Here is a 230,686-nt window from a genome sequence, read left to right on the forward strand (position 1 = left end):
AAAAGTTTGTAAATCCTATGTCAGAAATCATACTAGCTTGTATTTTTTCCTAACCATCTTTACTGTTATTGGTTTGTTGGATCTTTCGATCCGACGTTCTTGAAATTCTTTTTTGGAATTTCAGGGTTGTCATGTTGTTAATTTTTCAAGGTTCTTTGCGTTCTCGCCTCTCAGCGACAACTTCTATATGTTATCACGTTTGAAGTTCTTTGTCAACAACTTTTTTATCTTTTTTCAAGACCTTTTCGGTTGCTGATGTTCGACCTCTTCGGCGACAACTTCTAAATACTACCACACCGAAGTATGTATGTCAACAACTTTTTTCATTTTCTTTATCAACATATTCCAGTGACAGAAGAAGAAAATCGCTATTGATTTATGCCGGTCACAACCAGCAAGTGAAACTATACTAAATATCTCCCAATATGTCAATAACTATTTTCAAAAAAATGTTTTTATCGTACAGATATGTGAGAGCCTTGCTGTCGTGTACCATTTCCAGCATCTGCGAAGCCACTGAGAATGCTGACAAAAACGTTATGAGAACCATTGCGATCCATATACACAACACAGCCTGTGCAACGCCAAAAACAAGTCCTCCTGCTTTGTCCAGTCCACCGACCACGGGGATACCCGACAGAACATGCGATAACGCAAGAGCTATCAGCACGAGCAGCAGCACCACAAATATGGTTAACAGATAAGACAGTCCGTTCATGACCATATCTGCGAGATAATCCACAACATATGCCACATAGTCTCCGATCGCCTTTCCATTTATCTTGTCTCCGCCGTTACTGCGTATGTAGTTCTTCACGATCTCCGGCAGTTCTGTATGTTCTAGATAATCTTCTTTCTCATAGACAGATACACTTTCACTGATATCTTCCACTCCTATGCTCTGCTCTACCTTCTGCCTCACGGTGTCTCTGAGTGGTGTATGCTGACAGAGGAACTGGTTTACATACGGATTCAGCACATTTGTCAGGATCACCGCTCCTACTATGCCCACTGCACTTACCGCACTTTTGATGAGACCTCTCCTGTATCCGATAAGGGCGCACAGAAGAATAACCGCCACAGACGCAAGCAACATCAGATTCATATGCGCTTCTCCTTTCTCTTACATGCCCTTGAGGGCAATAGTCTGCGTCTCATTTTCAAATATGACCACATACTCCTCCTCGTTTGAGTCCGGCACAACATTTACAAGATTCTTGGTGAATGAATAATTAAATTTCATACTTCCATTAAACCTGATTATACTGCAGTCCATATCTCCCGTGACTATTATCTCCTCTTCAGTTGCATATATTTTGTCAAATGCATTGTCGTAGTCCACTTCAGCCTTCAGCGCACCCTTGTTGTCATATATATATATTTTGTATTTCGCCTTTGAGGCAGAATCCGAGACAGCAATATAACCCACGCAGGAAGAATTATAGAATACACCCTGCATCTCCCTGGATCCGAGATCTATAACAGCTCTCTCCTCCGGTTTCTCCGTCATAGTGTATGTTCTTATATCTTTATTACCAAAGCATGCAATATTGTCATTATCTGTAAATTTCACGATAGGATACAGTGCATCATCCACTGTATAGCTTCCCATCATACGATCAGCATTCTCATTCTGTCCAACCGAGCTAAAATTGTACATGGCTATCACAGACTGTACCTTTGTACCCTGTATCTTCATATAACTTGTGACCAGCTTCTGTCCATCGTTCGATATGTCTATATCCATAGGGTATCCACTTTTATCTATCGTGGTCTTGAGCTCATAGATCGTGTTGCTGTCCTTATCGTATCCATTGATATAATTGCAGTCTTCTCCCACAAGTACAAGGGTGTACACTCCCTGCTCTGCAATATCAACATTTGAGATGTCGTAAGCGAGAGTCTGACGGCTGACTTCGCCGTCAACATTAAACACATACACATCTTTACCGTTCATATCCGCAACTATCGCGTAGTTTCCGCACACCTCTGCGTGTGGCATCTTCATCGCATAGCTCACATCCCACTTTGTCACGCCTTTTTCATCTATGTAAGATGCACCGTCCTTGGTCACCTTCAGCACATTTCCCGCAAACACCGTGTAATCTGCTATATTGTCACCTGATGTTTCCGTCGCTGACACCACATCATACTGAGTGTATGTCTTTATCGCATTATATCTCAAAAGTGCAGTGACAAGTCCTAGCACAACCACAATTGCTGCGATAGCGAGGAGCATTTTGCCTTTTTTGCCCATGGTACGTTTTACTTCAATGACATTATCCCTGCCATTTGCGAGGCTTTCCTCGTCCATATCATCTTCTGTCTGATTCTGAACTTCCTGTTTTTCATCGTCTCTGCCCGCAGCAATTTCCTTATCCGCAGTTTTTTTATTTTTTGTTAAAAATTTCATATCCGTATTCCTTCTGTTCTTTATTCACTATAAAAAAACATGGTAATTATAGCATTTTTAATCTGTATAGGGAATAACCAATTTCTGACCCTCATATATAGGTTCATCTATCTTCAGGCCATTTACCGCCGCTATACTCTCTGCGCCATCCTGCGTTCCGTACATCTTTATCGATATACTCACAAGAGTGTCCCCCGGTTCAACCACATAGATGCTCTCCGTATCCTCCGGCACAGAAGGTATCTCTGATGTTACAGCTTCATCTGAAACACTGTCCGAAGTGTATTCCGAGCCATACGAAGTTCCCTCCACCGAAGCACTTGTATTCTCCGTGCCTTGCGCCGCTGATATATCCTGCGATCCATTTGCTTTCTGTGCCATCTCTGTATCCTGCACCCCTGCCGCATTCTGAGTTGCCTCCGTGTTCTGTGATCCCGGTGTATTTTTTTGTGTATAGGCATCTCCGGATGCAGCTCCTCCCACTGTTTTCTCAGCACCGGCCATGGTGTCTGCACTGTTCATGAACACCTGAACCTCACCGGAGTGTTTTGCCTTTGTCAGCCTGTCCGTTATCTGCCCCACTGTATCCGGGGATATGTACCACAATGCTCCAAATGACACCGCACATACCGCAACAAAGCACGCCGCGGTTGTACCCCAGCTCCTCTTCTTCCGGTTCTCCGTCTGTTTCCCCCTCTCTCTGAAGTTTTCAACGACCGTCTTATCCTTTATTACCACACTGTCTGTCGCAGATTCCGCAGTCTCACGCTTTCTGCTGATTATGTAGTTCTGCATTTTCTCATTTCTCACATAATATATATAGTATCCCTTTTCCCTCATAAGGGTCCCGTGATCGTAATAATAAAATGCCTCCTCACACTCCAGTGCATCCATAAGGAACAGGATCTTTCCCTCACCCGGGAAATTATCGCGGTGCAGCCTTTTCATCTGATCGTTTATCTCTGCAGAGAAACCCATTCTGGACAGGAACCATCCCACGATCGACAGGTCATCGAAGTATTTGTTTATCTCCGCATATATTCCGCTCCACTCGCTGTCACCAAATTTTATCATGGATATGTCAAATTCAAGATTCTGTGCATCCACTGCGCCGCTGACAAATATCACCTTTGTGCCATTTTCATCATATACTTTTCCGAGAAGTATGGCTCCACGGCAGTTCATATTGCCCGGCGATGCAATTCTCCTCAGATATGTCATTACATAGTCTTCTACATATATCTTGTAATTTCCCGGGGCATTTCCCACCTGTCGTATATTCTTGGGCAGCTCATATTTCACCCTGTCGCTTGACCTCATCATCTCATTTGCTTCATCATATACTATCTCTATCATTCACCCGACCTCCTATACTCTTAAGCATCAGCCCTTACAGCTCCGCCAACGATGCATGAATAATACCATGTTGACAAGACGCTTTTTTAGGAAATCATGTCATTTGATGTGTGTAACTGCGCCCTATATTCCAACCTATTACGACCTATATCTACAGGATCACGTAAATGAGCGCTTTATGAATCTATTGTGTAAACTTTGATAATCTTGGAAATACTCTATACTATAAAACACAGGCAGGGTATTGATATGATAAAAAAGAAGCAGCGACAAACAGAATATTTTAATCCAAATGACATTCTTGCCTGCCGTGCGCTTTCAACCAGAATATCGGATTTTCTGGCAGACAGCGGGCAGCCTTCTGACAGCACCGTGGTTTTATGCATAGGAACCGACCGCGCTACCGGTGATGCTCTCGGCCCTCTGACAGGCAGCTTTCTGACAGAGCACAACTGTCCTTTCAAAGTGTACGGAACGTTAAAAGCTCCGGTTCACGCCCTCAATCTGCGCGATACCATACACCATATATACGACCATTTTGTCTCCCCCGCCATCATCGCCGTCGACGCATCCCTTGGACGTCCTTCAGATGTAGGTATGATCACGCTCTCTAACGCCCCCCTGTACCCCGGAATCGGTGTAAATAAAAAACTCCCGGCGATAGGAGATATCTCCATCACCGGGATTGTAAATCTGTCTGGGAAGCCAGGTATGAGTCTTCTTCAGAGCACCAGGCTGTATACCGTCAGCAATATGGCACGCTTCATCTCTGACGCCATACTGTCATCATCGACACACTGACTAGCTCTCTCCCTTATAAACCTCTATGGCGCCTGACACTGTGCTTGCCGTGCCCTCCTCCATGATCGATATAAGATCAGAGAGTTTCTCTTCTGTGAGCAGATCTTTGCCAAGGAATGTGACATAGCTGTCAGTCAGATGGCTCTGCATATCAGCAAGCTGTGACTCCATGGCATTGATCTTTTCCTCGAGCTGCTTCAGATCCGCCTTAAGTGCGTCGATCTTCGGCTGCCGTCTTCCTGTTATATCATCAGTTATAACCTGTTTTGTATCATTCTCAAATACTTTTATCGCCTCAAGCTTGCGATTGCTTATATCCTCGCGCTCCGCCTCAAGCTCGCTGAGCTTTTCATCATATTTGCCAAGATTATATACACTCTCATCCTTGTCTCTTGTTATCGAGTTTCTGATGATCCTTATCTGCTTGTTGTTGGCGCGGACCTTGTTTCTTATCCGCCTGCCCTCATTGACGATCTCAAGATTCTTTACCTTGGCAAGATTGAACACTATAAAATATATTATAAATTCTGCTATGACGATCGCCTGACTGATCACCACATACGTCAAAGTGTGAACTCCGGTCTGGTATATGGTGTATGAAAGCGCCACGCATACAATCGCCGGTATACATCCGCAGAACAGGAGTATAAGCAGTATAAGCTTAAACACGTCGCCTGCTCCGCACGGAGCGAACATACAGTAGAAGAAGCCCGTATTGCAGAAGCCCGATACATTGTTCTGCTTAAACAGCTCCTTTGCCTTGAGTCTGAGCTGTCTGTTGCTCTCGTTCAGAGAGGCCGTCTCGCTCTCTATTCGGTTGCCCATACGCTCCGTCTTCTTCTTATCCTTTTTCGACTGAAGCTGCCTTATCTTGGCTCCGTTCGCCGAAAGCTGCTGGTCATATCCATCCTCTATCTCATTCTTTCTGTTTTTCAAGGTTGAACTGATCTCATCAGAAAGGCCCTTTTCCTCCTGTGAGATGCTCCTGCTGGTCTTTCTCTGTGCCGTTCTCGCCTGTTCAAGGTTGTCCTGCACATCATCGATAGCCACCACCAGCTCCCTTGCCCTTATAAGATATTCCTGATTCTCCTGGAAAACATTCTCCGATCCCATACAGTCCTCCTTATGTCTCTTATAATAGTGCATATCAAGTTTATAATATCAAATCGCCTACTAATTAACAACATAATTTTGCAAATTCTGACACATCTGACACATTTCGGATTATATTCTGAAAATACTTTCTTATCATGCACCCGGTCACTATTATTTCACAGTAATTTAATTGAACTCATACTGATTATATTTTATAATTATTACATATGGGCGATAAGCAATATTTATGGTATTTATCATTTACAGAATGGGGCTGTAAAATTACAAATTATATATGACAAGGAGAAGCGACATGAACATTTTATTTTTTCTTACACCTAAGAGCGATGTAGCATATATTGAGGACAGTTTTTCACTCAGACAGATACTTGAGAAGATGGAGATACACAGATATTCTGCAATACCGATACTATCCAACACCGGTGAATATGTCGGCACCATAACGGAGGGCGACATTCTCTGGTACTGCAAGCGCAATTCGATGAACGCGCTCAAAACCGCAGAGAACATCTTCCTTAATGATATTCCAAAGAAATTCGAGTACGCCTCCGTATCCATCAGTTCCAACATGGAGGATCTCATAGCCAGAGCCATGGTCCAGAATTTTGTTCCGGTGGTTGACGATCAGAACAAGTTCATCGGCATAGTTACACGAAAGGATATCATCGGTTACTGCTATAAGAAACTTAAGACCAGCGAATCATAAAAAACACCCGGATATGTAAGCATTTTGCCTGCACATCCGGGTATTTTAATGTAATTCAATATATCTTAATCCCTAATTTAATATCTAATTGAGATCTCCTGTTCTGTTGACGGCGCTCACGAGTGCATGTACAGATGCGTCTATGATATCGTCCTTTATTCCTGCGCCCCATGTAACCTTACCATCGGCAGTCTCGACTCCGACATAGGCAACGGCCTGTGAGTTGGATCCTGTCTGAAGTGAATGCTCCTCGTAACATACAACCTTGAACTGTATGTCAAAGTGCTTCTTTATAGCGTTGCTCACGGCATCCAGACGTCCATTTCCCTTGCCATGGTAAACCTTCTTCACTCCATTCTTCAGTATGGTTATCTCTGTGGATATTCCATCTCCCTGTACGAAGTGACTCTCAAGCATCTTGACAGGTCCATCTATATTGACATATGTATTCTGGAATATATCCAATACTTCCTTTGGACTGAGCTCCTTGTGCTCCTTATCTGACACATCCTTTACTGTGTAGCCCAGATCCTCTCTGAACTTTGCAGGAAGGTCAAAGCCGTACTTTGTCTGGAGGATGAATCCAATTCCACCCTTTCCTGACTGGCTGTTTATTCTGATAACATCGCCATCATACTTTCTTCCGATATCCTCAGGGTTAAGAGGCAGATATGGACAGGTCCACATTCCGTCTCCTTGCTCTTTTCTGAACTTCATTCCCTTGGCAATGGCATCCTGATGCGAGCCTGAGAATGCGGCAAATACAAGCTTTCCTGTATATGGTGAACGCTCGTAAACCTTCATTCCTGTAACTCTCTCATACATCTCTGTGAGTGATGGTATATCGCTGAGATCTATCTCAGGGTCAACTCCATGGGTGAACATGTTCATGCAGAGTGTGATCACGTCCACATTTCCTGTTCTCTCACCATTTCCAAATAATGTTCCCTCTATTCTGTCTGCGCCGGCAAGGATACCAAGCTCTGCATCTGCCACTCCACAGCCTCTGTCATTGTGAGGATGAAGTGAAAGGATAATATTCTCCCTATCGTGGAGGTTCTTGCTCATATACTCTATCTGGCTTGCGTAAACATGTGGAAGTGACATCTCGACTGTTGCAGGGAGGTTGATTATAACCTTTCTGTCCGGTGTCGGCTTCCATACATCGATAACTGCGTTGCAGACCTCAAGTGCATAGTCAACCTCTGTTCCGGTGAAGCTCTCCGGTGAATACTCAAAACGATATGGAACGCCGTACTCATCAGCCATCTTGTTGAGCAGCTCTGCTCCATCCACTGCTATCTTAAGTATCTCTTCCTTTGACTTTCTGAACACCTGCTGTCTCTGGGCAAATGATGTTGAATTGTACAGATGTACGATCACGTTCTTTGCACCCTCTATAGCCTTAAATGTCTTCTCTATGATATGTGGTCTTGCCTGTGTAAGTACCTGTATCGTGACATCATCAGGTATGAGATCCTGCTCTATAAGTGTTCGGCAGAACTCGTACTCAGTCTCGGACGCTGCAGGAAATCCGATCTCTATCTCCTTGAAACCGATCCTGACAAGCTCCTTGAAAAATTCCAGCTTCTCATCAAGGCTCATAGGTACGATCAGAGCCTGATTACCGTCTCTCAGATCCACGCTGCACCAGATAGGTGCTTTGTCAATATACTCCTTGTTTACCCAGTCTGTGCACTGTACCGGTGGCATGTAATAGCCACGCTTGTAATTCTGATAATTCTTCATTGATATAACCTCCTACTTAAGCAAAAAAAAACTCACATCTCCTAATCACTATAGAGACGTAAGTTACGCGGTACCACTCTATTTCATACAATAATGTATGCTCTCGTCGCAGATACAGATGAACGATATACTTACCGCCGTCTTATACCCTCCTGCTGTAACGGTCAGGCTCCGTCCCTTCCTACTTCACACGATCATCTGACGTGCCATTCAGCGGGCTGCTCCAAGGCGAGTTCAAATCCTATCGATCACCACCTCACACCAACCGGCGGTTCTCTGAACATCTCCAGAATTCTACTGCTCCTCTTCATCGCATTATCTAGGCTGACTCTAACACATACAAGTGTCAGATGTCAACCCCTTTTCGCTATAATCCTATATATATATTAACAGTTCTACCAGACAATAAATCTCTTGTTCTTGAGAGATCTTCCGCCTGCTGTAAGCATCAGTATACCCACTACAAGACCAGTAACTATCGTTATAACCCCAAGTGCTATGTTGAGTGCTCCAACCTGCTTCATAGTCTTATATGCTTTCTCCATACTCATATGCTCCTTTCTATAAGCCTTTATCAATTCTCAGATATGGTAAGTATATCATGTGATATTGCTTCTTACAACTTAAAACTTGAATTAGTTTATTTTACTTTGCACCCCGCCCGTGATAAAATAACTGTGTTTCGGATCATTATATTTGTATACAAAAAGGAGTATCAATATGCCAGCAATAACAAATGACTGGGCTGAATATCTTAAGCCTGAATATAAGAAACCTTACTATAAAAAGCTGTTTGATTTTGTGGGGCAGGCATACGCAACGGAAACTGTCTACCCACCAGCCGATGATATATTCAACGCATTTCACACAACGCCGTTATCCCATGTAAAATGTGTGATAATCGGTCAGGATCCATATCATGAGCCGGGGCAGGCACACGGTCTGAGTTTCAGTGTGAAACCAGGTGTCACCATACCACCATCGCTCGTCAACATATATCAGGAGCTTCACGATGATCTGGGATGTAAGATCCCCAATAACGGATATCTTGAGAAGTGGGCCGACCAGGGAGTCCTCATGCTCAATGCCGTGCTGACCGTTCAGGCTCACAGAGCCGGTTCCCATCAGGGAAAGGGCTGGGAACAGTTTACCGATGCAGCGATCAGGATCCTGAACGAGCAGGACAGACCTATCGTGTTCATCCTGTGGGGTGCATACGCCCAGAAGAAGGCCGCATTTCTGAACAACCCACACCACCTGATCCTGAAGTCCGCACACCCAAGTCCACTGTCTGTATACAGGGGCTTCTGGGGAAGCAAGCCGTTCAGCAAGACCAACGATTTCCTGGTCGCAAACGGAGTCGAGCCTATCGACTGGCAGATCGAGGACATTTGATTTTGGAGGACTGTACACATGGAGATTTATATTGTAAGACACGGTGAGACCGTATGGAATAAAAAGAAGCTGCTTCAGGGCCGGACTGACATTGAGCTCAGCGACAAAGGACGAGAGCTCGCCAGGATCACAGGAGAAAATCTGAGAGACACACACTTTGATATGGTGTTTTCCAGTCCGCTTAAGAGGGCTTACGAGACAGCCAGCCTCATTGTCGGCGGCAGGGACATTCCAATTGTGAAGAATGACCTCATAAAGGAAATGTGCTTTGGTGACTGGGAAGGGCAGAATATGTCAGAACTTCTGGCAGACGGAAGTCAGGATTTCCAGTATTTCTTCAAGCATCCTGAGCTCTATCATCCGGTTGGAAACGGCGAATCATTTGAGGAGCTCTGCCAGCGGGCGGCCAGATTCATGACTGAGTATGTGGAGCCACTCTCCTCAAAATATTCAAGGATCATGATCGTTGCCCACGGTGCGATAAACAAGGCGATGATGATGCATGTGAAAAAGCATCCGCTCGAGGAGTTCTGGTCAGGCGGACTGCAGCAGAACTGCAACGTGATAATGCTTGACTACTCGGACAACGTATATACGATCATCGATGAGACAAAAATTTTCTATTAGATTATAAATAGATCATAAAAACAAAGAGCGCTGTCCCAGCTTCATCCATGATACAACCTATCATGAATGTTTCAGGTTCAGCGCTCTCTGCACTTCCAGTATCTGCTCTTCTATCTTATCTGCGAGCATATATATCTGTTCATTATATCTTCCATCTATTCTCCGCATAGCCTCGGGAAGGGGATTGAGAATGTCCGTATACGACTGCTTTATCTTCTTCTGTATCCACCTCACATCAGGCATGTAAACTATCGTCCTGAGATTGTGGAGCCTGTCCGCAAGCTTCACGATCACCGTCTGGTATGAGCCTTGGGAAAACAGCCTTCTGGCATATACGGAAAACGGCTCCCCCTGTATCCTGGTCAGAAGTCTCACCTGCTCGCGTATGTCCGCACCAAATGCATTCTCTATATCGTCAAGTGTACATTCTGTATCTTCAACCGTGTCGTGAAGAAGTGCAGTTATAAGGATATCCTCGTCGGTTATCCCACACTCTTCTCTCAGGATATTGTATACGCCAAGTATATGTTCATCATAATAAGGCATCATACCGCCATTCCCACGGCGCATCTGCCCTTCATGAAATGCTTTTGCCATATCCATAGCCTGCTGTATGCGTTCTGAAACCTGTACATCCGGTCCAACCATATCATCAACGCCTTTTTCCAGTGTCATGTCAGCCATCTTCTTATCCCTTTCAGTACATCCCAAACTACACAAAGTATAACATAGCAGCCTTGAATAATCTATCCATTTTTTATATACTTAACAAATGTGCTTCTATTAAATTTTACATTTACAATGAAATATTTTTTACTTTGCACATCACACTTTACAAAAGGAGTATATACATGGACATAATCAAGAAAATTGCTCAGGAGATAGGCTGTCGTGACAGCCAGGTTGAAGCAGCGGTGAAACTCATCGATGAGGGCAACACCATTCCATTCATCGCCAGATATAGAAAGGAAGCCACCGGCTCCCTCAACGACGAACAGCTTCGTCTTCTTCACGAAAGACTTGTATACCTTAGAAATCTCGAGGACAAAAAGGCTCAGGTCATTGCAAGTATAGAGGAGCAGGGAAAACTTACAGACCAGCTCAGGGCGGACATTGAGAAGGCCGAGACCATGGTTCTGGTTGACGATCTCTACAGACCATACAGACCTAAGAGAAAGACAAGAGCAACCATCGCCAAGGACAAAGGGCTGGAGGGACTCGCAAACATCATCATGCTGCAAATGACCAGAACTCCGATAGTCAAGGAAGCTGAAGCTTATGTGTCTGAGGAGAATGGCGTTGCAGACACCAGCGAAGCCATTGCGGGCGCAATGGACATAATCGCTGAAAATATATCTGACACTGCCGATTACAGAACTCACATAAGAGATCTCACCACCAGACACGGTGTGCTGAGAACAACGGCAAAGGATCCAGAGGCCGAATCCGTATACGAGATGTACTACGACTTCTCCACCCCTGTATCCAAGATGACCGGATACAGAACCCTCGCCGTTAACCGCGGTGAAAAGGAAAAGTTCATCACAGTAAAGATCGAGGCACCGGTCAACGACATAATATCATATCTGAAAAAACAGATCATCGTCAGAGACAATCCTGAGACCGAACAGATACTTTCAGACGTGATCGCAGACAGCTACGACAGGCTCATAGCCCCTGCCATCGAGAGGGAGATCAGAAACGCCCTCACAGAGACCGCTGAGGACGGTGCCATCAAGGTATTTGCATCGAATTTGCAGCAGCTTCTCATGCAGCCTCCTATCGCAGGACAGACAGTGCTCGGCTGGGATCCGGCGTTCAGAACCGGCTGTAAGCTCGCCGTTGTGGACCCGACCGGAAAGGTTCTCGACACCGTTGTCATATTCCCAACAGCACCTCAGAAGAAGGTAGCAGAGGCTAAAAAGACTGTGAAGGCTCTTATAAAGAAGTACGGCATAACTCTCATATCCGTAGGAAACGGTACTGCATCCAGAGAGTCAGAGATGGTGATCGCAGAGCTCATCAGCGAACTTGACACACCTGTACAGTACGTGATAACCAACGAGGCCGGAGCTTCTGTATACTCAGCCAGCAAGCTCGCCACCGAGGAATTTCCTCATTTTGATGTTGGCCAGAGAAGTGCTGCTTCCATCGCCAGAAGAGTACAGGATCCTCTGGCAGAGCTGGTCAAGATCGATCCAAAGGCCATCGGAGTCGGTCAGTATCAGCACGATATGAACCAGAAGAAGCTGACAGAAGCCCTGGACGCAGTTGTAGAGGATTCTGTAAATAAAGTCGGTGTCGACCTCAACACCGCTTCTGCCCCACTCATGGAGCACATTTCCGGAATTAACAAGACTCTTGCCAAGAATATCGTGGATTACAGAGAGGCAAATGGACGCTTCAACACCAGAAAGGAACTCCTCAAGGTTGCCAAGCTCGGACCTAAGGCATTTGAACAGTGCGCAGGTTTCATGAGGATTAACGGCGGCTCAAATCCTCTGGACGCCACATCTGTCCATCCAGAGAGTTATGATATAGCCACTGCCCTGCTGAGCCACATCGGCTACACAACCGATGACATTGCATCCGGCAGGCTCAAGGATCTTTCAAAAGCCGCCGGCAACATCAAAAAGCTAGCTGAGGAGCTGGGAACAGGAACGATAACTCTCAACGACATCATAAAGGAGCTTGAAAAGCCTGCCCGTGATCCCCGTGACGAGATGCCAAAGCCGATCCTCAGAGGAGATGTCCTTGAGATGAAGGATCTGACAGAGGGAATGATACTCAAGGGAACCGTCAGAAACGTGATCGACTTCGGTGCATTTGTGGATATAGGTGTTCATCAGGACGGACTTGTCCACATCTCAGAGATGTCCGACAAATTCATAAAGCACCCTCTTGACGTGGTGAGCGTCGGCGACATAGTCCAGGTAAAGGTCATCGGCATAGACCTCGCCAAGAAACGTATACAGCTCTCCATGAAGGGTATCTAACACACAACAAAATACAGTAACATATTTAAGCCTCCGGCATAGTTTATACAGAGAAAACTTATGTGTGGAGGCTTTTATAGTGGAACAAAACAGAAACTGCAGCCGTAACGGCCAGAATCGATGCTACTATAACCAAGGAACCTCTGTTAAATATACCGCCTCATCCGGCTCCAAGCCACGTTCCTGTGAATCCGGCACTGCCCCATCCGCAAGATCAGGCAGGCCCCTTGGAATGGCTTATATCCCTGAACAGCCCTTTGAAAATCTGTACGATGCAAAGTGCGGACTTGTGGAGGGAACCATGTTCAAGGATCTCAATCTGATATTCTGCGGGGTAAGGGGGAAATAGGCATGAATAAAATGAACAAAAAACAGCTTCTGCGCTTTATCACAGAGGTCTCTTTTGCACTTGACGATATTGCGCTCTATCTCGACCTTCATCCCGACTGCACCAAGGCGCTTTCGAGCTATGACAACTATCAGAGCATGCGCACCCAGGCTATAAATGATTACGTGAACATGTATGGGCCGCTGAACAAATATCAGGTCACTGACAACAACTATTTCAACTGGGTCAATGACCCTTGGCCATGGGAAGGAGAGTGTAACTGCTAATGTGGGTTTATGAGAAAAGATTACAATTTCCTATAAATATAAAGGAAACCAACGCAAAGCTGGCTCAGGACATAATCAGTCAATACGGCGGCCCAGACGGCGAAATGAGCGCCTCCATGAGATACCTGTCGCAGAGATATTCCATGCCTGACAAGAAGGTCAAGGCGGCTCTGACCGACATCGGAACCGAGGAACTTGCCCATCTCGAGATGGTTGCGACCATCATTTACCAGCTCACAAGGGATCTGAGCATCGAGGAGATCAAGGCATCGGGCTTTGACAAATATTATATCGACCACACCATCGGCATCTGGCCCCAGGCGGCAGGAGGAATTCCATTTAACGCCTGCGAATTCCAGTGCAAGGGCGACGCGATAACAGATCTTTTTGAGGATATGGCCGCTGAGCAGAAAGCCAGGTCGACCTACGACAACATTCTCAGACTGTGCAAGGATCACCCGGACGTATATGAGCCTATCAAATTCCTGCGCGAGAGGGAGGTCGTGCACTTCCAGAGATTTGGCGAATGCCTTGAGGCTGTAAAAGATACCCTCGATCACAAGAATTTCTATGCATTCAACCCTTCATTTGACACCAAGGCACCTTGTTTAAAGAATAATTGAAAATTAGAAATATCGGTGGTAAAATGATGTCACTTTTAACAAGAGAAGAGGCGGTGTTATGTCAGAAAAACAGATCAACCACTCACAGAGATTCGGAATCATACTGGTTCTGTCATGCGGAATCATGTGGGGCATAAGCGGAGTCCTTGGACAATACGTGTTCCAGTCGTCAGATGTAAATGCCACACAGCTTTCCATAATCAGACAGTTTATATCCGGTGTCGTACTGCTTGTCATCGCCGCCGTAAAGGGAGATAAAAGGGCTTTGACCATATGGTCAAAGCCTAAAAGTGTCATATCTATGCTGTTCTTTGCACTCTCAGGTGTCATGGGCGTGCAGTTCACATACTTCGCTTCCATCGAACATTCCAACGCCGCAACCGGCACAGTGATCCAGTTCACATACATAATCATGCTGCTGTTGTACACAACAATATTCATGCACAAGAGACCTCATATATATGAAGCCGCCTCAGTCGTATGTGCATTTGCAGGTATCTTTCTGATCGCCACACACGGCAGCCTGAATTCCCTTGCCATATCCAGGCCGGCGCTCATATGGGGACTCACCTCAGCGGTATGTTTCACTATATACTGCCTTTATCCTCAGAAGCTCTACAATGAATATGGTCTGGTAAATATCATAGGCTGGTCATCACTCATAGCCTCCATTTTCCTTGCGCTGGTCACGAAAACATTCTCACTGCCTCACATGGATGGAAGGATAATTGCAGCCTCACTTGCGGTAGCCATTGTGGGCTCCCTCATCCCATTTACAATATATGGTCTCGGCATCAGCATCCTCGGAAGCGTGAAGGCGAGTCTATTTGTCACAGTCGAGCCCGTGTCAAGTGCCCTGCTGACGTGGATCTTTCTGGGAACCCAGTTCACCCGCATGGATCTGATCGGTTTTCTCCTGATTCTTGGATCCATACAGGTTGTTGCCATAATGACATTTCACAATGAAAAACACATAGTAAAAGCTGAACAGACCCATCTGTCATGATGAAAGTCCATCCAGTTCATCTATCGCACATCTCATAACCCGGATCTCCTGAAGCTTTTCATCAAGAAGCTTCTCCCGGTGTGTGAGTTTTTCGTATATATCTCTTCTTCGTCCGTCAAGGCTTTGCAGCCCGGTTCTGCGGCTGTGTATCTCATCCCGCTGTGCACAGAGCTTATCAAGTTCCGCCCTGCTTTCCTCAAGCTCCGCTGTCAATCTCTTTCTTCCACTCTTCTTCCTGAGTCCCCAGTATTTTGACAATGCATATCCAATATAGTATGCAAGTCCCGCAGCTCCGACAGCGAAGAGCATCGCATACACAAGTCGTCCGTCCGGGAGAATATTATCCCCCCGTGCGACCAATGCATACATTATAACTATCGACAATATTCCAAGTACCATGAGCGGTACAAGTGCTGTTCTTACTCCAGTCCTTATCCAGCTTCGTCTGTACTCCTTAGGAAGCTCCTCCAGATGACGTCTGAGCGTCGTGATCTCAAGTTCGCTTTTCCGCTCCTGTGCCCATACCGAGTTAAGCTCACCCAGAACATCAGAGCTGACCTCGTAGTCATTTTGCAGGCTCATATATTCCCTGACCGCAGCGTCCGCCTCGTATGTCTGACATTTCATCCTGAGTATCTGTCTGACCTGTCTCAGTGTATCGTGATAAAGCTCCCTGCCCATTTTTCTGCCCGATCTTGCATACAGCCCCGACACCTCTATCATCATGTCGACCGCAAGTTTTATTCCGTCTCTGCTTTCAAGATCGGCTACATTCAGTTTATCGAGCAATCTGCCAAATTCTGTATTTTTGTTGGCTCTGGCGTATTCACTGTAGTCGGATCGTTCAAATCTCTCACCTTCCACCGCCAGGATTCTGTAATCCTTCAGCATGGATGATATATCAAAGTTCTTCTCACAACCTGCCATACGGTTCAGGCATATGGAATATATATTGTCACGTCCCTCAAGCTCCAGGATACCCAGAATGGCCTCCGTCAGAGCACCGTCCCTTGTATCGTTATCCACCGGATAATCAATCCTTTTATATTCTCTGACCGCAGCAGGCACAAACTTAGTCGAAACCACTCCGTCAGACATTTCCCCATATATATATCCATGTGCGCCTGTTGACTCTCTCGACACAGCCTCCGGACTTCCAGAATAATAAGCCTTGCCCGGAATCTTCATCTGATACTTCTGGCGGCCGCCAAACGCAATGTAATTAAATCCACTGGCACGCAGCCTGTTCCAGTCAACCGGCATCCGTCTCCGGTCACCCCCACATGCGATCAGCACATTACACACCGCTTCATCCTGCGGTTCTGCATCATCCACCACCCTGGCATCCATCTTCCTGTCAAAATAGCTCACGCCGTATATATCAACGTCCTTGTCCGGAAAATGAATATGATCCAGTGCCATGGTCGCCTGCTCATCCCTGACCGCTGTGTACCCCATGTCTCCAGTCTGTTTGTCTCCAGTCTGTTTGTCTCCACTCTGTCTTATTCCAGGGCTTCCGATCACACACACACGGGATTTGAAACCATAGTCAAGAAGCGGCGCATCACTTCCCAGATTATCCTGAAATCCAGCAGCATATATGACCACTGTATGCTTTAAGCTTCCAAATATCTCATCAAGCCATGCAAGCTCTTCCTCAGATGGCTGATGGTCAAACAGATTGCCTGCAACCAGAAGAAAATCCACGTCAAGCTCCCCGGCACGTGCCACCACAGCCTCAAATGTCATGTATATTTCGTTTTTCCTCTCGCCGCTCCATACACACTCCCTGTCAGGCAGCGCGCCGAGCAGCACATCGGATATATGTATAAACGTTATCTTTTTCATCAATCTGTATATTCCAATCCCAAGCATGAAAATGCATTATAATCCGTATTTGTTATGTGTGAGCATGACGCACGCCCCACATTTACATACTCTTTTATAATTATATTAGTATATGTCGATACACGCAAGTGCAACGACATAATGTATGTCGTGCACAGGTGCGACAGCCTTCACGCATCAATGCGCTTCATTATTTCATGTCATCTGACCCTAAAACGTTCATTTCAACAGCCAGAGCATTATTTTGCCAAGTTTAATTTGTTTTTAACTTGTTTTTCTCAATTGACTTTTAGATATGGCTTGCTTATAATATGTTAATGTAGTTTTTTGAAGTATTAATGGAGGATATAATTATGGCAGTCAAGTATGTGTTTGTCACTGGTGGTGTTGTATCTGGACTCGGTAAGGGTATTACTGCTGCTTCTCTTGGACGTCTTCTCAAGATGAGAGGATATAAAGTCACAAGCCAGAAGTTCGACCCTTATATCAATATTGATCCGGGAACAATGAACCCTATCCAGCACGGCGAAGTTTTTGTCACTGACGACGGCGCCGAAACAGATCTGGATCTCGGTCACTATGAGCGTTTTATAGACGAAAGTCTCAACAAGAATTCTAATGTAACAACCGGAAAGGTATACTGGAGCATCCTTCAGAAGGAGCGCCATGGTGATTTCGGAGGACACACAGTACAGGTAGTGCCACATATCACCAATGAGATAAAAGACAGATTCTACAGAAATCCCGATGCAAAGGATACTGAGGTAGCGATAATCGAGATCGGCGGAACCGTTGGAGATATCGAAAGCCAGCCATTCCTTGAGGCTATCAGACAGTTCCAGCATGAGGTCGGTCCTAAGAACTGCATCATGATCCATGTAACTCTTATCCCTTATCTGAAGGCTTCAGGTGAGATCAAGACCAAGCCTACCCAGGCGAGCGTTAAGAATCTTCAGGGAATGGGTATTCAGCCCGATATCCTCGTATGTCGTTCCGATCTTCCTCTTGATCAGGGCATCAAGGATAAGATCGCACTGTTCTGTAACGTGCCGAGCAGAAACGTTATACAGAATCTTGACGTGGATGTTCTGTATGAGGTTCCACTTGCCATGGAGAAGGAGCACCTTGCCGATGTAGTATGTGAGTGCCTGGATATGGAATGTCCTCCACCTGCAGAACAGGCATGGCTCGAGTGGACAAGCATGATAGATGCATGGAAGCATCCTGAGAAGAATGTAAGAGTTGCTCTGGTCGGAAAGTACGTATCACTTCACGATGCCTATATCTCAGTAGTTGAGGCATTGAAGCATGCCGGCGTTGCCAACAAGGCAGAGGTTGAGATCAAGTGGGTCGACTCCGAGCTTGTAACAGAGGAGAATGTCGCTGAGATCCTCGGCGATATAGACGGAATCCTTGTTCCGGGCGGCTTTGGCGACAGAGGTATAGAGGGAATGATCACTTCTATCAATTACGCCAGAACACACAAGGTTCCTTACCTTGGACTGTGTCTCGGAATGCAGCTCACGATAGTTGAATTTGCAAGAAATGTACTTGGATATTCAGACGCCCACAGCTCTGAGTTCAATCCAAACTCATTCCACCAGGTAATCCACATCATGCCAAACCAGCACGATGTAACCGATCTTGGCGGTACCCTCAGACTTGGTTCATATCCTTGTGTGCTTGCAAAGGATTCAAAGTCATACCAGTTATACGGTACAGAATATATCCACGAGCGTCACAGACACAGATACGAGGTCAACAATGACTATCGTCAGGCTCTGACTGACAACGGAATGGAGCTTGTCGGACTGTCACCTGACGGACATATCGTCGAGATGATCGAGATTCCTGAGCATCCTTGGTTCATCGGAACACAGGCACATCCGGAATTCAAATCAAGACCAAACAAGCCACATCCTCTTTTCAAAGGATTTGTAGCAGCTGCACTTGAGCATATGGATAAATAATATATAGAGACAGGGAGTATATCAACTGCTGATATACTCCCTGTTTTTCTGTTTATTATGTTTTATAGCAGGTCTGTAAATGACCTTCCGGATCACTCCACCACGTCAAGAAGTTCCGCAAATGTATGGATCTCCGCATCCTTATCCTTCACACTGCCAAACCCGTATGCCGCGTGAATGAACTTTATCCCGGCAAATCTGGCACTGTCGCAGTCGCCCTGGATGTCGCCGACATATGCAGCATCCTCTATTCCATTCTTCTCCATGAGTATCTTTATACTCTCGCCCTTTGATACCTTTGTATCTCCCCAGCAGAGTATATCCTTAAAATACTTTCCAAACCCGTAATAATCAAGAAATGCCTCTATATATCCACTCTGGCAGTTGCTGACTATAAACAGCCTGTGTGATCCCGAAAGCTTCGCAATGGTATCCTCTACACCATCGTACAGAACGCCACCATGTTCACGGAGATACTCGTTCTCATAGTCTCCGCAGGCATCTATAAGCTGAGTCATTCTGTCCTCCGAATACGCTCCGAACAGCTTGTCGGCAATGGCATCCATAGGCATACCCATAACAGATTTGATATCGGCCTCTGTCACCTTCATGTCCACATCAGCCTGTCTTTCGAGGACTTCACTCCAGGACGCAGCCACATTTGCCGCGCTGTCCCACAGAGTTCCATCCATGTCAAATATAAGTGATTCTACCTTCATATTCTACCTCTCGTATATTCTATTCAAGTATATGGTCAACACCCTGTTTGATGATGGTCACAACGTGCTCATCGGCCAGGGAATATATTATATTCTTGCCCTCTCTTCTGCTTTTTATCAATTTGGCCTGCTTCAGCACCCTGAGCTGGTGTGAAATAGCCGATGCATTCATCTCCAGACGCTCTGCGATGTCTCCGACACTCAGTTCCTGCTTAAGCAGGGCGAACATGATGGATATACGTGTCGCATCGCCAAACACCTTGAACAGGTCTGCCAGATCTGCGAGATCCGACTGTTCCAGTTCATAACTGTCAAAAAAAATATTTTTATCTTCTGCCATATCTATGGTCCTTTCTGCTCCCAAACAAGCAACTCACGTGTTCCATTTGAACAAGTATTCATATGTAAATTTACTACACTTACTTTTTTGTGTCAAGTCACCTGAATCTCATGAATATTTAAAATGATAACTGCACACAATTACATCATACTGAAACGCCGCATTTGGCGCGATCATATTGGAGGTCAAAAATGAAAACACTAAATTGCATATGTCTCACACTGACCATAATCGGTGCTATCGTATGGGGCATTATAGGACTGTTCAGCTACAACATAGTGGACGGCATCTTCGGTGCCGGAACTGCATTTTCCAGAATAATCTATACTCTGGTGGGCGTTGCCGGACTGTATGCCATCTCCTTCTACTGGTTACTCAACAGGGATTAACGGCATTAATATGCAAATGCCCGCACCTATAAAAGTGCAGGCATTGTATTACATATCATAAAACAAATTCTGTTATTATCATAAATCCTATGCATACGCACAGTGCCAGAACAAGCGGCACAGATATGATCCTCGGTCTCTTGACCTCAGCGTTCCTGTTTCTTCTGAACATCGCCAGCATATCCATATGCCTTCCATTCAGGTACGCCAACAACACTATCATCGCCGCAGCCGCACACAATCCCATAAATGCAAATGGAATATATATCAATATCGTCTGCTTGAGCTGATCTGCTGCTATTCCCTCAGAAGCCTGTTTCTCCACCATCTGCTTGAGCACGCTGACATGTGATGCTATATAGCTGATGATGACGGATATCTCATTAAAGCAGAAATGGGCATACATGGTCGTAAATATACTTCCTGTCGCCTCGGCAAGAAATCCCAGCATCATTCCCAGAACCATCGCATATGCCATCTGATTGAAATTCATGTGCATGGCTCCGAACATTATTCCTCCTATGATTATAGCCGCCAGTCTGCTGCCATATCTGTAGCTTCCCATTATGACGCCTCTGTAGGCAAGCTCCTCCACGATTCCCGGAGTGACCGCCATGAGAAGTGTTGACACCCACAGCTTATGATTCGACACAAGACCTGTTGCAAGCTCGGTAGTGGCACTCTCCACCCACAGAAGACTTATGGCATTTATGAGTGTCATAAGAGGCTCAAGAGCCACGACGAATGCCGGAACGATGATTATCGCCAGCCAGTGCGTCTTTTTCAGTCTGAGCGTTTCGCGCAGATCACATTTGCTTATAAGAATATATATGATCGTCGGCACGAATATCATGCTCTGGCTCAGGATCAGATTCTGAACCATGGTTATATGTGAGCCGATATTCGTCTTCCACAGTATCATAACAACACACAGATACACACATATCAGCGACAGGAAAAACCATGACGCTCCGTGTACCTTTCTCTGAACATTGTCCTGTCTCATACGCTTACTCTACTGTAGCGATGGCTTCTATCTCTATAAGCACATCCTTAGGGAGTCTTGCAACCTCCACGCATGAACGTGCAGGGAAATCACTTGTGAAGAAGTCCTTGTAAATATCATTTATCTTGCCAAAATCATTCATATCCTTGATAAATACTGTTGTCTTCACTACCTTATCCATAGATGAGCCTGATGCCTCTATGAGATTCTTGAGATTGCCGATTGCCTGTCTTGCCTGTACAGTGACATCTCCCTCAACCAGTGTATTTGTCTCAGGATCGATAGGTATAACTCCTGATGTAAAAAGCATTCCATTCACGAGAACCGCCTGTGAATATGGTCCTATTGCCGCTGGTGCCTTTGGTGTACTTATTATTGTCTTCATGTTTTGTTCCTCCTGTTTTTACTATTATATATGATGAACTATTACTCCTCATCCATCTCGCTCAGCTCCGCCATGAGAGCCTTTCTGTTGTTGCGCCTTCCGCCATTGCTTCTGGTAAATTTCACAGTGCCTTTTCTGTCTGGCACGGGCTCCGGTGACCGTCTGGATACCGGCTTCTTCGTCTCAGGCTTTGCACGCTTCACAACATCGGCTTTGGTTGTTCCTTTTTTCGCAAGCTCTGCCCGCTCTTCCTCGGACAGTATCTCAATGTTCTTCTCTGTGATCCTTATCTTACCGTCCTTGAGGAGCTTGCCAACCGCCGTCTTAAATGCTCTCTTGCTTATTCCAAATTCCTTCTCTATCACCTTTGAATCTGCCTTGTCATTGAACGGGAGCACTCCATTATATGAATCAATGATATTCAATATCATCTCTGCATTCTCCCTGATCTGCATCTTTATCGGCTTCTGCATGGTGAGGTTCAGCTTGCCGTCTTCCCTGACTGACGCAACCCTGCCCTCAACGTGGTCGCCGGCATATATGGCACTGTGTATCTCCTTCTTCGGGATAAGTGCTGAATATTTGTTGTCCACAGCGACAAATGCACCATACTCGGAGCTGTACTCTATAACTATTCCCGATATAGCATCTCCCTGCTTATATGGGGAATTGCTGCTCAGATACTCATAAACCTTCATGGACACACACAGTCTGTCCGATTTGTCAGTGTACATTCTGACCAGATATTCATGGTTCTCTCTCACCGGGCCAACCTGCTCCTTAAACGGAAGCAGAATATCCTTTTCAAGTCCCCAGTCCATGAATGCACCGATCTTGGTAGTTCCCACACACCTGAGAACAGCCATCTTACCCATAGTTATATATGGAACATTCACAGTTGCAATGAGTCTGTCGTCAGAATCCCTGTATATGAACACGTTGATGTGCTCGCCTGTCTTTATGCCATTCGGAACCTGCTTTCTCGGAAGAAGCACCTCACTGTCAGAATCCTCACATCCAAGATACACACCAAATTCCTTTTCTCTCTTTACTATAAGATCATTCCATTCGCCTATCTTTATCATCGTCATACCGTCCTCTTAATTTTTTCTGTCGACACAGTATATCATATATCCTTACTGCTCCGTTCAAACTGGACAACACACCTTGTCCTGTCCTCTTCATCTGCCAGGATTATCTGAACATATCTGTCGTCAATAAACCTCTTTACTACTATAACATCATCTTTCACATATTGCATCTTATATTCCGCTCTGACTGCAATAATATCCGCAACATCATCCACGTATTCCTGGGCAAGAGCAATATACGCTTCATTATTCATATGATTGTTGGAGTCTATCTGATAAGACATGACCTTTCTGGTATCTATAGTCTCCGCATCGCCCAGCAGTTTTACCTTGCGCGGCGCATACTCCATGTCTATGGCAGGCTCCATCGGATATGCGTCTGACACCTCTTTGTCTATCTTGACAGGTCTCAGCCTCTCGGTGTCCATATAGCTCCAAATGGATGCCGCCTTAACTATGCGTTCTCCATTCTCGTCCAGTATATCTATATTTCTGAATCCCAGAGATGCCTTGAAATCATATGCCCACGTCCTGACCTTGATCTTCTCTCCCATCGCAGGATATCTGACCACCTCTATCTGCCAGGAAACCAGGAACCATGCTCTGTGGTGTTCTGCCAGATAATCCAGCCCTATGCCGACCTCCTCCGACTGCAGTATAGCACAGTCCTGGAAATAGTTCGCTATGGTCGCCATGTTGGATATCTTATTTCCACCAGTCTCACTATACCTGACTATCGCTTCATATGAATACATTACGCCACCTCCATGATGCTCATTTTACTATAATTTTATACCCTATTTAGAGGGCTATCGCAAGGTGAAAAATTTTTTTGAAATTTTTTTAAAAAAGTGCTTGCATTATTCTGAGCTTTAGTATATACTACCATTTGTTGAGGCAATGGGCTATCGCCAAATGGTAAGGCACTGGACTCTGACTCCAGCATTTTCAAGGTTCGAATCCTTGTAGCCCAGCTACTAAGACTTGAGATTTATCTCAAGTCTTTTTTATTTTATAAACCGCTTCATATAATGATACTTACAGTGGGCAGTCCGCTCCACAGCACATAAAAAAGACATGTCGTTAGGCTCCGACATGTCTTTCGTGTATTACTATCTGTGAAAAATTTCATTGGCGTAACAAAAATGTAACACATTTTTAAAACATTATCAATAGGTTTTCGCGTATTTTTTCTAAAAATTCAATTTCAATCCAAGCAATTTTCGCGCATTATTCTCAAATATATTGTTTTTGTCCACATCTTCCAGATCAAGGGCCTCTATGTCCGCACATGACTGTTCCTGATCAGACCATGGGCTGTCCGTTCCGAACAGGATCTTGTCAGACCCGTGAGCTGCCACTATCTTCTTAAACATGTCACCATCAAGAAGCTGCCATCTGTGCGATGCCCCCTCCCGCCAGTCTATCTGTCCATAGGAAAATGCCGTGTCAAAATACACATCTCTTCCGCAAAGTCTGTTCAGCACGTCATCCCACATCTGCCATCCACCCATATGGGCAAGCACAAGCTTGTCAGGCCCAACCTCATCCAGCACCTCCTCCGCCATTGCAGGAGTGCAGTGAGTCACATCAGGAAGTCCTATGTCTGTTCCCGCATGTGTCACCACGATAAGCCCAAGCTCTGTGGCATAGCTGATTATCCTTTTATATCTTATATCGTTGAAAAAAGCCCCCTGGTAGTCAGGATGGATCTTTATCCCCTTCAGACCTTTGTCGCATATATCCCTGAGTATCTCTTTGTAATTGTCATTGTCGGGATGTATCCCTCCAAACGACCACACATGTGTCTCTGAAAAGCGCTCATTCTCCTCAACTGCGAATTCATTTATATGCTTATATTGTTTCGGAGACGTTGCCACCGGAAGTACCACAGACACATCCACATGTCTGCTCCTCATGTCATTCTCCAGTCCGTCAAGTGTGCCATCCGAATGTGCCCTTGTACCGGATCTGCTCTCCAGAAGCCCTACCGTCTTGGCTGCTATCCTGTCGGGATACGTGTGTGTGTGAAAATCTATTATCATAAATATTCCTCCTGTACATTTATACTGCGTAAGCGCAGAACACCTCTGCTGCGGCCATGCTGTTCACGTTCTCCATATCCCCAGTTGAAAAACATCGGATTTTGAGGTATCTTTATCAAAGATATTTCCACGAAGGAGAAAACATGAGCAAACGAAAAAAGAAAATGACGCTGAAACAGATGCGTTCCCTCGTCGTCTTTTTGGTCGCCATAAACATCATACTATTATTGTGCATACTTGTCATGGGATTTTTTCTGGCAAAGGCACAGATCACCAAGGGGAAAGGACAGACTGTCATGCTCCAGAAGGCCAACGACACATACACGGTGTGTGTGGATGCTGGTCATGGAGGAAGCGATGTAGGCGCTGTGGGACTTGACGGAAGCTACGAGAAGGACGACAATCTCCGTCTTGCGCAGGAGGTTGCCAAAGCCCTGAAAAAGAGCGGCGTCAACGTCATAATGACCAGATCCGACGACAGCGACACACAGCTCGACTCCCGTTCAAAGATAGCAAACAAGGCCAAGGCTGATATCTTCGTTTCGCTACACCGCAATTCAACAGCCAACCCAAACACCACAAAGGGCATTGAGATATGGATACACAGCTCAGGATCTGAGCGCAGTTATGCGGCCGCAGATGACATTCTGAGCAATCTCGAGGAAGTTGGTATAACCGCCAACCGAGGGGTGCGAATCGGAACCCAGGGAGACAGCGATGATGACTATGCGGTCATCAGAGACACCGATATGACAAGCATGATCGTTGAGATGGGCTTCATGACCAACCAGGACGATCTGGACTATTTCAATGAAAATCTTGAGAACTACGCCAAGGCAATATCCAACGGTGTGGTTCAGTGGCTGAACGATTATGTCCAGTAACGCCGGACATATCATAACATTTGAATAATTCCATAAAAAAATAACACATTGAGCACAGCCCAATGTGTTATTTTTTATTCACTTATAACTGTTCTGTTTCTTCCTGATTCCTTCGCCTTATAGAGTGCTGAATCCGCTCTGTTGAACCATGCCTTGGAACTCTCTCCCTTGGTGTACTCAGCGACACCACAGCTACAGGTTATTCCATCCTTGTTCATAAAGTGGAAATAGTAGCATCTGAACTCTGTTCTTATGTCCTCAACAACATTCATGACCTTGGACAGTTCCACATCATGGAACAGTATCACGAACTCCTCACCGCCGTATCTGAAGGCAAGTCCCATATCCTTCGACTTCTCCTTCATCATCTTACACAGCGCCTTGATAACTATATCTCCATTGCTGTGGCCATATGTATCGTTGACTTCCTTGAAATGATCTATATCAAATATGGTGACATAGGACTTCGCCCCAGTCTGCTCCACATTCTCGATCTCCTTATCAAGGCTCTCCTCAAATGATCTTCTGTTGTACAGGCCTGTCATCGGATCAACCATAAGCTCACTCATCAGTGTTACCTGTCTGTTGTAGCTTCCGGCAATCGATTCCATAAGTGCCTTCGTGTGCTTGTTGACGACCATAACCATCGCACACATAACAGATACTACCAGTATGTATATGAGCAGTGCTCCAACCCAGTTCATCTGTGTGGCAAGCTCACCGACATTCAAATGTAATCTCACAACATTGATGACCATGAGTGCAAGCACCGCAACTCCCGACCATACCGTCAGCTCCTGATCTGCAAATAACGCCGTGGCAATTATGGTGACACACGGAATAAGTATAAGCGGGTATATGGTGCAATATGTAAATGCTATAACACCGACACATACATATATCATACCTGTCACGACATAATTCTTGTGCTTTATGTCCGCCTCATCGTGCTTCATATAAAAATAGCAAATTGTGATCGCTATAGCCTGTACTATCATCGGCAGCACGATATACTTTACTATATATGCGCCTGCTCCTATGCTCTTATCTACTCTGTATACTCCAAATAATATCCATGCAATAACAAAAGAAATACTGCATATAACTATCATCATACGCCATACCAGCATATGCCATCTTGCGTCAATCTCATCCTTGTTAATATCATTCATGTGTACGCACCCCGCAAACCATCATATGTGTTGATTTTACCATATGAGGGTCCTTTTTTCCACCATTAATCAACAAAAGACGGACTTTTTTTATGCCAAAATCCGTCTTTTGTACCAAAAATCGTCAAATTACTTAAGGTTGTAGCCAACCTCAAATGCCTCAAGATTCTTCTCCACTGTCTTAGGTGGAACTGTGTTCTTGATAACCTCAACCCATGCATCATGTGAGAAATCCATGTGCTGTGCCGCGATTCCTATGATGACTGTGTTAAATACCTTGTTGTTGCCAAGCTTCTTTGCCTCGTCCATGGCATCAACTGAGATAACCTTGTACTTGCCGCTGAGCTCCTCGATGATTCCATCAGGATACTGTGCTGCGCCTGTAACTACAGTGATAGGATCTATTCTCTGGTCATTTACGATGATAACTCCATCCTTCTTCAGGAAGTGTGCATATCTGAGTGCCTCAAGTCTCTCAAATGCTATGAGGACATCCGCACATCCCTCTTCCACGATAGGCTCATTTACCTTCTCACCATATCTTACATATGTAACAACACTTCCACCTCTCTGGCTCATTCCGTGAACCTCTGAGAGCTTTACATCATAACCTGCTGCCGTGGTGATTCCACCGAGTATACGGCTTGTGAGAAGTGTTCCCTGTCCGCCTACGCCGACGATCATAATATTCTTTGTCTCCATGATTAGAACTCCTCCCTTTCTATAGCATCGAACTTACAACGCTTCATGCACAGTCCACAGCCTGTACAGAGTGTGTCATCTATACGGATGGTTCCATCCTCCTGCCTGATAACTGCAGGGCATCCAGGCTTTAAGCACATACCGCACTTCTTGCACTTCTCAGGTATTGCCTTGCATCTTCCTGTTATCTTAGTCGTCTTCAAGAGTACACAAGGTGACTTTGTGATGATGACTGATACCTCATCCTTTGCTGTCTCCTCCTTGATGAGCTTCTTAAGACCTTCTATATCAAATGCATTTATCTCATGGACGCTCTGGATTCCCAGTGCCTTGCAGAGATTGTAAATATCAATGGCATATGTAGGATCTCCCATCAGTGTCTTACCTGTTGCGGCGTGATCCTGATGTCCTGTCATACCTGTTGTCGAGTTGTCAAGTATGATGACTGTTCCTGTACTCTGGTTGTATACCATGTTCATGAGTGAGTTCACACCTGTGTGAAGGAATGTTGAATCACCTATGACCGCTACCCAGTTCTTGATATAATCCTTGCCCTTTGCCTTCTCCATTCCATGAAGGGTAGAGATGGATGAACCCATGCAGACTGTTGTGTCAATAACACTGAGCGGTGCGACAGCTCCGAGTGTGTAACATCCGATATCTCCTGCAGCGTGGATCTTCAGCTCTGAGAGGACTGAGAATACGCTTCTGTGTGGACATCCTGGACAGAGGATAGGTGGTCTAGCTGGAACCTGAGCAGCCTCGACTGTCTCTATCTTCTCGCCGAGAAGCTTCTCTCTGAGCATATTTGCGCTGTACTCACCCTGAACTGTAAGCAGCTCCTTGCCGACTGCATCTATTCCCCATGATCTGACCTGAGTCTCGATATGTGGCTCAAGCTCCTCGATGACATACACCTTGTCTACCTGTGCACAGAAGTCCTCGATCATCTTTCTTGGGAGTGGATTTACCATGCCAAGCTTTAAGACTGATGCGTTTGGCATAGCCTCTCTGACATACTGGTAAGGGATACCGCTGGTGATGACACCCACACTCTTGTCTCTCATCTCAACTCTGTTGATCGGCATGTCAGCTCCGTCTGCTGCCATGTCCTTGAGTCTCTGCTCTACAAATACATGACGTGGTATAGCGTTACCAGGCATCATGACATATTTCTTTATATTTCTCTCATATGGCTTGTCAGGAATCTCCTGTCTGTCACAGAGCTCTACAACGCCCTGTGAGTGTGAGAGTCTTGTGGTTGTACGGAGCATTACAGGAGTATCATACTTCTCACTCAGCTCAAATGCATACTTTGTGAAATCCTTTGCCTCCTGGCTGTCTGATGGCTCAACAACTGGGATCATGGCTGTTCTTGCTACAAGTCTTGAATCCTGCTCATTCTGTGATGAGTACATTCCAGGATCATCTGCTGCAACAAGTACCATACCTCCGTTCACACCTGTGTATGCTGCGGTGAACAGCGGATCTGATGCCACGTTCACACCTACATGTTTCATCGACACTATTGATCTCACTCCCGCAAATGATGCACCGATCGCTACCTCTGTGGCTACCTTCTCATTTGGTGACCACTCTGAGTAGATATCTCCTTTGTACTGCACCATGTTCTCACTGATCTCTGTACTTGGTGTTCCAGGATATGCCGCTGATACCTTGACACCCGCTTCATAACAGCCTCTGGCGATGGCTGCGTTACCAAGCATAATCTTTTTTTCGCCCATGAATCTTACCCTTCCTGTCTATATTGATATTCTTGTTTTTATTTTTTCGTCTTAATTGACACTCTAATTTGTTATTATACAAGAATTATCAATAAAATAAAAGAGTTTTATACAATGTGATTACAAAGTGTGATTACAAAGCCATATCGAACAGCTCCTCTTATCGACATTTTTCCTAGTCAGTTATATTCTGTGTCTGACGTACCATGTCTGCAAAGCCCTGCCACTGCATATCGATAATATCGCCACTGCCGGCTGAACTGTCCACCTTACCGCCAACAAGAGCCATAACCATATCAAAATCTGCAGAACCCACATATTCACTGTTTTTGAGGATCATACCATAGGCCGCCACGGCACTTGCCGCACTCATGTCAACGGACATTTCGCTGCTGTAGCTGTCAGTCTTCACCACACGGCTCACAAGACTGCTCTTATCCCCATCCGGCTCCTTGTATCTTACGTTCACTGTCGCAAGCTCACCGGTATAGTCCTCTGCGCTATCAGACTTATCCTTAACGTCTTGTGATGCAGTCTTCGATGTATTTGCCTGATTGGAATCCTGTCCGTATTTGTGCTCGGCTGCAGGCACATCGAAGTCTGATTCCGCAGGCACTATCTCATAGAGCACCGTCACCATATGTCCTGCGCCTATCTCGCCGCCGTCCACAGCGTCATTTGCAAAGTCCGCATCCGCAAGGGCGCGGTTCTCATAACCTATCTGCCTGTAACCCTTGACATTTGCCGAGTTGAACTCTATCTGGAACTTCACATCTTTTGCAACAGTGTTCAACGTGCCGCCCATCTCATCCACCAGCACCTTCTTCGCCTCGTATGCAGAATCTATAAATGCAGAGTTTCCGTCACCGTTATCAGCAAGAGACTCAAGCTTGTTGTCCTTCAGATTGTCCGTTCCAAACCCAAGCACGCTGAGAAAAATGTTGTTTTCCTTCTTCTCCTCGGTTATCAGATCCACAAGGTCGCTCTCACTGGTAAGCCCCACGTTCAGATCCCCGTCCGTTGCAAGTATGACACGGTTGTTACCTCCCTCTATAAAGTTCTTCTCCGCCAGCTCGTAAGCTGTGATGATGGCATCGCCGCCGTTGGTACAGCCCTCGGCTGTCATACTTGAAAGCGCCTCATTTATCGTGTACTGCTCTGAGCCGGATGTGCCCGAGAGCACCACCGTATCCTCACCCGCATATGTGACTATGCTCACCTTGTCGTTCTCATCCAGATTCTCCGCCAGCATGGCAAATGACTGCTGCACGAGTGGGAGTTTGTTATCCTCATACATGGATCCCGAGGTGTCGATCAGGAACACCAGATTTGAAGGCTTCTTGTCTCCAAAATCTATTTCATCCGTGTTGATCCCAACCATCATGAGCTTTGTGGCCTTGTTCCACGGGCAGTCCGAATATTCTGTGTATATGGAGAACTTCTCTCCATCCTCAGGCTTCCTTCTGTAGTCATAGGTAAAATAGTTCAGCATCTCTTCTATTCTCACCGCTCCGTCCGGTGGGAGACAGCCTGACTCTATATACGACCTGACGTTGCTGTATGATGCCGTATCCCTGTCCGCCGCAAATGTGGAGAGAGGTCTGTCCGCTGTGGATACAAATCCATTCTCCGCCACGCTGTCATACTCTCTCGTATCGTAGGCGATCTCTGTATACATAGAATTTGAAGTATCTGTCACCATCGCTGTATCTCCAGCGACTGTTGCCACATCACAAGCTTCCTCCGCATACATAACATCATTCGACGTACTGTTGAATATTCCACTCAAGCCATTGTCCTGCAGCGACTTCTTTTTTTGCTTACTTTCTTTTTCCCTGTACTTTTCTGCGATCCCTGTTATCTCTGTCTTATCCCCATTTTGTTTTTCAAGGCGCATTCCCCTGCCATCTACTGCATCATCGTTACCGCAGCCCGTAAGACCTCCTACCATCATAACCCCTGCCATAACTGCGCATATGGATCTTGCAAATATTTTTGAATTATATTTCATCATAAAAAATCCCTCCGTAATATGAATTTCAAGCTACCGGTCAAGCTTTATATTCTATATACGAAGGGATTATTATTTTTTATGGTAATTTCTGTATTTTTTAATTTTTGATTTGTTTGTGCTATTCTGCCCTCTCAAATCTGTACCAGTTGCCCTCAACCTTCACTACAAGGCTGCCATCATCACACACAATGTAGGCTGAGTTTCTGGATGGGTTCATGTCAAAGTTGACCTCGCCGTCATTTGCCGGCACGCCATCGGTGTAGCTCTCAGCGTAGGCCGCTTTGCTCTCATCCACGCTGTCAGCATCGACCATGTCGTATGTGTCCCTGTAGAGCACACCATCCAACATGATCATGGGGATATAGTCAGCACTATTCACAGAATTCTGAGCATCAGTATTTCTCTGTACATCATAACTCGCCGTGGCGTTTTCTGCCATTTCAGCAGCATCGCTTTGAATATCGTCTGCCGCAGCCGCGTCACTTTCTTGTGCATAATAACTTTCATCCGAAGTCACCTTCACACTGTTGTCCTGCGCTGTCTTATCGCTTGCCCTCTTACGGCTGTTCCTTAACGGTCCGGCTACGATCAGCACACACACCACTGCCGCTGCCACAAGACCGGAAACGATCTGGATGGTTCTTCTGTTCCTGTCTTTACGGTCTTTCTTGACTCCAAACTTCTTATCTCCAGATTTCTTATCCTGCACCCGCTGCGCATCCACCGCATCAAGTCCTGCCTCTATTTTTTCCCAGAGATCAGGTGCATCCATATTCTCTATATATTTGTCAGCTATTTCCTTTTCCAGTTCATCTTCATGTCTGTTCATAGTCTGCACCTCCTAAGTCTCTTGATCGCACTGTTGTAAAGCCATGTGACTGTTCCCATCGGCTTGCCAACTATCTCTGATATCTCTCTGAAGGTAAATCCTCCAGCCACCTTCATATCAACTATCTCCCGCTCATCAGGCTTAAGCGACTCCATGGCCACCTTCAGTGACACGCTGTTCACAACCTGTTCCTCCATGCTGCCACTCTGCCCGGTCTCCGGTATCTCATCCACCAGAGCCTCACGGTCTATCTTCCTGATCCTGTCCACCGCCATATTCCGGGCGATCGTGACCAACCATTTCTTATGTCCATTTCCCGGCTTATAGCTTCCCGCAATGCTATACAGCTTGATGAAGAATTCCGATGTCACATCCTCAGCCTCCTCGCGCTGTCCTATGGTGTCGTACACCACAGCATATATGAGCTTCAGATACGCATCATATATGTGCCGCAGGCTATCCCTGTCGCCCGCCGCCATCGCAGACATGCACTGTTCAAATTCTCTGTCTGTCATAGCTCCCTCCTCATGATAATATACGTTATATCAACTGATTTTTATGGAATGTCATTTAACTTTTTAATCTTTTCCGCCTATTTACAACATCATATCTTCCGCATGGCGGCAAATCCCATCACGTAATTTTTCCTGCCACCAGCCGTGTCAAATGGCCATACCATATGGCGGCTGTCAACCAGCTCCACGTCGTAGTTCATATGAAGCGACATATCCTTCATGAGCTGTGCCACACCTTCTATGTGCTCCACCGACTTCATCGTCTCCACATCCCGCCTGTCAAATGCATTTGCAAGCTTCTCTGCGCATGTCTGATCCTCACATGCAGCGACCTCATATCCATATATGAGTACATCCTTTGTCATATGGTACATGTAGTCATTGAGTCTCTCCACCGCCGCCTCGTTCAGCCCCGAGATGGCACTGCTTATGAGTCTAAGATCCTCGTCATGATAATTGTCCCTGTAGTGGTAAAGCAATGCCGCAAATCTGGAATTTAGCTGGCTGTGAAGCCCGACCGCCACACTGTAATCAAATATATCAAGATACCTGTCGGTGTCATTTACTATATCCCCAGATTCCGTTCTGCCAATATATTTACCGGAATTGGCAGTCGCTATGCCTGTCAGGAACTCAAGTATATGCTCGGTGTCCTCACAGTCCTCAAGCATCGCCTCATACAAGCGGTACTGGTCATCGTCTACATGCCAGAATGGAATATCCGCTATTATATAATCCTGTTCCTTCAACCCATATTCCCTGACTGCCGAAAGCACAGCTTCCCTGTCTCTGTCTATGAGCACCAGCCTGTAATTATCTGCCAATCTTCCTATATCTATATCGCCGGCCGGCCCTATTCCCCACAGTGCAAGCACAGGCTTTGAATTCGCTGCATCTGCATCCTGTCCGGATTCTTTTTTTACCCGGCAGTTATTTTCTATATATTCCGTCACCTCACGTCTGTACTGTTCCCATCCCACATAGGAATCCGGTATACGCTCCGTGGCGATCATCTCATCAAAATAGCTCATTGTCTTCTCCTGACTCTGTGAACTGACAAATAAAGCAAAAGGGTTATGCCTGTCAGTATTTATTGATCATTCACAGGTATTTTATAAAATTTTATTTTTAAGCACAAGTGGAATGTAGTATAATACACATAGTTGTGCAACAGGACACACCATTCCAGTTTTTTTACATTTTGGAGGAGTTATGGAATCAATACAGACAAACGCTCTGAACAGCAAATACATCAATTCACTCCTGCGCCCGGAGGAAAATCCTTTCATGCAGGAGATGCAGAGTTTTGAGGAGATCATGATGATGTATTCATGTGCCATCAGAGAGGTGAAGACAAAATTTGAAGTGCTGAACGATGATTTCAGCGTAAGATATAAGAGAAATCCTATAGAATTCATACAGTCAAGGATCAAGAAGCCTGTCAGCATTGCCAAAAAGCTTGCAAGCAAGGGCTGTCCGGTGACATGTGCAAGTATACTGAACAATCTGGATGACGTCGCCGGAATAAGAGTCATCTGCCCATTCATCGACGACATATATATGGTGGCAGAAAAGCTCATAAGTCAGGACGACATCACCCTGATCGAGGCAAAAGACTACATATCGCATCCAAAGCCAAATGGCTACCGCAGTCTGCATGTCATAGTCGAGATTCCTGTGTTCTTCGCAGACCACACAAGGAATATGCGTGTGGAGGTACAGATCAGAACAATCGCGATGGACTTCTGGGCGAGCCTGGATCACCAGCTCAGATATAAGAAGGATATCCCGAACGTGGACATGATCTCCGCAAGACTTAAGAAATGCGCAGATGTCATATCCGCAACAGACCTTGAGATGCAGTCCATCAAGAACAGCATATATGGTCAGAGGTATATTCCTGAACTTAAGAGAGAATCACCTGAAGAATAACTACAGTTATCTATTACTGATATTTTTCAACCTCAGGTAGAATGAAAAAATTGAAATATTTGCAACTTTTCATTTGACATTTTATCAAATCTGTTGTAGTATAACTGATGTTGTTAAGCAACATGTGTGCATAGCTCAGCTGGATAGAGCACTTGGCTACGGACCAAGGTGTCGGGGGTTCGAATCCTCTTGCGCACGTGACAGAAGCTGTCTGAATTATTTCAGACAGCTTTTTTGTTTCATCAAAACTACTTTATAACAGCCAAATATTATTCATAAAAAAAGCCAGGGGGTGCGACTATAAGCTTTATTTACATAAAGTGCTACTCCCTGCTCCCCAGATATTCTTCCACCTTCTCCGGCGTATCCAGTCTCAGCCGTACAATAGTCATCATGATCATGTACCGCAACACTTCCTTTAAGATCTCATCGTCAAACTGCGACTTCATATTTTCCGGGTATGCGTGTACCAGGAAGTGCACATTATAAGCATCGCCCTGTCTTGAGATAAATGCACTCACATAGAGGCCATTCATGACCGCTGTTATGATGTCGTCATCCGTGATCTGTATATTTATCTTATACATCTTTGATATAAACTTTACCGTCTTGTCTTCTTTTACGAGAAAACGCCTGTCTGTAATCTCTCCTATGGAAAAGTTCTGTTTATGGAGTGTTATCGCCTGCAGGAATTCTGATTCCCTGTCATTCTCAATTATATAATCATATATATCATTAGGTGTGTATGCCATATTGTTCAAGTTATCCTTTCATCTATTTGTCTATATGCTAAGCGCTTTTGTCTATCACTCGTCCGGAGTCGTCACGTCACACTGCCCATCGTAAGTCCGATCACAAATACCACAAATGCACCAATCGTAAGCACATACCACTCGATAACACGGACTGTAAGTTCCCAGTCAGACGGCTCAACATCATACAGGTTTCTCACCCTGGGCCACATGGCCAATCTGAAAAGTTCATCTGGAAACAACATGCTTACGACTGCAATAATGCATATAATGATTCCGAATATATATAATACTATATTTCCTCTGTTTGTAGTCTGCGGACCAGTAATAAACTTCACTATTTCATAAATATCCGGCGGATTTGCATAATAATCTCCTAAAACCACATCAAAATCGTTGGTCATCGTGCCGTCCGCATTGTATACCATGTATCCATCTTTTGAGACAGCGCCTCTAAAAAACACCTTATCACCCGCCATGATCTTTACTCCGATATAATCATCAGATGATAACATGCCGTTTTCTGTCCCTACCGGTATGGCAGAATGATCCTCCATCCAGCTATATGGTCCATATGTTACGTCTCTATACCCATCTCCTGTAAATCGATGATAACACTTAAATTCTATGCTCTGGTCATCATATACTATGATACTTGTATGTCCATCTGTATATGTCACATTTCCCTGTTCTTCTTTTCGGGTCAGAAAGTCACCCCTGAATTCTATTCCCTTTATGGACATTATAATCGGATAAATTATGGAAAATGCTATGATCATTGCCACTATAATGCTCATCAGAACCTTTTGCGTCCTGGATAAATTCTTTATTCTCTCCATATACATTTCCCCCTTCGATCAGGAATTTTCTGTTATCTCCACGAGCTGCGAAACATACTCTGCAGATTTCAAATACATATCGACTGCCTATATTATCCTCCCATGCTATCCGCAGCCCCTGACTATTGCCCGCGCACGCCTAGAACAGATCCAGCGTATTGTCAAGATATATCTCTTCTCTTACCCTCAGCTGGTACTCTGGCTTTGTCATATAGTATAACAGAAATTCCAGCACTATGGCACTTCCAAGACCTCTTCCCTCTATCTTGAAATTGGAAAATCCCATCGGCAGGTAAATGTTCCTTATATCATCTATACCTATAAATCCGGGATTCTCCATCGCTTTTGAGAAACGATAGCCACCTGCTGCGTTCGGCGATGTACAGTGGTGAATTGATTTCTCACCGAGAGCCATACGGCTCACATCCTCATAGCAGGCTTTCCTGTCCTGACAGGAGAACCAACAGCATTCGTTGCACAGGAATTCCACCTTGTCTTTCTGCTTTTGCGAAAGCGCCCCCAGCCTGTCAAATGCTTTGTTCAGCCGGAAATCCGGCACAACATATCGGAATTCATCCCGGTCAAGCTCTGCCGAAAACTGGTCAAAGTCCGTAATGACCTTTGTTGTAGATGAAACCATATATAGTCCCGGATAGTTCTCCTGCAGATAGTCAAGCAACAACTCCGAATGGACTATGACACCGTTTTGAATATCACCCTTCTCAAACGCTCTGCACAAATCATTACACCGTTTATCCGCAAGATGTTCCGGTCTTAACAATGAGTTGCTGAAGGTCAGCCTCGCCGATATTCCATACCCGCTCATAAGTTCCAGCACATCTCTGGCACCGCTGTCGCCATATCCTGCTCTGCCGCCACCCCAGAGGCAGTCACCCGGTGCGCCATACACCGAGCCGATATCACACCAGTCGTAAAAATATTCCCTGTGCTCACGGTATAGTGGCAGGAATACCTTGTACAGCTCGTAGAATTCAAAAAGTCCGGGCAGATGGTAATGTGCCTTGTATTCTGTTTTGTTATTACCTGTCTCTGGCTTTGATCTGCCAGACAATGGCTCATTCCCCATAGTGTTCATTTTCCTGTTTTTCTTTCAGTTCCCATATGTTATCTTAGCTTCCGCATACTGTCTACAATTATATAAAAGTTCTTCATCTGTTGCAAACCATGTTTAGGATATTGTATATTTGAAAGAGGCATCGACCACCCAAAGATCAAAAAGAGGAAGAACGTCGATGCGGAGCTGGACAAGTTTCTGTAGGCAATACAAACAAACTGCAACGGAGGTTATTATTTATTATGGGGAATACATTCAGGGAAGTTAAGTGTTTCAAATGCGGACACATTTTTATGTGGCAGAAAGATGGTATAGACTATCAGTCTGAATATCGTCTGGAAAGCACCAGCGAACTGCTGGGAATTGCGGCATGTCCTAAATGCGGAACGGATATGTTGGTAATTCCGCATGTTCTTGAGGGAATCTCTAAAGATTCAAATGGAATTGTGGAATCAGGGATACGGGGAATATAAAGGCAAAAACAACCGGGTATGTTTCTTCCTGAACATGCCCGATTATTTTTTATATGGGAATATCCTACTCATCTGGATTTACGATGGCGCCTATCTTAAACTCTCTGCCGTCCTTTTGCCACTGTCTGTACTCCGCTGTAGCGGCAAAGAGTACATCTCCCGATGAGTTGATTGCCGTCTCAAGTGAATCCTGGACCACTCCGATGATCATTCCGACAGCAACAGCCTGCATGGATATATCCTGTGGGATTCCAAACAGCGAGCACGCCATAGGAATGAGCAACAGCGAACCTCCCGCAACACCTGAGGCACCGCACGCGCCAAGGGTTGCCATAAGACTGAGCATGAGTGCTGTCGGAACGTCAACCGACACTCCCATGGTATTTGCAACGGAAAGCGCCATTATAGTTATAGTGATGGCGGCACCATCCATATTGATGGTCGCGCCAAGCGGTATGGATACCGAATACACATCCGGGTCAAGTCCAAGTCTATTGCAAAGTGACATGTTCACTGGGATATTTGCCGCAGAACTTCTGGTGAAGAACGCCGTCACACCTGACTCTCTGAGACATCTCCACGCAAGTGGATATGCATTTCTCCTTAAGACGATAGTCGCAAGGAGCGGATCTACGATCAATGCAACCGTAAGCATGGCGCCCACAAGCACAAGCAGCAATCTGCCATATTCCTTGAATATCGACAATCCACTCTCCGATACTGTCGTGAACACAAGTCCCATGATTCCAAATGGTGCGCACCCGATGATCCACCTCACGACGGTTGATACCGCATCCGATATGGATACAAGTGCAGATTTTATAGACTTGCTTGTCCGTCGCATGGCAAGTCCAAACAAAAGTGCCCATGCAAGTATGCAGAGATAATTTGCGTTGAGTATCGCATTTACGGGATTATCGGTGATGTTGAGCAAAAGATTCTGGAGGACCTCCATGATTCCCGATGGGACGACATCCGCCTGATATGATTCAAGGTCCAGTGTCATGGTTACAGGGAAAATAAAACTTGCGCTCACCGCCACTACCGCTGCGCATAGCGTGCTGAGCATATACATGATCGTCACCATACGGAACTGCTGGCCATTTCCCTTTCCTGCATTTGCAATTGAGCTGATGACAAGGGCAAACACCAGTATCGGCGCAATTGCCTTGAGCGCCCTGACGAACATGGTTCCGATCAGGCCTATTCCCGTTGCCCCCGGCACCAGAAGTCCCAGCACCGCACCGATCACTATTCCAACCAATATCTTCGCGATCAGCGACACCCTATTCCACATCTCTACAATCTTTTTCATGAATCTAACTCCTAACTATATCTATATTTCTGCTTTTTAACATACATTTTCTTTAGCATTCTTCTTTCTCAGAAGAAGTATCCTCACGAGCAAAAACACTGGGAATATAACTCCCGCAAGGATTCCGCGTTTCTTAATAGTATCATATATCGATCAGGCTTGTATATAACAGATTTCATAACACAAAAAGCGGCGAACAGATTCTTGCTTCTGTTCGCCGCCACTTCACTTCTATAATACTCTATTTTATGACCAGACTTCCTCTGCTATCTCCTTAACGAGCTTGAGCTTTGCCCACTGCTCTTCCTCTGTCAGCTTGTTTCCGATCTCACACGATGCAAATCCACACTGAGGGCTCAGGCATAATCTGTCAAGTGGTACATACTTTGCAGCCTCATAGATCCTTGCAATGACCTTCTCCTTATCCTCAAGAACCGGAGATTTTGTTGTGATAAGTCCGAGCACGACCTTCTTGTTCTCTGAAACCTTTGCAAGAGGTGCAAATCCGCCCGATCTCTCATCGTCATACTCAAGGAACAGCGCATCTACATTCTCATTTGCAAATACATAATCTGCAACTGTGTCATAAGGACCGCTTGTGAAGAATGTTGAGTGGTAATTTCCTCTGCAGATATGTGAAGTGATGACCATATCCTCCGGCTTTCCTTCAAGGGCAAGATTGTTCACTGCAAGCAGCTCCTTCTTGACATCCTCAAGTGATATTCCAAGCGACCTATATCTCTGCTTTGCTGCATCCCCCACTATGGCTCCCCATGTACAATCGTCAAGCTGCAGGTTTCGGCATCCAGCATCATAGAACTGCTTAATAACATCCTGATAAGCCTTTCCGATATCCTGGATAAGCTCCTCATTTGTAGGATAGAACTTCCTTGTGTTTGCAATATTGTCAGGTACTATCATCTGCTGGAATGTCTGTGCAGGAGCCGGTATCGTATACTTTGCAACTGTATTCTCATCCTCGAACTGCTTTAAGAACTTGAAATATTCAACAAATGGATGAGCCTTTGCCTTTATCTTACCTACAAGATACGTATCATCAAGAACCGCAAGCTCTGCATCGAATTTCACACCATTTCCAGTGTTCTCATGGGCAACTCCATCAAGTCCCCACATAAAGTCAAGATGCCAGAATGTTCTTCTGAACTCGCCATCTGTGATCGCATGGAATCCAAGTTCCTTCTGCTTTGCAACGACCTTGGTAATCTCCTCATTAACAACTTTGTCGAACTCCTCCTTGGTGATCTTTCCGTCCCTGTATGCTGCCTTCGCATCCTTGAGTGCCTGTGGTCTCAGAAAGCTTCCTACAAAATCGTATCTGAAAGGTGTCTGTAATTTGCTCATATGTCTTTATCCTCCGTAGTGTTTTCTCGTTTTCTTAACTTGAGGATATTCTAGCAGGATAGGCTGTCCATGGAAAATACTATTATTTTGAGGCTTGCCATAGCTTTAAACTATGGAATATGATAAGAGTACTCCACTATCAATGCTTAAAATTCTATAAACCGCCAAATCTATAACAAAAAGCCTGCATAATCCCTATGTGAAATCATCCACAATGACAATCGTCAAATATGATTTCATATAGGCTTATACAGGCTTTCATACCCTATTATTCAATATTCTTTAACTCCACTGCGAGTTATACAGATCCGCATAGAATCCATTCTGAGCCATGAGCTCATCATGGTTACCCTGCTCTATGATGTCACCGTCCTTCATAACAAGGATTATGTCTGCATTCTTGATGGTTGACAGTCTGTGGGCTATGACAAAGCTTGTCCTACCCTTCATCAGATTGTCCATGGCTCTCTGAATCCTGTGTTCTGTTCTCGTATCGACTGACGATGTAGCCTCATCGAGGATCAGGACCGGATTGTCAGCAAGAATTGCCCTTGCGATAGTTAAGAGCTGTTTCTGTCCCTGGGAGATATTTGTTATCTCCTCATTGAGCTCCATGTTGTATCCACCCGGAAGTGCCGAGATAAATCTATGTGCATGAGCTGCCTTTGCCGCTGCGATGACTTCCTCATCCGTGGCATCCAGTCTTCCGTATCTGATATTCTCCATGATAGTGCCCTTGAACAGCCATGTATCCTGAAGCACCATGCCAAATACATCCCTGAGCTCACGTCTGTTGAAGTTCTTAATATTGTGTCCGTCCAGTAGTATAGCACCGCCATTCACGTCGTAGAATCTCATGAGCAGCTTGACCATGGTGGTCTTACCCGCTCCGGTAGGTCCGACTATAGCTACCTGCTGTCCCGGTTTTACATGGGCTGAGAAATCCTTGATGATGATCTGATCCGGGTTGTATCCGAACTTTACATGCTCAAATGTTACCTCACCCTTGATTCCCTCTGTGGATACAGGATTCTCTACTATCTGCTCCTCTTCTTTCTCTTCAAGAAGTTCAAATACTCGCTCAGCGGCTGCTGCCATCTGCTGCATCATATTTGTGACCTGGGCAACCTGCTGAACTGGCTGTGTGAGGTTCTTCACGTACTGTATAAATGCCTGGATATCACCTATCTGGATAGTTCCTCTGATCGCAAGAGCCGCACCTGATATGGCAACTGCCACATAGCCCAGATTACCGACAAACATCATAATAGGCTGCATCAATCCTGAGAAGAACTGTGACTTCCATGCTGACTTGTACAGAGTCTCATTTGTCTCATGGAACTCTCTTCTAACGTCGTTCTCCTTATTGAACGCTTTTATGACATTGTGTCCGCCATACACCTCTTCAACCTGCCCGTTTATGTGTCCCACGTATTCCTGCTGCTGCTTGAAGAATCTCTGGGATTTCTTGATGACAAACATCATGAGCATGATACTTATCGGAAGTATCAGCACTGATATAAGTGTCATAAGCGGGCTGATCGTGAGCATCATCACAATTACACCGATGACCGTACTAACCGATGTGATGAGCTGTGTGATACTCTGGTTCAGACCATTTCCCATGGTATCTATATCATTTGTAATCCTTGAAAGTACCTCGCCATAGGTTCTGCTCTCAAAGTAACTCATCGGCATCCTGTTGATCTTCTCGGACACCTCACGTCTCATCCTGTAGCACACCTTCTGTGTGATACCGGTCATGATGAAGCCCTGTACAAAGCTAAATGCCACACTCAGCACATACAGGCCAAGACAGAACAGCAATATCTTACCGATATACGTGAAATCAATTCCGCCGTTGCCTGTTATCTTGTTCATGATTCCCTCGGACAGGACTGTTGTCGCCTTGCCGAGTACCTTCGGACATACTACGTTGAATACCGTACTTCCAATTGCAAATATAGCAACGACAACAACCGCGGCCTTGTACTTGCCTATATATCTGAATAACTTTCCTATCGTTCCCTTAAAGTCCTTGGCTTTATCGCCGCCCATCATAGGACCGTGGCCTCTTCTAGGACCTCTGAAACTTCTCTGATTATTTGTCTGATTCTGTTCTGACATGTCCTACACCTGCCTTTCTGAGTCAGTTCCAAGACTGGCCGCTATCTCCGATGGAGAAAGCTGTGACTCGGCTATCTGCCTGTACTCCTCACAGGTCTGCATGAGTTCCTTGTGAGTTCCCTTGCCGACTATCGTACCCTCGTCAAGCACAAGTATCTGATCTGCTGAGAGTATAGTGCTTACACGCTGTGCAACGATAAATACCGTGCTGTCATTTATGTGCTCGCCAAGTGCCTTTCTGACTGCCACATCCGTCTTGAAATCAAGCGCCGAAAAGCTGTCGTCAAATATCAGGATCTTCGGCTTTCTTGCTATGGCTCTGGCTATAGCAAGACGCTGTTTCTGACCACCGGACACATTTCCACCGCCCTGAGCAACCGCACTGTCGTAACCATGCTCCTTCTCCTCTATGAAGTCGGATGCCTGGGAAATCTCAGCTGCAAGCTTGACATCTTCATCAGATGCATCCGGTGCACCGAATCTTATATTGGACGCAATCGTTCCCGAGAACAGAATTCCCTTCTGCGGAACAAAACCGATATTCTGTCTCACGCTCTCCATAGTGAGGTCTCTTATATCCTGTCCGTCTATCGTTATCGAACCCTCCGTAACATCATAGAATCTCGGGAGGAGCTGAACCAGTGTACTCTTACCACAACCGGTACTTCCTATGATCGCCGTAGTCTGTCCAGGCTTGGCCTCAAATGAGATATTCTCAAGTACATTCTCATCTGCGCCCGGATATGCAAATGCGACATTGTCATACTTTACGACACCCCTTGGTGCTTCAAGCTTCTTTGCCCCGGCTGCGTCCTGAACTGTCACTTCAGTGTTTATGATCTCCTGTATTCTGTCTGCTGCCACGCTGGCACGAGGGAGCATGACTGACATCATGCTGAGCATAAGGAACGACATGATAATAAGCATTGTGTATGTAATAAATGCAGTCATTGATCCTACCTGAAGGACACCCGCATCAATCTTGTGGGCTGCCACCCACTCTATAAGTATGCTTATTGCATACATGATGAACATGAGTATAGGCATTGCAAATGTCATGACTCTGTTGACGAACAAGGTGTTCTTCGTCAGGTCTTTATTTGCCTCATCGAATCTCTCTTCCTCCCGTTCCTCTCTGCCAAATGCCCTGATAACCGGGATACCTGTAAGTATCTCTCTTGACACAAGGTTTACTCTGTCCACCAGTGTCTGCATAACTTTAAACTTTGGCATGGCAATGACCATAAGCGTTCCCATGAGGATCACAACTGCTGCTATACCGATGAATATTACCCAGCCCATTCCGGCTCCGTTCTCAACAACCTTGACGATTCCTCCAATAGAAAGTATCGGTGCATATAGAACCATTCTGAGCATCATAACTGTAACCATCTGTATCTGCTGGACATCATTTGTAGATCTCGTTATAAGAGATGCAGTTGAGAACTTGTTGATCTCAGCATCCGAAAATGCGATAACCTTGTTGAACACCTTCTCTCTGAGTCCGCAGGCAACGCTTGCCGCAACCCTTGACGCCACAAGTCCTATGAGAACCGCAGCTGCTGCCATGAGAAGTGACATTCCAAGCATCTTCACCGCTGCCCACTTCAGATATGACATCTGTCCTGCCTTATAATCGTAGCCAAAGCTGTCGTAGCATATTCTTGTACATGCTATGGCTGTGGATTCCATATAATCCTCACCCATGCTGTCGAGCATGCCATCAACCACAGGCTTCATCTGTTCACCGATCTGCGCCCACATCTCCTCCGGCATCTCGTCAAGGGTGATTCCCATCTTGTCGAGTCCTGCCTTGATCTCGTTGTCCTCGTCAGAGTTCACCATCTGATATGGATAGTAATACATCATAAGCCCCTTCATACAGGCACTATCCACTTCGTCTATGTGTTCCTCGCCATCTTCTGTCAGGTAATAATAACCATCCGAACCATCTTTATAATATTTCTCCCATACGGCTTTCTCATCGTCATCCATAAATCCGCCTATCACGTTGTAGGCTTTCTCTGGGATCTGTTTCGGACTGCAGTTCTCTATACCGTAGTTCTGTATACCGGTATCTATGAGCTTTGAGGTGTAGTCCGGAAGTGACAGATCACAGTATGCCTGCAGAACAAGAAGAAGGGCTATGATAATGACCGACTTCCAATATGGCTTCAGATTTCTGAATATCTGCATGTCATTTCCTCCTTGAACAATTATTAATCAGATGAATGTATCCCCCTCTAGTCTTTCTATGTGCACAACATAACATCACCTGTACCGGATCGCTCCCGCTCATTTCGGCCTACAGCGGTACTAAGGTGCCACTTACATGCCACCTAAGGACCGGTGGCCTCAAATGTCCTGTACAGGTGCTGTTATGTTGTACACGTTAATATACATTATGCAGGGATACATTCATCTGATATCTACGCTTTCTTCTGACGGAGAAAATGCCATGCTTTAGCTGACGTTGTTTTCCCCTTTACATTTTCAAGCGTATTCTTTCTTTAATTAAATATCTTTGAAAGTTTATCATTGCATATATTCTCAGTCAATTAAATATCTATAAAGATTTAATAATTTTTATGACAAAAACACAATAAAAATCTGATTATCCGCTAAAACACAGTATCTATCAGCATTTTCAAGGAAACAAACACATCAATTTACTACTTATTTACTACCATTGAATGAGCCTTGATACGCAAGTTTTCCTAGATATGCAAAGATATGGTACAGCACATCAGTATTGAAACAAGAAAAATTGAATAACTCATAGACTATGGAACGCCTAAAATGACGTTCCTTTTCTATTTTCAGCCGTTCATTATGGACGGTTATTTTATTACCAAAAATGAAAGGAGCATTAGATTTATGAAAAAGATGTTAAAACGATTGTGTACGGGCTTCTTAGCTCTTGCAACTGTCGTTACTGCTTTGCCGACTACACCCGTTCATGCAGAAAGTAAGCAATACTGGACGGAGTCAAAAGAGCGTGTCGGTATCGTTGAAAAAGTAATGAATGACGGTTCGATTGGTTCTACCTTTAATGAGGGACATTTGACCGTTGAGGGCGAGGACGCTTACTGTATCGACATTAACACAGACTTTAAGAATGGCTACAAGACCAGAGCTGACGCAAGCACCCGTATGAGTGCCGACCAGATAAGCGACGTTGCCTTATCTATCGAATATGTAAAACAGTACACAGACAGCCACAACGGAATAAGCAAAAACCACGCCTACCTTTTAAGACAGCTTGTTGTCTGGCAGAGATTAAGCGTACATCTTGGCTGGCAATGCGATAACGTGCGAGCTTCTTATGATGAAATTCCAAAGGCAACGCAGGACGAAGTTTTCGCTGGTGCAAAAGCCTTTGTCAAAGAGAATAAAGGACGCTATGAATGTGGCGGTTATATCTACTCTGGCGAGGGGCAGGAATTGGGACAATTCTGGGCGAAACTCAATGTTGGAAATGCGAAACTTCAAAAGACTTCCAGTAATACCAGCATTACAGACGGTAACGGGAATTACTCTATCGCTGGTGCGACATACGGTGTCTTTGCTGATAAGGACTGCACGAAACAGCTTGCCACCCTTACGACTGATGAAAACGGAAATACAGATGTCGTAGAGGTAACGGCTGACACAGTCTATATCAAGGAATTATCCGCACCAGCAGGATATAAGGTTGATACAAATATATATTCCTTAAAGGTTGAAGCTGGAAAGACAGCGACCTTGAACGTATCAGATACACCAAAGGTAACAGACACTTTGATTGAACTCTTCAAGATTGATATGGAAACACAGAAAGACAATCCGCAGGGGAACGCTTCTTTAGCAGGTGCGGAATTTACATGGAAGTATTATACTGGCTTCTACAATAAAGACAATCTCCCTGCCGAAGCTACAAGAACATGGGTTACAAAGACAATCGCCGAAACAGACAGCGACGGTACAATCCACTATGTTACAAAATTAGCGGACGCATACAAGGTATCTGGCGACAGTTTCTATATGCAGGACGGCAAAGCCGTTCTTCCACTTGGAACACTAACCGTAGAAGAAACAAAAGCTCCAAACGGTTACTTGCTGGACGGTGCATATATGCAGGCTGGCGATAAGTCCGAACAGATTAAGGGCTTATATGTAACACAGATTACCGAGGACGGCGACCTTGCCGTATTGACTGGAAGTAACCAGTTTTCTGTATCAGACAAGGTTATCCGTGGCGGTGTGAAAATTCAGAAACGAGATTTAGAAACGGGCGATACAAAACCACAAGGAAGTGCCACTTTGAAAGATACTGCCTTTGACATCATTTCCTTAAATGATAATGCGGTACTGGTTGAGGGCAAGCTATACAAGAAAAATGAAGTGGTAAAGACAATCCATACAGACATTGAGGGTGTCGCTTCTACGTCTGCTGACCTTTTACCTTATGGAAAATTCCGTATCGTTGAGAGTGAAGCTCCAAACGGATATTTGACAGACGGTGCAAAACCGATTGATTTTGCAATCACAGAGAATGGAAAAATCGTTGATTTAACCGACGAAGCCCATTCTATCTACAATCAGATTAAGCGTGGAGATATTGAGGGCGTAAAAATCGGAGCAGGCACACACAAGCGTCTTGCTGATGTTCCCTTTAGGATCACAAGCAAGACAACGGGCGAAAGTCATGTTGTGGTAACTGATGATAACGGGCAATTCTCCACTTCTTCTGACTGGGCTTCTCATAAGCATAATACCAACGCAGGAAAGACCAGCGAGGACGGTGTATGGTTTGGAACTTCTAAACCAGACGACAGCAAAGGGGCGTTGCCTTATGATACCTACATCATTGAAGAAATGCGTTGCGATAGTAACAAAGGCTTTGAGCTTATCCCACCTTTTGAAATCGTGGTATCAAGAAATAACCTTGTGATTGATTTAGGTACTTTGACTGATGAATACGAAAAAGAAATCTCTATCCATACCACAGCGACCAGTAAGGACGGCGAAAAGACAATCCTTGCAGGAAAAGAGGTAACAATCGTTGATACCGTCAAATTAGACGGACTTACAAAAGGCACAAAATATCAGCTCAAAGGCTGGCAGATGTTAAAGGAAGAAAACACCGAGCTTCTTATCAATGGAAAGCGTGTAGAAAATGACTATACCTTTATCGCTGATGATGAAGCTATGAAAGTGGAAATTACTTATACATTCAATGCGTCCGAGCTTGGCGGTAAAAATCTGGTAACATTCGAGGAATTATACGATTTGAGCAATCCAGAAGAACCCGTAAAAGTTGCGGAACATAAAGACATTGAGGACGACGGACAGACGGTACTTATCACAGAGCGTATCATCAAAATTCATACGACTGCTACCGATAAGGACGGCAACAAAGAGCTTGAAGCTGGAAAAGAGGTAACAATCATTGATACCATAACCTTAGAGGGCTTAGAAGTCGGCACACAGTACAAACTTGTAGGCTGGCAGATGTTGAAAGAAGAAAATGCAGAGCTTCTTATCAATGGAAAACGTGTGGAAAGTGATTACACCTTTACCGCAGACAGCGAAACTATGAAAGCGGAAGTTGCCTTTACCTTTGACGCTACTTCTCTTGACGGCAAACAGCTTGTAACTTTTGAAGAATTGTACGATTTAAGCAATCCAGACGAGCCGAAGAAAGTTACCGAGCATAAAGACATTGACAACGAGGGACAGACGATTACCTTTAAGGAAAAACCCGAAGTCCCAGAAGAACCAGAGAAACCCAAAACACCACAGACACCAGATACACCGCATAAAACAGACAGTCCAAAAACGGGCGATAACACGAACCTTTACGGACTGCTTGCATTATTACTAACTTCTGGTGCTGGACTGGCAGGTATCTTCTTCTGCAAACGCCGTAAAATGAAGAAATCATAAGGCGGTAACGATATGAGAAAAGAAAAATCACGTTCTCCGCCGATACCGTGTCGGCAGACTTCCGCTTATTCTGGCTTGTCTGCTACTTACCTGCAAGAACACGGATAGTCAAGGGTGCGTAAGCATTTATTTTACCCTTTACTATCTGGGGACTTGCTGGTACTTCCCTAACCGCCAGAATAAGAAATCACTATCAAAAACTTATCAAATATAGAAAGAAACGAGGTAAAACAATATGGAAATGAAATATGTCGTGCCAGATATGGCACAGTCTTTTGGAACACTTGAATTTGCAGGCGAAAGCGAGCCTATCTTTGAAAGAGATAAAAATAACCGCAGGGTCTTAGCCAGACGAAGCTACAACCTTTATTCTGATGTGCAGAAAGGCGAAAATGTTGTCGTGGAAATTCCCGTGCAGGCTGGCGAAAAGCATTTCAAGTATGAACAGAAAGTAAAACTTGTCAATCCGAAATTATACGGCAGAGGTTACGCAATTGGGGATATGGGACATACCGATTATGTGTTACTTGCTGATGATATTGTAGCAGTTGAAGAAAAGTAAAGGAGTGAAAATATTATGAGATTATCAAACGGTTTTGTTATTGACAAAGAGAAAACATTTGGAGAATTAAAATTTACAGCAGTGCGTGATGTATTCTTGCAGAATGAGGACGGGACACCGAGTACCCAGCTTAAAAAGCGTATCTATGATTTGAAGTGCAGTCTGCATGGTGGAATTATCCCCGTGTCTGTACCGCCAGAAGTACCAGTAAGGGAATTTCCGTACAATGCAGTTGTGGAGCTTGTCAATCCAGTAGCCGATACGGTATCACGAAAAACCTATACGGGTGCAGATGTGGACTGGTATGTAAAGGCAGAGGATATTGTGTTGAAGAATAAAGGCAATCAGAACGCAGGCAATCCACAGAACCATGTACCGCAAGGACAGATGAAAAAATAAATGTGAGCCCATATTTTTCTTGTAACTTATATATAGAACCGATATAATTAGTTGAAAAGTTCTGTTTTAAGCCATGTAAAACTATTTTGACAAGGGAAAATGGCAATGTCAAAGGCTTTTGACAGACAAAATAGCTATATTCATATACAATAAAGGAGAAGATTCAAGATGGATATTGGATTACAAATCAAAAAATTTAGGGAACAACAAAAAATTTCTCAAGAAGAACTGGCTCTTAAAATATTTGTTTCAAGACAAACAATTTCTAACTGGGAAACAAATAAAAGTTGTCCAGATGTTAAAAGTTTAATTACTTTATCTAATATCTTCAATGTGTCTTTAGATAATTTTATAAAAGAAGATATAAAGGAGATGAGGGAGATTGTAGAAAAAGCAACTATTAAAAAGTTTAATGTGATAAGTGTAGTTTTCCTAATTGAATTGATAGTCGTAGCCATAAGTGCCTATCCTTTATTTAGTATTAAGGGAAATATAGGAATTATTATTTGGTTATGCTTGTTTGCAATAACGCTCTATACGGCAAGTAAGATTGAAAAATTCAAAAAGAGCCATGACATTCAAACCTATAAAGAAATTTTGGCATTTATTGACGGAAAGCAATTAACGCATGATGAAACACAACAAGAAATAGGAAAAAGAAATTATCAAAAAATCATATTTGCATTCATTGCAGGTGTAATCGCACTTATTATATGTTTTGTTGTAATTTTTATTTGCCAGCATTTAACAAATTAAAAGGGAGGAGAAATCATGGAATTTTGGCTTATTATGATTGGCTTTATAGTTATGGGCGGAAGTTGTTCATTAGCAGGTACTTGGTGGGATAGAAAAAATAAAAAAGATAAAAAAGAAGAAAAGAAACAATAAAATTTACACTTTATTGTTGATTAAGCAGTTAGTCTTAGGATTGACTGCTTTTTTCATACCTAGAAAGGATTGATTTATGCGTATGATTTGGAACAAAGGACACCGTATCAGAGCCAGCGACAAGCACCTTGTCTACCACTTTTCCATAGGGACGCTTCTGTTTGTATTCATGGCGGTTCTTCTGCTACTGAACATCAAACAGCTCATGCGTACCGACTGGGAACATTTCAGCTTGTTAGAAAACGGCTTGACGCTTTCCCCTTACAACTTCATAACTGTGCTGATAGCGACTGGTGTTTGTGCATTGGTCGCTTTTCTGTATTACCGCTTCTGTTACGACAGTTTCAAGAAGCTATTGCACCGTCAAAAGCTGGCACGAATGATACTGGAAAATAAGTGGTATGAAGCCGATACCGTACAAGACAGCGGTTTTTTTACTGACCTGCAAAGCAGATCAAGGGAAAAAATCGTCTGGTTTCCAAAGATTTATTATCAAATGGAAAAGGGATTGCTCCATATCCGCTGTGAAATCACGTTAGGAAAATATCAAGACCAGCTTTTACGGTTAGAGGATAAATTGGAAAGTGGCTTGTATTGCGAGCTGACCGACAAGACCTTACATGACGGCTATATTGAATACACCCTGCTTTATGACATGATAGCAAACCGCATTACCATTGATGAAGTATGGGCAGAAAACGGCTGTCTTAGGCTGATGAAAAATCTTGTGTGGGAATATGACGCACTCCCTCACGCTTTGATTGCTGGTGGGACTGGTGGCGGTAAAACTTATTTTCTGCTGACGCTCATTGAAGCCTTACTGCATACCAACGCTGTCCTTTATATCTTAGACCCAAAGAACAGCGACCTTAGGGGACATCTTTATCTATACGTCGGCTGACGAAGAAAAAGGTGTCCTTTTAGAGTTAAAGGGGCGTGGTTGCCGACAGTTTGAAAGTTACCTGCTGGCACAACAAAGAAGTTGGTATGACTTTCTCATGGACGCACTCATAGACGGTGGCGTGATGAAGCGTATCGACCTTACACGCCTTTGATACCAGACCGCCCGTACAGAGAAATGAGGTGGAGTGATGAAAGAAAGGATAAAAGGTGTGTTCACAAAAAAGAAGATTTTCCACTTTCTCAAAATGGCTCTGTTCGTGGTGGCACTCTCCCTTATCCTGCTTTCACTTTTGGGGACGGTGGCTCATGCGACGGGGCTTGTAGACGATACCATAAACGCAGAAAATCTTTATTCAAAATATCCCCTTTCCAACTACCAGCTTGATTTTTTCGTCGATAATAGCTGGTCGTGGCTTCCGTGGAACTGGCTCGACGGTATCGGAAAATCGGTACAATACGGGCTGTACTGCATTACCAACTTTGTCTGGACTATCAGTTTGTATTTGAGTAATGCAACGGGCTATGTGGTGCAGGAAGCCTATAAGCTGGACTTGTGCTTGTGCTAGAGCCTTAATCAATGAACCGAAACTGATTTTAGCTGATGAACCGACGGGAGCTTTGGACTCAAAAGCTTCCAGATTATTACTGGAAACAATGTCTGAAATCAACAAGAAAATGCAGGCTACTATTTTAATGGTAACACATGACCCGTTTAGTGCGTCTTTCTGTGAACGTATTTTGTTCTTGAAAGACGGTAAAATATTCAATGAAATTTTCAGAGGGGAAAAAAGCAGAAAAGATTTCTTCAATGAAATACTGGATATATTAACCTTGCTCGGAGGTGAAGTGGGAAATGTTAGGTAAGTTAGCGTATAGAAATACAAAAAGAAATATTAAAGATTATTTGATTTATCTGATAACCGTTACTGCATCCTTTTCTCTTATATTTGCTTTTAATTTGGTGGCAAATTCTGATGAAATTGTAAAGTTATGTTCCAGTATGGATGCATTTAAGAATTCATTGTTCGCTGTAAATATTCTTATTATTTTTGTGATATGCTTTTTGATCAACTATACAACGAAATTTATGTTTGAAAAAAGAAGTAAAGAATTAGGAACATATATGCTTCTTGGCATTAAGAAAAAAGAAATTGCCCACTTAGTTGTAATTGAAAATATACTGTTGGGAATTTTAGCATTTGTATTAGCTATTCCTATTGGCTTTTTATTCAGCCAGTTTGTGTCGTTAGTAATTGTAAACTTACTGGGTATTCCAAAAACTCTCTTTATTTCTTTGAATTTCGTTTCTATTGGACTATTGATAATTTATTTTTTAACTATTTATGTTTTGGTTTTGCTTAATCTATTAAGAAGAATAAGTAAAATGACGATACGTGATTTTCTTTATTTTGACAAACAAAATGAAAAGAAAATGTTCCGTGACAGTAAAAAAAGAAATGTCATTTTTGTTTTAAGTATTATTCTTGGTGCGATTTCTCTTTTTCTCTGGAATTCACGTTGTACTATGGATAATTTTAATAAGCAAGAAACACTTACTTATTTGATGGTAAGCGTAATCATGTTGATTATCAGCATTTATGGTATATCTACAACTTGTGCAGATATGTTCTTGACTGTTATCTTAAAATTTTGTATAATAGAAATTGAAGTTAAATTAGATGCTAAAAATTTGTAATTAAGAAGGAGGGATTCGTCATGTTGGTATTCCAAATGCGTAATGTAGATAAAACATCTACTGTTTTGAAACAGACTAAAAACAGTGATTACGCAGATAAATAAATACGTTAGATTAATTCCTACCAGTGACTAATCTTATGACTTTTTAAACAGATAACTAAAATTACAAACAAATCGTTTAACTTCTGTATTTATTTACAGATGTAATCACTTCAGGAGTGATTACATGAACAAAAATATAAAATATTCTCAAAACTTTTTAACGAGTGAAAAAGTACTCAACCAAATAATAAAACAATTGAATTTAAAAGAAACCGATACCGTTTACGAAATTGGAACAGGTAAAGGGCATTTAACGACGAAACTGGCTAAAATAAGTAAACAGGTAACGTCTATTGAATTAGACAGTCATCTATTCAACTTATCGTCAGAAAAATTAAAACTGAATACTCGTGTCACTTTAATTCACCAAGATATTCTACAGTTTCAATTCCCTAACAAACAGAGGTATAAAATTGTTGGGAATATTCCTTACCATTTAAGCACACAAATTATTAAAAAAGTGGTTTTTGAAAGCCGTGCGTCTGACATCTATCTGATTGTTGAAGAAGGATTCTACAAGCGTACCTTGGATATTCACCGAACACTAGGGTTGCTCTTGCACACTCAAGTCTCGATTCAGCAATTGCTTAAGCTGCCAGCGGAATGCTTTCATCCTAAACCAAAAGTAAACAGTGTCTTAATAAAACTTACCCGCCATACCACAGATGTTCCAGATAAATATTGGAAGCTATATACGTACTTTGTTTCAAAATGGGTCAATCGAGAATATCGTCAACTGTTTACTGAAAATCAGTTTCATCAAGCAATGAAACACGCCAAAGTAAACAATTTAAGTACCATTACTTATGAGCAAGTATTGTCTATTTTTAATAGTTATCTATTATTTAACGGGAGGAAATAATTCTATGAGTCGCTTTTTTAAATTTGGAAAGTTACACGTTACTAAAGGGAATGGAGATAAATTATTAGATATACTACTGACAGCTTCCAAGAAGCTAAAGAGGTCCCTAGCGCCTACGGGGAATTTGTATCGATAAGGGGTACAAATTCCCACTAAGCGCTCGGGACCCCTTGCAGGAAAATGTCCTAAGTGTGGCAACAATATTGTATTAAAAAAATCGTTTTATGGTTGTTCAAATTATCCTGAATGTAAGTTTACTTTAGCTGAACATTTTAGAAAGAAAAAACTAACCAAAACGAATGTAAAAGAATTACTGGAGGGAAAAGAAACCCTGGTAAAAGGAATCAAAAACAAAGAGAAAAAGCCCTACAATGCCGTTGTAAAAATTGGGGAAAAGGGATATATTGATTTTATCTCTTTTTCAAAATAAACATAAAAGCCCTTTAAAGAGGGCTTTTATATATTAATCACAAATCACTTATCACAAATCACAAGTGATTAATCACAAATCACTTGTGATTTGTGATTCTTAATGATACAATATTACTATGTTTTAGCTTTAAAGGCTCGTACAGACTATATGTTTTGTGCGGGCTTTTTTCATACCCGAAAAAATTTAAAAAATTTTTCAAAAGAGGTCATTAAATCACACCTAGCTGTCCTTATATGGTGCGGAAAGAGGGATAAACACTTTTCAAATCATAAAGGAAAGGAGGTGAGATTGATGAAACCGTCTGACTTCCAGAAAACAGTTCAATGTCGTTTTGAAAGTTGTTTAAAGAAAGTTGTCCGTAGTGTCGTGAAAGATTATTACAAGGAATTAAACCGTCGTAAGAATAAAGAAATATCTTTCAGCGAATTGCCAGATATAATGGATTGGTAGAAAGTAAAAAAGGACGACCAACAAAGGAACCGAGAATGAAAAAATCAACAAATCCATTACCTTTAACAGAATCGGAACGAGAAGAACTGATACGCTTGAGAACTGAAAATGAATATATCAAAGCCGAGAATGAAGTAATAAAAAAACGGATCGCCTTGAGGCAAGAAAAATGGGTTGCGCAACTCAAGGCGAAAAAGCAGCAATCATCAAAGAACTCAGAGAAAAAGGATATCAACTAAAGTATCTCCTAAAAGCAATGCATATGGCTAAATCTACTTACTATTTTGAGATTAACAGAAACGATATTGTTGCCGAACGCAATCAAGAAGTACTAGATGAAATAAAAAATATTTTTGAGGAGAACAAACGCAGATATGGCGTAAGAAGGGTTCACCAGGAACTTATTAATCGCGGGTATCAGGTGAACCATAAGAGAGTTCAGCGTCTTATGCATGAATCAGGATTAGCCGGCAAACGACCAAAGGAGAAATATCATTCCTATAAGGGACAAGTTGGTAAGATTGCTGATAATATAATAGGCAGAGATTTCAGCACAACTTCGCCTTTACAAAAATGGACCACAGATGTGTCTCAATTCAATTTTTCATGGGGAAAGTGTTATATATCGCCAGTGTTAGATATGAATACAAACGAAATCATTTCATATGATTTATCTAGGACTCCTAATCTTGGCCAGATAGAAAGAATGCTAAATAAAGCTTTTGAAAAATTTCCTTCTGTCGAAGGATTAATATTTCATTCTGATCAGGGGTGGCAGTATCAGCATGTCAATTTTAGAAATGCCTTACAAGAACATGGCATTGTACAATCCATGTCACGGAAAGGTAATTGCTATGACAATTGTATTATGGAGACATTCTTTGGAAGATTGAAAAATGAGATGTATTATGGTTATGAGAAAGACTATTCTTCCTTCGAAGAATTCTCACAAGCGGTTGAAGAATATATAGATTATTATAATAACAAAAGAATTCAGGCAAAAACAAAATGGATGCCACCTGTACAATACAGGATAGCATCCATGTGTTCAGCCTAGTTCATAAATATGTGTCCAGGATTCTGGGTACATATCACTGTTCTCCAGCAACTACCGTTTTTTCCCGTTTCTTCTGACTTTCAATCTAAGCCAGCTTTATCCGCTCCGCCGCATCTCTTGTTATAGCAAGTCTTTTTCCCTTTGCCTTGATTATCACATTGCCAAAGTAAGACGATACGACTTGCACCTGATCTCCGGTCTCAAGCTGACATGCGCCGAACAGGGATCTGTCCGCGCAGTTCCAAGCTATCTCACCTGAGAAACCGTTTACTGCATCTGATAATGACATCATAGTAACCACCCCTTCAAAATAATTGATTTCATGAATCATCTTATGTATCAACGCACTATCCGATATACAATTTATCTTTCGTTTCTTCTATTGTCTATACAATTATAACTCTTCAGTGTCGGTGCAAGTCAATTCTAATTGTTAGTATATGGGGCTAATCTTTCTTACACCGAACTAACTTGGATACACAAAAACCCCACCGACATCCGACTTACCATCAGACATCTGTGGGGTATAATGTTCTCAATAATTATTATCTCACACCGAATTACTCGATTACCTTAAGCCATCCCTCTGGGCCTTCGATTCTGCCCATCTGGATTCCTGTAAGAGTATCATACAGCTTCTGGATAACTGGTCCCATCTTCTCCATACCGCTTGGGAAACAGATCTCCTTGCCGTGATCGTTGATCTTGCCTACAGGTGAGATAACTGCTGCTGTACCGCACAGACCGCACTCTGCAAAATCCTTAACCTCATCGAAGTATACTTCTCTCTCCTCAGCCTCAAGTCCAAGGATATCCTTTGCAACTACCATCAGTGAACGTCTTGTGATCGATGGGAGGATACTGTTTGACTTAGGTGTAACTACCTTGCCGTCCTTTGTAACAAAGATGAAGTTTGCTCCACCTGTCTCCTCAACCTTTGTTCTTGTAGCTGCATCGAGATACATATTCTCATCGAATCCCTCTTTGTGTGCTGTAACTATTGCATGAAGGCTCATTGCATAGTTAAGACCAGCCTTGATGTGTCCTGTTCCGTGAGGTGCTGCTCTATCGAAATCTGAAACCTTGATTGTGATAGGCTTTGCACCGCCCTTGAAGTAAGGACCAACTGGTGTTGTGAGGATTCTGAACTGATACTCGTCTGCCGGCTTAACACCTATAACTGGATTTGAACCGAACATATATGGTCTGATATATAATGTAGCACCTGATCCGTAAGGTGGTACATAATCAATATTTGCCTTTACTGTATCTACTATTGCCTGTACAAATCTATCCTCTGGGAAAGGTGGCATCTCAAGTCTTCTTGCTGAGTCTGCCATTCTGCTTGCGTTGAGGTCAGGACGGAAACATACAACACGACCATCCTCTGTTCTGTAAGCCTTCATTCCCTCGAAAACTGTCTGAGCGTACTGAAGAACACCTGCGCACTCGTTTAATACTACGTTAGGATCCTCTGTGAGTGTACCCTCATCCCATGCTCCATCCTTATAATTTGCTACAAATCTCTTATCCGTCTGAACATAGCCAAATCCAAGGTTTGCCCAATCGATATTCTTCTTATCCATATCTACATCTTCCTTTCACTTTAGCTTGTGCTTTTTTGTATGTGTCTGTTATATCACATTATTTCGCCTTTTTCCATATGTATATTTAACATTTGCTTGAAAAATTAAGGTTTTTCTTCCAAAAACGGCTAATTTTTTCATGTTACAATGTACAATTTGATGATTTTCCCAAGTTACAAGCTTTCCTACTTCAACTTATTACCCTCTGAGAAAGCATCGCCAACCCTGTCGCCGAGTGCAAAATATCCATGTCCGATGGTGTCAAACACGATCGGATGGAACTCTTCATATGTGATCTCGCCGTCATCGCCCAGGATACGGTCGTCTGCAACAACATTTACAATCTCGCCGAGGAACTTGTCCCCGTCTATGATCTCCTTGAGCTTGCACTCCATTGTCAGTGAAAGCTCGTTGATGACTGGAGCATTTACAAACTCGCTCTTTCTGGTTGTAAAACCAGCCTTCTTCATCTTGTCTGGCTCGTCATTTGCCGACACGATTCCCACATAGTCACAGGCTGCCACATGCTCTGCATCAGCAATGGCAACTGTGAAAGCTTTGTTCAGCTTTATATTCTCGGTAGTCTTATGACTTCCAAGGTCAAATATGATCTCATTTGCTCCGACTATTCCGCCCCATGCCGCATTCATGACATTTGCATTGCCATCGGCATCGTATGTTCCGATCATCATGACCGGCTGTGGCACCAGCATAGGTTTTGCACCAAGATTCTTACTCATATTATCTGCCTCCTTAATTTGAAGAAACTTACCATTCTATTTTATGACTACTGCCATCTAAGGGCAATATTTTTCTGGCTAAAATATTATTCCCCACATGCATATAAGCACCGCCAGGAACAGCACATTTGCAAATGTGAAATACGCCAGATATCTTCCTCTGGCACCCTTGTCCTGTCTCGCCACATATTTGAATGAGATCAGACTCGCCATAGATGCTATCAAAGTTCCAAGTCCGCCGAGATTGGTACCGACTATCAGGTCTGTGTACCTGTCTGTAAATCCTGACAGCAATACTGCAGCCGGAACATTGCTTATGACCTGACTGGCAAGGACCGAAGTTATCACCTCATGCCCACCAAGCACCTTCTCTACAAATGTCCTAAATCCATCGATTCTTCCCATATTTCCGATAAACACGAAGAATCCCACAAATGTGAATATCAGCGAATAGTCTACCTTCAGCAGCAATCTTCTCTGGCATATAAGGACTACCACAAGCACTACCGCAAATGTCACCCAGTATGGGACGATCCGCGCCACGGTGAGCAGCGACAGCACAAATAGTATGCTATATATACCCACCAGCTTCCTGTTCACCTGTATATCACTGCCTGAAAGTCTGATCTCAAGCTGCCTGTTTTTTCCTTTCATGCATACTATGACACATATTACAAGAAGCGCTGCCGATGCCACTGTATATGGCAGCATAAGCAATACAAACCTGCCTGCGCTGATCCCTGCAAGTCCGTACAGATACAGGTTCTGCGGATTGCCTATGGGTGTCAGCATACTGCCAAGGTTCGCAGCTATGGTCTGGAGGGTTATCACCGGCACCATCCATCTGGTGAGTACTTCCTCCCCTGCCATACCAAGGACCGTGAGTGTCATCGGTACAAATGTTATGAGCGACACATCATTTGTGATAAACATGCTGAAAAAGAAACACATGAATATCAGGACAATTGTCACCGTCCGGAGCGAACCCATACGATTTATCATACTTTTCGCTATGATGCCAAACATCCCCTGCTGTGAAAATCCCGCGACCACTGTCATAAGACAGAAAAGTATCGCAAGTGTCCTGAAATCTATGTAGTCCACATACGCGCTGTCCGGAGGCACGATAAATGCCGATATCACCGCCAGCAGAAGTGCCACGGTGAGCACTGTCTCTTTGCGGACAAATTCTCCGATTTTCTTTATACCCCCGATCATGGTCTGAATGTCCTGAGTGCCTCTATAGTCTTGGTGATCAATTCATCAAGTGACCAACCAAGCATATCTGCACCTCTTTCGATGACCTCCCTGGAGCATCCCGCAGCAAATCCCTTGCTCTTGTATTTCTTCTTAACTGACTTGAGTTCCAGATCTTGAACACTCTTTGATGGTCTCATAAGTGTAACCGCTCCGATAAGTCCTGTAAGCTCGTCCACAGCATAGAGAACCTTCTCCATCTCATGTTCTGGTTTTATGTCAACCGTGATACCATAGCCATGGCTTGCCGTCGCATGTATGATCCTCTCGTCAACACCGTGCTCTCTCATGATCTCCTGGGACTTGATGCAATGCTGCTCAGGATACTGTTCAAAGTCCAGATCGTGAAGCAGTCCGACTATTCCCCAGAACTCTTCCTCATCGCCATAACCAAGTTCCCTTGCAAAATACCTCATGGTTCCCTCTACGATCTGTGCATGCTCCAGATGAAACTCATCCTTGTTGTACTCTGTGAGTAATTCCCACGCTTCTTCTCTTGTCATCTTTTTATTCTCCTCGTATTATATAGTAGTAAATTTATTTCCTTGCATATCTCTTCATTTTTTGCAGAAAAAATTCACACGCCTCTGATTCTGTTTCAAACAAATTCAATCCCATATCTATCTAAGCAGTGCAGGTCTGCACACACGTGCCGACATCTGTTCCTTAAGTTCTGTGATCTTTGCGGCACACGTCGTCAAATTCGCCGCAGCATTTTCAGGCTTCATCGCCGTTCTCACCTGCTCCGAATCACTGTCATCTATACCAAGCACATTGTTCACTGCGTAACACTCATTGAACAATCCTTCTTTGACGCAGTTCTCCGCACCATCCCCAAGACATCCTCCTATGGCGATCACATATTTGCCGTGTTTCTTTGCAAGCTTTGCGACTCCCAATGGGGTCTTGCCCATCATGGTCTGGGCATCTATCCTGCCCTCACCGGTTATGACAGTATCTGCCCACTCTACATCCGCCTCAAGCCCTATCTCTGACAGAACTATATCTATTCCCGGCATAAGTTTTCCACCTAGGAACATGAGAAACGCATATCCAAGTCCGCCCGCAGCGCCAGCACCCGGAGTGTTTCTGTCAGACTTTCCCTCAGCTGATCTTTCCACAACGTCAGCATAGTTTTTCATGTAGCCATCCATGATTTCCACCGTCTCCGCATCTGCACCCTTCTGCGGTGCAAATACACGGCTGCACCCTAGCTCCCCCACAAGGGGATTAGTCACGTCACAGGCGATACTAAATGTACAGCGTGATAGTCTGTATGCAAAGTCATCATCATCTACACATGACTCATCGACAGCACCTGCACCAGATATCGCAGCAGTGCCTACAATTGGCGTATCGACAGGATCTGCTACAGCCAGCTCTGATGAATTCTTACGGACAAGCATCTTCCCTGGAATAACAATCCTTTCAAGGACTCCAAGCCCCTCTGCCCCATATGGCACCTCATGACCATTCACGTCAAGACAGGAAAATCCAAGAGCCTGAAGCATTCCTATCCCGCCGTCATTCGTTGCACTACCACCTATCCCGATGATAAAACGCTCACATCCCTTTGAAACAGCATCATTTATCATCTCACCGACACCATATGTAGTCGTATGCATCGGATCTCTCCGGTTCTCCGGAACAAGTGGAAGCCCCGCCGCCGCTGCCATCTCCATGACAGCAGTTCGCCCGTCTGCGGCATTATATATTGTATATTCCGCAGTGATCCTATCACCAAGCGGTCCGGTCACATAACATCGCTCTCTGCTGACACCATCTCTTCCATATATAAGAGCATCAGTAGTGCCCTCTCCGCCATCAGCCACAGGACGTACCCTGACCTCTGTATCCGGCAATATTGACTTTATTCCTTTTTTTATGGCATTCCCCGCTTCAAGACTCGTCATGCTTCCCTTGAAAGAGTCAACCGCCACAAGTATCTTCTTCATAATAACTCCTGTCTGTATACTGAAGCACCAGCCATCCATCTTTGTACATGGCTGAAGCTTCACATCGCCTTTGTATATTATAATACCATCTGCAATTTTTGCACACCAAAAGTGGGGCGTATACAAAACTGTTGTTATGTTCTGTATACGCCCCGTTGTTCAAAAGGATGTAATTAAGCTATTTTACTTTAACTGATTTCGCCTTGCTCCACGCAGAGTAAAATGTCACTGACTTTCCATTTATCTTTACTGTCTTGTAGGTTCTCACACGTACATAGTATGTCTTTCTACTCGCAAGCTTCTTGACACTTGTTCTGATCGTCTTGTTCTTGCTTACAGTCTTTACCTTTGTGCCACTTCTGAAATTCTTATTTGCACAATACTGTAACTGGTAACCCGTTGTCTGTGTCATCTGCTTGTTCCATCTGACTGTCATGCTGCCCTTGCCGGACGCAGTCGCAGCAATGGTGGTTCCCTTCGGATTTATGGTGAAATACATTGTCTTCGAATCCTTATATTTATTTCCGCACAATGTGACCTTGACCGAATATTTTCCTACATTTTTTCTCCCCGCACTGTAGGTGGCCTTGTAATCCTTATTCTTTGTCAGAATATTCCCAGCGGCATCTTTTACTGTAACCGCCGGTGTTCTGACCTTTCCATTATATACATACGAAGCCGCATTAAGCTTAATTGTAGACACCTTGGATATTCTGGATGTCGAAAGCTTTTTGCCGCATGACCTACACGTTGTGGTGATGACGCCAGCCTTCGACATTGTTGCTTTTGTTGTCACAGTGTTCACCTTTGTGGCGTGCTTACATACGGTCGTCTTTGCTGTGAGGACGCCAGACGCGGCATTACTATACACCACGTAAGTGTTCTGTATATATTCAAGCTCACCGGATACCTTGTAACCCTGTGACAACATATACTCATTGCTGTAATACTGGTCTCTTGTAAATGAAACATTGTCTTCTGACTTCTCCACCATATAATATGATGACACATTTCCATACTTGTCTGTCACATCGCCAAGTACACCTGCTATGTCATATTTGAAATATGCATAATCTTTGTAGTTATTATCTATTGAATTATATAAAAATACACACTTATCGCCCGTCTTCTCCTCAATGTACACATATGCAGGTGAAGAGGATCTTAAAGAATATCCGGCAACAGATTCTTGTGTATCGGTGTATCCACACTCCTCAGCGTTGAATGTACCCTCTGTAGTCTTCAGCTCATGCATATAATACTTTCCATCGTTTCCTGGTATAGGCATGAGCTCATACTCTGTATATATACGCACATTCTCTGCCTTTATCGTTCCATCTGGATTATACTCGGTACGCACCCCCTCCGTCACAGTATACAATTTCTTATCATCAGCTTTTTTGTACACCTGACAAATGTCACCTTCACCGCTCAGATCAATCTCTATGCTCTGTATCTGCTCATAGTTCATTCTGGTTGCCTGTGTCTTCTGAAGACCTGTCAAACCATTTACAGCAAAACAATCTGCAACCGTTGTGTTCATGGCCAGAACAAGGTTGCCATCCGTCTTTCCCGCAAATGCGTGTACCTCAGCATTTCCGCTTATCTTGAAGTATGATCTTGTTCCCTCCGGCTGTAAAACTATTGCGTCAGTTGACTTCTGCTTCTCGTTGACATACAATTTACCGTCACCAACGATTTCCACAGAACCGCCATATCCATCTCCCCATGCATACAATGCACTTACATGACTCGTTCCCACGAGCTTGATCTTAAAATCATCGCCCATCATATTGGTAACGACCCTGTAATCCGGCAAATTACAATTGGTGAGTGTCAAAGTGTTCGTACTCTTGTCATACACCGCACCTTTGGCACTGGTAGTTGTTCCTGCCTGCGGAGTCCTGAAGCTGTACACATATATCGCTTCGTTATTATCCGGATTGTAGAACTCAACATATGCAAAGCTCCACTCCTCATCCTCACACGGGCCATTGTTTGCGGCCATCGCCGCGACACCGCCTACCGTCAGAATAAAAATAAACGACAGCAGAAATGTCAATCTCCTGAAATGCTTCATAGTCATTCCCCCTTCTATGATATTCTTCGTCTACAGGTAAGTAACTCACCTGTTGTTTTATGTCATAGATTATAGTCATCTGCTGTCGTTTTCATAACGTTACATATGTCTCAATATGTGCTATATATTCAATTTTACATTCATTCATCACTTTTATCTAATCCATATGTGTATTTTCAATCTGGCACACTTATACTTCCATAGCAATCAACTCTCACGCAATCATCATTCCTCATGCCATCCATAATAATACTGAATAAGGCCTACTCTGGTCTTCGTTCCAGTCTTCTCATTCATGGAAGATATATGCCTATATAGGGATGCCCTTGATATGTACAGCTCATCCGCTATATCCTGTACACTGCCATCAGATACAAGCAGCTTCTGCAACACCTCCCGCTCACGTCCAGTGAGGTGATGAGCATCTGCAAAGCATTCAAAATCAACCTCAACTCTTGCGTTAGAATTCTCCGCCGATTTCGTCACTTTTTCTTCATCATATCGTCTATATTGTTCCTTCTGTAGATTTTCAAGCACAAATACCGCAATGCTTATAAGTACGAGCAACAATATGACCACTACACTCATAACCATGATTCCGGGGAAATCTATCAGCATATATGATATTATTCCCACAATACCCGCACCAATGTTGTTGACTGCCCTTCCGGCACCAGACCAAAGCGCTGACCAACGCATTCCATAGGATACATTTATGAATCCTGTCGTGAAATACACTACGAAGAATCCGGCTGCAAGATAGAATACAATCAGACCTATGATAAATGCCCCTCCAAACTCTATGATAAGCATGGCTATAACGGACAACACTGTAACGCAGTACATCATCTGATTCATAAAGCGCTGATCTTTTATATCAAACAAGAAGCCTGCTGCAACTCCGCTTAATGCGAGAAACAACCTTGGCCATTGCCCCACATCTGCCCCGCCCTCAGCGTGGACAACGGTCACAACATTATCCAGTGCGGAAAATATAAACGTCATAAGAAGAACAACCATCACAAGCGCCACAGCCACCGATCCGCTATCAGGAGTTGTTTCGTCACATTTTTCTTTGCAATCCGTTTTGTTCCGCTCATCTACCATGTATGTGTCCACTTCCGCTTCTGCGTATTCATCTCTGGCCAGAAAAAGTATCACTGCAAGTGCCACTATGGCCAGCGAGAACATAACCATACGCAGGATCACATTGTCTATAAGATTATAATTGATATACTGCAGAAGCAGTCCAAGTGCATATGAAATTCCCACAATTACCGTAAGATGCTTTCTATCCGTATAATCGCGGCTCACATCGTGATACACGCGTCCTCCCATAACACCACACACAATAAAGAATATAATTCCATATAACAGTATCAATTTGCCGGAACACAGTATTATCGCTGCGAGCGCGGCAACCTCCACTATATTCAAAGTAATAATTATTATCTGTTTGATTTTGCTGCCGACATATCTCTCAATCAGTGCATATATGAATAGTCCCACCGCACTGGCCAGCAGTATCACACTCTGATACAACAGAACACTTCTGGCATCCACAAACTCCGCAGCTCTGCTGTCGAAGAAGAATTCCATACCCAGAAATACAAAGCTGAACAGAGCCAGCGAGATCACACTTCTGATATGCGCCGGTTCAAAGCCTTTTTCATTATTATTTATTTTTTCAACATCCACTGATCTTTCCCCTGACATATATGGACATCTCCTGTTTATTCTGTATTAAAGATAATATAGCGCTGAATTTTTGTCAAAATATAAAGTATGCTAATTCATAACACCTATGCCCCTTGGAGTATCAATGTGATTGAATCGAAGAAGGACGCCCCCCAAAAGGCGTCCTTGCTATATTAATTATTATCTATGCATTTTCCGTACCGTCATCTTCTCTCTGACACTTTCTTATATACACAGAAAATCTCACAGATGCGGTGAGTGCTATCACAATCCATGTAAATATATTCGTATACCACACTCCCCAGAATCCCATCTTTAACACATACATCAGTATCAGTGCAAATACTATCCTTCCTCCCACCTCAAGAGCACCATTCAGCATGGAGAACACCACATCCCCCATTCCATTTAATGCGCCTCTCATGGTATATATCGTTCCAAGTGCAATATACATACTTCCGGATATCACAAGTCCCTTTGCGCCAAGCCTTATGACATTCTCCTCCGTCACGAAAAATCCCACAACATTTTCCCTGAAAACTGCTACCAGACAGAACAATGCTGCACCAAGAGCCAGCGTGATGAGCTCTGTCTGCCATACCGCTCTGCGCACCCTTTCGTACTTGCGTGCACCACAGTTCTGTCCTGCAAATGTAGACAATGCAAGTCCCAGAGAACTAAACGGCTGGAATATGATTCCCTCAACCTTTCCTGTTGCAGTATATGCAGCCATGACCTCCGGACCATATCCATTTATAAGGGTCTGCAGTATTGAGCAGGATATTGATATCATGGAAGTCTGAACCGCCATTGGTATACCGATACTGAAATCTTCCTTCATTATATCTCTGTCAAACTTGAAATGGCCTCTCTTCAGTCTGAAATAGGGATTGGTTTTCACCGCATAACATATAGAGCCAACGCTAGACAGGATCTGACTGAGAACCGTTGCATATGCGGCACCGGCAACGCCCATATCCATGTATATGACAAACACTATATCAAGCACAACATTTATGGCAGAAGCAATCATGAGAAATATAAGAGGGGTCTTTGAATCCCCAAGTGCCCTTAGCACAGCAGAAATTCCGTTATAAATAGCCACCGCTATCGTAAATCCACAGGTGATCCTCATGTATGTATATGCGTAGTCAAATGTCTCTGCAGGGGTCTTCATGAGCCTTATAATAGGCCCCGCAAAACAATATCCCAGTATACTCATGAGTGCACCAACCGCCAATATGACAAACAATGCATTTGCTATGGCTTTTTTTACCTGCTCTTCTTTCTTCGCTCCAAAATATCTTGATATGACAACACCTATTCCAGATGCCATTCCATTGCACAAAGAAAAAAACAGGAAACTGATCATTCCAACTGATCCCACACCGCCAAGCGCATTTGCCCCTAGATGACGACCAACCACTATCGAATCAACCAGGCTGTATACCTGCTGAAATAGATTGCCTATAAGTAGCGGAACTGAGAACTTCATGATCAGTTTCATACTGCTTCCCTCTGTCATATCCATAACATATTCTTTTTTGTTCAATACCTTTTCCACTATGTTTGCTCCTTGTATATATTTAGATTATCCATGATATACAAACTCATGAATCACCTTGCAGATTTTCATAGCAGCACCATCCGTATTGTAATCCCTGTGTATTAACCCATATGCCTCATCATAACATAAGTTATGCTAAGGTCAAGAAGCTAAATGGCTAATCTTCTATATACTCAACATAATCTCTTTCATCAGCGAAAAGCTGGTACTCTCCGTCCACATATCCCATATACCCTTCCGAAACAAAATATCCTTTTATCATGATCACGCCTCCTGTACACTTTATCTTCCAAGCTTCAAGCCTCTATCAAGCTCCTTAATATGGCTCTATCTTATCTTGTCAAGTGTCCAAAAAAGCGTACACCAATTCTCTTTTATATTCCACAAGTACCGACGCAAATCCGGGCTTGAAGATAAGTGACACGGCATATATAATGTATATAATTTTGAAAAATTTCTGCCATATAAACATGGCACCAAGGAGGAAATATGTACTACGGCGCACTTGAAGCCGGTGGCACCAAGATGGTTTGTGCCATAGGCGATGCAGACAAGAATATAATAGACAGAATATCCATACCGACGGGCACACCTGACCAGTCCGTGCCTGCCATGATAGATTACTTTAAGAAATATGACATATCCGCTCTCGGAATCGGTACATTTGGCCCGGCCGACATCAATCCTAATTCCCCTACCTACGGCTCCATCATGAGGAGTCCCAAGAAAGATTGGGAGGGATTCAGCCTTTACAAAGCATTTACGGATGCGCTTGGCTGCCTGGTTGTGGTGGACACAGACGTAAACGCAGCAGCCTGGGGTGAATACCTGTATGGAGCACTGAAAGGACTCAACTCGGGAATGTACCTCACTGTTGGAACCGGCATCGGCGGCGGTATAATATCCGATGGCAGACTCATTCACGGCATGGAACACCCGGAGACAGGCCACATCCTCATCCCTAGACGAACCGGAGATGATATACCATGTACCTGCCGATTCCACCAGAGCTGTGTAGAGGGTCTTGCATCCGGCCCTATGCTTGAGCGCAGAACCGGAATGAAAGGCAAAGACATCCCAGCCGACTCACCGGTATGGGATCTTGAAGCATTTTATATAGCTGAGGCACTGGTCAACTACACCATGTGCTACTCAGTTGAGAGGATCGTCCTTGGCGGCGGAGTCATGGACAACAAATTCCTGTTCCCTATGATCCGCAATTACTACACTGAACTGCTGTCGGGTTACATTGACATGCCACAGGTCAAGGACACCGACACATACATTGTTCCCGCAGGGCTCGAGGGAAATCAGGGCATCATAGGTGCTATGAACCTGTTCTGATACACACATTTGTCCACAAAAAAACAGTTTCACCGATCGACTGGTGAAACTGTTTTTTCTTTTCTATGCTGTTGCCTTCTCGTACTCCTCAAAGGTCTTATCCATTATAACCTTGTACTTGCCATACTCGGTCTTGTTGTAGAAGCACTCCTCTGAAAGACTCTTGATACCAAACTCCTCGAACCACTCTTCCTTAAGCTTGTTGAACAGAACCTCCTTCTTTGGTCCTGTGATGGTCTCCAGATGCCACAGACTGAAATGCAGTGCATAGTTGATGTAATCCTGCTCATACTCCCAGAAATTGCCGTGTGCTTCAAGCGCCGCCTTGAGTGCCACAAGAGCCTCGTGGAAGCACTGCCATGACTTCTCTCTGGTGTTGGACAATGACTTTGGATTGTTTCTTCTCTGGTGTGCAAGCACCTCGTCCACTATCTCTATATTTGTTGCAAATGCTATCGCTGAAAATACGAACAGCATATCATTCGAAGTTCTGAGCTGCTGGAATCGGAAATGGTTCTCCTCAACATATTCCCTGCTGAAGAGCTTATCCCAAGCCCATCCCACAAATACCTTGAATATATTTCCCGTGAAATTACGAAAATACATTGGTCTGTACGGTGGAAGCTCCTTCTCGTGAAGTGTCCATCTGACCTGAACAAATTCCTGAAGATCCTCTCTATACTGATCTGATCTGAACACAACTACCTGAGCTCTGGTCTCGTGAGCCTTGCTCCATGCCTTTTCCAGCATGTCCGGCTCAAAGAAATCATCGGAATCCAGAAATGAAAGATACTCTCCGGTCGCGATCTCAAGACCTTTGTTTCTCGCTGCCCCGGCTCCGGCATTTGCCTGCTGTATAACCTTTACACGCTGATCCTTCGCCTCATATTCCTTCAATATCGCCAGAGAATCATCTGTGGAGCCATCATCCACGCAAATGATCTCTATATCCTTAAGTGTCTGACCCACTATGCTGTCCATGCACTGGCGCAGATAATCAGACACATTGTAAACAGGAAGAATAACTGATACCTTTGTACCCATAGCTTTACCTCTATTTGTTTCGACTAAATAAACTCTTGATCTTTCTAGGTATGAACATAATGACCGCACCGATCCTGAATGTAGGTGTCTTCTTCACTCTGTCCAGATCTGCACGGGTCTGATGAACCAGACCACGGAGTCTCTTGACTTCTCTCTCAAGCTTGCGCTCACGATCTGTACATCCGATTCTTGTATAATAGTAATCGTCAGGGGACTTGATGATAAACTGGATGTTCGCCCACTCAAGCTTTGTAAATATAGTCTGATCAATCTCCTGCATCTCCATTGCTCTCTTGAACTCGGAGCTGTATCTTCTTATATAATCCTTCTTGAATTCAGGTCCGATTCTCCTGATCGTCTCGTTGTAATTGTGGTATTTCTTGAGCCAGTATACGCCTCTGAAACGCTCCCAGATCTCAGGATCCTTTACAAGTATATCTCTGATGTGATCATACTCAACATTGACACAGTATACCTTCTCTCTGCTGTGAACAGATGAATTCGGGTTATCTCTGCGGTTCATATAATATGGCTTGTTCACTATCATAGCTCTCTTGGCATATATAAATGTCTGGAACCAGAAACCATTGTCCTGGAATGATGCTCCCGGAGTCTCGTTGTGTCTGATATGATACTCCTCTATGAAGCTTCTCTTGTAAATTCCACTCCATGTGTTCATAATGAAACGGATCGCACTTGGTGTCTCGCTTGGATTGAACACAACATTATAATCCTCTGCATTCGGTGACAAGTGGTTGTACACCAAAGTCATGTTGCCATTGTCATCGTTGCGCTTAAATCTATAGAAATCTGCCTTTACAAGGTCAAGGTCGTTCTCAACCGCCTTGTTGTACAGTTCCTCATACATATTAAGTGGCACAAAATCATCAGGCTCAACTATACCAATATACTCACCTGTAGCCTTATCAAGACCGATATTCATGCCTATTCCATAACCGCCATTTTCCTTGTCAACAATAATGATACGGTCGTCTTTCTCCGCATATCCCTTTAATATTTCAAGTGAACTATCTGTAGATCCGTCATTGATACATATGATCTCGATATCCTTCAATGTCTGATTTACAACACTATCCATACACTCCACCAGATACATCTCTACGTTATATGTTGGAATGATGATTGAAACCTTTGCCATCTTTCTTCTCCCATAAAATTTTATCACAATGTTAGTATGTGCTATAATGCACAATTCATGGGCATTATAGCACATACTATATATATTATGCAATTTTTGATTTTATTTATTTATAAGCTATGCAAATAAGGCAAAATATGCAAGAACTATAACTCCGAGCACGATCCTGTACCAGCCAAATATCTTGAAGTCATGCTTCTTGATGTAGCTCATCAGGAACTTGATGACAACAATGGATACAAGGTATGCAACGACACAACCTATAATAAGTATAGCGAACTCAGCACTTGTAAATGACAGTCCAAATTTGATCATCTTCAGAGCACTGAGTCCGAACATAACCGGAACCGCAAGGAAGAATGTGAACTCCGCTGCTGCCACTCTTGATACACCGATGAGCAGGGCGCCTATGATGGTGGCACCTGAACGGGATGTACCCGGTATGATGGAGAGCACCTGAAACATACCTATAAGAAATGCTGTCTTGTATGTTATGTCGTTCAGCGTCTCAACCTTCGGTGTTCTGGTCTTGTTCCAGTTCTCAATCACAATAAATGCTATTCCATAGAAAATAAGGGCAATCGCTATGACAACCGCTGTGTGCAAATGCGCCTCTATGTAATTATCAAACAGTATCGTAACTATCGCTCCAGGTATACATGCAACAACTGTCTTGAACCACATACTCCAGGTATCTTTCTTCATGACAGGCTGTGTCTTGTCTTTGAGCTGGAAAGGCCACATCTTATTCCAGAATATGGTCACGACAGCAAGTATCGCTCCAAGCTGTATCACCACGAAAAACATTTCCTTGAAATCAGTGCTCGCATTCAGTGAGATAAATTCATCCACAAGAAGCATATGTCCTGTGCTACTGATCGGGAGCCACTCTGTGACTCCTTCCACGATACCAAGGAATACTACCTTAAGTATCTCGATAAAACTTAATGCCATCTCTTCTCTCTCCTTTTAACTTCATTATGAGTATTCTATATTCACAGCGGATATCTGACTCCATCCGGCTGCGGTCTCTATGATAACATATTCTCACTCGTTGTACATCATTCTACAGAAAGCTTTTGAAAATGTTATGTATGAGTTTATCTTCTGTCTATAATTTGCATATATCCGGTATCTCAGCACCCCAGATGTCAACCAGCTTATCCACCGAAAACGCAGCATTTGCCGGGCTTGTGGACGGAAGTACAACAGGTTCTATGCCAAGTATCTTCTGCTGATATTTTGCATAATACTTTCCTGAGGTCTTGCCGTTGCATATCACTTTTGTGACCTTGGAAGCTTCCACTATCTTCGACAGATCCGTGGGCGTAACATTCTTTATACTGCTGTCGCTTGAACCTATGATGTCACAACTGTAGATCGCATCCCACAGGGCTATGTGGTGTGCATGCAGCATGGCTTTCTTCTCATCTATGGTCACCGGAAGTTTCTCGCCAAGCACTCTGCTGATGACCTTCCAGAATCTGTTCTGCGGATGTCCGTAGAAGAACATCTGCTCCCTGGACTTCACCGATGGCAGGCTTCCCAGTATGAGTATCCTTGATTTCTCGTCGTATAGTGGGGGAAATGGATGTACTATATGTTCATATCTGTCCTCTGTCAATCTTCTCACCTCTCAGATAATATTCAAATAACTTTTTCCATTTTTCTGGTACATTGTACGCCACCTGCCGGTTATTTTTCAATTAAATTCTTGCTTTTGCAGCTATGTTTTAAGTCATGTCCACATTATTTAATTTACTTCCAAATGATATTCATGTATATTAATTAAGTTAACGTAATTTACGGACTATGAGCGAGATCCGCCAATGCGGTAACGAACACATTTGGGAGGAATTATACATGAAAAAGAGAGAATCTTTTAACAACAAATGGGGCTTCATCCTGGCCTGCATCGGCTCTGCCGTGGGCATGGGCAACATCTGGATGTTCCCTACAAGAGTCTCCATATACGGCGGCGGATCCTATCTCATACCATATTTTATATTTGTGGTACTCATCGGATTCACCGGAGTTATCGGAGAGATGAGCTTCGGACGAGCTACAAGATCCGGTCCAATCGATGCATTTGGAATCGCCATGGAGAAAAAGGGCAAGCGAAAGCTCGGTGAACTGCTGGGCGGCATACCTGTGCTCGGCGCACTGGCAATGGCCATCGGATACACGGTCGTCATGGGCTGGATACTGAAATACATGATCGGAGCTTTCACCGGAAGCACACTGTCACCGGAGGATATAGACGGCTTTGCTTCAAGCTTCGGCGGAATGGCATCTTCATTTGGCAACAATGCATGGCAGATCATTGCACTTGCCATCGGAATCACCATCCTTATGTTCGGCGTGGGCAACGGTATTGAGAAGGCCAACAAGGTCCTGATGCCGGCGTTCTTCGTATTGTTCATCATCCTGGCCATATATGCGGCATGCCAGCCGGGAGCCATAGAGGGATACAAATACATCTTCCGAATAGAGCCAAAGGTACTTGCAGATCCAAAGACATGGATATTTGCGCTGGGACAGGCATTCTTCTCACTCTCAGTTGCGGGAAACGGAACTCTGATATACGGCTCATATCTGCCAGACGATGAGGATATACCGGAGGCTGCCGGACGTGTTGCACTTTTCGATACGATTGCTGCCATGCTTGCCGCACTGGTAATCATACCTGCCATGGCAACTGCCGGAGCACAGCTCAACCAGGGCGGCCCGGGATTGCTGTTCATCTATCTGCCATGCCTGTTCAAGTCCATGCCTGGCGGTTATATTGTTGCCATACTCTTCTTTGTGGCTGTGTTCATGGCGGGACTGTCATCACTAATCAACCTGTACGAAGCACCAATCGCAACGGTGCAGGAGAAGCTTGGAGTTGGCAGAAAACCTGCATGTGCCATCATCGGTGTCATAGCAGTTGTGGTATCCATCTGTATACAGGGTATCGTATCTGACTGGATGGATGTACTGTCCATCTACATCTGCCCACTTGGCGCAGGACTTGCCGGAATCATGTTCTTCTGGGTATGTGGCAAGAAATATGTTGAGACACAGGTCAACACCGGAAGGGAAAAGAAGTTCACAGAGAAGTTCGTGCCTATATGCAAATACATCTACTGTCCTGTATGTCTCCTTGTATTGATACTTGGTATCCTTCTCGGAGGCATCGGCTAGACAGACATTTCAATATAATTAATAAAAAGCAGTCTGACGGATCATCACCATGTATAACACTGGCGATGTCCGCAGACTGCTTTTTACTTACTGTATCATTATCTCTTTAATCGTGTATCTTATTGTGTTTAATGTCTGTATCCCGCAATTATATGTAATGCCTTATCCTCATCAAGTGGCTTTGCTATGTGCTCATTCATGCCCGCCGCCTTGCACTTCTTCACATCCTCTGCGAATACATTTGCAGTCATGGCAATGATCGGAATGGTTCCGGCATCCTCAAGGTCTGAGCTTCTTATCTGCCTGGTGGCCTCAAGGCCATCCATCTCCGGCATCATCACATCCATGAGTATCACATCGAAGCTTCCAGCCGGATGTGATCTGTATATCTCAACAGCCTCACGGCCATTTGCCGCAGTTGTGGCAACAGCACCAGCCGTCTCCACCATAAATGTTGCTATCTCCATGTTGAGCGAATTGTCCTCAACCAGCAGTATCTTCATTCCATCAAGTCTGACTGCCTCGTGATCCTCTGGCTTCTCCGGCTCAACGACATCTGTACAGATCTCAAATGGTATCTTCATGGTAAATGTAGAACCCACACCCGGCTTACTATCAACCTCTATGCTTCCACCCATGAGGTCGAGAAGCTCCTTGGTAATAGCCATGCCAAGACCTGTTCCCTGATACTTTGTTCCCGCATCAGTGTGCTCCCTTGAAAATGGCTCAAACAGGTGGCTGATGAACTCCTGGCTCATTCCAACTCCTGTGTCAGCTATCCTGAACACATAATTGGAATGCCTGCCGTCTACAGGTATCTCGTCCATCCACGCCTCTACCGTTCCGCCCGGCTTGTTGTACTTGATGGCATTTGTCAGTATATTGAGAGAGATCCGCTGAAGATGAAGCGGACTGCCTATAACCATGTTGTGCTTTATATTGAAATGAGCACCCGTAAGCTTCACATCGTTCTCCTGTGCCATGACCAGGATTGGATCATATCCACTTCTCAAAACCTTTATTATGTCAAACGGTTCACTGGTGAGCTCCGTTCTTCCGCTCTCAAGTCTGCTCATATCAAGCACATCGTTGATGAGCAGTTCAAGCTGTTTTCCAGCATCATCTATCTTGGACAGCGCATCCATCACTCTGTCCCTGTCATCTATGCACTGTTCGGCAATTCGTGACATTCCAAGGATTCCGTTGATAGGTGTTCTTATGTCGTGTGACATGCGTGAAAGAAATTCCGTCTTCGCTGTATTTGCACGCTTGGCCTCTTCGTAAGCTTCGGCAAGCAGCTTCTGGGCACGGATCTCCTCCTTCTTCTCCTCGTCGATCTCCTGAACACCTATGAGTATACGGGTGAGTTCACTCTCCTCATCCGTCCTGACTGGAATCGCCGTTATACGGCACCAGCCATATAAAGTGTCCCGGAAATCCTTACTGACGCTCTTCTCCGTCCTGAGTTTCTCCGCCAGCCTGTCCAGATTGTAGAATCTGCGCATCTGCTCACGATCCTCTTCAACCACACAGTCATTTATCACATTTTCTATTGTCTTTCCTGCTTCGTAATCCGCATTCTGTGCCGGCTTTCTGAAGGTATCACCTTCCTTGATAACCCGCACCTTACCGGTCTGAAGATCGAATATACACACAATAAAATATATGCTGCTAACAGCCTTGATAACCGAATCCTGCTCCCGGAGTTTCTCCTTGTGAGCCTGTTCCGCATTGCGCACAGCGGTTATATCCTGATGGTAGCCTCTGACTTTTATGCCATCGGTAAAACTCCTGTCCCGAACACCGCCACATCTTATGTGCAACAGTCCTCTGGTTGGATGCATCCAGGTATATATAACCTCAGCCTTGCCGTCGCGTCTTATGGTCTCCATGTATTCAGCGGTGGCCTGCTGTGACTCCTCAGTAATGCCTGCTATCCACTTTACATATCTATCTTCAGGCGACAGATCATCAGTCGTTCCAAGAAGAGCGTTCATCTTCTTGTTCGCATACAGCATGGATCTGCCGTCGTTCATGAGCACCATGGTCCACATACCAATACCGGCCCCGGCCAAGGTCTCTTCTATCTCACTCTGTACCTTTTTCTCCTGTTCCTCAGCGCTCTGATTAGCTTCATTTTCCGTCATTATATCAATCCTTTTTCCATATACTTTTCTATAAATATTTGTACCATATAACGACAGATTTTACCAGTTAAGAAACTCAACTATTATAAAGATTATTCATCATCTTCATCCAGTCCGAAGCCTTCCTCCAGAAAACGGTTCCACTCGGCATTGTTGCTCTCAAGCTGCTTCTTCTGCATGATACGGTTCCGGTCTGCGAGAATGGACAACATCTCATCCACAATCTCCTCAAGAGGCAGCTCCTGATAATGCGACAGATAGCCCATCATCCTGCCCGCCGTAAAATCCGTATTCAGATTCTTTGATATGAGATCACAGAACTCCTCGGGATATCCCCGGTCAAGCATCATCTCATAGAGCTCCATGCTCATCTCTGATCTTGGTTTCATTCAGATCTCCTTCCTATCACAAAGCTTGCCACCACTGTAAATATTGCACTGATTATCAGCTCAGTATAGTATCCCAGTCCTCTGCTGAGTATCATGCCCGGCAGGAGCAATGTGCTGCCAAATATCGGCAAGAACATCTCCATAAAGAGTTTTTCACTGATTCCCATACCACCCGGAAGGGGAAGCATATCCACCGCAACTGCTATGGCTCCCTGCATGAGAATGATAAGCCATGATGATGATCCTGAAAGTCCAAACGCCTTGTACACAAACCATGTAGCTGCAAATAGTGAGAATCTTTGCACAACTGTTATAATGAACACTACCACCAGCATCCCGAAATGTCCTACCATGTAATCCGCAGTCTGGTTGTACTTTTCCATTGATGCCGCGAGCTTTTCCTCACGGGACTTCTTGTGTCTTAAAAACTTCATCCGCTCAAGAAGTCTACTGCCATTCACCACAAATGCCTTTGCAAGCGACGGGTGAAATGCGAACAGCACCATTCCTGCCACACACACAACGTTCAGCACAAGTCCAAGATAAAATACCCACTGCACATCATCTATATATGTATGTATAAAACTCTGTCCAAATATAGCTATTCCAAGTCCCAGAAGTACCAGCACCAGCTTGTACATGATCGTCACTATGAGCAGTACCTGAGTTGACACCGGAATAGGGATCTTCTTTTTCTTCATATAATATATCTGAGCCGGCTGTCCACCTGATGCAGATGGCGTGATACAGCTGAAAAAGAATCCAACCGACGAGAACAGGAAACAGGTTCCCCTGCCTACATTCACTCCAAGATTTCGCATCATATAATGAATGATAATTGATTCTCCCCATATAAATACCACAACACATACCACTCCCGGTATGAGCCACCAAGGATTCACCGTCTGAAGTATATCAGATATCTGTCCTATATCCTCGCCGTGAAACACTCCGTATATCGTTCCGGCAAATATGAGAACCAGGAACAATACGTTGAACACCATCTTTTTCTTATTTCCCATTTAGCTTACTATCCTTTTCATAACTGGGGCAATACCCCTTTAAATACAGCGTGAACGTCATGCACAATGCTAGTATATCATGGATCATTCAATTAAATGGCAAAAAAGGGTGGTTTTTACTTTAATTATTTGTAATGTGAGTTTTATGTGGCATACACATTCTATTTTTCACTGTTCAGGATCGGCAGATTCTGGCTCTCCTCCCAGAGAGTCGCAACCACGGTTCCATCCTTGTGACAATACACAATCTTATTTATAACTCTTGGCTCCTCATCGCCATAGTATATATCTGAACTGTCTGTATCCTTATGTTCTGTCTGAGGGACAGCCGCGCCCTCTCTATATCCTCCAAAGCTCTGATACGCCTCACTTGACATCCACGACCTTGCATTTCCAAATATATCAAGTGATGTCAGTCCCTGCTCCCCGAGATAAAATTTGAATACACCGCTATCCTCAACCGACTCAGATATGAAATCATACTCCGCAGCCCCCATAAGTGCAGCATGTGACTCTGACCGGTTATTTACCGCGTCAACGTCCACCTGCTCCCGGTTCTGTTTGCCCGCATATGTAAAGTATGTATTCTTGGCTATCTGACAGAGCCAGACCTTTATATCACAGTCTCCTTTGAACCGATCCACAGCTTTTATCGCTTTAACAAATGTCTCCTGTGTTATGTCTTCGGCTATGTGGGGATTCTTAGACAGTGCCAGCACAAAACGATATACGTCTTTGTAGTACTTTTCGTATATTTCTTCTATTCCATTTTTTTCTTTTCCTGACGCCAAGTTTTTTACCTCCCTTCACATATAAGACCAGTATAATTGAAAAACGTTACAAAAGGAGCAGACGCATGTAAGGCGCTTCGCGCGGCGTCTGCGTACTTCACAAGGAATCCTCCCACTTACGTGGATCCCTCCTTATGAAAATAAAATGCTGTGAATTTCGAAAATTCTTCACAGCATTTTTCATCGTTTATATTTTGTCAGATTTTCTTCTCTTTGACTAGAAACTGTGGCCACCGCCACCTCCACCGATGCCTCCGCCTCCAAAGCCGCCTCCACCAATTCCGCCATGGCCGCCGGAACCGGATCTTGTACTTCTCGTTTCAGTGAGCATATCATATTTATGATTCATATTATATGAAACCTTTGTGCCGGTAAGTAGATTTTTTGTCCCCATGTCATATACCTTTGACGTCTTCTTCAGCAGAAGATAATTAAGCAATATAGAAAATATTATTGCAAGGAGTATGTTGCTGATATGCTTCATGGGACGGCTTATCTGCTCTCCTACCAGCAGCATATTTATCTGCTTGAATGCCTCATTTGCGCACTCAAAATATTTCTCTTCACTTGCATATTCATAGACATTGTCTGTTATCGTATACGCATTTGTCTTGGTGATGATCTTATACGGTTCGCCATAAGAATAGATGTATATCTGTCTATTATACAAATCAATGAGGAACATAACACCATCCAGGGTGCCCAATTCCCTTTTGTAGGATGACTCAGCATGGTACGCTGAAGAATGGAATGCAAATTCCGATATCTCGCATAATACATTACAATAACGGGCCGTCTCCTGCATAGTCTCCGTCAATTGTGCTTCCTGACTTTTAGTCAACACATTGGCATAATCCTTGATTATCACTTTATAGTGGTAACTGTACGAATCATCCTGATCATTTTCAGATGCGTGGACAGTCACTGCACCGTTGCATCCCACAACCAGAAACAGCAGCATGATCATTACAGTGATCACCACTCTGCCAATTATCGCTCTACGCACGATGATCACCTCCCTTGTACTCAAACTGCGGAAGTGGTCTTGTGGACATCCGGTTGTGGCTGATAACCAGGTCTATAAGCGTCAGAATGGTTGCAGCACACACCAGGAGCACGCATCCATAATAATACTTATCCATAACCGGTTTTATCAACACAACCACTACAGACAGAATGGTGGCAAAGGCAATAAATAATCCCATGACGCCACTTTTTCTTTTTACTCTTCTCACGTTTGCTATGCCTTTTACTGCTCCATAAATGGCAACCAGACACGAGATGACCGCCACAACATAACTGGCCTTTCCCATAATATCCCAGTTAAAAAGTAAAGGATTTATTCCAAACTTCAGGCAGAAAAATAATATCATGCATGCTATCAGCTGTATGACTTCAAGAAAACAAGAAAACTTTATAAATGAAGTTATCTTATTTTTTAATTTTCTTTTTATATTTTTTTGTGGCTTTTTTGTTTGTAGCTTTTTTATTTGTAGTTTTTTCTTCCTGCCTCCACTTTTCTTTACATTGAGTGTATGCCTTGCGAAGAATCCCACATCATTTTCATGTGTCTCTACATCCGCTATCTTCTCCATCTCATCGCAATATATCATGGTCACAAGCGCACCTATCGCAGATACAAATGCGAGCAGAACGCCAGGTCTCACCGTAAGAAATAAGTTCAGCAAAAAGTATAATGGAGCCACTCCTATCAGGCATCCCAGCAGGAACTTGCCGATATCAAGCGGTATATCCGCAGCCACTTTTCCTGTGCGGCCATTTACCGCTGCATATGCAATACGCTTACCGTTCTTATATGACAAAAGCCACACAGGAAACAACCCGGTCTTTGCTCCAGTGATCTTTATATCCATCGTTTCTGACAATGGCTCCTCCGGTTCACCGATAGCATCGTATGTACATAGATGATGCTTTATCTTACTCATCATCACATCATACGCCATATCACCTGTCACCTGCGCTATCTTATCCCTGTACACACCATAATCCACATCCGGCAGATCCGCGTAGAACCCGCTCAGATATCCCATGGAAAATGGTTTCATATCCGCCGAGTCAAATGGTGCCACCTTACTGCTGAGATCATCCGGAAACAGCGATGATGCATCCATGGTTATATTCTCATAATGATTATCCGCAAAGCATCTTACATTATATGTATGACTGACTGTATCAACCCCTGAGCTATAGCTGTCCGTCGCCCTGACAGCTGTTTTACCTTTCTGGTCAACATCACACAGCCAATACGGCATGTAGATTCCACGGAACTCCTGCACATTTCGTCTGTGTTTCAGCCTGTTCGGAGCGTATATCGCCCTCTTCATGACTGTGGCATATGATGCCTTGCACATGTCCTTCGTCACCGCAAACGGTATCACATAATCCGGTCTTCTCTCGCTTTTCAGCCGGCTGGAAAGCATAGTCGCTACCCCGCAGTAACTGCAGAATCCCGTCGCTGATTCATCTGTACTGTATATCTCCCCACCACACTGCGGACAAATGAATACAGTAAGTTCCATAAGCTTGCGTTCCTCGCTGTCCTCATCCTTGTCGACACTCTCCGGCTCGTATTCATTTCCACATGCTTTGCAGTACATTTTCTTTCTTGCTATATCATATACCAGATTGCTGCCACATCCGGCACATTGTATCATATGTATTTCCCCCTGTAATATAAATTGTGAAAGATTATTGACGAAATAACCTAACTCATTATACTACCTCTTTTTATAAAGAACCAGTTCCGGATTTGTCCCTTCCGCCTCATATGTCGATATCAAAATAAAATCCATATCCGCCAGAACTCCAAAGTATCTGTCTCCACCAAACTCATATTCCAGCTGATTTCCCAGATATGTTTTTTCGTCATCAAGGAATTTGACATTCATGCCATTTGGCAGACGATACTCGAGATTCACATATTTGCCAACAAGCGCATTGAGTCTTTCAAGGTGAGGCATCCCCTCTATCTGAATGGCATTTATCTCATCTATAAGCTGCCTCTTAAATGCCTCAAACTGTCCGCCATCGCTGAGTGACTCATATCGTTTCCAGTAATCAAGTTTTGGCAGAAGTTCTTTCATGTATGCTCTCGCCTGCTCCTCAGTGAAATTCTCCCCCACCATATTCTTCACACATACATCGATCAGATCATCCATATTGCTATAGGTATAGGTGCCGTCGGCGTAACACCATTTGCAGTAGTCCTCGTTCAGCGCACCATCACTGTCCCGCCCCATAACGGCATCGTCCTCAAGTGGCATTCCACAGCACTGACATATCAGTTTCCTCGGTTCGCCAAGCAGAGTGTTTATCGATACATCAAACTCTTTTGAAAGCAGTTTCAACGTATCTGTATTCGGCACTGTATCGCCGTTTTCCCAACGTGACACCGCCTGCCTTGTGACCATGACCTTCTCTGCCAGGTCATCCTGGGATAATCCCCTTTTGGTTCGAAGTTCTAATATAACGTCCTTTGTCTCCATTGTACTCACCTCCGTTATGGATATCATAACAGATTGCGGGGATTGGGGAAAGCAACGGGGTGTTGCTCTGTTCCTATACCGACTGCGTAAACCGGCATTTCGGGAAGCCCGAGCAACCTATGAATTTGCCAAATTTTCCCGATCTTTCAACCAACTTTTTCCCGCATTCCGGGCATATCATAGACATCTTTGCAGGTGCAGACTTAATATCTCCACTTGAGTCCTGCGGCATTTTATTGCCGTTCTTCTTTAAATGATCGGAGGTCTTAGTGCCTTTTTTTTGCGTACCGTCAGATATAGCTTCGATCTCTTGGGGCTTATCGCTGGCTTCCTTGGGCTTACCGATGAGCAGCTCTCGAACCTCTTTAGCTGTTATCATCTCGGCAGTGCACTCTCTCGCAACCCTCACCGGCCTGCAAGTCCATACCGCCTTATCTCCTATCATGTAGAATCTGAATTTCGCCCTTGTCGCTGCAACATTGACGATATTATTGTTCACCCAGTTGACTGCTCCCATAGATTTGCTGTCGCATCCGAGCAGGAATATAACCTCATCCGTTCCCTGCCCTTGGAAAGTGTGCACAGTTCCAATGTTATTGGCATTAAGCCATTTTCTGACTCTTGGCTCTTTTCCATATAACTCCGATTTCTTTATCATCTCCAGCATTCCCTCTTTGACCGATGTAAATGGTGTGATGATAAACAGCCTCGGAATATCGATAGTATCCCGTTCAAATTTTCTCTCCAGTAGTTTCAGAACAAGCTCGCCCTGCGCCTTGACAAAGTGATCCTTCTTGCCCGGATTCTCAGCACCGGCTACATCTATCCAACAGCTCTTGTCCAAAATAAATGTCTTTGCCCTATCAGCCTTAGGTGCTGCCGTCTGCTGCTTCATAGTTCCATCATATGAAAGCACATTTGAGATTGTGTACATCGGGTCAATGCAGCGCCTATGGACTACCAGCGGGCAGCCTACCCACTCTTTCTCCTCATCCTTTCCAAGATAAGTTCCATACGGATTTATATAGTCAGCAAAAGCCTGCACAGAGATTTTCTTATCCTTGTAACCTGCCAATATCTCTGCGGTAAGCAACTGTTTTATCATGTCAGTCTCTGCGGTAACCACAGGCTCGATCGGCTTTGGATCTCCGACTATGATCGCCTTTCTACACCTAAACATCGCACCAACTGCCATCTGTGGCTGTGCCTGTCCCGCCTCATCGACGATAAGAGTTCCAAGCACTCCGCTTTTCTTCACGTCTCCCAGGAAAGTCTGCGCTGATGCAAATGTCGTGGATATCACAGGGGTCAGCAGGAAAATGCTCTGAAGCATGTATGGCATGGCTTCTTCTCTGTCTGCAAGCTTCATCCTCTCACCACAATCATCAAACACATTCCACGCTATCATCAGGTTGATGATATTATGCCGCATGCATTTTGAAGAAATGACAAATTCTTTGTGCAGCTTACATGCATACAGGAATAACTTTTCACGCTCTCTATTGTACTGGGCGGTAAACCATGGATTGGTTATCTGTGCTTTTGTCGACAGCCTGTCGTCCTCGGATACATAACGTTCCATAAATGCAGCGTCCACCGGGGTCATCTTCATCTGCCCATGCGAGTATTTTGAAATACACCGCTGGTATTCCTGAAGATTCTGCAGGCCTGATATCCTGTTGTTCAAAGAAGTTATCTCTCCATTAAGTTTTGATATTGTCGCTTTCTTCTCCTGAATGAATATATCTCTTGCGGATGCATCCTTACGCCTTGCGAACAATCCCTTCGGTCTGCTTTCCTCAAGCTCGATCAGCTCTTTTTGTTCAGCAAATAACTGACGCTCAAGCATCTGCCGCTTTCTTTCCACATCACTTATTTCACATGACAAATCCTCTGGTGCATTTTTCTGCAGTTCCATAGGAACCGTCCCTGCCAGATTGCAAATCTGTTCCAACTCATTTCGCAGGCTTTCCACCAGTTTATATTGGGATAAGAACTTTTTTCTTACTTCCAGATATTTTACCTTATGCTGCTCCCTGACATCATTTGATCTATAGTCCTCCACAAATGGCTTCAGAACAGAATTGCAATACTTACGGATATTTGCCTTTCTGCCAAATGGAGCGGATATCAATCCCCAGCAGTCAGCTCCGCCCAGAAGCTTATCCGCATAACGCGTAAAATAAATGTCCTTCTCTTCTCGGCTCTTACCATATCTGGTTATAGTCTCCACATCACCTGACTTGTTGATATCAAACAAATCATGAACCTCATCCAGACCGCAGCGGATCTCCTCTTCGTCATTCCCAGACGACTCCAGACTGTCAAGTATATCCCTCGCCTTCGGAAGGTCTATCGTGATATTTTCCACCGCCGCATTGTTACATGACGCGACCAGCATACTATAATTGTTGATCTCATCAACATTTATCGAATAATAATGAGGCGCATACTGGTAATAGGCATTCGCATTTGCCTCTAGCGGTCCATGCGAAAATGAATGCATCTCAAATAAAGAGTCTGGATCTTCTGCATTCTCAGCGAGGAGTCTGGCACGCTCAACAATATTGCTTGCCACGATCTCCTTGAGCAATGTAGTCTTTCCCGTTCCGGGAGGTCCGTTTACAGAAAAAACTGGAGCATCCCCGTCCTGTCTGATCGCAATATTGACTGCAACCTGCTGCATCAACGCCGGCATATATTTGGCCGGCCATTTTCCCCTTGGCGAATTTGTAACGTTAAGAATTCTGTCAAAGAACAACTTCATCTCACTTTTTCCCGCATCCGGCGAGATGATCGTTCTCGGTAAATCGTCTGGGCCTTTCGACTTTTCGTACCCTGCCAGAATGTACTCGATCACTTTCTTCTCATATTCATTCCCATCGCCAAAGTTCCCGTTCCGAACCAGCTCTGACAACTGAATAATGTCATTCAAAAAGAAGCTTTTACCTAGATCCGCATAGTCAAATGCGTCTTCGTCCGCATCTCTGACCTGTTCGCTCGCATACCTGTTGTATTCGGCAATTCCCATCGATTCCTGAGGATTCTCTGAGAATCTGTGTTTCACATACTCGTTAAAAATCTTTTCATATATGGTTGAAATGAACTCATCGACATTCTGGTCCTGCAGTTCCTCATCGATCTCTCCAACAAGTTCTTCATACTCGCTAGTATCGAGAGAAAAGTCATGACTATTATGTGCTCTTGACTCATCCCACTTGGCAACTGCCCACAGTATCGATGACAGCTGGAAACTGTTCTGAAGATACACACCTTTCGTATCTGTCTTGAATGAGCACCATGCGATCGCGCTCTTTTTCGGATAAGCTATCTCAGGATTATCGGATTTATCCTCTATAAACTTCTCAAGATAACCAACTACTGTGTTCCGCTCTACCTTCCCCAGGCAAAAATGGATCTCATCACCAACCGAAGGAAACTTCGCATAGCCGTCCCTGTCATTTTCCAGGATCATTTCCAGATCAATATCAGGAGATGACAAAACTGGCAAATCAAAGAAGACCTCGATCTTCTCTGCCTTAACCTCTTTGCCATTCTTAATATTCTTAATTAGCTTTTTGTTCTCTGTACTTTCCTGTGGAATGTCGGTCTGCCCTAGAAATTCTGTGATTTTCCAGTAGTTTAAGATTTCCAGGACTGTGTTCTTTCGTTTGTCTTCCATTCGGTGTGCTCCTTGTGGTGTAACCATTGCAATGACTTTTTATAATTATTGTACAGATAAACAGAAGTATTTTCAATTTATTCATACTGAATTACGACAAAGTCCTGGATTGTCGCTTAGCTGGATTTTTTATAATATCTTTTATTTCTTTAATCTTCCCATGCTTTATCAATACATGTGCAACTATCCCCCAACAATCCATTTTTAATATTTCAACAATACTCTCTTTCGGATTCGGGACTCTAGCATTATCTGATGGCATTCTATTTATTATATTTTGAATGTCATCAATTTCTGGATATTCCATTCTCAATCGCATATTCAAACCCCATCCATTTTGAATATATTTCGGATCTAAACTTATACAATTAATTAGTTGATTTGTATACTGCAGATCGGCCCCTGCCTTTACATCATCTTTAGTTTCTTTAAAGTTAATAAGATTTTGCGCCACATAGAGCATTTCTTCTTGAAAAAATATCAAATTACTCACCTCCAATTCTAATTATTTACGATAATCTAGTGCTTTGTAAATATCTAATATTGTCGAATGAAGGTAATCCTAAAAAATACATATAATCATGTCTCTACTATATAAATTTGTTGTATTCTTTCCTTGTTTTGGGTGGGGTATTTCCCTCAGCAATCCATGTGTACAGATTTCTACATGTTGGATACCCTAGAATCCTAATAGTTTCAGTTACAGACTCTGTTTGATGATATATCCGTAGTGCAATATCCTTTTGTTCTTTTGAATACATAAAAAGGCTCCTTTCGAAGCCCTATAGTAGTCCAGAATTTTGTCCGCACCCTCCACTCGCAGACAGGATAGGCATTTTTATTTTCGTCTGCTCTTCCTCGAAGAGCTTTTCTCTTTATCGAGAAAGGCAAGCAACGCTACAATCAAGCTACCAAAGGACATCAACAATGCTAATATCCCAATGAAAATCGAAATGATCTCATAAGCCGTCATCGGCGCCACCTCTACGTCGCAAAATACTATTTAGCATCGGTTGCAATCGGAAAGTTCATTTCAACAATAAACTCTTTTTTTTCTATTTTTGCTTCAATCTCTCCATCCATCCGACTAACCAACTCCTTTGCAATAGATAGTCCCAATCCAGTAGATGTTTTACTTCTGGCAACATCTGCTTTATAAAATCGCTCAAATACCTGATCTATATTAATCTGTTCTGGATGTGTAACCTGATTGCTGATTCTAAGCACCGCCTGATTTTGATCACGTTCCAACACAATGCTAATCTTCTTTTCTCCATGATCCAGCCCATTTTTTATCACATTCTGGATAACACGGCGGAGTCCCTGCCTGTTTCCATGTATATACAACTGTTCTTCCGTAATCTGAATATCCGGCTGAATTTCCATTCTTACCCATTCATCATAGTATGAAAAAACTGTTTCTTTCAAAATCCGGTTCATACAGCACAATGTCAATTCCAAACTGTAAGATTCGTTTTTTAACTTTGTAAACATAAAAAGTTCTTCCAACATTTCATTCAGACTATGAATTCTTTCGTGGATAATGCTTAAATAACGTTTCTGATCCTCTATATTTTCACATTCTTCCATTAGCTGGAAATATCCGTCCAAAGATGTCAGTGGTGTGCGGATATCATGAGAAAGATTTGTATAAGTGTCCGCAATCAGAGCTTCTTTCTCCTGATAATGCTGCTTCTCTTTTCTTCGCAGTTCCAGAAGCTCATTCAACTTGTCAGAAAGCTTTCCTATTCCACCCACATCAAATTCATGGTTAATCAACATGTTACTGTCATGTTTCATCATAAACGCCAATTGGCGGCAGATGTCTTTCACCTGCCGCTGGTATTTCCACATAATAATAAATTGTAAGATAATAATTCCTGCTAATATCCCAATTACGATATACATCCGTTAAATATCCCTCTTTTGAAAAACAACGCTGCTTACTGATATCATCATAACGATGAACACTATTGCCACACCAAATGCCGCCAAACACTCATTTCCACTTGGATTCATAGGAAGCAGTGATAATTTTCCTGTTATCGTATACTTATAAATCTGGAAATTCTGAATTCCTATTTTTTGAATAGCACTATTGATCACCCCATACACAATGGTCATTACATTCATGCTAAGACAGACAGCAATGACCATGCTGATTACATTATTTTTCAAAATAATTGCAATCGCCATACAAATCAGCACAAGTGCATAATGAAGAGCCAGTTCAGTCACAAAATAAGATAAAATTGCCTTTGTATTTCCCCATTCCAATTCCCCGAAAACAATACCATTCGCCGCTGCCTGAAATAAGAATGCACCTGCCATTGTCAGTACCGTAAAGACAGCCAAGGCAATTGCTCTGGAAAAAATCAGAGTTCCTCTATTTCTAACCTGACCTCCTATATTCTTAATATATCCGCTACTGATATCCGCTGTTGAAAACAGAACAGTAAAAATCACCAAAAGCAGTGCATACAATTTTCCTTGAGAATTGGCAAAAAAGATATCATATACCGTCACCTTTTCTCCCGGCTCCGTAGGCAGCGTTACCATCATTCCCACATTAATATTATCCACAGTAGGTTCAGTAACCTGCTCCTGTTTCATGGCATCCTTTTCAGTCAAAAGCTCATAATCTGTCTTGCTTAAAGATGTTGTAATCAATAATATTGCTGCCAGTACGATCCAGATTACATACATACTTTTGGTTTTAAGCATCCGGTATAAATCCATTTTTATTATATTAAGCATGATCCGCACCTCCCGTCAGATTCAGAAAATAAGTTTCCAGTTCTTCACTGGTTATGGAAATCCCTTTTACCGGAATTCCTGCCTTTGCAAGTTCCATATTCAACGCTGCACTTTCATTCAATCGTTCAAAAATATGAATATGCTCTTTATCTGTTACCTGATAGTTGGTAAATCCCATAGAATCCAGCACCGGAATCGCCTGTTTCGGATGATCCAATGTCAACTCTATCCGTTCACTGCATCTTCTTATTAATTCTTCTCTTGTAATTTCCTGTATTAAACTTCCATTATGAATAATTCCATAATCAGTAGCAATCTTCGATAATTCCTCAAGAATATGACTGGAAATGCATATTGTCATATTCTTCTCTTTCTGAAGTCTCTGAATCGTATCCCGGATCTCTGCAATACCCTGTGGATCCAATCCATTGATTGGCTCATCAAGAACTAATAAATCTGGTTCTCCAACCAAAGCAAGACCAATTCCCAAACGCTGTTTCATTCCAAGTGAAAAATGTTTTGTTTTTTTCTTTCCCACATCCTCCAGACCGATAATTCTCAATATTTCTTCAATATAACTTTTTTTCTTTATTCCAAACAGCTTGCATTTGATATTCAGATTTTCATATGCAGTCATATTTCCATAAAGTCCCGGTGCCTCAATCAGACATCCTATCCGTGATCGAACTTTTTGCAAATCCTTTCCCTTGTATCCAAACATCTCGATTTCTCCACAAGTTGGCTTGGAAAGTCCACTGATCATCTTCAGACAAGTTGTCTTCCCAGCTCCATTCCGACCGATAAAACCATAAATAGCACCTTTTTTAATATGCATATTGACACTGTCCACAGCTTTATGGTGTCCATATTGCTTAGTCAAATTTCTTGTTTCCAATAACATTTCGCTCAAGTTTTTTCATCTCCTTTTTCTTATCTGCATTTATCATAAAGGAATAATCCTAATCAAACGCAAATAAATAGTAAAAAAAGAGTAAAGATTATAGATGAAGACGATAACCGATTCCCCAGACTGTTTCAATATATTCCTCAGATGTGACTGTTTTTATCTTTTTACGAATATTGCTTATATGTACATCCAGAGTTTTTGTTTCACCCATATATGGTTCGTCCCACGCATATTCAAAAATGTCCTCTTTACTGAAAACCTGCTTCGGATTTCTGAGCAGTAATTCTAAAATCGCAAACTCCTGTCTTGTTATCTTAGGAAGTATTTTTCCACCAATGCTGACCTGAAAAGTAGCTTTGTTCAATACCATCTCTCTGAACGAAAGGTTAGATTCTTTTATTTCCTTTTCTTCTGTATGACGAAGCTGTACCTGAATTCTTGCCAGTACCTCTCTGATTTCAAAAGGTTTCGTTATATAATCATCAGCCCCACTAGTTAAAACCTTTACCTTTTCATCCAAGCTATCTTTCGCAGTCAAAACAATAACCGGAAGATTTCCCTTTTTCCGTATTTCCTCCAGAACTGCTTCTCCTGTAATTCCCGGCAACATCAAATCCAGCAACACCAGTGCATAGCTATGCTCCTGCATATTCAAAAGCAGCTTTGCCTCAGTTCCGGAAAACGCCTGCTCACAGGAATAGCCTGCTTTGGATAATGCTTCCTGAAGCAGATTATTGATATTTGTATCATCTTCTACAATCAGTATTTTCTGCATGATAGTTCTCTCCTCTATTTTACACTGTGAAAACATTATTTTCTTGCATTATACGCTTTTCCCTTTTTTCCCGCAATTACTCCCCACAGATCCCCGGAATTCTCCAGTACATAACATACTTTTTGTTCCAGCTGAACTTATATTTTTCAGTATTCCTGTGCTTCCAAGATGCATATATCACTTTTTCCTTACCATTATGTCTTTATTTCTCCATCAGTGCTTTCGCAACCCTTATCCCGCCCACAAATAGAGCCAAACTAGAGCCATTTGATAAAACAAATGCCGGAAGCCCGCATAAATACAGGCTTTCGGCATTTTAGTTCGTTATTCAAACTCGATTTCTGCAACTATATATTGTGTCTAATCAAATTTTGCATCGTTATATTTTGTATTATAATTTTTTATATTCCAAGCATTCTTTATCATTTTGACACTTTTTGCAAGCAAAACGCAAGCGCTATAATTAACCCAATATTTGATTTCTATTTAGACATATATCGTTCCATTCGCCCTTAATACTATATCTTTAATTACAGTTGCCACTATTGTAGGATAAACCCTCGCCGTTTCTTCTGAGACTTCCCAAATCTTTCCGCCCTCATCAACATCAGCTCCATGATCTGCAGCATTTCTAACTTGTCCAATATAATCAATCATTCCCCTATGTTTTTTTGATAACACACTCCCTAATGTCGAACTTTTTTGAAGTATTCCATTTTTACCAACTAATGATACATTATGATCATCCGCAATTTGTTGTAAAAAAGATTCAAAAGCATTCCCTGAGTATAAAATAATAGTTTTTGCTTCTGTTAATTCATTTTGTACCTTGCTAAATGCATCCGAGAGAGGCATATACACTTTATCTGCATCTATATAATTATATACGCTTTCTCCCAACAACGTTTTTAAAGCATTATCATCATTCGCTTTAGATTTTAAAACAACATCTAAAATTTCCAAATACGTCACTTGATCATCATTTAAAACAAATTGATTCGCACCATCACTTATCATTGCCTTAGCATATGTAGCTATATTAGTAATTGTATTCTTAATATCCCTATATGTTGTTGTCATACCATGTAAAGCTTTCAATTGCTTACAAGCCAAATCTATAGATTGCGTAAAAATATATCTATCCTTAAATGTTTTAAACGGTTTATATTGCTCTAATATAAATCTCATAATTGTTGCTTTTTGTAAATCATTTCGTGCGGAAACCAACAAATGTGATAGTAATGAATCACTTTTATACGATTGTGAAGCACTATCAAAATACAAAAGTTCCATATCAACAGCCATTTTTATTGCATTCTGTGCCTGTTGTTCTGATATATCTGCGAATTCACTAATATACTGTATATCACAAATATCTTTTCCCGCCAAAGCAGCGTCAACAACACTAACAATATCCTCAGCTGTGGTGAGAACTATTTCATATTGCATAATTCCACCTACTCTCTATTCATTAACTGAAGTTAATAACAGCCTAATTTTTTCACTAAGTTCATCTAACTGATCAACAGATGCATCGATATTTATATTTATATTCACAACAGTACCATTTACTATTTTCTTATCATCATATATTTTAACAATTTGGTTAGTGCCTTTAATTTGATTATTTTGTTTTATTTCTTCGTTTGTATCAACAACATTTTCTTTTTCAACAGCCAGGATTTTTCCATCTTCTTCAATAACTATTCCTGCATCCTTAAAAATTTCTATAATTGTATTTGCACCAACTTTTGATGCACTCGTAGTTGACCCCGCCGAATATAAAATATGATTAATCAGCGCAGTCTTATCCATACCATTTCTAATTTTAATAGCGGACAACATTCTTGTGAGAAACTCATTATTTTCAATCAATATTTTCCATATCTTTTGAATTTCTTCTCTTATATTTAAAGAATATGCTCTTCCTAAAGAAAAACACTCAGTAGTAGGTGTTTTCTTGGCGCCCTCCATCAACAATTGCATTTGTAACAGGAAACCATTATTTCGACTAACAATTGTCCTATCAATTCCTGAGGCTTGAGCAATCGCATCTAATGGTTGAGCTTGCCCCTCTTTTCCACTTGAATATGCCTTAATTATTTTAATTATTTCTTCATACGAAGAACCTGGTAACTTAAAATTATCTGCCATCTTTTATCTTCCTTTCATAACACAATTTTGTATTTATTGCTTTAACATTCATTTTACCACAATTTTTACTGCCAATTTTATTCTTCAATTCTATTGTTTATCTCATATATCCACTTGACATCGTCCCCTTCAAATAATTCTATAAACATTCCAAAATTGCTACTTCCTGCAATGGTATCGATTGTCTCCAATTTTTTCACTCGTCGACTCATATCTTTGTAATTCTCTACAGTAACATACTTCATAACCTCATTAATCTGGTCTGCTCTTCCTTTGTAATTTTCAACTCCGGTATATTTTTTAATCAAAGGAGCGTTTACCGGTTTAGCAGGAGATTTCAAATTTTCATCTGTCCAATGCTTAGATATAATCTGCATTGTGCAAGGATTACCAAATATAATCACTGCATCTGCGGCAGTATTCACGCCATGAAATACATTAATCTTACGCTTAATGTCCTCATACTGCTCGTGTGGCTTCTTTTCTGTATCACAAAATACAAGTACAAGTTCATCTGCTCCATTTTGATATCGGTCCTGATACCTCGCTGGGATATTACCATTTCCGCCGGCATTTACCAATGAAATATCATATTGCTCATTCCATACTTTTAAAATTTTTAATCGTTTTAGATACTCATATTCCTCATTGCCTTCACAGATAATGCAGATTTTGTGATTATCCAAAAACTTAGGGAGTTTATTTGGCATCGGCATCATCCCCCTTTACATTACCTTTAATACTAAGCAAAGAGTTAATTAACTCAGGATCAGGTAAAGCACCAAGTGCACCTTTTCTATATTTTTCCATAACATCCGTCGTATCCCTCACTCCCTGCTGCGCTGTAAAATCAGCAAGTGAATATACATATACACCTTCCTCATCTTTATGCACAAACCAAATCTGCTCCTTCCGGAACATTCTCTTGCAGTCCATGAGATTTATATCATGAACTGTAAATATCATCTGTGCACTTGTATTTAATTCATTATTAAACATCGCAACAATCGCCCTTGTAAGCTTAAAATGAATACTGCTATCCAACTCATCCACCACTAATATTCTGCCCTGTTCAAGTGCTTCAATTACATAACTGGCAATAGCTGCAATCTTCTTTGTTCCTGTGGAATCAAACATCATACTTGGTACATGAACACCTTTATATGTGGAAACCAACCTAATCTGATCCATAATATTCTCCGGAATATCAAGCACTTTCTCATCTGGCTTTTCATCCCCTTCACCAGTTTTCAGTTGTATCTTATCCATATCCACATATTCAAAGTTATCCATATACAGGTCTGCATTTTTTATAAACTCAACAACCTTTTGCTGTAACTGATTCTTATTTTTCATGAGTTCAATTGTGTGTTGCATAGGTATGTTATTCATATTGATGACATCAATTTTTTCTGCAAATCCGACAAGAATCTGCTTCATCTCGTTGACATGTTCAAATTTACTTGTATCTACTACATAGCATAGCAAATTATTTTTAGATACTACCGACATCATAGTCTGCACAGCTTCATCAATACATTCATATATTTCGCTAATGGTATCCTTTTTCAACCAGCAAACTTCTTTTTCATTATTGTATTGATCTTTAAATATCTCAGAAAATGATTCATATATATATTCTTCTTTTTCTGCATCATACTTAAAATCATACGAGAACTTTCTTCCAGATGCCATAAATGTAACACCTAACTCGCATACATCACTATCAGTAAATATATTTGTCATCAGTCCATTCTTCTTATTTAAAAGTACATTTCTTATTGCTCTAATGCACTTGATTAGACATGTCTTTCCTGCATTGTTTGGTCCATATATTCCTACAGTTTTAAGCACATTAAAATCATTCTCTTTGTGAACATTTGCTCCAAATTTTTTATTTCGCATATCTGCTTTCATCGAAAATGTAATGTCATTCTCAAATGCATAACAGTTTTTTGCTCTTATCTCTATAATCATGGCTCATTCCTCCAAGTCATTTTACTTCTTTACTTATCATTATTATATCATTAATTATTTTTTATGCAACTTTTTTTCACAAAAAATATAATTCAGGGATTAATTAAACTTAACATAGCAAAAAGGACAGCCTCCCAGCCGCCCTCTACATCACACATACACCACCTCCCTCACCACAATCTCCTCCGCACAAGCAATAATATTATTCATCTTCCCCACCCACATCATCTGATTCTCCGCTTTTAACTGCTCTGTCACACCTTGTTTTTCCTTCATCTTTTCCACGAGCCTGTCCCGCATCTCATAACATGCCTCGTCAATCTCATGCAGATATTCATTTAGTCTTCCATCAAGTAACAGCTCCATATAATATCCATGTTTGAACTCTTTCAGATACTCACATCTCATATGTCCAAACTTTCCGATATTATAATTTGTTCCCTCCGGTAACTGTAAATCCGGATAATAAATATCATCATCACCTAATACATAAGTAATACCATTCTCTACAATAACTTTTTCCAATTTTCCCATAACTTTTATCCACCTTTCTACGATTTTTCTAAAACCTCAACATCAATAATAGCCTCTGGCTCTTTTACAACCTTTCACATACACTCTGATTCCGACATATACTGCCTGAACTAATAGCAATAAAGCAACAAGATTCAACTTTACTAAAGCCTTTATCCAATCTCCAAAATACACAGCCACAGCTAAACCTATCGCTGCCATTCCAACACTAATCACATCCCAGCAATTCTCCATGACCTGCTCGGCGTGGAAGCTTACCGCTATTAACACACACACGGTACATGAAAAAGAAATCATTCAGCTAAGATTGAACGATACCAATGGGATTGAGAATTTCGTCAAGAACTTTGCAAAAGCCTACTACTCATGGGATACCAGCAAGGAAGCCATTGAAGCGAGGACAGCGGAAATCAGTAAATACCTTACCAAAGAATTGCAGGACTTGAACGCCGATACCATCAGAACGGACATACCAACCAGTGCGACTGTTACAAATGTGCTGGTCTGGAATGTAGAACAGTCTGGAACGGACGATTTTACCGTTGCCTACGAAGTAGATCAGCAGGTAAAAGAGGGAGAACAGACACAGGCAGTCACAGAAAACTACACCGTGACCGTTCATGTGGATAAGAACGGTGCAATGGTCATTACCCAAAATCCTACCCTTGCTCCGGCGGTACAGAAATCAAAGTATGAACCGAAAGCACAGGAAGCCGATGTCAGTGTCAGTTCCGACACAGTTAAGGACGCTACCGCTTTCTTGGAAACATTCTTTAAGCTCTATCCGACAGCTACGGAAAAGGAACTTGCCTACTATGTCAAAGACGGTGTGATTGCTCCTGTATCCGGCGACTATGTATTTTCGGAACTGGTAAACCCTGTCTTTACCAAAGACGGCGACAACCTCAAAGTCAGCGTGTCCGTAAAGTATCTGGATAACAAGTCGAAAATGACGCAAATCTCACAGTATGAGCTTGTGCTTCATAAGGACGATAACTGGAAGATTGTAGAATAAATGTTACAGCAGAATAGTATGGTAATTGTTTATCCAATCTATACTATTCTGTTTACAATTAGATTGGCAAAATAAGAATCCCTCTCATATAATTGGTTGCAATGGTATTGAGGAAATACAACCTTAAATGTATAATGGGAAGGTAGCATTGCAGGAATGAGGTAGGCTAATGAATAAAATATTGATTATTGAAGATGATTTAGAAATAAATGCGTTATTGGCTGATTTTCTAAAAGAAAAAGGATATGCTGTGCATTGCCAATATGATGGACTTCATGTTCTGGATTTTTTGAATAAAGAAAAAATTGATTTGATTATACTTGATATTATGCTTCCTTATCGGAGTGGTGATATTATTTTATCTGATGTACGCAAGAAATTTACGATACCTGTTATTATTATTTCAGCGAAAGAAACTACACAAAATAAAATCGACTTGCTTCGTCTGGGAGCAGACGATTATATCACAAAACCTTTTGATATGGAAGAAGTGCTTGCCAGAATTGAAAGTAATCTGCGAAGAGTACAATTTCAAAATAGCCAGACAGAATGTTTGCAATATAACAATCTGACTTTAGACCTAGAGAAAAATACAGCATTTTTGAATGGAATAGAATTATCCTTAACCGCTAAAGAATTTGGCATTTTAGAATTGTTGATGAAATATCCAGATAAAGTATTTTCAAAATCGAATCTTTTTCAAAGTGTTTGGGATACAGAATATATTGCTGAAGATAATACACTTAATGTTCATATCAGTAATTTACGCAATAAATTAAAAGCGATATGCTCTGATACAGAATTTATTGATACTGTTTGGGGCATTGGCTACCGCCTACATAAAGCTAAGGATTAAACGTTCCTTAGCTTTATTATTTTTTTAACTTTTCTCATTACGATTTAAGAAATTCTTTAAAATTGCCCGTTATACTGGTTTAAGTAAAGGAGGTTTGGGATATGAGTTCAATTATTTTAGAAGCAAAGTCTTTAACCAAAGAATATAAGCAAACATTAGCATTAGACCACATAAATTTACAAATAAAAAAAGGAAAAATTTATGGATTTATTGGTCAAAACGGAGCAGGTAAGACTACTTTTTTAAGATTAGTCACAGGGCTTGCGTTTCCAACAAGTGGTACACTTTCTTTATGGGGAAATTCTGGAACAGAAGAATTGCAGAAACAGCGTAAACGAATTGGAAGTATGATTGAAACGCCTGCTCTATTCCCGTCAATGACTGCCTATCAAAATATGGAAGTACAGCGTATTCAACGAGGCATACCAGATAAATCAGTTATTAAAAGGACATTAGATATGGTTGGATTGCAAGATACAGGTAAAAAGAGTGTCCGCAATTTTTCATTAGGTATGCGTCAACGATTGGGGATAGCGATTGCACTTTTAAATACACCAGAACTATTGATTTTAGACGAGCCTATCAATGGTCTTGACCCTGCTGGAATTGTAGAAATCAGAAATTTATTAAAAATTTTGAATAAAGAATATGGTATGACCATTTTGGTTTCAAGCCATATCTTAGAAGAATTGTATCAAACAGCATCAGAATTTATTCTGATTGACCGTGGAAAAATTATAGAAGAGATTTCTGATTATGAATTAAATGAACGGTGTAAACGACATATAGCAATTAAAACAACAGATGTTCAGAAAACGGTTCTGGTTTTGGAAGAAAATCTTCATACAGATAACTTTAAACTAATGCCAGATGGCATAATTCGTTTGTATGATTATTTGAATGATTTAGAGACAGTTGCGTCTGCTTTGGCAGAATCGCACATTCTTGTAACAGGACTTTCTGTATCTGGCGATACTTTGGAGGACTATTTTTTGAGCAAAATAGGAGGAACAAAAGATGTCAAATCTCCTAAAAACTGAGTTATATAAGTTGTTTCACAGTTGGTATTTTTGGGAAATTGGAATATTCAATCTCCTTTTAAGTAGCATATTGCTGTTAGATAGTAAAGAACGCTCTTCAAACTTAATTATGGCATCATTATACAATATTCCGTTACTCTATTTTTTGATTATAGTGTTTATAGCATTGTTCATTGGAAGTGATTTTAGTGGAAGAACTTTAAATACTTATATTACTGCCGGACATAAAAGAAGTTCTATATTTAGAGTAAAGTTAATTGTATCTCAAATAGGTTGTATTATCATTCTGGTATTTCCATTATTTGTACATGGAATTATTAGTCAATTTTATATTGGAGAAAAACTTTTTTGGAATGATAGCACATATACTATGGTTTTACTAACTCTATTTGCCATGATAACACTGTGTGCATTACCGATGTTTTTTGCTTTTATTTTTCGTGATATGGGGAAAACACTGACAGTTTCAATGGTTTTATTTTTTGTTATGATTTTTTTACTGAACAGTGAGTCTGCACAAATAATCAGCAGAATAATACCAATGGGACAACTTAGGTTAATTTCATTGCAAAAGGTCTATTCGACAAACTTTTGCTTGTTTGTAGATTTTTTATGGAATTTTATTTTATATTTCATTGCAGGTAGTGCTTTTTTACATACAGACTTGAAATAACCGGAGGTGTTTTTTATGGATAAATTATTAAAACTGGAAAAATATCAGTTGTTACATAATTCTATTTACTGGTGTGGTATGATTGGAATATTTATTTTAGGATTTTTTACAGCAGATACTTATGTTACAGAGGTCATGGGACCGACAGAAGAAATTGCTTCTTCTCTTGCTGATATTTTTAATGGAATGGTGTATGATTCTACGTTTCTTCTTATCATCATGTCGGCTATACTTGCATTGATTTTAGGACAGGAATTTTCTAAGAGAACAATAAACTTAGAGGTCAGTGCTGGACATTCCAGAAAACAAATTTTTACAAGTAAAATAATATCGTATTTAATTGCTTTTAATCTTATGGCTCTTGTCTATCCAGTTTCAGGGTGCATAAGGGAATTTGGACGCTTTGGTGTTGCAGACGTGGGAATGTTTTTTTACAATATTATAAAAGCAATCATTTATTCTTGTCTGCTTAATAGTGCGATATTTCTAATTGCAATACTTATTTGTTGCTATTTACAGGATGTTGTAAAAGCAACTTCGGTTACAGCAATTATTATTTTTGGTCTTAGCTTATATCTTGGCTATGGAATGATGTTGAGATTACCAGTCGGTTTTTTACCTACTTATCAAATCAGAATCGTTGTCAGCATGAAAACCTTTTTTCAACCGATAGCTATTTTAGTAGGATGTATATGGTCTGGTATATTAGTATTGCTTTCGTGGATAAAATTTTGTAAATGTGATTTTAAATAGGTGGAGAAAATGTCTAACATAGAATGGATTTTAATTATCATAACAATATTTTTAGTAATACTGCTATTTCGATATATTCAATTAAAAAAACAAATCCGTAATCTTGCGGATCAAGTTAATGAATTGAATTCTGGAAATTCACAGCAGATGTTAGACATTTCGTTGATTGATAAAGATTTAGAAAGACTGGCTGGTATATTGAATCAATATAATATCAGACAACGACAGGCTGTTGCAGGCGTATTACGCAATGAAGAGCATTTAAAAGAATCTGTTGCTAATATATCACATGATTTGCGTACACCTCTTACAGTCATTCTTGGTCATTTACAATTATTGCAAAAAGAAAATTTGGAATCCAGTCAAGCACAGCGTGTAAAAGTGATTTTTAGCAAAGCCGAAAAAATGAAAGAATTGGTAGAAACATTCTATGATCTTTCTATTTTGGAGGAACAGCAGACAGTTCCAGAAAAAGAAAAGTTTAATATATCTAATATGTTAATAAATTTAATTACGGAAAATGCCGTTGCATTAGAAAAGGAGAATATTTTACCCGAAATAAATCTCCCAGATTATTCAATATACGTATATTCTGATAAAAATATGGTAGAACGAATTTTACAAAATCTGTTGACAAATGCAATTAAGTATTCTGTTGGAACGATAAAAATAACACTTATGGAGAAAGAAAATAATAATATTATATTTACCATTGAAAATCCAATGAGTGACAGTTCAGAAATTGATTGCAATCGACTTTTTGACCGTTTTTATACAGGCGATAAATCAAGACATAATGGAAGTACAGGATTGGGACTTGCGGTAGTAAAAACACTTGTTGCCATTCTTGGCGGAAATGTTGTTGCAAAAGTACATGCCAATAGCCTTATTATTACTCTTGAATTATAAAGTATTGAAGATATATTCGTATGATAATTCATTGAAGAGTGGACATCAAAATGTAAAGTCAATAGTTTGTAAAGTTCAGTTACAAACTATTGGCTTTTTTCATTACTGTGTAACAAGTAAATTTACGATAAAGAAATAAGGATAGTCGGCTCTTATTTGTTGCCTGCGGAGCAGATCAACAAATAAATGTTGAAGAATCTGTATAGGAAACCAGAGAAAACAAGAAGCAAATCTCTTCTTATTCTCTCTGCTGTTCAAGATAGCGTCAATCGTAGCCCTAATTACATTCGTATCGTACAGGGAATGCTTTCTATCGCATTTGACAGAGCTGTTGTTCTTGGAATTGCGAAGAAAAATCCCTCTCGTATGATAGGCAATATCAAAAGCAAGAAAACCAAAGTTGATTTCTGGACATTAGAAGAATTTCAAAAGGTTATTTCCTTACTCTGTAAGAAAGACTATTATGAACATTATCTGTTTATATCGTTCTGGTTATTATTTATGACTGATATGCGAATTTGCGAAGCGTCAGCATTACATTGGTCAGACATCCTATAAAGGAAAAGCTGTAAAACCCTTGTAAACAAAGGCTTTACAGCTCAGCTTCAACTACTCAAACTCTACAAAGACTAACGCTTTTTGTTTAGGAATTATTCTCTGTAATGTTTCTCGTTCTTTTGATTATTTGATATATCCATATTATCCTGCCTATACGAGCTAATGTTATCATTTTGTTATCGGCATTGATAACACCTACTCGATAACTGTGGATAATAACTATATGTAGCATGTCAAATTATAAGCTATTTTGCTTAGAGATTCAACACAAAACTGAAATTTTACTTTTCCTTATATTCATCTGGTATTGCTATTTGAAATGTTTCACACAACAGCATCACATCATGCACATCATTTTTATCGTGTTCATATCCCAAATGAAGCATTACCTGACTCAATGGTTCAATACAAGAAACAGTTATATCTCCAACTTTTCCAATACCGGAAAAAGTTTTTGATGGAAATATATCTCCCTCATAAACAATTCCGTCATCTGTAAATTCAAAACAATGTAAATCAATGATTCTTTGTTTATCATCTTTCCAGACAGTATGACCATCCGTTGTATAATCAGTATTTACTTCCTCAAATCCATGCTGCTTAATCACATAAATATAATCATGATAATGTTTCAGTTCAACAAACAAATCAATATCATTGTGTATTCTTGATTCTCTTTTAAGAAGTGCATCAACACCCCATCCGCCATCTAAATATACTTTAATTTCGTTTTGCAAAGCATATTTTATAATTTCACATGCATCTTCTGTACGTACCATAATCTATCCTCCAAATTCAAATCTTTGTATGCTTTCCAACTCACTAAAAGCCTGAAATTTGTCAGTCTTTCATCCTTTTTGTTATCAATCACCAATTAGCTGTAATCCATTAGGATTTAGCTGATATATTTTATCGCACACCTCTTCAATATACTTTCTATCGTGAGAAATGCTAATGACAGCCCCCGGAAATTCTCGGAGCATTTTTCTTATTACCGGACCGGACAATGGTGAAAAATTTCTTGTCGGTTCATCCAGAATAAGAACATTTGCACCACTTAAGCTCATCCTCAAGAGAAGCACTTTCGCCTTTTGTCCGCCTGATAACTCCCGAATCGGATGCTCCATTTCATCTGGTGTGTATTTAAGTGAACCAAGGTATGTTCTAATTCTTGTACGCTCTTCTTTATCTCCTGTTTTATCAAGGTAATCAACCGGTGTAACATCCAAATCCAGCAGGTCTTCATAAGTTTGAGGCATATATTCTGCTTTAATGTCATTCCGATTTAGGAGTTCTTCCGCTATCTTTTTTAGAAGAGTCGTTTTTCCTGCCCCGTTGGCTCCTATCATACAGATTTTTTCTGAACCTTTTATTTTTAAATGAATTCCTTCTGCTAAAATTCTTTTGCCATCCGGAGTCACAAGCTTTGAAAGTTCATATTCTATGACCGTTTTTCCTGCGGGAATGTGTGAGTTTTCATCCCCTAATTTGACAAAGATTGCTTCTTCCTGTTCCGGCATCTGAGTCATATTTTCATCTTCTTTTTCAAATCTTCGTTCCATTGCCTTAACCGTATGCATTTTGTCCTTTAAGTTTTTGGCAACAGACGGTGCTTGTCTGGTACAACTTCTTAATGCACCTTGTACACTCTGCATAACTCTTTGATATTTTTCATCGCGAATCTTTTTCTCCCTACGGTCACTCAGTGCCCGCTGTTTTTGGATTTCAAATTTATGAAGCCGTTCTTCCACATAGCGTCTATAGGGAAGCTTTGCCACGGTATATCTCGCCTTTGTTTTTCGTATAATCTGCTCGATATGTATCACCATGTTGGCAGTACGCTCTATCAGCGTTTCATCGTGTGAAATAAAAAGCACAATGTGCTTCCAGTCATTTATGATTTTTTCCAGTAATGTAAGCGTCGCAATGTCGATGTCATTGGAAGGTTCGTCCAACAACAGCACAGAAACATCGCGAATGAAAAGCCTCATAAGTTGTGTCTTGACTTTTTCGCCTCCTGAAAGACTACCCATTGTCTGGTTACTGTAGAAAAAATCATTTTTCATTCCAAATTTTCCCGCAATAACAGACAATTCTTTAGGCGTTTTCTCCCAGAATATTTCCTCTTCAGAAAAATATTCGTATATTGTTTTTTCCTTATCTTCATCGAGCATCTCCTGCGGAAGATAACCAAGACGTTCGTGTCCCATTATCCTTTCCCCATCTGCTTCTATATAGTTTTCTACAAGCGACGGATTGTATATCCACTTCATTAATGTCGATTTCCCATTTCCCTCTTCTCCAATAATAACTGCCTTATCTCCATCATTTAGCACAAGGTTGAAATCATTAAGAATTATTCTCAGGTCTTTTTTATGTGTTAAATTTAATTTTTTTATCTGCAACATTAAAGTTTCTCCTTTTCGAAGTCTGAGCCAATTATTATTTTGAACACACAAAAACGAGTCTTTTTTGCATACGCAAAAATAGACTCGCTAAATAGACCCTTATTTCTTTTCCAAAAGGAAAACAAAGGAAATGCCTCTTGCGATAATCCAACTTAAGCGTACACAAAACAAACCTATTCTCTACAGGCTCAATAACTATATGTGTCTTACTTAAATCAAATTATCTATTAATCATTTCCTCACCTTACACAAAATGTGCCTTTCTTTCTTCTAATGGCAATACTATCATACTGTATTTTTTGTGTCAATACATTTCACCTTATGGAAGTGCAAATTAAAATTTTCACTTCCTAATTATACATCCAACCATTACGAAATTCAATCTTTCACAACCTCTTTACAACCACAACCACAGCACTCCAGCAAACGCAGGAGCACCATACCGTAAAACGCTTATGTGTAAATCAACTCCGTTCCTACAACTTCCCTCACACAAGCCTGAATATTATTCATTCTTCCAATCCATTCGTAGGGATTATCTTTCTTTAATTGTTCCGTCACATCTTGTCTGTCGGCATATTCCTTTACCAGTCGAAGAAACATATCCTCTGCTTGCTTATCGACTTCTGCAAGATAACTATGCAGCTTTCCGCTTGTCAGCAGGTTCATATATAACACTTTATAGTGTTCCTTTAAATGCCTTGCATGTCGTTTCCCCCATAAACCAATCGGCTCTATTTCTTCTTCGGCTGGTACTGTGATGTTCGGCAATAAATAATCACCCACCTGTCTATAAGTTCCGCCCATTTCTTCAAAAATTGTCTTTGTCATTTTCCTTTTCCTCCTGTGATTTTTGTCTATCGTGATCGTGTATTATCACGCTTGCGACCTTTAACTGTTCTTGCCTGCTCCAACAAATCATCTATCTGTTTGCGACCAAAAACCTTACGGAGCAGGCTGTAATCTTTATTTTCTGCTTTTAGGATTTTGTTTTCTTCGGTCAATCTTTCATTGACTTTCTCCAAACGCTGATTGGTGCGGTATAACTGTGCATTCGCTGTATTCAGCCTATGATAGTTGTCCCACCCCTCAAAGCAGCGGGCAAGCACCGTTTTGACAAGTTGCTTCAATTTCCTTACAACCGGCTCTGCCATTTTGGTTTTATATGCCTTTGCAGTCATAAATTTCTCTGGTTCTGGCAACTGATATTTCGGTGCAGTATCAAGCTCTATTTCAAGATTTGACAGCTCGTCTTTTGCCTTATCATAGTTCAATACTCGTTCCGACAACACATCAAATTCAATCTGTTTCTGCTCGATTTTCGCACCTAATGACGCCACTTCTTTTTCTCTTTCCTGCTTTTTATAATCCAAAACAGAAAGATGTTTTTCGTGTGTGCCTAAATGTTCCCACTCAATCCCATAACGTTCCATCACCGCCGCAAGCTGTTCTTTTTCGGACTGTATCCATTGCGACCACTCCGTATCGCCACGACTGCCGCCCTTAAAACCTTGCGTTGCAAGAGCCTGCTTTAGTGACACTCTTGTATCAAGTCCACGCTTGCTGCCTGTGGTAAAAGGTACAAAATCTATGTGCAGATGTGGTGTAGCTTCATCCATATGCAGATGAGCCGAGAACACCCGAAGCTGTGGATTTCGCTCCTGAAAACCCTGATAGTATTCATCTAAAATCTGCTTTGCCAGTTCTCCGTTTTCCGTATCGGCGTTCATATTTCCCTTACCGCCCACCTGTAAAATGATTTCGTGGAACGGTTTTTCCTGCTTGGAACTTCGGATTTTTTCATAATAATCTTTTATCTTTCGGTCTGACCTTATCTGCTTGGCATTGTATCTTTCCAATGCTTCATCAAACAATTCGTGATAAACTGTCTTTATATTTTCATTGCAGTAGTCGATATTGAGATGAGTACGAGTTCCGTCTACATTTTCTGCTCGGAACTTTCGGCTATTGTGATTGACCGAGCCTTTACCGACCATTGCACTTATCGTTCTCTGCATTTTTTCATCTCCCATCTGTAAATTTCAACATTCTCAGGTTTTGTTACTTTTGTCAAAAGTAACGCAAAAGCACTTTTGACGGGTACACCCATCAAAAATGCGACCTGTAAACAGGTTTTGCGTTCTCCGAAGGCTCTCCGAGGGGTGAGCGTGTGCCGGTGGCACACACGCCTGCGAACCGACCGAGCCAGCAGGCGAGACCAAAGAGCCGCCTTTGAAAAGGCACTCTCTGCACACTCCCCTAAACTTTATCCGGTGTCAAAGTGTGACGATGGTGACAATGTTTTTCACAGCGTGCTGCTCTCAAAAACATTGACACCTTTGACACCGTTTGTCACGCCGTCTGCTCGGTTTCTTTCCAAAGTGAAACCTTTCTTCCGTCGTGTGTGCGGCTGTTCTGATAACGGATACCGTAATCACGAAACAGCCTGCTTGCGTTGATACTGAGCCTTAAAGAAAGTACATTCGGCTTTATATCCACCGCAAGCCTTTCGCAAAGTTCCGAAGCAGTTCCTTCCCATCTGTCACTTTCCGAAAAGAGCGTATCCGCTATCTTCTCAAGCAGAGGTTCGGGCGGTTCTTTCCACATCTCCGTTTCCGATTTTGCAAAGTTCCACACCAATCGCTCGCTGTCCCTTACAAGATGGATTTTCATATCCTGCTGGTCTCTGCCAGCAACATCAAGTGTGGCATTGTTGGAAGTACGCTTGTCCTTACTGAGAACAAATGCACCGTCTGCCGCACCCATCAGACCATTCGTGCCTGAAATCATATCGAATATATCTTCCGATTTTTGTTTGCGTGTATGATGAACAATAAGCATTGAAACCTTGTAACTGTCTGCCAACGCTTTCAGCCTTGCCACAACATCATAATCACTTGCGTAGCTGTAATCTGCTCCGCCTGCTTCACGCACACGCTTTAAGGTGTCTATGATAATCAAGCCTGTGTCTGGGTGTTCCCTCATAAACCCTCTTATCTGTTCTTCCAGTCCGCCATTGACCGTTTTACATTCCGTTGCGAAATACAGATTGCCTGTCTCCTTTGCACCGAACATCTGAAACAATCGCTTCTGCAAACGTGGGTAATCATCTTCAAGGGCAAAATAAAGCACCGTTGCCTTACGCACCTTATACTCCCAAAGCGGTGTGCCTGTGCTGATATGATAGGCAAGCTGTGCCATCATAAAGCTCTTTCCCACTTTCGGGGAACCTACGAAAAGGTAAGTTCCCCTTTGGAGCAGACCGTCGATAAGTGGTGTCTGAACCTCAAACACCGTATCATACAGCGTTGTCATTGATACTGTTTTCAGATAGGAAGGGTCTAACTGTCTGAGTATTTCCCTTTGCATTTCTTCAAAAGATTGCTCGTACCCCTTGAAATCCGTATCCTGATTGACTATACTATTGTCAGTACATTTGGAAAGTGACTGTTCCGCATCTGTTGCCGCAGATACATTTGGAATAGTCATTTCTTTTTTATTCTCCATTCGCATCCTCTCCTTTCAAACCGCCGAGAATAATGGAAATCAGTTCTATTACACTCAGCAGTTCATCATCCACACCTTTTCCTGCTTCAATCCTTTTCAGTTCCGCAAGGACTGTGGCAAATTCCGTTTTCAACGCCTTATACACTCTCGGATTGCCCTGTACCACCACATCCTGATTTAAGCAACGGCGGTAACAATACTCCTGTTTTGGCAATCCTGATAGAGCTACAGCTCTGTTAATGAGTTCGTTTTCTTCGGGCGATACTCGAAACCCTACTGTGATATTCCTCCAACGATTTTTGTTATCTCTGTTCTTAGCTGACATTTTCAAAATCTCCTTTCCCTAAATCATCTAATTTTTCTGCCATCTCAATCTGCTTTGACGGAAAGAGGTGTGCGTACTGATAAGTAATATCAATACTTTCGTGACCAACTCGGTCAGCAATCGCCACCGCAGAAAAGCCCATATCAATCAAGAGTGAAATGTGGCTGTGACGGAGATCGTGAATGCGGATACGCTTCACGCCTGCCGCCTTTGCCCCTCTGTCCATCTCGTGATGAAGATAGCTTTTCGTCACCGTAAAGATACGGTCTTTCTTCTTCAATCCGTAAAGCATACCGAGATATTCTTTCATTTCCTCACACAGAAACTTCGGCATTTTAATCGTGCGGTTGCTCTTTTTCGTTTTCGGAGAAGTAATCACATCCTGCCCTTTCAAACGCTGATAGGATTTATTGATTGTGACTGTTTCCTTATCAAAGTTGAAATCTGCCGGAGTCAAAGCTAACAGCTCGCCCTCTCGGATACCGCACCAGTAAAGCATTTCAAACGCATAAAAGGAAACAGGCTTGTCCATCATCTCAAAAGAGAATTTCTTGTATTCTTCCTTTGTCCAGAACAGCATTTCCTTGTGTTCCTCACGTCCCATATTTCCCACCTTTGCCGCAGGATTGGAACGCAGTTCATAGTAGCGGACAGCGTGATTGAAAATGGCGGACAACTGATTGTGCAGCGTTTTCAGATACGTCTGTGAATAAGGCTTTTTCTTCTCATCACGATAGGCAAGCATTTCATTCTGCCAAGTAATAATCTCCTTTGTGGAAATCTCGCTGATTTTCAGTTTCCCGAAATACGGAAGTATCTTTGTGCGTATGATATGCTCTTTGGTAAGCCACGTGTTTTCCTTCAAACGGTTCTTCACATCATTGATATAAAGCTCCGTAAAGGCTTCAAAACTCATATCAAGGTCTGAAGAAGTCTGCAATTTGAACATTCTTTCCCATTCCTGTGCTTCTCGTTTGGTAGCAAAGCCACGCTTGCATTTCTGCTTGCGTTCCCCTTTCCAGTTCACATACCTTGCCATCACATACCAAGTACCGTTATCTTCATTCTTAAATACCGGCATTTACATTTCCCCCTTTCCTGCTCCGTAGAGCCTTTCGTAAAAATACTGGCGATTTACACGCCCTGCAATCGTAATAAAGCCCTTTGCTTTCAATTCCTCATTTAATTGTCTGATGAGTTTATATGCATAAGGTTTTGATACGTTTAGTTCCTGAGCCACATCTTCGGCTCGGATAAATCTGTTTTCCATATCCTTTTTCTTCCTTTCTTAAAATAATTTTTTGCTTGCCGCTTTCTCCGTGTTAAAGTTCCAACAGGCACTCCTGCTTGTCGGCAGGCGCTGTGCTGTCCCAATGCACCGCAGTACATCAGGCGCTCGCTCGTATAGGGGTTCCCGAAAAGTCGGAGACTTTTGGGGAAGAGGAGGAGCAGTGCAGCGAATGAGCTTTTGTGCTTGCACACAAGCGAACGATACGGAACTTGCTCCGACGAGGTCTTGGCGGTTTGGCTTTTCGGACGGTCATTCAGTTGTCGCATTAAGCATATTTGTTTAATTCGTAATTTATTTTACTAAACATATTTGCTATTGTCAAGTGGTTGCAAAGAAAATATTAAACATTTTTGTTTCGGTTTTTCTTGACTTCCACTAAACATTTCTGCTATACTTATTTCACTAAATATAAAAGGAGCGTATCATTATGGCTATCAGCGAAAGAATACATTTTTTCAGACTAATGCGTGGTATGACACAAAAGTATCTCGGTACAGCAATCGGTTTTCCAGAAAAGAGTGCTGATGTGCGTTTGGCACAGTACGAAACTGGTACACGCAAACCGAAAGCAGACCTTACAAATGCATTGGCACAGGTGCTTGATGTTTCTCCACAGGCTCTTGATGTTCCTGACATAGACAGCTATATCGGTCTTATGCACACTCTGTTTACCCTTGAAGATATTTACGGTCTTACTGTCAGTGAAGCAGACGGAGAGGTATGCTTAAAGGTCAACAAGGACAAAGGCAGAGAAGCATATGAACTCCTCAAAATGCTGTATGCTTGGAAAGAACAGGCAGACAAGCTATCTTCCGAAGAAATCAACAGAGAAGAATACGATAACTGGCGTTACCATTATCCAGAGTTCGACACCACACAGCGTTGGGCAAAAGTTCCATCACAGGAATTAAGTGACGCTCTCGTGGAAGCATTCAAAGACCACTTGAAAGATAAATAAGCACCTACAGGACCTGCCACTGGCAGCTCCCTACAGATGCTTTGGCAACGACAAAAAAGCCCTTAACTATGGTTATTAACCACAGCTAAGGGCTTAGTTTATAATATGGAATTTGTTCAGAGCCAAGCTCCGAACTTTAGTCTGCAAGCCACCTGTTAATTGTTCCGTTACCCATAAACCACTGGATAACAAGAATAATGGCACTTGCTATGACTGTTATCAATTTGTTATCAAAAGACTAATCGAAATCGCTGAAACCCGCATAAACACTGGCTTTTTTAAGCAACTCGATTTATTCGAACTCAATCGTTCCAGGTGGTTTACTGGTCAGATCATACATTACTCTATTAACACCCTTAACCTCATTAATAATCCTGTTCATTACCTTCTGAAGAACTTCAAATGGTATCTCTGAACAATCTGCTGTCATGAAGTCTGTTGTATTTACAGCACGGAGTGCTACGGCGTAATCGTAGGTTCTGAAATCTCCCATACAGCCAACCGAACGCATGTTGGTCAGGGCTGCGAAGTACTGACCGAGGCTTCTGTCGAGACCTGCCTTTGCGATCTCCTCGCGGTAAATGGCATCGGCATCCTGAACGATCTTGACCTTCTCGGCTGTGACCTCTCCGATGATTCTGATTCCAAGGCCTGGGCCTGGGAATGGCTGACGGAATACCAGGTACTCTGGGATTCCAAGCTCAAGGCCGGCCTTGCGGACCTCGTCCTTGAAGAGAAGACGGAGCGGCTCCACGATCTCCTTGAAATCTACATAGTCAGGAAGTCCGCCTACATTGTGGTGGGACTTGATGACTGCCGACTTGTCAAGGCCTGACTCGATGACGTCAGGATATATGGTTCCCTGTACGAGGAAGTCAACGGCACCAATCTTCTTGGCCTCCTCCTCGAATACACGGATGAACTCCTCGCCTATTATCTTTCTCTTTGCCTCAGGCTCGGTTACTCCGGCAAGCTTGCTGTAGAATCTGTCCTGAGCATTCACTCTGATGAAGTTCAGGTCGTATGGACCGTCCGGTCCAAATACCGCCTCAACTTCGTCGCCCTCGTTCTTACGAAGAAGACCGTGGTCTACGAACACACACGTGAGCTGCTTGCCTATCGCCTTGGACAGGAGAACTGCAGCCACTGATGAGTCCACACCACCTGACAAGGCACACAGCACCTTGCCATCGCCTATCTTGGCACGCAGGCTCTCTATAGTATCTTTTACAAATGAATCCATCTTCCAGTCGCCTGCGCACTGGCATACATCCATGACAAATGCTCGAAGCATCTTCATGCCTTCCTCGGTGTGCATAACCTCTGGATGGAACTGAGTCGCATACAGTTTCTTCTCAGCGTTCTCCATGGCTGCCACTGGGCATACAGGAGTGTAAGCTGTCTTCTTGAAGCCCTCTGGTACCTCTGCAATATAGTCTGTGTGACTCATCCAGCAGATGGTCTTGTCATTCACATCTGCAAACAGCTTGGATGTCTTGTCAACCTCAACCTCTGTTCTTCCATACTCGCTGACAGGGGCCGTGCTGACCTTGCCGCCCAGCAGATGAGCCATGAGCTGTGAACCGTAACATATTCCGAGAATAGGAATACCAAGTTCGAATATCTCCTTGCTGCAGCTAGGTGAATCGTCTTTGTATACGCTGTTTGGTCCGCCTGTGAAGATGATTCCCTTTGGATTCATCTCCTTGATCTTCTCCAGCGGCAATGTGTACGGATGTACTTCGGCATATACATTACACTCTCTTACACGTCTGGCGATCAGTTGGTTGTACTGTCCGCCAAAGTCCAATACGATAATCAGTTCCTTATCCATGTATATCTCCTTTGTTGCCTTTTATTTACCTATAACATATTTCTGAACATTTCCTAGTATAACACAATATGCAGCACTTTTGTGCTGCATATTATCTAAAAATTATGTTGTTTTAATTATTTATGCATTTTACATATACGATAGCATTCGAACAGATACTTCACTGACAAATTTATATAACTATATTTATACCAATCTCTATCTTAATCCCTACTTCAGCTTCTCCTTCAAAACCTCAATACCCTTCTGGTACTGGCTGTCATTCTTGCCCTGGAAATCCTCATAGGTATAATCATCTGGAAGATCCACTTCAATATCAGGCGCAACACCCTTCTTGTGGATATCGTTGTCATCGTGTGTGAAATACTTCTGTGTCGTGAGCTTGATCGCTGTGCCATCACCAAGTGGTATAACACTCTGCACGATTCCCTTACCGTAGGTATTCTTTCCTACAACAGTTGCAGCCCCGAATTCCTTGAGTGCCGATGTAAGTATCTCTGACGCACTGGCACTGTACTCATTTGTCAGGACTACCATAGGCATATCGAGGTATTCATCATCTGTCGATTTATACTCGTCCACAACTTTGCCGGTCTTGTCCTTGATGGACACTATGGTTCCCTCTGGGAGCAGATAGTCGCAAATGTTTACGACCGTGGTGAGCATTCCACCCGGATCACTTCTGACATCGATCATCAGTGCCTGCATGCCCTCATTCTTGAGCTCCTCAACTGCCTTCTGGAAAAGCTCGTCTGTGTTGTCTATGAACTGCGTGATCCTCACATATCCGATCTTGTCGTCTATCATAAATGATGATACCGTGCTGTACTCAACGATCTCCCTGGTGATGGTGACATCGTGGTAAGCCTTATCACGCTCCCTGTATATCTTCAGCGTAACATCAGTTCCAGCATCGCCTCTTATGAGTGATACGAGGTAGTCAAGATCATCGTCTGTAGTGATCTCGTGATCATCTATCTGTACAATAATGTCATCAGGCTGTATATCCACCTTCTCAGCCGGTGCACCCTCAAGGATATTTACCGCACGGACATATCCCGTATCCTCATCCTTGCTGACCGTAACTCCGATTCCGGCATACTCACCTGAATCATCCTCCTGCAGCTTGGCATACTCTTCCTTGGTGTAATACTGTGCATACGGATCGTCAAGGGATTCCATTATACCCTTGTATATGCCCTCCCTGATCGTATCATCGTCAATATCATTGTAATAATAATTGTCTATGATACTCTCGATCTTCGCTGTCTTGTCAAGTACGTCCGCATCCAACAAATTGCCATCATAGGTTATCTTGGTGGAACTGCCGGTTTTGCCGCTGAGTGTGCCACTGAACACACCTGATGTACCGCAGCCCGTCAGACCGATCACCGTACTTGCCAGCACCGCTGTCACTACTGTCTTCTTCAACATTTTCCTCATATCATTATCTCCTAACCTTGTATTGCCATCAAATACCTGAATCTCTCCATATCCCCTGCCCGGTCTACTGTCCAAGGAAGTCATGCGGATTGACATACGTTCCGTCTATCGACACGCCAAAATGGCAATGCGGACCTGTCGACACACCCGTACTTCCTGCCTTTGCTATGACCTGACCTTTCACAACCTTGTCGCCAACATTTACACATAGCTGTGAGTTGTGCATATATACCGTACATATTCCGCCGCCGTGGCTGATCATGACCATGTTGCCACCGCCGCCATTGTAGCAGGACATCACGACTGTGCCGGCCTCCGCCGCAACAATATCTGTTCCATAATCACAGCCTATATCAAGTCCCTGATGATATGTACTTGCTCCCGCTGTAGGAGCATCTCGGTAACCAAATTCATCCGTGATAACACCTCCGGTCGATACCGGCCACATGAATTTGCCCTTATATTTGGAGGTGTCGTATACCTTTCCATCTTTCGTATACGCACCCGTACCATTTGCATTTGCCTTGCCCATCTCCTGTCTGGATATCTCCGCGATACGTCTCTCGGCTTCCTCACGGGCCACAGTGAACTTGTTCATCAACGACTTCTGGGCTTCTATATCACCATCATATCTGGTGATCTCTTCCTGCTTCTGATCTATAATGGTCTGCAGTTCAGCCTCGTTACTCTCCAGATCCGTCTTGACCGACTCCACCTGTCTGAGGTCAGATTCAAGCTGCGCCTCATAATTGGCAATATCTGTCTTGGTCTTGATCAGCTTTGCAAGCTGCCTCTGATCGTATTCCGATATCTGGTCTATATACTCTGATTTGTTCAGGAGATCGCTGAATGATATGGATGTGAGCAGGGCATCGACATATTCCGTCTCCCCCTCCTCATACAGATACTGTATTCTCTGCTTCATCGCCTCATACTGCTCATCCTCTGCCTTCTGAGCTTCATCCAGACTTTTCTGAGTTGTGTCTATCTCCGTCTGGAGCTCGTCTGTCTGCTCCTGCAGGCTCGTTATCTGAGTCTGGACGGATGTCATCTTGGCATCCAGATCTGCAACGTCCTGAACGATCTTGTTCTGCTGTTCCTCCAGAGAATCCAGAACGTCCTTGGCATTCTTCTCGTTTTCACTGGCATCATCCTTCTGACGCTCAGCCTCTTCCTTCGTCATGGCATATGCCATATTTCCCCCGGTCTGAGACGCAGCCATGCCCCCCATGACTACACATCCCGCAACAAGCAATGCCATCCTTCTGATATTCCCTTTTACATTGACTTTCTTTTTCATAATCTACTACTCCTTGTTATCCCCATCTAACAATTAACTAGTATATCTTATGTCGTCGTGCGTGAGCGCGATGACCTGCGCACGCATCAGCGTGCTTCATTATATTATATCGCCTGCCGGCTCAATGAGGGCATTCGCATTATGACGTCTTGCGCAAGCGCATCCGTCGCAATGCTCATTATATCATACTCTCAAATGCTTCCTCGTGGTAAGGATACTTCCTACCAGTCCAACACCGATACCAAGCACAAGTCCAACCGGTATCATGGTCTTGAACAGGTCATGCTGGCTCACAAATGCAAACAGCGTTGTGACAACCTTAAATCTTCCGGCAACATATGTCAGTATCTTATCATACATGTAGTACAGAAGAACCAGAGGTATAGCCGAACCGACCGCACCTATGATCACACCCTCTATGATGAACGGCGCCCGTACAAATACATTTGTCGCACCGATCAGCTTCATGATCCCTATCTCTTCCTTTCGCACCGTGATACCTATGGTGATAGTGTTGCTTATAAGGAAGATAGATACCAGCATCAGTATCACAACTATTCCTATGGATGCATATCCGACAAGAGATGACAGTGTCGTGATGCTGTCCGCAGTCACGTCAGAGCTCTTGACCTTTCTGACTCCTGAAAGCCCCTGGGCAAATGCCACGAACTCCGGCTGTCTGGCCACATCCTTGAGCGTAACCTCATATGAGGCCGAATTCTTAAGTGGATTGTCCTCGCCAAATGCATCCTTTGCCGCCTGTGGATTATCGTAGTTCTGCTCAACAAATTTATTCCATGCGTCATCCGCCGACACGTAATCCATCGTGTTTACATAATCCAGAGTTCTTATCTGTGATCCGATAAGCTGTATCGTGTCGTCCGACACATCCTCGTCAAAAAACACTGATATTGTAACTGTATTCTCAAGCTCCTGCATACCGGACTGAAAGTTTACAACTACCGCATATATGATTCCAAAGAGGAACAGACATGATATGATGGTTCCAAGTGATGCAAGTGAGAACAGAATATTTCTTCTTATATTTGCAAAGCCCTGTCTGAGGATATAGAAAAATGTACTAATCTTCATCTATATATCCTCCTTCCTTCTCGTCGCTGATAATTACACCCTTCTTCAGGGTGATAACTCTCTTCTTCATCTCATTGACGATATCCTTATTGTGGGTTACCACGACAACTGTGGTTCCTCTCTTGTTGATATCCTCAAGGAGGTTCATGATATCCAATGAGTTCTTAGGATCGAGATTTCCTGTAGGCTCATCCGCCAGTATGATGTCCGGATTGTTGACCAGTGCTCTCGCCATGGCAACTCTCTGCTGCTCACCACCTGAGAGCTCCTTCGGGTATGATTTGTACTTGTCTGCAAGTCCAACCAGCGTCAGCATGGCCGGAACACGTCTTCTGATGTATCTCGCCGGAGTCTGGATAACTCTCTGTGCAAATGCAACATTCTCGTATATAGTCCTGTCCTTCAGAAGCCTGAAGTTCTGGAATACGACTCCAATCCTTCTTCTGACCTTCGGTATATCTTTTCTCTTTATCTTGCCATAGTCGTATCCGGCAACAGTGATATTGCCCTCCGTAGGATCGAGCTCCTTGAGCAGAAGCCTAAACAGAGTGGTCTTGCCTGATCCACTGCTTCCAACTATAAATACGAACTCGCCTTTTTCTATATTGATGTTCACATTCTTGAGCGCCTGATTGCCCCCAGGGTATGTCATACTCACGTTCTCTAACTCTATCATCTCATGTCTCCTATATTGCCTCTTTACGGCATAAACTGTACATTATCTTACATTTGTCCATAGTCGGATGATTCTGATTCATTTCATCCACGCTTCATTATACTACATATTGATTGTTTTGTTGTGTATAGTTTGTGAATTAAAATTAATACACGATGCAGCAGTCTTCATATATCCATATGTAAGGCTGCCGCTTCTATGCAATCTATATTCCAGATAACTGTCCACCGGACATTTTAATAATCCAGTGACTCCATGTACTTCATGTACTTTACAACCATAAGAGCGATCTTGAATGTGATGGCGTCCTCGAATACTCTCAGATCAAGGCCTGTGCTCTTCTGCAACTTATCAAGTCTGTATACCAGAGTATTTCTGTGGATGTACAACTGTCTTGATGTCTCTGATACGTTCAGGCTGTTCTCAAAGAACTTGTTGATAGTTGACAAAGTCTCCTCGTCAAACTCATCAGGGCTCTTGCCGTCAAATATCTCTCTGATGAACATCTTGCACAGAGGAAGTGGAAGCTGGTAAATAAGTCGTCCTATTCCAAGATTGCTGTATGCTATGATATCTGTGTTCTCATAGAATATCTTTCCAACATCCAGAGCCATCTTAGCCTCTTTGTATGAACGTGAAACTTCCTTTATCTCATTGACAATTGTTCCGAATGATACATGTACAGATGACATCGCCTCGGTATTGAGCATGTCAACGATGACCTTGGCAATCTTGTTCATGTCGTCATATGTCTCGTTGGACTTGACTTCCTTGACAAGAATGATGTTCTTCTCGTCCACAGCAGTGATGAAATCCTTTGTCTTGGCTGAGAAGATATTACGTACTGTCTCAAGTGCATTGGTATCCTTCTCATTCTTTGTCTCTATGATAAATACGATTCTTCTCACATCAGTATCTATGTGGAGCTTCTTTGCTCTGTTGTAGATATCAACCAGAAGGAGATTGTCTAAGAGAAGGTTCTTGATAAAGTTGTCCTTGTCAAATCTCTCCTTGTATGCGACCAGAAGGTTCTGGATCTGAAATGCTGCAATCTTGCCGACCATATATGTATCATCGGTCTCGCCCTTTGCCATGAGAATATGCTCTAACTGGTTATCGTCAAACACCTTGAAGAACTGATAACCTCTTACAACCTGGCTCTCTGCCGGTGAATCAACAAATGCACGAACTGAATCCTCGCAGTCATCTATATCCTTAAGTGTTGACGCAAGCACTTTTCCCTCTGTGTCCAACACGCACAGGTCAGTTCTTGTTATACCTTTTAATCCGTCTATTGTATCCTGAAGAATCTGGTTTGATATCATTCTTTTCACTCCTTATACTCATTATACGTTTTATCCCGTAATCCATTACTCTTATTTTAAAGCAAAATTGTAGAAAAAAAAAGAGAAAATGCAGATTTTTTATATGTATTTTCTGCATTTTCTCAATTTTTCAAGAATTAAACTACTGTTTCCAGTTATCTGGAGTGTAATTGTAAGTTCTATGTGTTATCTAAGACTAGTTAACAAGGATCTCCTCTGTCTCCTTATCGAAGATATGAATCTTGCTTAAGTCAAATGCGAACTGAACTGTGTCGCCAGGTCTAGCTGTTGTACGAGCATTTACTCTTGCTGTGATATCGAACTGGTCGATTGTGAAGTATAAGTAAACCTCGGCACCAAGCATCTCGTAAATGTTGATTCTTGCATCGATTACGCTCTCTGGTGATGACTCGATGAAGAGCTGCTCATCATGAATATCCTCTGGACGGATACCAAGAACAACTTCCTTATCGATAGCATCAAGTGCGATAAGTCTCTCAGCCTTGCTGTCTGGAACCTTGATTGAATGTGAACCGAACATAAGGAGAACGTCAGCACCTGACTTAACAACCTTACAATCGATGAAGTTCATAGGTGGCATACCCATGAATCCGGCAACGAACAGGTTACATGGCTTGTCGTAGAGGTTCTGAGGTGTATCTACCTGCTGGATGATACCATCCTTCATAACTACGATTCTTGTACCAAGTGTCATAGCCTCTGTCTGGTCATGTGTTACGTAGATGATAGTTGTCTGGAGTCTCTGATGAAGCTTTGAGATCTCAACACGCATCTGTACACGAAGCTTAGCATCAAGGTTTGAAAGAGGCTCGTCCATAAGGAATACCTTTGGCTCACGGACAATTGCACGTCCCATAGCAACTCGCTGTCTCTGTCCACCTGATAAAGCCTTTGGCTTTCTGTCAAGAAGATGCTCGATATCAAGAATCTTAGCTGCCTCATGTACAGCCTTGTCGATCTTCTCCTTTGGAACCTTTCTTAACTTAAGTCCAAATGCCATGTTATCATATACTGACATATGTGGGTACAGAGCGTAGTTCTGGAATACCATCGCAATATCTCTGTCCTTTGGCTCTACATCGTTTACGAGCTTGTCGCCGATCCATAACTCACCTGAGCTGATATCCTCAAGTCCTGCTATCATTCTAAGAGTTGTTGACTTTCCACATCCTGATGGTCCAACAAAGATGATGAACTCCTTGTCTTCGATCTCAAGGTTGAAGTCCTTAACTGCGTTGAATCCGTTAGGATATACCTTGTAAATGTTCTTAAGTGATAAACTTGCCATTTGAAATTACCTCCGTAGTGTATATAATCTTGTTTTTGTTCACCCTAAAAACTATTGTTATTCTACATCATTGGCATTTTTCATTCTATGTGATTATTGCTCAAAAAAATTTTTGAACTTTTGTCTAAATTGTATACATGCACAAATTTTGCAACATTTTGACGGTTTTCGAACCGTTTTCCCTTGGTTTAAACTTCCTTTTTTGTGAAACCTTCACCATACCCATTTATGTCAATAGGGTTTTTCGTCACGTTTTCGGTATATTTTATTACTTTTGCCTATTGTTTTTACTCATATATATACTTGACAAACCAGAAAAATGTAGAACAGCCGGCAAAATCTGTAACATTTTGTACTACAGTAAAAAAACTCTACTGATATCGGTGTTTTCTATTACGATATCAGCAGAGTTTTCTATATATTTTCTACATATTCTTCTATATCTAGTTGTTGGCTGCGTTGTCCACACCTATTACTACGACAATGTCTGCACCTGAAATGTCGACATCTGATGCAACAGATGAGTCAATATCTGATCTGTCTGCCGTTGCTGCACCGCCCAAAAGGCTTACAAGTCCGCTCACATCATATGAATCTGATGTGTAGATAACTGTTGTTGACTGATCTCCGTTGTCATATGTTCCTATATCTACTGATGTGTATCCATCCGCTGTGAGTGTTGTCTGCCATGTAGCTGCCACACCTGACACGCCTGATGCGTTGAGCACTACTACTTTTGCATCCTTGCCATTTCCTGCATTTGCATCATCTGTTGAAGCGTCCTGTGAGCTGTCATCCGCTGATGTGTCTGAGCTGTCTGCAGCATCGCCTGAACCTCCAAATGTAGGATCTGACGGATCTGACTCCTCAGTCACAATGCTTGTCTTATTGCCCGTGTCCGATGCGTCTGATTTCTTGCTCTTGCTGACGGTTCGTGCAAGCAGTACGAGCATGACAACTATAGCCACTGCAAGTATGATAACCGCTGCTCTGAGCATTGTATCTAAGAATAATTTCATTACTTTCTTACCCATTATATAGCCTCCATCTCAATATAAATGTATATTCTCATTTGTTAACAAAAACAACTAGAGTATACCAAAGTGCTTTTTTATTTTCAACATTTAATTCGCATGATATACTAGAATTAAATTTTTGTTCACAAATAGCGGAGGTACAGATTTGAAAACAGCGATAATAATTGGCGCCTCGACAGGCATCGGAAGGGCGACAGCACTGGCGCTTTCAGACAAATATAACAGCATATCTATCACTTCATTCAAACACAAAGAAGAGCTTCTCTCTCTGAGAGACGAACTTACGGCAAAAGGCTGCATCTGTTACTGTGAGACCGGAGACGCCGGGGATATGGAATTTATGGAGAAGTTTATACAAAATACCATAGATCATCTCGGCAGCGACATCGATCTCCTCATCAACAATGCCGGCATATCTTATGTGGGGCTTATAAACAATATGACAGCCCAGGATTTTGACAGAACCATGAAGTCAAATGTATACTCGGTTTTCAATAGCTGCCGACTCGTGGTTCCTCACATGATCCAGCACCACAAAGGACACATAATCAATATCTCATCCGTGTGGGGAAATGTCGGTGCGTCGTGTGAGGTCGCATATTCAGCCTCCAAGGGTGCTGTAAATTCCTTCTCAAAGGCTCTTGGAAAAGAGCTTGCTCCAAGCGGTATAACTGTCAACGCCATAGCATTTGGCGCAATTGACACCTCCATGAACGGTCATCTGTCACCGGAGGAACGCCAGATGCTGGAGGATGAAATACCTGCAGGAAGAATGGCCATACCTTCTGAAGCGGCAGATTTCATTGTGCACATTGCCGAGTGTGGAGAATACCTGAATGGTCAGGTGATCACATTTGATGGCGCATGGCAATAGGTGCTTTTCATCAAATTTTACAACAGTATAGGCAATTTCGTCCAAATTTCTATTGCTTAATTGTATATATTGCATTAGAATATTTTATATATGTTATAGAATCGGGGTTATAAAATGGGATTTGGATTTGGGAAAAAGAAGAAAAATATTTCATCGGACACAACTCCCGCCGCCGCAGATATCAAGACTACTCTTGACGAGGACGGCAATGTGGAGATTGTTTCCAAAAACTTCAAGATGAAGCCGACACAAAAGCTGGCGGAGCAACCATCCAGTGAAGGGGACACTTGGATCTGCTGGGGATGCGGACAGCCTACGGATCAGGATATCTGTCCTGTCTGCGGTAAGAAACGCACAAAGTAACAACACACACACAAGGGGCTGTGAAAAAACTCGATTGAGTTTTTTCGCAGCCCTTTTTTACTTTATTGCAATGCGGTCACTGCGCATCGCTTACATTTATTTTCTCTACACTCTGCTAAAATGTGATTCCAAGAGCATTTATTATGAGTCCCCACGCAAGTCCTGCAGCATACAGCACCACTGCTATCCTTATATTCTCCGCAGGTCTATGCCTGTTCATTCTAAAGAGCACCACAAGGCCTACTCCTGCACTCACCAGAAGTCCTGACATCATAGCACCCGCGCTGAGTATTCCCTGAAGATACAGCTCGGTTATTATGACTGATGCCGCACAGTTAGGAATAAGACCCACCAACGCTGCTGCCGCCTCTCCAAGCACAGGCACATCATTGAATATGCGGGCTATGGATTTCTCTCCTACAGCCTCTATGATCACATTTATCACAAGTGAGAATATAAATATAAATATCGCAATCTTTGCAGTGTGCACCAGAGCAGATCTGAATATTCCACCCTCGCAGTCGCAGTGTTCCTGTTCGCACACCTCATGGATATTCTTCTCTCCCAAATGTCCGTGGTCGTGACTGTGCTCATGGACATAGTCATGCACATGTCCCTTTCCTTTCTTCTCAGCAGCATCCTTGTACACTATATTCTGTGTATGTATGGAGCTTTCTGCCGCTTTTGCAGTGTCACTGTGCACATGTCCGCCATGGTGTTCGTGTTCATCATGTCCGCCATGTCTGTGGACCGGATCTATCTTCTTTACCTGGACCGGCTTTCTCAGTCTGTCCAGCACAAATCCTACTATATAGCCTGTTATTACGGCTATGACCGCCTTTGTCGCAAGGATCTTCACTATTGTCCCCGCGCTTATCGCGTCATTTGACAGCATGATCGGCAGCATCTCGTCCGAGGTTGACATGAACACGGCTATGAGCACGCCCGCCCCTATCACGCCTCCGCTGTACAGGTTGGATGCCATAAGTGAAAATCCGCACTGTGGCACTATTCCCAGCACTCCGCCAATCAATGGACCAAGCTTCTCTGCCTTTCCAAGCACATGCGCCTGTCGGCCTGCAGTTTTTCTCTCAAGCCACTCCATGACCACATAGGTGATGAGCAGAAACGGGATGAGCTTCACCGTATCAAACAGTGCATCCTTAAATGAATCTATAAGCAATTCCTTCATATTATAAAACACTCCTTCTCAGATCAGCACTCGTAGATATTGTACCCACAATTGTCCTGACTGAATCCAAAATACTCCTCGTTGGTCATATCCATGAAATAGCTGCATATCACCCTGCATATTCCGTTATGGCAAACAAACAGTACCGACGAATCCGGATAGGTCTCGCGGGTTTCAATTATCAGATCGTACGTTCTCCTGGCAATATCCATCATGGATTCTCCACCAGGATATCTGTATGCGAACATTCTTTTATTGTTCAGGAAATCCCTGTCGTCCCTCTGGACACCCTCATACACACCGTAATCCTGTTCTATAAGCCTTTCATCCGTAAGTACCGGCAAATGCTTTCTCTCCGCCACCGCTCGTGCTGTCTCCTGTGCCCTGGAGAGCGGCGATGCTATTATCACGTCAATAGAGCAGCTATCCAATCTCTCTGCAAGGAGCTGTGCCTGCTGAAGTCCTTTATCTGTAAGAGGGGAATCTGTCCTGCCACAGACCTTATTAAGTCTGTTCCATTCCGTCTCTCCGTGTCTTGCAACATATAACTTCATATGGGTTCTCCTTCCAGTCATATTGGGTATCTGCTCTTTTTACCAACTGTGTATTAACTACAAAAATCTCATGTCTTTATAATATTAAGCATTTTTGCAAATTAATCAACTGTTTTCGGCTGTTAAAGCGTCTGGAATTATCTTCTATATGCTCATGCTGTCTGAGCTCGAACTATTGTCTTTGTTCTGTGAACTGCCATTTGTGCTGTCATTCTGCCCATTATCTGAATCACCATCCAGTCTCTGCATATTTCCATCATCTGAGTTGCCGCCTGGTCTCTGCATATTTCCATCGTCTGAATTACCACCTGGTCTCTGCATATTTCCATCATCTGAGTTGCCGCCCGGTCTCTGTATTCCGCCATTATCTAAATTGCCGCCCGGTCTCTGCATTCCGCCTGAGCCCTCGCTGTATGTAATATCATCCAGTGTAAATGTACTGCTCTGGTCACCGACAGTCAAAGTGTAGGTATTTCCCTGTTTCATGCCTGATGCGCTGATGACAACCGAGTTAAATTTCTTATCCACCTTATAGCTGAGCACTGTGTGGACTCATCTCCAAATCCCTGAGCCATACCGGAACCACCCACAGCTACGATCTCGCCGCCTGTTATCGCAGCACAGATTCCGTAGTCCATCGCGCCATTGCCATTGTCAGAAGGACCAAGTACATACACGCTGCCTCCTGTAATTCCAATGTAGCCGTTGGAATCTATTCCATCACCGTTGGCATTTATATTTATCGTTCCTCCTGTTATAAGAATATATGCATCATTGTCGGCATCCATGTCCACTCCGCCCATACCTGGGCCGCCTCCAAAACCATCATGGTTGTCTCCCGAGCCTGAGCTGCCTCCAGCTGCATTGAAGCCGTCATCACTGGATATCACATCTATATCACCGCCAGTCACAAGGATCTTATCCCCCTCTACCCCCTCACAACTCTTAGATACATCTATATCTCCACCAGTTATTATCAGAAGTCCCTCCGCATGGATCGCGTCATCGCCAACCGATATGTTGATATCTCCGCCTTCTATATATACATATCCATCCTGCTGGTCGTCATTTCCCGCATGTATACCATCCTCATCACAACTCAGGTTAAATGTTCCATCCGCAATTCTCACGCTATCCTTGCCGTTCAGGCAGTGATCCTGACTGTATATGGTATAAGTGCCGCCTGTAACCACCAGGTCATCCTTGGACACGATTCCATGTCCCGTAGTGTCTTTGACCGTCAGGCTTCCGGTGCCGTTAAGTGTAAGGTCGCATTTGGCAAATATCACGGCATCCACATTGTTGTCATCCGTCTGAACGTAGTCCCCGGACACCGTAAGGCTGTTCTCTGCCCCTTCCGCCAACGTCACAAATACCTTGTCAGCGTTCTTCGCATATATTGCCGCATAGTCCACAGCCGTGATCGATACTCCGTCAAGTACAAGTTGAACCTTATCGTCATCGCCCGCATCCACCACGATGGTGCCGTCTGTGAGTGTCCCTGACAGAACGTATACACCTGCCGCTTTGATCGTCACCACGCCGTCCTCAATCTGTACATTCGAGCTGTTACAGGTTGCTGTCTTTCCCGACAGTGTTATCTTCACAGCCTCACTCTCATCATAGGTTCCCGCCAGATCCCGCTTCGTGAACATATCTGTTATATCTATATCCGCACCGCTCATGGATTCATCTATAGCCGCCTGCATCTCCTCCACAGTCATCTCTGTCTTTACACTGGTATTCTCTGCATCCGCACTGCCATTTGGGCTTTCTTTATCAGCGTCAGTCTCTGTGCTCACATCACTTGTCACCTCAGTATCTGAAGTCGAGCTTGTGCTCTGGCTGGTTGAACATCCGGCAAGCATTGCCATGCACATGGCCGCTGTCAACCCTATAGCCAGACATTTGCGGATTTCCGCTCTACGTCTCATATATTTATTCTTCCTCATACGATCATCTCCTTACTAAGTATCTGCCTTATCAACTGACTTCTACAATGTCATGTCCCCCGAATCCACCTGTGCCAGCATGATCTCAAGGTTGCCATTTCTCACTCTGAGCTTATCTATCATATCCTTCTGATTTGTGTGCTTCTTAAGCTTCACCACATATGTAAGCTTGAACAGGCTTCCCATGTTGGTCGTCTTCACATTTATCAGTCTGTAACTGTCTGTACAGTCGACAAGTATCTCATCAAATGCCTCTGTATAGTCGAGATTTTCAGGCACGGTGATCTTCAGGGCTCTCTCTTCATCCCTTCCGCCGCCAAATCCAGTAAGGCTGCAAATGAACATCGCTCCGCCTAGTATGGCGGCAAATAATACTGCATATCCTATAAATCCCATTCCGGTCACAAGTCCTGCTCCCATCGCAAGGAATATGGCGCATATCTCCTTTGCCGAACCTGGAACCGATCTGAACCTTACAAGGCTGAATGCACCTGCCACAGCAACACCCGCGCCAACATTGCCATTTACCATCATGATCACCACGCACACAACCGCAGGTATAAGTGCCAATGTCACCAAAAAGCTCTGTGTATATTTACTCCTAAACGCGTACACCCCTGCAAGGAATACGCCTATCACAAGAGATACCGCTATGCAGATCAGAAACTCCTGCACCGTTATCGTTGTCGCCGTTCCAAATATACTGTCAAATAATCCTGTCATCTTCTATCTCCTCCTGTCTATGTTTGCCACTTTATCATTTAAATAATTCGTCTTTTTTAGTTTCTGGCTTTAAATGTATATGATCCACTTATGTCAGCCTACCATCTGTTTATACGCCTCTCCATACTTTGAAAATGACGTCTTGTATGCTCCATACTTTGTCAGCAGATGTGACAGCCACAGCGGGAACCCACCTGCCATCTTGATCTCCATCAACACCTTATATTCTGGTATGACCTTGTGCCCATATGGTTCTTTCTGAAGTGTCAGATCATCATTCTGCCACAGTATATTGTAATCAAACGTGATCCTGAGCTCCGGATCATCTATCCCTTTGTAGGAATCTCTCTCATACGAGAGAACCACCGCAGGCTCCAGATCTTTGTATACCTGCATGAAATAATCGATCTCTCTGCCGATCTGACAATCCTTGTGCAGCGGCTGGCCGCCCACCAGATAATCCATGGCCTCCTGTTCAGGCACCTCCAGCCTTCTTTTGTACACAACAGATTTGTATTTCTTCTTGAGCTCAATAAAAACCTCTGAATCGTCATCCGGGACTCCATAGCTTCTGAGCCTGAGCTTTTCTTTGTAAACCGGCTTTTCTATGGAGTCTCTGATGAGCCTGTGGGAAGGAGTGTCGAAATATATGTTAATGATCTGGCTATGTGCAAACCTGTCCGGTTGCATATACCTTATCATTTCGCTCATTATCTGCTCGTACTGTTCTCTATCTAACATGTACTTAAGTTCATATCTTTTAAACGTGTTGTCTGCCATAAGCATCATCCTTTCTTTACCTTATTCCCTATTGATGATGCTATAATAGCCTGTAAAACTTAAACGAACTTTAAATATAAAAAATTGTCTTCGGTGACTCCTGTTGGTGTGTATTCTCTACGTTGTATATCCAATCGGTAGTGTCGGCGACCGAACTTTGACGCTTCTGTGCCGCCGCAGAGAGCTAGGCGCCCTTATCGTGCTTGGCGCGGCGTGCACGATGGAAACAAAGTCAAAGTGAGGGTAGACAAACGTGATTGGATATACAACATAGAGATTACACCAACAAGAGTCACCGAAGACAACCGCAACGCAAAAACGCCCATCTGTGGATCACTCCACAGATGGACGTCTATAGTCTTATATTATAATCTTATGTCTAGTTGATTTGAAGATAAGGCTCCCGCCAAATGCTTAGGATTAGCAAACGCCCTGAGCAAGCATAGCGTCAACAACCTTCTCGAAGCCGGCGATGTTAGCACCTGCAACATAGTCTGCGTTTCCGCCAACTGTCATGTTGTATCTCTTTGCTGCATCTGAGATGTTAGCGTAGATTGTCTCCATGATTCCCTTGAGCTTGCCATCAACTTCCTCGAATGTCCATGAAAGTCTCTCGCTGTTCTGGCTCATCTCAAGAGCTGATGTAGCAACACCACCTGCATTTGCAGCCTTACCACCAACGAAGAGAACACCATTCTCCTGAAGGTACTTAGTAGCCTCAAGAGTTGTAGGCATGTTAGCGCCCTCTGTTACTGAGATAACGCCGTTTGCAACAAGCATCTTAGCATCGTCAAGGTTAAGCTCGTTCTGTGTAGCACATGGAAGAGCAAGGTCACACTTGATTGACCATACGCCGTGATCATTTGCATCCTTCTTTACATGGTACTCAGCTGATGGTCTAGCAGCAGCATAAGCATCAAGACGTGCTCTCTTAACTTCCTTAACTTCCTTAAGAAGTGCAACATCGATTCCCTCTGGATCGTAGATCCAACCTGTAGAATCTGAACATGTAACACACTTAGCACCTAACTGATGTGCCTTCTGGATTGCGTAGATTGCAACATTACCAGCACCTGATACTGCACAAGTCTTGCCTGCGATATCAATGTCATGATCCTTTAACAGTGCGTTTGTAAGGTAAAGCAGTCCGTAACCAGTAGCCTCTGTACGAGCAAGTGATCCACCATATGTAAGTCCCTTACCTGTGAGAACTCCCTCGTATGATCCACGGATTCTCTTGAACTGACCGAACATGAAACCGATCTCTCTAGCGCCTGTTCCGATATCTCCAGCTGGAACATCGACATCAGCACCGATATACTTACAAAGCTCTGTCATGAAGCTCTGGCAGAATGCCATGATCTCTCTGTCTGACTTACCCTTAGGGTCGAAGTCTGAACCACCCTTACCACCACCGATTGGAAGTGTTGTAAGTGAGTTCTTGAAAACCTGCTCGAAACCAAGGAACTTAATGATACCAAGGTTTACTGATGGGTGAAGTCTGAGACCTCCCTTGTATGGTCCAATGGCATTGTTGAACTGTACACGGAAACCTCTGTTGACCTGTACCTGTCCGTTGTCATCTACCCATGGTACTCTGAACATGAGCTGTCTATCTGGCTCTGTGATTCTCTCGAGGATAGCATTCTTTCTGTAAAGCTCCTCATTTGCCTCGATACAAGGTCTGAGTGAATCAAGAACCTCTGTTACTGCCTGTAAGAACTCAGGCTGATCTGCATTCTTCTTCTGTACTATCTCGAGTACTTCATCAACATATGACATAGTAAAAATCCTCCTAAACTGATTATATATCGTGACCTGTTAATTATTTTCTGACCACGCTCCCTATTATAGTATAGGAAATTAAGATTGTAAAGAAAAAACTTGTGAAATCTAAGTATTTTTTTGTTTTTGCTTAATTTTCCCCTGTTTTTATCAATTAAGCTTATTATTTATAAACATTCTTCTTGTTTTGGGGTATTTCCCGCTGAGTTAAACGTCTAAAGTCTTTTCGACACAGTTTTCACTTTTTACTTCTTCTCCTCATCGTGGTGAAGATCATTCTTCCAGTATCTGCATCTGTGCTTTACATTTGTGGAGAATACGATCTGAGTCTTTGTCTTGCCAAATCTCTGAAGTTCACCAACAAAATGATCGAGATCTGCTGTTGTCTTGAAACGTACCTCAATGAGCATTGAGTAATCTCCTGTCACACAGTTGCACTCCACAACATTTAACACGCTGTCTATATATGGATAGAACTCAGCCTTCTGCTCAGGTGAAACCTCCAGATTGATAAATGCCTTGATATAATGACCCATAGCCTCCGGGTTGAGCTTGGTCGTAAATCCCTCAAGCACGCCCTCGGCAAGCATCCTGTCTATTCTTGTTCCAACTGCTGTAGGTGACATGGACACCTCAGCGCCTATATCCTTGAGTGATACACGTGCATTGTCCTGAAGCATGGCAAGTATCTTCTCATCCACCTCATCCAGTCTGTAGTATATCAGTTCTTTCTTTTCCATAAGATGTCTTCTCCTTCTCACTTTCTAAGGCAATTACAATATTATCCTACATAACCGCAATTGTCCTTTTCCCTATTCAAGCACCTTATCTCGTGGTGCAACTTGTGTTTCACAATCATATTAGCATATTTACTTAAGATTATAAATGTGTAGTGTCATTATATACCCTGCTCTGCGCAAATTACAACCTGATTTTTATGTATATTTACCGTTATACCCAACCTGGATTTTTACCCATAAGTTTTCGTCATTTTACGATATAATTATCCTCAAGCCAGTGCGCCACCCCATCCTCATCATTTGATGATATAACCGATGTGGCATACCTTTTTAGCTGTTCATCAGCATTTTGCACTGCGTAGCTTTCGTCAGCAAGTTCAAACATATCTATATCATTCCTGCCATCTCCAAAGGCAACCACCCTGTCGCATTCCAGAAGTTCCTGCAACTGTTTTATTGCATTTGCCTTAGATGCTGCAAACGGCATGATCTCCAGCCATTGTTCATCTGTATAAATGTCTTTCTGATATACACAGTGAAATTTATCCTTATACTTATCGTACAACGGTTTTAATTTTTCCGGACTGTCAATGCAGGTTATGTAGAAAATATCTCCCACTTTCAAGTTCTCTGCTGACTTTACGATATTTGTCCTGACATCCCCCTGCCTGCTGAGCAGGAATTTCTTCATACCATCTGTGCACAGCTCCGGAACATACGAAAATTTCTCCTTGCCATCTATCCGCGCATACACTATCGGAAATATCTGATTACCGAACAGATCGTCAAGCACTGATCCTACCGATTCATCAAAGTAATTTGCAGCAAGGACTTCACCGGTAACATTGTCTACGATAAACGCCCCATTGTATACGATCAGTGGAATTTCTGCCCGCAGTCCGCTTGTCACCTTCTTAGCTGTGATAAGGGAGCGCGCCGTGGCATAAGAGAATATCATTCCTCTATCTGTCAGATTATTGATTACACTGTTTGTATACTCGGATGTGGTCTCATCGCTGCGAAGAAGCGTACCGTCCAGATCTGATACATATAAAGTTTTCATGTTGTCACCCACCTATCACAATTTTTCTGCAATACATACTATATTTCTACAACTCACACATTTTCATACAACGTGCATTATTTCTTATAATGCTTTCGTTTTCCCACAATTCACTCGATTTCCTACTACCCACTAGATTTTCAATTTTCTACTACATACTAGTTTCCATAACACTCTATCTTCTGTACAGGATTTCCACATCGCCGTCCACGAATCCAGCGGCAACAGCCTCGTACTTCTTAAGTTTCTCAGCATATTTTCCTTCTGTGAGATACTTTCTGATCATCTCACAGGAAATATCAAGTATCTTCTCCCAGCCTACACCCTGCTGCCATTCGTACAGATCTTCCCCTGTCGTGAACTCCTCGTAACAATTCCAGTCCTCGTCCTCCTCGTCAAAATAAGTTGAACTTATCAACTGGATCGACCAATGCAAGTCCACCTCTTCATATATATTGAAGTTGATCGCCACCCCCGGCAGCGGCATATTCTCATCTAAAATTCTGTCTAACCATTTTGCAAATTCATCATACATAACTAATCCCCCGTATATAAAACAAAGCTGATGTGAAGTATTCTCTATACACATCAGCCTCGTTTTATGACTCTATATAATTATTACTTGTTGTTCTTGATGTACTCATCAATTCCCTTTGCACCAGCTCTACCAGCTTCCATTGCAAGTATAACTGTTGCAGCACCTGTTACGGCATCGCCACCGGCATATACGCCTTCCTTGGTTGTCTGTCCGTTTGCCTCTTCTGCAACGATACACTTCCACTTGTTTGTCTCAAGTCCCTCTGTTGTAGATGAGATAAGTGGGTTTGGTGAAGTTCCAAGTGACATGATTACTGTGTCAACGTCCATTGTGAACTCTGAATCTGGAATCACAACAGGTCTTCTTCTGCCTGATGCGTCTGGCTCACCGAGCTCCATCTTCACACACTTCATACCGCATACCCAGCCGTTCTCATCCTCAAGGATCTCTGTTGGGTTTGTGAGGAGATCAAATATGATTCCCTCTTCCTTAGCATGATGAACCTCCTCAACTCTGGCTGGGAGCTCCTCCTCTGAACGTCTGTATACGATATGCGTCTCAGCGCCAAGTCTGAGTGCTGTTCTTGCTGCATCCATAGCAACATTTCCACCACCGACAACGGCAACCTTCTTACCTCTCATGATAGGTGTATTTGAATTCTCGTCAAATGCCTTCATGAGGTTGCTTCTTGTGAGGTACTCATTTGCTGAGAATACGCCGTTGGCATTCTCGCCTGGGATACCCATGAACTTAGGAAGTCCTGCACCTGATCCGATGAACACTGCGTCAAATCCCTCATCCTCAAGGAGTGAGTCGATTGTGACTGACTTTCCTACTACTACATTTGTCTCTATCTTAACACCAAGTGACTTGATGTTCTCGATCTCCTTGGCAACTACCTTCTCCTTTGGAAGACGGAACTCTGGAATTCCGTATACGAGAACTCCGCCCGGCTGGTGAAGTGCCTCGAATATAGTTACATCGTAACCCATCTTTGCAAGATCTCCGGCTGCTGTCACACCTGAAGGGCCTGATCCGATGACTGCCACCTTGTGACCATTCATCTCCTTTGCAGGCTCTGGCTTGATTCCGTTCTCACGAGCCCAGTCAGCAACAAATCTCTCAAGCTTACCGATGGATATCGCCTCGCCCTTGATTCCTCTGATACACTTCTGCTCACACTGTGTCTCCTGTGGACATACACGGCCACATACAGCAGGAAGTGCTGATGACTCGCTGATGATCTTGAATGCCTCGGCGAAGTTGCCCTCCTTGACCTGAGCTATAAATCCAGGGATATTGATAGATACAGGACAGCCATTCATACATGGGGCATTCTTACATCCTATACATCTTGAAGCCTCAGCCATAGCCTCCTCTTCATTATATCCGTAACAAACCTCTTCAAAATTCTTTGCACGTACCTGTGGCTCCTGCTCGCGAACCGGCACTCTCTTCCAAACATCTACTTCTATAGCCATTACTTGTCACCTCCACAGTTTCCACATCCGCCATGATGTGTATCGCCCTCTTTTGCTGCAAGGAATGCTCTGCCCTCTGCAGTCTTGTAGAGCTGCTGGCGCTGCATAGCCTCCTCAAAGTTCACCTTGTGACCATCGAACTCTGGTCCGTCTACACACGCAAACTTAACCTCTCCGCCTACTGTTACACGGCAGGCACCACACATACCTGTTCCGTCTACCATGATAGGGTTAAGGCTGACAACTGTAGGGATCTCAAGCTCCTTTGTGAGCTTACATACGAACTTCATCATGATCATAGGTCCGATGGCAACACATACATCATACTTGTTGCCAGCGTCTACAAGTTTCTGGATCTCATTTGTAACGACACCCTTGCTTCCATATGAACCGTCATCTGTTGTGATATACAGGTTGCCGGCTACCTTCTTCATCTTGTCCTCAAGAATGATGAGTGACTTGTTTCTTCCTCCGATGATGACATCAGCATCGATGCCCTGCTCATGGAGCCACTTTACCTGTGGGTATACAGGTGCTGTTCCAACACCACCTGCAACGAAGAGGATCTTCTTTTTCTTGAGTTCTTCTATATCCTCCTTGCAGAACTCTGATGGACAACCAAGTGGTCCAACGAAATCCGCAAATGAATCTCCTGCCTTCTTATTCTTCATCATCTCTGTAGCAGCTCCAACTACCTGGAATACTATAGTGATGGTTCCGTCCTCTCTTGAGTAATCGCAGATAGTGAGAGGAATTCTCTCTCCATCCTCTGAACCTCTGACAATTACAAACTGTCCCGGAAGACATTTATTTGCAACTCGTGGTGCAACCACGTCCATGAGGTATATGGTCTCTGTCAACTGTTCAACCTTAGTAATCTTATACACTCTGTGCTCCGTCCTTTCCGACAGTCAAATTCTGACTGTTATGATCATTTTATTCTGTAAATGGGTGCAAACGCCCCTATTTATACACGTACGTACTTAATTTAGCAAAAAATATCAACAAAATCAAGGTATATGTAAAAATAGCACTGTTCTAAAAATTATCCTCAGGTGCAAAAAATCCCGCCAAAAGAGAAAATTTTCTCTCTGGCAGGGACTATTATATCTTACTTTATATTACTGTCTCTTTCTCTTCGCCTTGGCCTTGAGTGCTTCCTCTTTCCGTCTCTCGTTCTCCTGAATTATAAGCTTCTTCATTCCCTCCAGCTTTTTCTGGTTCAGCCTTATCTGCTCAAGCTCGCTCTCCGCTGCCTGCTGTGCCTCTTTGCTCTGGAAGGTGACAAACTTGTCAAATGCTCCCGGATAGGCAAATGTCTTTTCTACATTATTATAAGAAAATACAATTCTTATATGGCTTCCATCACATTCCATCACACTGCCTTCACCAAACTTCACATGGTTTACTTTTTCATTCTCAAACATTATTACATCCTCCTATCCATATTATTTCCATCTATAATACTGTTAAAACAAACTCACTAAAATTACGATATGATGCACCTGTCTGTTTCGATCTGCAAGGCTGACTCTGTTCACTATGTGTTCTTCCTGCTACTAATTATACTGTAACAAAAAAATCGGCACTTTTTCCAGTTAAAAATGCCGACTTTTTTTATTTTCGTGAAAATAGTCACTACGAGTCATGGTTTTTGTTCATTATTGATTTCTCAAACACATGAACCATACAAAAATGTACTCATATTTTTACCAAGCCATATTGTGCACTTTTATCTATCTTGCATTTGCTTTGAGAAGTTCCGCAACCTCCGTCTCTGTTGCAAGTGAGAGTGCCTTTGCTGCCAACTCATCTGCTTCAGCCTTCGACCACTTGGCTATCGTTCCTCTTGTCGCAAGGACTGAAGTGGCACTGACTGAAAACTCTCCCAGTCCAAATGATATGAGGAGAGGTATGAGCAACGGATCTGCTGCCGCCTCACCGCACATGCCTACCATGATGCCCGCTGCATTTGCCGCCTCGATGATATTCTTCATGGAGCGGAGAACTGCAGGATTGTAGGACGAGTACAGATACGCAACCTTTGCATTGCCTCTGTCGACCGCCATGGTGTACTGTGTCAGGTCATTTGTGCCTATACTGAAGAAGTCTGCCTCCTTTGCGAGCAGGTCTGCTATGAGACTTGCCGCAGGCGTTTCTATCATTGCACCGACCTGGATATCCTTATTGTATGCTATATTCTCTGCATCAAGCTCAGCCATGAGCTCCTTAACAAGAGCCTTCACGCTTCTGATCTCATCAACACATGTGACAAGCGGTACCATAATCTTGATATCGCCAAATGCACTTGCGCGGAGAAGTGCCCTCAGCTGTACTCTGTATGAATCTTTATTCTGCAGACAATATCTCACTGCTCTGAAACCTAAGAACGGATTGTCCTCTTTCTCAAGTCCAAGGTATGGGATATCCTTGTCACCACCCACATCAAGGGTTCTGATGATGACTTCTCTGCCCTCCATGGTCTCGGCAGCCGCCTTGTACGCCTGGAACTGCTCTTCCTCAGATGGGAGCTCCGATGCGCCCATGAACAGGAACTCTGTTCTGAAAAGGCCAACGCCCTCTCCATCACATGCAGCAACCTGCTTTGCATCCTCCGGATTACCGATATTGCCATACAAATGTACCTTTGCGCCATCAGCTGTGACTGTGTCTTTGCCTCTATATACCTCAAGAAGAGCCTTGTCGCTAAGATACTTCTCTCTCTTTGCCTGATATTCTTCTATCTCTTCCGGGGACGGATCAAGTATGCAGATTCCATCGCATCCGTCAACTACTGCTGTCATTCCATCTGAAACCATGTCAACTATTCCATCCACGCTGAGTACCGCCGGTATCTCAAGTGCTCTCGCAAGAATAGCTGAGTGGGATGTCTTGCCGCCAACCGCAGTGATGATTCCTGCCACATTCTCCTTGACGATTCCTGCTGTCATGGATGGGGTGAGATCCTCAGCCACAAGGATAGTTCCAGCTGGAACCTCTGATATGTTCACATCAGGTGTACCTGTGAGTATCTTGAGCATTCTCACCTTGATGTCGCCAATATCGGTTGCTCTCTGTCTTGTGAGCTCATCATCTGCCATCTGGAACATTCCGGCAAACATATCACATGTACTCTCAAATGCAGCCTCTGCACAGGTTCCGCTCATGATGGCACCTTTTGTTATCTCATCCATCCCCGGATCTGTGAGGAGAAGTATGTGTCCTTCAAGTATCTCGGCATTGTGCTCTCCGACACTCTCCTTCATAGCCTCTGCCATGGCATGAGTCTTCTCTGTAAATGCTGCAACTGCATCGTCATATCTCTTGATCTCTGCATCTGTATCTGTGATCGTTCTGTTCTCATATTCCGGCTTTGCGTCAGATATGATCACAACCTTTCCAACGCCGTAGCCGGCTGAACCCGCGATTCCTTTTTTCATAAGAAAACCTCCAATTATTTTATATACAACAAATGGTACTCAATCTGAGTACCATTTGTCCGTAACATTTACTGAAGTCTGATATCAGATTTCACTTATCATTTTCCTACTGCGACGTTAGAACATCTACTCGCTCTACTCGCCGAATCCTGACTCGATGAGCTCAACTGCCTTTGCAAGAGCCTCCTTCTCGTCTGCACCATCACACTCTACTGTAACCTCAGCACCACACTTGATGCATGCTGCGATGATCAGCATCACGCTCTTGGCATTGATCTTCTTGCCTGCTACGTCGAGAGTTACTGCGCATGAGAACTTTGTCATCTCCTTTGCAAACACTCCTGCTGGTCTCATATGAAGTCCCTGTTCATTTACTACTTTTACTGTCTGTGCTACCATAATTTCTTCTCCTTCTTTAAAATACGGGCCGCAATTCCAGTTATGCCACTGCAAGTGATTATTTATATCATTTTCGGGTCGCTCCCGCTTATTTCGGCCTACAGCGGTACTAAGATGCCGCTTGAGGCGTCATCTAAGGACCGGCGGCCTCAAATTCCCTTCAAATGATATAAATAATCACTTGCAGAAATCCTCTATCATAAGCGGCCCTTGTGTTGTTAAATAAGTCTTTGTGATCTGTAATTATCTACCATATGGCATCACAGTCAGATTACCATTTCATCTTTTCATTTGAGCCATATATAGCTATTTCACAAACCCCAATTGTATAAATTATAACATTCTGTCGTTTTTTGTGCATTACTTTTGTGCAGTTTTTAATCCTGAGCATTTTTCTTGATAAGACCGAGCATGATACATGTGATCACTGATCCTACAAGCCATGAAATGATGTATGGTAACCAGTTGCCTACGGTTGCGAATACGAAAATTCCGCCGTGAGGTGCCATCAGTGTACATTTGAACGCTGCTGACATTCCACCTGCAACTGCTGCGCCTACGAGTGTACATGGTATTACGTGGAGTGGATCTGCTGCTGCAAATGGTATTGCGCCCTCTGTGATGAATCCACACGCCATTACGATGTTTGATACTGTTGAGTTTCTCTCTGCCTTTGTGAACTTCTTAGGGAAGAAGATGCATGCAAGGGCAATTCCGAGTGGAGGTACCATACCACCTATCATCACTGATGCCATTGAGATATAGCATGCCTGAACTGCCGGGTCTGAGAGCTGTGCGCCACCTGCTACAAGCTCTGACGCTGTTGCCAGAACCATTGTTCCGTATACGTAAGCTGCCTTGTTGATAGGACCGCCCATGTCTATCGCCATCATACCTCCGAGGATGATTCCAAGTGGAATGAGAAGGTTTTTATTTGCAAGGGCTGTCAGCATATCTGAAAGTCCTGTATTGATCAATCCAATAATTGGATTGAGTATAAATATCATAAGTACTGCAACTATAAACATACCAACAAGTGGATATATAAGTGTTGGCTTAATTCCCTCCAGTGACTTAGGGAATTTGGAGCAGATCTTTCTAAGAAGAAGAACTACATATCCTGCAAGGAAACCTGCTGCGATACCGCCGAGGAAACCTGATACTGTATTTCCGCCGCCCTCTGCTACAAATCCAAACTTTGATATAAATGACTGGAATCCGCCAAGGTTATCTCCTGCCCATACATAACCGGACAAGGCTGCATTTCCAGAGGATGCCAGGATACCACCAAGGAAACCGACTGCAAGTCCAGGTCTGTCCGCTATAGACTCTGCTATAAATCCTGCAAGCACCGGAACCATCACGCCCATCGCCAGGCCACCGGCATACTTGAAGAATGCTGAGAGCGGGGTCATGGAACCGAAGTTGGATCCACCTGTTGCACCAAATCCGCAAAGTGTATCTATAAGGAATGCAAGAGCTGTGAGGATACCACCGCCGATTACGAATGGGAGCATGTGTGATACTCCGTTCATAAGATGCTTGTATATTCTGCTTCCCACACTGCCATTTGCACTGCTTGACTCTTTTCTGCCGCCCTCCTCGTGGTGAACAGGAACCTGACCATCCACGATCTTCTGTATGAGCTCCTCAGGCTTGTGTATTCCGTCTGCCACTCTTGTGAAAAGAACCGGCTTTCCATCAAATCTTGCTGTTTCAACACTCTTGTCAGCTGCAACTATGATACCATCACAGTTTGCGATTTCTTCATCAGTAAGTATATTTTTTGCTCCGCCTGAGCCATTTGTCTCAGCCTTTAAGGCATATCCCATCTTGGCGCCGGCCTTCTCAAGTGCCTCAGCTGCCATATATGTGTGAGCTATTCCTGTAGGACACGCTGTAACGGCAAGCACTCTAAAGCCTTTCTTCTCAGGAGCCTTCTCAACTGCCTTTTCCTCAGGCTTCTCTGCTGTCTCCTCTGGGAACTTTGCGTTCTCATATTTGTCAACGACTGCAAGGAATGCATCCTTGTCTGCTGCCTTCAGAAGCTCTGCTCTGAAGTCCTCATCCATGAGGAGCATAGACAGTCTTGAAAGTACCTCAAGATGTACATCTGATCCGCTCTCTGGTGCTGCGATCATGAAGAACAGGTTTGATGGCTGTCCGTCAAGTGAGTCGTAATCAACTCCATCTGGAACTGTCATAGCTGCAAGTCCAGGTCTCTTGACTGCCTTGTTCTTGGAGTGAGGGATCGCTATTCCTTCTCCTATAGCTGTTGAGCCCTCTTCCTCTCTCTTAAGTATTCCTTCTTTGTATGTTTTCTTGTCTGAGATGTTGCCTGCTGCATCGTGCAGGTTTACAAGGTAGTCGATCGCTGCATCCTTTGAATCTACCTTTACACCCAGAGCAATGCTTTCCTTTGATAAAAGCTCTGTGATTCTCATAAGCGTAACCTCCTCTTAAATAATCAGCCGCATCCACATATGCTGCTGTGCGATATCTGAATCTCCTAAGTATTCCCTCTCACGACGGAACACGTACGTTTTACTATAATTGCTTGTAGAGTTCTTCTACTTTGTCCGCTGTGGCAAGGCCTTCTGAAAATGCTGTGGCACTTCCGGTTGCTGTTCCTCTCTTCAGCGCTTCCATGTAATCGTGATCCTTCAGGTAGCTTGCTGTAAAACCTGCCACCATAGAATCACCTGCCCCTACTGAGTTCACAACTGTTCCCTTTGGAACTCCGATCTTGTGAACCTCTCCTGTCTCTGTGATAAGTATTGCTCCATCCCCTGCCATGGATATGAGTACATTTCTTGCACCCATGACCTGAAGCTTCTTCGCATACTCAACAATCTCGTCGTCTGTCTTTAAGACAACTCCGAACATCTCGCCAAGCTCATGGTTATTCGGCTTGATGAGGAATGGATGGAACTTCAATACATTGAGCAGAAGATCCTTTGTCGCATCCACCACGATGTCGATGTTCCTGTTCATAAGCTTCTCCATGATCTGCTCGTATATGTCAGATGGAAGTGATGCTGGTATGGTTCCCGCAAGTATCAGGCAATCTCCCGACTGGAGCTTGTCTAGCTTGTCAAACATCTGCTGAAGCTCATCTTTCTTAATGTCGGGTCCCTGTCCGTTGATCTCCGTCTCCTGTTCTGCCTTGATCTTGACGTTTATCCTGCTGAGACCATTCTTCAGCTGGATAAAATCTGTCCTAACTCCCATGGCCTTGACTCCGTCCTCAATCTCCTTACCGGTAAATCCGGCAACAAAACCGAGAGCTACGGAATCAACTCCTATGTTCTTAAGTACGGTTGAGACATTGATACCTTTGCCGCCATAGAATATGGCTTCTGACTTACTTCTGTTCACCATTCCAAGCTCAAGGCTGTCCATCTTGACAACATAATCGAGCGCCGGATTGAATGTCACCGTATAAATCATTATCTGAGTACCTCCTTTACAACTGTGGCGTCTATGTACTTATCATTTACAAGTCTGTCAGTGATAATACAGGCTTTTTCGATTGCTGCAAATGTCACTGCCGTCACCTTGTCGAACTTGCTGCTGTCAGCAAGGACTATGCTCGCATAAGATCTGTTCACCGCTTCCATCTTCACCATAGCCTCTTCCACATCAACCGTTGTGAATCCGTAATCCATATGGATTCCATTCGTTCCAAGAAAGCACTTTGTGAAATTGAACTTTTTCATGGAATTGACCGCCTCGGCTCCGATGATCGCCTCTGTGATCGGCTTTACAAGTCCGCCTATCATATACGTTCTGAGGTTCTTCTTGAGAAGCCGCTTGGCATGTGCTATTCCATTGGTGACAAATGTAGCATTTGTTTCGCCGATATAGTCGATCATGAGCTCCGTGCTGGTTCCTGCATCTATAAATATGAAATCTTCATCATTGATCATCGTTGCCGCATATTTTGCAATGGCACTTTTCTCTTCGACGTTGAGCTGTGCCTTGGCTGAAACCGGTGCCTCATTGGTGATGTATTCATGCTCGATCGCCTTGGCGCCACCATGGAATCTCTTGATCTTACCCATATCGTCCAGAGCTATCAAATCTCTTCTTATAGTAGATTCAGATGCTCCCGTGATCTCCGTGAACTCTGCAACTGTCATAGACTTTTTCTCTTTCAGTGCTTCTAAAATCGCTGTGTATCTATCCTCGGTCATCATAATAATTGCCTCCTGCCTTTTAAGTATGTCTCCTGTATATGTGTTTTCGTGTTTGTGTATTTTCTTTTTTCGTGGCTTTTCAGAATGCATATATCTGCATCCGGTGCTTTTAACTTTTCTTTAGGATAACATATTTTTTGACTGTTTTCAATTATTTATGATTGTTTCAAGGTGGTTTTCACTTGATTTCAGTCACTTTCAATCAATCTATATGCATAATATCATCGCAAATGAAGATTGTCAATCATTATTCTGCATATTTTTGAAGATTTTTGAATTATTTTGATCGTTTTTGACTATTTGCAGGTTTGGTACTCGTTTTGCAGCTTCCAGCACACAAAAATAAGACACAGACCAAATCTGATCCGTGCCTTACTCTGCGTTATCAATCTATGATTATTCTGCCACATCCGCAGGATTGACATGCACCATCACATGCTTTACCTTTGGAAAATTCTTCTCTATTCCCTCATGGACCTCTTCCGCTATCTCATGCGCATGTCTTAATGTATACGAACCGTTTACACCTATCTCCACATCTACATATATTTTGTTGCCAAATATCCTTGTGTGAAGAAGATCAACACTGAGAACTTCTTTCTGGGCGAGCACAAAATCCCTCATCTCTTTCTCTGTCTCTTCATCGCAGGAGTGATCCACCATCTTATCCATGGCATCCTTGAAGATATCGTATGCCGCCTTAGCTATGAATACAAAGATAACAATACTTGCAATGGAATCCATAACCGGGAATCCCATCATCGCACCACCGATACCGACAAGCGCGCCGACCGATGACAGCGCATCTGATCGGTGATGCCATGCATCTGCCATAAGTGCGCTTGAATCTATCTTCTTCGCATAGTGTCTTGTGTACCAGTACATTATCTCCTTTGTGACAATGGATACAACAGCCGCCACCAGTGCCAGCATCCCCGGTTTCTGCAGGCTCTGGTAATTGCCACCGATTATGTCCTTAACCGCCTGCGAGCCGATCTTGATACCGGTATACAGCAGCACTATAGACAACACGATCGCTGCCACGCACTCAAGCCTCTCATGGCCGTAAGGATGCTCCTTGTCGGATTCCTTCGACGCTAGTTTTACTCCAATTATCACTATTATGGTGCTGAACACGTCTGATGCCGAATGTACCGCATCACTTATCATTGCATTTGAATGTGCAAATATTCCCGCAAATAATTTGAATACTGACAACAGTACGTTCTGTACTATCGTTATAAACGATACTTTATTTGCAACCTTTTTAAACTCATCCTCTGATACGGCAGATGCCGCCATCGTGTTTATTTTGTTTGCGCTTTCCATATAATCAGCCATCCTTTCCTAATGAACACCAGTCTATTGATAATCACCTTAATCAAAAGACCGATGCTGTGCGATCAATAAATTTCAGAAAGCTCTTATCACTAAATATATGTGGGAGATTTTATAGAATGTCTAAAAGAGTATAAAAAAACACCCACGACTCAGTATTAGTAACTACTGTCCCGTGGATGTAAAGATTCCACTGCCATGATGGCCCGACTCCTTGGCTTACACCAATGGTCTGCTCAGTTTGTACTGTAGATTTATATGCAGTGCAAAGAGTTAATTTAGGTTACCATCTATGGCAGTCTATGTCAATATTTATTTTCAGATCAAAACTCTTTTTCAAAACTGAACTTAATATCCTTGAGATCAAGTCCATTCGATTTCACATACAGTCGGAGCACATTGAATCTGCCGTAAAATTTGACCTCTTTCCTGATCACAACATCCTTGCCGTCAGTTCCGTTAAATGTGAAGTTGCTCACAGGGAATCCGTTGAAAAACAGGGTACACGGCAGCTGGGCAAGCTTTTCGAGTGTCGAGCTTCCCCTCAGGCTCACCTCATACTCTCCCGGATGTTCAACATCAAGGGCTATGACATAATTCGTGTCGGCGGTGCTGGCCTTCTCTGTCAGATCTATAAGTATGTCTCTGTCGACATTGATGTATTCCACATCATCAATTGAAAAATCGTCCGCCTGCTTTGGACGGTTTATTATCTCTACCTCTACAGGCTCTCCCACAAGACGCTTAAATGCATTCGTATTCATGGCAAAGTTACACACATTCTTTGCAATTCTCTGAAGCTCAGCTCTCAATATACGTCCGTCCTGAAGTGCCTCTATGACATTATCTCCGCCCATGTTCTTCGAGCCGTCCGGGCAGCACATATACATGTCATTCTGTGCCTGTATCATAGTCGCAAAGTCATTTGCATCCGGCTCCATACCCCTGCGGTTGATGGATGCCCACCAATCTGTCATGACCACGCCTGTAAATCCCCACTCATTTCTGAGTATCGTGGTATTCAGATCATAACTTCCTGCGGTGTAGAGACCATTTACCAGACCATATGTTGTCATAACAGAGTCGGCATATCCTGACTTGACAGCTATCTCAAATCCCTTCAGGTATATCTCCCTGAGTGCCCTCTGGGAGATGACCGAGTCAGTTGTATGGCGGTGATACTCCTGATTATTTCCGCAGAAATGCTTGATCGTTCCGGACACGCCGCTGGACTTAAGTCCCTCTAACTGTGCAGTTGCAATGGAACCCGTAAGGTATGGATCCTCGGAGAAATACTCAAAGTTTCGTCCATTAAGCGGGTGACGGTGGATATTCATTCCCGGTCCAAGAAGAACCTCAACCCTATTTGCTGTCATCTCAAGTCCGAGAAGTGCATACAGTCTGGTGTTCAATTCTTTGTTAAATGAACATCCGCACAGAGTGCCATTTGGAAGTGAGAATGCCTTCATACCTGAGTCGAGTCTCATTCCCGATGGTCCGTCATCACAGCACACCGATGGGATCTTATGTGCGATCAAATTGGGCGATACCCCGGCAAATGCGGACGCTGTTCCCGCCGTCACAAGAGAACTTCCCATTCCCTCGCCGCGGACAAAGCATGCCAGATCCTCATCATCAAACTGCGCTATGAGCTCATCCATGGTGGCCCTGCCTTCCCTTACATCAAGAAGCGTAATTCCCTTGTCACCAGTAACCGGTATCTCCTCCGGCAGTTCCTGCTCTCTCCTGTCATACATATCAACAGTGACTAGAGGTGTCTCCTCATACTCTATAAGCATCCTGCCGTTCTCATCACAGAATGGTTTCATGCGGTCAAACTTCTCATATGGTGCAAGTGCCTCCTGAAGCTTCTGAAGCTCCACAGTCTCGGCAAGCTCAAAGAACAGACACTCTGTTGTATTTCTTATGCTGTTTCCTACATGGATAGTGTAGTCTCCAGCTTCAAGCAAATAACAGTTTCTATGGCCTGTCGCCCCTGAATCGTCAAATGATGCCATACGGTCAAGCGGAATCTCAAACTTCAGCTCATCGCTGAGTCCCGGAACAAGCTCCTTTGTCTTCGCAAAATCAATGAGCACTCTGGATGGCTTGCCAAGCCTGCCCTGTGGCATCTCACCGTACACCTGGACAACCTCCTTGCCAAGTCTCTTTCCTGTATTTGTGACTTTGACACAGATATTCGCCACACCTTTTTCAAAATCCATGCTTGCATGCTTTACACCGATTTTGAAGTCTGTGTATGACAATCCATATCCAAACGGATATCTGACCTTATCCTTTGCAAATGTCTCAAAGTAACGGTATCCCACATAGATATCCTCAGCGTAGAAGTTTCTCTCTTCGCCGCCGAAATTGTCATACGCAGGATAATCCTTGATATCGTAGGCTATCGTGTCTGTGAGTTTTCCTGAAGGGCTGACATCTCCTACGAGGACATCAGCCACTCCATATCCTCCGACCATTCCACCCTGCCATACATACATGCAGGCATCCGGGGAAATCGTGTCAAGAAATGACATATCTATAAGACCGCCGACATTCAAGAGAACGACCATCTTCTGGAAATTCTCTCTGACAAGTCTAAGCATATCAGTCTCTATATCAGTGAGCATAAATGCTCCTTTTTCAAGTGTATTGTCCTTGTCCTCGCCAGCTGTTCTTGCGATTATCACTATGGCTGAATCCGACTCGCCGGCAGCCTCCTGCACAAGCTCCTCTGTAACCGGCATCTCCGCCTGTGACCACGGCTCCTGTCCCCAGCCAAGTCCCAGCTCCACAGGATGTTCCTTATCCCATGCGGCATAAGTCTCTGCCAGTTTCTGATTGACATTCACATCCTTGCACTCATTAAGTGCATCAATGATTCCTACCACTTTGGCAACATTCACCATGCCACCCGAACCGGTTCCACTCTTATAATAATGGTTCTGCATACGTCCAAATACAGAAACCGTCTCTCCCTGCTTAAGTGGCAGAGCTTTGTTGTCGTTCTTTAACAGAACCAGTCCCTCTGCAGCCATCTCACGGGCTGTCTTCTCATATACTGCCCAGTCAAGTACTCTATCTTCCATGTGTTTAACCTCCGTTGGGTATTTCAAACTTTTAGTGTTTTGTTTACAATTTATATTTTACAGTCAGTTTCGTTTATTTGATATGGAAAAGTTGTTTTATTGCATTACCTGATGACATAACTTTTCTACTGCTTTACATATCTCTGATTTCTGCTGTTAGGTTTATCAGGCAATGTCATCTTTATCAGTCCAAGCTCCATCGCCGGATTTATATAATTTTTTCTAAGGGTCTCTTTGGACTTAAGCCCCAGCGCTTCCATTATGGAATTTGACGTATACGGCACTTCATATTCCATGACCGCCAGCATCCGCTTCACATACTCTGAAACCTCAGAATTTGATCTGTTTACCTGCAATACAACTTCATCCAGAATCTGATTTATCATATCGAGCATGAATTCTATAAATATGTCCGAGTTATCTTTTGTATGGCATACCGCTATCGCATCATAATATTCATTCTGAAACCGTTCAATCTGGCTCTCCAGTGGTATATATTCAAATACGCTTCTCCACCTATACAGAAGAACCGTATGCCACAATCTTGCCATTCTTCCATTTCCATCTGCAAATGGGTGAATAAACACAAATTCATAATGAAATATTGCAGATAAAATAAGTGGGTGAATAACTCCCTCATTTTCTTTAACCCACTGCATCAAATCTCTCATAAGCTCATTTACCATATGTGGTGGAGGAGCTACAAATATGCACTCACTGCCTGAAAGCACTCCCTCATCGCCTTTTCGGAATACACCAGACTCGCGGGCGGTCCTGTATGTCAATATTCCATGAATCCTTTTCAGGTCTGATATACTTGTCGGATCTATTTCGGGGATCTTCTCATAGGCTACGTATGCATTTTTCACTTCCTGTATTTCCTTTTGATCTCCAAGAACAAGATGGCCGTTTATTACATCTCTGACATCACTTAATGACAGTGAATTTGCCTCTATCTTTAACGAAGAATGAATCGATCTTATTCTGTTGTTTCTGCGCAAATGTGGCTTTGACTCCAGCTCTTTATGACTGGTAATCCTTCCAACCTTTTCAGATATCTCTGAAACAAGTTCAAACATTTTATTCGAGATCGTATATGGTGGTATATACCCGCTCATCAGTTCACCTCCATCTTGCTTATTATCTTGCTTAATATCTTACCAATTTATTATGTGTTTTTCAATGAGGTTTATATACAATACAGCCAGATTTCTTCTCAGACATTTTCAGATTCAACACATGCAACGACACGAACTAATAAATAAAAAACTACTCCACAAAGCATTGCTTTGCAGAGTAGTTTTTTTATATGGCATAAAAATTATTTAACTTTTATCTTCTTTATACCACTATAACTTCCATATATTTTCTGTGATCCTACGATCTTATAACTTCTCACCCTTACATAATAGATTTTACCAGTCCGCTTCTTAGTTAATGTCACTCTATACTTCGAGTACGGCTTTATTGTATATGTATTTACAGACTTTTTAAATTTGCTATCAAGAGCTGTTTGAATCTCATAGCCACTTACCTTTGTATCTTTAACATACTTAACATATATGCTTGACTTTTTCTGTGATTTGATTCCCTTTATTGCCTGTATCTTAGGCTTTACAACCACTGTTACCTTCTTTGTTGCGGCCTTATATGCGGTCGTCGCTGCTACATAAATGGAAACAGTCACCTTACCTGTATTTTTAACAATCATTTTTCCAGTCTTATCAATCGAAACTACATTGTTATTAGAAGACTTGTATGATTTTTTTCCATTTCCATTTGTCTTTGCCTTTATGGTAACAGACTTTCCGCCATATACCAAAGTATAATTTGCGGCATTCGTTGTTATTGTCTGTGTCTTTTTAACTACAGGCTTTTTGGTTATCTCAAAAACACATGTTGCTGTACCTGCATAATAATCCTCTGTCTCTGCAACATATGCCTTAATTATATACTTTCCTTCATTAGATGGTACAGTATTTGAATACTTGTTACTTCCTACTTTAGAATATGTATATGTAACTTTACCCTTTCCATCATTTCCTGTAAGAACTGGAGAAGATGGGCGATCACCAACATGCCAGCCCGCCATCATCAAAACAAGATTATTGAGTGACTTTTTCGTTACAGGCTGTGAACTACTATATTTATCTGTAATTGTAAACTTACAGGTTGCAACTCCACCATAATATTCATTAGTCTCTGCAACAACAGCTTTTATTATATATGTTCCCGCCTTTGTTGGTATAGCACTTGTGTACTCTGTACTTCCAACTGATGCATAGCTATATGTTACTGCGCCATTGCCCAAATTGCCTGTCAAAATTGGTGTTGATGCATTTTCGCTTATATCCCAATCGTCAAGTATTAATACTAAGTTATCCAATGATTTTTTGACTACCGGAGCTGGCCTACTATTGTTATCCGTTATTGTGAACGTACATGTTGCCACTCCAGCGCAATATCTATCAGTCTCTGCTACCTCTGCCTTTACAGTATATGTTCCTGCTTTTGTCGGAAATTCTGCTGTGAAAACATCGCTTCCCTCTGGTGCATATGTATATGTTACCGCACCATTACCATCATTTCCAAGTAATACTGGCTGTGATGCCGTTCCGCTCAAATCCCAATCAGACATTTTAACTGCAAGATTACTTAATATTCTTTTTGTCGCAATGGTCAAGATATTACTTCTACATCCAGTATAAATTTCGTTCTTATTTTCATATGTACATATACCATATGCTTCTACCAAATAAGTATATGTAGTATTCTGTTTTAAACCAGCTATAACACAAGAGGTTGTTGAACCATTTGCTATATCCTTCACCTTTGAATATGTATCATCATTCTGATTATACAAATAAATATTATATCCATCTGCTCCTCTTACTGAATTCCATGATATGTTTACACTATCAGCAGAATACTTTACAAGTGATGCATTTGTAGAATCAAGATACAAGCCATGACATTCGGCACCTGATGCACCTAAACAATAATCATTTGCTGCATTAACCCTGTACTCATATGTTATTCCTGATATACAATTTTTATCTTCGTATGTATCTATGTCTTCTCCTGAAACAACTGCTATTCTAGAATAGTCACTGTCCGTTACCTTCTTACGATACACTTCGTATTTTGTTGCACCTGACACGGTATCCCATGATAACCGGAAACCGCCCTGTATTGTTGTCAGACCGAGAGCATTACAAGTATCAAGGCTTGTTGCCACCTTCTTTATTGTGAATTTCTGAGCTGAACTCTCATTTTTTTCATACAACCACACATTTGTACCATCTGCCGAGCCATTGCTATCTATATCAAGTACCGCATCTCCACATGATGCGTTTATAAAATAAGCACCTTCTGTTCCTCTCACAAACCACTTTTGCGCAGTCGTATTATTTCTTGTATATACTCCTACATTCGTTTCATTTTCCTGTCCCCAATTAGTATCATCAAGAGCTTTATCAGAAGCATTGTTTATTATTTCATATGATCCGCTTTCTCTCTTTCTAAAATGCCAAAGCTGATTTTTCTGTCCCGAGGCGGTTCTTATTGTCACATTGTCATCGCTATCGGCTGTCAAATACTTACCATTTCCTGTATTGATTATATTTGCGTAAAAGTCATCTCCTAAGTTAACTATCGAACTATCATATCCATATGTACTTACTGTCTTCACTGCTTCCTTCTGACGATGCTCTTTATCATTATAAGGTATTGCATATATATCAATTCTATAATGTCCTTCTTCCGGAATTGTAAATTGATAACTATTTGCATTTACATCTCCGTTTGAACCTGTTGCTCCACCGAAGCACTCTTCCCCAGTATCAGTATTGGTGATGATTAACCAATAATGTAAGAAATCACTCTGACTGCTCGTTTTATTCCACGTAATATTTATTTTATCTCCAACTATGTAACACTCTCTGTTTGTTGTAATCGTTGGAGTTGTCATTTCTCCTGAAATCCCACTTGTATGCAATATTGCAGCACAAGTATAATTTCCATATTGCCACGGACATGCAGATCCATTTGTATAGTATCCATCAATCACATCTGATGTATGGCCTGTTATTTTGGGAACACCATTCACTTTACTTGTTATTATCGTTGTATGATTTATTTCTCCAGTGTATGTAGAATCATAAAACATAACATCTCCTACATCTACCTGATCGGCAGTAGGATTCATTATAATCGTATAGCCCATTGCTTGCAGTTTATCTTTTAAAGTAGGAACCCATGTATCATATACATTCAAACCACCAGCTTTTAAACATTGCGAAACAAAGTTTGCGCAATCACCATCATACTCTTTGTATGCAGGATTTCTTTTTGATCCGCCCCACTCTTTTGCATAAGCAACCGCTGCAGCTATATTATATCCAGCAGCCTCTACCTTGCCAGCCTTCTTTCCTGGCATAAATGGTACTAACGTAACAATCATCACGGCTGCCATTATCATGCTAATCCATCTTTTTTTCCGTAGCGAAATACCTTTATTCCACTTTTCATTCATACTCATAAATTTTCCTCCTCTTCCTACAAACTACTCAAGAAAAACACAATCTTCATTATTTGCCAAGTGCATCCCCCCATTTTTCTTTTGCTAATATCCTATTGCTTCTCATTTTAACGGAATGCCCGTTAAAAGTCAATTTCAATGAACATTTGTAATATATTTTATAAAAGTATATTTTTTCAGTGACTCAGGAGTACCTAATGCATTATTATGAAATAATCAAATCTCTTCGCGAAGACAATGACCTTAACCAGACTCAGGTTGCAAATATAATACATGTTGCACAGACAACATATTCTGACTACGAGAAAGGCAAAGTTCGCATGCCGATTGAATGTCTTATCGAACTTGCCAGGTATTACAATGTTGATATGAATTACATAACTGGTGTTTCCGGCTGCAAACAGCCATTTCCCATAAAAAAATAAGACACTGACCAACATCATTTTGATCAGTGTCTTATTTTTATTTACGAGTAAAACCTATGAACGATAATCCCCATTGATCTTCACGTAATCATATGTCAGGTCACAGCCCCATGCCTTGGCTGTAACATCGCCGATTCCGAGATCTATGTTGATGTGGATTTCATCTGAGCTCAATACCTTGGCTGCCTTCTCCTCTGAGAATGGTACGCCTGCGCCGTTGCGGCATACTGGAACCACGCCAAATTCCGACTCGAGATCTACTGCAACCTTGTCTATATCAAAGTCAGCCTCCGCATATCCGATGGCACAGAGAATACGTCCCCAGTTGGCATCCTCGCCGAACATAGCACACTTTGTAAGTGGGGAACGGATAACGCTCTTTGCCACGATAATGGCTGTGTCAAGGTCAGGTGCCCCTGCAACTGTACACTCGATCATCTTGGTTGCTCCCTCACCGTCTGATGCAAGCATCATGGTCATGCACTCCATAACTATATAGAGGGCCTTCTTGAACTTCTCATAAGCTTCGTTCTCCGTGTCGATGAGCTTGTTGCCAGCAAGGCCATTTGCCATGACTGTCAGGGTATCATTTGTGGACTGATCTCCGTCTACGGAGAGGCAGTTGTATGTAACCTTTACGATCTCTGAGAGCGCCTTCTGGATCAGCTCTGATGTGATGGCTATGTCTGATGTGATGAAGTTAAGCGTTGTAGCCATATTTGGATGGATCATTCCGCTTCCCTTTGCCATACCGCCTAAAGTACATGTCACACCGTCTATATCAAACTGGACAGCAACCTGCTTATCAACTGTGTCTGTGGTCATGATAGCATTTGCCGCCTTGTCGTTGCCGTCTGCTGTGAGACCGTCTGCAAGTTCTTTCATATGCTCCTCAAATGGCTCGATAGGGATGATCTGTCCGATGACACCTGTTGAAGCATTGATGACAAGGTTCACATCTATACCCAGGGCATCCGCTGCAAGCTGGGATATCTTCTCAGCCTTCTCTATTCCATCCGCGTTGCATGTGTTGGCATTCTTGGAGTTCACAATGACTGCCTGTGCCTTGTTGCCAGATTTCTTCAGGTGTTCCTTGGTAACTGTGACCGGTGCGCCCTTCACCTTGTTCTGTGTATACACGCCTGCTGCCACACATGGCACCTCTGAAAATACCATTCCAAGATCATTCTTGTTCTTATCAGGGTTCAGTCCACAGTTAAGTCCATTTGCCGTGAAACCCTTGGCCGCGCACACGCCACCGTCTACATATGTATAACCGTCATATATCTTCTTGTTCATAGTAATCCAATCCCTTCTAAATATATTTTAACCAATCTTCATCAATTGGATGTGCACAAGTATATAGTACAATCTGTAATCGTTTTGACATTAACTGATGCAGGACATACGAAGGCGCCGGCTCTCAGTGAGCCTGCGAGCGCTAGTGCCGCTGCAGCCTGAGTTGAGCGGGAGCGCTCCTGCATGGTTATGTCAAACACGATACAGACTATGTCAACTTAATGTGCACATCCAATTGATACATCCTATCTATTCACCCACGCAAGGAACTTGTCCAGTCTGCCCACGGTCTTGTCTTTTCCTATCACGTTCATGATGGTGAACAGGTCAGGTGAGTTCTGCTTGCCTGTTATGGCAACTCTTACTATGGTACATACATCTGTGATGCTACCCTTGTATCCGTCAGGATTCTGCTTGTACTCCTTGACATTTGGACAGTAGCCGATCTTCTCGCCCATGACCTTCATGCTTGAGAACCAGTCTTCTGAGTCAAGGAAGAGATCCTTCTTGTACTCCTCGATAACCTCTGTGATCATCTCCGGTGTGTACTTCTCGTCTATCTCATACTGGAGATCCAGCTCATCCTCAGGTGTGTACAGATAACCGAACATCGCGCGCAGATCTGACCATTTGCCGACGTCCTTGCGGACCTTCTTGCCTGACATCTTCCACAGGTTGATGGTCTTCATGAAGCCGTCCTTGTCCTGTGTGCCAAATGTGTATATGTTCTCGTCATGCTCCTTTGCCCACTCCATGATGAGGTCGTAACACTCCTCGGCTGTGAGCTTTGAGATCATCTCCTTGCTGACATCATTAAGCTTCACCATGTCAAAAAGTGCGCCGCTGACAGGCATCTTCTTGAGTGATAATGTAAAGTCGTCTATTGTCTTGTCTGCATGTGCTGCATGCCACTCTTCGTAGTTGGAGTTTGCTATTGTCATAAGGTACTCAAGCACGCTGACTGATGGGAATCCCTGCTCTGCATAGAAGCCAACCGCAGCCTCCGGGTCCTTTCTCTTGCTGAGCTTTCTCTTTCTCTGGTGCTCGCCCTCCTCGTCCACTGTAACCTCAAGCTTCATGATAGGTGCGATGTGCGCATACTTTGGAAGCGCAAATCCACACAGATCAAAGAGCTGCTTGTGGAGTGGATATGATGCAAGCCACTCGTCACCTCTGATGACAAGATTTGTCCTCATGAAATGATCGTCAACTGCATGTGCAAAATGGTATGTAGGTATTCCGTCTGACTTCAGAAGTACCACATCCATGATATTCTCAGGCATCTCGATCTTGCCCCTGATAGGATCGCTGTAGATAACAGTCTTTCCTGCCTCGCCCGGACTCTTGAGTCTCACGACATATGGCTCGCCCGCTGCAAGCTTCTCCTCTATCTGCTCGTATGTCAGATTTCTTCCTACTGCATACTCGCCGTAATATCCTATGTCAACCTTTGCAGCCTCCTGCTTTGCCCTGATCTCATCAAGCTCCTCGGCTGTTGTAAAGTCAGGATATGCATATCCCTCCTGCATAAGCTTCTTGACACAGGTCTGATATATCTCTTTTCTCTCGCTCTGCTTATATGGGCCATATATAGTCTCGCCACCCTCAAATGGTCCCTCGTCAAATCCAAGGTCAAACTTCTTCAGCGAATTGATGATCTCATTTACACCATCCTCAAGCTCTCTCTTTCTGTCAGTGTCCTCTATTCTGAGGTAGAACACGCCGCCACTCTGCTTTGCAAGCTTTCTTGAGATCATGGCTGCATACAGTCCACCGATGTGCATGTATCCTGTAGGGCTTGGCGCAAATCTTGTTACCCTTGCCCCCTCTGGAAGCTCTCTCTCCGGAAATCTCTTCTCAAGGTCATCCACTGTATCTGTTATATCTGCAAATATCAAATCCGCTAATTTGTTGTAATCCATCTCCTGTTTTCACCTTTCTGCTATATCACTTATCATCAAGAGTCTGCTTGATGATCGCTTCATTATATCCTGTCTGATTATAATTTGTATTATGTTTTACGTCAATTCCTTAAACCACAATGGCAATTGCATAGATTCCATATACTTATCGCCTTGACTTACACGTAAAATTTTCCACAACTATCTCATACACATTTACCGCTGCCAGCATCTGGTCTGAGTAGTTATACTTCTTCTTTTCTACCTTGTCAAACGATCTCATATTCTCGGTATTTCTCGCAAGCTGATGATTCATAAGGCAGTTGAGTGCCTCGCACTTTTCCTCAGGATCTGTCAGCTTTCTGGCTGTGCCATTTCCCATGATACTGCTGTAGAGATAACCAAAGCTGCAGGCATTTGGTCCCTCAACCAGATAGTGATCTGTATCCATCTCTATGGCCACCTTCGGATCCGCTGCCAGAGCATCCACCTTCCTGCCCTCACCGGCAGAGTGGAAATAAAGCTTCAGAACATCCTCCTCGTAGGTATAACCGAAATTCAGCGGAACTATGTACATTCCCTCTTCATCGTGAACCGCCATCCGGAACACCTTACACGAATCAAGTACATCCACTATCTCTTCACGATCTGTTATCATCCTGTCACTTCTCCGCATCTCCCGCATACAATACCTCCTTTTTCAGCGTACAATCTATTAAAATAGTATAAATGACGTCAGCATATTTGCAAGTTTTTTGAACTTTATATTATTCGGATTTTCAAAACTTTTTTATTTCTGATCCAGGCTCCACGCTTTAACTTTATATGATGTAACTCCAAGTATCGTCTCACCGTCTATCTGAAGTGGTGTCGGACGATCAAATTCAACCTCAACCTCTTTTGCGTTGAATATATCAACATGCTTTTCGTACTTGACATGCTCCCCCTTGAATATAGAAGGAAAAATCATAAGGGTTCCAAGCTTGCCCTTGCCGTGGAACACCATAACCGAAACTGTATGCTCCGGATTCAGTCTGTCCTGCCCGGGGGTAGCCATCATTCCGCCGCCATAATATCTGCCATTCATGGTTGGCACGAGCCAGGCATTTTTATATTCATGACGGACTCCATCCACTTTCACCACAGCATTTCTCGGTTTGAATGCGTAGAGCAGGCCTTTGATAGCTATAGCCGTATAGTTCACAGGCTTGTTCTTATGAGTTTTCTCATTCTTTGTCCTCTGGCGGTCGCCCTCCTCACAGCAGTAACCGTCTATTCCGAATCCAACATTGTTCATGAACAGCCACTTTTTGCCGTTGATCGTCACCTCCGGCAGATGCTGTATGTACTGATTTATCTGGTAATCCGGAGTGTCATGACTGTTATGTCCTATGTCCTTTGCAAAGTCATTGCCGCTTCCGGAGGCATAATAGTAGATGGTATTCTTCACATCCATGTCCTTTATGTCATTCACAAATATGTTCAGCGTTCCGTCACCGCCGCACAGGATAACCTCGTCATCCTCTGCAAGCGATCCCATGAACTCCGCATATGAAGCGATCTCTGTCATCTTCTTGAGTATCGCATCAGGATATGTATCTGCAAGTGCCTGCACGTCATACATACATTTGCCGTTGCCCGCCAGTGAATTATATAAAATGTACTTCTTTCCCATAGTTTTTACCCTTTTCATCTTTCTCAAGGACAAGTCTCACCCTGTCGCTGATCTCATTCTTCTTCATTGCTTTTACCTCATCGGCAGGTATCACATCCACCACATCTATATAGACGTCAGATCTGCGCCTCAGCACATTCCTGTAGATATTCTCCGTTCCGTGTATCGCCATGACGACTATCGGCGCATGCGCTTTCTGGGCTATCCTGAAAACACCCGTGTGAAATGGCAGAAGTCCGCCCTGTCTGTTTCTCGTTCCCTCCGGGTATACTCCAACTGCCATATCTCCCTTCTGGAGAATCTCGGTAGCCGTCTTGATCGTAGACAATGCCTTACCCGGATCTGATCTGTCTATCGGCATAAAGCAGCATCTTCTGATGATCCTGCCGAATATCGGTATCTTAAAATTCTCCGGCTTGGATACAAATGCCACATCCCACTTCTTAAATACATGCCATTCTATCAGCGGATCATAATTTGACAGATGATTTCCCACAAAGAGTGGTTTGACATCCACTGGAATCTTCTCCATGCCAGTCACATGCATTTTCACTCTTAGAAACCACATGGCAAATCCGGTGGCACCATACAGCAGATGCCTGTAGAACCTGCTGTCCTCCGTATACTGCCTGTCAGTTCTCACGAACAGACTGCACACGAAGAGAAAAAGTATGTACATCAGAAATATGGCTATGATTCCGCCAAGTATATATATAATTATCACTTTTTATTCCACCCTTTTCTAATGTCATCCATAAGCTTCATCATATATATAGACTCTGACAAAGGCATCGATTTACTCTGGAACTGTCCCTGTCTGATCATATCAAGGCTTTCCATGACCTCGTACTCGTAGCCGCTTATCTGCTTTGGCACATCCACATGTCTTATCAGTCTGTCCTCGCAGTCAAATACATCTATCCACTGTGGATTATTTATATTCTGGACTATCATGTATCCCTTCTCACCGTAAAAGATGCCTTTTCTGTCTGATCTTCCGTACATGCTGTGGGTTGTCACTGCCATCCTGCCGTCTCTGTATTTGACGGTTATACTCTCCTGTCCGTCTACTCCAGTCTCGTGCATTATAACAGAGGACTCAATATCCGAGATATCCTTTCCCATATGCATGACAATGAAGTTCAATCCGTAAACTCCCACATCCAGAAGTGCTCCGCCTGCCAACTCCGGGTTGGTAAGCCGCTCTATATTTGATATCGGGTAGGACAGATTACATGTCATAGTCCTGACATCACCTATTACGCCAATTTCCAGAATTTCATTTATCATCTGTCTGGACGGCATATACCGCGTCCATATTGCCTCTGCCACGTACACATTCTTCTTTGCTGCCAGATCTGCGATCTCCTCAGCCTGTGCAGCATTGTAGGTAAATGCCTTCTCGCATAGCACATTTCTTCCATGTTCTATGCAGAGCTTCATTTGCTCATAGTGATGCGAATGCGGCGTTGCAATGTATACCAGATCTATCGCATCGTCACTGACCAGTTCCTCATAACTTCCGTAAGCTTTATCTATTGCAAACTCGTTGGCAAATTCATTTGCCTTTTCCCAGCTTCTCGAACCTACAGCATACAGCTTCACATCAGTCATCCTGTTTATCGTGTCCGCCATAACGCCGGCAATCTTGCCTGCGCCTAATATTCCTATGTTCATATGCTGTCATCCTCCTGTTTTTTCTATCTGTTTTCCAGCGCTGACACTGCATATATATCTTCAAAAGTACATCTCTTTTTGTTTTCGACATATTTTGACACTACATATCAGATTATAACACACAGACGGGAAAATAGAAGAAAAACTCCTGATGCCAGCGATAACTGACACCAGGAGTCCTCCCCTTTATCTTGAGCACCATAATAAGCACCCAACCCACTATATATGTTGTACTATGCGTCTCTATCGGCTACACATATTCTACAGTGTAAAATATGTTGTTCCACAATCCGCATGTTACTCTCTGTACATAAGGTAGCTGTACATATCTGCATAATCATGTCTCTCATTCTTGATGAAATCGATGGCTTCCCTTGGATGCTGATTCAGCATTCCGGTCAGCATGTATGGCACATCATAGCCCCATACTGCATCTCCCTTTGCCTTGAGCGGAACCATGTACTGCTCTATGAACTTCAAGATGTGGTACAGGTTGTACTTTGGATTTCTGAGGAATCCAAGAAGAAGCTCAAGCGCACAATTTCCTGCGCCCCTGCCCATACAGCTTACAGTTCCATCGAGCATGCTCGCACCACTCCTCATTGCCTCAACAGTGTTGGCATAGGCAAGCTTTAAGTTGTCGTGTGCATGTATTCCTATCTTCTTGCCATACTTCTCTCCAACTGCGACATATTTCTCCGCGAGTTTCTTGATCTGCTCAGGGTACAGTGAGCCGTAGCTGTCAACAATGTATATTCCATCTACATTGCTCTTACCAAGCAGCTCAAGGGCAAGATCGATATCCGACTCCTGATCCTTTGAAACTGCCATGATATTACATGTGGTCTCGTATCCCTTTGCATGTGCATCCTCAATCATCTCGATGGCTGCAGGCATGGTGTTGATGTATGTCGCCACCCTCACCAGATCGATAACACTGTCGGCTCTGTCGATGATATCCTTCTTGTAGTCGCATCTTCCGACATCAGCCATAACTGAAATTTTCAGATCTGTATTGTTCTCTCCAACGATGGCTCTTATATCCTCCTCGTTGCAGAACTTCCATTTGCCGAATTTGTTCACATCAAACATTTCCTTGGAGGCCTTATAGCCGAATTCCATATAATCAACCCCCGCCTTGATGTTCGCTTCATAGAGGGCTCTTATAAACTCGTCAGTAAAATAGAAATCGTTGACAAGTCCTCCATCTCTTATTGTTGCGTCAAGTACCTGAATGTCAGGTCTGTAGGTGATCAGATCTCCGCCTATCATAATAGTGTCCTCCTTCTTGTTTTTTTGTTTTGATTTTCTCTTTTTCTCTTTTGGTTTTTCTCTCTGATATTTCTGAGTCTATTTACTGCAAAGCTGTTTTCCAGTTTGATTCTATTTACTACACCTCTGTCTTCCAGTTTGTATCCTATAGATATTTCTCCTCAGTTTTCTCAATTTAAACTTACGTCACTTTAACGCGTTGGTGTATGTTAGTGGCTTTATTTAGTATAGCACATAAATAAATTAATGCAAGGACTTTATTTTATCTTTTATGCAAGTAAATCTACGTTTTAGCACAATTATATCGCAAATAAATAAAAAACAACCCAAAAGATACAATTTTCTGGAACTTTGTATCCTTTGGGCTATTTGGGTCGATTCTGGGATAATTTTTTTATCTTTTTCTTGTTTTCGCTGTCATCTGAGATAATCTGACTTGATCATGTTAATCCAAACAAATCTCAAGCAACTCTCACCCTGCTCGTGTCAACCCTAGACCAAAAAAAAATTGATTTTTTGTACCCTCAAATATCACTTTCCATTATACCTGCTATCGCAGTATATTGAAAGCAATACTTATGCCTGCAGAAGAAAGGAGTGCCATATTTTCTCGACACTCCAAACTCCATAAGCATCCATCTTACTTGAAAAATGGATCATCTGTATTCCATACAATCTCTATATTGTCCTCTCCATTGATAATCACTTTTTTGATTACCTTCTGGATTTTCTCTCTATCAAAAGATTCCATATTGATGATACTTTCTAACTGTGTCTCAAACTTACTAGAAGAATTATCTTCTGGCGGTATTTCTGTTTTAAGCTGTTCGATTTCCTGATGCAATTCATCAATCTGCTCCACCATCGCCTTTGAACGCTTGACATACTCTTCTCTTGTGAGCTTGTCATCCTTATAATCAGAATACAACATCATCTTTTTACTGCTGAGGCTCTTCACCTTCTTTTCAAGTGTTGCAATCTTTTCTTCCGGAGATACTTCTTTCGATTTACCAGCTTTCTTTATTCCTTTCTCATCCAGATAAGCTGTTGCATACATATTTACAATTTTCATGATTGCATCTTCAACCTTGGCAATTTCCACCCTGTTGTTTTTGCATGGAGAATTTTCCTCAATTCTTGACGAGTAACAAAGAAGAATGTCACCTTTTATCCTTTTGCTGGGTGCTAAAGCTCTGCCACACACACCACAATAATAAAACGGATTATAGTTTCTCTTACCACGCTTTAAACGAACACATTTTTTTGAATTAGCGTGTGCCATATCAAATAATTCCTGAGTAATAATGGGTTCATGGCAATTTTCTATCACCATCCATTCGTCTTTAGGAACATAGCTTGAAGTGTTATTGCTGCCTATCCTCTTCTTAGTTTTATTCCATATCAGTTTTCCAAGATAAACTTCATCGTTTAATATATCCCGGATAGAAGAAGTACTCCACAGACTTTTTACTTCAACTACATGAAAAAAGTTTCTGCTTCCTTTTCTCTTTTTATATGCAGATGGTGTATCAATACCCTGAGCATTTAGGTAATTTGCCACTTCCGTTTTACTTTTGCCCTGTGCGGTCAGTTCAAATATCAGCTTAACCACTTCTGCTGCTTCCGGAACCAAGCTTTGCAAATATCTTATTGAAAGAAACACCAACACTTACTGTGATGCCAAGCTCTGACTTCATTCTCCTGCTGATTTCCTGTGCGATAAGCAATCCATCTCCTTTAAGGGAACTGCTCCCTGTCACATCAAGCCAGCACTCATCAATTCCATACGGCTCCTGTCTGTCCGTATATTCTGCATATATCTCATGCGCCATTCTTGAAAACCGAAGATATAAGTCCATTCTTGGTGATACAAATGTTATGTCCGGACAGACCTGCTTTGCCTGCCAGAGTGCCATTTCTGTTTTCACACCGTACTTCTTGGCAATATAGTCAGCTGTTAAGACAATCCCATGTCTTGCCTCCGGGTCACCGCCTACTGCCAGTGGCTTTCCTGCAAGCTCAGGATGATGCAAATGTTCAATCGAAGCATAACAACAGTTGATATCTGAATGAAGTATTACCCTGTCTCCCATCTGCATCCCCTCCTGCATTTAATCTGTCATTACCATAACCTTTAGTCCAAGTATATGAGTAATGTTTCTTACAGGGCATAGTATACCCCCAAGAATAATCGACTATCAACGGACACATGTGTCCTTTTTTCTCATTATATTGGATTTTTAGTTTGAATAATTGGTACTGTTGCTATATACTATGGAGTGAAAAGAGACATTAGAAATCAACAAAATGAAAGAAAAGAGGCGTATGTATGTACTCAATCGGAGAAATCATTTCATCATATAGAAAAAAGAAAGGCTTGCTCCAGCAAGACCTCGCTGATGAACTGGCAAAGGAAGGCATTACCATTTCCTATAAAGCCATATCCAACTGGGAGAGAAATCTTGCTGAACCAAGCGTTACCATATTTTACAAAGTGTGTAGAATCCTTGGTATTACTAACATGTATGAAGCATATTTTGGAGTAAATCCTGCTGATCATTTTTCATCACTTACTGATGAAGGCAGGGAAAAAGCTATGGATTATATTAATCTGCTCCACGCATCCGGAATGTATGAAAAGCAGACTGCTAAGATAATTCCATTCCGAAGCATTGATATTTTTGAAAATGCTGTATCAGCCGGAACCGGTAACTTCCTTGTAGACGGACCGAAAGAGACTGTATGTATAGATGAATCTATCTTACCGGAAGATACTACTTTCGGTGTCCGTATTAGTGGTGACAGTATGGAACCTGAATTCCACGACGGTCAGATTGCATGGGTATTACAGCAGGAATCTGTTGCTAATGGAGAAATCGGCATCTTCGCTCTAAACGGAGAAGCCTATATTAAAAAATTGCAAAACGATACAGACGGAATCTTCCTTATCTCGCTTAATGAAAAGTATGCACCTATCAAGGTTAGTGAAAATGACCGCTTAGACATATTTGGAAAAGTTCTTGGAAAATCTGATGCTTCTGCTATTACAGGGCATTGCCGATAAAATTGCAAGTCCTTTTTATCGGACACATCATTTTGCATAATTGACAATAAGAAAATATCTATAGAACTGAAAGAAGGGATTTTTATGGCGGTTACCAATAATATCCGAGAAATCCGAGAACAGCGTGGCATTTACCAGGATGACCTTGCCGCTGCTATCGGATACAGCACCAAAACTGTCGGCAGGATAGAGCGTGGGGACAGCACCCCCTCCGCCGAGTTTATGCTTAGGATTTCAAAATACTTTAATATGCTGGTGGAAGATGTCTTCCATGTGGAAGATTGAGCTGGGTATTATGTCCAACTCATCTTCTCAGCTCTGCAAACTGAAATTGAACTAAATCGCTGTGCGATGGCCTGCGAAGGCTGTGGCACAGTTTTCTCTTTAACTTAAAAAGGCAGTAGATAATGAGCCCTAAAAGTAGTATTGTTAAATCACCACAAAATAACAATCGAACAGGTTCATCATTAACACTGCCATGAATAGAATAACACCAGAATCTCTTTTTCTCAAGAGGGTATCTTTAATACGTGAACCTCCATGATGGCAGTGACTCATTAACGTTACTAGTATCATGGAGGTTTATTATGTACGAAAAATATTTTAACAAGCTCAGAGAGGAATGCCTGATTCGTAACAGGTCCTCCCGAACTGCAGATACCTATATCAACAACATACGTCACTTTATGAAGTGGACAGGCTATAAATCAATGGAAGATTTCTTCTCCAGTCCAAGCGAAAGGGCGATGACGGCAATGTCCGTCACCGCCCTTTGCTCAAAGGTTCGCAGCTGATTTATTCAGCGTTTTCTTTCTTCTTTTTGCTGTAAACGATGATGCCGATCACTACGCCGCCGCTGACAAACAGCAGTGCGATCCAGAGGATCATATTGCTGTTGTCACCGGTCTGCGGAGAATCCGAATCGGTCGGCTTGCCCGGCTCAGTCGGTGTTCCGGTAGCCGGAATCTCAACTGCCGCCTTCTTGTAGCCGCAAACCCTGCACTCCTCATGCTTGGAGCCCTTTTGCGTTGCGGTCGCTTCCTTATCAACAACCCACTTGAAGTCGTGTGCCGCCTTATCGGCCTTATCTCCGCAAGAGCACTCATGCCAGTGGTTCGTAGCATCGTTCTTCCAGTCGGAGCCGTAGCTGTGAGTATGCTCACCGCCGCCGGTTGCCGGGATAGTTTCGGTTGCCATCGTATAACCGCAGACGGTGCATTTCTTATGCTTTGTGCCGCTTGTGGTAGCTGTTGCCGGGGTATCGATGATCCATTCGCCGGCGGTATGCGCTGCAGTATCTTTCTTATCGCCGCAGGAGCACTCATGCCAGTGGTTGTCGGCATCGTTCTTCCACTCGCTGCCATAGCTGTGAGTATGCTCACCGCCGCCGGTTGCCGAGATAGTTTCAGTTGCCATCGTATAACCGCAGACGGTGCATTCCTTATGCTTTGAGCCGCTTGTGGTAGCTGTTGCCGGAGTGTCGATAATCCATTCACCGGCGGTATGCGCCGCCTTGCTGCCCTCGATGATCACGCCGCAGCCGACAACGGTGCACTCTTTCCAGTGATCGGTATTATCGGACTTCCAGTCGGAAGCGCTATGACCTGTTGCCGCAAGGATTACGCTTGTCTTGTCGGTAATTTCGGATGCACCGGTTGCATCCTCAAACCACTTGTCACAGCCGTCGCAGGTGTAATATGCCGTGTTGCCTTTCTCCGTGCAAGTAGGAGCCTTTGCGGGAACGAGGGTCAGATTGTGCGTATGCGGTACGGTCTTGTCATATCCGCAGGTGTCGCAGATGTTATCGCTACCATAATCGTGAGCCGCCTCGTCCTTCTTTTCGTGGCAGCGAGAGCATTCTTTCCAATGATTGTCTGTGTCCTTGCTCCAATCGCTTGCCCATGCGTGCCCGAGCTGTGTACCTGCCGCTGTAAAGGTTTCTGTTGTGCTGATCTCTCCGCAGGAGCAGCTCTTGAAATATACTGCATCGTTGGTGCAGTCGGCAGCCGACTTGAGGGTTTCCGGCTTCTGAATTTCCTGATCGTAGGTATGGGTATGGGGAATTGTGTAGGTCGCTTTCACGCTGACTTCACTGTCAGGCATTATGAAAGTAGTGGTTTCACTGTTCGCATCTTCAAGAGTAGTGTTGCCGCTTTCTACTATCCACTTATCAAACACCTTACCGTCAGGAGCCGCATTTGCGGTCAGAGTAATGGTTGTGCCTTGCGCCGCTTTACTGATTTCGCTTCCTGCACCGATTGTCGCTTTGCCGTCCGTTACGATGATGGAATACTCTTTACTCTCCCAGATTGCATAGAAGGTAGTATCCGAGCTTACTTCATAGGTCGTGCCGGAAATAACCGAACCGTCGGCACTGGTTGACCAGCCCTTGAACTGCTTGCCTTCCGGTTCAGTAAAACCGCAGGCGGGCAGGGTGTAGCTGCCGGAAACGCCGGTGACATCTGCCATTGTGCCGCCGCCACCGTTGGCATTGAATCTGACGGTATGCTCGGTAGGGGCGGTAGGCGCGTCCTCCTCGAAGATAGCTTTGACCTCCACATTGCTGTCCGGCATGGTGAACTTGTTGTTGGTGATTACAAGCCCTGCCGGAGATACGACCTGCCACTCCTTGAAGCGGTAGTCCTCTTTGGGCGTTGCGGTCAGGGTGATTTCCGTACCAGCCACGGCCTTGTCAGGAGATGCGGAAGCCGTTCCGTTGCCGTCCGGGCTGATGACCTTCACGTGGTGCCACCTGTATGTTCTGACTGTCGCCGTAGTTTCGTTTCCCGCGTTGTCAGTCGCGACCACGGTATATTCCGCTCCCGCGTCATTGTTGCCGCCATCCGGCGCGGGGAGACGATAGGTGGGGCCGTCTTGCGGCTCGCCGTTGATGGTCACCGACTTGATGCCGGAGGACGTCTCTCCCGATGCAGCCGGGTCGCTCACGGTGAAGGTGTACGCGCCGGGATTTCCATCGATGGTATCCTCGACGGTGTAGCTCTCACCGTCATTCAAACCCTCCAGCACCGGCGCCTTCGTGTCCGTTCCCATCACATGGCCGCACACAGTGCAGAGCTGCTTCTGATTGCCCCAGTCGCCGGGAATGTGTTTGGCGTTTTGTTTGGACATTTCCGCAGCGGGGTCCCGCGCGCCGCATTTCACACAGGCCCAGATGTGGCAGCCGTCCCGGTCCGTCCAACCCAGTTCATGGCTGCATGTGCTTTCCTCGCAGCGCAGCTCCAGCTTGCTGATCACTCTGCCGTAATTGTAGGCATATGGCAGGCTCAACCGCTGCAGGTCCACGCGCCCATTTTCGTTGGGGATAAGAAGCTCCGTTGTGGTGCCCCAGTACTTCTTATACGGTTCCTGGTTGTGGCGCCACTGCCACCCTGTCGCGCTCAGCCACACGGACTTCCCGTCCGAGGCTCCGATTTTGATGTTCTCTTCTATAATCATTGCAAATTCCTGATCTTGCATCACTGCCATGTAGTACGCCCGGTTCGAGCCTCTTCCGACCGCGGATGCAGACAGCTCTGTATAACCGTAGTCCTGATAAAGCGGAAAGGCCAGCGCAGTCAGCGTTGTGTCCTTGATCAGAATGTTCCCGCTGTTGCCGTTCATGCCGCCGCCGATGCCCGCGCCCAAGTAGCCCTGCGCCCTCACCACGCCGCCAGTGATGGAAATGTCATAGCCCGAACCGCCTCTTCCGCCACCGATTCCTGCGCCGGCATAGTTACTCCAAGCTTCGACCGTTCCACCGGAAATCTCGATATGATGCGCATCTTCCGACTTGTTCTGTCCGTCTTGATCGCCGCTGCCTATTCCTGCTCCGCCTGACTCGCTGCCGGCATTCACCGTGCCGCCCTTGATATAAATAAAGCGTCCGGGGCCGCCCTGACCGCCACCGATCCCTGCGCCTTCCGAAACGGACCGCACCGTCAGCTTGCCGGAATACACATAAATCTGCTCGCCGACGCCGCCCTGACCGCCGCCGATACCCGCACCGTATACGCCGCTGGTCGCAAGAATCTCACCGCCATAGATATCCGTCGCCAGAGAGCCGAAATGAAGGTTCATGCCGTGTCCCTGCGAGAACTTCTTGATTCCGACCTTTGAGCCTCCGATGCCAGCGCCATACCTGCCGCCTTCACACGTGAGCTTTGTCCCCGTCTGCACCAGAACCCGGAGATAACCCTCGGTTTTGTTTTTCTGCAGTGCGGCGAAGTTCTCCGCGCCGATCAGCTCGCTGTCGTTGCCGATAAAGTACAGACAGGCAGAGGCACCGCCGTAAAGCTCGATGGCAGGGCCGTCCTCGGGTGCCTGAAGGCGGACACCGTCCAGAAAGATGTGCGGTGTATTGTTCTTGCCATCAATTTTGATCCGGTACTGAAAATACCAGTTCGGATCTGTGGAGCCCTTGATCAGATAGGTCTTGCTGTCCTTGATTTTCAATTCTTTGTTCTGCCCCGTAAGGTCCACTATCTTGTCAAACGTCGTTGGGACGGAAAGTTTGACATCCGGTAGCTCACCCGCAGCAAAGGCCGCTGTCGGCAGCAGTGTCAGCACCATGCAGCACACGAGCAGGATGCTGAGTATTCGTTTCTTCATTGGCTTTTCTCCTCCTGTTCTTGCGGGGCTGGTTTGTCCGCCCCGCCTTTTTTCTGGTTTTCCCTGTTTTTGAGCCGGAAACACAGCGCAGTGATCGCCGCCGCCGCGGCAAAGGAGACGACAGCCACCAGCACATAGCCGCCCGCGTCCTGCCGCAGCAGCATCGAGCCGAACACGCCCCATGCTTCCGGTTGCCCCGGCCCGACGACCGTGCCCGCTGTCTGCATCAGCGCCGCGCACAGCAGCATACACGCTGCGGAGAGACTTATTACCTCGCGCCGCTGCCTCCGGCGGTTGTTTTCCCGCACCCGCTGCTTGACGAATGCGACCCGTCTTGCGGTATCGTACATATCGTTTGAACCCCCTTTCCGGTTTGTCTGGAACTGTGATAAAAACCCTTTCACTTATATAGGTACAAAAAATCGAAAAAACTCTCACCCAAAACGCAAAATTTTTCAAAAAAATTTGAGAGCCGCCAAAAAGCAGCTCTCAAGGAGTGGATATTCGGTTATTACTTCCGCGATAATCGGAAAACAGACCATCTTCCCGCCGCCACCAGCAGCACCGGCAGGGCGTAGGCGATGTACTGCGCCGCGCCGCCGTGGGCGATGAGCAGATTGTAGATGGCGTGGAGGGTGATGGCCGCGCCCAGCAGCCCGCAGGTGCCCGCGATCTTCAGCCACGTCCGCCGCCATGTGTATGCAAGCCCGCCGCCCACGATCAGACCGCAGAGGACGTGCATGGCTCCCGTGCCGAAGCCCCGGAAGAAGATGAAGGAGAAGCGGTCCGCGCCGTTCTGGATGAGATAGCACACGTTTTCAAAGGTGGCGAAGCTCAGGGCGAGCGTGATGGCGGCGGGCTTAATTCTCTCGCTCTCCGGCTCAAACACCAGAAGATAGAACACCAGCGGCAGCAGCTTCATCATTTCCTCCACCACCGGCGCGATCTCCGCCGTGGCGGCAAGGGCGTCCGCCTGACACACCGCCGCGAGGAAGGTGTTGATATAGGCCGAAAGCAGGCACACCCCCATCCCGGCAATGCAGAACAGGAAGAAGCGGAGCTGCCGCCTGCCCATGCACAAAGCGGCCACCAGCAGGGGAGATACCATGCAGAGGAAGATGTTTTCGATGTAGGTCATGCGTCCACCGCCTTTCTCGTGGCGGGCAGCAACCCCAGAATCGCAAGCGTCAGCAGCATATCGCACCAGAAGGTGGGGCTGGCCGGTGAGGTATCCGGCCAGAAACAGCCCACCGTCCAGAGCAGATACTCCGCGAACGCAAAGCACAGCACGCCGATGTGGTAGTACCGCATATTCCGCGCCGTGCCTGTCTGCCCATTGGCGTAGACCAGTCCACGGATGGCGCAGAAGGAGAGCCAAATCATCATGCCGCACCAGATCAGGTTGGAGAGGATGTCCCCGAAGGTGCAGTAGAACGCCAGTAGCGGTACGCCGATCAGCGGCGAAAGCCATGCAGAGCGGCTGCGGAAGCTGCGCTCGTCCTGAGTGGTGAGCGTGGCCTGCAAAATGCGCAGGAAAATTACGCTGGCCACCCAGCCGAACTCCGACACATAAAAGACCCGCGGCGTGGTGTCGAACAGCAGCAGGTACAGCGTCCAGTAGAGCGCACCGAGGGCAAAGCAGCCGTAGAAGCACAGCAGCAGGAAATACGCCGGCCTGCGGCTTTTGCGGTAGGCGATACCCGAAAGCACCACGCCGACAAACGTGACCAGTAGTTGCAGCAGGTTCTCAATCAGCTCCATGCGCATCCTCGCTTTCCTTGTCCTGCCCGTCCTCACGGTTCATCTGACGCAGCCGGAAGCACAGAACGGTCACGCACACGCCGAGTAAAAAAGCCAGCAGCCCGATGACGATGTATCCCAAGGCAGCGCCGCCGTGAAAGATGCTTGCCGCCGTTTCAAAGCCGGAGTAGTCGCCTGTCTGGATGCTCGCGGCAATGCCGGGCATGGCGAGGGACGCGCCGATGAGCAACGCAAGGCACGCCGCCACGGCGGAAGCCATGGTGACCGTATTGCGCCGCCGCCGTTTCTCCCGCTCAATTTTGGCGATGCGCCGCTTTGTCTCCGCGACGCGCTCCTCATGACTCCGCATCTGTGATCCCCTCCCGTTCTAAGAGCCTTCGCAGGCTCTTTTTTCCGCGATACACCATGTTGGTGATCTGTTTTACTGTTTTTCCCGTGACCTCCGCCGCCTGCGCGTAGCTCATATCCTCAAAATAGGTGAGATAGAGGACTTCCCGATAGTCCGGGGTTATTTCGCTCATGCAGCAATGCAGGACGCGGTTGCGCTCCTCCGTCCGGATGACCTCCTCCGCCAGCAGCCGTCCGTCCGGCTCGCCGGTCAGCGTATCGAGGCTGAACAGGGGCTTCCGTTTGCTCTTATGGCGCAGCGCCATGTGCCGCGCCGCCTTATAGAGATACGCCTTGAAGCTGCCGTCCCGTATCTTCGGCTTTTTGGTGAACAGATAGGCGAAAACGTCCAGCATCAGCTCCTCCGCCTCGTGAACGTCGTGCAGATAGCCGTCGATATACAGGGTCAGGGGGTCGCCGTATTTTTTCATCAGGGCATTGAGCCCTTCGTCGTCGCCGTTCAGATATTGGCGGTACAAGCTCTCGTCGCAGGCCATAGCGTTCACCTCCTTTTTGCGGATGCTTCCCATGCAGAGGGGTATCCGTCAGGTGCTTGTCCTGCCGGAATCGCGGTGCTGTCCTTGAAAGCGCGGGTCGGACGGTTTCTCCGCATTTTCCGGGATCGCCCATGAACGCCCGAACCGGGACGCGCCGGGGATCCGCCCTTCGGCGCAGTATTGGTTGACCCGCCGCTCTGACACGCCCCAACGGTAAGACGCCTCCCGAATGGAGATATAGCCCTTGATCCCGTTCATACCGCACCTCCACATGGATAATACTCAACACGATACATTATATACGAATATCCGAATAAAAGCAAGCCCACACGGACGTTGGGACGCAGAATCTCTCCCACGTCCTCATATCTATCTGGCTTTATCTTCTCTTACCTTTGATACTTCCTTATGTGGCGCTTCCTGCTTCACCTCATCCGCACCTCTAGCCTCAAATGCATCTGCATTATACTGATACTCCTGTGGTTCAGCGACCATCGGCGAATATACAATCTCTGCTTCTACTCGCTCAGCTTCTGCCCTCTCCGGCTCTGTCTGTTCCTGTGCTTTCGCATTTTCCATATGCTTTTCCTTATCAAGCTGCACATTCATAGCCAGATTATCCAACTTATCAATCGAAGCGTCCAGATGAAGCTTCATTGATACAAGCATCTTTTTCACTGCTTTCATAGGTGCAAGCACTGCCTTTGTAACTCCTGTGACAAATACCTGAAAGATTGTTTTCATCATTGACCAACCATGATCAATGCCGATTACTTCTAACTTGTTATTCATGTTCCTTTCACTCCTTTTCTGTATTGTCTGCATTATTGTTTTGCAAAATTTCATATAATTACCCACACCCTTTCAAGTGCTCGGTTTTGTCAGATGCAGGAATATCATCAGACCTGCCATAAAAATGCTTTTTCATTAATTCCTCATACAGTTCATCACTCTCTGCCTTAACTTTCATAAGACAGTAGAGAACCACTGTACTAATAATGATTACGAACCAAATTAACACCTTGCCCATTCGACCACTCCTCTCAAATAAAAAGAGGACCAAACCAGCTGATGGAATATTCCATCTTAAATGCTAATTTAGTCCTCACTAAATGTTTTGATATAAAATTGTACCTAATCTAAGCGCACAGATTCACTCTCAGACTGATTGTGGACATCTGTGATACTGACTTGGATTTTCGGTTTTGATATAACAGCGCTGCCTTATCTACCGCTAAATTGGTATAAAAATAAGGACTAAATTAGGCATAACCCCTTGATTTTACTGGGTTTCATCTAACTTGGTCCTATTATAACTCAAACACCAGTCTCCCAGTGCTTTTACTCAACTACAAGCTAGCTCAGATCCTCGCCGTTGGTCTCGATGACCTTCTTGTACCAGTAGAAGGAATCCTTTCTGTATCTCGCAAGATCCTTCATGTCGAATTCATCTCTGTTGACATATATAAATCCGTATCTCTTGGTGATTCCCTCGTGAGTTGACACGAGGTCGATCGCTGACCATGGGCAGTAACCCATCATCTCTGCACCCTCGTCTGCTGCCAGCTTAATCTGCTCTATATGCTTTCTTAAGTACTCTATACGATAGTCGTCGTGTACCCTGCCGTCCTCTGTAAGCTTGTCATATGCGCCAAGACCATTTTCTGTCACAATCATAGGAAGGTGATATCTGCTGTACATCTCTCTTATAGTTGCCCTGAAGCCGTCAGGGTCTATCTCCCAGCCAAACTCTGTGCGGAGAAGATTTGGATTTGGATACGCCTTGTATACCCCCGGCTCAATACCGGCTGATTGCTGATCCTTTTTTTCTGAGTCCGTCACAGCAACCGGGCTGTCATCCCACTCAACCGTTGCAGTGTTATAATAATTGAAACCTATAAAATCAGGCTTTGCCTGCGCCATGATATCCATATCTCCAGCCTCAATAACAGGGATAGCGTCATGCTCTTCAAGGAACTTCCACACCAGGTCGTTGTATCTTCCATACACTGCCATATCAAGGTAAAGCCAGTTTCTTATCGCGTTGAAGTTCTGTGCTGCCAGGACATCCTTCGGCTTGCATGTGGCAGGATATACCAGTGAAATATTTGGTGCAGGACCAATCTTTGCACCAGGACACATCTCATGGAGAAGCTTCATGGCCTTTGCCTGGGCAAGGAGCATGTGGTGATTCTCCTGATAAAGCTTCTTGTATTTATTTGTCACGCCCTCCATGTTGCAGGTTCCAATCACGTCACCCACAAGTGTGAGCAAGTTCTGCTCATTGATAGTCAGCCAGTACTTTACTCTGTCGCCATAATTTGTGTAGAGAAGCTTTGCAAATTCAACAAACTCGTCAACACTCTCTCTTCTCGACCATCCGCCTTTCTTCTCCAGTGCTGCTGGAAGATCAAAATGGAACATTGTGACAAGAGGTTCGATTCCATACTTAAGGCACTCATTTATCACATTGTTGTAGAAGTCAATTCCCTCCTGGTTGACTCTGCCGGTTCCCTCTGGGAGGACTCTGCTCCACGCGATGGAGAATCTGAATGTCCTGAATCCCATCTCAGCCATGAGGGCTATATCCTCTGCATATCTATGGTAAAAATCAGCGCACACGTCCAGCTCACTTGTTCCCGCTGGAACTGTCTTGATGTCCTGCACACTCGGGCCCTTGCCGTGTGACAGATTGGCGCCCTCAACCTGATATGCGCTTGTTGATGCTCCCCAGAGAAAATTCTCCGAGAGTCCATGTTTCTTTGTGATTATCATAATTTTCCCTCCATAGATTTACATTTTCAGTAGTATTTATAAAAGAGATGAACCATCTGTTCCAGTTCATCCCCACCTTACGTTTGTTTTATTGCGATTTTATTTCACACCCTCATACTTCTGCTTATAGTTGTAAAGCGCGCCAAGAAGATTCGAATCATTGCGGAACTTGCATGTGTCGATAACCATGCCATCATAGGTCTTTGTAATCTTTCTTATCTTGTCCACATACTTCTTAACCCCCGGAACAAAGTTCGGGTTGGCACTCATTCCGCCTCCAATAAGTATGACATCCGGATCTATCGTCATGTACAGGTTACAGCAGAGCTTTGCTATGGAGAAGTATGAATCCTCAACCATATCTACGATCTCCTGATTGCCCTCATCTATCCACTGATATACCATCTCACCGGTCACCTCCTCAGGCTTCATATGCATGATCTTGGATGCCTTGTATGTAATGGAACTTGCAGTACATGTTGAGGTTACCATGAACGGGTTATATTCAAATGTCTCCTCAACAGTCAGCTCTTCACAGCATCTGACATCATCAGCTTCTTCCCTTGTCATGTTCATGAGGGCATATGACAATTCACCTGCCAGAAGTCTCTTGCCTCTGTGGATCTTTCTGTCAATGATTATTCCACCGCCGATTCCTGTACCCACGACAACGACTGCTGCATTTGCAGCCGCGCTGGCATTGCCCAGCCACACCTCTGCGAGAGCCGCACATTTGCCATCGTTCTCGAGGGCTACAGGCACACCGCCGCATGCCTCTGATATGAGATCACCAAGATGTGCACCATCAAGATACTTGATCCCGCCACCGCCGTACACTATGCCGCGCTCAACATCTATCTGTCCAGGAAGACCCATGGCAATTCCTGTTATGTCACAGTCCAGTACCTTCTCGTCACACACCTTCTTGATCTGCGCCACAAATGCCGGAGTTCCAGCCTCGGCATATCTGTCGGTTGGCGTCTTACCCTTTCCCGATATATTGCCCTCATCGTCCATTAACGCATACTTTATAAATGTTGCCCCTACATCAAATACTAAATACATAAGTCCCTCCTACTTTTCTCATTACCCATTGTTTTTTTCTTTCTATATATATTTTTATATTCACCTTGTCACTCTCGTTCTCTCCACAGCATCCTTCCAGCCTGCAAGGAGCGTCTCCCTCTTATCCTCAGTTATCCCCGGCTTAAATCTTCTGTCGGCCTTCCAGTAACCCTTGATCTCATCCAGACTATCATAGTAGCCAACCGCAAGTCCAGCCAGATATGCAGCTCCCAGAGCTGTTGTCTCCGTGATCACAGGCCGCACAATCTCGGCATTCTCTATATCTGCCTGGAACTGCATCAGGAAGTCATTGGCACTTGCACCGCCGTCCACTCGAAGGCTTGTGATTGAAAGTCCTGCATCCATCTCCATAGCCGCAAGAACATCCGATGTCTCATATGCCAGCGATTCGACTGTCGCCCTGACAAAGTGCGCCTTATTTGTTCCCCTTGTAAGGCCGAACACTGCCCCTCTGGCGTACGCATCCCAGTAAGGAGCGCCAAGTCCCGTAAATGCAGGTACCACATATACACCATTACTGTCCGGCACAGACAGAGCAATGCGCTCAGTGTCCGCTGCATTGTCTATGAGCTTCATCTCATCCCTGAGCCACTTGATGGCTGCTCCAGCCACAAACACACTTCCCTCAAGCGCATAGCTGACTTTTCCGTCAAGTCCTATGGCTATGGTGGTGAGAAGTCCCTGCTGCGAGTCAACTGCCTTATCCCCCGTATTCATGAGGAGGAAACAACCTGTTCCGTAGGTGTTCTTCACATCACCGGCCTCAAAGCAGCACTGTCCGAACAGCGCGGCCTGCTGATCTCCGGCAACTCCCGCTATAGGCACCTCACCGCCAAATATCTCTCTGTCCGTGTATCCGTATATCTCACTGGAATTTCTCACTGCCGGAAGCATGCTCTCCGGGATGTTGAACTTTGCAAGCAATTCCCTGTCCCACTCCAGTGTATGAATGTTGAATAGCATAGTACGCGATGCGTTCGTGTAGTCCGTTGCATGGACTCTTCCGCCTGTGAGCTTGTATATAAGCCATGTGTCAACAGTTCCGAACATCAGCTCCCCTGCCTCTGCGCGTTCCCTGGCTCCCGGCACATTGTCAAGTATCCACTCTATCTTCGTTGCAGAGAAATACGGATCTACTATCAGTCCCGTTTTCTCTCTTATCACCTTGTCATATCCTTCAGCCTTAAGCTGCTCTATCCTGTCCGCAGTTCTCCTGCACTGCCACACTATGGCATGATACACCGGATTGCCGGTCTTTCGATCCCACACTATGGTTGTCTCTCTCTGGTTGGTGATTCCTATGGCGGCTATGTCCTCGGTGCGGATTCCCATGGTCTCCCTCGCCTCCATCATCACCGACATCTGGGTTGCCCATATCTCCATTGGGTCATGCTCCACCCAGCCGTTATTCGGGAAATGCTGGGTGAACTCCTTCTGCTTCACCGAACATATCCTGCCTTCCTTATCAAATATTATCGCCCTTGAGCTGGTCGTTCCCTGATCCAGCGCCATTATATAATCTGCCAAATTGCCCTCCTATTAACACGGACGCTCGGTTCTAGTGTTTTGCAACCAAACTGATGGGTATGCCTTCTCAGGGGACGCTCCCGCTCGTTTCGCCCTGCAGCGGTACTAAGATGCTGCTTAGCGCACCATCTAAGGACCGGCGGGCTCAAATGCCCCTGCGAAGGCATACCCATCAGCTTGGTTTATATACACTGTTAAGCCTCGCTGTTCTCCGTAATTATGTATGGTTCGTCGGGCATTTTTGCCCTGACAAACCTTTTTTCCTTCTTTCTTTTAAGTATCTATCAAATAAGCCAGAATCAAATAGTTCAGCTTAATTGTTTTGATCAAATTTTCTCAATCGTTTTTCAGATAGTTCTCTCTCAAATGTTCGTTCACCCTCTCAACCTCTGCCTTGAAGTCCCGTGAGGACATGCGGATCGCGCCCTGTCCCATGGTGACTATCTGCTCCAGTCCGTCCGATGTGACCACAGTGACCTTGTGCTTTCTCGCAAGCTCATGTGTGAGCTTTTCTATATGCGCATCCGCGGTCTCACCCTCCTTGGTGTACACCACCTCTATATCATCATAAGGGAATCTCTCGCCCTTGTTGTCCTTCACCTTGTAGCCGTCAAATACCACTATTAACTTACAGTTCATATATCCCTGATAGTTTGACAGTATGTCCATGAGCTTACCTCTGGCGGAGTCTATGTTGTGCTCCGACAGTTCCCGAAGTGTATCCCACGCAAATATGACGTTGTAGCCATCCACTATGACATAGTCCTCGCCACTCTTTCTGCGCTTGAATGCTCCAGGCGTGGCTATACCTCTATCAGCGGGTCTGCTGCCCACAAACGGTCCATTTCCGGGCTGCCTGTCTCTCGACTGACTTCTATTGTACCGTGCACCGCCTCGATATTCAGACTGGACCGAGGTCCCTGCGGCACCAGCAGACATACCGTTTCCGGCTGTGCCATCACTTCCTCTGCCGGAAGTTCCATTTACCTTATATTCAGATGTAGTTCTCCTGAATCTTCCGTTCAGTGCCACATCCTTATCCTTGTAATCTCCGCCAAATGTCCTTGCAAATATCTCGCTGAGTTCCTCGTCCGTGATAGACATATCCGACACGCTCTTTCCCGGCCTGTTCACAGGAATATCCGTAACATCACCATCCTCTGTATACCCCAGCTGACCTGAGATCTCAAATCCCGGATCCTCCTTCACATGCATGTTCTCATACACATCGTACCAGTCAACCAGATAACCTGCACCGTGAGCGCAGAATACCGATGATGATGGATTAAACCTGTCAAGCTCAGGATCATAATGTCTCTCAGCCAGAACCTCTTCGGTGTTGTGGCACGGCTGATAGCCGTCTATATCCACCTGAAGCCTGCCTGTACCTCTGGAAAATGCTGTGAGTTCACTGTAATACTCTCTCATGGTATATACCGGGGCATGTCCTGTGATGACTGTCGTCTCACCGGATATCTCCTGACCATCCATAGTTCCGCTCATCTTCACTATGTCTGCAAGAACCCTTCCGGCATACTCCTGTGGTACCTCTATTTTAAATGCATACACAGGTTCCAGCAAGACACTTTCCGCCATCATAAGGCCCTGTCTCACCGCCCTGTATGTCGCCTGTCTGAAATCTCCACCCTCAGTGTGCTTCTGATGTGCGCGCCCCGCAGTGATGCTTATCTTCATATCCGTGATCGGGGATCCCGTAAGCACTCCCCTGAACTCACGCTCCTGAAGATGGGTGAGTATCAGTCTCTGCCAGTTCTTATCCAGTACATCCTCGCTGCAAATGCTGTCAAAGCACATTCCACTTCCATTCTCCATAGGTTCAAGCAACAAATGTACCTCTGCGTAGTGCCTGAGCGGTTCAAAATGTCCTACACCCATGACTGGAGCCGCGATCGTCTCCTTGTATGATATCCTGCCCTGTCCGTATGTGATGGCAATTCCAAACCTGTCTCTTACCATCTGAGCCACTACCTCAAGCTGTACCTGCCCCATGACCTTGATGTATATCTCTCCTGCGGTCTCATTCCACTGCACCTGGAGCTGGGGATCCTCTTCCTCAAGCAGTCTGAGCTTTGACACCATCGTGACCGCATCCACATCAGTCGGGTACATGACATTATAGCTGAGAACCGGCTCCAGACTTGGAAGCTCTCCATCCGGGCAGGCACCGATCCCCTGTCTGCCGTAGGTATTCACCAGTCCCGGAACAGCACATACACAGCCCGCAGTGACATGATCCACCATGTCATACTTTGCACCGGAGTATACCCTTATCTGGTTGACCTTCTCATGGCTATCCTCCCCCTGACTGTTTCTGAGCGTCAGCACATCCTTGAGCTTCAACACTCCTCCAGTGACCTTCATGTAGGTAAGTCTCTCGCCCTTATCGTCACGTCCTATCTTGAACACTCTGGCGCCAAATTCTTCCCCGCGCACAGGTTCCACTACATATCTGTTCATGCCGTCAAGAAGCTCTGACACGCCCTCATTCTTGAGTGCAGAGCCAAAGTAACATGGGAACAGCTTTCTGCCCGCAATGGCATTTACCACGTCCTGTTCATCATTTGCCCCAGTCTCAAGGAAATGTTCAAGCATGGCCTCATCGCACATGGCGATCTGCTCTCCTGAATCTTCACATAAAAAATCGACACAGCCATCACTCAGTCTGTGTCTGATATTGTCCATGAGATACACCCTGTCATACCCCGTCATGTCCATCTTATTTACAAATATAAATACAGGAATCTCATATCTCTCAAGCAGTTTCCACAGAGTCTCCGTGTGGCTCTGAACACCGTCCATACCATTGATGACCAGAACTGCATAATCGAGGACCTGAAGAGTCCTCTCCATCTCCGTTCCGAAATCCACATGTCCTGGAGTGTCAAGCAGTGCTATATGCATATCACCAAAGTTAAGCTCCGCCTGCTTGGAAAATATCGTGATTCCCCTGTCCTTTTCCTGACTGTCTGTATCAAGGTATGTATCCTGATGATCCACACGTCCAAGCTTTCTGATACGTCCAGTCTGGTATAGCATCGCCTCGGAGAGTGTGGTCTTGCCTGAATCAACGTGGGCCAATATGCCCGCGACTATGTTCTTCATATGTATCTTTTCCCTTCACCTGCCGATATATATCACCTGCCACGCATCTTGCTAACCATTGATATATATCGGTTCTTTATAAACTCATTTAACGGTTCAGCTATGAGTCTGTATCCGCCATGCTATCGCCATCCGGGATTCCCTGTTTTTCATTCTGCGCCGCCTTATATCGCTTGAACCTCTTGAAGAATATGGCTGTAAATGCACCTATGATAAAAGGGAACATGAATGTGGCAAATCTGTAGAGAAGTGCCATGGCTCCGGCTGCAGCAGAACCAACAAGTCCCGAATAGATTGCTGTCATAACAAGCTCACTTGATCCGATTCCTCCCGGCATAGGAATGACTGCCGCCAGCATGACACTCATGGCTGTTATACCTATTGACGTGACAATATTCATATCACACAGGTTGTGACACACTATATAAGGTATGGCAAACCAGCACGCGAACTTGCATATATCAAGCAGCATGACTACCACTATAAGCCACGGTTTCTTAAGTACAACCCTGGTGGCATCCTCCATCATAGCTGTCTGCTCACTTAAACTGTCAATCTGCTTTGTAAATCGTCCTTTAAACAAAGCATCAGCTTTTTCAAGAAGCCATCTGAGGAATCTGTGAAACGGCGGCCAGCACGCAAAGAGCACTATCGCCATCGTTATGAGTATGGTCGCTATAACGCCGAGGACAACATATGAACTGTATTTGCCAAATACTCCAAGCATATATTCTCTGTTCGCAAGAAACAATGCCACCGCCATAACACATATGGTCATCTTGTGTATCGCATAATCAATAGAGTACAGACCAAGCGCTTTCGACGGCTGTATTCTGCAGTGTTTCATGAACAATGTGGATGCCACTATGGTACCGCTCCCAAGCGTTGACACCCTGTAAAATGACACAAAATACGTCATAATATTTGCATCGAAAAATGTCATATTGTTCTCCACCTGTCGCATGAGGATAAACGTTATGCAGCTCTCTATCACTCCGTATAAAAGTGTCGCTCCGAGAATAGCTGCCACGACCACAGGACTTGTCTTTACAAGCTGCGACATTATAGGGCCTGCCATGTCACGGAACACATATATGATAAGTCCGACCAGCACCAGCACACACAACCATTTTATAAGTGTTTTCTGTCTATCTGATAGTTTTTTCATAGTCTTATATCCCTTTTCCCCTAATATCAATTCATTCAGATCAGTCTTATCCCAATCTGCCCACCATCTCAAATGCACCGGCAATTAGCGGCTGATCTCATGTTTCGTACAATAGATTAACAAGCTAATGGAAAAAATACAAGCATATGTTATTTCATTCTGACATAATAGGTAGACTTGCCTGTACCGCCTCTGCCTATATCGCCCTCTTTTACGAGTTTTCTGAGTGCTCCCTCTACCGAACTGATGCTGAGAGTCGGACAAAGTTCCATTATATCCTGCTTTGTAAACTTTCCTATTTTCAGCAGTATTGCTTTTCTTACCATCTCAATTGCAGGTAATTTTTCCTCTACGATTTCAAAGCGCTCCTCAAAATCCTTATAAGCAGCAAGTATCGTTCCAAGGAGATACTTTATAAACGGAATTACATCCTCCGTGCCCTCATGCCAGCCTGCCTGCGCTTTTCCAAGTGACTCATAATATAACTCCTTATTTCCTGCGATCTTAGCCTCAAGGGAAATATACTTTCCTACATAGAATCCACTTCTATATAGCAGAAGCGTTGTGAGCAGTCTGCTCATTCTGCCATTGCCATCATTAAACGGGTGTATGCACAGAAAATCATGTATGAAAACAGGAATGACGATCAGCGGCTCCACCTCGAAATTACCGATCACCCTGTTGTATTCTCCACATATCCTGTCCAGCGCTTCCGGTGTCTCAAATGGAGCCATCGGCGTGAACAGGACTTCCGTTTGCCCATCAGGATAAGTTACGCTGATATAATTCTGCACAGTCTTTGTTCTTCCTGCAAATGGGTTATTCATATGACTGTACAACATCTTATGCAGCTGAAGTATATAATTCCGAGTTATAGGTATTGCATCAAAGCTTTCATGTATAACCCCCAGCACATCCCTGTAACCTGCTATCTCTTCCTCGGCTCTGTTCTTCGGTGTGGTCTTCTCCTCAACCAACTGCTTTATTCTTGTATTTGTTGTGACTATACCCTCTATGGCATTGGACGCCTCCGTGCTCTGGATCTTTGCTATCTCAACAAGCTTATCCAGTTCATCCGGACGCTGTCTTAAATACAGTTCCTGTTTACCTGCATATCTATATATTGCAGCTATGAGTCCAAGCACTTCAGAATCCCATTTTTCTTCTTTTATTTTACTGTAATTAAAAGTTCTCATTCCCTTAATTTGCTCCTTTTCCCTTAAATATTAGCACATTTTAAGGGAAAGTCAACCCAATTAAGGGCATTTCCCCTCAAAGTTCTATCAGTTTTAAGGTTATCCAATTGTATACTATTTATGCAGCTAATTAAGGGTACTTTCAAAAAAAGCCACCACATCAAAACACGATGTGGTGGCTTTTTCATATAAATTCTATATCACAGCAATTACTTTATATCCATTTAGCCGAATAACGGAGTTGAGTAATATCTGTCTCCACTGTCTGGAAGAAGTACTACGATATTCTTGCCTGCATACTCAGGGCGCTCTGCGATCTGCTTTGCTGCAAAGTAAGCTGCACCTGATGAGATTCCTACGAGGATTCCCTCTGCTGATGCGATCTCCTTTGCTGCTGCAAATGCGTCATCATTCTCAACGGCGATGATCTCGTCATATACCTTTGTGTTAAGTGTGTCAGGAACAAATCCTGCACCGATTCCCTGTATCTTGTGTGCTCCTGAAACGCCCTTTGAGAGAACTGGTGATGTGGCAGGCTCAACGGCGATGACCTTTACATCTGGATTCTTCTCCTTCAGATACTCGCCAACGCCTGTGATAGTTCCACCTGTTCCGATACCGGCTACAAATACATCTACCTTGCCGTCTGTATCCTCCCAGATCTCAGGACCAGTTGTGAGTCTGTGTGCCTTTGGATTGGATGGATTTACGAACTGGCCAGCTACAAAGCTGCCAGGGATCTCCTTTGAAAGCTCATCAGCCTTTGCGATGGCTCCCTTCATTCCCTTTGTTCCGTCTGTGAGAACTATCTCAGCACCGTATGCTTTGATGATGTTACGTCTCTCAACGCTCATGGTCTCAGGCATAACGATGATCGCCTTGTAACCCTTGGCTGTTGCTATGGATGCAAGACCGATACCTGTGTTACCTGATGTAGGCTCGATGATAGTTGCACCCGGCTTGAGTGTTCCATCCTTCTCAGCATCCTCGATCATCTGGAATGCGATTCTGTCCTTTACACTTCCTGCTGGGTTGAAATACTCAAGCTTTGCAAGGATATTTGCCTTGAGATCATTCTTCTTCTCTATGTTTGAAAGCTCCAGAAGTGGAGTCTTACCTATAAGTTCTGCTGCACTCTTATAAATATTGCTCATTGTATAAAACCTCTCTTTCTAACTGCAAAATTTTAATATATGATTTGCGGTGCGAAAACCAAGTATATCTGTCGCAAGCAGTAACCAATACCACTTGCAGGACATTTGAGGCCACCGGTACTCAGCGATACGAAGTGAGTGCTAGTACCGCTGTAGGCCGAAACGAGTGGAAACGTTCCTGCAACGTGGTATTGTCTATCTGCTGCGACATTCACAAGCCGCACCGCAAATATATTACTCCTGAATTGCCTTGAATGCCTCGTCAAGATCCTCGATGATATCGTCTATGTTCTCAGTACCGATTGAAAGTCTGATCGTGTTCTGCTTGATTCCCTGATCGATAAGCTCAGCCTCATTCAGCTCTGAGTGAGTTGTTGATGCCGGGTGGATAGCCAGTGACTTAACATCAGCGACATTTGCAAGAAGTGAGAATATCTCCAGATTGTCAATGAACTTCTTGGCTGTCTCTGCGTCACCCTTGATCTCAAATGTGAAGATTGAACCACCACCGTTAGGGAAGTACTTCTTGTACAGTCTCTGCTGCTCAGGATCTGTTGAAACTGAAGGATGGTTTACCTTCTCAACAAGTGGATGATTGTTCAGGTACTCAACTACCTTGAGTGCATTTGATACATGTCTCTCAACACGGAGTGACAGTGTCTCAAGTCCCTGAAGAAATATCCATGAGTGTATTGGTGAGATCGTAGCACCTGTGTCACGGAGGAGGATAGCTCTGATCCTTGTGACAAATGCTGCAGGACCTGCTGCGTCTACAAAGCTTACGCCGTGGTAGCTCTCATTTGGCTCAGTGAGCTGTGGGAACTTGCCTGATGCCTTCCAGTCGAAGTTACCGCTGTCGATGATAACGCCACCGATAGTTGTTCCGTGTCCACCGATAAACTTTGTCGCTGAGTGAACTACAATGTCCGCACCGTACTCGATAGGTCTTACAAGGTATGGTGTTGCAAATGTGCTGTCGATAACAAGCGGAATCTTGTGTGCGTGAGCGATCTTTGCTATTGTCTCGATATCTGAAACCTCTGAGTTAGGATTTCCAAGAACCTCGATGTAGAGGGCCTTTGTGTTTTCCTGGATTGCATCCTCAAATGCCTGTGGATCAAGTGGATCAACGAATGTTGTATCTACATTGTAATCCTTGAGTGTATGTGCAAGGAGGTTGTATGTTCCGCCGTAGATATTCTTTGCTGCTACGATATGGTCTCCTGCAAGTGCAAGGTTCTGAATTGTATATGTAACTGCCGCTGCACCTGAGCCAACTGCCAATGCTGCAACGCCACCCTCGAGGGCTGCGATTCTTCTCTCAAATACATCCTCTGTTGGATTTGTAAGTCTTCCGTAGATGTTGCCGGCATCCTTGAGTGCAAATCTGTCAGCAGCATGCTGTGAGTTGTGGAATACGAATGATGATGTCTGGTAGATTGGTACCGCTCTTGCATCTGTAACCGGGTCTGCTGTCTCCTGTCCTACGTGTAACTGTAATGTCTCAAACTTTAAATTTCTCTCTGCTCTTGTCTTCTTTGCCATGATCTTATTCTCCTTAAATTCAAATATTTTATCTGTCATGCGCACCTGCCCATTCATCTTGTCATGTATATGAGCTCATGTGGCATTATACTCTTCTTTATTATTCTCTGTCTATTATGTATGATCTGTTATTTATATCTGTGTCATGATTATTTGTTCTGTGTTTGATTTAACAGCAGCAACACATGACTTCTATGAAACACATTCGTCTGTCTTCGTTAAGGTACTGTGGTTTAAATGTCCTTCCCAGCATATCAACACCTCTTTCTCGATTTTCGTCTTTGAACTTTGACTTGATCGTATCATTTCTGTGATTATTTTTACTTTTCACATAATTCCTACTCGGAAACTATGAATTAAGCATAGCTGTATATTACAGCCTAATTCCCACTTTGTCAATAGGTTTTTTATGAATTATCTTGATTGTTTTTTTTCAGATGTTATAATAGACATGTAAATGATGTGAAATCATCAGTAAATACAAGCATTTGGGAGGTTTATATTATGAAAGTATCCACAAAAGGGCGTTACGCTCTGCGTTTTCTTATAAATATAGCATCGAGGACAGACGGCAAGCCAGTGAGCATCAAGGATGTTGCCGCACAGGAGGAAATATCCGAGAAATACCTTGAGCAGATCACTTCTGTGCTGAACTCCGGCGGGCTGGTGAAGAGCACCAGAGGACCGCAGGGAGGCTATCTTCTAAGGAAAGCACCGGAGGACATAACTGTTGGAATGGTTTTAAGGCTCACTGAGGGCGGCATATCTCCTGTTGCGTGCCTTGATGCAGATGAATTCCAGTGCGAACGCGAGGCAAGATGCTCCACCATAGGTCTCTGGCGCAGACTGGACAAAGCGATCCGGGACGTGGTAGACACCACCACCATCGCTGACCTTGTGGCAGAAAGACCTGAGGCGGCAGATAACTATTGCATTTAAATCATATATACATGCTTTTGTTATATTTTTTATACTTTTGACTTCAACAGCCGTATGACCTTCTCAACATACGGCTTTACACCATCCCCAGGGAACACATCTTCCGGCATCTCAAATCCGTGTTCCTCACGGTACATATAATACCTGTTATCTATGTATTCACCATATTTTTCACAGAGATCATATACCTCCATGGTTCCGAAATCATCCAGCATCGTCACCGTCTTCACAAGTATGCTGTCACAGAAATCCTCGGCTATCTCCTCCACACCCATACACAACATTTCCTCGGTGGGGCTTTTTTTATCTATGGAATATATCTGATCCATATACAGCATTTCACCACTTCCCAGGTCAATACTGCCAGCATCGCCATCTATAGACCATACCCTCGCATTATATTCCTCTGTCAGCTTTTCGCCTCTAAAATCCCAATATTTGATACTGGCCAGCTCTTCGCCTTCGGTGACAAGCTCAAAGCTGTTCTCCAGGCACATCAGAACTTCGCCATCAATTTTCTTGTTATGCTTTTCTCTATCCCGGCGAAGTTTCAGCCGGTGGTTATACAAGTCCTCAGCGTTTTCTATGAATCTCGTAGCGCATGTATACAGACTGCGGATATCTTCCCTGTTCAGGCCGGTCAAACGGTAAAATTGAGCGATTCCAGAATCCACACCACAATTTGTTCCTATCTCCAGCTCATACCGATCCGGCTTGTCACACTCCGGGGATCTCTTTATCCTTCTGAGAACATATCCATCCTCCACATGTGTCCCCTCCGTCCCAAGACACAGCACTTTTTCGTACGGATCTCCGCTATTATTCCTCACGATCTGGGCATCTTCCATGTCTGAATCAAGTATAGTCCGTATATCCGCCTTGAGCTGCCGGACATTCGGGAAGTCGTATGCCGCCGCATTTATCAGAGTCTCCCACACCTCTCTATCGTTTTCTTCGTTATCTCCAGCCTTATCCTTTTCTGTATTTTCCAGGTTATTTCTCTTGCTTACAAGGAGCTGCATATGATAGTCAAATGACAGTATTTTATTCTCCCCATTCTCAATGTCGAGTATATTATCTCCGTTCACGGCCTCCATATCCGGGTGTGTATAACAGAGCTTATATGTGCCATTCGTCCAGCAGAAAATATCGTTAAAAAGATGACTGAGATAATCATCGTCATGCTCGCAGCCACTCTCACGTATAAACTTATATCCCTGTCTCATATCCTATGCCTCCTCACATTATGCATTTATTTACAAAAATAATACCCTGTCCTTGCGGACAGGGTAAGTGAACCTGTGGTGTAAAATTTTCACTCTTACTTGTGAGCCATTGTCTTGATCTCTGTGTCGATCTTCTGTACGAACTCGTCAAGTGGAAGAACTGTTGTGTCAGCCTCACCGTGAAGTCTGTATGATACTGTTCCGTTCTCAGCCTCATTGAATCCGATTACGAGAAGGTATGGAACCTTCTGAACCTGACCCTCACGCATACGATAACCAAGCTTCTCTGCTCTGTCGTCGAGCTCTACACGAACGTCGATGGCATCAAGGGCATCAACAACCTTATGAGCATAAGCCATGAGATCCTCGTTGTCTGTCTTGACAGGCATAACTCTTACCTGTACAGGTGCAAGCCATGTTGGAAGATTGCCCTTTGTCTCCTCAAGGATGTAAGCCATGAATCTGTCGAGAGATCCAAGGATAGCTCTGTGGAGAACTACAGGTGTCTTCTTCTCGCCGTCCTTGTCGATATACTTCAGATCGAACTTAGCTGGCAGACAGAAGTCGAGCTGACATGTCGAGAGTGTATACTCATTTCCTACGGCCGGCTTAACATTTACATCAAGCTTTGGTCCGTAGAATGCAGCCTCACCGATCTCCTCTGTGTAATCGATTCCTATATCATCAAGAACTTTTCTAAGTGCATTCTCTGCTTTGTTCCACATCTCATCGTCATCGTGATACTTTACCTTGTCCTCTGGGTCACGGAGTGACAGTACGCATCTGTAATCTGTGATTCCGAAATCCTTGTATGTGTCAAATATGAGCTTAACAACTCCTGCAAACTCTTCCTCGATCTGGTCTGGTGTCACAAATATATGTGAATCGTTCTGACAGAAGTGTCTTCCTCTCTCAATACCCTTGAGTGTACCACTTGCCTCAAATCTGAAGTCGTGTGCGATCTCAGCGATCCTGATAGGAAGATCCTTATATGAGTGCATCTTGTTTGCATATATCATCATGTGGTGTGGGCAGTTCATTGGACGAAGTACAAATGACTCTCCCTCCATCTCCATTGCCGGGAACATGTTGTCCTTGTAGTGATCCCAGTGACCTGATGTCTTGTAGAGGTTTACTGTACCTACACAAGGTGTCATAACGTGGAGGTAGCCAAGCTTTCTCTCCTTGCGCTTGATGTAGTTCTCAAGCTCCTGCCATACTGTATATCCCTTTGGAAGGAACATTGGAAGTCCACGTCCTACAAGGTCATCGACCATGAAGAGCTGCATGTCCTTGCCGATCTTTCTGTGGTCTCTCTCCTTAGCCTCTTCAAGTAACTGAAGATGCTCCTCAAGCTCCTCCTTTGTAGGGAAGCACACACCATATATTCTCTGAAGAACCTTGTTCTTGCTGTCGCCCTTCCAGTAAGCTCCTGAATGTCTGATGAGCTTAAAGTTACGGCAAAGCTTTACATTGTCTACGTGAGGTCCACGGCAGAGGTCTGTGAAATCACCCTGCTCATAGCATGTGATCGTTCCATCCTCAAGTCCATTTATAAGATCGAGCTTGTACTCGTCATCCTTGAACATCTCAAGAGCTTCTTCCTTGGATATCTCCTTGCGGATGATCTTCTTGCCGCTCTTGGCAACCTTCTTCATCTCTTTCTCGATGGCTGCGAGATCTTCCTCGCCTCTGATAACGTCATCGCCGAGATCTACATCGTAGTAGAATCCTTCTGCAACTACCGGTCCTACCCAGAACTTTGCCTGTGGGTACAGATGCTTGATAGCCTGTGCCATAAGATGTGCACAGGAATGATTCAGTGTCTTAAGCTGTTCGTCTTCTTTGAAATTAACCATGTCAGTTCTCCTTCTTACTTCTTATAAAGTGAAAATAAATTGCATGTAACAACTAAAAAAGCACCCTTAGATATAATCTATCTAAGGGTGCGTATGCACGTTTCCACCTTAACTTTTAACTCAATTATGCCTTTAACGCAGCTACGCGGTGACGCTTATATCGCGCACGGCTCGGGAGTGGTCTTCATGTGATATATCATAAGCTGCTCCCACCATATGTTCTGGCTCACGTCTGATTCATATCTGAGTCCGATTCACATATGCAACTCTCTCTGGATGCATCCACCACACTACTCTTTCCGTCTATGCCTTTGTCTTATCTGCCACCTAGTGTAGCACGATATATTTTTTTTCACAATAGTATTTTTTATTTTTTTGCCTTTATTTTTTCAACCATTTTCAGCCTTCTTCAGCCAATCAAACAGCCAACAGACTTCTCTCTACCTCATTTCCATGGAAAGACTCATATCCTGGCCGTCCACCATAAGAGTTCCCATGCTGCCGCATACCACAGGCATCATCGGTGACAGATGTCCGAGATCCACATCCATCACGACAGGCACATTGTATTTTCCTATGATCCCCAGCACAGCCTGATACTGGTCAAGGCCCATCATCTCCTGTCCGAACTGCAGCGGTCTGCCGATCATAAAGCCCTTACAGTATCTGAACCATCCGCCGTTGTCCATCTGCCACATGGCTCGTCTTATGGACATGACGTTCAGATCACAGGACTCGAGGAACCAGATAAATCCATCATCCTTATATCTCTCAAGGAATTCGCCAACATGGTCAAACTTTGTTCCTATAAGGTTCACCAGACAGTCCATGCAGCCGCCTATCATTCGCCCGCTCACCTGGAACTTCTCAGGATAGCCCTTTATCACTCTTGGCTCTGTGATGTTGTATGGCAGGAATGGATGTTCCTCATCCCTGAGGGACTCCTTCTCCCATCCGTCATATCCGGCAAATGACAGCTTCTGCCCCTGAAGAACAGCCATGGCATCCGCAATCGATCGGTGCCACGGCTCTTGTCCAAATGCCGCCGCACACGGACCATATATGGACGCCGTATCGCACAATGTCGTGAGCAGGAATGTGAGATTTGTGTTGTCCGAATATCCCATAAACCACTTCGGATCTGCCGCCCTCAGTCTGTCAAAATCAACATAGTTAAGTATCTCGCACATGAGCTCTCCGCCGCCGCAGGATATGAGTGCATCGTTCTTCTCCGATGTGTAATAGTCATTTATCTCCTGACCGCACAGCTCCGGCTTGTTGCTGATTCCTATGCCCTCACCGGTATAACAATTTGGCCCGATCTGTATACCAAAACCCATATTCCTGAAGTTCTCCTGCGCTCTGCCAAATGCAGTCTTATACGGCTCTGTATCACAGCCAAATGATGGCGCAACGAAACCTATCGCATCGCCCTTTTTTATAAATTTCGGAAATCTCATATATCGTACACAGGTATTTCCTGCTTACCTCCTTCTTATCGTTTTATCATATTCAGCCATCCGGTCCAAATCTCCAGACATCATAGATTTCTACATCAGTTTTAATATCCACTCAACCACGAACACCGTCACACACGCCGCAGCAGCCACAACTATAAGCCCCTTCTGCTTTATTCCCAGTATGAGTGCAACCGCAAATCCACACACAGCGCTTATAATACTCTCCGTACTGTATAAAATGGACGGAAGTGTCAGCGCCGTGAGACATGAATACGGCACATAATATAGAAATGAATTGACAAATCTGTTCTCTATCTTCTTGCGGAACGCCACCAGCGGCACCATTCTTATGAGGTAGGTGACGACCGCCATGGTTATTATATATATGTATATATTCATCACTGCACCTCCTTTTTCTCAGCAGTTCCCACTGGGAAGAATATAGCCCCTATCACAGAGGCTGCCACCGTGCTTATGATTATGGCAATTCCAGTCGATATAAACTTGAATATCGGAACGTAATACAACACGCATGATATGGCAGCAGCCACAAGCGCAACTATGGCAACCGGTCTCGATTTCTTAGCGACCGGCATGACTATGGCAACGAACATTCCGTAGAGTGCCAAGCTTAATGCGCTGCTGATGGACTTCGGAAGGATCCCGGATGCCACCGCACCGAACAGCGTTCCGCCCGTCCAGCCGACTATCGGAAGGAGCTGAAGTCCTATCATATACCCAAATGTCAATTCCTTCACATGGCCCATCGCCACCGCAAATATCTCGTCAGTATTTGCAAATGCTATTACGAGTCTCTCCTTGATTCCAACTGCCTCCCCAAGCTTCTGTGAAAGTGACAGGCTCATGAGAGAATATCTCAGATTGATTATGAACTGGGTGAGTATCATCTCAACCAGCGTTCCCCCTGCAAGGATAATCTTGAGTCCTGCAAACTGTCCCGCACTGGTTACATTTGTCAGGCTTATGATGACCGCCTGAAAACTTGTGAGTCCGCCCTTTACCGCCAGCAGACCAAAACTAAAACTTACTGCGAAATACCCCAGTGCTATCGGTATTCCATCCTTTAACCCTTTTCTAAATTCCATCTTAAATACTACTTCTTTCGTGACAAATTATGTTATCTCTTCCTTCTGCGTCCTCCGCAGTCGTAACACTTTACATACTTCCACACAAACCTGTCCTTGAACCCAAGGCCAAGATATGTGTATGCCCTTACCTTTGTATACAGCTTTCTGGCAGCCGCGATCTGCCTGTCATCCGGCTCAACGCGTCCGTATACAGCAGCCTGAACCCATTTTATAAACTCTGTGAACTCATCGCCCTTTATAAAGCTGCACGACTCCGTGACAGTGTCGGCATACTCCGTGTCGTTCTCACTGACGTTCTCTATGGCACCAGAAAACACCATCATATCATACATCGCCGTGGACATCTCGTATATAGCTGATATCCTGTTTCTTCCCACAAGCCTGCGTCTCCTGCGCGCAACTATCGTCCTTCTTCTGAAGATGACTGCGCCCCACAATATCAGTATCACGGCAAGCACAACAACGACTGTTCTGAACACTCTGTTCTGTACAAGCTCCGACAGACCATCCCCGGCATCCCCTGGTGATCCCGACTGCGCATCTCCACTGCCATCATTCGGGACATCGACCTGATTGCCATTTTCTCCTGTGCCATTTGAAGAATCACCATCCGTCTCCGTAGTGACTTCTGTATTCTCTGACATCTGGGTTGTCGAATCAGTTGTCGCCTCCGTTGTTACATCCGGACTTGAAGTCTCCTCAGAAGTCTCCGGCTCCTCTGTATCATCCGATGAATTGTCCGCAGTATTATCACCGCTGTAATCCGGTTCCTTCGGTATCCCCAAAGTATCCGCCCTGTCTCCAAGCGGTGTGGCATCCACGATCACCCAGTCACCGTCATCCTCACTGTACGCTTCAATCCACGCATGACTGTATTTATCCAGAACCACCGCACGGTATGTTCCATCCGACTGCTTTATCCACGCAGACGACGGCACCACATAACCTGTATTATACACGGTGGAGATTCCCAGTATCCTGAAGCCCACCGCCGCCGCAGAAGCAAAGTGAACACAATATCCCTCATGAACGTCATACATCGCACTGTTGACTGGATCCTCACCCTCGGTAAATTTCTTTGGTGCTGTGGTATATGACATATGCTGTCTTATATATGTCACCAATTTGTCCATGACCGCATTGGAAAACTTCTTATCTGGCGCATATCCCTGTATCTCTGATTCGTATCTTGCAAATGTATCCTTATCATAATACACCATGACCTCATCATCAGGGCTGTGTCCATCCGCCCTTCCGTGCCACGACCCATTCTCATATGTAACATAGCTTCTCGACTTGACGTAGAGATTTCCCTGAGGCTTATCCTCCCTGATTATCTCATCCACAACTTCATCACCGGGATTGACCTCAGAATCATCCACCTTATAGTAACCTGAATATCCTTTGTTACTTTCCCCCGACAGAAAATATTCCATGTTGTCCACCATGTCGAGCAGTTTCCCTTGTTCCTTCACACCTCTGTCGTATACGCTGTCATATACAAGAAGGGTGACAACAAGGCACGCGGCAAATACCGTCACAGGAACTGCAATGTTCCACACCACCGACAGTGGCTGTCCCATTCTCATGAGAACATATCTCGCCACGATAAGTGACAATACAGTAAGCACTACTCCGGGTGCACTCACAGGTACACTGAGTGTTGCGCCAGCAAGCATAAACAAAAATGCAAGTCCGATAGCTATCATCAGACTGTTACACCTGTATATCATATAAGTGGCAAAGAACATTGACACCGCCACTATAAAAAGCACAAATTCCGTCACAGCACTCACGCTGACATAGTCAAGATCTATGAGTCCTGTCTTTATCCCATAAACCTTTTTCAGATCATATGCTATGCTGTATACCATGCCCTTTCCTCCGGCATAGAGCAGCTTTCTTCTGGCAAGCCCCCATCCCAGCAACACAGTAACCGGAACCACAATATCCAGTATCCTCTGTTCTTTTCTCAAAATGTACCACAGAGAATAAACCAGTGCTATCACCAGACTTCCTATGATATACGCACCCACAAGATTGGTGGAGTCCATATATTTATTTATATCCGAGCTGTATGCGATATCGCCCACAAGGTATGTCATACCAAGCGACAACGCCCATACAGCCAGTCCCAAAACAACTCTCACTTCCACACCTCTGTAATTCTATGATGATGCCTGGAGAATCTACACCGTGATATAGGATTTTGCAAGATCCTCCTTTATGGTTTCAAATCCCACCTGAAAACTTTCATCTCCACACTCTATATTGCCATTCATGTCTATGTCGATGAAGCTTGTGAAATCCTCACCTCTGTATCTCTCTCTGTACATTCCTATCACATCGTAGCTGTCATTTGTCCTGGCATCCACATACGACAACCTTGCAGCGGCATCGTACACATCCTCCTCACGGACTATGCGGTATCTCGTTATGGACATCTCCTCCGGATCATACCACGCTATAAAGTGAGGGACTTTAACATCTATCAGTGAAAAGCTCACCGATACCATGGATTCCAGCGCAACAGACATTGCCTGTCCATAGTGACGGCAGTTTCTTCCATCGAGATCCATACAGATGATGACCGGACACGACAATGCCTTTGATGTATCCCTGACCATTATCTCATCCTGTCTGGCCGACAACTTCCAGTGGATACGGGTCATCCTGTCTCCAGGTCTGTACTCTCTCACCTGATACACCTCGGTCGAGTCATCGTTTCTCACATCCGAATAATATACATCACTGTCCGTCACAAAATCTCTTGTGTTCTTCGTGACCTCCACCGGAACGAGATAGCACTGAGGCAATACGTAAATGTACGCCGTTCCACCAACCTTTTTCCTGATTGAGAAAATATGGAAAGCATCATATATCCTGACGCCCGATGCCTTTATCTCGTATCTTCCGCTGACATCCAGCTTCATCTTTCCCACGCACTTTCCATACCTGTCATCTATCTGTTCAAATGTACTCTTCTTCTTTTTCTTCATACCCGGAGCAAGAACACTGAACACCGCTGCCACATGGGGTACCTGACCACCGGTGACAGATACCGCAAGTTCCGGACAAAATGTACTGTTCTTCTCAACCACAGGTATATTCATCTGCATCTTAACACTGGTTCTTATGTATCGCACGATCAGCCCGGCTATAAGACTCAGCATGACAGCAGTCATGATCACCGCTGCGAAAAAGTATGATTTTTCTTTATTGATTATTCCTATATATACACATGCCCCTATCAGGACAATATACAATATTCCTCGTCTCATACGACATCCTACCACTACACGCTTCCAAATCTCATGCTACTTTTTCGCCGAACTTCTTCGTCTAACCGACGGTTTGTACACCCTCTCCATTATGTCCTTGAGCACAGCCTCCTGTGTTATGTGGTTCACCCTTGCCTTGGCACTTAAGACTATCCTGTGTCTTATGACGTCCGTCCACACCATCTGCACATCCTCAGGTATGACAAAATCTCTCCCGCTTATATATGCCCAGCTCTTCGCCATCTTGGTGAGGGCTATCGTTCCTCTTGGACTCACTCCTAGCTCAAGGCTTGGATTCTCTCTGGTTCCAACAACAAGCTGGCCTATATAAGAATACACGTCATCGCTGACCTTGACATGCTTTACTTCCTCCCTGATAAGCCGCAGCTCAGACGCACCTATTACAGGCTGTACATCCTGAAAGCCATCAGCGGAGGTTCTTCCCTTAACTATATCCAGCTCGCTCTCTATGGATGGATATCCCAGCTTAAGGCACACCATAAATCTGTCGAGCTGGGAATCAGGAAGAAGCTGTGTTCCGGCACTGCCGATAGGGTTCTCCGTGGCAATTACTATAAATGGATCCGGAACCTGATATGTCACTCCATCCACAGTCACATGTCCCTCCTCCATAACCTCGAGAAGTGCCGACTGTGTCTTTGGAGATGTTCTGTTTATCTCATCTGCAAGGAACAGATTGCACATAACCGCACCCGGTCTGTACACAAACTGATTTGTCGCCTTGTCGTACATCGTAAATCCCGTTATATCTCCCGGAAGGACATCCGGTGTAAACTGGACTCTCTTGTTCTGGAGCCCCATTGCATTTGCAAATGCAAGAGCCATCGTCGTCTTGCCGACTCCCGGTACATCGTCCATGAGAATGTTACCGCCTGCGATTATCGCCGCCATTATCTTGGCAATACACACATCCTTGCCTATGACGACCTTCTTCACCTCATCTATAACGTCCATTACCTTGTCATTATAATTCATCTCGTTCTCCCATCCTTCAGATTATCTGTCTACATACGCAACAGGGAGGAAGCTCTTCCACTTCCTCCCTGTTATCATTGCTGCTGAAGCTTCGCCTTTACCGTCTCTATATTATTCATTATAACTCTGTATGTATCATTGTCCCCATAGACACTGTAGAGTTCTTCTGCCGCAAGCTGATAAAATTTGAGTGCCTGCTGGTAGTCCTCCTGTCTGTACCACACCTCTGCAACAGCAGACAGCGCAGCACTGTAGTGATATCCTCTGACACCCTTGAGCTGATATCTGCGCACCGCCTCCGTCAGCTTGTCCTGAGCTTCCTTGAGCCGACCTGCCCTGAGAAGGCTCTCGCCGAGATTGGCATATGTGGCAACAATCTCCGTACCGGCATTCTCATGTCTTTCTATGATGCTGAGCGCGTGCTCCAGTGCATCAACAGCCTTGTCGTAATCGCCAAGCTCCTGATAAATGAGCGCCACGTTGTTATAATAACCCGCCAGCAATATATCATATGGACCGAGCTGCTCCGAATATATGTCATACACCTTCCTGCAATAGGACAGGGCTTCCAACAGGTTACCTGCAGCCCTGTTCTCATTTGCAATATTCATGAGAGCGGTTCCATATGGAACTGTATCTTCAATCCCCATCTTATGAGCGAGCCTCATGACCTGCCTGCAAAAATACAGTGCCTTGTCGTGTTCTCCCGTAGTGCGGTGAAAACCGATAAGCTCATTGTATATCGCAAGCATGGAATCAGTATCCTTTTCATATTCAGCATCGCTGAGTGCCTGGGTAAGGTATCTCTCCACCTCCGGCAGTCTGTTCTCTGCGAACAGCTTATCAAGCCCGCTAAAAACCTCATTTATATTCATATAGTCAACCTCAATTTCTCTCACAATATCCTGTCATCACATCATAACACAATATTCGATTCATTTACAGACCCATTAAGGAAATCCATGGCATTGTCCAGAGTGGTCCTGCTTATCGCCTCCAGTGCCTCCTCTGTAAGGAATCCCTGATGAGACGTCACTATCACATTTGGAAATGACAACAGTCTCGCAGTGATCGAGGACTCCAGTATGTCATCCTCCCTGTTCTCAAATACATTTGGAGTCTCCTCCTCGTATACATCCAGCCCGATTCCGAAGAATTTTCTGCTTCTGATCCCAGCTATGAGATCGTCGGTCTTGATGAGTGCACCTCTGGAGGTATTCACCAGGATCACGTGATCCTTCATCATGCCAATGGTCTCTTCATTTATCATATGGTAGGTCTCGTCGGTCAGCGGACAGTGAAGCGATATAAGATCAGATCCCGCCAGAAGCTCAGGGAGCTCCACATATCTGACAAAATCAAGGTCCGGATTCTTATACATATCGTAGGCGATCACATCCATTCCAAATCCATGACATATCCTCGCCATGGCAGCCCCGATCTTACCGGTTCCGACGATACCGGCTGTCTTGCCGTAGAAGTTCATGCCTGTAAGTCCGACCAGACTGAAGTTGTTCTCCCTCACCTTTATATAGCTCTTGTGCAGTCTCCTGTTCACCGCCATGGCAAGTGCCATCGCATGCTCCGCCACAGCCTCAGGCGAATAGCCCGGAACCCTCATCACAGTTATACCGCATTTTTTTGCCGCATCCATATCCACGTTGTTGAAGCCCGCGCATCTCATCAGTATAAGCTTCACGCCCGCATCACTCAGCGCATTCACAACGGGTGCACTCACATCCGAGCTGACAAATGCACATATGGCGTCATACCCCTTTGCAAGTCTTGCGGTCTTCACCGACAGATCTGTGTCCACATAATCTATGGTCAGCTTGTCGTACTGATCTTTTATCGCATCGAACGACTCCATGTCATAACGCTTTGTATCATAAAATAATATATTCATATCTGTTCCTCCTGTTTTTTCCTCTATCGGTATAATGTGTAGCATTGCTTTTTTCTATGTACAAAAACGGAGATTCTCTGAACTGTGTACAGAGGATCTCCGTTTATTATTTGCGTGACAGTATAGCTGTAAGTCCCTGAGTCGGAACATGTGAGTCATCGTTATCCAACATGTTAGGCAGTATGAGTGTCGCCTCATACACCTTGCCCTTTCTGCAGGTCGTAAATGATCCATTCATCTCCTCCGCCATCTTCTGACATGTCAAAGTACCTATATGTGTGCTCTCAGCCTTGCTGCTTTCCGGATTTATATAATTTCTGAAATAAATTCTTACCTTTCTCCGATCTATATATACCCTTATATCTATGCTTTTTGATTTGTCCGAATACTTTCTGATGTTGGTAAATACATTGTCGGTTATCCTCTTCATACCCTGAAGATCAACGTAAATTTCGGCTTCCTTGTCCGAGATATCAATGTCGAACTGATATCCATTCTCGCCCAGGAGCACAACATACTCTCCAAGCATCTGGTCAAGGAACGGCCCCGCCGGGAACATCTCCATGTTGAGATCATCACCGCCCTTTGAATATACATAGAAGTATCTGAACATCTTGTCCGACATCGTCCTGAGCTGCTCCGCCTTCTCAGCACTTATCCTTATGTATTCGTCAAGCTCCTCCTGGGATGAATACTCCTTGTTCTGCATGAGCTCCAGATATCCCGCCATGACTGTGAGCGGAGTTCTTATATCATGGGCCATGGCTGTGACCAGATCACTGTTCGCCTGCCATGCCTCACGCTCCCTGCTGAGCTGCTCAATAATGGTCTGCCTCATGGTGTCTACATTCTCCGCCAGCATACAGATCTCATCCTGACCGTGTATTGTTATCGGCCCATTGATATCCACATCCTTGATATCCATGACCTCATTTGTGAGGCGTCTCATTCTGCCTATCTCTCTTCCGAAATAGACTATTATCACACCGATGAACAGGATACAGCATATGACAAATATCGCTATCTCTCCGACATCCTTGATCGTATCATCCGAATAGTCAACTATGCAGACATCAAACACTCCATCCTTGAATAGCACAGGATAGAAATCGTAGTCAAATTCATTGAGGTCTCCTCGCAGCATGCTGGAATTGCCGTAGTAAGCTCCCTCATCCGCGGTCACCGCATCGGATTTCTTCTGGGATTCGCTGCTCGAGGATGCCTTCCTCTTGATCTTTCTGATATTTCCATAGTTGTCCTGTAACAGAATGATTATCTCACCAGTCTCCGAATTCGTTATGACATATTTGTATGCGCCCTTCTTCTCTATCATCCAGTCAGAGTCGAATACTATATCATTGTTGTTATAAATCAGTATGTACACATTGTCGTGCTGCTCCTGCCATGCCCTGAGTGCCTGCGTATCCGTAGCCTTTATGGAATGGCTGGTCACATATGAAGCAAAGCTCTGGATCTGTCTGGCGGATCTCTTCTGTGTATTCGTGTCACTCATGTATACATTTTTCATGTAGCTGTTCAGTGCAAATGTTCCTGCAAAAAAAGCCGATATGGACAATATTAGCCCAAGCAGTATGATCACAAACAGCTTTACCCTGAGTGTCCGCTTAAATGGCATCTTCATATCAGTCTACCTGATATCCCTTTCCATATATGGTCCTAATGATCTCAGGCTGCGCTGAGTTGTCCTCTATCTTCTGTCTGAGTCTGAGTATGTGTACCATGACCGTATTGGAAGATGAAGGAAGATACTTCTCCTGCCATATATTCTCGTAGAGTGCCTCGAGTGACCATGGCTTTCCTCTGTGCTCCACCAGGAAGAACAGAAGTGCATACTCCTTGTCGGTGAGCTTGATGACCTCACCGTTCTTGATCACAATCCTCTTAAATGAGTCAATATTTATATTGCCGACTGAGATATTCTTTGGATCGGTCTCTGATTTTCCGCGGTACACCTTGTATCTTCTGATAAGAGCATTCACCTTGCGGTTAAACTCGCTCTGGGTGAATGGCTTTGCCAGGAAATCATCGCCACCCACATCGTATGCCTCGTTCTGATCCGGCTCCTTCGTCTTCGCCGTCAAGAAGAGGACTGGGATAGATGAAAACTCTCTGATCTGCTGGCATGCCTCAGTACCTGAAAGCTTTGGCATCATTATGTCCATAACTATGAGATCGATGTCCTTGTCCGCACGCACGGTCTCGACAGCCTCAACTCCATCGGCAGCCTCCACAACATCGTATCCAAGTCTCTTGAGATATATATTGAGCAGCGTTCTGATGTCCTGCTCGTCGTCCACTATAAGTACTTTTACAGATTCTTTTTCGTTCTCCATATCGCATTACTCCTTATCCACACCAAATGTATGTACATTATAACAAATACTCATATCTTTATTCCATTCTAAACTTCTTTGTAAGGAAATTTAAGTCATAAAAAAAACGGGAACCCTCACTATGTGAGAAGTCCCCGCCTTTTCTTTATAAAATGATTGGAAGAGCTATAGTTAGGTGTGTCTAACTGTTCCTGAGTATATCCAAATTGCCAACATATGTCAATAACCTGCCCGCCATTTGTAATGATAACATTTATCAGTTCGCTCTTCTCTCCTGTCTTCTTCGCTTTATGCCTCTCCATGCCCCCATGATCATGTCCCTGTACACGCCAGGATTGAATATGAGCAGCAATGGGAAGAGCTCCAGTCGTCCCGCAAGCATGTCAAACATCAGAACATACTTGGTAAATCCCGTCAGCCCGCCAAAGTTTCTGGTAGGTCCTACCTCGGAAAGACCCGGTCCTATATTGTTGAGACACGATGCCACCGCAGTGAAGTTGGTCACCAGATCCCTGCCCTCAAGGGACACAAGAAATACAGACAGGGTAAATATTCCCATCAGCGTGATGAAGTATACATTTACCGCCCTGACTACCTCGTGCTCCACCGGTTTGCCATCCATGTTTATCTTCTTGATATTCTTCGGATGGAAATACGAACTCAGCTCCTTGACAACGGTCTTGAACATTATCACGAGTCTCGACACCTTCATACCGCCACCGGTGCTTCCCGCACAAGCTCCGACAAACATCAGTATGACCAGCACCGTCTTACAGGTCTGTGACCACTGGTCAAAATCCGCCGATGCGTAACCCGTCGTGGTGATGATCGATGCCACCTGGAAGGCCGCATGTCTTATAGCATCTCCGATATTTGCCATAGTCTGCATCAGGCTCAGAGTTATTATCGTTATTGCACCGAGTATTATCAGCAGATATGTCCTGACCTCCTCCATGGAAAGTGCCTTTCGGATGTTCCTGAACAGCACAAAATAATAAAAGTTGAAATTCACACCAAACAATATCATGAACACAGTTACAACCCACTGTATATATGGTGAGAAGCTTCCAAAGCTGTCGTTCTTTATTCCAAAACCGCCTGTTCCGGCTGTTCCAAATGCCGTACACAGAGCATCGAACAATGACATATGTCCAAACATAAGGAAAATGACCTCCAGAACCGTCATTCCGAAGTAGATAACATACAATATCCTGGCAGTGTGCTTGAGTCTTGGAACAAGCTTTCCAACGGATGGCCCCGGGCTCTCCGCCTTCATCAGGTTCATATTTGAACCGGACGCACTGTTCATCGGAATGATGGCAAGCAGGAACACCAGAACTCCCATACCGCCTATCCAGTGGGTAAAGCATCTCCACAGCATCATGCCATGTGACATACTCTCCACATCGCTCAGTATGCTGGCTCCCGTTGTGGTGAATCCCGATATTGTCTCAAACAGTGCATTTGTGAATGAAGGGATCTCCCCTGAAATAACAAATGGCATGCAGCCAAATATACTGAGCAGTATCCAACTGAATGCCGTGGCTACACATCCCTCTTTGAGATATATGGTCTGATTTGCCGGTTTTCTAAGTGTCATAAGCGTTCCTATCACAAGACATGATATTATGACTATAAGGAACGCAAATATTTCATGTTCCTGATATATGAGAGATGTCAGGCATGGAATGATCATGAGCAGACCCTCAAGTCTTATGATCTGGCCAAGTATAAATACTATCATGGAATTATTCATAATCTTCTCCTAATCAAACTGCCTTAAGCAAGTATATCTCTTATATCCGTAAATCCTGTCTCAGTGGTGACTATCATGGCCGTATCTCCAACCTGTATAGAATCCTGACCTGTTGGAAGCAGGATCGAACCGTTTCGATTTATAAATGCTATGAGGAGGTTCTTCTTGAGATTGAGATCCTTCAGCGGTATATCCGTCACCTCCGACTTCTCATCCACACGGAACTCTATCGCCTCAGCTCTTGAGTCAAACATGTGGTAGAGTGTCTCTATGCTGTTACTGTTGGAATTTTTCTTCGCACGGACATATGCGACTATGGACTCCGCAGTTATACTGCATGGATATACAACACTTCCCAGATCAAGGCTGTTTATGACCTCTCTGAAATTGCTCCTGTTTATCTTGGTTATCGTCTTGGCATTTGAATGTTTGCGGGCGTGGAGAGTCAAAAGTATATTCTCCTCGTCGATTCCTGTCAGGGACACAAATGATTCAGTCTCCGCAAGACCCTCCTCGTTCAAAGTCTCCTGATCCGTTCCATCACCATTTATGATTATCGCCCTCGGCAGAAGGACTGAAAGCTCCTCACAGCGCTTCTTGTTCTCCTCTATGATCTTGACGGATATTCCCATGTTCACGAGCTGTCCAGCCAAATAATATGCGACATTTCCTCCACCGATTATCATGGTGTTTTTGACTCTCGCAGTCTTGAAGCCTATGTGCTCCATGAATTTTCTGGACATAGGCCGTGTTCCCACACATGACATGATGTCACCGGCCTTGAGGACAAAATCACCGGAAGGGATATAGAACTCCCCGGCTCTCTCAACTGCCGCTATAAGTATATTTATCGGCTTCTGTTTATTTGCAAGATCCTTACCGAGATCAGCTATGCTCTTATTGTCCAGCACGTTCTTCTCCGGGATCTTTATCCTGGTCATCTCCGCCTGTCCGTGTGCAAATGAATTTATCTCAAGAGCCGTTGGCAGATACAGTACCCTCGACACCTCGATTGCAGTCTCAAGCTCAGGGTTTATGATCATGGTAAGTCCAAGCTTCTCCCTGAGATAGCTTGCCTCCTTGCTGTAATCCGGGTCTCTGAGTCTCGCTATGGTCGCGCAGTCTCCGACCTGCTTGGCTATGGTACAACACAGGATGTTGAGCTCATCCGACGACGTGACTGCAGCTATCAAATCTGCGTTCTGTATTCCCGCCTCAAGCTGCACGCTGTGATTTGCTCCGTTTCCAACTATTCCCATAACATCATACTGATTTGCGTATGTTGCGACCTTCTGGGGATCCTTGTCTATGATAGTTATATCATGTCCCTCATTTGCAAGCTGCTTGAGTATGGCCACGCCAACCTTTCCACAGCCCACTATTATGATCTTCAATCCCGTCTTCTTGCTTGATCTGCTACCAAACACGGATTTATCCTCCTTGATTACCTTCAATTAGCTAAGCCAAGTATAGCATGCTAAATATAAAAATCAACACCTGCCACTTTTCTTTACTGAAACCTTACACGAACAGTCTTATTATGCAACACACCAGCACAAATATGACAAATGCTATGCCGACTATCATATTTGTTCTCTTGCTGAAACCTTTGGTGGGTTTTCTGTAGATTCCGTCATCTTCTTTGTTCTTCTTCATAGCCTTTTCTGTCTCCTGTTTTATTGTTATGAGTTTATTTTATATGTGATTTTCCGCAATAGCCTTAAGCCTCTTTATGAGCAGATTCACATTTGTGTGCCTCTTCAAAGAATTTTCCCCACTCTTTATGAAATCCCATGACTCCCCATAAGTCATATCTGTAGTCACAGTCTCATTCTCCTCAAAAAAACGCTCCAGCGATCCCGACGTCTCATGCTTCATCGAGAACTCCGCCGCCCTCCGCACCTTGCCGTGCTCATCTGAATTTGCATCCCGATACAGGAAATGATCCAGGTTGCTCGAAAAATAGTATACGGAGTATTTTATCTTTTTACTTCCTATCTTTATTGATGACAGCGAAGTGAGCACATCCAGATTCGCACTCTTGCAGAGATTGCGCTCCTTCACGTGATCCGGATTTGCCGTCACAATGATATCCGGGTAGTATACCGGCTTGTCTTCATTTCCCCCATCAGTCACGACCAGATTGTCATCTATGTACGCCCCATCCATATCCACAAAATGAATTATCTCCACAATGTCCTTCGGATACAGGCCCGTCCTCTTTAGCAGAGGACTGACCATTATCTCATCTATAAACCGCTCTATGTTGTCAGGATGTATGCCATTCTTTGAGGTTATATCACCGCCAAAGCTTCCGTCATCCTGCATGAGCATGGCAAATTCCAGAACAATATCAGGATCTATATCCTCCAGAAGCTGTCCAAATGGCACCTCAAGAGCATTCCGGTCCGACACTCCCTCGACAAGGAACAGGAAGATCTTCTTCTTAGGTCGTTTCCCCATGATCCATACCTGCCTTTCTGAATGCCGATACAATCTTGAACCTCTTCGTATTCCTATACAGCTCCTCGTCCTGTTCTCCAACCACGATCTCCCTGAAATAAGTATTTCTGAGATTGTTGCTACTTCCGATTCCCTTCATACGGATATACCTATTTCTCGGATTTGTCGTGGTGAAATATATATAATCCTTGCTTATGACCTCCAGCGGTCTGAGGTTATGCGATGTAAATATAAACTGCCCCTTGCCAGACTCCTGGAACGTCTGCAGCACCTCTCCCAGAAGATACTCAAACACACCGGCATCCAGCTCGTCTATGGCTATCGTGCACGACTGCTCATTGTACGCATCTATTATCAGACTGAGCACCGACACGATCTTGCGGATACCGTCGGACTCGTACCTGAATGGCATGTGCACTCTTCCGTCAGGCGCAGCCTCCTGATTGTGGAACACACTCATGTCCGTCTCATTTCTGCTGGACACTATCTCCACCACATGTCCCATACTGCCATCCTTCATGAGGGCAGGCGACAGCTCGTGAAGATCAACATTAAGTCCCGGAACTATCTGGCTGAGGACTATGTTTATATTCTCAAACTGGCTCTTTATCTCGCTGAAGACTATCTCCGGCATGATGTTCGGCACATCCGTCTTCAGAAGGAATTTACCGCTCTGTGTGTATAGCGGAAGTCCGTAGTTGAGTCTTATATATCCTGTTGATTTCGTATCTACCACATGAAGATAGAGCTGACTGTAGTACGCCAGCTCCAGTATAACCTGATAAAACTCAGAGTATAACCCGCACTCATCGCACACCTTTGCAGTTCCGAGCGAGAAGATAAACGACGCCGACTTTTCCTGCGCCAGTCTTCTCACCACATTCAGCTCATCCACGAACTTTCTGTCATTTGTTATGAAATATTTCTGCTTCGATACAGGCCCGAACGGCATGTCGTCAGTGCATGTGTCAATCACAGGCTGAAGTATCATCTTCCTGCCCTCAAAATCACCTGACATACTCAGTTTCTCACCCGATATGCGGACTCTGTAGCTCGGCTGGCCACTGTTCTGATCCTCTCCTCCGTACTGTCTGAATCCGTTATTTGTCTCATTCTCCACGGCGGACATGAGGAATTCGTACACAACCTTTCGGATGCGTCCGTCCTCGTACTGAAGGTCAAATGTAAACTCCAGTCTGGCCATCTCCTGACCCTTTGCCACACATTCTGCATACACCGCCGGAACCTCAGCTCCAATCATCAGAAGCTTCAGTATGGCAAGCGCCTCTATAAAACTCGTCTTACCCGAGCCGTTCTGTCCATAAAGTCCCAATATATCTGATTCTGTTCCATACGGAACAAACTTCTTTCCACAGGCAAATACTATCTCTCCATGCTCCACACTCTTGAAGTTGTCAAGCACCGCTTTCTGCAGTCTTATCGTGGGAAGCCTATCCCAGTGGTCTTCTCTAAATTGTCTGATTCTCATTCACGGTCTCCTCAGATGCTCTTAATATAACGTCATAAAACTGTATTACCATTATATTGTTATCTCCAATTTCCGTCAACAGCCATCAAGTTTTTCGAATTTTATATTCTGTTTTTTTGATCTTTCACAGCTTTACCATTTCTATATCTTAACGGTGGTTCTCCCACCGCCGCAGAAAATTTCCTGATAAAATAACTTACATTTGGGTAACCTGATTTCATGGCAATCTCGGTAACCGACAGATCTGTGGACTCGAGAAGATGCCTTGCATACTTAAGTCTAACATAGTTCACATACTGTGTGAGCGTCATGTGAAATCTCTCACTGAAGAATCTTGACATGTACTTTTCCGACAGATGAAAATGTTCAGAAAGCTCAGCAAGACTTATGTGCTCATGATAATTATCCTGTATATATATAAGTATCTCCTTTTCCAGTCCACCTGACGCTCTCCCTGTCTTCGCTTCAAGCTGATCGTATTCCACTAAAAGATCTACAACCTGCAACAATCTGATTCTCACCTGTATCTGTCTGTGTGTTCCAAATTTCCCATTTTCCTCTGACAACTCATCAAGAATAGGTACAAGTTTTTCAAGCAGATTCCGATTCGTCACTTCAGGTCTGAATTCCCGTGTGTGATTCCTAAGAGGAAAAAATATCTCATCCTCCAATTCATCCTTGGTCTGAAATGATATGAATTCCATCGGAAACAGAAATGTAAAATAATCCACCAGTGTTTCCGGGGCGGCCATCATATGCAGCACTCCCGGACTTACTATATATACAGCTCCGTCATCCCCTATAAATTTCTGTCCATCAATCTCAACCATAAGTGGACCTTTCCTTACATATATTATCTCCACCTCATCATGCCAATGAACCGGGATCTGGAATGCATGTGGCCAGTATCTCATATGATACTCACAAAATGGATATTCTCTTGTCCCGTGTGGATGATTTTCCTTTAATTCTGCGTACATCTTAATCTCCTGCCTCCACATTTGTCTCATACTACGTTATCATACTACCCCATATGTGGAATATGTGCAACTTTTGATTGATATAGTACAAGATTCAGCCTGTGGAAATGCGATATTATACAATTTAGTTACAATATATAATTTGGCACTAGTCTGCAAAGGAGCAACGGTTATATGAAGAAATTATCTGCACTTTTTATACCTATATGTTTTGAAACACTTTTCTATATGTTGTCCGGTATGGTTGACACACTCATGCTATCATCAGTTGGGGACTATGCCGTGGGTGCTGTCGGAACCGCCAACAGTTATATCGGAATGTTCATCATCATGTTCTCCATCATATCATCCGGCATGATGACGGTCATGACTCAGAATATCGGCGCAGGCAGACCTGGGATTGCTTATCAGGCACGCCAGCTTGGTCTTATATTCAACTCAGTCATAGGTATGGGAATGTCTATATTCCTGTTCATTTTCTCCGGAAATATTCTTGATCTGATAGGAATAGCCGGAAACCTCAGGGAACCTGCCATGAGCTATCTTGAGATCGTTGGCGGAGGGTGCTTCCTGAACGCGCTGATTCCAATATTTGCAAGCTACCTCAGGGCATTTGGACATACAAAGCAGCCTCTCATCGCTACCATAATCGGCAACCTTGTAAACTTCGCCTTAAATGCAGTATTTCTCTTTGCGCTGCATAAAGGGGTGCAGGGTGTCGCTACAGCGACAGTCATATCCAAGGTTATCAACCTTGCAATTGTTATCTTTTTCTCCTGCACCCTTGTAAAAGCAGGAAAAAATCCCGAAAGGCTTTCTAACAGAACTGTCCTTTCACAGATCATCAGAGTCGGACTGCCATCTGCATTCGAATCCGTTCTGTACAATGTCGCCATGATGCTGGTGGTCAAGTTCCTGAACCAGATGGATACTGACGGAATAAATGTCACGGCACGATCCTACGCAGTCCAGATAAGCAACTTCTCCTACTGCGTCGGCTCAGCGCTCGCCCAGGCAAATGCCATCATGACCGGATGGCATATCGGTTCCGGCGATATAGATGCATGTAAAAGAGATACCAAAAAGGCCGCCATCATCGGTGTGATCGTGGCGACCTGTCTTGAAACTTTATTTGCAGTCACAGCCCCATGGGCCATGAAACTGTTCACCGACAACCCGGACATGGTACATATTGTCACAAGGCTCCTTGCTATTGACATCATCCTCGAGGTTGGCAGAGTTACAAACCTTGTCTACGGCCAGGCTCTGAAGACCAGCGGAGATGCGGTATTCCCGGCCGTCATAGCAGCTGTCTTTATGTACGTGTGTGCTGTCGGCGGTACATGGATGTTCGGCCTGCACTTAGGGTTCCTTGCAACCGGCGCCTACATAGGCCTTACCTGTGACGAATGTGTGCGCGCAGTTGGTATGGTCCTGCGCTGGCGAAGCGGAAAGTGGACAGAGAAGAAACTGGTGTGATAATACACTAATACCAAACGTATTCCAGAATGTATCAGCCCCATACTTCAGGCTTTTATCACAGAATTCCACCTATCATATACACCACAAATGCTGCAAGCCACGCCACAACGCACTGCCATATCACTACGGCGATAGCCCAGCGGTGCCCCATCTCTCTCTTGATGGAGGCGATGGCTGCTATACAAGGCGAGTAAAGCAGGCTGAATACGAGCAGCGATGCTGCAGCCCTGGTTGTGATAGCTGCGGTCACTGATCCGTTAAACAATATCTCAAGTGTGGATACCACACTCTCCTTCGCCATGATACCGCTTATGAGCGACGTACATATTCTCCAGTCGCCAAGTCCAAGCGGCTTAAATATCGGCACCAAAAGTCCGGCTATCGCAGCAAGTATGCTGTCCTGCGAGTCTTTCACCATATTGAGGTGCATATCAAAGCTCTGAAGGAACCAGATACATATAGTTGCAAGAAATATAACTGTGAACGCCTTCTGAAGAAAGTCCTTTGCCTTCTCCCACAGGAGCTGGCCTACGTTCTTCGCACCCGGAAGTCTGTAATTTGGAAGCTCCATGACAAAAGGAACCGCATTGCCCTTAAACAATGTGCTCCGATAAACCATAGCCACAATTATTCCTATCGCAATTCCAAGGAAATAAAGCCCTGCCATAATAAGGCCGCCCTTTCCAGGGAAGAATGCGCTTACAAAGAACGCATATATAGGAAGCTTAGCTGAACAGCTCATGTATGGAGTGAGCAGAATAGTCATCTTTCGGTCTCTCTCACTCGGGAGTGTCCTGGTTGCCATGACGGCCGGAACCGTACAGCCAAAGCCTATCAGCATCGGAACTATACTCTTGCCGGAAAGTCCGATCTTCCTTAGCAGCTTATCCATGACAAATGCAACTCTGGCGATGTATCCGCTGTCTTCCATGAGCGACAGGAAAAAGAACAGAGTCACTATGATCGGAAGAAAACTGAGCACACTTCCGACACCCGCAAATATTCCATCCATAACAAGGCTCTTGACGACCACATTTACATTTGCTGCGGTGAGAAGCTTTCCCACCTGAACCGTGAGTGCATCTATCCCCATCTCTAAAAGTTTCTGCAGACCTGCTCCGATCACGTTAAATGTCAGATAAAACACCGCCAGCATGATACCTATAAAGCATGGGATTGCGGTATACTTACCCGTAAGAATGCGATCTATCTTTTCGCTTCTGATCCTCTCCTTGCTCTCCTTTGGCTTGACTACACAGTTTTCACATACCTTTTCTATGAAATTAAACCTCATATCAGCTATGGCTGCACTCCGGTCAAGTCCTCGCTCTTTTTCCATCTGGATTATCAGATGTTCTATCGTCTCTTTCTCGTTCTCATCAAGTCCAAGCCTGTCAAGTATGAGATGATCTCCCTCTATGATCTTGGTAGCAGCGAATCTAAGCGGCAGATCTGCCGCCTTTACATGATCCTCTATAAGATGCGCCACCGCATGTATACATCTGTGAACAGCTCCGCCAAACTCATTCTCATCACAGAAGTCCTGTCTTCCAGGCTTTTCCTGATACTTGGCTATATGTATGGCGTGTCTTACAAGCTCATCCACACCCTCGTTTTTTGCCGCAGATATAGGCACAACCGGGGTTCCAAGCATTGCCTCCATCCCATTTACATCTATGGAGCCCGAATTGCCTGTGACCTCATCCATCATGTTGAGTGCGACGACAACCGGTATCTCCATCTCAAGAAGCTGCATTGTGAGATACATATTTCGCTCTATATTAGTAGCGTCTACTATATTGATGATAGCCTTTGGGTGATCATCAAGCACAAAGTTTCTGGACACGATCTCCTCGCTGCTATAAGGAGACATCGAATATATTCCAGGCAGATCCGTCACGGAAGTATTCTCCCTGCCCCTTATCGGACCATCTTTTCTGTCGACAGTTACTCCAGGGAAATTGCCTATATGCTGATTTGATCCGGTGAGCTGATTGAACAGAGTCGTCTTTCCACAGTTCTGGTTGCCAACCAGGGCAAATGTAAGTCTTGTTCCTTCTGGAAGCGGATCACCGTCCCCTTTGACGTGATATTTTCCTTCCTCGCCAAGTCCTGGATGTTCCTTCTCCTCTATGATCTCAACTCTGGTGTGGGCTCTGGATCTTGTCTCTATCTGCTCTGCATCTATCTGCTCTGCATCAGCCAGTCTGAGTGTAAGTTCATATCCATGGATCTGAAACTCCATAGGATCGCCCATCGGAGCAAGCTTCACAAGGGTGAGCTCCGCACCGGGTATAACACCCATGTCAAGGAAATGCTGTCTTAGCTCTCCTTCACCGCCAACTGCCTTTATTCTGGCACTCTGTCCTACCTTCAAATCTCTCAGTGTCATAATTGATTATCCTTCTTTCATCATTCATCCAGATTCATCCACGCAGTCTTTCAGTACCACAAAATCGTCTGTCGAATGCCGTCTATTTATGTTTATTGATATTTTTTCTCAATTATAGCACGATGCGTTGTATGCGCAATATATAGATCCTGATTATCGTCTATATTTTCACGGCTTTTTCATGTGCATCTCTGTCTATAGAAGTCAGTTCCTTAAGTTCCCTCACCGTAAACACACCGCAGACAATCGCAGTTATTCCGTCCGCTATCGGTCCCGCATACATGACACCATCGATCCCCATGAATATAGGGAATATGATGATGAGAGGAAGCAGAAATAGTATCTGTCTTGTGAGTGACATGAACACACCAAGTCTCGCCTTTCCTATAGAGTTGAAGAAGTTTGATGTCACCGGCTGGATTCCATTTACGATGGTAAGAAACATATATATCCTGAAGTATCTCTCTGAAAACTGGAAGTACAGCTCGCTTCCCTCTCCAAATGCGCTTATGATCTGTCTAGGGAATATCTGGAATGCTGCAAATGCCACCACCGACAGAGCTGATGCTGCTGCCAGCGCCAGAAGATAAGTCTTTCTCACCCTCCTGTACTTTCCTGCGCCATAGTTGAAGCCTATGATCGGCTGGGTTCCCTGTGATATTCCTATAACGATCGCCATGAATATCATGTTTACCTTGCTTATTATTCCTGAACACGCAAGTGGTATGTCGCCTCCATACACCGACTGTGCTCCGTATCTTGAGAGAGTATTGTTCATGACAACCTGGACTATCGCCATGGCTATCTGATTGAAACACGCCGACGCACCGAATCTGAATATATTGCCGCAGGGCTCTCCTCGCATAACAAAACTTTCCCTGGTAAGATGTATTGTCTTGAAATGGAACATATATCTGAGGCTTATGGCAAATGATATGATCTGTCCTGTGATAGTTGCCAGCGCCGCACCGCGCATACCCATATCGAGCCCGAATATAAGTATCGGATCAAGTATAGTGTTGATGATGGCACCTGTCAGCATGGATATCATTGAATACCTCGGACTTCCATCAGCCATGATCAGCTTGCTCATTCCGGTATTCGCTATCAGGAATGGGAAACCTATCGCTGTTATCCTTGTGTACTCCTGTGCAAATGGCAGAACCTTGTCAGTTGCGCCGAATGCCTTTAGCATAGGTGTCAGGAATATTGTCGTCACAAGGAAAAGTGCCACGCCAAATATCGCCATGAGACAGATTCCATTTCCTGCTGCCTCAGCCGACTTCTTCTCATCTCCGGCACCAAGCTTCAATGAAAAGCTGGTCGCACTTCCTATGCCAAGAAGAAGCGATATCGCGGTACATGCCGTTGAAAGAGGAAATGCTATATTTGTCGCAGCATTTCCAAGCATTCCCACTCCGTGTCCAATAAATATCTGGTCAACTATATTATAAAGTGCTGTCACCAGCATGGATATGATACACGGTATGGCAAAGGTTGTGAGCAGATGTGCCTCATTCTCATATCCAAGGGGATTGTTCTGATTTTCATTTGTCTTTGTGTTATCAGATGTCATGATTCTGTATTGCCTTTCTGTCTGTATTGCGACTCAGTTTTTCATTCCATATTTCTTCAGGTCTACCCGGTCATTTTCAACCTCTATGCCGTCTGCCCTCAGGCGGTCCGCCTGGACATTTGCTCCACCGAACGCAAATGCTCCCGCAAGCTCACCCTTGGAATTCACCACTCGGTAACACGGTATATTCTCAGGATCAGGATTCTTATGAAGTGCATTGCCCACGGCTCTCGCCATCTTCCTGTCACCTGCCATCTCCGCAACCTGGCCGTATGTTGCAACACATCCCTTCGGAATCTTCTTCACCGCATCGTAGATCCTCTTTGTCGGACTGTAGGTTACTATGTCATAGCTCTCCGCTATCATCTGCTTCACCGCATCATCGGGCACACTTCCATCAAGTATAATCGTATTCCAGTGCTCCTTGTTCTGGTGCCATCCAGGTATAACTGATTCAAATGCCTGCCTCCAAAAATCCAGCGACTCTGAATCAGCTTTAACGTTCAGATTGATATATCCATTCCTCTCATAAGTCCATAGAAATGCTTTCTTACTTCCCTTTACCCTGACAAGCTGCCAATTCTGGTCGTGAAATGGAGCCTCCTGGTAAGTGTCCGGAAATGAGAGACCATATGCCAGAACTTCCTCCCTTGTTGTCATGTGTATTTTTCCTTTCTTGTGTTGCGATTATGTAATTAGCTGCCAGTTTTCACCTCAGCTACATAACTTGTTGTTTTTATCTTTTTTCATTTTTCAGCTAAAAAGCGATAAACTACCTGTATCCCTTGAGATATCTCTTCTGCTCATCCGTTATACGGTAACTCTCCACTGCCTTCTGTATCGTCTTTCGGTGAACCCAGTCAGACATGCGGTGCTCTTCTATGTACGGAATGACCGCATCCCACTGCTTTGCCAGTGCTGTCGCCATGTACCATGCTATCATCATGTTGACATAATACTCATCAGACTTAACTTCTGCCACCAGCTTCACATATTCAGGATCAAAATCAGCATCCAGATAAAGCCTCATGAGCATTCCTATTCCATACCGTATAGTATATGTCTCGCCTGAGGCGATCCAGCGCTTGATGACCGGTAGCAGTTCTTCCTTGTGCTTTTCAAAACACTTCGGTGCCGGGAAATCACAGGTTGCCCAGTTGTCTATATACGGAAGAAATCTCTCTACCTCTGATAGACATTTATCATAGTCCTTTATCCAGGTTACGAGCATCATGTGAAGATTGTTTTCCTCGTAATACTGGTGTGGGAGCTCATCAATAAATCTGTCCTCCAGCTCTGTTCCAGCTATACTCTTCGCATATTTTCTGAGCACGGGAACTCTTATGCCTATGACAGTCTCCTTGTCGGTGTCAGGCATAAGCCTGCTGTGAAAATCTCTGTACTTTATATCCTGAAGTTCAAACAGATGCTTTTGAATCTCCTCCATATTTTCACCTTACGCTTTCTAATTTTCTCGTTGTTAGTTTTCCATTTTCTACATTTTTCTATTCTAACTCATAATTGTATACAACTATTATATCTAATACTATCTGAATTTCTTCACATGCTCCGATATAAACCGAAACAGTTCGATATTGACCTTCTCATTCTTCTCCTCCGCCACAAGATATTCAGGCACTGAAATATCTGTCTGAACCTCTCCGCATACATCAACGCCCAATATTCTTGAATGTCTTATACCACCGTCATATCTTTCATCATTACGACAAGCGTCTGTATTTTTTTCTTCACCCTGACCGCCAAGAAAGACACTGAGCAGACGTTCAAGTCCATCGATTGACATATCCCCCTGACTCCAGTTCGTCTCCGTGTATTCTGTTCCGAGGACGTCTTTGTCTATAGATATGTACAAAGGCAGATCTGTTCTGATATGTTTCAGCTTATCCTCAGGCAGTCCACCATGCAGGTCTTTGGCAGAAAATATCAACAGTCTTTCGCTTGAGATATCCCGGGAAATATCATACGAATCATCGTACTCAGCTTCTTGTACATTATACCCACATTTATAGCTTTCCACATTTTCTTGTCTCCCCTTGGAACCTTTATAACTTTCCAAAGTCTGCTCTATATCTGACTCCGGCGGACCTACAACCACCAGCTGTCTTAGATTTTCATTCTGTATAAGAGTCTGTCCCGCCCAGTCTCCGCAGCTCATCATTTCTGGAACCATAGGTATCTGCATGTCTGTATGATGATCATACATAACCAGCCCAAACGGTTCGGTTATATGATCTGTTATAATCTTCGTTATATAATGATAATTTCCCGAATCTATATAATGTATACCCTGGATTCCGTACGGCTCTATCCTGCCCCATATTTTTTCATACGCATTTTTTGAACAATACATATCTGTCTCTTGTATATCAGAGCAATCTATGTATCTGAATCTATCTATATCCTTTATATCCTCATCACGATATACGTGAGTAAAATCCAAAATCATATTCTCATTTTTCACCTTGCTGTCACCCATATACAACCCCCATATATCCAATAACAAGTCAATTTCGCAGCAATATCGATTAACCTGTCAGTAATAAAATAATCTTAATACAAAATCGCCCGACTGTATTCTAACACAACCGGACGATTTTAATCACTATTTGTCTTTCTTTTTCCTTATGTGGATCTCCGGGATTGCCACCGTGTCATATGTCACAGACGAGTCATCCTCACCCACATTATCCTCATTGTCATCATGGCTCTTTGTGTTCACCTCAGGAATAGCCAGATTGTCAAATGACATGTTGAATCTGTGATGCTTTTTATGCTGTTCTTTATTTTTTTCTCTCATAGTTGGTTATACCCCCTAAAGTATGTTTATGAAAAATGTAATTACCAGGCTGTTCAGGAAGTCAGCAAATAAACTTCCTATAAGCGGTATTATCAGATATGCCTTGACCGAAGGAACATAGCGGTCGCATATAGCCTGCATGTTCGCCATGGCATTTGGCGTTGCTCCCATACCGAATCCGCATGTTCCGGCGGACAGAACCGCCGCATCGTAATCCCTGCCCATCACGTTGAACACAACAAAATATGTGAATAGCATCATGAGTATGAGCTGCGCCGAGAGCAGTATGATCAGCGGAAGTGCAAGTTCTGCAAGCTGCCACAGCTTCAGTGTGATCATCGCCATTCCAAGGAACAGTGACAGGCAGATACCACCAAGGTTGTTGATCTCACCCATGTATATATCAAACTTACCGGAATACTCTCCGATATTTCTGATGACCGCAGCCGCGATCATCGCACCTATATATATAGGAAATGTAAGTCCTGTCTTTGTTAGGAGTTCCGATATGATGGTTCCTATTCCTACGGCTATGATGAGCTGGAACACAGCTGCCGCATACATATTGGTATGGCGCTCATGTTTCTTCTCATCCTCAACCAGTATACTGTCGTCCTCGGCAACTGCAGTATCCAGAAGTTTCTTCCTGTCTATGAGTCTCTTGCCAATAGGGCCACCTATAAGACTTCCTGCGATAAGTCCAAATGTTGCCGCAGCCGTGCATATAGTTGTTGCCCCCTTGACATCAAAATCCTCCAGCACCGGGCCAAACGCTCCTGCAGTTCCATGACCACCTACCATAGGTATAGATCCCGTGCAGAGTCCAACAAGCGGATCAAGATGCAATAGCTTACTCACCCCGAGTGCCAGAAAATTCTGGGACACTATAAGCACCACAACCAGTCCAAGGAATATGAACAACGACTTTCCTCCGCTCTTTAAAACCTTGAGATTCGCCTGGAATCCAACGGATGTGAAGAAGAATACCATGCACACCTCTCTCAGCGTATCGTCAAATGTAAATTCTGCTATGCCAAGACTGTAACACACACAGGTCAGGACTGCGAAAAGCAGACCTCCTATGACCGGCGCCGGTATGCAGAATTTCTCCAGGAAATTAATTCTTTTCTTCAAAAACTGTCCCAATATAAGTACCAGAACTGACACCGCCAGTGTCTGATACATATCTATCTGTATCTCCATGTAAGACCTCTCTTATCTATATTATATACACATGCAGACATCCGTGATCAGATACCTATTTACACAATATCATCTGCATATATTCTTTTCCGCATTCAGTATATTTATTATCAGCAGCTGACAACTACTGTTCAGCCGGGATCTCTATTCCTTTTTTCTGATAATAAGCTTTCGCACCATCATGAAATGGAATGGTCACGTTCTTCACAGCCTCACTCTCATCTATCTGGAAGGTGAGTGCTATTGAATACTGGATATCCTGCGCATGTTCAAAGAGAAGTCCTGTGAGCTCCTCCACTATCTTCTCATCCATATCATCCCTGGCGAGGAGCACTGCTCTGACACCGAGTGTCACAACATCCTGAGTCTGTCCCTCGTAGGTTCCCGCTGGTATGGTGTAATCCGTATAGAAGCCATACACGGATTTTAGTCTGTCCCTGCATTTGTCATCTATTCCGATGAGCTTTACGTCACATTCCTTAGACAGCTCCTCGATCACCGAGGTCTGTATACCTGCTGTACAAAAGAATGCATCTATCTGTCCTGATTTGAGTTCATTTGCCGCATCCACATAATCGAGATTAACCGTGTCCACAAGGGATTCCACAAGGCCGGTCATCTTAAGTATCTGCTCTGCATTTCTCTGGGTACCGGACTCCTCCTCACCCACAGAAATCTTCTTGCCCTGAAGATCATCCAAGCTGTCTATTCCCGAGTCAGATCTCACCACGATCTGACACGCCTCAGTGTACAGGCTGGCAACTGCCGAGTACCCTCTGTACCTCTTCTTGTCCGTGGCGCCTGTTCCGTTGTAGGCCGCATCCACCAGATCCGCCTGGGCTATCGCCATATCCACATATCCGTCGGACAGAAGCCTGATATTCGCCGTGGAGCCTGCAGTAGCCTTTACCTCAAAATCAAGATCCTCATCCTCCGAGGATGCTATCTGCGCAAATGCGTTGGAGAACGCATAGTATCCGCCGCCAACTCCCGCGGCTCCCAGCTTCACGGAATCACTGCCGATGCCACACCCGGCAAGGGAAAGTGTCATCAGAATGGCTGTTCCCACTGCAACCATCCTCTTTATCTTTTTCAGTTTCATTTCATTTTCCTCCTTACGTGACTTGGCGAAAGATCTTTCTCTTCGCTATTACCACCACCATACAACAATCCCGTATAACACGAAATAAAGGGCTTATCGCCCTTTATTATCGCCGTCCATATACCATGTACATCATTATTGTTATTTTACAACTATATTTAACAAAATGATATGGATAATTGTATTTTATATCTATAAAATCATCCTGAATCCGTCTATGAGAGCTATATTATTTACTTTTTTATAATTTTTACGCCCTTATCTGCATCAATAATGCCGCCCTTCGCTGTAAGCTTTTTATTCTTACTCACATCAAGTCTGGTTATCTTGTTGCCTGAACTTGCTGTCCGGGAATGCCTTCTTATCAATCTTGACCTTGGCTGTAGCTGCGCTTGCAGTTACAACTCCATCTCCCCATACACTTCCCATAGATGCTGTCACCATCACCGCAACGACACCCGCAATAACCAATCACTTCACCCCGGTAACAAATGTGTAATTTTTCCTGTCTCTCGTTTTTCTTTATCTCCCTTTATATAAATTTTCAGCATAAAAAGGCACATTTCTATTGTATATAAGTAAACTTAAAAGTCAACTCCGTATTGCTGCTTATTTTTTTTATCATATTTTATTTTCTTGCAAATGCCGGAGCACTCCGGAATATAAACAAAATAAACGGCGGAGTCATTGTCTCCGCCGTTTATTTAAAACACATATATCAAAGTGACTTTACCACTCGTGCACCTCTACTTCTAACCCCCACGTGCTGAACAGTGAATCCGCAGCCTCCTCCACAGTCTGACCATCAGGGAGTGCCATGTAACTTCCACTCACGCTCACTATTCCGTCACCACAGTTACTATAGGCTATCCACAGTGCACATTCCTCCCCAGCTGGGATCACCCACACCTGATCCAGCACCGGTTCACTTACTACATACGCCTGATCATACCTAAGTATTGATGAGGCCGCCAATGCACTCGCTCCCCCAGCGCTGGCGGTCACATAATTTCCAAATGCCAAGCACGCATTTTTTTCAACACGGTCTCTGGCCGTATCGGACAGGGACGTTTCGCCATCAGTCTGCCCCATAATGAATTTTGCCGCTTTATCCGAGATTATCACAACTGCAATCTTGCCACTTGTGTCGGCTATATTATCCCCCCAGTCACTTGCGACTTCAGCAACCTCGTCACTTCCGCCCATTATCTTTATATAAGCTTCATCATTTGCAAGTTCGTTCACCGAAGCCGCCACATCTAGGGCAGTCTCCTTGAACCACTCCTCATCCGGTGTATTGACCTTGAACTTTCCTTGACTCTCTATACCCGATTTGGTTCTATCTGTTTTATCACTGCTTACCACTGATGAACATCCCGCAAGTCCCACCAGTGCCGCAAGCACACATATCACAATTCCTGTCTTTTTCATATTCCATTTACCCATTTTTTCTCGATATAAGCCCATTTTTAATGTCTTATTATATAAAGAAACATTCTCCCATATTTTTCTCAAGTATCCATATCCTCGATTTGTCTATAATACAATAACTCCATACATTTACACAACCGTGTAAAACTTAAATAATCTTTTTTCTGCCCGTAGGGTATTTGTAGTGAGTCCTGCAATAAACAGCGATCTTAACTCCGTGTGTAACTTGAAAACGACAATGACCACCCGTCCGGATATTCAATGGATATTACATCTTAGCTCTACTTGTCACTTAAACACTTCCTGTCCGTACTCTTTAAAGTATACCATCATCTCATGTGTGAGACTCAGGTGCTCCGGATAGTCTGGAATATCATCACGGTTCACCCACTCTCCGGTTGCAAGCTCCTGTCTGTCTATAGTCAGATGTCCGTCTCCGCCCTCCGGTATGTCTGCCTGACAGAAATAACCCATGAGAAGATTGCTGTCATAGCCCCATGGCTGTGACTTGTAATAAGTGATATTCTTAACGCTGATGCCGACCTCTTCCATGACTTCTCGTCTGACTGTCTGCTCAGCGCTCTCTCCTATCTCGGTAAATCCCGCAATCAGGGCATATCTCTTGTATTCTCTTCCAGCATATGTGGTAAGTATTATCCTGTCGCCGTCGATCACACCCACTATAACAGCCGGGGCTATGACAGGAAATATCAGCCTGCCACAGGACGGACATCTGAGCATCCTCTCTTTTTCATCATGTACAGTTCTCTCTCCACAGGCGCCGCAGAACCTGTTGGTTCTGTACCACAGTGACAGATGCCAGCCGGTAGCCACCGCAAGCACCGCAGCCTTCGGTTGGCACGCCCTTGTCTTATACATGCTTCGGTAATCATATCCCGGAGCTGTCAGTCGGTTATCTCCATTCCACAGAAAATATGCAGTATCATCTATTGAAAAGAGATAAACCAGATCCCCTATTTTCCTATCGCATCCGGTTATTTTCTGCAGTTCTCCATACGTCATAAACCCAAGCAGGTTCTCATTATCCATAACTTTCGCAAATATCATTTTCTCAGAAAAAGAGAGAACCATATCGTGATCCTCTGGTTCTCTCCTGTTACTATATTGATTATTAAACCTCTGTGGTTCTATATCCTGTATCATACCTATATTTCCTCCACTATTCCAGATGTCCAAAGATCTCAAAGAGAATGATATCCCTCATTTTCCCTATTATTTTCCTTCAAAGACTTCAACCTGTCAATCCTTAATGTTGGTTACAGCCATGCCATGTAAACATAAAAAATCAGGCAATCGGTATTTCGCCAATCGCCTGATCTTTTTTATGTAGATATTGTATTTAAAATCTTTACGGGGAACCCCCGCTCATCTATTAAGCCTCTGCCTTCTTAGCATTCTCCTTCTTCATATTAACAAGCTTCTTGATACATGTGATAGCCACGATGATACCAAGTACGATAAGGAATACTGCTACAATAAGCTGAAGTCCCTCTACAAGGAATGTTGCTGTTCCAGCCTGGAACTTCTGTACATTGCCTATTACATTGAGCACGATAGCTGTAAATGTAACAGCAAGCATTATCAGCATAGGTGGGTAGAGCATTGCGTGCTTTCTGTTTGTTGCCTTGAGGAATACTGCTACGCCTATAAGTACAAGGGCTGCAAGCATCTGGTTTGCTGATCCGAAGAGTGGCCATACATTTGAATATCCACCCTTGCAGAGAAGATAACCAAAGAACAGTGTTATAACTGTTGCAAAATACTTGTTTGTAAGTATCTTCTGCCATACAGGCATCTTGGATGTATCTGTTGTGTCTCCCATGAAGAGCTCCTGGAATGACATACGTCCGATACGTGCAACTGAGTCAAGTGATGTAAGAGCAAGTGCTGATACACACATTGTCATGAATACATTTGCAACTGAGTTTGGAAGTCCGAACTTCTCGAGGAATCCTGCGATACCCTGTGAGAAGATCTGGAAAGGTGTAAGACCCTCTGGAGCCTTGCCGCCAACTGCGACAGCACCAACTACTATAAGTGAGATAACTCCGAGGAGCGTCTCAAGGATCATTGCGCCATAACCTACGAAAAGCATATCTTTTTCATTTCTTACTGTCTTAGATGATGTTCCTGATGAAACAAGGCTGTGGAAACCGGAAACCGCACCACAGGCGATCGTTACAAACAATGTTGGGAACAGATAACTCTTAGCTCCTGTTGATGATACAACTGTGAAACCATTGAATGCATTCAGGTTCATATCAGGATGTCCTACCAGAACTCCGACAAATGCACCAACTAACATACCGATGAGCATGAATGTTGTCATGTAATCTCTTGGCTGCATGAGTAACCACATTGGAAGAACTGATGCGAGGAAGAGGTAAGCCATGATTACGTAATTCCACTGGTCACCATTTAAGTACCAAGGACATTTCATACCTACTGCAAACATTGCAACGATGAGGACGATGGCTACTATAGCTTTGAGCCACTCCTTCATATTCTTGCATGTCTTCATAACCACACCGAATACCATGGCTACTACTATGAACAACATTGAAACTGTTGCCGCTGCAGCACCATTGAAGTTCTTTGTCACAGCTCCGTCAGTGCCTGCTGTGAAACCGTTAAATGTCGATGAAACCATCGATGTAAATGCTGCTATAACAAGAAGTGTGAACAGCCAGCAGAACAGTGAGAAGAATCTTCTTCCTGCCTTGCCTATGTACTTCTCGATGACAAGTCCTATTGACTTACCACCATTTTTAACTGATGCATAAAGTGAACCAAAATCCTGAACTGCACCAAAGAATACGCCTCCGACAAGCAGCCAGAGTAAAACTGGAACCCATCCGAACATAGCTGCGATGATAGGTCCCTGGACAGGACCGGCACCTGCTATCGATGAAAACTGATGTGCAAATACTGTAAGCTTTGATGATGGTACATAATCCTTGCCATCCTCATTTGCAACTGCTGGGGTCTTTGCATTTGGATCTACACCCCATTTCTTTGCAAGCCATCTTCCATAGCCAAGATAGCCAGCACCTAAAACTACTACTGCGATAAGAACAATTACCAAACTATTCATATCTTTCTCCTTTCTCACGCCTTATGACGATATCTCATTTTTTGCAAAGAGTAAATAAAAAAAGGCTTTCGTCTTTATGCAATCTCATAAAGACGAAAGCCTGTATACTTCCGCGTTACCACTTTATTTGCCATCATAAAAGGATGACCTCTCTGACCTTATCTCGCCTGACCACTACTCACTGTCTATTGAAATAAGTTTCTATGTAACGGTAGAAAACCGGTGACACCTAATGTCTCTGGCATCTCATGACCAGGGAATTCAGTGCACTGCTCGCAGAGGATAATCATCAAGGACATACACCGTCTCACACCAACCGGCGGCTCTCTGAAGTATGCGATCTTTGACGACCGTATTCTGTTCTTTGCATTTGCTCTTTGTTCGGTACCTAAACTAGCACTGAAGTATTTTAATGTCAACCCATTTTTGCAAGTAAATAAAAACTCGCATTTTTTTCAAGTGTTTCAGCGTTATATGTACGCCTGCGGCATATTTTTTCTTGTGAAAACAAAGTATTTTTATCATCGGCTCTCAAGACGTTCATGCCATCTCTTTCTTTCCTCGTCCGACCGGAATCTGTGCCAGAAGTATTGCGGCAAATATCAGCCCGCATCCTGCAAGCTGTCTTACCCCCATACGTTCTCCAAGGATGATCCAACCGGCAATGACAGAGAATACCGACTCAAGGCTCATGATCATTGAAGCGACAGTGGGATTTAGTCCGTTCTGTCCAACTATCTGAAGTGTATATGCCACGCCACACGACAACACTCCTGCATAGAGTATCGGAATCCACGCACTCAATGTACCGAGAGGCTGCACCCATGCCGCAATTCCAGCCACACTATGATGCATCTCCGAGAAAAACGCCGGGAATATGCTGAGAATCCCGCATACCCAAAACTGTATACATGACATTCTGACTCCATCCACAAGCGGTGAGAAATGGTCTATCACTAGTATATGTACTGCAAAAAGCAATGCACATACAAGCACCATAAGATCACTGCTCTGAAATGACAGTGAGCTGCTCATACAAAGCAGATAAAGCCCCACCACAGCTATAACTATTCCAAGCCATATATTCCAGCCACATTTCTTCTTCAAAAACAGACTCAGAATTGGAACCAGCAATATGTAACACGCTGTGAGGAATCCCGCTTTTCCCGCCGGTGTTCCCATATAAAGTCCAAGCTGCTGTGCAGAGCTTGCCAGGAACAGAACAGTTCCACAGCATATACCGCCAATCACAAGTCTCTTTCTATCTGATCTATTACTCGGTTTCCTATCAGATGGTTTTATCCTGTCAATTATAAATATGACCGGTATAAGAACAGCACCGCCGATCAGTGACCGTATTCCGTTGAAAGAGAACGGTCCAACCGCATCTCCTCCCTGTCTCTGCGCAACAAAGGCTACGCCCCATATAAAAGCTGTCAAAACTAGCAGCAGTGAATTCCTTACCTGTCTACTCTTCATCTGTGAAACCTCTCGTTCTTTTTAGTCCGTGCCACAGCATACAACATACAGGCACTCTATTATGTGTTGAGAATTGAACTGAGAAAAGCCTTTGTCCTGTCATTCTGCGGATCCCCGAACAGCTGCTCCGGAGTTCCATCCTCAACTATGATCCCATCGGCCATAAATATAACACGGTCAGCCACTTCCCTGGCAAACCCCATCTCAAGCAGCAGTTTTTGCTGTGTTTCTTTATCAATCCTCCCAACAGTTTTATCATTTTCCCGGTGAAGAAACAAGTCCCCATGTATATATATTTTACCGTTTTACTACATACACAAAAAGCGGCAATGGAGTTCATATGGCTCCATTGCCGCTTTTTAATATCCCGACTCCAGCCTTTGCTCAAATTCATCCTTTGGCAGGGGCTTGTCAAACACATATCCCTGTACTATATCACAGCCAAGCTTTTCCAGATAGTCAAGCTGCTGAGTTGTCTCAACACCCTCCGCAACTGACTTTTTCCCGAGCCGGCCTATGAGGTCTATTATGCTTGAAAACATTACTATATCCTGATGCTTATTATTGTTTACATCGTCAAAAGGTATCAGCGATTTGTCTATCTTGATGGTATCAAGGTCAACCTTTTTGATCATGTTGAGCGAAGAAAATCCTGTACCAAAATCATCTATGGATGTACTTATGCCTCGTTCCTTGAGTCTTCCTATCACGCTGGACATGATCTCATAATTCTGATAATCCTCACTTTCTGTGAGCTCTATCTCAATATAGCTTCTGTCTATCCCAAATCTGTCTATGGTACCGGTTATTCGTTCCACCAGATCGCCTTCTTCCAGATGTCTTCTGGAAAAATTGACTGATACAGGCACAATCTTCAGACCTTTATCCAGTCTGCTCTTCAAAAAACCGCATACCTGCTCAAGCATATAATAGTCAAGTCTGCACACGCTGCCCTCTCTCTCAAGCTGCGGAATAAATCTCGCAGGAGTGACCACCTGTCCATCTCTCACCCAGCGTACAAGTGCCTCCGCACCATATATACTTTTGTCCGCAATCCTCACCTTTGGCTGATAATACACTACAAACTCGCCTGCAGCGAGTGCCTGGGGAAAAGCGGCCAGAATCTCCTGGTCATCCATAAGATGCTTCTGAATCTCTTTTGTATATACCACTATAGAGCCCGCTCCGGTTTTTCTTGCTGCCTGATACGCAATGCTGGTTCTGGCCATAACTTCCCTCGGCTTATCAACGCCTTCCAGGCAGGCTATCCCCGCTGTAACTCCCAGCTGTAATTCTCTTTTGACAGATCTGAACTCATGACTCATATGAACATCTTTAATCTTGCTTATAAAATCAGACGCATTCTCATTACGACAAATTACAACGAAATTATCTCCTCCAAGCCTTGCTATCTCCTCATCGCTGTCAAGATATGACTTCACCATCTGCGCATAATTTCTAAGTATCACATCTCCCTGTGAATAATCAAAAACCTTATTCACATACTTGAAATTGTGGATATTAAAAAATATGCCTGTATAATCACCAATCCGTCCGTTTTTTATCAGATTCACCGCATAATACATCAGGGAATCCTGACTGGCAACACCCGTGTTGATATCTGTATTCATGATCTTTTCAAGCATGCACTGAGCCAATGTCCGGTTGTACTGAATAAATATCTCCCTAAATATAAACCTGTGTGTCTGTATCTCCTCTTCTGAATAACCCGGACCATATGGATAATCCTTGATAAACACAGTACCACCGGTTCTGATCTTCATCTCTATATCAACGGGGGTACCCAATTCAGTCACTTCTCTCTCGTATAATACCGCGCTGCTTCTTTCTCCAAGCGGCATAAACCTGTTTTTCGGAATATCAACAGTAATCTCCGCCTTTCCCAACCTGAGCCTGTCAGCAATAGCAGCAAGACCATTCCTTATACACTGGATTCTCTGTTGCTGTGTATCCGCGTCCCCGCTTATGCACTCGAAGAATTCTTTCATCTGACTGTCCATTTGTATGCTTTTATCAATTGTATTATCCATTCTCTCTCCTCCAGCCTTCGCCACATAGCCCGTATCGTCCGGTCTTAAATATCAAAATCGGCCCAAGCGCATCAAAAATTAATAAATATAAACTCTTCCTATATTATAGCAGTGGAAAAATGAATGCACAATGTATTATCCTACCCCTGACGTCTTCTGCCCCAGAAAAACAAGGCAACTGTACCAGGTCCTGTATGGCTTCCTATGGTAGTTCCTATATAATTGATCTCCACCTTGCCGTCAAGTTTTGGAAATCTCTCCTCAACAAGCCTTGCCACAGCCTCGGCATCATCCATACATGCAGACTGCGATATATAGCACTTACCGGAATAATCAAGCCCATCCTGTGCATTCTCCTCCATGCGCTTTACTATCTCCTGAATAACCTTCTTTTTACCTCTTATCTTTGATCTCGGTATCAGCCTGCCCTCGTCATCCATGTTGAGAAGTGGACATATTCCAAGTATTGTGCCAACCGTTCCAGCAGTCTTGGATATTCTTCCGCCTCTGATATAAAACGTGAGATCCGTTGAGAAGAACCAGTGGTTCAGGTCCAGCTTATGCTGTTCTATCCAGTCATGCAGCTCGTCTATGGACCTGCCTTCATCTCTCATGCCTGCCAGCGTGTCCATGATCAGCCCATATCCCGAGGAAGCCCCCAGGGAATCTACCACATAGAGTTTCCTGTCAGGGAATTCTTCCTCCAGATCCTCCCTGGCAATATTTGCAGAGTTTATAGACCCGCTTATTCCCGATGACAATGTCAGGTGAAGTATGTCATACCCCTGTTCAAGATAAGGTTTCCAGAAATCATAATATTCATCTGAATTCACCTGCGAGGTCTTCGTAGCCGCACCCTCTGTCATCTTTCTGTAAAATTCCTCAAATGGCATGGTCTGTCCCAGGTCATCAGGATGCTCCACACCATCAAGCTCGTAGTGAAAGCATATATATTTTACGTCTATTTTGTCAAAATGCTCCTTTGAAAGATCTGCTGTTGAGCAGCAGCTCAAGATATACTTTGCCATGTTTGTCCACCTCTCCAATATATTTATGATTACTTTTTTACATTCGCGTTTTCTTTTGATCTAGTATTAGCATTTTCTTTCGATTTAACATCCACTTTTTCTTATCATCGTTTCTTGCTTACTATTGTATCATCATCTGTACTTTATTCATAGTCATAAATACGATAAAAAACAGGCAAAAATACCCACAACACGTTGTTTTAAAAACCATGTCATGGGCGTTAATATATATGATCATTTGTCATTTAAAATACAGTTGTTATCGCAAGTCGTTCCTCAATCAGTTTTTTCGCAGTGTTGAACCGGTCAAGATAATCTCCCGATACCGTCTCACAGTGTACCCCATACTTGTCAAACCACGCCTTGAGCAAATCGCTGTAATGCCTTCTCTCCCGCATTATTTTCTCATTCCGGGTCCCATCCTGGACAAAATCCGTTCCATCAGGATCAAGGAACAACACAAGATCCCACTTATTTGTTGCATTTATCGCGCCCGCCATATCTGTAAGCCTGCGTTTTTGTTCATCATCATCCATGAGCAGATCACAATAAAATCCTGTGGTCAGCGCATCGGTATCCACAAACAACAGTCTGTTGCTATGCCTGGCTGCCCTGCGGACCTCGTCCTTCTGTCTGATGAAGTTCTCCACCAGATCATCTTCAACCATGAAATTCTCGCCACCCGCGTACTCACAGGTGTCACGTCCTATCTCCCGTACAAAATTCGTGTTATATGCCAGCGCAAGATTCTCAACCAGTGTGGATTTTCCTGTGGATTCACCGCCGACAACCAGAATCTTTCTGACGTAGTGATCCCTGCACACCTCTGGAATATACTCCCAATGCGCCGTCGCCCACTCACGGATCTCTGTCGAGGATACCGGAACCTCCGCCCTGTCAAAGTACACGACCTCACTCTCCGGACAGTACAGGCTCTCAAACCTGCCGGTTCCAAGATAATCCGAACCACAGAACACTGCATCTATAGGCTTTCCTATCGTGTCCTTGATATCCTGTGCTCCCTTTTCCCAATAATAATCCGTATTATATTCTTCTTTTGAGACCGCCTTATCCTCTATCATGATTATCTTCACATTTGGCAGATGTCTTGTACTGTTAAGTATCCAGCGATATCTCTGTTCCTTTGAGGCAGACTCTCTGCCCTCACACCAGCTTATCATCACATACAGTTCCTCACACATCGCCGCAGCACGTATGATGTCGTGGATGTGTCCTATGTGAAGCGGATCAAACGAACCCCCATACATTCCTACCTTATATCTATACATAACTTGTCAGCCTCCCTTACTCTGTTGCCGTGCCGTCTTCGAAAACGTGTACTTCGTCCAGGCGATTTCTTCTGACCTCACGTTCCCATCTGACACACATAATAACGGCATTTCCAAGGTACACTATCCACATGAGCAGCGTTGCTATGTTGTCATTGCCACTCACAAAGTTTTGTGCCCACATATATATTGTAAACACATCTACCGCAATCCATATCCACCACTGCTCCGCGAACATTCTTACAGATACAACCATCGCCACAACCGATGAAACCGTTGTAAACGCATCCACAAATGGCATGGCATCCCCGAGTCTCTTTAACAGCAGCCCATACAGAAATGTGCCAAGTGCCACCGCCAGCACCATGAATATCCTTCCCACCGCCTTCATGTGTTTCTTTCTGACCTCATGCGTCTCATCATTCATATGCCTTGACCACACATAGAATCCAACAAACTGCATAGGCACATAATATAGCGCATTGAGCATCGTCTCTCCGTACAGTGCAGCCTTATACGATATAACCGCGTAAAGCACAGTATTCACAAGACCGAATATGTACGCTGACAACTTTCCTTTTCCCGTGCACACTACACAGACCACGCCTGTGGTGGACGATATGATCCCCATAACCGTATCATCCCAATATATGGACAGCCCCACGATGACTGCACATGCGATAAGCAGCCAGGTGACCTCCAGCTTCTTCCAGCCCTCTATCTCATTTTTTATAAATTTCTTAAATGTCATCTATTCATTCCTCCCTTTTAAACATCAATCCACTACACTATAGTCTCTACTTCCTTGCATCATTCCTTCGCGTGAACAGTTTGGCAGGTCTGTATCTCTCACCGGACTGATATGCATCAGTCTCCTCAACATATTCCACAATCTTTCTTCTGAAGTTAGGTGTGGTAAGTTCCATGTCCCATATCTGTTCATATACATTCTGAAGCTCAGTGAGTGTAAATCTATCCGGCAGCAGGTCAAATGCCAGCTTCATATCTCTCCTGACATCCTCCCGCAGTCCTAGCACCGCCTCTGTTATGATTCTTGCGTGGTCAAATGCCAGTCCTTCACATTCCTCTATGTCGTAGCTGTCCGAGCTTCGTCCGCATGAGCTCATATCTGTTTTTCGCAGCACTGCCGTAAGTTTTATATCAGAGTCTGCATTCTTGAGAACCAGCCTGTATCTTTTCCCGTTTTGGACTTTATATGAAGCTTCAACTTCATTTTTCGCAATTTCTTCGCTTGTGCCTGACACCTCTGTCAGTTCAACCGTAAACCATCTTGCATCCTGTGCATCATCTCCTGCCTTAAGGCTACAGGCTCCGGCGTTCATAAGTGCCATATAAGTTGATGATATGACCCAGCCTCTCGGGTCTCTGCCCGGCTCGCCATACACTCCGACAAGCTTTACATATGCATCTCCTATACCAGTCTCTTCGCAAAGCTCTCTTCTGGCCGAATCTATGACATCCTCACCTTTTCTGCAGAACCCACCGGGCATAGCCCAGCTTCCTTTATATGGGAATCCACCTCTTCTTATCAGTAGTATCTTGAGCTTCTTCTCCTGAAGTCTTCTTACATCCTCGCACTCGTCATCCTTCATAACTGAAAATACAACCACATCCGCGGCAACAGATGGCCTGTCATATTTTGTCAGGTCATATCCGGCAAGGAATTCCTTCTCTTCGTCACTCATCTCATATGTCTTCATACGTATGCTTCATCCTCCTTTATATTTCCGCCGTTATCTGATTATGTCCACCTGACACATCGCCATGGTCGTCAGCGCAGCCTCATGGCTCTCCGGCGTCACCCCGGCACAGCACTTCGCATCCACCTTGACATTTATCTCCGGGTACAGAGCCTTGATGATCAGAGCATTCGACACGACACATATATCCGTACAGAGACCTACAATCTCAACATCCTGAAGGTCGAAGTCTCCCCATCCTGTATATCCAAAGCTGGTCTTGTTGATGTATATGGCTCCCGGGACTTCAAGACCAGCTGCGATCTCCCAGCCCTCAGTTTCCTCTATACAATGCGGAACCGGGAGATGACGACCTTCGTTTGTCTCCATGTAGTCCTCATAATGCGTATCCCTTGTGAAGATGATCTCATCCCCGCGGTCAGCATACTCTCTTATCTTTGCTTTCACATTTTCCACGATGGCTGCTGCCTCCTTTGTGCCTAGTGCCCCATCAATGAAATCATTCTGCATATCAACTACTATAAGTGTCTTTTTCTTGTTTTTGTCCATAATTTTTTCTCCTTTTCACATTCAACTTTCTGCTTTCATGAGGGAATCCACAAAGGCGCGGATTCCTTATAAAGCATATAAGTACATATACATGTGCCCTCACCGCCGCCATTATTATCGTTTTGATAATATCTTCAGGTTGTTTTATATAATATTATCATTTTGATAATATGTCAACCCATTATTTGAAACTCAATAGAAAAAGTGGCATAGCTGATATTCCACGTTCCAAACGAAACCCGCATGTCAGCTATGCCGCACCTTTATATTTCTATCATATTTTTTATATACAACACACTATCAGTCCACGCTCTGCTTCAATTTCCTGAGCAGTACAAATGCAAAGAACAGCACCGATATAACCGCGAACACCGCACCTACAAAACCGATATATGATATCGCGCCCTTGTCGCACACAATTCCGCCGATCCAGCTTCCACCTCCGATACCGAGGTTGAAAAGTCCTGAATATATGGCAGTCGCCACTGCGGAGCTCTTCTCATCAACACTTCTGATGACCTCCGACTGCGTGGTCACATTGAACGCCATGGCTGTTATTCCCCAGAATGCACATAGGAGTACCATGGTCGCCAACGTCTTTGACGCCGGAAGCAGAAGCAGCAGCCACACAAGAAGAGTTGCCATGACTGTACCGATGAATGCAAATCTGTGCTTGTCATAAAGCTTTGAGAACAGATAGCTTCCGAGAAGTCCCATCGCTCCAAATATCAGGAGCACTACAGTGATGACATTGTTCTGGAGCTTTGCAACCTGCTGCATGAACGGCTCTATATAACTGTACACCGTGTAGTATCCAAGCACGAACAGTATCGTCTGAATATACAGGCAGATGAGCACCGGATTCTTCAGAAGAGCAGGGAGATCCTTCACATGGAACTGCTCTCCGCTTGCGATCTTAGGGAATACAAATGCCATGTACACCAGAACCGCAAATGCTATGATTCCAACGATGAGGAATGTAACTCTCCATCCCATATACTGTCCAACAAGTCTTCCAAGCGGAAGCCCGGCTATAGTAGCTATGGATGTTCCAGTCACGACCATGCTCAGTGCAAATGATCTGTGTTCTTCATTTACAAGTCTTATTGCAACCGGTGAAGCTATCGACCAGAATATCGCATGGGTACACGCAACGCCTATACGCGATGCCATGAGCACTCCGTATGTCGGCGCGATCACGGACATGATCTGGCATATTCCAAACAGTGCGATCGTTCCCATGAACAGTTTCCTGAAATCTATCTTCGACACAAGAAGTATGAGCGGCAGGGACAACAGCATGACTATCCACGAATACACTGTGATAAGCATTCCCGCCTTCGACTCCGATATGCTGAACGACTTTGCAATGTCTGTCAGCAAGCCAATTGGCATAAATTCCGATGTGTTGAATATGAACGCCGAGACGGTCATTCCCACAAGCGGAAGCATTTCTTTTCTCGTCAATCTACTCTTCATATTTATTCCTCTTCCTAATAATATGTGGTATATATGATTATTTTTTTGTTCACCAGCCACATATTATAGGAAATGGAATTATGAGTCAATGCACTTTTGAATGGTTATACTGTCCAAATGTTAGATTGTACAAAAAAGAAGGCCGGAAACTCTCCGGCCTTCAGGGTTAAGGGAAAATTTTATGTGAAAAATTGTAGTACACTTACTTTACTGTGAGTCTCTCAAATGTCTCGCTCTCTTCAGGAATCGATCTGAGTCCTCCGCGCTTCTCGACACACAGGCTCGCAACCGCATTTCCGTATCTTGCACACTCTGCAAGCTCATCTATACTGAACTCCTCCAGTCTCTTATCCGCTCTGACAAGCTGTGATACAAATGCTCCCCAGAATGAATCTCCAGCCCCCGTCGTATCTACCACATGGCTGACGAATCCGGGAACCTTCCGGCTTCCATCCCTGCTGCATATCAGCACACCCTCACTTCCCAGGGTAACCGCAACAAGTCTTACGCCGCTTCCCAGAAGATACTCTGCTGCCTCTTCCGGATCGGAAAATGGTGTGAGTAGCGCTGTTTCCTCGTCCGAAAGCTTCATTATATCTACAAATGGAAGAATACTCTTCATCCTCTCCATCGCATTTTCTCTGCTGTCCCACAGCGGTGCTCTGTAGTTCGGATCATACGATATCACCGCGCCGTATTTCTTTGCCTCCTTCACCGCCTGAAACGTGGTGGTTCTGGCCGGTTCATCCGTGAGAGACAGCGAACCTATATGGAACACCTTTGTGTCTCTTAGCAGGTCGGCATCCACTTCCTTGTAACAGAGCATTGTGTCCGCTCCCGGCTTTCTGGCAAATGAGAATTCACGCTCTCCGTTCTCATCCAGAGTGACAAATGCCAAAGTGGTAAATACCGTATTGTCAACCACTATACCTCTGGTATCTATCCCTGCCTGCTTTGCCGTCTCAACAAGGAAATTGCCGTGCATGTCATCTCCAACCTTACCAATGAAGGCAGTTTTAAGCCCGGCTTTACCGACTGCCGTGAGCATGTTTACCGGAGCGCCTCCGGGATTCTGCTCGAAGAGCTTCATCCCGGAATCAGTGCTTCCGGCAGGGGTAAAGTCTATCAGGAATTCACCAAGAGCCACAACATCATATTTCTTTTCCATGTTGGATCCTCCTTGTGAATTTTACTTTCCTGTGATCTCTATGTCATAGAATTCTACTCTTGCATCCTGTGCCAGAAGTCCCGTCTCAAACTCAGGCTTCGCATATATTCTGTATGTAAACGCCACCTGTTCTCCGACAAATACCTCCACCATATCATGGTCAACGATGATCTTCACATCTATCTCGCTGCCCTCTGTTATGTCAAATGTCTTCTCGCACACTCTGACTCCATCAGGGCCCGGCTCCGTTGCAGGAGGCACAGCCTGACAGGACTGAACCCAGAACGGGTCAACTCCCATAGGAAGATTTACCAGTGACACTCTCTGCATGGCCACATCGAACTCAAGGAGAAGGCATCCGCTTGCTTCCTTGTCTGACTTGAGCAGTATACCGAAATGGTCATACACCTCTCTAGGCATGATCTTGCACTTCAGCATGTAGCTCTCCTCGTTGTGTCCAAGGAATCCGTATGTACATGTGCTTACTGAATCCATCTCAACCAGTCTGTCTCCGTGAAGCTCTGCATTTCCAAGTACAGGAATGTAATCCCATGCCACAGGCTTCTCAAATACATGCTCATATTCCTTTGGAAGCTTTACGTCAAGTCCTCCATCCGCTGTGGCAACTACCTCATGCGGCACGCAGAAGGTTCCGCCCCAGTACCATTCACCTCTGTCGCTTCTGTCTGCTCTGTCGTGAGCCCAACCGAAGTAGAAGCGTCTGCCGTCATCATCCTGCATGGACTTGGCTGCGTAGAATCTTCTTCCGCCTATGCCATCCTTCTTTGGCTTTCTCCATGGGCCAAATGGTGACTTTGCAACTCTGTATATTGTATTTACATATTCTGAGAATCTTGAGTATGAGAGATACCAATTGTCTCCCATCTTGTACATCTCAGGGCACTCAGGACAGTTGGTGTGTCCCGGTGAATATATCGGTCCGTAATATTCCCAGTTGACCAGATCCTTTGATCTGTAGAGAACTATACATCCTCTTCTGGTTATCGGCATATCCAACCTTCTCGCTGATATGAGGATCCAGTAACATTTGTCCTCCTCATTGTAGAATACATATGGATCTCTCCAGTCAAGCTTCTCGTAAAGCTCTATCATAGGTGTGATGACCGGATTGGCTGCATCCTTCACCCACGTGATTCCATCGTCGCTTGTAGCGTGGCATATGGTCTGCTGATACTCTGCGGTGAGGCAGTAGCCTGTATAGAATGCATGGTATTTGCCCTCGCCGTATATGACTGATCCAGTCCATACTCCTGATGCATCCGGCTCGTCGCCCTCGCCCGGATAGAGCGCTGTAGGAAGCTCCTCCCAGTGCACCAGATCATCTGATACACTGTGGCTCCATGTTGTTCTGAGTCTTGCCGGGTACACTGTTGTTCCCGGAGGGGAAGTCAGTGAGAATATATGATATTTGCCCTCGTGGTAGAAAGGTATTGCATCTCCCGTGGAATCCGCGAAGGACATCTTTCTAAAAATCTCCATATTATCAGTCCTCTCTTTCTACTAGTTTGCTGCCAGTTTCTTCTTCTTGAGAAGCTCAAGCTTGCCCTTCTGTCCATCAAGGAGTACCGCACATGCGATGATAAGACCCTTGATGATGAGCTGCCAGTATGATGACACTCCGATAAGGTTAAGACCATTTGAGATGATTCCGATGACCATGGCACCAAATACGGTTCCACTGATCCTTCCTTTACCTCCTGTCATGGATGTTCCGCCAAGTACGCAGGCTGCGATGGCATCAAGTTCGTATCCGCTTCCTACTGAAGGCTGGCCTGAGTACATTCTTGAACAAAGTACAAGTCCTGCAAATGCTGAGAGAAGTCCAGATATTGTAAATACTACGATCTCTATCTTCTTGATAGGTACACCTGAGAGTCTTGCAGCCTCGCGGTTACCACCTATCGCATATACATATGTTCCAAACTTTGTCTTACTGAGGATGAAGCTGAACAGTATGATGAGCACTACCATGTACACTACAGGGAGTGGGATCACATTGAACAGGTATCCTGTTCCGATCTCGATGAAGATCTTGTTGGTGATACGTGTTGACTGTCCACCTGTGTAGACATAAGCTATACCACTTGCTATGTTCATCATGGCCATTGTGATGATGAATGCAGGCACCTTGAAGTTAGCAACTATAAAACCACTTATAAAGCCCGCTGCTGTACCAACCAGAAGTCCTGCTACTATGGCAACGCCGAGAGGGAGTCCCTGGTTAACTATAAATCCTACGGTCAGGGTTCCCGACATGGCTACTATCGATCCAACTGACAAGTCGATGTGTCCAAGTATAATTATCAGTGTCATTCCAAGTGCTATGTATGTGTTGATCGATATCTGTCTAAGCACTGATATGATGTTGTTGGTCGTGAGGAACTTGTCCGTGGCAAGTGCTACCGCCACACACATGATTATCAGAACCACTATGATTCCTATGTTGCCCTTGACTATGGATGTCAGGGGATTGTTCTTTAATATAGAAGTTGCTTTTGAATTCTTCTTTGTCTCGCCCATATTATTCGATACCTCCTGCAGCGTATTTCATTATCTCTTCCTGTGAGAGCTCGTCCTTTGACAGCTTCTTCACGAGTCTTCCGGCTCTGACCACACATACGTTGTCGCACATGTTGATGATCTCAGGAAGCTCACTGGATACCATGATTATCGCTATGCCTTCCTTTGCCAGTTCATTGATTACTGTGTATATCTCAAATTTTGCATTTACATCCACGCCTCTGGTCGGCTCATCCAGAATAAGTACATCCGGCTTGGTCGCGAGCCATTTGCCCAGAACCACCTTCTGCTGGTTTCCACCTGACAGGCTGCCCGCCTCAATCTCTGGCGATGCCGCCTTTATCCTAAGTCTCTGTGAATAATGGTCTATTACCTCGCCGCGCTTCTTCTCGCTTATTGCGATTCCATTCATATAGAATCTGAGGGATGAGAGTGTGAGGTTGAATGCCACGCTGTTGCCGAGTACCAGTC

At 44.1% G+C, this 230,686-nt stretch carries 206 protein-coding genes, 2 tRNA genes, 8 pseudogenes, 1 riboswitch and 2 other annotated features (1 of these 219 cut by a window edge); of the genes and pseudogenes, 48 read left to right on the plus strand and 168 right to left on the minus strand.

The genetic code is table 11. The features are described 5' to 3' along the window. Positions 1-409 precede the first annotated feature (409 nt). Genes DWW70_RS10675 through DWW70_RS10685 form a run of 3 tightly spaced genes read right to left on the minus strand, consistent with a single transcriptional unit; the run spans position 410 to position 3,769 of the window. On the minus strand, positions 410-1,105 hold the full coding sequence (locus tag DWW70_RS10675) for a CvpA family protein (protein ID WP_118649836.1): 696 nt from the start codon (positions 1,103-1,105) through the stop codon (positions 410-412). An 18-nt stretch (positions 1,106-1,123) separates the two neighbouring features. Continuing rightward, the gene (locus DWW70_RS10680) at positions 1,124-2,413 is read right to left on the minus strand and encodes a DUF5711 family protein (RefSeq protein WP_055224246.1); all 1,290 of its coding nucleotides are present in this window, start codon (positions 2,411-2,413) and stop codon (positions 1,124-1,126) included. A gap of 57 nt (positions 2,414-2,470) precedes the next feature. Beyond that, positions 2,471-3,769: a LysM peptidoglycan-binding domain-containing protein gene (locus tag DWW70_RS10685; RefSeq protein ID WP_117551330.1), complete on the minus strand. Its 1,299-nt coding sequence runs from the start codon at positions 3,767-3,769 to the stop codon at positions 2,471-2,473. A 249-nt stretch (positions 3,770-4,018) separates the two neighbouring features. Here DWW70_RS10685 and yyaC point away from each other — a divergent pair, with 249 nt between their 5' ends. Then, a complete protein-coding gene (yyaC, locus tag DWW70_RS10690; protein ID WP_015533411.1) occupies positions 4,019-4,570 on the plus strand; it encodes a spore protease YyaC in 552 nt (183 codons plus the stop codon). Here yyaC and DWW70_RS10695 read toward each other — a convergent pair whose 3' ends face one another. After that, positions 4,571-5,683: a hypothetical protein gene (locus tag DWW70_RS10695; RefSeq protein WP_118649837.1), complete on the minus strand. Its 1,113-nt coding sequence runs from the start codon at positions 5,681-5,683 to the stop codon at positions 4,571-4,573. Between the two features lie 295 nt (positions 5,684-5,978). Here DWW70_RS10695 and DWW70_RS10700 point away from each other — a divergent pair, with 295 nt between their 5' ends. Next, positions 5,979-6,392 carry a CBS domain-containing protein gene (locus DWW70_RS10700; RefSeq protein ID WP_118649838.1) on the plus strand — a complete coding sequence of 138 codons (414 nt, stop codon included), beginning with the start codon at positions 5,979-5,981 and terminating at the stop codon, positions 6,390-6,392. A gap of 84 nt (positions 6,393-6,476) precedes the next feature. Here DWW70_RS10700 and DWW70_RS10705 read toward each other — a convergent pair whose 3' ends face one another. Next, positions 6,477-8,141, minus strand: a complete 1,665-nt coding sequence (locus DWW70_RS10705) for a 2-isopropylmalate synthase (RefSeq protein ID WP_118649839.1) — start codon at positions 8,139-8,141, stop codon at positions 6,477-6,479. Positions 8,142-8,190: 49 nt separating this feature from the next. After that, positions 8,191-8,461, minus strand: a binding site (T-box leader). 75 nt (positions 8,462-8,536) lie between these two features. Then, positions 8,537-8,686: a hypothetical protein gene (locus DWW70_RS15010; RefSeq protein ID WP_015533415.1), complete on the minus strand. Its 150-nt coding sequence runs from the start codon at positions 8,684-8,686 to the stop codon at positions 8,537-8,539. Positions 8,687-8,861: 175 nt separating this feature from the next. On the opposite strand from DWW70_RS15010, the gene DWW70_RS10710 reads away from it, so the two are divergent. Together DWW70_RS10710 and DWW70_RS10715 are read left to right on the plus strand one after the other, a co-directional pair. Continuing rightward, positions 8,862-9,536 (plus strand): uracil-DNA glycosylase, encoded by a 675-nt coding sequence (locus DWW70_RS10710; RefSeq protein ID WP_118649840.1) that lies wholly within the window; start codon positions 8,862-8,864, stop codon positions 9,534-9,536. A gap of 18 nt (positions 9,537-9,554) precedes the next feature. After that, complete coding sequence (locus tag DWW70_RS10715; RefSeq protein WP_118649841.1) at positions 9,555-10,163, plus strand: histidine phosphatase family protein; 609 nt, start codon at positions 9,555-9,557, stop codon at positions 10,161-10,163. A gap of 60 nt (positions 10,164-10,223) precedes the next feature. Here DWW70_RS10715 and DWW70_RS10720 read toward each other — a convergent pair whose 3' ends face one another. Then, on the minus strand, positions 10,224-10,847 hold the full coding sequence (locus DWW70_RS10720; RefSeq protein WP_242992738.1) for an HD domain-containing protein: 624 nt from the start codon (positions 10,845-10,847) through the stop codon (positions 10,224-10,226). A 167-nt stretch (positions 10,848-11,014) separates the two neighbouring features. Between DWW70_RS10720 and DWW70_RS10725 the strand changes: the two genes are divergently transcribed. The 5 genes from DWW70_RS10725 (at position 11,015) to DWW70_RS10745 (ending at position 15,403) form a co-directional block, all read left to right on the plus strand. Further along, positions 11,015-13,159: a Tex family protein gene (locus DWW70_RS10725; RefSeq protein ID WP_118649842.1), complete on the plus strand. Its 2,145-nt coding sequence runs from the start codon at positions 11,015-11,017 to the stop codon at positions 13,157-13,159. Positions 13,160-13,238: 79 nt separating this feature from the next. Next, the gene (locus DWW70_RS14780; protein ID WP_133300884.1) at positions 13,239-13,508 is read left to right on the plus strand and encodes a spore coat associated protein CotJA; all 270 of its coding nucleotides are present in this window, start codon (positions 13,239-13,241) and stop codon (positions 13,506-13,508) included. Between the two features lie 2 nt (positions 13,509-13,510). Then, entirely contained in the window at positions 13,511-13,774 is a 264-nt protein-coding gene (locus DWW70_RS10735) for a spore coat protein CotJB (RefSeq protein WP_022216733.1), read from the plus strand. Further along, the gene (locus DWW70_RS10740) at positions 13,774-14,397 is read left to right on the plus strand and encodes a manganese catalase family protein (RefSeq protein WP_015533421.1); all 624 of its coding nucleotides are present in this window, start codon (positions 13,774-13,776) and stop codon (positions 14,395-14,397) included. The genes DWW70_RS10735 and DWW70_RS10740 overlap by 1 nt, the downstream gene beginning before the upstream one ends. Positions 14,398-14,455: 58 nt before the next feature. Next, positions 14,456-15,403: a DMT family transporter gene (locus DWW70_RS10745; protein ID WP_055224250.1), complete on the plus strand. Its 948-nt coding sequence runs from the start codon at positions 14,456-14,458 to the stop codon at positions 15,401-15,403. On the opposite strand, the gene DWW70_RS10750 is transcribed toward DWW70_RS10745, so the two are convergent. Continuing rightward, complete coding sequence (locus DWW70_RS10750) at positions 15,398-17,251, minus strand: metallophosphoesterase family protein (RefSeq protein ID WP_118649843.1); 1,854 nt, start codon at positions 17,249-17,251, stop codon at positions 15,398-15,400. The two genes, DWW70_RS10745 and DWW70_RS10750, sit on opposite strands and share 6 nt — an antisense overlap. 353 nt (positions 17,252-17,604) lie before the next feature. Between DWW70_RS10750 and DWW70_RS10755 the strand changes: the two genes are divergently transcribed. After that, on the plus strand, positions 17,605-19,221 hold the full coding sequence (locus tag DWW70_RS10755) for a CTP synthase (RefSeq protein ID WP_015533424.1): 1,617 nt from the start codon (positions 17,605-17,607) through the stop codon (positions 19,219-19,221). 92 nt (positions 19,222-19,313) lie between these two features. Here DWW70_RS10755 and DWW70_RS10760 read toward each other — a convergent pair whose 3' ends face one another. Both DWW70_RS10760 and DWW70_RS10765 read right to left on the minus strand, forming a co-directional pair. Further along, positions 19,314-19,940, minus strand: a complete 627-nt coding sequence (locus DWW70_RS10760) for an HAD family hydrolase (RefSeq protein WP_055147963.1) — start codon at positions 19,938-19,940, stop codon at positions 19,314-19,316. Between the two features lie 19 nt (positions 19,941-19,959). Next, positions 19,960-20,280 carry an ArsR/SmtB family transcription factor gene (locus DWW70_RS10765; RefSeq protein WP_022216728.1) on the minus strand — a complete coding sequence of 107 codons (321 nt, stop codon included), beginning with the start codon at positions 20,278-20,280 and terminating at the stop codon, positions 19,960-19,962. Positions 20,281-20,471: 191 nt separating this feature from the next. On the opposite strand from DWW70_RS10765, the gene DWW70_RS10770 reads away from it, so the two are divergent. Continuing rightward, positions 20,472-20,669: a DUF378 domain-containing protein gene (locus tag DWW70_RS10770; RefSeq protein ID WP_015533427.1), complete on the plus strand. Its 198-nt coding sequence runs from the start codon at positions 20,472-20,474 to the stop codon at positions 20,667-20,669. A 55-nt stretch (positions 20,670-20,724) separates the two neighbouring features. Here DWW70_RS10770 and DWW70_RS10775 read toward each other — a convergent pair whose 3' ends face one another. The 4 genes from DWW70_RS10775 to DWW70_RS10790 are packed head-to-tail and all read right to left on the minus strand — an operon-like array spanning position 20,725 to position 23,906. After that, positions 20,725-21,675 carry a CPBP family intramembrane glutamic endopeptidase gene (locus DWW70_RS10775; RefSeq protein ID WP_015533428.1) on the minus strand — a complete coding sequence of 317 codons (951 nt, stop codon included), beginning with the start codon at positions 21,673-21,675 and terminating at the stop codon, positions 20,725-20,727. 4 nt (positions 21,676-21,679) lie between these two features. Then, positions 21,680-22,060 (minus strand): RidA family protein, encoded by a 381-nt coding sequence (locus DWW70_RS10780; RefSeq protein ID WP_015533429.1) that lies wholly within the window; start codon positions 22,058-22,060, stop codon positions 21,680-21,682. A 41-nt stretch (positions 22,061-22,101) separates the two neighbouring features. Further along, on the minus strand, positions 22,102-23,151 hold the full coding sequence (locus DWW70_RS10785) for a CvfB family protein (RefSeq protein WP_330423964.1): 1,050 nt from the start codon (positions 23,149-23,151) through the stop codon (positions 22,102-22,104). A 35-nt stretch (positions 23,152-23,186) separates the two neighbouring features. Continuing rightward, a complete protein-coding gene (locus DWW70_RS10790) occupies positions 23,187-23,906 on the minus strand; it encodes an acyl-[acyl-carrier-protein] thioesterase (RefSeq protein WP_015533431.1) in 720 nt (239 codons plus the stop codon). A gap of 146 nt (positions 23,907-24,052) precedes the next feature. On the opposite strand from DWW70_RS10790, the gene DWW70_RS10795 reads away from it, so the two are divergent. Beyond that, a tRNA-Gln gene (locus DWW70_RS10795) sits at positions 24,053-24,125 on the plus strand. Positions 24,126-24,344: 219 nt separating this feature from the next. On the opposite strand, the gene DWW70_RS10800 is transcribed toward DWW70_RS10795, so the two are convergent. Continuing rightward, a complete protein-coding gene (locus DWW70_RS10800; protein ID WP_015533432.1) occupies positions 24,345-25,196 on the minus strand; it encodes an amidohydrolase family protein in 852 nt (283 codons plus the stop codon). Between the two features lie 143 nt (positions 25,197-25,339). Between DWW70_RS10800 and DWW70_RS10805 the strand changes: the two genes are divergently transcribed. Beyond that, complete coding sequence (locus tag DWW70_RS10805) at positions 25,340-26,080, plus strand: N-acetylmuramoyl-L-alanine amidase family protein (RefSeq protein WP_015533433.1); 741 nt, start codon at positions 25,340-25,342, stop codon at positions 26,078-26,080. 74 nt (positions 26,081-26,154) lie between these two features. On the opposite strand, the gene DWW70_RS10810 is transcribed toward DWW70_RS10805, so the two are convergent. From DWW70_RS10810 to DWW70_RS10840, 7 genes are all read right to left on the minus strand, one after another. Beyond that, positions 26,155-27,252 carry a GGDEF domain-containing protein gene (locus DWW70_RS10810; protein ID WP_015533434.1) on the minus strand — a complete coding sequence of 366 codons (1,098 nt, stop codon included), beginning with the start codon at positions 27,250-27,252 and terminating at the stop codon, positions 26,155-26,157. 129 nt (positions 27,253-27,381) lie between these two features. Then, the gene (locus DWW70_RS10815; protein ID WP_015533435.1) at positions 27,382-27,954 is read right to left on the minus strand and encodes an indolepyruvate oxidoreductase subunit beta; all 573 of its coding nucleotides are present in this window, start codon (positions 27,952-27,954) and stop codon (positions 27,382-27,384) included. 2 nt (positions 27,955-27,956) lie between these two features. After that, a complete protein-coding gene (gene iorA, locus DWW70_RS10820; RefSeq protein WP_022216725.1) occupies positions 27,957-29,699 on the minus strand; it encodes an indolepyruvate ferredoxin oxidoreductase subunit alpha in 1,743 nt (580 codons plus the stop codon). Positions 29,700-29,874: 175 nt separating this feature from the next. After that, complete coding sequence (locus DWW70_RS10825) at positions 29,875-31,713, minus strand: vWA domain-containing protein (protein WP_118649845.1); 1,839 nt, start codon at positions 31,711-31,713, stop codon at positions 29,875-29,877. Between the two features lie 118 nt (positions 31,714-31,831). After that, positions 31,832-32,542, minus strand: a complete 711-nt coding sequence (locus DWW70_RS10830; RefSeq protein WP_118649846.1) for a hypothetical protein — start codon at positions 32,540-32,542, stop codon at positions 31,832-31,834. Then, entirely contained in the window at positions 32,539-33,057 is a 519-nt protein-coding gene (locus DWW70_RS10835) for an RNA polymerase sigma factor (RefSeq protein ID WP_015533439.1), read from the minus strand. Before DWW70_RS10835 ends, DWW70_RS10830 begins: the two co-directional genes overlap by 4 nt. An 89-nt stretch (positions 33,058-33,146) precedes the next feature. Further along, the gene (locus tag DWW70_RS10840) at positions 33,147-34,088 is read right to left on the minus strand and encodes a hypothetical protein (protein ID WP_015533440.1); all 942 of its coding nucleotides are present in this window, start codon (positions 34,086-34,088) and stop codon (positions 33,147-33,149) included. Positions 34,089-34,269: 181 nt separating this feature from the next. Here DWW70_RS10840 and DWW70_RS10845 point away from each other — a divergent pair, with 181 nt between their 5' ends. Both DWW70_RS10845 and DWW70_RS10850 read left to right on the plus strand, forming a co-directional pair. Further along, entirely contained in the window at positions 34,270-34,989 is a 720-nt protein-coding gene (locus DWW70_RS10845; RefSeq protein WP_015533441.1) for a GTP pyrophosphokinase, read from the plus strand. Positions 34,990-35,113: 124 nt separating this feature from the next. Next, positions 35,114-35,187, plus strand: a tRNA-Arg gene (locus DWW70_RS10850). A gap of 125 nt (positions 35,188-35,312) precedes the next feature. Here the strand turns inward: DWW70_RS10850 and DWW70_RS10855 are convergent. The 3 genes from DWW70_RS10855 to DWW70_RS10865 form a co-directional block, all read right to left on the minus strand. Beyond that, entirely contained in the window at positions 35,313-35,741 is a 429-nt protein-coding gene (locus DWW70_RS10855; protein ID WP_055224266.1) for a hypothetical protein, read from the minus strand. Positions 35,742-35,812: 71 nt separating this feature from the next. Further along, entirely contained in the window at positions 35,813-36,580 is a 768-nt protein-coding gene (locus DWW70_RS10860) for a hypothetical protein (RefSeq protein ID WP_118649847.1), read from the minus strand. Positions 36,581-36,719: 139 nt separating this feature from the next. After that, complete coding sequence (locus DWW70_RS10865; RefSeq protein WP_243017714.1) at positions 36,720-37,667, minus strand: hypothetical protein; 948 nt, start codon at positions 37,665-37,667, stop codon at positions 36,720-36,722. Between the two features lie 230 nt (positions 37,668-37,897). Between DWW70_RS10865 and DWW70_RS10870 the strand changes: the two genes are divergently transcribed. Next, entirely contained in the window at positions 37,898-38,128 is a 231-nt protein-coding gene (locus DWW70_RS10870) for a hypothetical protein (protein WP_118649848.1), read from the plus strand. 64 nt (positions 38,129-38,192) lie between these two features. Here DWW70_RS10870 and sstT read toward each other — a convergent pair whose 3' ends face one another. The 4 genes from sstT to DWW70_RS10890 all read right to left on the minus strand — a co-directional run bounded on the left by sstT (position 38,193) and on the right by DWW70_RS10890 (position 45,128). After that, a complete protein-coding gene (sstT, locus tag DWW70_RS10875) occupies positions 38,193-39,443 on the minus strand; it encodes a serine/threonine transporter SstT (RefSeq protein WP_118649849.1) in 1,251 nt (416 codons plus the stop codon). 246 nt (positions 39,444-39,689) lie between these two features. Next, positions 39,690-40,805 carry a 5-methyltetrahydropteroyltriglutamate--homocysteine S-methyltransferase gene (locus DWW70_RS10880; protein WP_118649850.1) on the minus strand — a complete coding sequence of 372 codons (1,116 nt, stop codon included), beginning with the start codon at positions 40,803-40,805 and terminating at the stop codon, positions 39,690-39,692. A gap of 282 nt (positions 40,806-41,087) precedes the next feature. Beyond that, a complete protein-coding gene (locus DWW70_RS10885; protein ID WP_118018410.1) occupies positions 41,088-42,932 on the minus strand; it encodes an ABC transporter ATP-binding protein in 1,845 nt (614 codons plus the stop codon). A 3-nt stretch (positions 42,933-42,935) separates the two neighbouring features. Then, entirely contained in the window at positions 42,936-45,128 is a 2,193-nt protein-coding gene (locus tag DWW70_RS10890) for an ABC transporter ATP-binding protein (RefSeq protein ID WP_118018412.1), read from the minus strand. 681 nt (positions 45,129-45,809) lie between these two features. On the opposite strand from DWW70_RS10890, the gene DWW70_RS10895 reads away from it, so the two are divergent. The 14 genes and pseudogenes from DWW70_RS10895 (at position 45,810) to DWW70_RS10975 (ending at position 56,214) form a co-directional block, all read left to right on the plus strand. After that, positions 45,810-48,860, plus strand: coding sequence for an SrtB-anchored collagen-binding adhesin (locus DWW70_RS10895; protein WP_003060618.1), 3,051 nt, complete (start codon positions 45,810-45,812; stop codon positions 48,858-48,860). 235 nt (positions 48,861-49,095) lie between these two features. Then, the gene (locus DWW70_RS10905) at positions 49,096-49,422 is read left to right on the plus strand and encodes a YdcP family protein (RefSeq protein ID WP_003059926.1); all 327 of its coding nucleotides are present in this window, start codon (positions 49,096-49,098) and stop codon (positions 49,420-49,422) included. Positions 49,423-49,437: 15 nt separating this feature from the next. Continuing rightward, positions 49,438-49,821: a YdcP family protein gene (locus DWW70_RS10910; protein ID WP_003062614.1), complete on the plus strand. Its 384-nt coding sequence runs from the start codon at positions 49,438-49,440 to the stop codon at positions 49,819-49,821. 168 nt (positions 49,822-49,989) lie between these two features. After that, positions 49,990-50,577 carry a helix-turn-helix domain-containing protein gene (locus DWW70_RS10915; RefSeq protein ID WP_003061262.1) on the plus strand — a complete coding sequence of 196 codons (588 nt, stop codon included), beginning with the start codon at positions 49,990-49,992 and terminating at the stop codon, positions 50,575-50,577. A 208-nt stretch (positions 50,578-50,785) separates the two neighbouring features. Beyond that, positions 50,786-51,580: pseudogene (locus tag DWW70_RS10920) on the plus strand (ATP-binding protein); the annotation flags it as partial. Further along, positions 51,576-51,752 (plus strand): annotated as a pseudogene (locus tag DWW70_RS10925) (MobT family relaxase); the annotation flags it as partial. The pseudogenes DWW70_RS10920 and DWW70_RS10925, both read left to right, overlap by 5 nt. Before the next feature lie 48 nt (positions 51,753-51,800). Further along, a pseudogene (locus DWW70_RS10930) lies at positions 51,801-52,163 on the plus strand (CD3337/EF1877 family mobilome membrane protein); the annotation flags it as partial. A 1-nt stretch (position 52,164) separates the two neighbouring features. After that, positions 52,165-52,476, plus strand: a pseudogene (locus DWW70_RS10935) (ABC transporter ATP-binding protein); the annotation flags it as partial. Then, positions 52,466-53,308, plus strand: a complete 843-nt coding sequence (locus tag DWW70_RS10940) for an ABC transporter permease (protein ID WP_243017715.1) — start codon at positions 52,466-52,468, stop codon at positions 53,306-53,308. The pseudogene DWW70_RS10935 and the gene DWW70_RS10940, both read left to right, overlap by 11 nt. A gap of 20 nt (positions 53,309-53,328) precedes the next feature. Then, the gene (locus DWW70_RS10945; protein ID WP_001814874.1) at positions 53,329-53,412 is read left to right on the plus strand and encodes a 23S rRNA methyltransferase attenuation leader peptide; all 84 of its coding nucleotides are present in this window, start codon (positions 53,329-53,331) and stop codon (positions 53,410-53,412) included. Positions 53,413-53,536: 124 nt separating this feature from the next. After that, complete coding sequence (erm(B), locus tag DWW70_RS10950; RefSeq protein ID WP_117479738.1) at positions 53,537-54,274, plus strand: 23S rRNA (adenine(2058)-N(6))-methyltransferase Erm(B); 738 nt, start codon at positions 53,537-53,539, stop codon at positions 54,272-54,274. A 145-nt stretch (positions 54,275-54,419) separates the two neighbouring features. Then, positions 54,420-54,704, plus strand: a complete 285-nt coding sequence (locus DWW70_RS10960) for a topoisomerase C-terminal repeat-containing protein (protein WP_118018414.1) — start codon at positions 54,420-54,422, stop codon at positions 54,702-54,704. A 150-nt stretch (positions 54,705-54,854) separates the two neighbouring features. Beyond that, a pseudogene (locus tag DWW70_RS15500) lies at positions 54,855-55,148 on the plus strand (RNA polymerase sigma factor); the annotation flags it as partial. 178 nt (positions 55,149-55,326) lie between these two features. Continuing rightward, positions 55,327-56,214 (plus strand): IS3 family transposase, encoded by an 888-nt coding sequence (locus tag DWW70_RS10975; RefSeq protein ID WP_118649851.1) that lies wholly within the window; start codon positions 55,327-55,329, stop codon positions 56,212-56,214. An 85-nt stretch (positions 56,215-56,299) separates the two neighbouring features. Here the strand turns inward: DWW70_RS10975 and DWW70_RS10980 are convergent, their stop codons facing one another. From DWW70_RS10980 to DWW70_RS11020, 9 genes are all read right to left on the minus strand, one after another. Then, on the minus strand, positions 56,300-56,506 hold the full coding sequence (locus DWW70_RS10980) for a FeoA domain-containing protein (RefSeq protein ID WP_055147308.1): 207 nt from the start codon (positions 56,504-56,506) through the stop codon (positions 56,300-56,302). 268 nt (positions 56,507-56,774) lie between these two features. Beyond that, the gene (locus DWW70_RS10985) at positions 56,775-57,800 is read right to left on the minus strand and encodes a branched-chain amino acid aminotransferase (protein ID WP_004853734.1); all 1,026 of its coding nucleotides are present in this window, start codon (positions 57,798-57,800) and stop codon (positions 56,775-56,777) included. Between the two features lie 185 nt (positions 57,801-57,985). After that, positions 57,986-58,540 (minus strand): flavin reductase family protein, encoded by a 555-nt coding sequence (locus tag DWW70_RS10990; protein ID WP_015533453.1) that lies wholly within the window; start codon positions 58,538-58,540, stop codon positions 57,986-57,988. 78 nt (positions 58,541-58,618) lie between these two features. After that, positions 58,619-59,758 carry an SLC13 family permease gene (locus tag DWW70_RS10995; RefSeq protein WP_118017636.1) on the minus strand — a complete coding sequence of 380 codons (1,140 nt, stop codon included), beginning with the start codon at positions 59,756-59,758 and terminating at the stop codon, positions 58,619-58,621. Beyond that, the gene (locus DWW70_RS11000) at positions 59,755-60,300 is read right to left on the minus strand and encodes a domain HDIG (RefSeq protein WP_022216309.1); all 546 of its coding nucleotides are present in this window, start codon (positions 60,298-60,300) and stop codon (positions 59,755-59,757) included. Before DWW70_RS11000 ends, DWW70_RS10995 begins: the two co-directional genes overlap by 4 nt. A gap of 117 nt (positions 60,301-60,417) precedes the next feature. Continuing rightward, positions 60,418-61,752, minus strand: a complete 1,335-nt coding sequence (locus DWW70_RS11005; RefSeq protein ID WP_158564589.1) for a glycerate kinase family protein — start codon at positions 61,750-61,752, stop codon at positions 60,418-60,420. Positions 61,753-61,930: 178 nt separating this feature from the next. After that, positions 61,931-63,832, minus strand: coding sequence for a fibronectin type III domain-containing protein (locus DWW70_RS11010; RefSeq protein WP_158564590.1), 1,902 nt, complete (start codon positions 63,830-63,832; stop codon positions 61,931-61,933). A gap of 225 nt (positions 63,833-64,057) precedes the next feature. Continuing rightward, entirely contained in the window at positions 64,058-65,548 is a 1,491-nt protein-coding gene (locus DWW70_RS11015; RefSeq protein WP_118017641.1) for a helix-turn-helix domain-containing protein, read from the minus strand. Between the two features lie 166 nt (positions 65,549-65,714). Continuing rightward, the gene (locus DWW70_RS11020) at positions 65,715-67,094 is read right to left on the minus strand and encodes an MATE family efflux transporter (protein ID WP_022216305.1); all 1,380 of its coding nucleotides are present in this window, start codon (positions 67,092-67,094) and stop codon (positions 65,715-65,717) included. Positions 67,095-67,586: 492 nt separating this feature from the next. Between DWW70_RS11020 and DWW70_RS11025 the strand changes: the two genes are divergently transcribed. Next, positions 67,587-68,441, plus strand: coding sequence for an ROK family protein (locus DWW70_RS11025; protein WP_117875367.1), 855 nt, complete (start codon positions 67,587-67,589; stop codon positions 68,439-68,441). Positions 68,442-68,504: 63 nt separating this feature from the next. Here DWW70_RS11025 and DWW70_RS11030 read toward each other — a convergent pair whose 3' ends face one another. From DWW70_RS11030 to DWW70_RS11045, 4 genes are all read right to left on the minus strand, one after another. Continuing rightward, complete coding sequence (locus tag DWW70_RS11030) at positions 68,505-69,485, minus strand: glycosyltransferase family 2 protein (RefSeq protein ID WP_015533458.1); 981 nt, start codon at positions 69,483-69,485, stop codon at positions 68,505-68,507. A gap of 10 nt (positions 69,486-69,495) precedes the next feature. After that, positions 69,496-70,644, minus strand: coding sequence for a glycosyltransferase family 2 protein (locus DWW70_RS11035; RefSeq protein WP_118017643.1), 1,149 nt, complete (start codon positions 70,642-70,644; stop codon positions 69,496-69,498). Positions 70,645-70,761: 117 nt separating this feature from the next. After that, complete coding sequence (locus DWW70_RS11040) at positions 70,762-71,598, minus strand: undecaprenyl-diphosphate phosphatase (protein ID WP_015533460.1); 837 nt, start codon at positions 71,596-71,598, stop codon at positions 70,762-70,764. A gap of 157 nt (positions 71,599-71,755) precedes the next feature. Continuing rightward, a complete protein-coding gene (locus DWW70_RS11045) occupies positions 71,756-72,268 on the minus strand; it encodes a DNA-deoxyinosine glycosylase (RefSeq protein ID WP_192934988.1) in 513 nt (170 codons plus the stop codon). A 239-nt stretch (positions 72,269-72,507) separates the two neighbouring features. Here DWW70_RS11045 and DWW70_RS11050 point away from each other — a divergent pair, with 239 nt between their 5' ends. Beyond that, on the plus strand, positions 72,508-73,830 hold the full coding sequence (locus tag DWW70_RS11050; protein WP_118017645.1) for a sodium-dependent transporter: 1,323 nt from the start codon (positions 72,508-72,510) through the stop codon (positions 73,828-73,830). Between the two features lie 128 nt (positions 73,831-73,958). On the opposite strand, the gene DWW70_RS11055 is transcribed toward DWW70_RS11050, so the two are convergent. From DWW70_RS11055 to DWW70_RS14900, 19 genes are all read right to left on the minus strand, one after another. Beyond that, positions 73,959-75,977 (minus strand): PAS domain-containing hybrid sensor histidine kinase/response regulator, encoded by a 2,019-nt coding sequence (locus DWW70_RS11055; RefSeq protein ID WP_117875369.1) that lies wholly within the window; start codon positions 75,975-75,977, stop codon positions 73,959-73,961. Positions 75,978-76,069: 92 nt separating this feature from the next. Beyond that, entirely contained in the window at positions 76,070-76,366 is a 297-nt protein-coding gene (locus DWW70_RS11060) for a hypothetical protein (RefSeq protein WP_015533463.1), read from the minus strand. After that, positions 76,363-77,388, minus strand: coding sequence for a lysylphosphatidylglycerol synthase transmembrane domain-containing protein (locus DWW70_RS11065; protein WP_055224298.1), 1,026 nt, complete (start codon positions 77,386-77,388; stop codon positions 76,363-76,365). The genes DWW70_RS11060 and DWW70_RS11065 overlap by 4 nt, the downstream gene beginning before the upstream one ends. Positions 77,389-77,549: 161 nt before the next feature. Continuing rightward, positions 77,550-78,179, minus strand: a complete 630-nt coding sequence (locus DWW70_RS15335) for an RNA polymerase sigma factor (protein ID WP_330423965.1) — start codon at positions 78,177-78,179, stop codon at positions 77,550-77,552. A 217-nt stretch (positions 78,180-78,396) separates the two neighbouring features. After that, on the minus strand, positions 78,397-79,185 hold the full coding sequence (locus tag DWW70_RS11075; RefSeq protein ID WP_118649852.1) for a TPM domain-containing protein: 789 nt from the start codon (positions 79,183-79,185) through the stop codon (positions 78,397-78,399). Next, positions 79,178-80,854, minus strand: coding sequence for a hypothetical protein (locus tag DWW70_RS11080; protein ID WP_118649853.1), 1,677 nt, complete (start codon positions 80,852-80,854; stop codon positions 79,178-79,180). The genes DWW70_RS11075 and DWW70_RS11080 overlap by 8 nt, the downstream gene beginning before the upstream one ends. Positions 80,855-80,917: 63 nt before the next feature. Next, on the minus strand, positions 80,918-81,685 hold the full coding sequence (locus tag DWW70_RS11085; protein WP_118649854.1) for a zinc ribbon domain-containing protein: 768 nt from the start codon (positions 81,683-81,685) through the stop codon (positions 80,918-80,920). A gap of 73 nt (positions 81,686-81,758) precedes the next feature. Next, positions 81,759-85,367 (minus strand): topoisomerase DNA-binding C4 zinc finger domain-containing protein, encoded by a 3,609-nt coding sequence (locus tag DWW70_RS11090; RefSeq protein ID WP_118649855.1) that lies wholly within the window; start codon positions 85,365-85,367, stop codon positions 81,759-81,761. Positions 85,368-85,458: 91 nt separating this feature from the next. Next, on the minus strand, positions 85,459-85,851 hold the full coding sequence (locus DWW70_RS11095; RefSeq protein WP_118649856.1) for a hypothetical protein: 393 nt from the start codon (positions 85,849-85,851) through the stop codon (positions 85,459-85,461). Positions 85,852-86,366: 515 nt separating this feature from the next. Continuing rightward, entirely contained in the window at positions 86,367-87,275 is a 909-nt protein-coding gene (locus DWW70_RS11105; protein WP_055224327.1) for a sensor histidine kinase, read from the minus strand. A gap of 3 nt (positions 87,276-87,278) precedes the next feature. Next, a complete protein-coding gene (locus DWW70_RS11110) occupies positions 87,279-88,124 on the minus strand; it encodes an ABC transporter permease (protein WP_055224328.1) in 846 nt (281 codons plus the stop codon). Beyond that, positions 88,117-89,034, minus strand: coding sequence for an ABC transporter ATP-binding protein (locus DWW70_RS11115; RefSeq protein ID WP_199669328.1), 918 nt, complete (start codon positions 89,032-89,034; stop codon positions 88,117-88,119). Before DWW70_RS11115 ends, DWW70_RS11110 begins: the two co-directional genes overlap by 8 nt. Positions 89,035-89,122: 88 nt before the next feature. Beyond that, positions 89,123-89,806 (minus strand): response regulator transcription factor, encoded by a 684-nt coding sequence (locus tag DWW70_RS11120; protein WP_172674890.1) that lies wholly within the window; start codon positions 89,804-89,806, stop codon positions 89,123-89,125. Positions 89,807-90,292: 486 nt separating this feature from the next. Beyond that, positions 90,293-91,255, minus strand: a complete 963-nt coding sequence (locus tag DWW70_RS11125) for a hypothetical protein (protein WP_118649857.1) — start codon at positions 91,253-91,255, stop codon at positions 90,293-90,295. 15 nt (positions 91,256-91,270) lie between these two features. Then, a complete protein-coding gene (locus DWW70_RS11130; protein WP_118649858.1) occupies positions 91,271-91,960 on the minus strand; it encodes a hypothetical protein in 690 nt (229 codons plus the stop codon). A gap of 77 nt (positions 91,961-92,037) precedes the next feature. Then, complete coding sequence (locus DWW70_RS11135; RefSeq protein ID WP_118649859.1) at positions 92,038-92,670, minus strand: hypothetical protein; 633 nt, start codon at positions 92,668-92,670, stop codon at positions 92,038-92,040. Beyond that, on the minus strand, positions 92,660-93,937 hold the full coding sequence (locus tag DWW70_RS11140; RefSeq protein WP_118649860.1) for an AAA family ATPase: 1,278 nt from the start codon (positions 93,935-93,937) through the stop codon (positions 92,660-92,662). The genes DWW70_RS11135 and DWW70_RS11140 overlap by 11 nt, the downstream gene beginning before the upstream one ends. A gap of 150 nt (positions 93,938-94,087) precedes the next feature. Continuing rightward, positions 94,088-94,471 (minus strand): TnpV protein, encoded by a 384-nt coding sequence (locus tag DWW70_RS11145; RefSeq protein ID WP_330423966.1) that lies wholly within the window; start codon positions 94,469-94,471, stop codon positions 94,088-94,090. Between the two features lie 42 nt (positions 94,472-94,513). After that, complete coding sequence (locus DWW70_RS14900; protein WP_330423967.1) at positions 94,514-94,768, minus strand: DUF6040 family protein; 255 nt, start codon at positions 94,766-94,768, stop codon at positions 94,514-94,516. Here DWW70_RS14900 and DWW70_RS11155 point away from each other — a divergent pair. The 7 genes and pseudogenes from DWW70_RS11155 to DWW70_RS15225 form a co-directional block, all read left to right on the plus strand. Next, entirely contained in the window at positions 94,704-95,486 is a 783-nt protein-coding gene (locus DWW70_RS11155) for a conjugal transfer protein (RefSeq protein WP_334294913.1), read from the plus strand. The genes DWW70_RS14900 and DWW70_RS11155 overlap by 65 nt on opposite strands. A gap of 169 nt (positions 95,487-95,655) precedes the next feature. After that, the gene (locus DWW70_RS11160; protein WP_005342931.1) at positions 95,656-96,342 is read left to right on the plus strand and encodes a response regulator transcription factor; all 687 of its coding nucleotides are present in this window, start codon (positions 95,656-95,658) and stop codon (positions 96,340-96,342) included. Between the two features lie 101 nt (positions 96,343-96,443). Next, positions 96,444-97,382, plus strand: a complete 939-nt coding sequence (locus DWW70_RS11165; RefSeq protein WP_118649862.1) for an ABC transporter ATP-binding protein — start codon at positions 96,444-96,446, stop codon at positions 97,380-97,382. Beyond that, positions 97,360-98,055, plus strand: coding sequence for an ABC transporter permease (locus DWW70_RS11170; RefSeq protein ID WP_118649863.1), 696 nt, complete (start codon positions 97,360-97,362; stop codon positions 98,053-98,055). The genes DWW70_RS11165 and DWW70_RS11170 overlap by 23 nt, the downstream gene beginning before the upstream one ends. A gap of 15 nt (positions 98,056-98,070) precedes the next feature. Continuing rightward, on the plus strand, positions 98,071-98,808 hold the full coding sequence (locus tag DWW70_RS11175) for an ABC transporter permease (RefSeq protein ID WP_118371430.1): 738 nt from the start codon (positions 98,071-98,073) through the stop codon (positions 98,806-98,808). A gap of 9 nt (positions 98,809-98,817) precedes the next feature. Continuing rightward, a complete protein-coding gene (locus DWW70_RS11180) occupies positions 98,818-99,717 on the plus strand; it encodes a sensor histidine kinase (protein WP_118649864.1) in 900 nt (299 codons plus the stop codon). A 273-nt stretch (positions 99,718-99,990) separates the two neighbouring features. Next, positions 99,991-100,269, plus strand: a pseudogene (locus DWW70_RS15225) (site-specific integrase); the annotation flags it as partial. 287 nt (positions 100,270-100,556) lie between these two features. On the opposite strand, the gene DWW70_RS11190 reads toward DWW70_RS15225, so the two are convergent. The 8 genes from DWW70_RS11190 to DWW70_RS11225 form a co-directional block, all read right to left on the minus strand. Continuing rightward, entirely contained in the window at positions 100,557-101,054 is a 498-nt protein-coding gene (locus DWW70_RS11190) for a nucleotidyltransferase domain-containing protein (RefSeq protein ID WP_009247521.1), read from the minus strand. Positions 101,055-101,138: 84 nt separating this feature from the next. Further along, positions 101,139-102,683, minus strand: a complete 1,545-nt coding sequence (locus tag DWW70_RS11195) for an ATP-binding cassette domain-containing protein (RefSeq protein ID WP_009247522.1) — start codon at positions 102,681-102,683, stop codon at positions 101,139-101,141. Positions 102,684-103,136: 453 nt separating this feature from the next. Beyond that, positions 103,137-103,514 (minus strand): TnpV protein, encoded by a 378-nt coding sequence (locus tag DWW70_RS11200; protein ID WP_009247523.1) that lies wholly within the window; start codon positions 103,512-103,514, stop codon positions 103,137-103,139. Between the two features lie 26 nt (positions 103,515-103,540). Continuing rightward, complete coding sequence (locus DWW70_RS11205) at positions 103,541-104,680, minus strand: plasmid recombination protein (protein WP_118649919.1); 1,140 nt, start codon at positions 104,678-104,680, stop codon at positions 103,541-103,543. 355 nt (positions 104,681-105,035) lie between these two features. Further along, positions 105,036-106,190 carry an AAA family ATPase gene (locus DWW70_RS11210; protein ID WP_009247525.1) on the minus strand — a complete coding sequence of 385 codons (1,155 nt, stop codon included), beginning with the start codon at positions 106,188-106,190 and terminating at the stop codon, positions 105,036-105,038. Further along, positions 106,180-106,515 (minus strand): plasmid mobilization protein, encoded by a 336-nt coding sequence (locus tag DWW70_RS11215; protein ID WP_009247526.1) that lies wholly within the window; start codon positions 106,513-106,515, stop codon positions 106,180-106,182. Before DWW70_RS11215 ends, DWW70_RS11210 begins: the two co-directional genes overlap by 11 nt. Beyond that, positions 106,505-107,596: a site-specific integrase gene (locus DWW70_RS11220; protein WP_009247527.1), complete on the minus strand. Its 1,092-nt coding sequence runs from the start codon at positions 107,594-107,596 to the stop codon at positions 106,505-106,507. The genes DWW70_RS11215 and DWW70_RS11220 overlap by 11 nt, the downstream gene beginning before the upstream one ends. Continuing rightward, complete coding sequence (locus DWW70_RS11225; protein WP_009247528.1) at positions 107,597-107,785, minus strand: transcriptional regulator; 189 nt, start codon at positions 107,783-107,785, stop codon at positions 107,597-107,599. A 448-nt stretch (positions 107,786-108,233) separates the two neighbouring features. On the opposite strand from DWW70_RS11225, the gene DWW70_RS11230 reads away from it, so the two are divergent. After that, entirely contained in the window at positions 108,234-108,764 is a 531-nt protein-coding gene (locus DWW70_RS11230) for a helix-turn-helix domain-containing protein (protein WP_009247529.1), read from the plus strand. Positions 108,765-109,056: 292 nt separating this feature from the next. Here DWW70_RS11230 and guaA read toward each other — a convergent pair whose 3' ends face one another. From guaA to DWW70_RS11270, 8 genes are all read right to left on the minus strand, one after another. After that, entirely contained in the window at positions 109,057-110,598 is a 1,542-nt protein-coding gene (gene guaA, locus DWW70_RS11235) for a glutamine-hydrolyzing GMP synthase (protein WP_055147204.1), read from the minus strand. A 210-nt stretch (positions 110,599-110,808) separates the two neighbouring features. Continuing rightward, positions 110,809-112,041, minus strand: a complete 1,233-nt coding sequence (locus DWW70_RS11240; protein WP_055147201.1) for a S41 family peptidase — start codon at positions 112,039-112,041, stop codon at positions 110,809-110,811. A gap of 64 nt (positions 112,042-112,105) precedes the next feature. After that, positions 112,106-113,341: a murein hydrolase activator EnvC family protein gene (locus DWW70_RS11245; RefSeq protein WP_055147198.1), complete on the minus strand. Its 1,236-nt coding sequence runs from the start codon at positions 113,339-113,341 to the stop codon at positions 112,106-112,108. Between the two features lie 183 nt (positions 113,342-113,524). Then, positions 113,525-114,433 carry a permease-like cell division protein FtsX gene (ftsX, locus tag DWW70_RS11250; protein ID WP_055147195.1) on the minus strand — a complete coding sequence of 303 codons (909 nt, stop codon included), beginning with the start codon at positions 114,431-114,433 and terminating at the stop codon, positions 113,525-113,527. Further along, a complete protein-coding gene (gene ftsE, locus DWW70_RS11255) occupies positions 114,423-115,109 on the minus strand; it encodes a cell division ATP-binding protein FtsE (RefSeq protein ID WP_022216898.1) in 687 nt (228 codons plus the stop codon). Before ftsE ends, ftsX begins: the two co-directional genes overlap by 11 nt. A 236-nt stretch (positions 115,110-115,345) precedes the next feature. After that, positions 115,346-116,434: a PucR family transcriptional regulator gene (locus tag DWW70_RS11260; protein ID WP_055224350.1), complete on the minus strand. Its 1,089-nt coding sequence runs from the start codon at positions 116,432-116,434 to the stop codon at positions 115,346-115,348. A gap of 196 nt (positions 116,435-116,630) precedes the next feature. Next, a complete protein-coding gene (locus DWW70_RS11265; protein WP_004851294.1) occupies positions 116,631-117,743 on the minus strand; it encodes an ABC transporter ATP-binding protein in 1,113 nt (370 codons plus the stop codon). Positions 117,744-118,186: 443 nt separating this feature from the next. Beyond that, on the minus strand, positions 118,187-118,777 hold the full coding sequence (locus DWW70_RS11270; RefSeq protein ID WP_117551207.1) for a LytR C-terminal domain-containing protein: 591 nt from the start codon (positions 118,775-118,777) through the stop codon (positions 118,187-118,189). 148 nt (positions 118,778-118,925) lie between these two features. On the opposite strand from DWW70_RS11270, the gene DWW70_RS11275 reads away from it, so the two are divergent. Together DWW70_RS11275 and DWW70_RS11280 are read left to right on the plus strand one after the other, a co-directional pair. Then, positions 118,926-119,654 (plus strand): SDR family NAD(P)-dependent oxidoreductase, encoded by a 729-nt coding sequence (locus DWW70_RS11275; protein ID WP_118649865.1) that lies wholly within the window; start codon positions 118,926-118,928, stop codon positions 119,652-119,654. 114 nt (positions 119,655-119,768) lie between these two features. Further along, positions 119,769-120,017: a hypothetical protein gene (locus tag DWW70_RS11280; protein WP_015533997.1), complete on the plus strand. Its 249-nt coding sequence runs from the start codon at positions 119,769-119,771 to the stop codon at positions 120,015-120,017. A gap of 115 nt (positions 120,018-120,132) precedes the next feature. Here DWW70_RS11280 and DWW70_RS11285 read toward each other — a convergent pair whose 3' ends face one another. The 22 genes from DWW70_RS11285 to DWW70_RS11385 all read right to left on the minus strand — a co-directional run bounded on the left by DWW70_RS11285 (position 120,133) and on the right by DWW70_RS11385 (position 147,833). Further along, entirely contained in the window at positions 120,133-121,209 is a 1,077-nt protein-coding gene (locus DWW70_RS11285) for a putative manganese transporter (RefSeq protein WP_118649866.1), read from the minus strand. 23 nt (positions 121,210-121,232) lie between these two features. Then, the gene (locus tag DWW70_RS11290) at positions 121,233-121,763 is read right to left on the minus strand and encodes a histidine phosphatase family protein (RefSeq protein WP_022216900.1); all 531 of its coding nucleotides are present in this window, start codon (positions 121,761-121,763) and stop codon (positions 121,233-121,235) included. Positions 121,764-121,907: 144 nt separating this feature from the next. Then, positions 121,908-122,306, minus strand: a complete 399-nt coding sequence (locus DWW70_RS15230) for a hypothetical protein (RefSeq protein ID WP_243017716.1) — start codon at positions 122,304-122,306, stop codon at positions 121,908-121,910. Further along, positions 122,246-123,715, minus strand: a complete 1,470-nt coding sequence (locus tag DWW70_RS11295; protein ID WP_243017717.1) for a carbohydrate-binding domain-containing protein — start codon at positions 123,713-123,715, stop codon at positions 122,246-122,248. Before DWW70_RS11295 ends, DWW70_RS15230 begins: the two co-directional genes overlap by 61 nt. Before the next feature lie 42 nt (positions 123,716-123,757). Further along, positions 123,758-124,438 carry a DUF4956 domain-containing protein gene (locus DWW70_RS11300; protein WP_118649867.1) on the minus strand — a complete coding sequence of 227 codons (681 nt, stop codon included), beginning with the start codon at positions 124,436-124,438 and terminating at the stop codon, positions 123,758-123,760. Positions 124,439-124,531: 93 nt separating this feature from the next. Then, complete coding sequence (locus tag DWW70_RS11305; protein ID WP_055280641.1) at positions 124,532-125,218, minus strand: polyphosphate polymerase domain-containing protein; 687 nt, start codon at positions 125,216-125,218, stop codon at positions 124,532-124,534. Positions 125,219-125,638: 420 nt separating this feature from the next. After that, positions 125,639-127,000, minus strand: a complete 1,362-nt coding sequence (gene gdhA, locus DWW70_RS11310) for an NADP-specific glutamate dehydrogenase (protein ID WP_004851315.1) — start codon at positions 126,998-127,000, stop codon at positions 125,639-125,641. A gap of 248 nt (positions 127,001-127,248) precedes the next feature. Further along, a complete protein-coding gene (locus DWW70_RS11315; protein WP_015534003.1) occupies positions 127,249-127,743 on the minus strand; it encodes an Lrp/AsnC family transcriptional regulator in 495 nt (164 codons plus the stop codon). Between the two features lie 247 nt (positions 127,744-127,990). Beyond that, positions 127,991-128,806: a Cof-type HAD-IIB family hydrolase gene (locus tag DWW70_RS11320; protein ID WP_055147172.1), complete on the minus strand. Its 816-nt coding sequence runs from the start codon at positions 128,804-128,806 to the stop codon at positions 127,991-127,993. Between the two features lie 175 nt (positions 128,807-128,981). Beyond that, positions 128,982-129,341: a hypothetical protein gene (locus tag DWW70_RS11325; protein WP_004851321.1), complete on the minus strand. Its 360-nt coding sequence runs from the start codon at positions 129,339-129,341 to the stop codon at positions 128,982-128,984. 83 nt (positions 129,342-129,424) lie between these two features. Beyond that, positions 129,425-130,825 carry an NADPH-dependent glutamate synthase gene (gene gltA, locus DWW70_RS11330; protein ID WP_022216905.1) on the minus strand — a complete coding sequence of 467 codons (1,401 nt, stop codon included), beginning with the start codon at positions 130,823-130,825 and terminating at the stop codon, positions 129,425-129,427. Then, positions 130,825-131,712 carry a sulfide/dihydroorotate dehydrogenase-like FAD/NAD-binding protein gene (locus DWW70_RS11335; protein ID WP_118649868.1) on the minus strand — a complete coding sequence of 296 codons (888 nt, stop codon included), beginning with the start codon at positions 131,710-131,712 and terminating at the stop codon, positions 130,825-130,827. Before DWW70_RS11335 ends, gltA begins: the two co-directional genes overlap by 1 nt. A 234-nt stretch (positions 131,713-131,946) precedes the next feature. Continuing rightward, complete coding sequence (locus DWW70_RS11340; RefSeq protein WP_022216907.1) at positions 131,947-132,252, minus strand: hypothetical protein; 306 nt, start codon at positions 132,250-132,252, stop codon at positions 131,947-131,949. A gap of 309 nt (positions 132,253-132,561) precedes the next feature. Then, positions 132,562-134,265, minus strand: coding sequence for a phosphoenolpyruvate--protein phosphotransferase (gene ptsP, locus DWW70_RS11345; protein WP_118649869.1), 1,704 nt, complete (start codon positions 134,263-134,265; stop codon positions 132,562-132,564). Between the two features lie 135 nt (positions 134,266-134,400). Then, positions 134,401-134,664, minus strand: coding sequence for an HPr family phosphocarrier protein (locus tag DWW70_RS11350; RefSeq protein WP_022216909.1), 264 nt, complete (start codon positions 134,662-134,664; stop codon positions 134,401-134,403). Positions 134,665-135,041: 377 nt separating this feature from the next. After that, a complete protein-coding gene (locus DWW70_RS11355; protein WP_118649870.1) occupies positions 135,042-137,108 on the minus strand; it encodes a PTS fructose transporter subunit IIABC in 2,067 nt (688 codons plus the stop codon). A 103-nt stretch (positions 137,109-137,211) separates the two neighbouring features. After that, on the minus strand, positions 137,212-138,114 hold the full coding sequence (gene pfkB, locus DWW70_RS11360) for a 1-phosphofructokinase (protein WP_118649871.1): 903 nt from the start codon (positions 138,112-138,114) through the stop codon (positions 137,212-137,214). Further along, positions 138,114-138,863, minus strand: coding sequence for a DeoR/GlpR family DNA-binding transcription regulator (locus tag DWW70_RS11365; protein ID WP_118649872.1), 750 nt, complete (start codon positions 138,861-138,863; stop codon positions 138,114-138,116). The genes pfkB and DWW70_RS11365 overlap by 1 nt, the downstream gene beginning before the upstream one ends. A gap of 396 nt (positions 138,864-139,259) precedes the next feature. After that, positions 139,260-140,192, minus strand: coding sequence for a cation diffusion facilitator family transporter (locus DWW70_RS11370; RefSeq protein WP_015534011.1), 933 nt, complete (start codon positions 140,190-140,192; stop codon positions 139,260-139,262). 175 nt (positions 140,193-140,367) lie between these two features. Next, positions 140,368-140,451: riboswitch (NiCo riboswitch) on the minus strand. Between the two features lie 73 nt (positions 140,452-140,524). Beyond that, positions 140,525-143,293, minus strand: a complete 2,769-nt coding sequence (locus tag DWW70_RS11375; RefSeq protein WP_118649873.1) for a glycoside hydrolase family 3 protein — start codon at positions 143,291-143,293, stop codon at positions 140,525-140,527. Between the two features lie 125 nt (positions 143,294-143,418). Then, a complete protein-coding gene (locus tag DWW70_RS11380; protein ID WP_118649874.1) occupies positions 143,419-144,411 on the minus strand; it encodes a Fic family protein in 993 nt (330 codons plus the stop codon). 203 nt (positions 144,412-144,614) lie between these two features. Next, positions 144,615-147,833, minus strand: a complete 3,219-nt coding sequence (locus DWW70_RS11385; RefSeq protein WP_118649875.1) for an RICIN domain-containing protein — start codon at positions 147,831-147,833, stop codon at positions 144,615-144,617. Between the two features lie 197 nt (positions 147,834-148,030). Here DWW70_RS11385 and DWW70_RS11390 point away from each other — a divergent pair, with 197 nt between their 5' ends. Continuing rightward, positions 148,031-148,258 (plus strand): helix-turn-helix domain-containing protein, encoded by a 228-nt coding sequence (locus DWW70_RS11390; RefSeq protein ID WP_117551189.1) that lies wholly within the window; start codon positions 148,031-148,033, stop codon positions 148,256-148,258. Between the two features lie 54 nt (positions 148,259-148,312). Here the strand turns inward: DWW70_RS11390 and argJ are convergent, their stop codons facing one another. The 9 genes and pseudogenes from argJ to DWW70_RS11435 form a co-directional block, all read right to left on the minus strand. Next, positions 148,313-149,557: a bifunctional glutamate N-acetyltransferase/amino-acid acetyltransferase ArgJ gene (gene argJ / locus DWW70_RS11395; protein ID WP_022216915.1), complete on the minus strand. Its 1,245-nt coding sequence runs from the start codon at positions 149,555-149,557 to the stop codon at positions 148,313-148,315. A gap of 245 nt (positions 149,558-149,802) precedes the next feature. Beyond that, on the minus strand, positions 149,803-151,479 hold the full coding sequence (gene gltX, locus DWW70_RS11400) for a glutamate--tRNA ligase (RefSeq protein ID WP_118649876.1): 1,677 nt from the start codon (positions 151,477-151,479) through the stop codon (positions 149,803-149,805). Between the two features lie 145 nt (positions 151,480-151,624). Beyond that, on the minus strand, positions 151,625-152,143 hold the full coding sequence (locus DWW70_RS11405) for a pyridoxamine 5'-phosphate oxidase family protein (protein ID WP_015534017.1): 519 nt from the start codon (positions 152,141-152,143) through the stop codon (positions 151,625-151,627). Between the two features lie 105 nt (positions 152,144-152,248). Beyond that, positions 152,249-153,133 carry a diacylglycerol/lipid kinase family protein gene (locus DWW70_RS11410; protein WP_055147145.1) on the minus strand — a complete coding sequence of 295 codons (885 nt, stop codon included), beginning with the start codon at positions 153,131-153,133 and terminating at the stop codon, positions 152,249-152,251. Beyond that, a complete protein-coding gene (locus tag DWW70_RS11415) occupies positions 153,108-153,857 on the minus strand; it encodes a lysophospholipid acyltransferase family protein (RefSeq protein WP_055147142.1) in 750 nt (249 codons plus the stop codon). Before DWW70_RS11415 ends, DWW70_RS11410 begins: the two co-directional genes overlap by 26 nt. Beyond that, the gene (locus tag DWW70_RS11420; protein ID WP_118649877.1) at positions 153,854-154,810 is read right to left on the minus strand and encodes a Gfo/Idh/MocA family protein; all 957 of its coding nucleotides are present in this window, start codon (positions 154,808-154,810) and stop codon (positions 153,854-153,856) included. The genes DWW70_RS11415 and DWW70_RS11420 overlap by 4 nt, the downstream gene beginning before the upstream one ends. Positions 154,811-155,107: 297 nt before the next feature. Further along, the gene (locus tag DWW70_RS11425; protein WP_015534020.1) at positions 155,108-156,082 is read right to left on the minus strand and encodes an aldolase catalytic domain-containing protein; all 975 of its coding nucleotides are present in this window, start codon (positions 156,080-156,082) and stop codon (positions 155,108-155,110) included. Positions 156,083-156,722: 640 nt separating this feature from the next. Further along, entirely contained in the window at positions 156,723-157,694 is a 972-nt protein-coding gene (locus DWW70_RS11430) for a recombinase family protein (protein ID WP_243017718.1), read from the minus strand. 13 nt (positions 157,695-157,707) lie between these two features. Further along, positions 157,708-158,175, minus strand: a pseudogene (locus DWW70_RS11435) (DNA polymerase Y family protein); the annotation flags it as partial. Between the two features lie 236 nt (positions 158,176-158,411). On the opposite strand from DWW70_RS11435, the gene DWW70_RS11440 reads away from it, so the two are divergent. The 3 genes from DWW70_RS11440 (at position 158,412) to DWW70_RS14905 (ending at position 159,940) form a co-directional block, all read left to right on the plus strand. Beyond that, complete coding sequence (locus tag DWW70_RS11440) at positions 158,412-159,146, plus strand: helix-turn-helix domain-containing protein (protein WP_118649879.1); 735 nt, start codon at positions 158,412-158,414, stop codon at positions 159,144-159,146. An 84-nt stretch (positions 159,147-159,230) separates the two neighbouring features. Further along, positions 159,231-159,431 carry a helix-turn-helix transcriptional regulator gene (locus tag DWW70_RS11445; protein ID WP_004611564.1) on the plus strand — a complete coding sequence of 67 codons (201 nt, stop codon included), beginning with the start codon at positions 159,231-159,233 and terminating at the stop codon, positions 159,429-159,431. 302 nt (positions 159,432-159,733) lie between these two features. Continuing rightward, a complete protein-coding gene (locus DWW70_RS14905) occupies positions 159,734-159,940 on the plus strand; it encodes a hypothetical protein (RefSeq protein WP_117781706.1) in 207 nt (68 codons plus the stop codon). A 1-nt stretch (position 159,941) separates the two neighbouring features. On the opposite strand, the gene DWW70_RS11455 is transcribed toward DWW70_RS14905, so the two are convergent. The 17 genes from DWW70_RS11455 to DWW70_RS11535 form a co-directional block, all read right to left on the minus strand. Beyond that, positions 159,942-163,754 carry an InlB B-repeat-containing protein gene (locus DWW70_RS11455; protein ID WP_118649880.1) on the minus strand — a complete coding sequence of 1,271 codons (3,813 nt, stop codon included), beginning with the start codon at positions 163,752-163,754 and terminating at the stop codon, positions 159,942-159,944. Continuing rightward, positions 163,751-164,104, minus strand: a complete 354-nt coding sequence (locus tag DWW70_RS11460) for a glycosyltransferase (protein WP_118649881.1) — start codon at positions 164,102-164,104, stop codon at positions 163,751-163,753. Before DWW70_RS11460 ends, DWW70_RS11455 begins: the two co-directional genes overlap by 4 nt. Positions 164,105-164,265: 161 nt before the next feature. After that, complete coding sequence (locus tag DWW70_RS11465; protein ID WP_243017719.1) at positions 164,266-164,892, minus strand: PrsW family glutamic-type intramembrane protease; 627 nt, start codon at positions 164,890-164,892, stop codon at positions 164,266-164,268. Further along, on the minus strand, positions 164,889-165,515 hold the full coding sequence (locus tag DWW70_RS15235; protein ID WP_243017720.1) for a histidine kinase: 627 nt from the start codon (positions 165,513-165,515) through the stop codon (positions 164,889-164,891). Before DWW70_RS15235 ends, DWW70_RS11465 begins: the two co-directional genes overlap by 4 nt. Further along, positions 165,502-165,864 carry a DUF4179 domain-containing protein gene (locus DWW70_RS11475; protein WP_118649882.1) on the minus strand — a complete coding sequence of 121 codons (363 nt, stop codon included), beginning with the start codon at positions 165,862-165,864 and terminating at the stop codon, positions 165,502-165,504. Before DWW70_RS11475 ends, DWW70_RS15235 begins: the two co-directional genes overlap by 14 nt. Continuing rightward, the gene (locus DWW70_RS11480) at positions 165,851-166,399 is read right to left on the minus strand and encodes an RNA polymerase sigma factor (RefSeq protein ID WP_243017721.1); all 549 of its coding nucleotides are present in this window, start codon (positions 166,397-166,399) and stop codon (positions 165,851-165,853) included. The genes DWW70_RS11475 and DWW70_RS11480 overlap by 14 nt, the downstream gene beginning before the upstream one ends. A gap of 48 nt (positions 166,400-166,447) precedes the next feature. Then, the gene (locus tag DWW70_RS11485) at positions 166,448-166,657 is read right to left on the minus strand and encodes a helix-turn-helix domain-containing protein (RefSeq protein ID WP_158707401.1); all 210 of its coding nucleotides are present in this window, start codon (positions 166,655-166,657) and stop codon (positions 166,448-166,450) included. Positions 166,658-166,768: 111 nt separating this feature from the next. Continuing rightward, the gene (locus DWW70_RS11490; protein WP_118649884.1) at positions 166,769-167,191 is read right to left on the minus strand and encodes a DUF6674 family protein; all 423 of its coding nucleotides are present in this window, start codon (positions 167,189-167,191) and stop codon (positions 166,769-166,771) included. A gap of 58 nt (positions 167,192-167,249) precedes the next feature. Further along, positions 167,250-167,429: a hypothetical protein gene (locus DWW70_RS11495; protein ID WP_055238209.1), complete on the minus strand. Its 180-nt coding sequence runs from the start codon at positions 167,427-167,429 to the stop codon at positions 167,250-167,252. 326 nt (positions 167,430-167,755) lie between these two features. Further along, positions 167,756-169,174, minus strand: coding sequence for a glycoside hydrolase family 1 protein (locus tag DWW70_RS11500; RefSeq protein ID WP_118649885.1), 1,419 nt, complete (start codon positions 169,172-169,174; stop codon positions 167,756-167,758). A 99-nt stretch (positions 169,175-169,273) separates the two neighbouring features. Further along, positions 169,274-170,239 carry an ROK family protein gene (locus DWW70_RS11505; RefSeq protein WP_118649886.1) on the minus strand — a complete coding sequence of 322 codons (966 nt, stop codon included), beginning with the start codon at positions 170,237-170,239 and terminating at the stop codon, positions 169,274-169,276. A gap of 60 nt (positions 170,240-170,299) precedes the next feature. After that, complete coding sequence (gene glpK / locus DWW70_RS11510) at positions 170,300-171,787, minus strand: glycerol kinase GlpK (RefSeq protein ID WP_022216921.1); 1,488 nt, start codon at positions 171,785-171,787, stop codon at positions 170,300-170,302. A 336-nt stretch (positions 171,788-172,123) separates the two neighbouring features. After that, complete coding sequence (locus DWW70_RS11515) at positions 172,124-174,910, minus strand: translation factor GTPase family protein (protein WP_118649887.1); 2,787 nt, start codon at positions 174,908-174,910, stop codon at positions 172,124-172,126. A 100-nt stretch (positions 174,911-175,010) separates the two neighbouring features. Next, complete coding sequence (locus tag DWW70_RS11520; RefSeq protein ID WP_147360148.1) at positions 175,011-176,078, minus strand: lysylphosphatidylglycerol synthase transmembrane domain-containing protein; 1,068 nt, start codon at positions 176,076-176,078, stop codon at positions 175,011-175,013. Between the two features lie 149 nt (positions 176,079-176,227). Beyond that, the gene (locus DWW70_RS11525) at positions 176,228-177,274 is read right to left on the minus strand and encodes a Fic family protein (protein ID WP_118649889.1); all 1,047 of its coding nucleotides are present in this window, start codon (positions 177,272-177,274) and stop codon (positions 176,228-176,230) included. Positions 177,275-177,498: 224 nt separating this feature from the next. After that, positions 177,499-178,428, minus strand: coding sequence for a cysteine synthase A (gene cysK, locus DWW70_RS11530; protein ID WP_004851367.1), 930 nt, complete (start codon positions 178,426-178,428; stop codon positions 177,499-177,501). A 234-nt stretch (positions 178,429-178,662) separates the two neighbouring features. Beyond that, on the minus strand, positions 178,663-179,973 hold the full coding sequence (locus DWW70_RS11535) for an O-acetylhomoserine aminocarboxypropyltransferase/cysteine synthase family protein (protein ID WP_022058096.1): 1,311 nt from the start codon (positions 179,971-179,973) through the stop codon (positions 178,663-178,665). 504 nt (positions 179,974-180,477) lie between these two features. Between DWW70_RS11535 and DWW70_RS11540 the strand changes: the two genes are divergently transcribed. After that, positions 180,478-180,912 carry an RrF2 family transcriptional regulator gene (locus DWW70_RS11540; RefSeq protein ID WP_015534027.1) on the plus strand — a complete coding sequence of 145 codons (435 nt, stop codon included), beginning with the start codon at positions 180,478-180,480 and terminating at the stop codon, positions 180,910-180,912. 29 nt (positions 180,913-180,941) lie between these two features. Here DWW70_RS11540 and DWW70_RS11545 read toward each other — a convergent pair whose 3' ends face one another. From DWW70_RS11545 to DWW70_RS11625, 18 genes are all read right to left on the minus strand, one after another. Next, complete coding sequence (locus tag DWW70_RS11545; protein ID WP_118649890.1) at positions 180,942-182,138, minus strand: hypothetical protein; 1,197 nt, start codon at positions 182,136-182,138, stop codon at positions 180,942-180,944. Positions 182,139-182,233: 95 nt separating this feature from the next. Next, on the minus strand, positions 182,234-183,997 hold the full coding sequence (gene thrS / locus DWW70_RS11550; RefSeq protein ID WP_022216928.1) for a threonine--tRNA ligase: 1,764 nt from the start codon (positions 183,995-183,997) through the stop codon (positions 182,234-182,236). Between the two features lie 440 nt (positions 183,998-184,437). Next, positions 184,438-185,457, minus strand: coding sequence for a S66 family peptidase (locus DWW70_RS11555; RefSeq protein ID WP_118649891.1), 1,020 nt, complete (start codon positions 185,455-185,457; stop codon positions 184,438-184,440). Positions 185,458-185,547: 90 nt separating this feature from the next. After that, positions 185,548-185,856 (minus strand): AzlD domain-containing protein, encoded by a 309-nt coding sequence (locus DWW70_RS11560; RefSeq protein WP_004851383.1) that lies wholly within the window; start codon positions 185,854-185,856, stop codon positions 185,548-185,550. Then, on the minus strand, positions 185,856-186,563 hold the full coding sequence (locus DWW70_RS11565; RefSeq protein ID WP_118649892.1) for an AzlC family ABC transporter permease: 708 nt from the start codon (positions 186,561-186,563) through the stop codon (positions 185,856-185,858). Before DWW70_RS11565 ends, DWW70_RS11560 begins: the two co-directional genes overlap by 1 nt. 32 nt (positions 186,564-186,595) lie before the next feature. Next, positions 186,596-188,716 (minus strand): transglutaminase-like domain-containing protein, encoded by a 2,121-nt coding sequence (locus DWW70_RS11570; protein WP_147360149.1) that lies wholly within the window; start codon positions 188,714-188,716, stop codon positions 186,596-186,598. A gap of 39 nt (positions 188,717-188,755) precedes the next feature. Then, on the minus strand, positions 188,756-189,847 hold the full coding sequence (locus DWW70_RS11575; protein WP_118649894.1) for a DUF58 domain-containing protein: 1,092 nt from the start codon (positions 189,845-189,847) through the stop codon (positions 188,756-188,758). Positions 189,848-189,883: 36 nt separating this feature from the next. After that, positions 189,884-190,843: an AAA family ATPase gene (locus DWW70_RS11580; RefSeq protein WP_015534031.1), complete on the minus strand. Its 960-nt coding sequence runs from the start codon at positions 190,841-190,843 to the stop codon at positions 189,884-189,886. 74 nt (positions 190,844-190,917) lie between these two features. Continuing rightward, positions 190,918-191,718 (minus strand): tetratricopeptide repeat protein, encoded by an 801-nt coding sequence (locus tag DWW70_RS11585; RefSeq protein WP_015534032.1) that lies wholly within the window; start codon positions 191,716-191,718, stop codon positions 190,918-190,920. 41 nt (positions 191,719-191,759) lie between these two features. Further along, a complete protein-coding gene (locus DWW70_RS11590) occupies positions 191,760-192,749 on the minus strand; it encodes a 2-hydroxyacid dehydrogenase (protein WP_015534033.1) in 990 nt (329 codons plus the stop codon). Positions 192,750-192,855: 106 nt separating this feature from the next. Beyond that, entirely contained in the window at positions 192,856-194,391 is a 1,536-nt protein-coding gene (locus DWW70_RS11595) for a HAMP domain-containing sensor histidine kinase (protein ID WP_022216934.1), read from the minus strand. A 1-nt stretch (position 194,392) separates the two neighbouring features. Then, positions 194,393-195,103 (minus strand): response regulator transcription factor, encoded by a 711-nt coding sequence (locus DWW70_RS11600; protein ID WP_015534035.1) that lies wholly within the window; start codon positions 195,101-195,103, stop codon positions 194,393-194,395. 256 nt (positions 195,104-195,359) lie between these two features. Beyond that, entirely contained in the window at positions 195,360-196,859 is a 1,500-nt protein-coding gene (locus tag DWW70_RS11605; RefSeq protein ID WP_117874842.1) for a TrkH family potassium uptake protein, read from the minus strand. A 23-nt stretch (positions 196,860-196,882) separates the two neighbouring features. Continuing rightward, on the minus strand, positions 196,883-198,286 hold the full coding sequence (gene trkA, locus DWW70_RS11610; protein WP_055147099.1) for a Trk system potassium transporter TrkA: 1,404 nt from the start codon (positions 198,284-198,286) through the stop codon (positions 196,883-196,885). A 94-nt stretch (positions 198,287-198,380) separates the two neighbouring features. After that, the gene (locus tag DWW70_RS15340; protein WP_015534037.1) at positions 198,381-198,515 is read right to left on the minus strand and encodes a hypothetical protein; all 135 of its coding nucleotides are present in this window, start codon (positions 198,513-198,515) and stop codon (positions 198,381-198,383) included. Positions 198,516-198,554: 39 nt separating this feature from the next. Then, positions 198,555-199,322: a hypothetical protein gene (locus DWW70_RS11615; RefSeq protein ID WP_015534038.1), complete on the minus strand. Its 768-nt coding sequence runs from the start codon at positions 199,320-199,322 to the stop codon at positions 198,555-198,557. Then, the gene (locus tag DWW70_RS11620) at positions 199,306-200,811 is read right to left on the minus strand and encodes an AAA family ATPase (protein ID WP_015534039.1); all 1,506 of its coding nucleotides are present in this window, start codon (positions 200,809-200,811) and stop codon (positions 199,306-199,308) included. Before DWW70_RS11620 ends, DWW70_RS11615 begins: the two co-directional genes overlap by 17 nt. Positions 200,812-200,912: 101 nt before the next feature. Next, positions 200,913-201,791 carry an AraC family transcriptional regulator gene (locus DWW70_RS11625; protein ID WP_118649895.1) on the minus strand — a complete coding sequence of 293 codons (879 nt, stop codon included), beginning with the start codon at positions 201,789-201,791 and terminating at the stop codon, positions 200,913-200,915. A gap of 174 nt (positions 201,792-201,965) precedes the next feature. On the opposite strand from DWW70_RS11625, the gene DWW70_RS11630 reads away from it, so the two are divergent. After that, positions 201,966-203,270 carry an MATE family efflux transporter gene (locus tag DWW70_RS11630; RefSeq protein WP_118649896.1) on the plus strand — a complete coding sequence of 435 codons (1,305 nt, stop codon included), beginning with the start codon at positions 201,966-201,968 and terminating at the stop codon, positions 203,268-203,270. Between the two features lie 58 nt (positions 203,271-203,328). Here the strand turns inward: DWW70_RS11630 and feoB are convergent, their stop codons facing one another. The 25 genes and pseudogenes from feoB to DWW70_RS11750 form a co-directional block, all read right to left on the minus strand. Further along, positions 203,329-205,665, minus strand: a complete 2,337-nt coding sequence (feoB, locus tag DWW70_RS11635) for a ferrous iron transport protein B (protein WP_118649897.1) — start codon at positions 205,663-205,665, stop codon at positions 203,329-203,331. A 160-nt stretch (positions 205,666-205,825) separates the two neighbouring features. Then, entirely contained in the window at positions 205,826-207,241 is a 1,416-nt protein-coding gene (locus DWW70_RS11640) for an MATE family efflux transporter (RefSeq protein WP_015534042.1), read from the minus strand. Between the two features lie 33 nt (positions 207,242-207,274). Beyond that, entirely contained in the window at positions 207,275-207,901 is a 627-nt protein-coding gene (locus tag DWW70_RS11645; protein WP_118649898.1) for a methylated-DNA--[protein]-cysteine S-methyltransferase, read from the minus strand. Positions 207,902-208,013: 112 nt separating this feature from the next. Continuing rightward, a complete protein-coding gene (locus DWW70_RS11650; RefSeq protein ID WP_118649899.1) occupies positions 208,014-208,688 on the minus strand; it encodes a DNA alkylation repair protein in 675 nt (224 codons plus the stop codon). A 99-nt stretch (positions 208,689-208,787) separates the two neighbouring features. Further along, positions 208,788-209,738 (minus strand): arginase, encoded by a 951-nt coding sequence (locus DWW70_RS11655; protein WP_117874852.1) that lies wholly within the window; start codon positions 209,736-209,738, stop codon positions 208,788-208,790. Between the two features lie 126 nt (positions 209,739-209,864). After that, positions 209,865-210,059, minus strand: a complete 195-nt coding sequence (locus DWW70_RS11660) for a hypothetical protein (protein ID WP_004851427.1) — start codon at positions 210,057-210,059, stop codon at positions 209,865-209,867. 15 nt (positions 210,060-210,074) lie between these two features. Further along, positions 210,075-211,262: a sodium/glutamate symporter gene (gltS, locus tag DWW70_RS11665; RefSeq protein ID WP_055273905.1), complete on the minus strand. Its 1,188-nt coding sequence runs from the start codon at positions 211,260-211,262 to the stop codon at positions 210,075-210,077. A gap of 124 nt (positions 211,263-211,386) precedes the next feature. After that, the gene (locus DWW70_RS11670) at positions 211,387-212,364 is read right to left on the minus strand and encodes a TAXI family TRAP transporter solute-binding subunit (RefSeq protein WP_118649900.1); all 978 of its coding nucleotides are present in this window, start codon (positions 212,362-212,364) and stop codon (positions 211,387-211,389) included. Between the two features lie 312 nt (positions 212,365-212,676). Next, complete coding sequence (locus DWW70_RS14910) at positions 212,677-212,835, minus strand: hypothetical protein (protein ID WP_158576554.1); 159 nt, start codon at positions 212,833-212,835, stop codon at positions 212,677-212,679. A gap of 258 nt (positions 212,836-213,093) precedes the next feature. Then, entirely contained in the window at positions 213,094-213,810 is a 717-nt protein-coding gene (locus tag DWW70_RS11675) for a YgdI/YgdR family lipoprotein (RefSeq protein ID WP_243017722.1), read from the minus strand. 273 nt (positions 213,811-214,083) lie between these two features. Then, positions 214,084-214,959 (minus strand): NAD(+) diphosphatase, encoded by an 876-nt coding sequence (nudC, locus tag DWW70_RS11680; RefSeq protein ID WP_118649901.1) that lies wholly within the window; start codon positions 214,957-214,959, stop codon positions 214,084-214,086. A gap of 229 nt (positions 214,960-215,188) precedes the next feature. Next, the gene (locus DWW70_RS11685) at positions 215,189-216,910 is read right to left on the minus strand and encodes a carbon starvation CstA family protein (protein ID WP_118649902.1); all 1,722 of its coding nucleotides are present in this window, start codon (positions 216,908-216,910) and stop codon (positions 215,189-215,191) included. 85 nt (positions 216,911-216,995) lie between these two features. Continuing rightward, positions 216,996-217,284, minus strand: a binding site (T-box leader). Between the two features lie 166 nt (positions 217,285-217,450). Beyond that, on the minus strand, positions 217,451-218,389 hold the full coding sequence (locus DWW70_RS11690) for a DMT family transporter (RefSeq protein WP_055223640.1): 939 nt from the start codon (positions 218,387-218,389) through the stop codon (positions 217,451-217,453). Positions 218,390-218,448: 59 nt separating this feature from the next. Continuing rightward, positions 218,449-218,595, minus strand: a pseudogene (locus DWW70_RS11695) (polar amino acid ABC transporter ATP-binding protein); the annotation flags it as partial. A 153-nt stretch (positions 218,596-218,748) separates the two neighbouring features. Beyond that, on the minus strand, positions 218,749-220,440 hold the full coding sequence (locus tag DWW70_RS11700) for a putative bifunctional diguanylate cyclase/phosphodiesterase (protein WP_055280612.1): 1,692 nt from the start codon (positions 220,438-220,440) through the stop codon (positions 218,749-218,751). 140 nt (positions 220,441-220,580) lie between these two features. Beyond that, positions 220,581-221,468: a DegV family protein gene (locus DWW70_RS11705; protein ID WP_118649903.1), complete on the minus strand. Its 888-nt coding sequence runs from the start codon at positions 221,466-221,468 to the stop codon at positions 220,581-220,583. A gap of 245 nt (positions 221,469-221,713) precedes the next feature. Next, positions 221,714-222,757 carry an AAA family ATPase gene (locus DWW70_RS11710; protein ID WP_118649904.1) on the minus strand — a complete coding sequence of 348 codons (1,044 nt, stop codon included), beginning with the start codon at positions 222,755-222,757 and terminating at the stop codon, positions 221,714-221,716. Positions 222,758-222,773: 16 nt separating this feature from the next. Beyond that, positions 222,774-223,508, minus strand: coding sequence for a nicotinamide riboside transporter PnuC (gene pnuC / locus DWW70_RS11715; protein ID WP_015534054.1), 735 nt, complete (start codon positions 223,506-223,508; stop codon positions 222,774-222,776). A 46-nt stretch (positions 223,509-223,554) separates the two neighbouring features. Then, positions 223,555-224,478: an NUDIX hydrolase gene (locus DWW70_RS11720; protein ID WP_118017832.1), complete on the minus strand. Its 924-nt coding sequence runs from the start codon at positions 224,476-224,478 to the stop codon at positions 223,555-223,557. Between the two features lie 33 nt (positions 224,479-224,511). Next, complete coding sequence (locus DWW70_RS11725; RefSeq protein WP_118017834.1) at positions 224,512-225,027, minus strand: cysteine hydrolase family protein; 516 nt, start codon at positions 225,025-225,027, stop codon at positions 224,512-224,514. A gap of 300 nt (positions 225,028-225,327) precedes the next feature. Then, the gene (locus tag DWW70_RS11730) at positions 225,328-226,506 is read right to left on the minus strand and encodes a sugar transporter (protein WP_055280608.1); all 1,179 of its coding nucleotides are present in this window, start codon (positions 226,504-226,506) and stop codon (positions 225,328-225,330) included. Between the two features lie 202 nt (positions 226,507-226,708). After that, positions 226,709-227,674: a carbohydrate kinase family protein gene (locus DWW70_RS11735; protein WP_055280607.1), complete on the minus strand. Its 966-nt coding sequence runs from the start codon at positions 227,672-227,674 to the stop codon at positions 226,709-226,711. A gap of 21 nt (positions 227,675-227,695) precedes the next feature. Then, positions 227,696-229,174, minus strand: a complete 1,479-nt coding sequence (locus tag DWW70_RS11740; protein ID WP_008402272.1) for a glycoside hydrolase family 32 protein — start codon at positions 229,172-229,174, stop codon at positions 227,696-227,698. A 21-nt stretch (positions 229,175-229,195) separates the two neighbouring features. Then, a complete protein-coding gene (locus DWW70_RS11745) occupies positions 229,196-230,215 on the minus strand; it encodes an ABC transporter permease (RefSeq protein ID WP_022215843.1) in 1,020 nt (339 codons plus the stop codon). A gap of 1 nt (position 230,216) precedes the next feature. Next, a protein-coding gene (locus DWW70_RS11750; RefSeq protein ID WP_015534061.1) for a sugar ABC transporter ATP-binding protein crosses the window boundary here: on the minus strand, positions 230,217-230,686 show its final stretch. It continues 1,030 nt past the right edge of the window; only the last 470 of its 1,500 coding nucleotides appear in the window; its start codon lies beyond the right edge, outside the window — the gene reads right to left on this strand; the stop codon is at positions 230,217-230,219.

This window comes from Coprococcus sp. AF16-5 (assembly GCF_003479365.1).
Lineage (GTDB): Bacteria > Bacillota > Clostridia > Lachnospirales > Lachnospiraceae > Coprococcus > Coprococcus aceti.

Coding starts and splice junctions, on each gene's coding strand:
- DWW70_RS10675 (WP_118649836.1), bottom strand. CDS start 1,105: ATGAATCTGATGTTGCTTGCGTCTGTGGCGGTTATTCTTCTGTGCGCC.
- DWW70_RS10680 (WP_055224246.1), bottom strand. CDS start 2,413: ATGAAATTTTTAACAAAAAATAAAAAAACTGCGGATAAGGAAATTGCT.
- DWW70_RS10685 (WP_117551330.1), bottom strand. CDS start 3,769: ATGATAGAGATAGTATATGATGAAGCAAATGAGATGATGAGGTCAAGC.
- yyaC (WP_015533411.1), top strand. CDS start 4,019: ATGATAAAAAAGAAGCAGCGACAAACAGAATATTTTAATCCAAATGAC.
- DWW70_RS10695 (WP_118649837.1), bottom strand. CDS start 5,683: ATGGGATCGGAGAATGTTTTCCAGGAGAATCAGGAATATCTTATAAGG.
- DWW70_RS10700 (WP_118649838.1), top strand. CDS start 5,979: ATGAACATTTTATTTTTTCTTACACCTAAGAGCGATGTAGCATATATT.
- DWW70_RS10705 (WP_118649839.1), bottom strand. CDS start 8,141: ATGAAGAATTATCAGAATTACAAGCGTGGCTATTACATGCCACCGGTA.
- DWW70_RS15010 (WP_015533415.1), bottom strand. CDS start 8,686: ATGGAGAAAGCATATAAGACTATGAAGCAGGTTGGAGCACTCAACATA.
- DWW70_RS10710 (WP_118649840.1), top strand. CDS start 8,862: ATGCCAGCAATAACAAATGACTGGGCTGAATATCTTAAGCCTGAATAT.
- DWW70_RS10715 (WP_118649841.1), top strand. CDS start 9,555: ATGGAGATTTATATTGTAAGACACGGTGAGACCGTATGGAATAAAAAG.
- DWW70_RS10720 (WP_242992738.1), bottom strand. CDS start 10,847: ATGGCTGACATGACACTGGAAAAAGGCGTTGATGATATGGTTGGACCG.
- DWW70_RS10725 (WP_118649842.1), top strand. CDS start 11,015: ATGGACATAATCAAGAAAATTGCTCAGGAGATAGGCTGTCGTGACAGC.
- DWW70_RS10735 (WP_022216733.1), top strand. CDS start 13,511: ATGAATAAAATGAACAAAAAACAGCTTCTGCGCTTTATCACAGAGGTC.
- DWW70_RS10740 (WP_015533421.1), top strand. CDS start 13,774: ATGTGGGTTTATGAGAAAAGATTACAATTTCCTATAAATATAAAGGAA.
- DWW70_RS10745 (WP_055224250.1), top strand. CDS start 14,456: ATGTCAGAAAAACAGATCAACCACTCACAGAGATTCGGAATCATACTG.
- DWW70_RS10750 (WP_118649843.1), bottom strand. CDS start 17,251: ATGAAAAAGATAACGTTTATACATATATCCGATGTGCTGCTCGGCGCG.
- DWW70_RS10755 (WP_015533424.1), top strand. CDS start 17,605: ATGGCAGTCAAGTATGTGTTTGTCACTGGTGGTGTTGTATCTGGACTC.
- DWW70_RS10760 (WP_055147963.1), bottom strand. CDS start 19,940: ATGAAGGTAGAATCACTTATATTTGACATGGATGGAACTCTGTGGGAC.
- DWW70_RS10765 (WP_022216728.1), bottom strand. CDS start 20,280: ATGGCAGAAGATAAAAATATTTTTTTTGACAGTTATGAACTGGAACAG.
- DWW70_RS10770 (WP_015533427.1), top strand. CDS start 20,472: ATGAAAACACTAAATTGCATATGTCTCACACTGACCATAATCGGTGCT.
- DWW70_RS10775 (WP_015533428.1), bottom strand. CDS start 21,675: ATGAGACAGGACAATGTTCAGAGAAAGGTACACGGAGCGTCATGGTTT.
- DWW70_RS10780 (WP_015533429.1), bottom strand. CDS start 22,060: ATGAAGACAATAATAAGTACACCAAAGGCACCAGCGGCAATAGGACCA.
- DWW70_RS10785 (WP_330423964.1), bottom strand. CDS start 23,151: ATGACGATGATAAAGATAGGCGAATGGAATGATCTTATAGTAAAGAGA.
- DWW70_RS10790 (WP_015533431.1), bottom strand. CDS start 23,906: ATGTATTCATATGAAGCGATAGTCAGGTATAGTGAGACTGGTGGAAAT.
- DWW70_RS10800 (WP_015533432.1), bottom strand. CDS start 25,196: ATGATAATAGATTTTCACACACACACGTATCCCGACAGGATAGCAGCC.
- DWW70_RS10805 (WP_015533433.1), top strand. CDS start 25,340: ATGAGCAAACGAAAAAAGAAAATGACGCTGAAACAGATGCGTTCCCTC.
- DWW70_RS10810 (WP_015533434.1), bottom strand. CDS start 27,252: ATGAATGATATTAACAAGGATGAGATTGACGCAAGATGGCATATGCTG.
- DWW70_RS10815 (WP_015533435.1), bottom strand. CDS start 27,954: ATGGAGACAAAGAATATTATGATCGTCGGCGTAGGCGGACAGGGAACA.
- iorA (WP_022216725.1), bottom strand. CDS start 29,699: ATGGGCGAAAAAAAGATTATGCTTGGTAACGCAGCCATCGCCAGAGGC.
- DWW70_RS10825 (WP_118649845.1), bottom strand. CDS start 31,713: ATGATGAAATATAATTCAAAAATATTTGCAAGATCCATATGCGCAGTT.
- DWW70_RS10830 (WP_118649846.1), bottom strand. CDS start 32,542: ATGAACAGACATGAAGATGAACTGGAAAAGGAAATAGCTGACAAATAT.
- DWW70_RS10835 (WP_015533439.1), bottom strand. CDS start 33,057: ATGACAGACAGAGAATTTGAACAGTGCATGTCTGCGATGGCGGCGGGC.
- DWW70_RS10840 (WP_015533440.1), bottom strand. CDS start 34,088: ATGAGCTATTTTGATGAGATGATCGCCACGGAGCGTATACCGGATTCC.
- DWW70_RS10845 (WP_015533441.1), top strand. CDS start 34,270: ATGGAATCAATACAGACAAACGCTCTGAACAGCAAATACATCAATTCA.
- DWW70_RS10855 (WP_055224266.1), bottom strand. CDS start 35,741: ATGGCATACACACCTAATGATATATATGATTATATAATTGAGAATGAC.
- DWW70_RS10860 (WP_118649847.1), bottom strand. CDS start 36,580: ATGGAGAGAATAAAGAATTTATCCAGGACGCAAAAGGTTCTGATGAGC.
- DWW70_RS10865 (WP_243017714.1), bottom strand. CDS start 37,667: ATGGGGAATGAGCCATTGTCTGGCAGATCAAAGCCAGAGACAGGTAAT.
- DWW70_RS10870 (WP_118649848.1), top strand. CDS start 37,898: ATGGGGAATACATTCAGGGAAGTTAAGTGTTTCAAATGCGGACACATT.
- sstT (WP_118649849.1), bottom strand. CDS start 39,443: ATGAAAAAGATTGTAGAGATGTGGAATAGGGTGTCGCTGATCGCGAAG.
- DWW70_RS10880 (WP_118649850.1), bottom strand. CDS start 40,805: ATGAGCAAATTACAGACACCTTTCAGATACGATTTTGTAGGAAGCTTT.
- DWW70_RS10885 (WP_118018410.1), bottom strand. CDS start 42,932: ATGTCAGAACAGAATCAGACAAATAATCAGAGAAGTTTCAGAGGTCCT.
- DWW70_RS10890 (WP_118018412.1), bottom strand. CDS start 45,128: ATGCAGATATTCAGAAATCTGAAGCCATATTGGAAGTCGGTCATTATC.
- DWW70_RS10895 (WP_003060618.1), top strand. CDS start 45,810: ATGAAAAAGATGTTAAAACGATTGTGTACGGGCTTCTTAGCTCTTGCA.
- DWW70_RS10905 (WP_003059926.1), top strand. CDS start 49,096: ATGGAAATGAAATATGTCGTGCCAGATATGGCACAGTCTTTTGGAACA.
- DWW70_RS10910 (WP_003062614.1), top strand. CDS start 49,438: ATGAGATTATCAAACGGTTTTGTTATTGACAAAGAGAAAACATTTGGA.
- DWW70_RS10915 (WP_003061262.1), top strand. CDS start 49,990: ATGGATATTGGATTACAAATCAAAAAATTTAGGGAACAACAAAAAATT.
- DWW70_RS10940 (WP_243017715.1), top strand. CDS start 52,466: ATGTTAGGTAAGTTAGCGTATAGAAATACAAAAAGAAATATTAAAGAT.
- DWW70_RS10945 (WP_001814874.1), top strand. CDS start 53,329: ATGTTGGTATTCCAAATGCGTAATGTAGATAAAACATCTACTGTTTTG.
- DWW70_RS10975 (WP_118649851.1), top strand. CDS start 55,327: ATGGGTTGCGCAACTCAAGGCGAAAAAGCAGCAATCATCAAAGAACTC.
- DWW70_RS10980 (WP_055147308.1), bottom strand. CDS start 56,506: ATGATGTCATTATCAGATGCAGTAAACGGTTTCTCAGGTGAGATAGCT.
- DWW70_RS10985 (WP_004853734.1), bottom strand. CDS start 57,800: ATGGATAAGAAGAATATCGATTGGGCAAACCTTGGATTTGGCTATGTT.
- DWW70_RS10990 (WP_015533453.1), bottom strand. CDS start 58,540: ATGAGTAAGAATCTTGGTGCAAAACCTATGCTGGTGCCACAGCCGGTC.
- DWW70_RS10995 (WP_118017636.1), bottom strand. CDS start 59,758: ATGATCGGGGGTATAAAGAAAATCGGAGAATTTGTCCGCAAAGAGACA.
- DWW70_RS11000 (WP_022216309.1), bottom strand. CDS start 60,300: ATGACAAGAGAAGAAGCGTGGGAATTACTCACAGAGTACAACAAGGAT.
- DWW70_RS11005 (WP_158564589.1), bottom strand. CDS start 61,752: ATGAAGAAGATACTTGTGGCGGTTGACTCTTTCAAGGGAAGCATGACG.
- DWW70_RS11010 (WP_158564590.1), bottom strand. CDS start 63,832: ATGAAGCATTTCAGGAGATTGACATTTCTGCTGTCGTTTATTTTTATT.
- DWW70_RS11015 (WP_118017641.1), bottom strand. CDS start 65,548: ATGTCAGGGGAAAGATCAGTGGATGTTGAAAAAATAAATAATAATGAA.
- DWW70_RS11025 (WP_117875367.1), top strand. CDS start 67,587: ATGTACTACGGCGCACTTGAAGCCGGTGGCACCAAGATGGTTTGTGCC.
- DWW70_RS11030 (WP_015533458.1), bottom strand. CDS start 69,485: ATGGGTACAAAGGTATCAGTTATTCTTCCTGTTTACAATGTGTCTGAT.
- DWW70_RS11035 (WP_118017643.1), bottom strand. CDS start 70,644: ATGGCAAAGGTTTCAATCATCATTCCAACATATAACGTAGAGATGTAT.
- DWW70_RS11040 (WP_015533460.1), bottom strand. CDS start 71,598: ATGGCATTAAGTTTTATCGAGATACTTAAGGTAGTATTCCTTGGTATC.
- DWW70_RS11050 (WP_118017645.1), top strand. CDS start 72,508: ATGAAAAAGAGAGAATCTTTTAACAACAAATGGGGCTTCATCCTGGCC.
- DWW70_RS11055 (WP_117875369.1), bottom strand. CDS start 75,977: ATGACGGAAAATGAAGCTAATCAGAGCGCTGAGGAACAGGAGAAAAAG.
- DWW70_RS11060 (WP_015533463.1), bottom strand. CDS start 76,366: ATGAAACCAAGATCAGAGATGAGCATGGAGCTCTATGAGATGATGCTT.
- DWW70_RS11065 (WP_055224298.1), bottom strand. CDS start 77,388: ATGGGAAATAAGAAAAAGATGGTGTTCAACGTATTGTTCCTGGTTCTC.
- DWW70_RS11080 (WP_118649853.1), bottom strand. CDS start 80,854: ATGATACAATGTGCCGGATGTGGCAGCAATCTGGTATATGATATAGCA.
- DWW70_RS11085 (WP_118649854.1), bottom strand. CDS start 81,685: ATGGAGACAAAGGACGTTATATTAGAACTTCGAACCAAAAGGGGATTA.
- DWW70_RS11090 (WP_118649855.1), bottom strand. CDS start 85,367: ATGGAAGACAAACGAAAGAACACAGTCCTGGAAATCTTAAACTACTGG.
- DWW70_RS11105 (WP_055224327.1), bottom strand. CDS start 87,275: ATGTATATCGTAATTGGGATATTAGCAGGAATTATTATCTTACAATTT.
- DWW70_RS11110 (WP_055224328.1), bottom strand. CDS start 88,124: ATGCTTAATATAATAAAAATGGATTTATACCGGATGCTTAAAACCAAA.
- DWW70_RS11120 (WP_172674890.1), bottom strand. CDS start 89,806: ATGCAGAAAATACTGATTGTAGAAGATGATACAAATATCAATAATCTG.
- DWW70_RS11125 (WP_118649857.1), bottom strand. CDS start 91,255: ATGCAATATGAAATAGTTCTCACCACAGCTGAGGATATTGTTAGTGTT.
- DWW70_RS11130 (WP_118649858.1), bottom strand. CDS start 91,960: ATGGCAGATAATTTTAAGTTACCAGGTTCTTCGTATGAAGAAATAATT.
- DWW70_RS11135 (WP_118649859.1), bottom strand. CDS start 92,670: ATGCCAAATAAACTCCCTAAGTTTTTGGATAATCACAAAATCTGCATT.
- DWW70_RS11140 (WP_118649860.1), bottom strand. CDS start 93,937: ATGATTATAGAGATAAGAGCAAAAAACTGTTATGCATTTGAGAATGAC.
- DWW70_RS11145 (WP_330423966.1), bottom strand. CDS start 94,471: ATGGGAAAATTGGAAAAAGTTATTGTAGAGAATGGTATTACTTATGTA.
- DWW70_RS11155 (WP_334294913.1), top strand. CDS start 94,704: ATGACCTGCTCGGCGTGGAAGCTTACCGCTATTAACACACACACGGTA.
- DWW70_RS14900 (WP_330423967.1), bottom strand. CDS start 94,768: ATGATTTCTTTTTCATGTACCGTGTGTGTGTTAATAGCGGTAAGCTTC.
- DWW70_RS11160 (WP_005342931.1), top strand. CDS start 95,656: ATGAATAAAATATTGATTATTGAAGATGATTTAGAAATAAATGCGTTA.
- DWW70_RS11165 (WP_118649862.1), top strand. CDS start 96,444: ATGAGTTCAATTATTTTAGAAGCAAAGTCTTTAACCAAAGAATATAAG.
- DWW70_RS11170 (WP_118649863.1), top strand. CDS start 97,360: ATGTCAAATCTCCTAAAAACTGAGTTATATAAGTTGTTTCACAGTTGG.
- DWW70_RS11175 (WP_118371430.1), top strand. CDS start 98,071: ATGGATAAATTATTAAAACTGGAAAAATATCAGTTGTTACATAATTCT.
- DWW70_RS11180 (WP_118649864.1), top strand. CDS start 98,818: ATGTCTAACATAGAATGGATTTTAATTATCATAACAATATTTTTAGTA.
- DWW70_RS11190 (WP_009247521.1), bottom strand. CDS start 101,054: ATGGTACGTACAGAAGATGCATGTGAAATTATAAAATATGCTTTGCAA.
- DWW70_RS11195 (WP_009247522.1), bottom strand. CDS start 102,683: ATGTTGCAGATAAAAAAATTAAATTTAACACATAAAAAAGACCTGAGA.
- DWW70_RS11200 (WP_009247523.1), bottom strand. CDS start 103,514: ATGACAAAGACAATTTTTGAAGAAATGGGCGGAACTTATAGACAGGTG.
- DWW70_RS11205 (WP_118649919.1), bottom strand. CDS start 104,680: ATGGTCGGTAAAGGCTCGGTCAATCACAATAGCCGAAAGTTCCGAGCA.
- DWW70_RS11210 (WP_009247525.1), bottom strand. CDS start 106,190: ATGGAGAATAAAAAAGAAATGACTATTCCAAATGTATCTGCGGCAACA.
- DWW70_RS11215 (WP_009247526.1), bottom strand. CDS start 106,515: ATGTCAGCTAAGAACAGAGATAACAAAAATCGTTGGAGGAATATCACA.
- DWW70_RS11220 (WP_009247527.1), bottom strand. CDS start 107,596: ATGCCGGTATTTAAGAATGAAGATAACGGTACTTGGTATGTGATGGCA.
- DWW70_RS11225 (WP_009247528.1), bottom strand. CDS start 107,785: ATGGAAAACAGATTTATCCGAGCCGAAGATGTGGCTCAGGAACTAAAC.
- DWW70_RS11230 (WP_009247529.1), top strand. CDS start 108,234: ATGGCTATCAGCGAAAGAATACATTTTTTCAGACTAATGCGTGGTATG.
- guaA (WP_055147204.1), bottom strand. CDS start 110,598: ATGGATAAGGAACTGATTATCGTATTGGACTTTGGCGGACAGTACAAC.
- DWW70_RS11240 (WP_055147201.1), bottom strand. CDS start 112,041: ATGAGGAAAATGTTGAAGAAGACAGTAGTGACAGCGGTGCTGGCAAGT.
- DWW70_RS11245 (WP_055147198.1), bottom strand. CDS start 113,341: ATGAAAAAGAAAGTCAATGTAAAAGGGAATATCAGAAGGATGGCATTG.
- ftsX (WP_055147195.1), bottom strand. CDS start 114,433: ATGAAGATTAGTACATTTTTCTATATCCTCAGACAGGGCTTTGCAAAT.
- ftsE (WP_022216898.1), bottom strand. CDS start 115,109: ATGATAGAGTTAGAGAACGTGAGTATGACATACCCTGGGGGCAATCAG.
- DWW70_RS11260 (WP_055224350.1), bottom strand. CDS start 116,434: ATGATATCAAACCAGATTCTTCAGGATACAATAGACGGATTAAAAGGT.
- DWW70_RS11265 (WP_004851294.1), bottom strand. CDS start 117,743: ATGGCAAGTTTATCACTTAAGAACATTTACAAGGTATATCCTAACGGA.
- DWW70_RS11270 (WP_117551207.1), bottom strand. CDS start 118,777: ATGGGTAAGAAAGTAATGAAATTATTCTTAGATACAATGCTCAGAGCA.
- DWW70_RS11280 (WP_015533997.1), top strand. CDS start 119,769: ATGGGATTTGGATTTGGGAAAAAGAAGAAAAATATTTCATCGGACACA.
- DWW70_RS11285 (WP_118649866.1), bottom strand. CDS start 121,209: ATGAAGGAATTGCTTATAGATTCATTTAAGGATGCACTGTTTGATACG.
- DWW70_RS11290 (WP_022216900.1), bottom strand. CDS start 121,763: ATGAAGTTATATGTTGCAAGACACGGAGAGACGGAATGGAACAGACTT.
- DWW70_RS11295 (WP_243017717.1), bottom strand. CDS start 123,715: ATGAGGAAGAATAAATATATGAGACGTAGAGCGGAAATCCGCAAATGT.
- DWW70_RS11300 (WP_118649867.1), bottom strand. CDS start 124,438: ATGACAGGATTATTTGACAGTATATTTGGAACGGCGACAACGATAACG.
- DWW70_RS11305 (WP_055280641.1), bottom strand. CDS start 125,218: ATGGCAGACAACACGTTTAAAAGATATGAACTTAAGTACATGTTAGAT.
- gdhA (WP_004851315.1), bottom strand. CDS start 127,000: ATGTCATATGTTGATGAAGTACTCGAGATAGTACAGAAGAAGAATGCA.
- DWW70_RS11315 (WP_015534003.1), bottom strand. CDS start 127,743: ATGGAAAAGAAAGAACTGATATACTACAGACTGGATGAGGTGGATGAG.
- DWW70_RS11320 (WP_055147172.1), bottom strand. CDS start 128,806: ATGAAAACTTTATATGTATCAGATCTGGACGGTACGCTTCTTCGCAGC.
- DWW70_RS11325 (WP_004851321.1), bottom strand. CDS start 129,341: ATGTATGATGAATTTGCAAAATGGTTAGACAGAATTTTAGATGAGAAT.
- gltA (WP_022216905.1), bottom strand. CDS start 130,825: ATGGCTATAGAAGTAGATGTTTGGAAGAGAGTGCCGGTTCGCGAGCAG.
- DWW70_RS11340 (WP_022216907.1), bottom strand. CDS start 132,252: ATGTTTGAGAATGAAAAAGTAAACCATGTGAAGTTTGGTGAAGGCAGT.
- ptsP (WP_118649869.1), bottom strand. CDS start 134,265: ATGAAAAAAGGAATCGCGGGTTCAGCCGGCTACGGCGTTGGAAAGGTT.
- DWW70_RS11350 (WP_022216909.1), bottom strand. CDS start 134,664: ATGGTAGCACAGACAGTAAAAGTAGTAAATGAACAGGGACTTCATATG.
- DWW70_RS11355 (WP_118649870.1), bottom strand. CDS start 137,108: ATGAGAATCACAGAGCTTTTATCAAAGGAAAGCATTGCTCTGGGTGTA.
- pfkB (WP_118649871.1), bottom strand. CDS start 138,114: ATGATTTATACGGTGACATTCAATCCGGCGCTCGATTATGTTGTCAAG.
- DWW70_RS11365 (WP_118649872.1), bottom strand. CDS start 138,863: ATGATGACCGAGGATAGATACACAGCGATTTTAGAAGCACTGAAAGAG.
- DWW70_RS11370 (WP_015534011.1), bottom strand. CDS start 140,192: ATGGAAAGCGCAAACAAAATAAACACGATGGCGGCATCTGCCGTATCA.
- DWW70_RS11375 (WP_118649873.1), bottom strand. CDS start 143,293: ATGGAAGATAGAGTACTTGACTGGGCAGTATATGAGAAGACAGCCCGT.
- DWW70_RS11380 (WP_118649874.1), bottom strand. CDS start 144,411: ATGAGCGGGTATATACCACCATATACGATCTCGAATAAAATGTTTGAA.
- DWW70_RS11385 (WP_118649875.1), bottom strand. CDS start 147,833: ATGAGTATGAATGAAAAGTGGAATAAAGGTATTTCGCTACGGAAAAAA.
- DWW70_RS11390 (WP_117551189.1), top strand. CDS start 148,031: ATGCATTATTATGAAATAATCAAATCTCTTCGCGAAGACAATGACCTT.
- argJ (WP_022216915.1), bottom strand. CDS start 149,557: ATGAACAAGAAGATATATGACGGTTATACATATGTAGACGGTGGCGTG.
- gltX (WP_118649876.1), bottom strand. CDS start 151,479: ATGGATTACAACAAATTAGCGGATTTGATATTTGCAGATATAACAGAT.
- DWW70_RS11405 (WP_015534017.1), bottom strand. CDS start 152,143: ATGCGGGAGATGCGGAGAAGTGACAGGATGATAACAGATCGTGAAGAG.
- DWW70_RS11410 (WP_055147145.1), bottom strand. CDS start 153,133: ATGGGAAAGAAGTACATTTTATATAATTCACTGGCGGGCAACGGCAAA.
- DWW70_RS11420 (WP_118649877.1), bottom strand. CDS start 154,810: ATGAACATAGGAATATTAGGCGCAGGCAAGATTGCCGGCGTTATGGCG.
- DWW70_RS11425 (WP_015534020.1), bottom strand. CDS start 156,082: ATGATAGGCGGAGATCTGATCACCTACAGACCTGACATTCAGGTACTT.
- DWW70_RS11440 (WP_118649879.1), top strand. CDS start 158,412: ATGTACTCAATCGGAGAAATCATTTCATCATATAGAAAAAAGAAAGGC.
- DWW70_RS11445 (WP_004611564.1), top strand. CDS start 159,231: ATGGCGGTTACCAATAATATCCGAGAAATCCGAGAACAGCGTGGCATT.
- DWW70_RS14905 (WP_117781706.1), top strand. CDS start 159,734: ATGTACGAAAAATATTTTAACAAGCTCAGAGAGGAATGCCTGATTCGT.
- DWW70_RS11455 (WP_118649880.1), bottom strand. CDS start 163,754: ATGAAGAAACGAATACTCAGCATCCTGCTCGTGTGCTGCATGGTGCTG.
- DWW70_RS11460 (WP_118649881.1), bottom strand. CDS start 164,104: ATGTACGATACCGCAAGACGGGTCGCATTCGTCAAGCAGCGGGTGCGG.
- DWW70_RS11465 (WP_243017719.1), bottom strand. CDS start 164,892: ATGACCTACATCGAAAACATCTTCCTCTGCATGGTATCTCCCCTGCTG.
- DWW70_RS15235 (WP_243017720.1), bottom strand. CDS start 165,515: ATGGAGCTGATTGAGAACCTGCTGCAACTACTGGTCACGTTTGTCGGC.
- DWW70_RS11475 (WP_118649882.1), bottom strand. CDS start 165,864: ATGCGGAGTCATGAGGAGCGCGTCGCGGAGACAAAGCGGCGCATCGCC.
- DWW70_RS11480 (WP_243017721.1), bottom strand. CDS start 166,399: ATGGCCTGCGACGAGAGCTTGTACCGCCAATATCTGAACGGCGACGAC.
- DWW70_RS11485 (WP_158707401.1), bottom strand. CDS start 166,657: ATGAACGGGATCAAGGGCTATATCTCCATTCGGGAGGCGTCTTACCGT.
- DWW70_RS11490 (WP_118649884.1), bottom strand. CDS start 167,191: ATGAATAACAAGTTAGAAGTAATCGGCATTGATCATGGTTGGTCAATG.
- DWW70_RS11495 (WP_055238209.1), bottom strand. CDS start 167,429: ATGGGCAAGGTGTTAATTTGGTTCGTAATCATTATTAGTACAGTGGTT.
- DWW70_RS11500 (WP_118649885.1), bottom strand. CDS start 169,174: ATGATAATCACAAAGAAACATGGACTCTCGGAGAATTTTCTCTGGGGA.
- DWW70_RS11505 (WP_118649886.1), bottom strand. CDS start 170,239: ATGTATTTAGTATTTGATGTAGGGGCAACATTTATAAAGTATGCGTTA.
- DWW70_RS11515 (WP_118649887.1), bottom strand. CDS start 174,910: ATGAAGAACATAGTCGCGGGCATATTGGCCCACGTTGATTCAGGCAAG.
- DWW70_RS11520 (WP_147360148.1), bottom strand. CDS start 176,078: ATGAAAAAACTATCAGATAGACAGAAAACACTTATAAAATGGTTGTGT.
- DWW70_RS11525 (WP_118649889.1), bottom strand. CDS start 177,274: ATGAGAACTTTTAATTACAGTAAAATAAAAGAAGAAAAATGGGATTCT.
- cysK (WP_004851367.1), bottom strand. CDS start 178,428: ATGAGCAATATTTATAAGAGTGCAGCAGAACTTATAGGTAAGACTCCA.
- DWW70_RS11535 (WP_022058096.1), bottom strand. CDS start 179,973: ATGGCAAAGAAGACAAGAGCAGAGAGAAATTTAAAGTTTGAGACATTA.
- DWW70_RS11540 (WP_015534027.1), top strand. CDS start 180,478: ATGAAAGTATCCACAAAAGGGCGTTACGCTCTGCGTTTTCTTATAAAT.
- DWW70_RS11545 (WP_118649890.1), bottom strand. CDS start 182,138: ATGAGACAGGGATATAAGTTTATACGTGAGAGTGGCTGCGAGCATGAC.
- thrS (WP_022216928.1), bottom strand. CDS start 183,997: ATGGTTAATTTCAAAGAAGACGAACAGCTTAAGACACTGAATCATTCC.
- DWW70_RS11555 (WP_118649891.1), bottom strand. CDS start 185,457: ATGAGATTTCCGAAATTTATAAAAAAGGGCGATGCGATAGGTTTCGTT.
- DWW70_RS11560 (WP_004851383.1), bottom strand. CDS start 185,856: ATGAATATATACATATATATAATAACCATGGCGGTCGTCACCTACCTC.
- DWW70_RS11565 (WP_118649892.1), bottom strand. CDS start 186,563: ATGGAATTTAGAAAAGGGTTAAAGGATGGAATACCGATAGCACTGGGG.
- DWW70_RS11575 (WP_118649894.1), bottom strand. CDS start 189,847: ATGAGACGAGGAATATTGTATATTGTCCTGATAGGGGCATGTGTATAT.
- DWW70_RS11580 (WP_015534031.1), bottom strand. CDS start 190,843: ATGAATTATAATGACAAGGTAATGGACGTTATAGATGAGGTGAAGAAG.
- DWW70_RS11585 (WP_015534032.1), bottom strand. CDS start 191,718: ATGAATATAAATGAGGTTTTTAGCGGGCTTGATAAGCTGTTCGCAGAG.
- DWW70_RS11590 (WP_015534033.1), bottom strand. CDS start 192,749: ATGAATATATTATTTTATGATACAAAGCGTTATGACATGGAGTCGTTC.
- DWW70_RS11595 (WP_022216934.1), bottom strand. CDS start 194,391: ATGAAGATGCCATTTAAGCGGACACTCAGGGTAAAGCTGTTTGTGATC.
- DWW70_RS11600 (WP_015534035.1), bottom strand. CDS start 195,103: ATGGAGAACGAAAAAGAATCTGTAAAAGTACTTATAGTGGACGACGAG.
- DWW70_RS11605 (WP_117874842.1), bottom strand. CDS start 196,859: ATGAATAATTCCATGATAGTATTTATACTTGGCCAGATCATAAGACTT.
- DWW70_RS15340 (WP_015534037.1), bottom strand. CDS start 198,515: ATGAAGAAGAACAAAGAAGATGACGGAATCTACAGAAAACCCACCAAA.
- DWW70_RS11615 (WP_015534038.1), bottom strand. CDS start 199,322: ATGGGGAAACGACCTAAGAAGAAGATCTTCCTGTTCCTTGTCGAGGGA.
- DWW70_RS11620 (WP_015534039.1), bottom strand. CDS start 200,811: ATGAGAATCAGACAATTTAGAGAAGACCACTGGGATAGGCTTCCCACG.
- DWW70_RS11625 (WP_118649895.1), bottom strand. CDS start 201,791: ATGTACGCAGAATTAAAGGAAAATCATCCACACGGGACAAGAGAATAT.
- DWW70_RS11630 (WP_118649896.1), top strand. CDS start 201,966: ATGAAGAAATTATCTGCACTTTTTATACCTATATGTTTTGAAACACTT.
- feoB (WP_118649897.1), bottom strand. CDS start 205,665: ATGACACTGAGAGATTTGAAGGTAGGACAGAGTGCCAGAATAAAGGCA.
- DWW70_RS11640 (WP_015534042.1), bottom strand. CDS start 207,241: ATGACATCTGATAACACAAAGACAAATGAAAATCAGAACAATCCCCTT.
- DWW70_RS11645 (WP_118649898.1), bottom strand. CDS start 207,901: ATGACAACAAGGGAGGAAGTTCTGGCATATGGTCTCTCATTTCCGGAC.
- DWW70_RS11650 (WP_118649899.1), bottom strand. CDS start 208,688: ATGGAGGAGATTCAAAAGCATCTGTTTGAACTTCAGGATATAAAGTAC.
- DWW70_RS11655 (WP_117874852.1), bottom strand. CDS start 209,738: ATGGGTGACAGCAAGGTGAAAAATGAGAATATGATTTTGGATTTTACT.
- DWW70_RS11660 (WP_004851427.1), bottom strand. CDS start 210,059: ATGAGAGAAAAAAATAAAGAACAGCATAAAAAGCATCACAGATTCAAC.
- gltS (WP_055273905.1), bottom strand. CDS start 211,262: ATGGAGATACAGATAGATATGTATCAGACACTGGCGGTGTCAGTTCTG.
- DWW70_RS11670 (WP_118649900.1), bottom strand. CDS start 212,364: ATGAAACTGAAAAAGATAAAGAGGATGGTTGCAGTGGGAACAGCCATT.
- DWW70_RS11675 (WP_243017722.1), bottom strand. CDS start 213,810: ATGGGTAAATGGAATATGAAAAAGACAGGAATTGTGATATGTGTGCTT.
- nudC (WP_118649901.1), bottom strand. CDS start 214,959: ATGATACAGGATATAGAACCACAGAGGTTTAATAATCAATATAGTAAC.
- DWW70_RS11685 (WP_118649902.1), bottom strand. CDS start 216,910: ATGAATAGTTTGGTAATTGTTCTTATCGCAGTAGTAGTTTTAGGTGCT.
- DWW70_RS11690 (WP_055223640.1), bottom strand. CDS start 218,389: ATGAAGAGTAGACAGGTAAGGAATTCACTGCTGCTAGTTTTGACAGCT.
- DWW70_RS11700 (WP_055280612.1), bottom strand. CDS start 220,440: ATGGATAATACAATTGATAAAAGCATACAAATGGACAGTCAGATGAAA.
- DWW70_RS11705 (WP_118649903.1), bottom strand. CDS start 221,468: ATGGCAAAGTATATCTTGAGCTGCTGCTCAACAGCAGATCTTTCAAAG.
- DWW70_RS11710 (WP_118649904.1), bottom strand. CDS start 222,757: ATGTATAGATATAAGGTAGGAATGTATGGGGGTTCGTTTGATCCGCTT.
- pnuC (WP_015534054.1), bottom strand. CDS start 223,508: ATGACATTTAAGAAATTTATAAAAAATGAGATAGAGGGCTGGAAGAAG.
- DWW70_RS11720 (WP_118017832.1), bottom strand. CDS start 224,478: ATGAAGACATATGAGATGAGTGACGAAGAGAAGGAATTCCTTGCCGGA.
- DWW70_RS11725 (WP_118017834.1), bottom strand. CDS start 225,027: ATGGACAAAAACAAGAAAAAGACACTTATAGTAGTTGATATGCAGAAT.
- DWW70_RS11730 (WP_055280608.1), bottom strand. CDS start 226,506: ATGAAGAGTAGATTGACGAGAAAAGAAATGCTTCCGCTTGTGGGAATG.
- DWW70_RS11735 (WP_055280607.1), bottom strand. CDS start 227,674: ATGGAAAAGAAATATGATGTTGTGGCTCTTGGTGAATTCCTGATAGAC.
- DWW70_RS11740 (WP_008402272.1), bottom strand. CDS start 229,174: ATGGAGATTTTTAGAAAGATGTCCTTCGCGGATTCCACGGGAGATGCA.
- DWW70_RS11745 (WP_022215843.1), bottom strand. CDS start 230,215: ATGGGCGAGACAAAGAAGAATTCAAAAGCAACTTCTATATTAAAGAAC.